General features: G+C 50.9%; 225 protein-coding genes, 4 tRNA genes, 1 pseudogene, 2 riboswitches and 1 other annotated feature (2 of these 233 running past the window's edge). Of the genes and pseudogenes, 149 read left to right on the plus strand and 81 right to left on the minus strand.

Features of this window, described 5'->3' with window-relative positions:
- Positions 1-353 carry the end of an N-acetylglucosamine kinase gene (locus tag ACLQ3M_RS09410; protein WP_411677427.1) on the plus strand. Its footprint begins 562 nt before the window's first position, so 353 of the gene's 915 nt are visible here — the last part of the coding sequence; the start codon falls outside the window, past its left edge; it ends in the stop codon at positions 351-353.
- Between the two features lie 20 nt (positions 354-373).
- Here ACLQ3M_RS09410 and ACLQ3M_RS09415 read toward each other — a convergent pair whose 3' ends face one another.
- Complete coding sequence (locus ACLQ3M_RS09415; RefSeq protein WP_411677428.1) at positions 374-1,468, minus strand: serine hydrolase domain-containing protein; 1,095 nt, start codon at positions 1,466-1,468, stop codon at positions 374-376.
- A 282-nt stretch (positions 1,469-1,750) separates the two neighbouring features.
- Here ACLQ3M_RS09415 and ACLQ3M_RS09420 point away from each other — a divergent pair, with 282 nt between their 5' ends.
- The 8 genes from ACLQ3M_RS09420 (at position 1,751) to ACLQ3M_RS09455 (ending at position 11,053) form a co-directional block, all read left to right on the plus strand.
- Positions 1,751-3,634 carry an ABC transporter substrate-binding protein gene (locus ACLQ3M_RS09420; protein ID WP_411677429.1) on the plus strand — a complete coding sequence of 628 codons (1,884 nt, stop codon included), beginning with the start codon at positions 1,751-1,753 and terminating at the stop codon, positions 3,632-3,634.
- Positions 3,635-3,758: 124 nt separating this feature from the next.
- Positions 3,759-4,700 (plus strand): ABC transporter permease, encoded by a 942-nt coding sequence (locus ACLQ3M_RS09425; protein ID WP_411677430.1) that lies wholly within the window; start codon positions 3,759-3,761, stop codon positions 4,698-4,700.
- The gene (locus tag ACLQ3M_RS09430; protein WP_411677431.1) at positions 4,700-5,752 is read left to right on the plus strand and encodes an ABC transporter permease; all 1,053 of its coding nucleotides are present in this window, start codon (positions 4,700-4,702) and stop codon (positions 5,750-5,752) included. Before ACLQ3M_RS09425 ends, ACLQ3M_RS09430 begins: the two co-directional genes overlap by 1 nt.
- 10 nt (positions 5,753-5,762) lie before the next feature.
- Positions 5,763-6,818, plus strand: coding sequence for an ABC transporter ATP-binding protein (locus ACLQ3M_RS09435; protein WP_411677432.1), 1,056 nt, complete (start codon positions 5,763-5,765; stop codon positions 6,816-6,818).
- Entirely contained in the window at positions 6,805-7,749 is a 945-nt protein-coding gene (locus ACLQ3M_RS09440) for an ATP-binding cassette domain-containing protein (RefSeq protein ID WP_411677434.1), read from the plus strand. Before ACLQ3M_RS09435 ends, ACLQ3M_RS09440 begins: the two co-directional genes overlap by 14 nt.
- 15 nt (positions 7,750-7,764) lie before the next feature.
- Complete coding sequence (locus ACLQ3M_RS09445; RefSeq protein WP_411677435.1) at positions 7,765-8,466, plus strand: tyrosine-protein phosphatase; 702 nt, start codon at positions 7,765-7,767, stop codon at positions 8,464-8,466.
- 59 nt (positions 8,467-8,525) lie between these two features.
- Positions 8,526-9,614 (plus strand): mandelate racemase/muconate lactonizing enzyme family protein, encoded by a 1,089-nt coding sequence (locus tag ACLQ3M_RS09450; protein WP_411677436.1) that lies wholly within the window; start codon positions 8,526-8,528, stop codon positions 9,612-9,614.
- Positions 9,615-9,685: 71 nt separating this feature from the next.
- Positions 9,686-11,053 carry a transglutaminase-like domain-containing protein gene (locus ACLQ3M_RS09455; RefSeq protein WP_411677437.1) on the plus strand — a complete coding sequence of 456 codons (1,368 nt, stop codon included), beginning with the start codon at positions 9,686-9,688 and terminating at the stop codon, positions 11,051-11,053.
- Here ACLQ3M_RS09455 and ACLQ3M_RS09460 read toward each other — a convergent pair.
- The 14 genes from ACLQ3M_RS09460 to ACLQ3M_RS09525 are packed head-to-tail and all read right to left on the minus strand — an operon-like array spanning position 11,037 to position 26,754.
- Positions 11,037-12,485, minus strand: coding sequence for a PIG-L family deacetylase (locus tag ACLQ3M_RS09460; protein ID WP_411677438.1), 1,449 nt, complete (start codon positions 12,483-12,485; stop codon positions 11,037-11,039). The two genes, ACLQ3M_RS09455 and ACLQ3M_RS09460, sit on opposite strands and share 17 nt — an antisense overlap.
- Positions 12,486-12,517: 32 nt before the next feature.
- A complete protein-coding gene (locus tag ACLQ3M_RS09465; protein ID WP_411677439.1) occupies positions 12,518-13,690 on the minus strand; it encodes a Coenzyme F420 hydrogenase/dehydrogenase, beta subunit C-terminal domain in 1,173 nt (390 codons plus the stop codon).
- Between the two features lie 5 nt (positions 13,691-13,695).
- A complete protein-coding gene (locus tag ACLQ3M_RS09470; protein WP_411677440.1) occupies positions 13,696-14,319 on the minus strand; it encodes an acyltransferase in 624 nt (207 codons plus the stop codon).
- Positions 14,320-14,333: 14 nt separating this feature from the next.
- Positions 14,334-15,911 (minus strand): oligosaccharide flippase family protein, encoded by a 1,578-nt coding sequence (locus ACLQ3M_RS09475; RefSeq protein WP_411677441.1) that lies wholly within the window; start codon positions 15,909-15,911, stop codon positions 14,334-14,336.
- The gene (locus ACLQ3M_RS09480) at positions 15,908-18,166 is read right to left on the minus strand and encodes a glycosyltransferase (RefSeq protein ID WP_411677442.1); all 2,259 of its coding nucleotides are present in this window, start codon (positions 18,164-18,166) and stop codon (positions 15,908-15,910) included. The genes ACLQ3M_RS09475 and ACLQ3M_RS09480 overlap by 4 nt, the downstream gene beginning before the upstream one ends.
- A 38-nt stretch (positions 18,167-18,204) precedes the next feature.
- A complete protein-coding gene (locus tag ACLQ3M_RS09485) occupies positions 18,205-19,290 on the minus strand; it encodes an EpsG family protein (protein ID WP_411677443.1) in 1,086 nt (361 codons plus the stop codon).
- A gap of 37 nt (positions 19,291-19,327) precedes the next feature.
- The gene (locus ACLQ3M_RS09490) at positions 19,328-20,449 is read right to left on the minus strand and encodes a glycosyltransferase family 4 protein (RefSeq protein WP_411677444.1); all 1,122 of its coding nucleotides are present in this window, start codon (positions 20,447-20,449) and stop codon (positions 19,328-19,330) included.
- A 16-nt stretch (positions 20,450-20,465) separates the two neighbouring features.
- A complete protein-coding gene (locus ACLQ3M_RS09495; protein WP_411677445.1) occupies positions 20,466-21,515 on the minus strand; it encodes a radical SAM/SPASM domain-containing protein in 1,050 nt (349 codons plus the stop codon).
- Positions 21,421-22,767 carry a glycosyltransferase gene (locus ACLQ3M_RS09500; RefSeq protein WP_411677447.1) on the minus strand — a complete coding sequence of 449 codons (1,347 nt, stop codon included), beginning with the start codon at positions 22,765-22,767 and terminating at the stop codon, positions 21,421-21,423. Before ACLQ3M_RS09500 ends, ACLQ3M_RS09495 begins: the two co-directional genes overlap by 95 nt.
- A complete protein-coding gene (locus ACLQ3M_RS09505; protein WP_411677448.1) occupies positions 22,764-23,480 on the minus strand; it encodes an acyltransferase in 717 nt (238 codons plus the stop codon). Before ACLQ3M_RS09505 ends, ACLQ3M_RS09500 begins: the two co-directional genes overlap by 4 nt.
- A 13-nt stretch (positions 23,481-23,493) precedes the next feature.
- Positions 23,494-24,183: a sugar transferase gene (locus ACLQ3M_RS09510; RefSeq protein ID WP_411677449.1), complete on the minus strand. Its 690-nt coding sequence runs from the start codon at positions 24,181-24,183 to the stop codon at positions 23,494-23,496.
- 41 nt (positions 24,184-24,224) lie between these two features.
- On the minus strand, positions 24,225-25,298 hold the full coding sequence (locus ACLQ3M_RS09515; RefSeq protein WP_411677450.1) for an LCP family protein: 1,074 nt from the start codon (positions 25,296-25,298) through the stop codon (positions 24,225-24,227).
- Positions 25,299-25,340: 42 nt separating this feature from the next.
- Positions 25,341-26,060, minus strand: a complete 720-nt coding sequence (locus ACLQ3M_RS09520) for a CpsD/CapB family tyrosine-protein kinase (protein ID WP_411677451.1) — start codon at positions 26,058-26,060, stop codon at positions 25,341-25,343.
- Positions 26,041-26,754 carry a YveK family protein gene (locus tag ACLQ3M_RS09525; protein WP_411677452.1) on the minus strand — a complete coding sequence of 238 codons (714 nt, stop codon included), beginning with the start codon at positions 26,752-26,754 and terminating at the stop codon, positions 26,041-26,043. Before ACLQ3M_RS09525 ends, ACLQ3M_RS09520 begins: the two co-directional genes overlap by 20 nt.
- A 583-nt stretch (positions 26,755-27,337) precedes the next feature.
- Between ACLQ3M_RS09525 and trpE the strand changes: the two genes are divergently transcribed.
- From trpE to trpA, 6 genes are read left to right on the plus strand one after another with little or no spacing between them, the layout of a single operon-like run.
- Complete coding sequence (gene trpE / locus ACLQ3M_RS09530; RefSeq protein WP_411677453.1) at positions 27,338-28,804, plus strand: anthranilate synthase component I; 1,467 nt, start codon at positions 27,338-27,340, stop codon at positions 28,802-28,804.
- Positions 28,801-30,447 carry a bifunctional anthranilate synthase component II/anthranilate phosphoribosyltransferase gene (locus ACLQ3M_RS09535; protein WP_411677454.1) on the plus strand — a complete coding sequence of 549 codons (1,647 nt, stop codon included), beginning with the start codon at positions 28,801-28,803 and terminating at the stop codon, positions 30,445-30,447. The genes trpE and ACLQ3M_RS09535 overlap by 4 nt, the downstream gene beginning before the upstream one ends.
- Positions 30,444-31,223 carry an indole-3-glycerol phosphate synthase TrpC gene (gene trpC, locus ACLQ3M_RS09540; protein WP_411677455.1) on the plus strand — a complete coding sequence of 260 codons (780 nt, stop codon included), beginning with the start codon at positions 30,444-30,446 and terminating at the stop codon, positions 31,221-31,223. The genes ACLQ3M_RS09535 and trpC overlap by 4 nt, the downstream gene beginning before the upstream one ends.
- Positions 31,220-31,855, plus strand: a complete 636-nt coding sequence (locus ACLQ3M_RS09545) for a phosphoribosylanthranilate isomerase (protein WP_411677456.1) — start codon at positions 31,220-31,222, stop codon at positions 31,853-31,855. Before trpC ends, ACLQ3M_RS09545 begins: the two co-directional genes overlap by 4 nt.
- 1 nt (position 31,856) lies before the next feature.
- Positions 31,857-33,050, plus strand: coding sequence for a tryptophan synthase subunit beta (gene trpB / locus ACLQ3M_RS09550; protein ID WP_411677457.1), 1,194 nt, complete (start codon positions 31,857-31,859; stop codon positions 33,048-33,050).
- A complete protein-coding gene (trpA, locus tag ACLQ3M_RS09555; protein WP_411677458.1) occupies positions 33,037-33,840 on the plus strand; it encodes a tryptophan synthase subunit alpha in 804 nt (267 codons plus the stop codon). Before trpB ends, trpA begins: the two co-directional genes overlap by 14 nt.
- Before the next feature lie 173 nt (positions 33,841-34,013).
- Here trpA and ACLQ3M_RS09560 read toward each other — a convergent pair whose 3' ends face one another.
- Together ACLQ3M_RS09560 and ACLQ3M_RS09565 are read right to left on the minus strand one after the other, a co-directional pair.
- Positions 34,014-34,586 (minus strand): chromate transporter, encoded by a 573-nt coding sequence (locus tag ACLQ3M_RS09560; protein WP_411677459.1) that lies wholly within the window; start codon positions 34,584-34,586, stop codon positions 34,014-34,016.
- The gene (locus ACLQ3M_RS09565; protein WP_411677460.1) at positions 34,587-35,159 is read right to left on the minus strand and encodes a chromate transporter; all 573 of its coding nucleotides are present in this window, start codon (positions 35,157-35,159) and stop codon (positions 34,587-34,589) included.
- A 114-nt stretch (positions 35,160-35,273) separates the two neighbouring features.
- Between ACLQ3M_RS09565 and ACLQ3M_RS09570 the strand changes: the two genes are divergently transcribed.
- Together ACLQ3M_RS09570 and ACLQ3M_RS09575 are read left to right on the plus strand one after the other, a co-directional pair.
- Positions 35,274-36,143 carry a LysR family transcriptional regulator gene (locus ACLQ3M_RS09570; RefSeq protein ID WP_411677461.1) on the plus strand — a complete coding sequence of 290 codons (870 nt, stop codon included), beginning with the start codon at positions 35,274-35,276 and terminating at the stop codon, positions 36,141-36,143.
- Between the two features lie 176 nt (positions 36,144-36,319).
- Complete coding sequence (locus tag ACLQ3M_RS09575; protein ID WP_411677462.1) at positions 36,320-36,571, plus strand: ROK family protein; 252 nt, start codon at positions 36,320-36,322, stop codon at positions 36,569-36,571.
- Positions 36,572-36,592: 21 nt separating this feature from the next.
- Here ACLQ3M_RS09575 and ACLQ3M_RS09580 read toward each other — a convergent pair whose 3' ends face one another.
- The 9 genes and pseudogenes from ACLQ3M_RS09580 to ACLQ3M_RS09620 all read right to left on the minus strand — a co-directional run bounded on the left by ACLQ3M_RS09580 (position 36,593) and on the right by ACLQ3M_RS09620 (position 45,331).
- Positions 36,593-37,129, minus strand: coding sequence for a DUF4368 domain-containing protein (locus ACLQ3M_RS09580; RefSeq protein ID WP_411677463.1), 537 nt, complete (start codon positions 37,127-37,129; stop codon positions 36,593-36,595).
- Positions 37,048-37,293: a DUF3847 domain-containing protein gene (locus tag ACLQ3M_RS09585; RefSeq protein WP_411677464.1), complete on the minus strand. Its 246-nt coding sequence runs from the start codon at positions 37,291-37,293 to the stop codon at positions 37,048-37,050. The genes ACLQ3M_RS09580 and ACLQ3M_RS09585 overlap by 82 nt, the downstream gene beginning before the upstream one ends.
- On the minus strand, positions 37,281-37,712 hold the full coding sequence (locus ACLQ3M_RS09590; RefSeq protein ID WP_411677466.1) for an RNA polymerase sigma factor: 432 nt from the start codon (positions 37,710-37,712) through the stop codon (positions 37,281-37,283). The genes ACLQ3M_RS09585 and ACLQ3M_RS09590 overlap by 13 nt, the downstream gene beginning before the upstream one ends.
- A gap of 112 nt (positions 37,713-37,824) precedes the next feature.
- Positions 37,825-38,228, minus strand: a pseudogene (locus ACLQ3M_RS09595) (sigma-70 family RNA polymerase sigma factor).
- Between the two features lie 439 nt (positions 38,229-38,667).
- Positions 38,668-39,246, minus strand: a complete 579-nt coding sequence (locus ACLQ3M_RS09600; RefSeq protein WP_411677468.1) for a TetR/AcrR family transcriptional regulator — start codon at positions 39,244-39,246, stop codon at positions 38,668-38,670.
- 15 nt (positions 39,247-39,261) lie between these two features.
- Positions 39,262-40,743 (minus strand): carboxylesterase/lipase family protein, encoded by a 1,482-nt coding sequence (locus ACLQ3M_RS09605; protein WP_411677469.1) that lies wholly within the window; start codon positions 40,741-40,743, stop codon positions 39,262-39,264.
- 517 nt (positions 40,744-41,260) lie between these two features.
- Positions 41,261-42,472, minus strand: a complete 1,212-nt coding sequence (locus ACLQ3M_RS09610) for an MFS transporter (RefSeq protein ID WP_411677470.1) — start codon at positions 42,470-42,472, stop codon at positions 41,261-41,263.
- Positions 42,473-42,771: 299 nt separating this feature from the next.
- Positions 42,772-43,305 (minus strand): Chromate resistance protein ChrB, encoded by a 534-nt coding sequence (locus tag ACLQ3M_RS09615; RefSeq protein WP_411677471.1) that lies wholly within the window; start codon positions 43,303-43,305, stop codon positions 42,772-42,774.
- A 220-nt stretch (positions 43,306-43,525) separates the two neighbouring features.
- Positions 43,526-45,331, minus strand: a complete 1,806-nt coding sequence (locus tag ACLQ3M_RS09620) for an oleate hydratase (protein ID WP_411677472.1) — start codon at positions 45,329-45,331, stop codon at positions 43,526-43,528.
- Positions 45,332-45,556: 225 nt separating this feature from the next.
- Here ACLQ3M_RS09620 and ACLQ3M_RS09625 point away from each other — a divergent pair, with 225 nt between their 5' ends.
- From ACLQ3M_RS09625 to ACLQ3M_RS09635, 3 genes are all read left to right on the plus strand, one after another.
- On the plus strand, positions 45,557-46,111 hold the full coding sequence (locus ACLQ3M_RS09625) for a TetR/AcrR family transcriptional regulator (RefSeq protein ID WP_411677473.1): 555 nt from the start codon (positions 45,557-45,559) through the stop codon (positions 46,109-46,111).
- Positions 46,112-46,346: 235 nt separating this feature from the next.
- Complete coding sequence (locus tag ACLQ3M_RS09630; protein WP_411677474.1) at positions 46,347-47,216, plus strand: radical SAM protein; 870 nt, start codon at positions 46,347-46,349, stop codon at positions 47,214-47,216.
- Positions 47,217-47,268: 52 nt separating this feature from the next.
- Positions 47,269-47,835, plus strand: coding sequence for an NUDIX hydrolase (locus tag ACLQ3M_RS09635; RefSeq protein ID WP_411677475.1), 567 nt, complete (start codon positions 47,269-47,271; stop codon positions 47,833-47,835).
- A gap of 206 nt (positions 47,836-48,041) precedes the next feature.
- Here the strand turns inward: ACLQ3M_RS09635 and ACLQ3M_RS09640 are convergent, their stop codons facing one another.
- The 4 genes from ACLQ3M_RS09640 to ACLQ3M_RS09655 are packed head-to-tail and all read right to left on the minus strand — an operon-like array spanning position 48,042 to position 51,311.
- The gene (locus tag ACLQ3M_RS09640) at positions 48,042-48,716 is read right to left on the minus strand and encodes a class II aldolase/adducin family protein (RefSeq protein WP_411677476.1); all 675 of its coding nucleotides are present in this window, start codon (positions 48,714-48,716) and stop codon (positions 48,042-48,044) included.
- An 11-nt stretch (positions 48,717-48,727) separates the two neighbouring features.
- A complete protein-coding gene (locus ACLQ3M_RS09645) occupies positions 48,728-49,393 on the minus strand; it encodes an HAD family hydrolase (protein ID WP_411677477.1) in 666 nt (221 codons plus the stop codon).
- Positions 49,394-49,396: 3 nt separating this feature from the next.
- Entirely contained in the window at positions 49,397-50,386 is a 990-nt protein-coding gene (locus tag ACLQ3M_RS09650; RefSeq protein ID WP_411677478.1) for a transketolase family protein, read from the minus strand.
- Between the two features lie 22 nt (positions 50,387-50,408).
- Positions 50,409-51,311 carry a transketolase gene (locus ACLQ3M_RS09655; protein WP_411677479.1) on the minus strand — a complete coding sequence of 301 codons (903 nt, stop codon included), beginning with the start codon at positions 51,309-51,311 and terminating at the stop codon, positions 50,409-50,411.
- Between the two features lie 347 nt (positions 51,312-51,658).
- Here ACLQ3M_RS09655 and ACLQ3M_RS09660 point away from each other — a divergent pair, with 347 nt between their 5' ends.
- A complete protein-coding gene (locus ACLQ3M_RS09660; RefSeq protein ID WP_411677480.1) occupies positions 51,659-52,711 on the plus strand; it encodes a zinc-binding dehydrogenase in 1,053 nt (350 codons plus the stop codon).
- A gap of 54 nt (positions 52,712-52,765) precedes the next feature.
- On the opposite strand, the gene ACLQ3M_RS09665 is transcribed toward ACLQ3M_RS09660, so the two are convergent.
- On the minus strand, positions 52,766-53,716 hold the full coding sequence (locus ACLQ3M_RS09665; RefSeq protein ID WP_411677481.1) for a sugar-binding transcriptional regulator: 951 nt from the start codon (positions 53,714-53,716) through the stop codon (positions 52,766-52,768).
- Between the two features lie 118 nt (positions 53,717-53,834).
- Here ACLQ3M_RS09665 and ACLQ3M_RS09670 point away from each other — a divergent pair, with 118 nt between their 5' ends.
- From ACLQ3M_RS09670 to ACLQ3M_RS09705, 8 genes are all read left to right on the plus strand, one after another.
- Positions 53,835-54,095, plus strand: a complete 261-nt coding sequence (locus ACLQ3M_RS09670; protein WP_411677482.1) for an HPr family phosphocarrier protein — start codon at positions 53,835-53,837, stop codon at positions 54,093-54,095.
- Between the two features lie 16 nt (positions 54,096-54,111).
- Positions 54,112-54,567 (plus strand): PTS sugar transporter subunit IIA, encoded by a 456-nt coding sequence (locus ACLQ3M_RS09675; RefSeq protein WP_411677483.1) that lies wholly within the window; start codon positions 54,112-54,114, stop codon positions 54,565-54,567.
- Positions 54,568-54,600: 33 nt separating this feature from the next.
- On the plus strand, positions 54,601-54,897 hold the full coding sequence (locus ACLQ3M_RS09680; RefSeq protein WP_066648796.1) for a PTS sugar transporter subunit IIB: 297 nt from the start codon (positions 54,601-54,603) through the stop codon (positions 54,895-54,897).
- A 98-nt stretch (positions 54,898-54,995) separates the two neighbouring features.
- Entirely contained in the window at positions 54,996-56,414 is a 1,419-nt protein-coding gene (locus ACLQ3M_RS09685) for a PTS galactitol transporter subunit IIC (protein WP_411677484.1), read from the plus strand.
- 104 nt (positions 56,415-56,518) lie between these two features.
- On the plus strand, positions 56,519-57,607 hold the full coding sequence (locus ACLQ3M_RS09690; protein ID WP_411677485.1) for a 2-hydroxyacid dehydrogenase: 1,089 nt from the start codon (positions 56,519-56,521) through the stop codon (positions 57,605-57,607).
- A 16-nt stretch (positions 57,608-57,623) separates the two neighbouring features.
- Positions 57,624-58,268: an L-fuculose-phosphate aldolase gene (locus ACLQ3M_RS09695; protein WP_411677486.1), complete on the plus strand. Its 645-nt coding sequence runs from the start codon at positions 57,624-57,626 to the stop codon at positions 58,266-58,268.
- 16 nt (positions 58,269-58,284) lie between these two features.
- Positions 58,285-60,015 carry a phosphoenolpyruvate--protein phosphotransferase gene (ptsP, locus tag ACLQ3M_RS09700; protein ID WP_411677487.1) on the plus strand — a complete coding sequence of 577 codons (1,731 nt, stop codon included), beginning with the start codon at positions 58,285-58,287 and terminating at the stop codon, positions 60,013-60,015.
- Positions 60,012-60,473: a TRASH domain-containing protein gene (locus ACLQ3M_RS09705; protein WP_411677488.1), complete on the plus strand. Its 462-nt coding sequence runs from the start codon at positions 60,012-60,014 to the stop codon at positions 60,471-60,473. Before ptsP ends, ACLQ3M_RS09705 begins: the two co-directional genes overlap by 4 nt.
- A gap of 55 nt (positions 60,474-60,528) precedes the next feature.
- Here ACLQ3M_RS09705 and ACLQ3M_RS09710 read toward each other — a convergent pair whose 3' ends face one another.
- The gene (locus ACLQ3M_RS09710) at positions 60,529-61,479 is read right to left on the minus strand and encodes a substrate-binding domain-containing protein (RefSeq protein WP_411677489.1); all 951 of its coding nucleotides are present in this window, start codon (positions 61,477-61,479) and stop codon (positions 60,529-60,531) included.
- 352 nt (positions 61,480-61,831) lie between these two features.
- Between ACLQ3M_RS09710 and ACLQ3M_RS09715 the strand changes: the two genes are divergently transcribed.
- Genes ACLQ3M_RS09715 through ACLQ3M_RS09745 form a run of 7 tightly spaced genes read left to right on the plus strand, consistent with a single transcriptional unit; the run spans position 61,832 to position 68,320 of the window.
- Positions 61,832-63,016, plus strand: coding sequence for an ABC transporter substrate-binding protein (locus ACLQ3M_RS09715; protein ID WP_411677490.1), 1,185 nt, complete (start codon positions 61,832-61,834; stop codon positions 63,014-63,016).
- Positions 63,013-64,089, plus strand: a complete 1,077-nt coding sequence (locus tag ACLQ3M_RS09720) for a FecCD family ABC transporter permease (protein ID WP_411677491.1) — start codon at positions 63,013-63,015, stop codon at positions 64,087-64,089. The genes ACLQ3M_RS09715 and ACLQ3M_RS09720 overlap by 4 nt, the downstream gene beginning before the upstream one ends.
- Positions 64,086-64,865 (plus strand): ABC transporter ATP-binding protein, encoded by a 780-nt coding sequence (locus ACLQ3M_RS09725; RefSeq protein WP_411677492.1) that lies wholly within the window; start codon positions 64,086-64,088, stop codon positions 64,863-64,865. Before ACLQ3M_RS09720 ends, ACLQ3M_RS09725 begins: the two co-directional genes overlap by 4 nt.
- 30 nt (positions 64,866-64,895) lie before the next feature.
- Positions 64,896-65,534: a class I SAM-dependent methyltransferase gene (locus ACLQ3M_RS09730; RefSeq protein ID WP_411677493.1), complete on the plus strand. Its 639-nt coding sequence runs from the start codon at positions 64,896-64,898 to the stop codon at positions 65,532-65,534.
- Positions 65,531-66,211, plus strand: coding sequence for a GTP-binding protein (locus ACLQ3M_RS09735; protein ID WP_411677494.1), 681 nt, complete (start codon positions 65,531-65,533; stop codon positions 66,209-66,211). Before ACLQ3M_RS09730 ends, ACLQ3M_RS09735 begins: the two co-directional genes overlap by 4 nt.
- A gap of 9 nt (positions 66,212-66,220) precedes the next feature.
- Positions 66,221-67,279, plus strand: coding sequence for an ATP-binding cassette domain-containing protein (locus ACLQ3M_RS09740; protein ID WP_411677495.1), 1,059 nt, complete (start codon positions 66,221-66,223; stop codon positions 67,277-67,279).
- Positions 67,280-67,300: 21 nt separating this feature from the next.
- Entirely contained in the window at positions 67,301-68,320 is a 1,020-nt protein-coding gene (locus ACLQ3M_RS09745; RefSeq protein WP_411677496.1) for an ABC transporter substrate-binding protein, read from the plus strand.
- 134 nt (positions 68,321-68,454) lie between these two features.
- Here ACLQ3M_RS09745 and ACLQ3M_RS09750 read toward each other — a convergent pair whose 3' ends face one another.
- From ACLQ3M_RS09750 to ACLQ3M_RS09765, 4 genes are all read right to left on the minus strand, one after another.
- A complete protein-coding gene (locus tag ACLQ3M_RS09750; RefSeq protein ID WP_411677497.1) occupies positions 68,455-69,009 on the minus strand; it encodes a hypothetical protein in 555 nt (184 codons plus the stop codon).
- 51 nt (positions 69,010-69,060) lie between these two features.
- Entirely contained in the window at positions 69,061-69,549 is a 489-nt protein-coding gene (locus ACLQ3M_RS09755) for a hypothetical protein (RefSeq protein ID WP_411677498.1), read from the minus strand.
- Between the two features lie 54 nt (positions 69,550-69,603).
- On the minus strand, positions 69,604-70,917 hold the full coding sequence (locus ACLQ3M_RS09760) for an SPFH domain-containing protein (RefSeq protein ID WP_411677499.1): 1,314 nt from the start codon (positions 70,915-70,917) through the stop codon (positions 69,604-69,606).
- A gap of 198 nt (positions 70,918-71,115) precedes the next feature.
- A tRNA-Ala gene (locus tag ACLQ3M_RS09765) sits at positions 71,116-71,191 on the minus strand.
- A 161-nt stretch (positions 71,192-71,352) separates the two neighbouring features.
- Here ACLQ3M_RS09765 and ACLQ3M_RS09770 point away from each other — a divergent pair.
- Together ACLQ3M_RS09770 and dhaS are read left to right on the plus strand one after the other, a co-directional pair.
- A complete protein-coding gene (locus tag ACLQ3M_RS09770; RefSeq protein ID WP_411677500.1) occupies positions 71,353-72,621 on the plus strand; it encodes an HlyC/CorC family transporter in 1,269 nt (422 codons plus the stop codon).
- Between the two features lie 24 nt (positions 72,622-72,645).
- Positions 72,646-73,242, plus strand: a complete 597-nt coding sequence (gene dhaS, locus ACLQ3M_RS09775; protein WP_411677501.1) for a dihydroxyacetone kinase transcriptional activator DhaS — start codon at positions 72,646-72,648, stop codon at positions 73,240-73,242.
- Here dhaS and ACLQ3M_RS09780 read toward each other — a convergent pair.
- On the minus strand, positions 73,239-74,207 hold the full coding sequence (locus ACLQ3M_RS09780; RefSeq protein WP_411677502.1) for a hypothetical protein: 969 nt from the start codon (positions 74,205-74,207) through the stop codon (positions 73,239-73,241). The genes dhaS and ACLQ3M_RS09780 overlap by 4 nt on opposite strands.
- Before the next feature lie 238 nt (positions 74,208-74,445).
- Here ACLQ3M_RS09780 and ACLQ3M_RS09785 point away from each other — a divergent pair, with 238 nt between their 5' ends.
- From ACLQ3M_RS09785 to ACLQ3M_RS09805, 5 genes are all read left to right on the plus strand, one after another.
- Positions 74,446-75,399: a glycosyltransferase family 2 protein gene (locus ACLQ3M_RS09785; RefSeq protein WP_411677762.1), complete on the plus strand. Its 954-nt coding sequence runs from the start codon at positions 74,446-74,448 to the stop codon at positions 75,397-75,399.
- A 183-nt stretch (positions 75,400-75,582) separates the two neighbouring features.
- Positions 75,583-76,014 (plus strand): sigma-70 family RNA polymerase sigma factor, encoded by a 432-nt coding sequence (locus ACLQ3M_RS09790; RefSeq protein WP_411677503.1) that lies wholly within the window; start codon positions 75,583-75,585, stop codon positions 76,012-76,014.
- Positions 76,011-77,327: a DUF4179 domain-containing protein gene (locus ACLQ3M_RS09795; RefSeq protein ID WP_411677504.1), complete on the plus strand. Its 1,317-nt coding sequence runs from the start codon at positions 76,011-76,013 to the stop codon at positions 77,325-77,327. Before ACLQ3M_RS09790 ends, ACLQ3M_RS09795 begins: the two co-directional genes overlap by 4 nt.
- Positions 77,328-77,392: 65 nt before the next feature.
- Positions 77,393-77,713 carry a PadR family transcriptional regulator gene (locus ACLQ3M_RS09800; protein ID WP_411677505.1) on the plus strand — a complete coding sequence of 107 codons (321 nt, stop codon included), beginning with the start codon at positions 77,393-77,395 and terminating at the stop codon, positions 77,711-77,713.
- Entirely contained in the window at positions 77,706-78,767 is a 1,062-nt protein-coding gene (locus tag ACLQ3M_RS09805; protein WP_411677506.1) for a DUF4097 family beta strand repeat-containing protein, read from the plus strand. Before ACLQ3M_RS09800 ends, ACLQ3M_RS09805 begins: the two co-directional genes overlap by 8 nt.
- Positions 78,768-78,818: 51 nt before the next feature.
- Here the strand turns inward: ACLQ3M_RS09805 and ACLQ3M_RS09810 are convergent, their stop codons facing one another.
- Positions 78,819-79,166, minus strand: a complete 348-nt coding sequence (locus tag ACLQ3M_RS09810; RefSeq protein ID WP_411677507.1) for a hypothetical protein — start codon at positions 79,164-79,166, stop codon at positions 78,819-78,821.
- Between the two features lie 52 nt (positions 79,167-79,218).
- Positions 79,219-79,728: a hypothetical protein gene (locus ACLQ3M_RS09815; protein ID WP_411677508.1), complete on the minus strand. Its 510-nt coding sequence runs from the start codon at positions 79,726-79,728 to the stop codon at positions 79,219-79,221.
- Positions 79,729-79,901: 173 nt separating this feature from the next.
- Between ACLQ3M_RS09815 and miaB the strand changes: the two genes are divergently transcribed.
- From miaB to purD, 23 genes are all read left to right on the plus strand, one after another.
- Positions 79,902-81,323: a tRNA (N6-isopentenyl adenosine(37)-C2)-methylthiotransferase MiaB gene (gene miaB / locus ACLQ3M_RS09820; RefSeq protein WP_411677509.1), complete on the plus strand. Its 1,422-nt coding sequence runs from the start codon at positions 79,902-79,904 to the stop codon at positions 81,321-81,323.
- A 26-nt stretch (positions 81,324-81,349) separates the two neighbouring features.
- The gene (locus tag ACLQ3M_RS09825; protein WP_411677510.1) at positions 81,350-81,757 is read left to right on the plus strand and encodes a YlbF family regulator; all 408 of its coding nucleotides are present in this window, start codon (positions 81,350-81,352) and stop codon (positions 81,755-81,757) included.
- Positions 81,758-81,818: 61 nt separating this feature from the next.
- Positions 81,819-84,440 carry a DNA mismatch repair protein MutS gene (gene mutS, locus ACLQ3M_RS09830; RefSeq protein WP_411677511.1) on the plus strand — a complete coding sequence of 874 codons (2,622 nt, stop codon included), beginning with the start codon at positions 81,819-81,821 and terminating at the stop codon, positions 84,438-84,440.
- 28 nt (positions 84,441-84,468) lie between these two features.
- Positions 84,469-85,002 (plus strand): GNAT family N-acetyltransferase, encoded by a 534-nt coding sequence (locus ACLQ3M_RS09835; RefSeq protein WP_411677512.1) that lies wholly within the window; start codon positions 84,469-84,471, stop codon positions 85,000-85,002.
- A 26-nt stretch (positions 85,003-85,028) separates the two neighbouring features.
- The gene (gene mutL / locus ACLQ3M_RS09840; protein WP_411677513.1) at positions 85,029-86,957 is read left to right on the plus strand and encodes a DNA mismatch repair endonuclease MutL; all 1,929 of its coding nucleotides are present in this window, start codon (positions 85,029-85,031) and stop codon (positions 86,955-86,957) included.
- Positions 86,957-87,904 carry a tRNA (adenosine(37)-N6)-dimethylallyltransferase MiaA gene (gene miaA, locus ACLQ3M_RS09845; RefSeq protein WP_411677514.1) on the plus strand — a complete coding sequence of 316 codons (948 nt, stop codon included), beginning with the start codon at positions 86,957-86,959 and terminating at the stop codon, positions 87,902-87,904. The genes mutL and miaA overlap by 1 nt, the downstream gene beginning before the upstream one ends.
- Positions 87,901-89,190 carry an HlyD family efflux transporter periplasmic adaptor subunit gene (locus ACLQ3M_RS09850; RefSeq protein WP_411677515.1) on the plus strand — a complete coding sequence of 430 codons (1,290 nt, stop codon included), beginning with the start codon at positions 87,901-87,903 and terminating at the stop codon, positions 89,188-89,190. Before miaA ends, ACLQ3M_RS09850 begins: the two co-directional genes overlap by 4 nt.
- The gene (locus tag ACLQ3M_RS09855; protein ID WP_411677516.1) at positions 89,168-89,905 is read left to right on the plus strand and encodes a YggS family pyridoxal phosphate-dependent enzyme; all 738 of its coding nucleotides are present in this window, start codon (positions 89,168-89,170) and stop codon (positions 89,903-89,905) included. The genes ACLQ3M_RS09850 and ACLQ3M_RS09855 overlap by 23 nt, the downstream gene beginning before the upstream one ends.
- A gap of 21 nt (positions 89,906-89,926) precedes the next feature.
- Complete coding sequence (locus ACLQ3M_RS09860; protein ID WP_066642491.1) at positions 89,927-90,412, plus strand: cell division protein SepF; 486 nt, start codon at positions 89,927-89,929, stop codon at positions 90,410-90,412.
- On the plus strand, positions 90,412-91,167 hold the full coding sequence (locus ACLQ3M_RS09865; protein WP_411677517.1) for a YlmH/Sll1252 family protein: 756 nt from the start codon (positions 90,412-90,414) through the stop codon (positions 91,165-91,167). The genes ACLQ3M_RS09860 and ACLQ3M_RS09865 overlap by 1 nt, the downstream gene beginning before the upstream one ends.
- Before the next feature lie 16 nt (positions 91,168-91,183).
- A complete protein-coding gene (locus tag ACLQ3M_RS09870) occupies positions 91,184-91,828 on the plus strand; it encodes a DivIVA domain-containing protein (protein WP_411677518.1) in 645 nt (214 codons plus the stop codon).
- 40 nt (positions 91,829-91,868) lie between these two features.
- Positions 91,869-94,655 carry an isoleucine--tRNA ligase gene (gene ileS, locus ACLQ3M_RS09875; RefSeq protein WP_411677519.1) on the plus strand — a complete coding sequence of 929 codons (2,787 nt, stop codon included), beginning with the start codon at positions 91,869-91,871 and terminating at the stop codon, positions 94,653-94,655.
- Positions 94,656-94,840: 185 nt separating this feature from the next.
- Positions 94,841-95,320, plus strand: a complete 480-nt coding sequence (lspA, locus tag ACLQ3M_RS09880; RefSeq protein ID WP_411677520.1) for a signal peptidase II — start codon at positions 94,841-94,843, stop codon at positions 95,318-95,320.
- On the plus strand, positions 95,320-96,240 hold the full coding sequence (locus ACLQ3M_RS09885; protein WP_411677521.1) for an RluA family pseudouridine synthase: 921 nt from the start codon (positions 95,320-95,322) through the stop codon (positions 96,238-96,240). Before lspA ends, ACLQ3M_RS09885 begins: the two co-directional genes overlap by 1 nt.
- 27 nt (positions 96,241-96,267) lie before the next feature.
- Positions 96,268-96,708, plus strand: a complete 441-nt coding sequence (locus tag ACLQ3M_RS09890) for a ComEA family DNA-binding protein (protein ID WP_411677522.1) — start codon at positions 96,268-96,270, stop codon at positions 96,706-96,708.
- Between the two features lie 207 nt (positions 96,709-96,915).
- Positions 96,916-97,317, plus strand: a complete 402-nt coding sequence (locus tag ACLQ3M_RS09895; RefSeq protein ID WP_411677523.1) for an NfeD family protein — start codon at positions 96,916-96,918, stop codon at positions 97,315-97,317.
- 21 nt (positions 97,318-97,338) lie between these two features.
- Positions 97,339-98,268 (plus strand): SPFH domain-containing protein, encoded by a 930-nt coding sequence (locus tag ACLQ3M_RS09900; protein WP_411677524.1) that lies wholly within the window; start codon positions 97,339-97,341, stop codon positions 98,266-98,268.
- 342 nt (positions 98,269-98,610) lie between these two features.
- Positions 98,611-99,108, plus strand: a complete 498-nt coding sequence (gene purE / locus ACLQ3M_RS09905) for a 5-(carboxyamino)imidazole ribonucleotide mutase (RefSeq protein WP_411677763.1) — start codon at positions 98,611-98,613, stop codon at positions 99,106-99,108.
- A 33-nt stretch (positions 99,109-99,141) separates the two neighbouring features.
- On the plus strand, positions 99,142-100,176 hold the full coding sequence (gene purM / locus ACLQ3M_RS09910) for a phosphoribosylformylglycinamidine cyclo-ligase (RefSeq protein WP_411677525.1): 1,035 nt from the start codon (positions 99,142-99,144) through the stop codon (positions 100,174-100,176).
- Positions 100,170-100,814, plus strand: coding sequence for a phosphoribosylglycinamide formyltransferase (gene purN, locus ACLQ3M_RS09915; protein WP_411677526.1), 645 nt, complete (start codon positions 100,170-100,172; stop codon positions 100,812-100,814). Before purM ends, purN begins: the two co-directional genes overlap by 7 nt.
- Positions 100,802-101,512: an IMP cyclohydrolase gene (locus ACLQ3M_RS09920; RefSeq protein WP_411677527.1), complete on the plus strand. Its 711-nt coding sequence runs from the start codon at positions 100,802-100,804 to the stop codon at positions 101,510-101,512. Before purN ends, ACLQ3M_RS09920 begins: the two co-directional genes overlap by 13 nt.
- Before the next feature lie 15 nt (positions 101,513-101,527).
- Positions 101,528-102,706 carry a phosphoribosylaminoimidazolecarboxamide formyltransferase gene (locus ACLQ3M_RS09925; RefSeq protein WP_411677528.1) on the plus strand — a complete coding sequence of 393 codons (1,179 nt, stop codon included), beginning with the start codon at positions 101,528-101,530 and terminating at the stop codon, positions 102,704-102,706.
- 28 nt (positions 102,707-102,734) lie between these two features.
- Positions 102,735-103,994, plus strand: a complete 1,260-nt coding sequence (purD, locus tag ACLQ3M_RS09930) for a phosphoribosylamine--glycine ligase (protein WP_411677529.1) — start codon at positions 102,735-102,737, stop codon at positions 103,992-103,994.
- A gap of 119 nt (positions 103,995-104,113) precedes the next feature.
- Here the strand turns inward: purD and ACLQ3M_RS09935 are convergent, their stop codons facing one another.
- From ACLQ3M_RS09935 to pheS, 4 genes are all read right to left on the minus strand, one after another.
- Positions 104,114-104,416: a hypothetical protein gene (locus tag ACLQ3M_RS09935; RefSeq protein WP_411677530.1), complete on the minus strand. Its 303-nt coding sequence runs from the start codon at positions 104,414-104,416 to the stop codon at positions 104,114-104,116.
- A gap of 36 nt (positions 104,417-104,452) precedes the next feature.
- Positions 104,453-104,698, minus strand: a complete 246-nt coding sequence (locus ACLQ3M_RS09940; protein ID WP_411677531.1) for an IreB family regulatory phosphoprotein — start codon at positions 104,696-104,698, stop codon at positions 104,453-104,455.
- A gap of 69 nt (positions 104,699-104,767) precedes the next feature.
- A complete protein-coding gene (gene pheT / locus ACLQ3M_RS09945; protein WP_411677532.1) occupies positions 104,768-107,146 on the minus strand; it encodes a phenylalanine--tRNA ligase subunit beta in 2,379 nt (792 codons plus the stop codon).
- A 12-nt stretch (positions 107,147-107,158) separates the two neighbouring features.
- Positions 107,159-108,178, minus strand: coding sequence for a phenylalanine--tRNA ligase subunit alpha (gene pheS / locus ACLQ3M_RS09950; RefSeq protein WP_411677533.1), 1,020 nt, complete (start codon positions 108,176-108,178; stop codon positions 107,159-107,161).
- A gap of 50 nt (positions 108,179-108,228) precedes the next feature.
- Positions 108,229-108,445 (minus strand) — a binding site (T-box leader).
- 159 nt (positions 108,446-108,604) lie between these two features.
- Here pheS and ACLQ3M_RS09955 point away from each other — a divergent pair.
- The 28 genes from ACLQ3M_RS09955 (at position 108,605) to groL (ending at position 132,634) form a co-directional block, all read left to right on the plus strand.
- Positions 108,605-109,117 (plus strand): DUF6106 family protein, encoded by a 513-nt coding sequence (locus tag ACLQ3M_RS09955; RefSeq protein ID WP_411677534.1) that lies wholly within the window; start codon positions 108,605-108,607, stop codon positions 109,115-109,117.
- The gene (locus tag ACLQ3M_RS09960) at positions 109,098-110,357 is read left to right on the plus strand and encodes an NAD(P)H-hydrate dehydratase (RefSeq protein WP_411677535.1); all 1,260 of its coding nucleotides are present in this window, start codon (positions 109,098-109,100) and stop codon (positions 110,355-110,357) included. The genes ACLQ3M_RS09955 and ACLQ3M_RS09960 overlap by 20 nt, the downstream gene beginning before the upstream one ends.
- A gap of 34 nt (positions 110,358-110,391) precedes the next feature.
- Positions 110,392-110,925 (plus strand): hypothetical protein, encoded by a 534-nt coding sequence (locus ACLQ3M_RS09965; protein ID WP_411677536.1) that lies wholly within the window; start codon positions 110,392-110,394, stop codon positions 110,923-110,925.
- 433 nt (positions 110,926-111,358) lie between these two features.
- The gene (locus tag ACLQ3M_RS09970; protein ID WP_066642437.1) at positions 111,359-111,730 is read left to right on the plus strand and encodes a type II toxin-antitoxin system PemK/MazF family toxin; all 372 of its coding nucleotides are present in this window, start codon (positions 111,359-111,361) and stop codon (positions 111,728-111,730) included.
- A 97-nt stretch (positions 111,731-111,827) separates the two neighbouring features.
- Positions 111,828-112,010 carry a ferritin-like domain-containing protein gene (locus ACLQ3M_RS09975; protein WP_066642434.1) on the plus strand — a complete coding sequence of 61 codons (183 nt, stop codon included), beginning with the start codon at positions 111,828-111,830 and terminating at the stop codon, positions 112,008-112,010.
- A gap of 18 nt (positions 112,011-112,028) precedes the next feature.
- Positions 112,029-112,340, plus strand: a complete 312-nt coding sequence (locus tag ACLQ3M_RS09980) for a spore coat protein (protein ID WP_411677537.1) — start codon at positions 112,029-112,031, stop codon at positions 112,338-112,340.
- A gap of 160 nt (positions 112,341-112,500) precedes the next feature.
- Positions 112,501-114,576 (plus strand): single-stranded-DNA-specific exonuclease RecJ, encoded by a 2,076-nt coding sequence (gene recJ, locus ACLQ3M_RS09985; protein ID WP_411677764.1) that lies wholly within the window; start codon positions 112,501-112,503, stop codon positions 114,574-114,576.
- A complete protein-coding gene (locus ACLQ3M_RS09990) occupies positions 114,551-116,731 on the plus strand; it encodes a RelA/SpoT family protein (protein ID WP_411677538.1) in 2,181 nt (726 codons plus the stop codon). The genes recJ and ACLQ3M_RS09990 overlap by 26 nt, the downstream gene beginning before the upstream one ends.
- 30 nt (positions 116,732-116,761) lie before the next feature.
- Positions 116,762-117,409, plus strand: coding sequence for an MBL fold metallo-hydrolase (locus tag ACLQ3M_RS09995; RefSeq protein ID WP_411677539.1), 648 nt, complete (start codon positions 116,762-116,764; stop codon positions 117,407-117,409).
- Entirely contained in the window at positions 117,393-118,862 is a 1,470-nt protein-coding gene (gene hemZ / locus ACLQ3M_RS10000) for a coproporphyrinogen dehydrogenase HemZ (protein ID WP_411677540.1), read from the plus strand. The genes ACLQ3M_RS09995 and hemZ overlap by 17 nt, the downstream gene beginning before the upstream one ends.
- Positions 118,843-119,799, plus strand: coding sequence for a uridine kinase (locus ACLQ3M_RS10005; RefSeq protein WP_411677541.1), 957 nt, complete (start codon positions 118,843-118,845; stop codon positions 119,797-119,799). The genes hemZ and ACLQ3M_RS10005 overlap by 20 nt, the downstream gene beginning before the upstream one ends.
- 67 nt (positions 119,800-119,866) lie before the next feature.
- The gene (locus ACLQ3M_RS10010; protein WP_411677542.1) at positions 119,867-120,232 is read left to right on the plus strand and encodes a zinc ribbon domain-containing protein; all 366 of its coding nucleotides are present in this window, start codon (positions 119,867-119,869) and stop codon (positions 120,230-120,232) included.
- A gap of 243 nt (positions 120,233-120,475) precedes the next feature.
- A complete protein-coding gene (locus ACLQ3M_RS10015) occupies positions 120,476-122,239 on the plus strand; it encodes a polysaccharide biosynthesis C-terminal domain-containing protein (RefSeq protein ID WP_411677543.1) in 1,764 nt (587 codons plus the stop codon).
- A 47-nt stretch (positions 122,240-122,286) separates the two neighbouring features.
- Positions 122,287-123,018: a nucleoside triphosphate pyrophosphohydrolase gene (mazG, locus tag ACLQ3M_RS10020; protein ID WP_411677544.1), complete on the plus strand. Its 732-nt coding sequence runs from the start codon at positions 122,287-122,289 to the stop codon at positions 123,016-123,018.
- A gap of 47 nt (positions 123,019-123,065) precedes the next feature.
- Positions 123,066-123,341 (plus strand): HU family DNA-binding protein, encoded by a 276-nt coding sequence (locus tag ACLQ3M_RS10025; protein WP_066642400.1) that lies wholly within the window; start codon positions 123,066-123,068, stop codon positions 123,339-123,341.
- A gap of 76 nt (positions 123,342-123,417) precedes the next feature.
- Positions 123,418-123,678, plus strand: a complete 261-nt coding sequence (locus tag ACLQ3M_RS10030; protein WP_066642398.1) for an RNA-binding S4 domain-containing protein — start codon at positions 123,418-123,420, stop codon at positions 123,676-123,678.
- Positions 123,679-123,735: 57 nt separating this feature from the next.
- Positions 123,736-124,014, plus strand: a complete 279-nt coding sequence (gene yabP, locus ACLQ3M_RS10035) for a sporulation protein YabP (protein ID WP_411677545.1) — start codon at positions 123,736-123,738, stop codon at positions 124,012-124,014.
- A 14-nt stretch (positions 124,015-124,028) separates the two neighbouring features.
- On the plus strand, positions 124,029-124,589 hold the full coding sequence (yabQ, locus tag ACLQ3M_RS10040) for a spore cortex biosynthesis protein YabQ (protein ID WP_411677546.1): 561 nt from the start codon (positions 124,029-124,031) through the stop codon (positions 124,587-124,589).
- The gene (locus tag ACLQ3M_RS10045; RefSeq protein ID WP_411677547.1) at positions 124,543-124,845 is read left to right on the plus strand and encodes an FtsB family cell division protein; all 303 of its coding nucleotides are present in this window, start codon (positions 124,543-124,545) and stop codon (positions 124,843-124,845) included. The genes yabQ and ACLQ3M_RS10045 overlap by 47 nt, the downstream gene beginning before the upstream one ends.
- Positions 124,846-124,877: 32 nt before the next feature.
- Positions 124,878-125,321 carry a S1 RNA-binding domain-containing protein gene (locus tag ACLQ3M_RS10050; RefSeq protein ID WP_411677548.1) on the plus strand — a complete coding sequence of 148 codons (444 nt, stop codon included), beginning with the start codon at positions 124,878-124,880 and terminating at the stop codon, positions 125,319-125,321.
- 54 nt (positions 125,322-125,375) lie between these two features.
- Positions 125,376-126,554, plus strand: a complete 1,179-nt coding sequence (locus ACLQ3M_RS10055) for an amidohydrolase (protein ID WP_411677549.1) — start codon at positions 125,376-125,378, stop codon at positions 126,552-126,554.
- Positions 126,542-127,384, plus strand: coding sequence for a fumarate hydratase (locus ACLQ3M_RS10060; RefSeq protein ID WP_411677550.1), 843 nt, complete (start codon positions 126,542-126,544; stop codon positions 127,382-127,384). Before ACLQ3M_RS10055 ends, ACLQ3M_RS10060 begins: the two co-directional genes overlap by 13 nt.
- Positions 127,385-127,470: 86 nt before the next feature.
- Entirely contained in the window at positions 127,471-128,001 is a 531-nt protein-coding gene (gene hpf, locus ACLQ3M_RS10065) for a ribosome hibernation-promoting factor, HPF/YfiA family (protein WP_187036265.1), read from the plus strand.
- Positions 128,002-128,076: 75 nt separating this feature from the next.
- Positions 128,077-129,198, plus strand: coding sequence for a THUMP domain-containing class I SAM-dependent RNA methyltransferase (locus tag ACLQ3M_RS10070; RefSeq protein WP_411677551.1), 1,122 nt, complete (start codon positions 128,077-128,079; stop codon positions 129,196-129,198).
- A 33-nt stretch (positions 129,199-129,231) separates the two neighbouring features.
- Positions 129,232-129,624, plus strand: a complete 393-nt coding sequence (locus ACLQ3M_RS10075) for a DUF6483 family protein (protein WP_411677552.1) — start codon at positions 129,232-129,234, stop codon at positions 129,622-129,624.
- Positions 129,624-130,553 (plus strand): diacylglycerol/lipid kinase family protein, encoded by a 930-nt coding sequence (locus ACLQ3M_RS10080; RefSeq protein ID WP_411677553.1) that lies wholly within the window; start codon positions 129,624-129,626, stop codon positions 130,551-130,553. Before ACLQ3M_RS10075 ends, ACLQ3M_RS10080 begins: the two co-directional genes overlap by 1 nt.
- A 122-nt stretch (positions 130,554-130,675) precedes the next feature.
- The gene (groES, locus tag ACLQ3M_RS10085) at positions 130,676-130,960 is read left to right on the plus strand and encodes a co-chaperone GroES (protein ID WP_411677554.1); all 285 of its coding nucleotides are present in this window, start codon (positions 130,676-130,678) and stop codon (positions 130,958-130,960) included.
- Between the two features lie 42 nt (positions 130,961-131,002).
- A complete protein-coding gene (gene groL, locus ACLQ3M_RS10090) occupies positions 131,003-132,634 on the plus strand; it encodes a chaperonin GroEL (protein ID WP_411677555.1) in 1,632 nt (543 codons plus the stop codon).
- A gap of 108 nt (positions 132,635-132,742) precedes the next feature.
- On the opposite strand, the gene ACLQ3M_RS10095 is transcribed toward groL, so the two are convergent.
- Positions 132,743-134,425 carry a M3 family oligoendopeptidase gene (locus tag ACLQ3M_RS10095; RefSeq protein WP_411677556.1) on the minus strand — a complete coding sequence of 561 codons (1,683 nt, stop codon included), beginning with the start codon at positions 134,423-134,425 and terminating at the stop codon, positions 132,743-132,745.
- Positions 134,426-134,619: 194 nt separating this feature from the next.
- Between ACLQ3M_RS10095 and ACLQ3M_RS10100 the strand changes: the two genes are divergently transcribed.
- From ACLQ3M_RS10100 to ACLQ3M_RS10130, 7 genes are all read left to right on the plus strand, one after another.
- A complete protein-coding gene (locus tag ACLQ3M_RS10100; protein ID WP_411677557.1) occupies positions 134,620-134,910 on the plus strand; it encodes a hypothetical protein in 291 nt (96 codons plus the stop codon).
- A gap of 30 nt (positions 134,911-134,940) precedes the next feature.
- Positions 134,941-135,123, plus strand: coding sequence for a hypothetical protein (locus tag ACLQ3M_RS10105; RefSeq protein WP_411677558.1), 183 nt, complete (start codon positions 134,941-134,943; stop codon positions 135,121-135,123).
- 76 nt (positions 135,124-135,199) lie between these two features.
- The gene (locus ACLQ3M_RS10110) at positions 135,200-136,240 is read left to right on the plus strand and encodes an ABC transporter ATP-binding protein (protein WP_411677559.1); all 1,041 of its coding nucleotides are present in this window, start codon (positions 135,200-135,202) and stop codon (positions 136,238-136,240) included.
- 21 nt (positions 136,241-136,261) lie between these two features.
- Positions 136,262-137,203, plus strand: coding sequence for a carbohydrate ABC transporter permease (locus ACLQ3M_RS10115; RefSeq protein ID WP_411677560.1), 942 nt, complete (start codon positions 136,262-136,264; stop codon positions 137,201-137,203).
- Between the two features lie 14 nt (positions 137,204-137,217).
- Entirely contained in the window at positions 137,218-138,042 is an 825-nt protein-coding gene (locus ACLQ3M_RS10120) for a carbohydrate ABC transporter permease (protein ID WP_411677561.1), read from the plus strand.
- A 71-nt stretch (positions 138,043-138,113) separates the two neighbouring features.
- Positions 138,114-139,427, plus strand: a complete 1,314-nt coding sequence (locus ACLQ3M_RS10125) for an ABC transporter substrate-binding protein (RefSeq protein WP_411677562.1) — start codon at positions 138,114-138,116, stop codon at positions 139,425-139,427.
- A 103-nt stretch (positions 139,428-139,530) separates the two neighbouring features.
- The gene (locus ACLQ3M_RS10130; RefSeq protein WP_411677563.1) at positions 139,531-140,841 is read left to right on the plus strand and encodes an alkaline phosphatase family protein; all 1,311 of its coding nucleotides are present in this window, start codon (positions 139,531-139,533) and stop codon (positions 140,839-140,841) included.
- Between the two features lie 467 nt (positions 140,842-141,308).
- Here the strand turns inward: ACLQ3M_RS10130 and ACLQ3M_RS10135 are convergent, their stop codons facing one another.
- Positions 141,309-141,983 carry a TetR/AcrR family transcriptional regulator gene (locus tag ACLQ3M_RS10135; RefSeq protein WP_411677564.1) on the minus strand — a complete coding sequence of 225 codons (675 nt, stop codon included), beginning with the start codon at positions 141,981-141,983 and terminating at the stop codon, positions 141,309-141,311.
- A 177-nt stretch (positions 141,984-142,160) separates the two neighbouring features.
- On the opposite strand from ACLQ3M_RS10135, the gene ACLQ3M_RS10140 reads away from it, so the two are divergent.
- The 6 genes from ACLQ3M_RS10140 to ACLQ3M_RS10165 all read left to right on the plus strand — a co-directional run bounded on the left by ACLQ3M_RS10140 (position 142,161) and on the right by ACLQ3M_RS10165 (position 149,724).
- Entirely contained in the window at positions 142,161-142,862 is a 702-nt protein-coding gene (locus tag ACLQ3M_RS10140; RefSeq protein ID WP_411677565.1) for an ABC transporter ATP-binding protein, read from the plus strand.
- The gene (locus ACLQ3M_RS10145) at positions 142,856-145,171 is read left to right on the plus strand and encodes an ABC transporter permease (RefSeq protein ID WP_411677566.1); all 2,316 of its coding nucleotides are present in this window, start codon (positions 142,856-142,858) and stop codon (positions 145,169-145,171) included. Before ACLQ3M_RS10140 ends, ACLQ3M_RS10145 begins: the two co-directional genes overlap by 7 nt.
- A 24-nt stretch (positions 145,172-145,195) precedes the next feature.
- Entirely contained in the window at positions 145,196-146,410 is a 1,215-nt protein-coding gene (locus ACLQ3M_RS10150) for an HlyD family secretion protein (protein WP_411677567.1), read from the plus strand.
- Positions 146,411-146,420: 10 nt separating this feature from the next.
- Entirely contained in the window at positions 146,421-147,650 is a 1,230-nt protein-coding gene (locus ACLQ3M_RS10155) for a TolC family protein (protein WP_411677568.1), read from the plus strand.
- A gap of 66 nt (positions 147,651-147,716) precedes the next feature.
- Positions 147,717-148,412 (plus strand): response regulator transcription factor, encoded by a 696-nt coding sequence (locus ACLQ3M_RS10160; protein ID WP_411677569.1) that lies wholly within the window; start codon positions 147,717-147,719, stop codon positions 148,410-148,412.
- A complete protein-coding gene (locus ACLQ3M_RS10165; protein ID WP_411677570.1) occupies positions 148,402-149,724 on the plus strand; it encodes a sensor histidine kinase in 1,323 nt (440 codons plus the stop codon). The genes ACLQ3M_RS10160 and ACLQ3M_RS10165 overlap by 11 nt, the downstream gene beginning before the upstream one ends.
- A 351-nt stretch (positions 149,725-150,075) precedes the next feature.
- Here the strand turns inward: ACLQ3M_RS10165 and ACLQ3M_RS10170 are convergent, their stop codons facing one another.
- The 5 genes from ACLQ3M_RS10170 to ACLQ3M_RS10190 all read right to left on the minus strand — a co-directional run bounded on the left by ACLQ3M_RS10170 (position 150,076) and on the right by ACLQ3M_RS10190 (position 154,242).
- Positions 150,076-150,984: a sensor histidine kinase gene (locus ACLQ3M_RS10170; protein WP_411677571.1), complete on the minus strand. Its 909-nt coding sequence runs from the start codon at positions 150,982-150,984 to the stop codon at positions 150,076-150,078.
- A 22-nt stretch (positions 150,985-151,006) separates the two neighbouring features.
- Positions 151,007-151,801, minus strand: coding sequence for a hypothetical protein (locus ACLQ3M_RS10175; RefSeq protein WP_411677572.1), 795 nt, complete (start codon positions 151,799-151,801; stop codon positions 151,007-151,009).
- A gap of 10 nt (positions 151,802-151,811) precedes the next feature.
- A complete protein-coding gene (locus ACLQ3M_RS10180; protein ID WP_411677573.1) occupies positions 151,812-152,525 on the minus strand; it encodes a hypothetical protein in 714 nt (237 codons plus the stop codon).
- 1 nt (position 152,526) lies between these two features.
- Positions 152,527-153,441, minus strand: a complete 915-nt coding sequence (locus ACLQ3M_RS10185) for an ABC transporter ATP-binding protein (RefSeq protein WP_411677574.1) — start codon at positions 153,439-153,441, stop codon at positions 152,527-152,529.
- Positions 153,442-153,564: 123 nt separating this feature from the next.
- The gene (locus ACLQ3M_RS10190; RefSeq protein WP_411677575.1) at positions 153,565-154,242 is read right to left on the minus strand and encodes a response regulator transcription factor; all 678 of its coding nucleotides are present in this window, start codon (positions 154,240-154,242) and stop codon (positions 153,565-153,567) included.
- 371 nt (positions 154,243-154,613) lie between these two features.
- Here ACLQ3M_RS10190 and ACLQ3M_RS10195 point away from each other — a divergent pair, with 371 nt between their 5' ends.
- Both ACLQ3M_RS10195 and ACLQ3M_RS10200 read left to right on the plus strand, forming a co-directional pair.
- A complete protein-coding gene (locus ACLQ3M_RS10195) occupies positions 154,614-154,844 on the plus strand; it encodes a leucine-rich repeat protein (protein WP_411677576.1) in 231 nt (76 codons plus the stop codon).
- 154 nt (positions 154,845-154,998) lie between these two features.
- Positions 154,999-156,087 (plus strand): NAD(P)-binding protein, encoded by a 1,089-nt coding sequence (locus ACLQ3M_RS10200; protein ID WP_411677577.1) that lies wholly within the window; start codon positions 154,999-155,001, stop codon positions 156,085-156,087.
- Between the two features lie 121 nt (positions 156,088-156,208).
- Here ACLQ3M_RS10200 and ACLQ3M_RS10205 read toward each other — a convergent pair whose 3' ends face one another.
- The 4 genes from ACLQ3M_RS10205 to ACLQ3M_RS10220 form a co-directional block, all read right to left on the minus strand.
- Positions 156,209-157,510, minus strand: a complete 1,302-nt coding sequence (locus ACLQ3M_RS10205) for an MFS transporter (RefSeq protein ID WP_411677578.1) — start codon at positions 157,508-157,510, stop codon at positions 156,209-156,211.
- A gap of 98 nt (positions 157,511-157,608) precedes the next feature.
- Positions 157,609-158,772: a helix-turn-helix domain-containing protein gene (locus ACLQ3M_RS10210; protein ID WP_411677579.1), complete on the minus strand. Its 1,164-nt coding sequence runs from the start codon at positions 158,770-158,772 to the stop codon at positions 157,609-157,611.
- 159 nt (positions 158,773-158,931) lie between these two features.
- Positions 158,932-159,777 (minus strand): class I SAM-dependent methyltransferase, encoded by an 846-nt coding sequence (locus tag ACLQ3M_RS10215; protein ID WP_411677580.1) that lies wholly within the window; start codon positions 159,775-159,777, stop codon positions 158,932-158,934.
- Positions 159,778-159,896: 119 nt separating this feature from the next.
- On the minus strand, positions 159,897-160,208 hold the full coding sequence (locus ACLQ3M_RS10220; RefSeq protein WP_411677581.1) for a DUF3784 domain-containing protein: 312 nt from the start codon (positions 160,206-160,208) through the stop codon (positions 159,897-159,899).
- A 305-nt stretch (positions 160,209-160,513) separates the two neighbouring features.
- On the opposite strand from ACLQ3M_RS10220, the gene ACLQ3M_RS10225 reads away from it, so the two are divergent.
- Positions 160,514-160,960: a DUF4368 domain-containing protein gene (locus tag ACLQ3M_RS10225; RefSeq protein WP_411677582.1), complete on the plus strand. Its 447-nt coding sequence runs from the start codon at positions 160,514-160,516 to the stop codon at positions 160,958-160,960.
- Between the two features lie 32 nt (positions 160,961-160,992).
- Here ACLQ3M_RS10225 and ACLQ3M_RS10230 read toward each other — a convergent pair.
- Together ACLQ3M_RS10230 and ACLQ3M_RS10235 are read right to left on the minus strand one after the other, a co-directional pair.
- Positions 160,993-161,083: transfer RNA gene (locus ACLQ3M_RS10230), tRNA-Leu, on the minus strand.
- Positions 161,084-161,250: 167 nt separating this feature from the next.
- Entirely contained in the window at positions 161,251-162,612 is a 1,362-nt protein-coding gene (locus tag ACLQ3M_RS10235; protein ID WP_411677583.1) for an APC family permease, read from the minus strand.
- 320 nt (positions 162,613-162,932) lie between these two features.
- Here ACLQ3M_RS10235 and ACLQ3M_RS10240 point away from each other — a divergent pair, with 320 nt between their 5' ends.
- The 20 genes from ACLQ3M_RS10240 (at position 162,933) to ACLQ3M_RS10335 (ending at position 180,987) form a co-directional block, all read left to right on the plus strand.
- Complete coding sequence (locus ACLQ3M_RS10240; protein ID WP_411677584.1) at positions 162,933-163,853, plus strand: ComEC/Rec2 family competence protein; 921 nt, start codon at positions 162,933-162,935, stop codon at positions 163,851-163,853.
- 16 nt (positions 163,854-163,869) lie between these two features.
- Positions 163,870-164,076, plus strand: coding sequence for a DUF3006 domain-containing protein (locus tag ACLQ3M_RS10245; protein WP_411677585.1), 207 nt, complete (start codon positions 163,870-163,872; stop codon positions 164,074-164,076).
- 267 nt (positions 164,077-164,343) lie between these two features.
- Complete coding sequence (locus ACLQ3M_RS10250) at positions 164,344-166,329, plus strand: hypothetical protein (protein ID WP_411677586.1); 1,986 nt, start codon at positions 164,344-164,346, stop codon at positions 166,327-166,329.
- A 209-nt stretch (positions 166,330-166,538) separates the two neighbouring features.
- Positions 166,539-167,348, plus strand: coding sequence for an EFR1 family ferrodoxin (locus ACLQ3M_RS10255; protein WP_411677587.1), 810 nt, complete (start codon positions 166,539-166,541; stop codon positions 167,346-167,348).
- Between the two features lie 82 nt (positions 167,349-167,430).
- Entirely contained in the window at positions 167,431-168,144 is a 714-nt protein-coding gene (locus ACLQ3M_RS10260) for an ATP-binding protein (RefSeq protein ID WP_411677588.1), read from the plus strand.
- A gap of 28 nt (positions 168,145-168,172) precedes the next feature.
- Positions 168,173-168,856, plus strand: coding sequence for a Crp/Fnr family transcriptional regulator (locus ACLQ3M_RS10265; protein WP_411677589.1), 684 nt, complete (start codon positions 168,173-168,175; stop codon positions 168,854-168,856).
- 144 nt (positions 168,857-169,000) lie between these two features.
- Entirely contained in the window at positions 169,001-170,284 is a 1,284-nt protein-coding gene (locus ACLQ3M_RS10270; protein ID WP_411677590.1) for an MFS transporter, read from the plus strand.
- Between the two features lie 125 nt (positions 170,285-170,409).
- Positions 170,410-170,871, plus strand: a complete 462-nt coding sequence (locus ACLQ3M_RS10275) for a MarR family winged helix-turn-helix transcriptional regulator (protein ID WP_411677591.1) — start codon at positions 170,410-170,412, stop codon at positions 170,869-170,871.
- Complete coding sequence (locus ACLQ3M_RS10280; RefSeq protein ID WP_411677592.1) at positions 170,872-171,837, plus strand: beta-ketoacyl-ACP synthase III; 966 nt, start codon at positions 170,872-170,874, stop codon at positions 171,835-171,837.
- Positions 171,838-171,860: 23 nt separating this feature from the next.
- Positions 171,861-172,085, plus strand: coding sequence for an acyl carrier protein (locus ACLQ3M_RS10285; RefSeq protein WP_411677593.1), 225 nt, complete (start codon positions 171,861-171,863; stop codon positions 172,083-172,085).
- A 4-nt stretch (positions 172,086-172,089) separates the two neighbouring features.
- Positions 172,090-173,037, plus strand: a complete 948-nt coding sequence (gene fabK, locus ACLQ3M_RS10290) for an enoyl-[acyl-carrier-protein] reductase FabK (RefSeq protein WP_411677594.1) — start codon at positions 172,090-172,092, stop codon at positions 173,035-173,037.
- Complete coding sequence (locus ACLQ3M_RS10295; RefSeq protein ID WP_411677595.1) at positions 173,025-173,948, plus strand: ACP S-malonyltransferase; 924 nt, start codon at positions 173,025-173,027, stop codon at positions 173,946-173,948. The genes fabK and ACLQ3M_RS10295 overlap by 13 nt, the downstream gene beginning before the upstream one ends.
- Positions 173,941-174,681, plus strand: coding sequence for a 3-oxoacyl-[acyl-carrier-protein] reductase (fabG, locus tag ACLQ3M_RS10300; protein WP_411677596.1), 741 nt, complete (start codon positions 173,941-173,943; stop codon positions 174,679-174,681). The genes ACLQ3M_RS10295 and fabG overlap by 8 nt, the downstream gene beginning before the upstream one ends.
- 23 nt (positions 174,682-174,704) lie before the next feature.
- A complete protein-coding gene (locus ACLQ3M_RS10305) occupies positions 174,705-175,799 on the plus strand; it encodes an NAD(P)H-dependent flavin oxidoreductase (RefSeq protein ID WP_411677597.1) in 1,095 nt (364 codons plus the stop codon).
- Positions 175,800-175,840: 41 nt separating this feature from the next.
- Positions 175,841-177,082: a beta-ketoacyl-ACP synthase II gene (gene fabF, locus ACLQ3M_RS10310; RefSeq protein WP_411677598.1), complete on the plus strand. Its 1,242-nt coding sequence runs from the start codon at positions 175,841-175,843 to the stop codon at positions 177,080-177,082.
- Positions 177,079-177,513, plus strand: a complete 435-nt coding sequence (accB, locus tag ACLQ3M_RS10315) for an acetyl-CoA carboxylase biotin carboxyl carrier protein (RefSeq protein ID WP_411677599.1) — start codon at positions 177,079-177,081, stop codon at positions 177,511-177,513. Before fabF ends, accB begins: the two co-directional genes overlap by 4 nt.
- Before the next feature lie 63 nt (positions 177,514-177,576).
- Positions 177,577-178,002, plus strand: a complete 426-nt coding sequence (locus ACLQ3M_RS10320) for a 3-hydroxyacyl-ACP dehydratase FabZ family protein (protein ID WP_411677601.1) — start codon at positions 177,577-177,579, stop codon at positions 178,000-178,002.
- A gap of 2 nt (positions 178,003-178,004) precedes the next feature.
- The gene (gene accC / locus ACLQ3M_RS10325; RefSeq protein WP_411677602.1) at positions 178,005-179,345 is read left to right on the plus strand and encodes an acetyl-CoA carboxylase biotin carboxylase subunit; all 1,341 of its coding nucleotides are present in this window, start codon (positions 178,005-178,007) and stop codon (positions 179,343-179,345) included.
- Entirely contained in the window at positions 179,342-180,211 is an 870-nt protein-coding gene (accD, locus tag ACLQ3M_RS10330) for an acetyl-CoA carboxylase, carboxyltransferase subunit beta (protein WP_411677603.1), read from the plus strand. Before accC ends, accD begins: the two co-directional genes overlap by 4 nt.
- Positions 180,208-180,987: an acetyl-CoA carboxylase carboxyltransferase subunit alpha gene (locus ACLQ3M_RS10335; RefSeq protein ID WP_411677605.1), complete on the plus strand. Its 780-nt coding sequence runs from the start codon at positions 180,208-180,210 to the stop codon at positions 180,985-180,987. Before accD ends, ACLQ3M_RS10335 begins: the two co-directional genes overlap by 4 nt.
- A 173-nt stretch (positions 180,988-181,160) precedes the next feature.
- Here ACLQ3M_RS10335 and ACLQ3M_RS10340 read toward each other — a convergent pair whose 3' ends face one another.
- The 5 genes from ACLQ3M_RS10340 to ACLQ3M_RS10360 all read right to left on the minus strand — a co-directional run bounded on the left by ACLQ3M_RS10340 (position 181,161) and on the right by ACLQ3M_RS10360 (position 187,003).
- The gene (locus ACLQ3M_RS10340) at positions 181,161-182,834 is read right to left on the minus strand and encodes a peptide ABC transporter substrate-binding protein (RefSeq protein WP_411677606.1); all 1,674 of its coding nucleotides are present in this window, start codon (positions 182,832-182,834) and stop codon (positions 181,161-181,163) included.
- A gap of 206 nt (positions 182,835-183,040) precedes the next feature.
- Positions 183,041-184,009, minus strand: a complete 969-nt coding sequence (locus ACLQ3M_RS10345; RefSeq protein WP_411677607.1) for an ABC transporter ATP-binding protein — start codon at positions 184,007-184,009, stop codon at positions 183,041-183,043.
- Positions 184,002-185,018 (minus strand): ABC transporter ATP-binding protein, encoded by a 1,017-nt coding sequence (locus tag ACLQ3M_RS10350; protein ID WP_411677608.1) that lies wholly within the window; start codon positions 185,016-185,018, stop codon positions 184,002-184,004. Before ACLQ3M_RS10350 ends, ACLQ3M_RS10345 begins: the two co-directional genes overlap by 8 nt.
- Positions 185,015-186,070: an ABC transporter permease gene (locus ACLQ3M_RS10355; protein WP_411677609.1), complete on the minus strand. Its 1,056-nt coding sequence runs from the start codon at positions 186,068-186,070 to the stop codon at positions 185,015-185,017. The genes ACLQ3M_RS10350 and ACLQ3M_RS10355 overlap by 4 nt, the downstream gene beginning before the upstream one ends.
- 15 nt (positions 186,071-186,085) lie before the next feature.
- Complete coding sequence (locus tag ACLQ3M_RS10360) at positions 186,086-187,003, minus strand: ABC transporter permease (RefSeq protein ID WP_411677610.1); 918 nt, start codon at positions 187,001-187,003, stop codon at positions 186,086-186,088.
- 823 nt (positions 187,004-187,826) lie between these two features.
- Positions 187,827-187,924, plus strand: a riboswitch (TPP riboswitch).
- Between the two features lie 35 nt (positions 187,925-187,959).
- A riboswitch (TPP riboswitch) is annotated at positions 187,960-188,058 on the plus strand.
- A gap of 94 nt (positions 188,059-188,152) precedes the next feature.
- Here ACLQ3M_RS10360 and thiD point away from each other — a divergent pair.
- From thiD to thiE, 4 genes are read left to right on the plus strand one after another with little or no spacing between them, the layout of a single operon-like run.
- Positions 188,153-188,947: a bifunctional hydroxymethylpyrimidine kinase/phosphomethylpyrimidine kinase gene (thiD, locus tag ACLQ3M_RS10365; RefSeq protein WP_411677611.1), complete on the plus strand. Its 795-nt coding sequence runs from the start codon at positions 188,153-188,155 to the stop codon at positions 188,945-188,947.
- Positions 188,944-190,257 (plus strand): phosphomethylpyrimidine synthase ThiC, encoded by a 1,314-nt coding sequence (gene thiC, locus ACLQ3M_RS10370; protein WP_411677612.1) that lies wholly within the window; start codon positions 188,944-188,946, stop codon positions 190,255-190,257. Before thiD ends, thiC begins: the two co-directional genes overlap by 4 nt.
- 19 nt (positions 190,258-190,276) lie before the next feature.
- Positions 190,277-191,095, plus strand: a complete 819-nt coding sequence (gene thiM / locus ACLQ3M_RS10375) for a hydroxyethylthiazole kinase (RefSeq protein WP_411677613.1) — start codon at positions 190,277-190,279, stop codon at positions 191,093-191,095.
- The gene (gene thiE / locus ACLQ3M_RS10380; protein WP_411677614.1) at positions 191,085-191,714 is read left to right on the plus strand and encodes a thiamine phosphate synthase; all 630 of its coding nucleotides are present in this window, start codon (positions 191,085-191,087) and stop codon (positions 191,712-191,714) included. Before thiM ends, thiE begins: the two co-directional genes overlap by 11 nt.
- Before the next feature lie 81 nt (positions 191,715-191,795).
- On the opposite strand, the gene ACLQ3M_RS10385 is transcribed toward thiE, so the two are convergent.
- Positions 191,796-192,566 carry a MerR family transcriptional regulator gene (locus ACLQ3M_RS10385; RefSeq protein WP_411677616.1) on the minus strand — a complete coding sequence of 257 codons (771 nt, stop codon included), beginning with the start codon at positions 192,564-192,566 and terminating at the stop codon, positions 191,796-191,798.
- 241 nt (positions 192,567-192,807) lie between these two features.
- Between ACLQ3M_RS10385 and ACLQ3M_RS10390 the strand changes: the two genes are divergently transcribed.
- The 3 genes from ACLQ3M_RS10390 to ACLQ3M_RS10400 all read left to right on the plus strand — a co-directional run bounded on the left by ACLQ3M_RS10390 (position 192,808) and on the right by ACLQ3M_RS10400 (position 196,049).
- Positions 192,808-193,797 (plus strand): 2-hydroxyacid dehydrogenase, encoded by a 990-nt coding sequence (locus ACLQ3M_RS10390; protein WP_411677617.1) that lies wholly within the window; start codon positions 192,808-192,810, stop codon positions 193,795-193,797.
- A gap of 94 nt (positions 193,798-193,891) precedes the next feature.
- Positions 193,892-194,596, plus strand: coding sequence for a DUF3298 and DUF4163 domain-containing protein (locus ACLQ3M_RS10395; RefSeq protein ID WP_411677618.1), 705 nt, complete (start codon positions 193,892-193,894; stop codon positions 194,594-194,596).
- A gap of 94 nt (positions 194,597-194,690) precedes the next feature.
- Entirely contained in the window at positions 194,691-196,049 is a 1,359-nt protein-coding gene (locus ACLQ3M_RS10400) for an MATE family efflux transporter (RefSeq protein ID WP_411677619.1), read from the plus strand.
- A gap of 208 nt (positions 196,050-196,257) precedes the next feature.
- On the opposite strand, the gene ACLQ3M_RS10405 is transcribed toward ACLQ3M_RS10400, so the two are convergent.
- From ACLQ3M_RS10405 to ACLQ3M_RS10415, 3 genes are all read right to left on the minus strand, one after another.
- Positions 196,258-196,983, minus strand: coding sequence for a hypothetical protein (locus ACLQ3M_RS10405; protein ID WP_411677620.1), 726 nt, complete (start codon positions 196,981-196,983; stop codon positions 196,258-196,260).
- A gap of 152 nt (positions 196,984-197,135) precedes the next feature.
- Entirely contained in the window at positions 197,136-197,417 is a 282-nt protein-coding gene (locus tag ACLQ3M_RS10410; RefSeq protein ID WP_411677622.1) for a GNAT family N-acetyltransferase, read from the minus strand.
- 102 nt (positions 197,418-197,519) lie between these two features.
- On the minus strand, positions 197,520-197,723 hold the full coding sequence (locus ACLQ3M_RS10415) for a hypothetical protein (RefSeq protein WP_411677623.1): 204 nt from the start codon (positions 197,721-197,723) through the stop codon (positions 197,520-197,522).
- A 902-nt stretch (positions 197,724-198,625) separates the two neighbouring features.
- On the opposite strand from ACLQ3M_RS10415, the gene ACLQ3M_RS10420 reads away from it, so the two are divergent.
- A complete protein-coding gene (locus tag ACLQ3M_RS10420) occupies positions 198,626-199,117 on the plus strand; it encodes a GAF domain-containing protein (RefSeq protein ID WP_411677624.1) in 492 nt (163 codons plus the stop codon).
- A gap of 204 nt (positions 199,118-199,321) precedes the next feature.
- Here ACLQ3M_RS10420 and ACLQ3M_RS10425 read toward each other — a convergent pair.
- Together ACLQ3M_RS10425 and ACLQ3M_RS10430 are read right to left on the minus strand one after the other, a co-directional pair.
- Positions 199,322-199,397, minus strand: a tRNA-Thr gene (locus ACLQ3M_RS10425).
- 2 nt (positions 199,398-199,399) lie between these two features.
- Positions 199,400-199,476, minus strand: a tRNA-Asp gene (locus ACLQ3M_RS10430).
- Positions 199,477-199,773: 297 nt separating this feature from the next.
- On the opposite strand from ACLQ3M_RS10430, the gene ACLQ3M_RS10435 reads away from it, so the two are divergent.
- The gene (locus ACLQ3M_RS10435; protein WP_411677625.1) at positions 199,774-200,598 is read left to right on the plus strand and encodes a sigma-E processing peptidase SpoIIGA; all 825 of its coding nucleotides are present in this window, start codon (positions 199,774-199,776) and stop codon (positions 200,596-200,598) included.
- 65 nt (positions 200,599-200,663) lie between these two features.
- Entirely contained in the window at positions 200,664-201,386 is a 723-nt protein-coding gene (gene sigE / locus ACLQ3M_RS10440) for an RNA polymerase sporulation sigma factor SigE (RefSeq protein WP_411677626.1), read from the plus strand.
- Here the strand turns inward: sigE and ACLQ3M_RS10445 are convergent.
- On the minus strand, positions 201,379-201,894 hold the full coding sequence (locus ACLQ3M_RS10445) for a DNA-deoxyinosine glycosylase (protein ID WP_411677627.1): 516 nt from the start codon (positions 201,892-201,894) through the stop codon (positions 201,379-201,381). The two genes, sigE and ACLQ3M_RS10445, sit on opposite strands and share 8 nt — an antisense overlap.
- Positions 201,891-203,231: a CCA tRNA nucleotidyltransferase gene (locus ACLQ3M_RS10450; protein ID WP_411677628.1), complete on the minus strand. Its 1,341-nt coding sequence runs from the start codon at positions 203,229-203,231 to the stop codon at positions 201,891-201,893. The genes ACLQ3M_RS10445 and ACLQ3M_RS10450 overlap by 4 nt, the downstream gene beginning before the upstream one ends.
- Before the next feature lie 129 nt (positions 203,232-203,360).
- On the opposite strand from ACLQ3M_RS10450, the gene sigG reads away from it, so the two are divergent.
- From sigG to ACLQ3M_RS10475, 5 genes are all read left to right on the plus strand, one after another.
- On the plus strand, positions 203,361-204,131 hold the full coding sequence (sigG, locus tag ACLQ3M_RS10455; RefSeq protein WP_066643820.1) for an RNA polymerase sporulation sigma factor SigG: 771 nt from the start codon (positions 203,361-203,363) through the stop codon (positions 204,129-204,131).
- Positions 204,132-204,296: 165 nt separating this feature from the next.
- Positions 204,297-204,590 (plus strand): YlmC/YmxH family sporulation protein, encoded by a 294-nt coding sequence (locus ACLQ3M_RS10460; protein ID WP_066643821.1) that lies wholly within the window; start codon positions 204,297-204,299, stop codon positions 204,588-204,590.
- Positions 204,591-204,738: 148 nt separating this feature from the next.
- Positions 204,739-205,482: a 30S ribosomal protein S2 gene (gene rpsB / locus ACLQ3M_RS10465; RefSeq protein WP_411677629.1), complete on the plus strand. Its 744-nt coding sequence runs from the start codon at positions 204,739-204,741 to the stop codon at positions 205,480-205,482.
- Positions 205,483-205,528: 46 nt separating this feature from the next.
- Positions 205,529-206,443, plus strand: coding sequence for a translation elongation factor Ts (tsf, locus tag ACLQ3M_RS10470; protein ID WP_411677630.1), 915 nt, complete (start codon positions 205,529-205,531; stop codon positions 206,441-206,443).
- A gap of 406 nt (positions 206,444-206,849) precedes the next feature.
- Positions 206,850-207,395, plus strand: a complete 546-nt coding sequence (locus ACLQ3M_RS10475; protein WP_411677631.1) for a M48 family metallopeptidase — start codon at positions 206,850-206,852, stop codon at positions 207,393-207,395.
- A 48-nt stretch (positions 207,396-207,443) separates the two neighbouring features.
- On the opposite strand, the gene ACLQ3M_RS10480 is transcribed toward ACLQ3M_RS10475, so the two are convergent.
- The 12 genes from ACLQ3M_RS10480 to ACLQ3M_RS10535 form a co-directional block, all read right to left on the minus strand.
- Positions 207,444-209,546 carry a methyl-accepting chemotaxis protein gene (locus ACLQ3M_RS10480; protein WP_411677633.1) on the minus strand — a complete coding sequence of 701 codons (2,103 nt, stop codon included), beginning with the start codon at positions 209,544-209,546 and terminating at the stop codon, positions 207,444-207,446.
- A gap of 44 nt (positions 209,547-209,590) precedes the next feature.
- Positions 209,591-210,616 carry a galactose ABC transporter substrate-binding protein gene (locus ACLQ3M_RS10485; protein WP_411677634.1) on the minus strand — a complete coding sequence of 342 codons (1,026 nt, stop codon included), beginning with the start codon at positions 210,614-210,616 and terminating at the stop codon, positions 209,591-209,593.
- 15 nt (positions 210,617-210,631) lie between these two features.
- The gene (locus tag ACLQ3M_RS10490; protein ID WP_411677635.1) at positions 210,632-211,585 is read right to left on the minus strand and encodes a substrate-binding domain-containing protein; all 954 of its coding nucleotides are present in this window, start codon (positions 211,583-211,585) and stop codon (positions 210,632-210,634) included.
- A 7-nt stretch (positions 211,586-211,592) separates the two neighbouring features.
- Positions 211,593-213,395 (minus strand): histidine kinase, encoded by a 1,803-nt coding sequence (locus tag ACLQ3M_RS10495; protein WP_411677636.1) that lies wholly within the window; start codon positions 213,393-213,395, stop codon positions 211,593-211,595.
- A 9-nt stretch (positions 213,396-213,404) separates the two neighbouring features.
- Positions 213,405-215,003, minus strand: coding sequence for a response regulator (locus tag ACLQ3M_RS10500; protein ID WP_411677637.1), 1,599 nt, complete (start codon positions 215,001-215,003; stop codon positions 213,405-213,407).
- A gap of 180 nt (positions 215,004-215,183) precedes the next feature.
- Positions 215,184-216,407: a galactose/methyl galactoside ABC transporter permease MglC gene (gene mglC / locus ACLQ3M_RS10505; RefSeq protein ID WP_411677638.1), complete on the minus strand. Its 1,224-nt coding sequence runs from the start codon at positions 216,405-216,407 to the stop codon at positions 215,184-215,186.
- Between the two features lie 20 nt (positions 216,408-216,427).
- The gene (locus ACLQ3M_RS10510) at positions 216,428-217,927 is read right to left on the minus strand and encodes a sugar ABC transporter ATP-binding protein (protein ID WP_411677639.1); all 1,500 of its coding nucleotides are present in this window, start codon (positions 217,925-217,927) and stop codon (positions 216,428-216,430) included.
- 85 nt (positions 217,928-218,012) lie between these two features.
- Positions 218,013-219,116, minus strand: a complete 1,104-nt coding sequence (locus ACLQ3M_RS10515) for a galactose ABC transporter substrate-binding protein (protein ID WP_411677640.1) — start codon at positions 219,114-219,116, stop codon at positions 218,013-218,015.
- A 590-nt stretch (positions 219,117-219,706) separates the two neighbouring features.
- The gene (locus tag ACLQ3M_RS10520; protein WP_411677641.1) at positions 219,707-220,501 is read right to left on the minus strand and encodes a FadR/GntR family transcriptional regulator; all 795 of its coding nucleotides are present in this window, start codon (positions 220,499-220,501) and stop codon (positions 219,707-219,709) included.
- Positions 220,502-220,680: 179 nt separating this feature from the next.
- On the minus strand, positions 220,681-221,886 hold the full coding sequence (locus ACLQ3M_RS10525; protein ID WP_411677642.1) for a mandelate racemase/muconate lactonizing enzyme family protein: 1,206 nt from the start codon (positions 221,884-221,886) through the stop codon (positions 220,681-220,683).
- A gap of 58 nt (positions 221,887-221,944) precedes the next feature.
- Positions 221,945-223,363 carry an APC family permease gene (locus ACLQ3M_RS10530; RefSeq protein WP_411677643.1) on the minus strand — a complete coding sequence of 473 codons (1,419 nt, stop codon included), beginning with the start codon at positions 223,361-223,363 and terminating at the stop codon, positions 221,945-221,947.
- Between the two features lie 142 nt (positions 223,364-223,505).
- On the minus strand, positions 223,506-224,696 hold the full coding sequence (locus tag ACLQ3M_RS10535) for a mandelate racemase/muconate lactonizing enzyme family protein (protein WP_411677644.1): 1,191 nt from the start codon (positions 224,694-224,696) through the stop codon (positions 223,506-223,508).
- A gap of 538 nt (positions 224,697-225,234) precedes the next feature.
- Between ACLQ3M_RS10535 and ACLQ3M_RS10540 the strand changes: the two genes are divergently transcribed.
- The 4 genes from ACLQ3M_RS10540 to ACLQ3M_RS10555 form a co-directional block, all read left to right on the plus strand.
- Positions 225,235-225,921, plus strand: coding sequence for a response regulator transcription factor (locus ACLQ3M_RS10540; protein WP_411677765.1), 687 nt, complete (start codon positions 225,235-225,237; stop codon positions 225,919-225,921).
- Between the two features lie 98 nt (positions 225,922-226,019).
- The gene (locus ACLQ3M_RS10545; protein ID WP_411677766.1) at positions 226,020-226,967 is read left to right on the plus strand and encodes a sensor histidine kinase; all 948 of its coding nucleotides are present in this window, start codon (positions 226,020-226,022) and stop codon (positions 226,965-226,967) included.
- 72 nt (positions 226,968-227,039) lie between these two features.
- Positions 227,040-227,723: an ABC transporter ATP-binding protein gene (locus ACLQ3M_RS10550; RefSeq protein ID WP_411677645.1), complete on the plus strand. Its 684-nt coding sequence runs from the start codon at positions 227,040-227,042 to the stop codon at positions 227,721-227,723.
- A protein-coding gene (locus ACLQ3M_RS10555; RefSeq protein WP_411677646.1) for an ABC transporter permease crosses the window boundary here: on the plus strand, positions 227,720-228,021 show its start. 1,510 nt of this gene lie beyond the right edge of the window; the window shows 302 of its 1,812 coding nt (coding positions 1-302); its start codon is at positions 227,720-227,722; its stop codon lies off the right edge, out of view. Before ACLQ3M_RS10550 ends, ACLQ3M_RS10555 begins: the two co-directional genes overlap by 4 nt.

Below are 228,021 nucleotides of genomic sequence, written 5' to 3' on the forward strand. Positions count from 1 at the left end.
CATCGGACGAAATCGTGCGGTTTGTCTATGATAAAAATACAGGGAAACGGGAGATTGCCGCGCTTGCCAAATTACTGCCGGAAGCCTGCGCGCAGGGCGACGGGACGGCTCTGGCCATTGCGGACCGGTGTGTGACGGAACTGTTTCTTCTGGCTGTTCCGGTTTTGGAGCAGCTGGGATTTCAGAATGGTTCCATCGTGTTTTCAGGAAGTATTCTGCAAAAAAATCTTTTCGTCCGTGAAGGACTTCTGAAAAAGCTGACGGAAAAGTATCCGGGGCTGGAATGCAGAATTCCGGCCAGGGACGCGGCTTACGGCGCCGCGATGATAGCACTGAAAAACAGCGGAGCCTGACGTGTCCCACAAAAAAGAGATCATTGCAGAGGAAGAGCCGCGTATGCAGCCGTGTGAAGGACCCTTCGCAGCCTGAGCTGCGCATTGTTGTCGCGTGTGGGGTGTACGCGGTTGGCGAGCAAAATTACATAAAGTCCGGTTTGGGGAGAGACAAGCAGGTGCGTACCGGTAAAACCGGTGTGTCCGAACGCGGTCTGGTCGAAAAATGCGCCGGAATAGCTCTGAAATCCGTTCGCTAAATGGAAGGCAAGCCCCCGGTTTTCATCCTGTCCGGGCGTATAATTCCTGATGGCCGCCCTGAGTGTGGACTGCGACAGGTACCTGCCGGTTGGCGCTTCGCCTCCGCACGCGAGCATCCGGGCGAAATGAATGCAGTCGTTGATGTTGGAGAAAACTCCGGCGTTCCCGGAGACTCCCTCCAAAAATCTCGCGTTTTCATCATGTACAATTCCGCACAGCCATTCGCCGGTCTTCGGATCTTTTTCTGTAAACGCCGTGTTTTCCCGCAGGGAGGGGTCGGAAAGTCTTCCGTGATTCAGCCTGTGATAAGAGGTTGAGGACATTTTGAGCGGGCGAAACACGATTTCTTCCGCCAGTTGATCGAGCCGTCCGGATAGAATTCGCTCCAGAATTTTTCCAAGAAGAATAAAGCCGGTACAGCTGTAAATCACGGTGCTTCCGCAGGCAGCGGCCAGAGGAGCGCTTAAAATCAGGCTTACGCAGTCCTCCGGGTCGGAAATCGAATCCTCCAACAGAATATGGGCGGGAAGGCCGCTGGTGTGTGTCAGCAGATGAAAAATCGTGATCTGTTTCTTGTCTTCCGGGACCCGGTCGCCAAGATATTTTGCGATCGAATCCGCAAGATCGAGTTCTCCGGATTCCAGAAGTTTCAGCGCGATCATGCCGGTGGACATGATTTTTGTCATGGACGCCATATCGTAACGTGTCTGCTCGTTGACGGGTCGCCCCTCCGGAGTAAACGAGGTGACGCCGTAGGATTCTCTGACAAAAAGACGGTCTTTTATTCCAATGGCAAGTTCCGCAGACGGAATAGAACGGTTCCGGACGGCTGCTTCAACCAATTCTGCGGCTCTTTCAAAATGAGGGTCCATCATTCTTTTTCCTTCTTCTTTGATTTTTTCTCATCATAATCGCTCAAATAAAAAAATTCAAGACAAAATAAAAAATAAAATTTCAAAATTTTCAATCAATTTGAAATAAAACTATATTGACAATAGGGCGTAATGTTGCTATGATGTTACCTAAAGATGAGCGATGAGGTTCTGGAATCGTTCATCTTTTTTGCTTTTTTACCTTGAAACCCCGGAAATCTATGCAGTTTAACAAAGATATAGGAAAAATCCAGATTGGATTAAAATTACAAGGAGGCATGTGTTATGAAGTCAAAAAGAAAGGGAATTGCATTTTTACTTGCCTGCGTTATGATCCTTTCCGCCGTTGCGGGATGTTCGGGCGGGGCGGATAAAGCCAAAGATACGTCTGAGGGTCAGGTTACGCAGGGTCCCCACGGGATTGAGTATGCGGCCGACCAGACCCTCCACACGGTTTACAGCAGTGAGGCAACATCGCTGAACCCGTTTGCCGACGGTTCTGCAAACGATTGGGAGGCGGTTTCCAACTGCATCGACGGACTGGTGGAGGTGGACCAGTACAAGAATACAGTGCCCTCTCTGGCGGAAAGCTGGACGGTCAGCGACGACGGAACCGTGTATACGTTTAAAATTCGCAAGGGGCTTCAGTGGGTTGACGCGGAAGGCAACCCGATGGGCGAATTGACCGCCAAAGACTTTGTGACCGTTGCAAACTGGATTTGCGACCCGGCAAACGCGTCCGGCTCCACTCTGTATTTCAGCGGGATCGTAAAAGGCGCCAAGGATTTCATCGCCGGTAAAACCAAGGACTTCAGCACCGTTGGTTTTAAAGCCGTGGATGACAATACCCTGCAGATCACTTTGGAAGGTCCGCTCCCGTATTTCCTTTCTTACTGCGGCAGCTACATGCCGGCCTATACACCCCTGTTTGAAAAGCTGGGCAGCAAGTACGGCGCGGATAATAATTCCATGTATTATATCGGCGCGTACCGCATGACGACATTTGCGCCGCAGTCGAAACGTGTCTATGAGAAAAACGACAGCTACTGGGATTCGAAAAACGTACATATCAAGAAAATCATCAGTACCTATAACGCTGAGGCACCCACGCTTGCGCCGGAAATGTTCCTGCGCGGTGAGGTTGATAAGGCGCCAATCAGCACGGATATTCTGGACCAGTGGATGAAGGATTCGAAAACGAAGGATATCGTCATCCCAAGCCTGCCGGACACCACCTATATGTTTTATTACGCGTTCAACTATATGCCGAAATTCGACCAGAAGTACGAGCCGGACAACTGGAATAAGGCGATCAGCAACGAGAACTTTCGTCAGTCGCTGTACTGGGGGCTTGACCGTTACAAAGCGTTGCTGACAAAAGACCCGTACAACGCCCAGATGCTTCAGTCAAACAGCGTTACGCCGAAAGACTGGTGCAGTGTGGACGGCAAGGACTATACGGAAATCGGCGACATGGCCGCGATTACCTCAAGGCCAAATTACAGCTTCGATTCTCAGAAGGCATTGGACTATAAGGAAAAGGCCAAGAAAGAACTTGAGGCGGAAGGGGTCACTTTCCCGATCAAAATGCTGATGCCCTATAACCCCACAACCACCTACTGGGCCAAAGAGGTTCAAGTTGTCAAACAGCAACTGACCGCTTTGCTTGGCTCCGATTATATTGAGCCGATTCTGGAGGCAGGTCCCTCCACCGGATTCCTTTCCTCCGTCCGCCGCACCGGCGATTACGCGTTCATGAAGTGCAACAACGGCGCTACGATTGCGGACCCGGCCGCGTGGCTGCCGGCTTTCGCGAAGGGGAACAACTGGACTTTCCTTGATCAGGCGACGGACCCCGCGGTAAAATCACTCATGGATCAATATTACGCCATGGTAGATGACGCAAACTCCGTCTACACGAAATCGACGGAACGCTACGAGAAATTCGCAAAAGCGGAAGCATTCCTGCTGAACCACGCGCTTGTGATCCCTTACTCCACGGATAACAAGGATTATATGGTAGAGCGCCTGAATCCGTTCGAAGCGGAAGACAGCACGTCCGTACGCTTTAAATATCAGCGCGTGCTGAGCAAGCCGCTGACGAAAGACCAGTGGTCGGCACTTTACAAGGATTGGCAGACTGCCAAGGAAAAATCAATTCAAAAGTAGTCACAAGCCTACTTTAAAATAGGACTGACAAAATTCCGTGCTGTGGAAGAAAGCGGTGCCCGGCATGGAATTTTGCCATACATTCTGGCAGGAAATATTCTGAATCAGGGGGGCTGTTGCGCTTATGCTGTGGTATTGTGTCAAACGGTTGCTACGCTCTCTGGGCAGTCTTTGCATTATAATTGTGATTGTCTTTTGCCTCTTAAGGCTGATGCCGGTTGAAGGCTATTTTCCAAATTACGATAAAATGAGTGCCCAGGAAATTCAAAACGGATTGCAGAAGATGGGGCTGACCGCTCCGTTATATCAGCAGCTGTTTCATTTTTTCGGAGAATTGCTTCATGGGGATTTGGGAGTGTCGAATATCTACCGCGTCGATTATCCGATTGTCAGGATCATCGCGCAGAAAGCGCCGGTTTCCATCGAGTTCGGACTGATCGCAATGGCCATCAGTCTGCCGCTTGGTCTGGCCCTCGGCGTGCTGATGGCGAAGAAAAAGGGCGGATTCTGGGACCAGTTCGGCACGGCCTATATCGTATTTATCGAGGCGGTCCCTATTATGTTGATCTATCTGTTTCTTCAGTTGTACGGCACCAGTGTGTTCCATCTTGGAATCCTGTATGATTCCGACAAGCCTGCCACCGCTATTTTGCCCGTTCTTTCGCTTGCTCTGCCCTCCGTTTCCGGGTATGCCATGTGGCTGCGCCGCTTTATGGTCGACGAATCCAACATGGAGTACATTAAATTTGCAAAAGCCAAGGGCGTGCCGAACAACGCCATTTGGTTCAGGCATGTATTCCGGAACGCGATGGTGCCCCTTGTCCAGTTGATTCCGGGTTCTCTGCTGCTGACTATCGCCGGTTCCATCTATGTCGAATCGCTGTATTCCATTCCCGGAATGGGGGGGCTGCTGGTAGATGTGATTAAACGGCAGGACAATACCATGGTACAGGCGCTGGTCATCGTTTTTGCCGCGTTAAGTATCTTTGGGCTTTTGCTGGGCGATATCTTAATGGCGATTGTAGATCCGCGCATCAGTCTAACGAAAAAGGCGGTATCCAGATAATGTCGAAGTTTTCAATTACGGAACAATACACCGAAAAGCTGGAAAAGCCTCTGCTGGAAGAGCTGAAACAAAAGGCAGAAAATTTGAAAGACGATCTGACGCCGGAGGAAATTTCCAAGCTGGAACCTAGGCTGTTCAGCCGGGTGGAGTATAATCAGGGCGAGGCCGAAAAGGTCGGATATTCGGATTATTCCTATTGGAGGGGAACCCTTCGGATGTTCCTGAAAGACAAGGTCGCCATTGTTACGCTCTGCATATTGGTGGTCGTCATTCTGTTTACACTGCTTCAGCCGCTGATGCCGGGGCAGATGGATCCCAACCTGATTAACAACGACCCGACGACCGGGATGCAGATCAGCAATCAGAAACCGAATGCTACCTTCTGGTTCGGTACAAACTCCATCGGGCAGGATCTTTGGAGCAGACTGTGGGCGGGCACCAGGACTTCCCTGTTCATCGGTCTTTCGGTCGCGCTGATTCAGACCGTGGTCGGCATCGGTATGGGGGTCCTGTGGGGTTATATCAGAATGCTCGACTTTTTCTTTACGGAGCTTTATAACGTGGTCAGCAATATCCCGACGACCATTATCCTGATTCTTGCGTCTTACATTATGCGACCGAGCGTCAGCACCATCATTATTGCCATGTGCATTACCGGCTGGCTCGGCATGGCGCGGTTTATCCGAAACCAGGTGCTCATCATCCGCGACCGGGATTTTAATCTGGCGTCACGGTGCCTGGGAACGCCCACCTGGAGGCTGATTCTTAAAAATCTTCTGCCTCAGATGGTGTCGATCATTACGCTGCGCATGTCGCTGGCCATTCCGGGCGCAATCGGCTCCGAAGTGTTCCTGACCTATATCGGACTGGGCCTGCCGGTGGAAACGCCATCCCTCGGCAACCTGGTCGATCAGGGGCGCGTGCTGATGATGTCCCCGGCGCTGCGGTATCAGCTGATTTTTCCCGCCGTTGTTGTTTCAGTGATCACCGTATGTTTTTACCTGTGCGGGAATGCTTTTGCGGACGCGGCGGACCCCAAGAATCATACATAAGGAGAAAATCATGGAACGAGAGGTTATCTTGTCGGTGCGGGATCTGAACGTAAAATTCCGGATGCGCAAAAAAGCCCTGCATGCGATCCGCGGTATTTCACTGGACCTGTATCAGGGCGAAAGCTTGGCTATCGTTGGGGAATCCGGGTCGGGAAAATCCGTCCTCTCGAAGAACTTCATCGGCCTTTTGGACAAAAACGGTTATGTGGAATCCGGTACGATCCTGTTCGGGGGGAAAGATATTACACACCTGAAGGAGAAAGAGTGGGAGCAGATCCGGGGCGGGCAAATCGCCATGATTATGCAGGATCCGATGACAAGCCTGAATCCGCTGAAAAGCATCGGGTGGCAGATCTGCGAGGCCCTGAAATATCACCGGAAAATTGTCGGGCAGGCGGCTCAGAAAAAAGCGGCCGAGCTTCTGACGGACGTCGGAATCACAGAGCCGGAAACAAGGCTGAAGCAATATCCGCATGAATTTTCCGGAGGAATGAGACAAAGGGTTGCAATCGCGATCGCCGTTGCCTGTAACCCGCAGGTACTTATTTGTGACGAACCGACCACAGCGTTGGACGTCACGATTCAGGCACAGATTCTGAACCTGCTGAAATCGCTGAAAGACCGCTACGGGCTGACTCTGGTCTTTATTACCCACGACTTGGGCGTCGTTGCTAATATTGCGGACCGCATCGCCGTCATGTACGCGGGCGATATTGTGGAAATCGGTACCTGCTGTGAAATCTTTTATGACCCGAAGCATCCCTACACCTGGGCGCTGCTTTCGTCTCTACCGCAGCTTGGCACAAAGGGTGAAAAGCTGTATTCCATTCAGGGAACGCCGCCAAATCTCTATCTGCCCATCCGGGGCGACGCGTTTGCGCCCCGAAACCCGAACGCGCTTGCAATCGATTACCTGCACCGCCCGCCTTATTTTCAGGTCAGTGAAACCCATAAGGCAAAAACCTGGCTTTTAGACAGCCGGGCGCCCAAAATCGCTCCCCCGGAACAGATTCAGTCCATTCGCAGCATTTGTTTTTTGGGAGGAGAAACCGATGGTAGAGAATAAAGAAGTCCTTTTGAGCGTCAAAGACCTGAAAGTTGCGTTTGGTGCGAAAAAACACAGATTCGAGGCTGTCCGGGGAATCAGTTTCGATATCTACAAAGGGGAGACTTTCGGACTGGTCGGTGAATCCGGATCCGGAAAAACCACGGTCGGAAGAGCGATTATCAGACTGATTCCCGTCAGCGGCGGGGAGATTGTCTTTAACGGGGAGCGTATCAGCGGGAAAATCCCGCGCACGCTCGACAAAAAGGTGATCCGGAACATCCAGATGATTTTCCAGGACCCCATGGTCTCTCTGAACGAGCGTGCCAAAGTGGATTATATTGTGAAGGAGGGGCTTTTCAATACGGAAAAAGGTCTCTCTGCGCAGGAATATGAAGACAGGGTACAGAAAGCTCTGATGGATGTGGGCCTGCTGCCGGAGTTTGCGGGGCGGTTTCCTCACGAATTTTCAGGAGGTCAGCGCCAGAGAATCGGAATTGCCAGGGCGTTGATTATGAAGCCGTCGTTTATTATTGCGGACGAGCCGATTTCCGCGCTGGATGTTTCCATCCGCGCGCAGGTTTTAAATCTGCTGAGCAATTTGCAGAAAGAACGCGGACTGACTTATCTTTTTATCGCGCACGACCTGTCCGTCATGCGCTTCATCTCGGACCGCATTGCCGTAATTCATAAAGGGCGGCTTGTGGAGATGGCCGAGACGGAGAAACTCTTTCAGCATCCGCTGCATCCCTACACGCAGGCGCTGCTTTCCGCCATTCCTTTGCCGAATCCCGAAGCGGAAAAACAGAAAAAACTAAAGGTTTACGACCCCGCCTGCCATGATTACTCCACCGACCCGCCGGTCTGGGCAGAAGCGGAAGAAGGCCATTTTATTCTGGCGAATCAGGCGGAACTGAAGAAATACCGCGAAGTTTTGCAGCATGAGAGGTAAAAGGGAAATGAGAGCATGAGAAGATATCGTTGCAAGCATTGCAGGAATATGCGGGACCTGGGCGGTTACCCCGCCGCGGGGAGCGGTATCACGGCGTGGGGCCGGTTTATCAGGAGTGATGCGCCGGTTCTGCTGACGAAGGACGAAACAGCCATGCTGCGAGAACGAAATATCATGACCGTAATTGACCTGAGGTACCCGGATGAAGCCGAAAGAAAGCCCTGTTTCCTTGCCGGGGAAAAGGGCTTTTCCTATTACAATTTCAGCATCGGTTCTGGGTTCGTCCCCGCCGAAGAAGAAGAAATCAAACATTCTTATATGACTTTTGTCCATCATCAATCTGCGATGAAACAGGTTTTTCAAACCATGGCCAAAGCAGACAACGGCGTCCTTTTCCACTGTTCCGCGGGGAAAGACCGCACCGGGGTTGTGTCCGCCCTGCTGCTTTCTCTTGCTGGTGTGGAAGATTGCGATATTCTGGCGGATTACGAGGTGTCCTATACTTATATCCGGCCGATTTTGCGGAAGCTGAGGGAAAACGACCCCAGCCTTCCGGCTTTTGCCGGCAGATCCAAAATAGAGTATCTGGAGGATTTCCTGAAACTGTTTCGAGCCGAATATGGCTGTACCGAGGATTATTTGACGGGGATCGGGTTGGATCGGACGATTCTTCTTCGGCTGAAATCCAGACTGCTGGATGAAAGCGGCTTGCCATAAGAGTAGGGGGCCGGCGGGCGTTGGCGCGCGTGCCTTTTTGAAAACGGGAGGGAAGAGAAATGAAAATAACAAATGTGCAAGTTCAGACCGTGGAAGTACCGCTTTTGGAACCGTTCCGAATTTCTCTGGGTGTCATCACTCACGCGAGAAGCGCGATTGTGTCCCTTGAGACGGACGAAGGGCTTGTGGGGTACGGAGAGGGAGCCCCCGGCTTACTGGTTACCGGCGAAAATCTTCCCGGAACGGTTGCCGGAATCGAACTGATGAAACCGGATCTGATCGGACTTGACCCGACCGATTTGGAAGCCGTCTACTGGGCGATGAACCGGTCACAGGCGCATGCCCCAAGCGGGAAAACGGCGGTTGACATGGCCTGTTACGATTTGCTTGGTCAGAAAGCCGGACTTCCGGTTTACAAGCTGCTTGGCGGACTGAGCAACTCCATCGAAACAGATATCACCGTGAGCATCAACCGACCGGAGGTCATGGCGAAAAAAGCAAAAGCCTGGGTCGAAAAAGGGTTCGATACCGTTAAAATCAAGGTGGGAACCGGAAGAAGCGAGGACCTTGCGCGGATGAAAGTCATTCGTGAGGCAGTCGGCCCGGATGTAAAAATCCGCGTGGATGCGAATCAGGCCTGGTCGGCGAAAGCGGCAATCCGGATGATTGAATGTCTGAATGAATATGATCTGGAGTTGGTGGAACAGCCTGTGCCGTATTATGATATCGAGGGGCTGGAGTACGTTACAAAGCATACGAACGTGCCGATTATGTCGGATGAAAGCTGCTTCACGGCGACGGACGCGCTGCGCCTTGTTGAAAGACGTGCCGTTGATATTCTCAATATCAAACTGATGAAGTGCGGCGGAATCCGCGAGGCTCTGAAAATCAATACGGTCTGTGAAACCGCAGGAATCCAGTGTATGCTTGGCTGTATGATTGAGGAGACCAATGTGGGAATTACAGCCGCGGCCAGTCTTGGCGCGGCGCTGAAAAACATTACCCGGGCCGACCTGGACGCTACGTTCAGTCTGAGCGATATGCCGTTTGTCGGCGGTATGCGGGTTGAAGGGGCCAACCGGCTGGTGCTTTCAGAAGAACCGGGGTTCGGCTTTGTCGGGCTGAACGGGAGCAAAGGAAAGAAATGATTCCAGGCGCTGGCGGAGCGGAATGTGCTTTTCGGCGGAAAAGCATTACATTGAGAGGATGGGATTCTGTCGTGTACTCGGATTTAAAATATCTGGAAGTGCCTCTTCCGGAAGATATTCAAAAAATGAAATGGCATGGGGACTTTGAAACCGTGCGGAGAGTCATCGGCCGCAGGCTTCGTTCGGAACTTCCCTCTGCCTTGCGGAAACGTCTGGAACTGGAACAGGAAATCCTTTTGAGGATTCCCGAGCAGTATCCTTATTCCTGGGAGCAGGCCTGCACAATCCTGAAAGAAAATATTGCCGATTTCAGGGAAGAGGAGCTAACCGCTTTCTGGGAAGACAATATGGTCGAGTGGATTTACGTTAAAGGGAAAGTCCGTTTTCACCGAAAGTTTCTGGATAATCTGATGAAGACAAGGCCGCAGCTTGCATTGCGGAATCTGCACCCGGAAAACCAGAAGGAACGAAATGCAAATTACGAGCTTTTAGATGCATCCATTGCGGAGATGAAACAAAAGGGAGAACTGAACACCTATTTTCACATCCGCAGCACCATGCAAATTCAGGAAAGCGCCCGAAGAATCGGCGAGACCATTCAGGTACACCTGCCGATTCCGCTTGAGTACGCGCAGGTTCGTAATTTTAAACTGCTGTCCGTTTCCATGAAACCGACTCACGTTGCGCCGCCCGACTATCCCCAGCGGACCGTCTGTTTTGAAACTGCTTTAGAGGAAAACCAGAAGTTTGTGGTCGAATATGAGTTTGAAAGCCATCTGGAATATCAGAACATGGAGCCGTCGCGGGTTCTGGACGCGCAGCCTGCTTTTTACACGGAAGAGCTTCCTCCGCAGATTCATTTCACGCCGTATCTTCGCATGCTGGCGGCGGAAATAATCGGCGATGAAAAAAATCCGCTGCTGAAAGCAAAGAAAATTTACGTGTATATTACGACACACGTGATGTATTCTTTCGTCAGGAGTTACAGCACCATTACAGACCTTACCTCTTACGCTGCGTGCGGGCGGAAAGGTGACTGCGGAATTCAGGCGCTTTTATTCATCACGCTTTGCCGGATCGCAGGAATTCCGGCAAGATGGCAGGCGGGACTCTATGCGACGCCGTATGAAGTCGGCGAGCATGACTGGGCGCAGTTTTATATCGCGCCGTACGGATGGCTTTTTGCCGACTGCTCTTTCGGCGGCACGGCCAAACGCAACGGCGCGGCGGAACGGTGGGAATACTATTTCGGCCATCTCGACCCGTTCCGGATTCCCCTGAGTTCCGAGTTTCAGCACGAGTTTGCCGTCCCGACCGGGCATTTCCGGAACGACCCCTATGATAACCAGGACGGCGAGGCCGCATACGCGGACAGAAACCTCACGTCGGCGGAATTTACGACAGTACATGAAGCGCTGGAGCTCAGACAGATCGAGTGAATCGTTCAAAATCTCTTCTCAGCCGCTCTTTTACCCGGTGAACGAAGCGTCCTGATTCAAAAAGGCTGCGGAAAAACCCTGCGAAACATGCCCGAATGAAGTTCCCGGATTCTTTTTCAGTGGAGTACCGCTCAAAAATGGAATTCGGAAACTCTTTATCTTCCCGCTTTTCATATACCTCAAATTCGGTTAATCCGGGATTGTCTCCCGAAAAATCCGTGATTTGAAACGAAAAGGCACGGATTCCGGTTTGAGTTTCAAATTCCACGATTGTTCTTTTTCCGGAATTGTCGAAAGGGCCGGTTTCCAGGCAGAAACCGTTGTCGAATCGGATGATTCCGTTTTTGACATGGTCATCCGGGGCAAAATTTTCATAGAGGCAAAAGCAGGAAATGTTTACCGGCTCAGGGAACGTAAATTCAACCGATTTTACGGGGTCATTCCGGTCAGGCGACCAGACGCAGTTCCCGAATATCCCGATCCCGTCTCGTTCTGCGGCAAGATCCGGGCAGTCGATGAGCTTAAAATCGTTTAGATATTCCGGGTTTCCGGAAGACGCTTTGATTTTCGCCCGATAGGACAGACTCTTCGTACTGCGGAACCAATAGACGAGGTCGGAGTTGCAGATTCTGTCGAACCTCCATTTTGCCGCTTGCGAACGGTGTTCCCGCAAGGCTTGGTAAATCACATTTTGCCACGGAATCAGCGTTCGCGTTTTCGAAGGGACGGAAAGTCGGATTCTTTCATTCCACGAGTAGGCAGGGATGTCCAGTTCAAAACGGCTGTCGTTTAAAAGCGTTCTGCGCGGGGGCAGGGTCGGCTGCTCCGGCACATGAAAATAGTCCTTTGGTCCGTTCCACACCCCGGCGTAGGCAAACTTTTTCAGGACGACGGGATGATAGCTGTTCCCGGAATTTAAAATTTCACCCAAAACCTCTTCCAGCATCAGGGAGGTACAGCGATGGTCCGGGTGCCAGTCAAAATCAACCGAGATCAGCACCTGTGCGCGCAGGTCCAGCAGAATATCGCGCAGATCCTTTTTGTAGTGGTTACGTGTGTAGGTATGGTGAAATCCGCATTTCTGAAACCGGTAATCAGGGTGGTTTTCCAATCCGTAGGTTTTCAGGCGCCCGCCGGCCGATTCCAGCGGCACGTCCCCGCCCGCGTTATAGAGATGCCTGCTTCCTTTCCAGCCGTCCCCATACCCCATAAACAGAATGTCCTTTTCATCAACGCCCAGAATTTTCAAAGCACGGATTGCTTCTTTTAATCTTTCCGGGCCCTGACCGGGATGATAATCGCCGTTTGTGGTGTACAGGACGGCAACGCTGCTTCCATCGTGCGTCAGGCGGTGAATCAGCTGCCCCGCCACATTGATTTCGTCGTCCGGGTGCGGAACGATGACCAAATATTTTCTGTATTCCGTCTGCATGATTCCTCTTTTCATTCCGGATCGGCTTTTGATTACTCCTGCGTTCCGCGCAGGACTTTTTTGATTCCGGATAAAAAAGATCGCGGAGGAAAGCCGTGAAATTTTGATGGCGAGGCGTATTGTTTCGCAAGCTCGCGAAACGGGCGCCGGTCGATTTCCTCAAAAAACTTACGGCGGTTTCGTCCGGCCTTTGCAGCGCGTTCCATACAGAAATTTTCGGCCCGAATTTCATCCGTCCCGCAATTTGCCCAGATCAGGCGCGGCTTGATTCGTTCAAAGGCCGCCCGGCCCTTTGAAGTGTTAAGAATTACCGCCGAGGTGCCTTTGTCGGTGTCCAGCTCCGGATGGATTTTTTCTATTCCCCAAAAATCCCCCAGAGTAATGTCTCCTTCCTGAAGACAGTGAAAAGGGCATTGGTGGCAGGAGGGACGGAGGAAAAGGTTACGCTCCAGATACCCGGTCATGAAGGGGTCCTGAAAACGGCCGCCGTAATAAACCCCGCCGTTTTGAAAGGTGATCCGGGTACCGAAGTTATGCCAGCCCGCGTCCTTATTTTTAAACTGAACGGATTGGACGGGCGCGCGGTAATCGGATTCGAGCATATCCAGATATTTTCTGAAAACTTTGGGGGAAGCGACTCCGCGGCAGATGAAATCACAGCGAATCAGGTTGTCATATTCTTTTCTTAGGAAACAGCGCAGCGCGGCGTTTTGGCAGGGTGTGCCGCAGAAAAGGACCGGAAGCCCTTTCTTCAGCCATTCCTGTACTTGAGCGTAAATACGTTGCGTATCGCTCTGTAAGTACTTGGACTGCCGGAGCAGGGGAATGTCCTGCTCCGAAAATATGGCGGCGTGCTCCACCGCGAAGTTTTCCGTGTACCGGGCGCCGATCGCCGCTCCACCGTCCGACAGAACCGCTTTGGCTAGTTCGGTAAACAATCCGCCGGATGTGCTGCCGAGCTGCGTTTCCCGGTCTCTGCTGTAGCAGGCGAAGGCCTCCGGCTCGGTTCGGTTTTCCGGCTTCGCCTTAGAAAGCGGGCATTTTAACAGGCAAAGGCCGCAGTCGGTGCATTTTTCCCGGTCAATGACAGGGTACAAAAATCCTTCTTGATCCGGTTCCATAGAAATCGCCCGGTGGACGCAGACGCAAACGCACGCGCCGCAGCCGGTGCATTTTTCCTTTTCAATCACATCTACCGTCATCATGAAACCTACTTCCAGTTTATATTTTCCCGAATTACACGGGCAGGGATGCCCGCGGCGAGGCAGTGCGCCGGAATCTCTCCGGTAACCACGGCGTTTGCGGCGATGACGGAGTGGTCGCCGATCACCGCTCCCTTCAGAATGGTGGCATGAGTGCCGATGAGGACATGGCTTCCGATCCTGATGGGTTTTGTCATATCACTCCCGGTTCCGCAAAGCTCATGCGAATCGGAGTCCAGAATGGTGACGTTGTGGGAAATAAAAGTGCGGTCTCCGATTTCAATCAGGCGGGTACATCTGATTTTCACATCCGAATTGCATCCGCAGTCTTTTCCGAAAAACAGCTTTGCGTTTTCAAATACAATGATGTCTCCGCCGTAATACAGCGTAAACTCACCGCCGGTTTCCAGTACGGCGTCACGGTCCACGCGAACGATGGTTGAGCGTCCGTTCCTCTTGATGCAGTTGACGTTGGTTCTAAAATTTCCCCGAATGATCAGCCTTCCGTTTGGCCCGAAGAGAAAGACGGAACGGGAGTAGGGAATGATTTTTCCTCCGCTTTTCCGAACGTGTCCGCAGAAAAAATTGTAGCGGATCGCAGAAGAAAGCGACAGTTCGTGAGCCAGGCGCATACGGCATCCTCCTTTTATGATTTGTCCTTTCCCGGCAGGAAAGTTTTTTGCGGTCGTGCAGGATTTTTTACGAATTTTTGAAACGGCTGTAAAACAAGTCCCTTTTCATAGGCGTTCAGGCCGAATTTCCAAACAGAAAAAAAGAACAGCACGGAGTAGAGTAGCCCAAACCCCAAAAACCGAGCAGCGCTGTCAACCGGAAAAAAGCGTGTCACGCAGAATCCAAAAGCTGCCGGTAAAATCAGCGCGGGGAAAGTTTTCAGAATCTGTTTCCAGAAAAAATGAATGTCCAGTCCGACTCTTGACTGATAATACCAGTTCATCAGGAAGCCGGAACCCAACGTGATAGAGGCCGCGGTGGCTGCGGCACAGCCGACGCCGCCGAGGGACGGGCATAGAAGAATGCTGGCGGTGAGATTGGCGGCGGCGATGAGCGCGTAGACGATCGAGCGGAATTTGTGCATGTTTTTGGCGATCTGTATTTCAATTCCAAGATTTTGAATTAAAGGAATTGTAACCGGAACCATCAGCAGCAGGGCAATGTGATAAGCCGTCAGGTACGTCCCCGCATATTCCCGGCCCGCCCAACCTTTGATAAAATAGCCGCCGAAAAAAGCAAACCCTGTTAAAATGAAAGATAAAACAAAAAACTGGATTCTTCCGACTTTGGTAAACAGATTTGTTAAAGATTTGATGTCGCCGTGTTCCGCAACCATCCGGTTTACCTTTGGAACAAACACGGACGAAATCGCGGTCGAAAAAGAAAGGTATATGGTGTTGAACTGGGAGCCGATGGAGTAAACTGCCACATCGGAGCTGCCCTTCATTTTCCCAAGTATGATTTTATCGACGCTCCAGTTTGCCTGCTCCGTTACCATGTTCAAAAAGAGATAAGCGGAAAAAATCCAGATTTCCCGAAGCAGCGCAAGATGAAACCGGCTGAAAATAAACTGAGTTTTCAGCTTGCTCAGACAAAACCAGATGTTAATCAGCAGACCCGCCACATTCAAAGCGGTCGTGACGACAACCAGACTGATGGACCGGTACCCCATCAGAAGAAGCGGCAGCGCCAGAAACGGATTTAAAACGGTTCGCAGCAAATTTACCGTTTTTTGAAAAATATACTGCTCGTGAATCATCACGATAGAGTCGAAAACGCTGGTCGGAAATGTAACCGCAATATTAAAAACCATCAGTTTCATCAAAACCGCGGCGATTTTTATCTCTCCGTCCGTCAGCCCGCCGGAAAAAAGAGAGTCCGCGTTTTTAACCAGGACGGAACCGGCCGACAGCGCTAGAATTGAGATCAGGGTGAACAGGGTCAGAAACATCCCGTTCAGGCGAGCCATTCCCGTAACGTCCTTTTTCGCCTGAAGGCGGGAATAGAAACGGATATAGGCGCTGTCGAACCCGAAGCTCAATACCCCGAGGTAGCTGACCACGGAGTAAACCAGATTATAAACTCCGTATTCGCTTTTCCCCAGAAGGCGCAGCATCACGGGCGTATACGCGATGGCGATGACGCTCTGCGCCGCCATCGTCGTGTAGGAAAGAACGACTCCTGCTTTTCTCTGGCTGACTCTCGCGTTCAACTCCGTTCACCCGCCAGCTTTTCAATTTCCTTTGCCGCGTCCAGAGCCCTGGCGCAATAGTCCGGCATGACATTTTGAAGGCGGGCGCGAATGGAGTTTTCTTTGTTCATCAGCCATTTGAAGGCATGCACAAGGTCGCTGCTTTTGCGCAGCGACTGTACCGGTACGACGTAATGCTTGTCGGTCCCAAAAATATCTTTCGCGATTCCCGAAGATTTGACGGAATACCCGACGACAAGGGTCGGCACGCAGGAAGAATATGCCGCGATGGACGCATGGGTTCGGGCGCACAGCATCATGCGGCAGCGGGCGATGCAGCCTTTCAGCTCCATACAGTTATGGTCCTCCACCAGAACCACACGGCCGGTGTCCTGAAAGGGCTCGTACAGATTTTTCATGACCTTAAGGTCGGCCTCCACAACATGAGGGATAAGGGCAACCTGAAAATCGGTTGAAGCAAGAATGAAACGAATCAGCGAAAGGTAATTCCGCAGAGTGATTCCCTTGCTGCTTTCATATTCCAGAATCAGCGGACTGACGTTAATCCCAATCATATGTGTTTCATCGAACCCGGGCGGAAGGGGATGCTTTCGCGCTTGCAGAAGAAACGCCGGGTCCGGGCAGAGCTTTGTGTTTTTGCAGATCCTTGCGTTCAGCAGCGCGCGGTACGTGATGGATTCACGCGCCGTAATCAATGAATATCGGTTTAGGTCCCTGAGAATGTCAGGGTCCTTCAGCAGCTTTGGTTCAATGGAACAACCCCACAGGACGGTTTGAACGCCCTTCTGATTCAGCCTGCGGTTCAGGGTCCTCAGAATCAATGGGTACCGGTAGCGGGGATAACAGTAATTATCTCCGCCAACGGAGATTGCAATTTTAAAATCCGGGTTTCGAAGCAGGTTTCCGTATACTTTGGCGCATTTCATCCCCGCATTTCCCAGGACTTTCATCAGAATCCCGGCAGGCAGCCGAGCGGGATCGTATTGACAAAACGGTTTTCCTGCGGCGCGGACACGCAGGATGCGGTCGATTCCGTAAGACCGGTCGTCCTCCGGATGATCGGAGAAAAGAATGAAACTGAAATCGGTCAGCATTTGTGCGGTTGAGCGGATGATTGCCTCGCAGCCGTGATTTTTGCTGCTTGCGTGAAAATAAAGAGCTGCCGTTTTTCCAAAGTTATCGACCGATTCCTTTTTGGCAGACCTGTTTAAAAGCGTGCGGTGCTTGATAGAATGGTACAGAATCAGGAGCCAGTCAGCGTTTAGCTTGACGCATAAAATCTGCGGCCGGACATTTCTTCGAAAACTGCTTCGTTTTTTCCAGGCGCTGTGAAGCGCTTCCTGAACAATGGGCAGTCGCTTTAGCTCCCTGCAATACCGGATGCGCCTGAACAGCCCCAGGGGAGTTCCCTTTTTGCACGTATTCGCGGCCGCAAGAATCAGCGCGTTCGCGGTGCTGGCTCTGATTCCTTCGTCCACGCACGCCCGGCCGTATTTTGCGGAAAGGTTTTTTCGTGACCACTCTAGAACGGCCATCATGTCCGGCCACATGTTTTGTATGTAATTGCGGGTAACGGAGCCGGGGTTATCCCGGTAGAAATAGAGGAATTCACGGTTAATACTGATTCGCTCCGCCGCGTCCACACACTGAAGGACAAAGAGCATATCTTCCGACATTTTGATGGTTTCGCTGAACTGAATCCCGTGTTTTATGAAAAGCTCCCTTGAAATCAGAACCGTGCAGCTGCTTCCCATGATGTTGCGCTCGGAGGGAGACAGAATTCCGGACAGAAGCTTCCTCTTGATTTGAGGATCCTGCTCTTTCATGCCGCGGAACTGGTCGCGGCGGGTTTGGCGGTTCTCTTTCACCATTGCAAAATTACAGAAAACAAGCTGCGACCGGCTGGAAACGGCGTCCTGAATTAATCTGCGGAACATATCTTTAGAGACCCAGTCGTCCGCGTCCGCAAACGCGATGAATTCTCCCCGCGACGCTTGGATGCCCGCGTTTCTTGCGGCGCCGACCCCCGCGTTTTTCTGCCGGATGAAACGGATTCTCCGGTCCCTTTTCGCATATCGGCGGCAGATTTCAGGACTGCTGTCGGTGGAACCGTCGTCGATCAGAATAATCTCCATTTGACGATAGGTTTGATCGACCAGGGATTCCAGGCATTCTTGCAATGTTTTTTCCGCGTTATAAACAGGAACGCATACGCTGACGAGACCTTTTTGGAATTCTTCTGATATTTGTATCATCCGTGCAGTCTCCCGTCTTGTTTTTTCGGATTCTGATTTCATTGAAAAATGGATCGATAGGGCACCGTCTGGCAGCTTCCCATTACAAAATAGTCGTAAATCCACAAAAAAAAGACAAAAGCAAATATCGTTACGCTAATCCATGTCTTTTTTTGCTCTTTGAATTGCCGGCAGTAGGTAGGGACGAGAACAATTTGGGGAATCAGAAAATAGTAAGCAATTCTTTCCGTAAAATAAACGGTCGTATAGGCCGTCAACCGGAAAATGCAGCCCATGATCAAAAGGTTAAACAGCAGAAACATGCGGGAATCCCGTTTCAGTTCCCGTCGGAGCAAAAAACCGGGAAGTAAAAAAGGAACGGTGCGTGCAAAAACGCCGATGCTGAACGAAAAACTCTTGGTTGCCCGCAGATAACCGGAGTAATAGCGCAGGGAGCCGATTCCGCCGAGAATCGGATACAGAATCCGATTGTAGTTCAGGACCAGAAAAATCAGGGCGGCATAGGAGATCATGGCCGGCGCTTGATATTTCGGCTTTCCGTACAAAAAATAGGCAAAGTAAACGGGGAACAGAATGAGTGCGGAAAGGTGAAAACAGCAGGCGAAAGCGGTCAGCGCGGAAAATCGAAACAGCTTTCTGGAAGTAACATATTTTAACGCGTAAAACTCGATTGACATGGCCGCCGCCTGACGCATGATATCAAACGAAAGCTGGTAATACAGCAGCATGAAAACAAGCATGCCCAACCCCACGCTGAGCTTTTTTCGGTATTGCTTCAAACAGAGGAAAACAAAAAGAATCGTGAGGAACGAAACAAGAAAAAGAAGAACCGGGAAACCGCAGCCCAGCGCGATGACAAATCGGTTCAGCAGTACGAACCCGAGTTCCATGCGGCTGTGATAATGAATATGATTCTGAAGATTCTGAAATTCGGGATAATAAACCAGCAGATAATCCGTCCCGATGCCGTACCGAAATCCGGCGGTCAGAGAAGGAATCAAAATAGCGTTGCAGGCAAAAAATCCCTGTGCCCGGATATCCCCGGACCGGACGGAGCATTCGGCATTGAGAGCGGTGAGCAAACCGATGATGCCGTAAAAGATCATGGAGCTGTAAAAATCCATAAGCGCCCCCGAACCGCATTTTTAATCTCTCTTTTTTTCATCCTGTGTCTTCCCCCTCAGCTTTCACGTTCCGGTACGCGGACCGCGCGGTTTCGCGTGCGACAAGGTCCCAGTCGTGGTGCTTCAGGACATATTTTCGCGCCTGAACCGTCTTTTGGGCGGACGGCCCCTCCTTTAAAATGGAGCAAATCCGTTGCCGGAGATCTTCCGGGTCGCCTTTTCGAAACGTGTATCCGAAGGGTCCCAGCACTTCCGTGTTTTCCGGAATATCGCTTACAAGGCAGGGGCAGCCGCAGCTCATGGCTTCCAGCAGACTGATGGGCATGCCTTCTACATCGCTGGGGAGCAGATAAAGGAACGCGTTGCTGAAGAGTTCGTCCAATTCCGGTCCCCGGACAAATCCCGCCATGACAACTCGTTTATCTTTGGCCGCCGTTTTGCGGATAAAGTCCGTGTAGCCGTCGGAATGGCTGCTCATCCCGGCCACAACCAGCTTTTTCTCCGTATCGATCTCCGCAAAGGCGCGCAGCAGATAGTGCAGCCCCTTTTCGGGAACGATACGGGCCAGAAATAGCAGATAGCAGCCTTGGCGCAAGCCGTACTTTTGGGTAATAAGGCTGGCTTTTCGAATTTCCGGACGGTTCACTCCATTCGGAATCAACAGGGTTTCCCTGCCGTAGGTATTTTTAAAGTACTGCCGGACATTCTGAGAGAGGACAATGAGTTCATCCGCGTATTTGACCGCGCATTTTTCTCCCAGCAGCAGGAAATTTGACGCCAAGTTGCCCCACTTCGAGCGCTGCCAGTCCAGACCGTGAATGGTCGCAGCCGTGCGGATTCCAAAGAGGTGAGGCAGCCAAAGCATGGCGCAGGGGCCTTCCGCGTGAAAGTGAATCACGTCATACCGCCCGAACAGCGCGTGGACGGCGGCGAGAAAGGAATAGACGGGCGCGTCAAGGCTTTTTCGGTTGATGGTCGGCACGGTAACAATCCGGATTCCGTGATATTCGCGGTTGCGCGGAAAGCCCTTTTTGCCTCGGTTGTAAACGGTTACCTCATGCCCCATTTCAACCAGCCGCAAAGAGAGTTCCTCTACATGAATTTCAACGCCGCCTTCACGGCTGGGGATCCTTTTCTGCCCGATCATTGCAATTTTCATAGCGGCCTCACAAAACTTATTCCCGCAGCAGTCCGGCGGCGTCGTTCTGAATTTTGTTTTCTTCCCCGGGGCTTTCCCGAATAAAATCGTTTTCCTTCAGGCTGTACCCGCGTTTCAGCAGTTTGTGCCGGACGACCCACCCGGCGGGTACGGAAAAATGCTGTTTCATGGCGGGGGAAACGCTGCCGATCATCCAGCAGTTTTTGGGGCAGCATCTCACCGCCGTGCGCACTTTTTCCGCTTCGGCGGAATTCCAGATCTCTTCCCACGATTGGTTCTTCAGGCTGCCCATCGGCATTTTGCAATCCATTCCGTTGCAGGGCAGAACATCGCCGAACGGATCGAGAAAAAAGCCGTTGCTCCCCATTTCGCAGGGCAAAAGACGGGGGTTTCCATAAATGTAATTGATCAGCCCGTGGTTAAAGTAGGCGCGAAACCACTTTTTGGGCGAATTGCTTTTCAGCAGCTCGTTGATCAGCTTTTCAAATTGCAGCGCCGTGTGGTATTTGTCAACGATAGCGTTGTCCGTTTTGCGAAAATAGAAAGAGTTGTGAAGCGCGGCGGTCGCGAATTCCATTTTCATATCACGGGCCAGCTCGTAAAGCAGAAGCAGGTCGTCCGCGTTGCCGTCCTGAACCGTCATGCCGAATCCCACATCCCTGCGGCCGGCGGCGACAAGCTCCAGCAGGCAGCGCAGGCCGTGGTCAAAGCCGTCCCGAATGCCGCGAATGGAGTCGTTTGTTTTGGGCATTCCCTCTATGCTGATCCGGATTCCCAGCCGGGGGTATTTGCGGCAGAGAGCTAAGATTTTCTGATGAAAATATCCGTTTGTCGAGATGACGATCCGGTCGGCTTTTCGATACAGCTCGGAAACGATTTCGTCTAAATCATCGCGGAGAAACGGTTCTCCCCCGGTAATGTTCGCAAATTTCATCCGGGGGAGTTTCCGGAGGAGATCAGGACTGATCTCTTCACTTTTTTTGGTCGGGTCGGCATAGCAGCCGCACATGCTGCAGTGGGCGTTGCAGCGGTATGTGACGATAATCGATCCGTGTAGATGATTCATGATTGTTTCCTCCGTGCTGACTCAGACTTTTGTATTCCTGAAAAAATTTCTCAAGATAGCGTTCGGCGCTGAATTCCTTTTTGGCCCGTTCCAGGGCGTTTTTACACAGTTCAGCGTATTCCTGATCATCCAGCCGATACAGCTTTGCAATCGCTTCACGAAGGGAGCCGGCGCTGCCGGCTTTAAAAATATAGCCGTTAACGCCGTTCTCCACCAATTCCGGAAGTCCCCCCAGATTGCTGACAATGCAGGGACGGCCTTTCGCCATTGCTTCCAGAATGGAATAGGGGCAGTTTTCATACCATTCGGACGGCAGAACCACGCATTTGCACTGCTCCACCAGCGTTTGAAGCGCTTCGCCGCTTTGAAAACCGACGAAGCGAACGGATTCCGTCAGTCCGTTCTCCGCCGTGAAGCGCTCAAGCTCCGGGCGCTGCGGCCCGTCCCCCGCTACGGTCAATCCCATGGATGCTCGCGGGCCGGCTTTTTTCAACGCTTTCAATAAGGTCAGAATTCCTTTTTCCGGCGACAGCCGTCCGAAGTAAAGCAAAGAATCGCCGCAGTGTTCGGGCATCCGGTAAATCGTGCCGACCGGCAGAGGGTTCCTCAAAAAGCGGATCGGTTTCCGGGTGAATCCCGCTTTAGTCATCTTGTCCTGCAAAAAAAGGGATGGAGACAGATAGAGATCAACCCGGTCGTAGAGCTTTTTCCATCTCAGAAAACTGGCCTCCACGGCGGCAAGAACGCTTTTGATCCGGGAATTTTTCACGCACTTTTTCAGGATACACGGCAGGAAGCATCCCCCGGAGCATCTTTCACAGACTGCTCCATGAGAGAGCATGGTGCAGTTCGGGCAGAGAAAAACCAGATCGTGCGCGATAAAAACAACGGGAATGCCGTGCCGCTTGAGCGGTTCAAGAATGGAAAGCGTAATTTGCCTGTGTACCAGATTTAAAACCGCTAAATCGGGCTTTTCCTGTTGAATCAGGCGTTCCATCTTCTTTTTTGCTTCCAGTGAGTACACAAGACGGATGCCGAACCTGATTTTTCGAATTGCACGCAGGCTCTTTTCGTTGTAGTCCACGTTCGAAACAAAGAAAGGCGTTTGCCGGCAGGGGATGTTTTGGGGGTTCAGCATGGAAAAAAAGACGACCTCATGTCCGCTGTTTTTCAGCGCGTCGGCCAGAGTGAAATAGTAGGTCTCGGCTCCGCCCTTCGGATAATGAAATTTATTGACCAGCAGTATTTTCATAATGCCTTCTCTTTCCGTGAGCCGCGGTATTTCATCACCTTGGCGGGTACGCCTCCTGCTACCGCCCGGTCGGGAACGTCACGGTTTACCACAGCGCCTGCGGCGATTACCGCGCCGTCTCCGATTCTAACCCCGTCCAGAATGGTGGCCTTTGCGCCGATCCAGCAGTCGGAGCCGATCTCAATCCCTTTTCGGACCGTGCCCTGAAGACGGATTGGATCTGCAAGATCCTCATAAACATGGTTTTCCGCGTGAAGGCTGGCCATTGGGCCAAAGATGGTGTTGTCACCGATTCTCACGGGCCCTCTCACACCGATAAAACAGCCGGGGGAAAAGCCCACGCAATTCCCGACATTCAGACTTTCGCCCAGCTCCCGCAGAACGCCGGTGCAGTCAATGATGGTATTTCGCCCGATGGAGACGTTCCTTCCGAAGATAACCCTCTGCCGGCAGAGAGCGTTGATGCATGCTCCGTCTTCAATCAGCAGATTTTTACCGCAGGAAATATTCCCCGCGCATTTGATTTTTACATGCTTTCCGATCAGGACAATCCCGTCCCTGCGGTGAAACGCAAGCCCTCGAATCCATCCTCTTGCCAGTTGGCGGAACCTTTCCCAGAAAACACCGCAAAGGTCTTTCAGTTGAATGCGATCCTGCAGAAGGTAAGGCTCGCCTTTCAGCTTCGACAGGAATCTTGAAACCGCTTTTCTCATGTACTTCCGTCCTTTAATAGGCGCCCGCCCCGAACAGAACCGCGGGCACCGTTTTCAGAATGGTTTTGAAATCAATCCATAAGCACCGTTCCCGGATATACTGTAAATCCAGATTGACCCAGCGTTCAAAGCTGACATCGCTTCTTCCGCTGATCTGCCAGTAACAGGTTAAACCGGGAGTCACCCGCAGACGCTGCATCTGGTAGGGCGTGTACTGTTCCACTTCCCTTAATAACGGAGGCCGCGGACCGACGATGCTCATTTCACCTTTGAGAATGTTGATCAGCTGCGGCAGCTCGTCGATGCTTCCTCTCCGGATCAAACGGCCGACGCGCGTCACCCGTGGGTCGTTTGAAATTTTAAATACGGGTCCGTCCGCTTCATTCAGGTACCGGATGTTTTTCAGCTGGTCTTCGGCGTCCGGACACATGCTGCGGAATTTATAGAGTTTAAAAGGTTTTCCGTTTCTCCCGGCGCGCATCTGGGTATAAATGACGGGCCCTCTGGAATCAAGTTTGATGGCGCATGCGGTCAGGAGCAAAAGCGGCGAGAAAAAAACAACCCCCATTATGGAAAGAGTGATATCAAAAAACCGTTTGAAAAATTCATAGGCCTGCGCCCGATTCTCAGAAAGCAGGGGATACGCCTGCGCGGGGACCTCGCAGGCAACGGTTTCCGCCTGAAAAGTCACGTCTCGATTCATTTTTCACTCCTCCCAATCAGACACGAATTTCCCCGGCCGGATCAGCCGTAGATTTGTTTCTGAATCTCCGCGATATTTTTGGAAAAGTCGATTTTCAGAACGGTCATTCCACGAATGTTCCGGCAGGAAAAGGTTCCGTCGATCGGAATATGACACGATTCCACCTTGTAGTTGGGGTAAGAAGGCAGAAGCAGGAGCAGCGAGAGCAGTTCTCCCTTGCTCAAATTGGTGGAAATATCCGGTAAAAATGTGTTCAGCAGGCTTGCTGACTCAAAGAGACTTTGTGTTTTCAGCTTTTCCAGTGCTTTTCTCAGGATCACGCGCTGCCGGTCGGTCCGGTAAAAATCCCCGCTCCCGATGGAGCGGATGCGCGCGTAGCTTAGCGCCTGTTTTCCATTCAGAACCTGTTTTCCGGCGGAACACAGAACTCCGTCGTTTTCAGAAATGCCGTACCAGAGGTTTATATTTCGGATATACTCATTGGCCGCTGCGATTTCGTCGTCGGTGACATCGATTTCAATGCCCCCGATCCGGTCGATGAATTGCATGAAAGAGGAGAAATCCACGGAGATGTAACGATCCACCTGTACCTGAAAATTGCGCCGGATGGTCTCAAGAAGAAGGTTTGGCCCACCGAATGCGTTTGCGGCGTTCAGGCGGTTATCCTGTCCGATTCCGGGAATCCGAAGGTAAATGTCGCGCAGAAAGGATGTAAAGGCCACTCGCTTGGTTCGGCGGTCGATGGAAACCAGTATCATGGTGTCTGAGCGCCCTTTTTGGCCCGGAACTCTGCTGTCGCTGCCGATCAGAAGAAGGTTGAAAACATTTTGCTTTTCCGGAAGAGAGGCAGCGTCCTTGAGAAGCTGTTCTTCCACGAGGCTTCCCGGGGCGCCGGATTGATTCTGGGAAGACTCCGGCGCCGTCCGGCTGTCGGAATCGGTAGAGATGACGGGAACAGGGCTTTTTGTTTCCGGGTCATAATGAATCCTGTTCAGGTAATAATTGAAGAGGAAGATTCCGGAAAGAAAAAAGAGGAGAAGAACTTCGGCAATCACGGTAGCGGCGATCCAAGCCGCTTGCTTTCCGGTTCCCTTTCTTTTTCCATGTCTCTTCATTCTTCAACTTCCTTTTTTTTGCAGGAAAGAGGATTGTTTTTATCATGGGCAGGGTTCACTGGTTTTGCCGTATCTGTCGTATCGGTATTTGCAATCCCTGGGTTCCGGCTTCATTCCGTTCAAGATGATCCCAAGAATTTTTGCTTCCGCCATTTTCAGCGTTTCAACGGTTTTGGTCAGCTCCGGATAGGTGGAAATTCCGTCCCGGACGACAAGGATCACCCCGTCGGAGATCTTTGCAAGAGGCAGGGCGTCCACGACGATATTGACGGGTGACGTGTCCATGATGATATAGTCATAGTAAGGCTCCAGGCAAGCGAGCAGATTTTTCATTGCAGAACTTGCCAGAAGCTCCGACGGATTGGGTACGGCCACGCCGCTGCAGATTACGGACAGATTGGGCTCTTCCGTAGGCCGGGTTACATCTTTCACCCCGCACATGCTTCCAAGATAATTTGTCAGCCCGACCGTGTTGTCCAGACCGAAGTATTCGTGAATTTTTGGTCTGCGCAGGTCGGAATCGATCAGAAGAACTTTTATATCCACCTGCTGCGCCAGTGATTTTGCAAGATTGACGGAAGTTGTGGTTTTTCCTTCCGCATCGAGCGAACTGGTGACGATGACTTTTTTGCATTCCTTTTTCAGCAGAGAAAAAGCAAGGCTTGTTCTTGCCACTTTATACGCTTCGGTAACCTGAAACGTAAGGCTTGGGTCCGTGAAAGGCTTTTTGGGGTGGCCTTTTTTAAAATGTTGTTTTTTCAAATTGGATCCACCTTTTTCCCTTTCTGAAATTTTTATGAAAAGCAGGAATTGCTGCAAGGATTGGAAGATCTAGGTTTCCGGCAAGGTTATCGCTTCTGATTTTTAGATTGAAAAACAATTGCAGAAACAGGATAAAAACACAGCCCGCAGCGCCCAGCAAAAAACCCAGGGCGCTGAGCAGCACGTTGTTTGGAAAAGACGGCTTTTCGGGAATTACCGCCGGGTCGACGACTTCCAGCGTGGAATTTTTTTTGAGGCTTCCGATGGTGGACGGGGCAAGCGCGGTGATGGAATCGGCAATGCTTTTGGCATCGCCCGGCGTGTGTGCGGAGACTTTTGCCTGAAAAACTTCCGTTTGGTTCATCGGAGAGAACTCAATCATTTTTCCAAAATGATCTACAGTATCTTTGATGCCGGACCTTTCCATGACCTTTTGGTAAAAACTTCTGGTCTGCAGCATTTCTATATAGGTGTTCACTATTTTCTGGGCGTAGTCGAGGGCGTTGATGTTCATGGTTGGGTCGGGATTGCTTTCCGGAGTATAAACATACAGCTTCACCGTCGAAACATATGTTTTCGGAACAATATATTTTGATATTCCATAGGCGGCCGCCGCGCAGAGGAAGGCGCTGAGAAGAATCGGCAGAAATTTTTTTCTGATTAGCTTCAACATCTGTACCATTGATATTTCCATAATTCCTCCGTGAATTTAAAAAATAGTACATCCTTGAATAGGCTTGTTTCACTTTTCTAATTTCATTTATATGTCGCTTTCCTACAGAAATAACCTTCTCCCGGATAAAAAAGAAACCGCTGCGAAAGATCGGCCGGAGCCGTGTCGAAAACGCAAATGCGGCATAAAATGATTGAAAAAGGATATTGACAAAATTGCGATACGCCTTTATAATAAGTCCAATTTCATACGAAAAATCCTGCGAGCAAAGGTAAGTAGCAGACACGGCGGTGTCACAGAGAGCGCGGTAACGGTGAGAGCCGGCACATACGATGGCTGCGAATGGATTTGTGAGGAGCACAGAGAAAGGCTTTGGCCCAGTATCTGCCGCCGCGTCCGCGCGTTACAGCGGAAGGGTATTCATGCGTTTTGTGCGGCGTACCTGTTTGTAAGCGGCGCAGCATCGCAGTGTACCTGTTTTGAGGGGAACAATTTTTGTTCCCGAATAAGGGTGGCACCACGAGTCCATCGTCCCTGATATATCAGGGACGATGGGCTTTTTTTTATTTATTTAAACCCCAAAACGAAAAAAGGAGAATGGGCCATGTTGTATCCGCCGATTGAAACCGTAACAACCCTGCTGCAAAATTTTCGAACGGTGCCCGTCTTTTCCGCGGAACTGATGGACTGCCGCACACCCGTCGGAATTTTCGCCGCGCTGAAGGAAAATTCGAAAAATTGCTTTCTTTTGGAAAGCGTGGAGCAGTCCGAGCGATGGGGACGTTATTCCTTTATCGGCGTGAATCCGAAAGAGGAACTCGTCCTCCGCGGTGGCGCCGTAACAATTCGGTCGGCGGAAGAGGCTTATGAGGAGCCGGTTACGGATCCGGCGGAATTTTTGGCCGGGTATCTTAAAAAGTACAGGTCTCCGCATTTTTCCGGGCTTCCCCGATTTACGGGCGGCCTTGCGGGATACTTTGGCTATGATATTCTCCGCTATCTGGAGCCGAAGCTTGGCCGGCCCCCGCGGAACGATCTTGAGATGCCGGACAGTGTTCTTCACCGGTATGACGAGGTGGTCGCGATCGATCATCTGAGCGGAAAAGCCTATGTGATTCTTCATATCGACGGAAACGCGGAGATAAAGCAGCAGTACGGAGCCTGTGAAGAACGGGCAAAGGAGCTTTTCCGGCAGATGGGCGGCGAGCCTAAGCTGGGCGTCCGGAAAACCTTGGCAGAACCGGTGATTCGATCCAATATTTCAAAACAGGATTTCATCCGCCGTATTGAGACGGCAAAGCGTTTTATCCGTGCCGGGGATATTTTTCAGGTGGTTCCGTCTCGGCGGTTTGAAGCCGAAAATCCGCCGGACGCGTTTTCGGTGTACCGGATGCTCCGCGCGACGAATCCCTCGCCTTACCTTTACTATTTTCAGGCTCCGGATTATCAGATTGCGGGCGCGTCGCCGGAGATGCTCGTCCGGGTCGAGGACGGAGTCGTCATGAACAAGCCGATTGCGGGGACATCGCCGCGGGGAAGAGACGAAACGGAGGACAGACGGCTGGAACGCGAACTGCTGCGGGATGAAAAGGAATGTGCCGAGCACGCCATGCTGGTCGACCTTGGGCGAAACGACGTCGGCCGTGTTTCCAAATTCGGCACGGTGAAGGTTTGTGATTTCATGCATGTGGAGAGGGCCTCCAGAGTCATGCATCTGGTCAGTGAGGTTCATGGAGAGCTGAGAGAGGATAAAACCGCGGTGGATGCGCTTTTTTCCGTTCTTCCGGCGGGAACGCTTTCCGGGGCGCCGAAAATCCGGGCGATGCAGATCATTGACGAGCTGGAGCCCGTCAAGCGCGGCGTGTACGGTGGGGCGATCGGGTACCTCGGCTTCGACGGAAACGCGGATACCTGCATAGCCATCCGCACGGCGCTGTTTCACAACGGAAAGGCTTATGTTCAGGCGGGCATGGGCATTGTGGCCGACAGCGACCCGGAAAAAGAATACGAGGAATCCGCGAACAAGGCTCAGGCGGTGCTGGAAGCAATTCGGAGGGCGGCGGAATTATGATACTTCTTCTCGACAATTACGATAGCTTTACCTATAATCTGCGCGACCGTATCGGCGTATTTTACCCGGATGTCCGCGTCGTGAGAAGCGATACGATCACCCCGGATGAAATCGGCGCAATGCAACCTGCGGCAATCCTGATTTCCCCCGGGCCGGGCTACCCGAAGGACGCCGGAGTTTCCGTCGAAGCAGTCCGCAGGTTCAGCGGAAAAATACCCATTCTCGGCGTGTGCCTTGGGCACCAGTCCGTCGGCGAGGCGTTCGGCGGCAAAACCGTTCCCGCGGAGCGGCTGATGCACGGAAAAGCGAGCCCTATTTCGATTGACGGCGGTTGCCCGCTGTTTTTTGGCCTGCCGGATAAAATCAGGGCCGCGCGGTATCACTCGTTGATTTTGGAGCGCGGTTCCCTGCCGGACTGCCTGCAAATCACTGCGCTGGACGCGGATGGCCAGATTATGGGAGTCCGGCACAAGACGGACCCTACGTTTGGAGTACAGTTTCACCCGGAGTCCGTGATGACTCCGGCGGGGGACAGAATTCTGTATAATTTTTTGAAAGAGGTGTGCAAATTGGAAATGAAAACAGCCGCGCCGTCGATCCCGGTAGAAAAAAGAGTCGCTCTCAAGCCGTTTCTTGCGAAGGTGGTTGACGGAGAAAACCTGACGGAAAGGGAAGCCCGCGACGCCATGGACTGCATTATGAGCGATCAAGCGACGGATTCCCAGATCGCGGCGTTTATCACCGCGCTGCGCATGAAGGGCGAAACCATCGACGAAATCACCGGGTTTGCCAGAATTATGCGCCAAAAGGCAAAGCTCGTTCCAATGTCCCCCGCCGCGGTGGACATTGTCGGGACGGGCGGCGATCTTTCGAACAGCTTCAACATTTCCACAACCTCCGCGTTCGTGGCGGCGGGCGCGGGACTCAGGGTGGCAAAGCACGGCAACCGCAGCGTTTCCAGCAAGAGCGGCGCCGCCGATGTGTTGGAAGCGCTTGGAGTCAGGATTTCTATCACGCCGGAGCAAGCTGCCGAATGTATGGAGCGATGCGGCATGACGTTTCTGTTCGCGCAGAGGTTCCACGGCTCCATGCGTTTCGCTGCGGGGCCGCGCCGGGAAACGGGAATCCGGACGGTGTTCAACATCCTCGGCCCTCTCTCCAATCCCGCGCACGCGGAGGGAATGCTTCTCGGCGTATACGACGAAGCCCTGCTGGAGCCGCTTGCCGAAGTGCTGCGAAATCTTGGCGTAAAGAGCGCGATGCTGGTACATGGCAACGACGGCCTGGACGAGGTCAGCGTTTCGGACCGGACCGCGGTGTGCGAGATCATGGACGAAAAGCTGCTGCGCTACGAGCTGAACCCGTGTGACTACGGCATCGGTCTCACAAAGAAAGAGGAGATCGTGGGAGGCACGGCGCAGGAAAACGCGAAAATCACACTGGATGTTTTAAGCGGTCAAAAGGGCCCGGCAAGGGACATTGTAATTTTGAACGCGGGGTGCGCCCTGTACGTCGGCAAACTGGCGGAAACCATTCAGCGCGGCGTGAATCTTGCGGAGCATTCCATCGACAGCGGCGCGGCCTTGCAGAAGCTGAGGGAACTAAAGGAACTGACCAACCGCTTTCCGGGTGACGCTTCATGATTCTGGATGAAATCGCGGAAAAGAGAAAAGAGCAACTGAGACGCGAGAGGAACGCTGTTCCCTATGAGGAAATTCGAAAAGCCGCGGAGCGGGCCGGACCGGCAAGAAATTTTAAAGCGGCTCTGAGAAAGAAAAAACTTTCGGTAATTGCGGAAGTAAAAAGAGCGTCGCCGTCAAAAGGGCTGATCTGCGCCGAGTTTCATCCGGCGGAGATTGCGAACCGTTACGAGGCCGCGGGCGCGGACGCTCTCTCCGTCCTGACGGAGGAGGCCTATTTTCAGGGCTCCTCCCAGGTTCTGCGGGAAGTGAGACGGGAAACTTCCCTTCCAATCCTGCGAAAGGATTTTGTGATCTCTCCGTATCAGATTTACGAGGCGAGAGCGATCGGAGCGGACGCGGTACTGCTGATTGCCGCTTTGTTGGACGCGTCCAGGCTCAGCGAGTATAAAGCGCTGGCGGATTCCGTCGGCCTTGCCTGTCTGATGGAGGCCCATAACGAGGAGGAACTGGAAAAAGTCCTCGGCGCGGGGGCGGAAATCGTGGGGATCAATAACCGCGACCTGAAAACCTTCCGGGTTGATCTAAGCACGACCGCGCGCCTTTCAAAGCTGGTTCCGGCGGAATGCGTCCTGGTCTCTGAAAGCGGGATTGCCTCCCGTGCGGACATGGAGGCAGCAAAACAGGCGCACGCGGACGCCGTTCTGATCGGGGAGATGCTGATGCGCAGTGCGGACCCTGCCGCCCTGCTGCGCGAATGGAGGGGTGATTCGGGTTGAAAATCAAATTCTGCGGAATCAGGCGGCCGGAAGACGTCGCTTACATGAATGAATTCCGTCCGGATTACGTCGGTTTTGTCTTTGCCGGGGCAAAACGCCGCGTCACGCCGGAAAAAGCCGCCGCTTTGGCAGGTTTGCTGGATGCCGGCATCCGGAAGGTCGGCGTCTTTGTCGACGAGCCGCCGGAAAACATTGCCCGCACCGCAAAACTCGCGGGATTGGATGTGGTTCAGCTTCACGGATCGGAAACGGCGCAGGGGATTGAAAGGCTGCGCGACCTGCTGCCGGAGGCGGAGATCTGGAAAGCGGTGCGGGTCGAAAACAGCGGCAGTATTCCGCACGCGCAGAGGCTGGGGGCGGATATGCTGCTCCTGGACAGCTTTTCGGTTACGGAGCAGGGCGGAACCGGAAAAACGGCTGATTTGAATCTGATCCGGAAAGCAAATCTTTCGTCGCCCTTTTTCCTCGCGGGCGGGCTGAACAGCGGTAACATTGGGCCGATCGTGAGGGAATTCTCTCCCTATGGGGTAGATGTTTCCAGCGGGATTGAAACCGGCGGCGTGAAAGACCGCCGGAAGATCGAACAAATCATGAGGATTCTTCGGAAAGAATCCGGAAAGGCGGTAGGCTGAGATGCAAAAAGTCGGAAGATACGGCGAATTCGGCGGACAATATGTGCCGGAAACGCTGATGAGCGCGGTTCATGAGCTTGAAAGAGCTTACGAATCTTACAGCAAAGACCCTGAATTCGTCTCCGAACTGGAAAGACTGTACCGCGATTATGCCAATCGCCCGTCTCCGCTTTACTACGCGAAGCGGATGACAGGAGACCTTGGCGGGGCGAAAATTTACCTCAAGCGCGAAGATTTGAATCATACCGGAGCCCATAAGATCAACAATGTGCTCGGGCAGATTCTTCTGGCGCAGCGCATGGGCAAAAAAAGAATCATCGCCGAAACCGGCGCGGGACAGCACGGGGTGGCGACCGCGACGGCGGCGGCGATGTTCGGGATGAAATGCGAAGTGTTTATGGGTGTGAAAGATATGGAGCGCCAGTCTTTGAATGTATACCGCATGGAGCTGCTCGGCGCAAAAGTGACGGGGGTCGAGTCGGGTACCGGCACGCTGAAAGACGCCGTGAACGAAGCAATGCGCGACTGGGCGACCCATGTGGAGGATACCTATTATCTGATCGGTTCGACGATGGGGCCTCATCCTTACCCGATGATGGTGCGGGATTTTCAAAAGGTCATCGGAAAGGAAATCAGAGGGCAGCTTTCCGAATGTGAGGGCAGGCTGCCGGACTGCGTGATTGCATGCGTCGGCGGCGGATCCAACGCAATGGGCGCGTTTTATGAGTTTATCCCCGAAAAGGGTGTTCGTCTGCTGGGCGCGGAGGCGGCGGGAAAGGGGGTCGATACAGCACTTCACGCGGCGACGGTCACAAAGGGGTCCGCCGGTATCTTCCACGGGATGAAATCGCTGTTCCTTCAAAACGACGAGGGGCAGATCATGCCGGTCTACTCCATTTCCGCCGGGCTGGATTACCCCGGAATCGGCCCGGAGCACGCCGAGCTTGCCGCAAGCGGGCGCGCGCAATATGTTCCGGTTACGGACGAGGAGGCGGTATGCGCGTTTGAGTATCTTTCCAAAACGGAGGGGATTATCCCGGCGATAGAATCCGCGCATGCCGTCGCAGCCGCAATGCGGATCGCGCCGGAAATGGAGAGAGATCAAATTCTGGTGATCAATCTTTCCGGCCGCGGGGATAAGGATGTTGCCTCAATTGCAAAGTACAGGGGGGTGAAGCTTAATGAACAGGATTGACCGAAAGTTCGCGCTGCTGAAAGAAAAGGGGGAAAAGGCGCTGATCGCTTTTGTGACGGCGGGAGACCCAAATTTGGAAACGACCGAAAAATTGGTTCTTGCCATGTTTTCGGCGGGGGCGGATCTGGTGGAGATCGGCGTGCCGTTTTCGGACCCCGTGGCGGAAGGGCCGGTGATTCAAAAAGCCAGCAGCAGGGCCCTCAATTCAGGTACGACTCTGATGAAAATTTTTGCGCTTGTGAAAAAGCTGCGTGAAAAAACCGACGAGCCGATTTTATTCATGCTGTATCTGAACAGTATTTTTCGGTTTGGGAAAGAGCGCTTTTTCAGTCTTTGTTCGGCGAACGGCGTGGACGGCGTCATTGTGCCCGATATGCCGTTTGAAGAACGGGACGAAATTTTGGGTACGGCGGAAAAATACGGCGTGATTTCCATCAGCATGGTGGCACCGACTTCCCACGAGCGCATTGCGATGATCGCGTCTTCCGCAAAAGGATTCCTTTACTGCGTCTCTTCCACGGGAGTGACCGGGACCCGGAATCGGTTCACGACTGATTTCGACGCCTTTTTCGGAGCGATCCATCGGGCCGCAAAGGTTCCCTGTGCCGTGGGATTCGGAATTTCCGACCCGGAACAGGCGGAGCGGATGGCTTCTTACTGCGACGGAGTGATCGTGGGCAGCGCCCTTGTAAAAATCGTGGAACGTGAGAGGGCAAACGCCGTCATCCCGGTTTCAGATTTTGTAAAATCCCTTTGCAGGGCGGTAAAGCGTGCAAATTCCGAAAAATAAGAAACGGCTGTCTGAAAAACGGAGCCCGGCATTGGGGAAAAATGAACTTTCTATCAGACAGCCGGTGCGATTAGGCCGATCAAAATTCGCGCAAATATCAAAAAACATCCGGATGCGGGTTACTACTGCCGCATCCGGATGTTTTGCTGTATAGCAATACGATGGAAGGAAGATTAAAGAAATTGATAACAGATGAGCCCTACAATGCCGGAGCCAAGCATTACAGTAATCGGATTCGCTTTAAACTTTCTGAGTATGATAAATGCCGCGAGGAAAAGGATTCCCGCCACGACATCAAACTGCGACAGATTTGCGCTCAGCCAGGAGGAGGCTTTTCCGTTAAATAATGCCATCAGCAGGATGGATAATCCGGCCGACGCGATCAGCGATACCACGGATGGCCTCAGGCCCTTCAAGGCTCCCTTGATCACCCAAAGATCCTGGTATTTATAGTAGAAATAAGCGATGGTCAGCACGATGATACAGGAGGGAGCGACGCATCCGATGGTAGCGACGACGGCCCCGGCGACTCCCGCGATCCGCATCCCGACAAAGGTTGAGGAGTTGATGGCGATGGGGCCCGGCGTCATCTGGGAGATCGTGATGATGTCGACAAACTCCTTCATGGACATCCAATGGTTTAAGTCGACCACCTGAGCCTGAATAATCGGCATGGCCGCGTAGCCGCCGCCGATGCTGAACAGTCCGATCTGAAAAAAGCTCCAGAATAATTTCAGATAAATCAATCAGCTCATCTCCTTTTTGCTCAGCTTGTGGAAAAGGCCGTTTGCCAGACCGAGCAGGCCGCACACCAGAATAATCAGCTTGACATCCACGTCAAAAATTGTAACCGCCAAAAAGGAGACAATCATAATCGAAGCGGTGAAAATGCTTTTTTCACGAAAAATATCTTTTCCCATCTTGACCGTCACGTCGGCGATCACCGCTGCCACGCCCGCGCTCATGCCGCGTAAAACATACTTGACGATCGTGCTTTTCTGAAACGAAACATAAAAAAGTGATATGACGGAAAGAATGACCAGCGGCGGCAGAACGGTTCCCAAAATTGTGATGAAGGTGCCGGGAAGCCCCGCCAGACGGTAGCCAATCAGAATAGAGGCGTTTACCGCGATGGCACCCGGTGTGGACTGGGCGATGGCGACCAGGTCGAGCATTTCCTTTTCCTCAATCCATTTGTATTCGTCCACAAACTTTTTTTGCATCAGCGGGACAATAACATAGCCTCCGCCGAAGGTAAAGGCGCTCAAATAGAATGTTGAGGAAAACAATTTCCAGTAAAATTTCCATCCCTTATTCATTCAAAAATCCTTCCATCTATCAAAATTAACTTTATTATACAACTTGATAATTTATAAGTAAAATAATATAATATTATCAAAATCATATCTTTTTTAATATCAGGAGGAAGAACGTTGACTTTACGGCACATGAAGATATTTGTCGCCGTCTGCGACTGCGGCAGCGTTACGGCTGCCGCCCGGAACCTTGGGCTTGCGCAGCCGGCGGTCAGCCTCGCGATCAAAGAGTTGGAAACCTATTATGGAATCAAACTTTTTGACAGAATCTCCAGAAAACTTTTTGTTACGGAAAAGGGAAAGACGTTTTTGCAGTATGCCAGACAGATTGTCTCATTGTTCGATGAAATGGAAAACGGGGTGAAGGACTGGGATTCTTTCGGGATGCTTCGGGTTGGTTCCAGCGTTACGATCGGCACCTGCCTACTTTCCCAATTTATCGCGCGGTTCTCTCCCCAATACCCCAATGTCAAGGTTCGTGTCACGATTGACAATTCAAGCGTAATTGAAGATAAAATACTCCTGTCCCAACTGGATTTTGCTCTGATTGAAGGGCAAATACACTCGGAAAATATTATTTCCAAAAGTTTTATGGAAGACGAGCTCGTTCTGGTCTGCGGAGCGCATCATCCGCTCGCCGCCGCTCAGGAAATATCGCTGGAGGAACTGCTCGGGCAAACCCTGATTCTGCGCGAAAAAGGAAGCGGAACCCGCGAATTGTTCGACAGCACGCTTCTGACGCATGGGCTGACGGCAGCCCCCGCGTGGGAAAGCATCAGTACGGAAGCTATTATCGGCGCGGTGTCCTGTGGAATGGGGGTATCCGTTCTTCCTTATAAGCTGGTAAGGCGGGAACTGGAGGAGCGCCGGCTGGTAAGGATTTTCATTCCTCATATCAAGTTTCAACGCAGCTTTACCGTGATACGTCATAAGGATAAGCACCTTTCCAAATCGGCGCAGGCGTTTATCCGTTTGGTAACCGGCTGAAGCGCGGCAATGCGAGCGGTTCCCGGACCTTTCGCTCAATGAAACAGGGGACGTGAGCCGCGTCCCCTGCTTGTGCCGTATGTCAGTTTTTTTCGTCCTTTGTGGTTTTCATCCGTGTGGCTTTCTCCATTGGCAGACCCGTATCGTAATCCAGCTGCCGTATTTTTATTAAATACATGCAGCCGGGCATTGGCGCCACCTTTTTGAAAGACGGAGAAATTTACCGCGGAGAATCCTATTTTTCCATGGAGATTGGCCATACGATCATCGACGCGGAGGGAGACTATTGTCCGTTGTGCCGACGCCGCGGCTGTCTGGAAAGCATTATTTCCATCGACATGATTGTCGGAACTCTGTTTTCTTCCGTCCGCTTTCGGACAGTGTCCGTAAGGGAGCAGCTTTTTTCATGGCGAGCGGCGGCGTTATAAAAACGGCACTCGGCCCAATATTCAGTTTTGCGAACCGGCTTCCGCCCAGCTCTGCGGGTCAACCGCACCGATGTTGTTGTAGATGATCTCCACTTTCTGGCGGCGGTCGCCCCGGGCCTGCTCCGGCTCATAGACGATAATTTTCTCAATAAACTCATGGACGATGGCGGGAGTCAGCTTCTCAATCTCGGTGGTGCGGCGAACCAGAGCGAGGAAGCTGTCCACGTTGGCGGTCTGCTGTTCCTGACCGGAAATCTCCGTTTCCAGCGTGGCAACCGTTTCTTTTAACCCAGACTGCTCCGTTTCAAGTTTAGTGGACATTTTCGCATACCGTTCATCCGGCACCTTGCCCGAAACGTTGTCCTCGTACAGCCGTTCAATCAGTGTGTCGATCTCCGCAATGCGGCGGCGGTGCTTGGAAACGGCCCGTTTTTTCGCCGCCGTTTCCCGGCTCTGTTCCTGACGGCTGTTATCCATCACAAGGCGCACAAACCGCTTTTCATTCTGTGAAACGAACCGGAGCAGTTCCCGCAGCTCTTCCAGCACAATCTGTTCCAACGCGCCCCGCGCTCAATGAGACGGTGCGTCCTCGCTTTTCGCTCTGCGTCGGCTTTCCGGTTGAGTAAAATTTTCTGCCGGTTTTCAAGCTGGCGGATTTTCTCCCTCACGGCTTCCGACTCCTGTTTGGATGTTGGCATATCGTTCTCAATCACTCCATCCATTTTTTCTTTTCAAAATAGCGTCTGAGATTTCTCGCACCTTTCCTTACGGAATCGCAAACACCGCTGCTGTTTACGTCTTCGGCGCGGGCAATGTCCACTTTCTTCATACCGAGAATGTAATGCGCATAAACGCGCCGCGCCTGAATGGGCGGCAGATGGTCAAGAGCTTCATAAAGCTGTTGCATCGAAACCTTTTGCATGAGAATTTCTTCAGGTGACGGCTCTGTGTGAAGAATACTGTTTTCAATACCATCGCCGCGATCCAGAGAGTAATAGGCTTTGTCATACCAAGCCCGGTGGTGATAATTATCTTCCTGCCGCTTTGCAAACAAAAATGCCTCGGCAACTTCGTCACTGACTTCAATGAAACAATCTTCATTGAGAAATGGATAATACTTGCGCAAGTTGATGGTGGGCATACGGCTAACCTCCAGACAGTAAACGGGACAGACAGATTCAACTGCCTGTCCCGTTTACCCATGTGATAGGGCAGAAGCCCTTCACCGGGTTAGCCTGAAAATACGCTTCCGATCACTCTGTCTGCAAAAAACATTTCACCTTCCTTCTAACCGCTTCGATGCTTCTCATAATAGCGGACTTGGAACATCCGCAGATGTTACCAATCTGGGAACAACTGAGCCCTTCTAAAGCGTAAAGCAAAAAGCGATAACGCTGTTTTTCGTGCAGCTTTCCAATGCCGTCGTGATCTCCCGGAGGGTTTTTTTTCGACAGAGCCAATCTTCCGGCGTTTCGTAGTAACTCCTGCTGCACTCATGCGCTATAATGTACTCGTCAAACTCGCGCCCATCCCAATGGCGGCGCTGCTCATGGAACAAGTTCTCGGTTTTGTGATCGGCCTGAACAAGATATTCTCCGACTTCGACGGATACTTCCACGTTTACGCTTTGTCCGTAAATTTTGATATGTACCTCCATGATTTTTCCATCCTTTCTGAATGTTTTGAAAATCCAGAAAAGACGGCGGGAGGCGAACGGCAACGGGACAAAAAAATGCCCAGTGGGAGAGCATCCCAAAGGGCAGTACGAAAGCTGTTATATTTTATACAATGCCGATTAAGGTCAGAATGACCCCAATGAGCAATTCGGCTTTTTTTGAGGCATAAACGCCTGTCAGATAAAATCTGTTGTCCGCTTGTCACGCTTGGCCGCAAATTTGCGGCCAATGATATTGTGAATTACGTTGGATGAACATAACAAAATCCTCCAAACCAACAAGTTTGGAGGATTCCCATTCAGAAAAAGGTATGGAAAGAATCCCGCCAAACCCTGTTTTTTTGTTTGACGGGTGTCGCCCTATTTGTCCTTGACCAGCTAATATTCTATTTAAACTTCAATTTTTACCATACCATTACTTTTAAGGCTTCAGAATCGCGACAATCCAATCGCTTTTTGGAAACGGCAATTCCTGCAAAAGAGATTTATTTAGTGCAATACCCTGTATTGCACTCCAATAGGCATTAGAAAGTGCCAAAGGATCGCCCTGCCGTGTCTGGCCCACTTTTTGTCCAATAGATATCAGCGTCGCTGTCGGCGTTATCAGGTCATAATTATTCAGAAGTTCTTTTACACTGTCCGGCGTTGCTGCCGACCAAAAGGCCTGCATGATTAATACAAATAGTTTCAGACTGCGATCATTCTTTTCAAAAACACTGAGCGCCGTTTCGGTGACTTTTTGAAGTGTATCAATTGGATTTTCAGTTTGAAGCAGCATCTGTTCGATATATTTCTGTCCTTCAACCGCCTCTTTGATTAATTCAAAGTAGATTTTCTCTTTCGACTCGTAATAGTTGAAAAACACACCGGTAGCAATCTGCAATTTTTGGGCGATGTCACGAATTCCAGTGGATACATACCCCTGGCTGATAAATAGATCTAAACTACAGTCCCTTATTTGTTTTTCTCTGCTGATTCGTTGCTGTTCCCGAAGTCTCATAATACATTCATCCCTTTATCTCAGTCGGCCGGTTAAATAATCCCTTACGAACGCCACCTTTGGGTCATCCGATTTTTCTATCATTTCTATTTTATCCCCAAAACTCATTGCATGTGGAATGGTATTTGTATAGGCTGTCCATTCCGGCAATTCGGCTCCGTTTGGATTTCCGAATTTAGCAAAATTTGTCCAGTATTGCGACATTGCAAGAGATATTTCGTAATCGGTGTTTTCAAACGGCCTCCAGCACTCTCTCAATGTTTCAAAGACATACCACAATTCACAGTTATGATACGCTCCGGCACCGTCACCTGGTAACGCACGGATAAACGAATACACATACATGGGAGCTCGGTTGCCCTGATCAGCCTGCACCTGTGCCCATGCACGCGCTACTCCGGCCATATGAACAGCCATAAAATTATCAAAACCGGTCAATTTATGATCAGTACAAAACAAATTGATAAATTTGTCGGCAAATTTGCCATAGAAGTTTTTCATGTTGTTCCGAAACATGTCTTCCGGCATGTTTTTGAAGACCATTCGCATTTCATCTGCCGTTGATCCGATCAGATAAGGAATATTGTGCTGATGACCATGATAAATGGCGTCCGATACGTCTTCCGGCAATATTACTCCATCAATATTGGGCCGGAATGCAATGCGGTCCTTTGAAAAACCGGACGCTGCCATGATGAGTTCTTGAGCCGGGACTTCTCTGAGCTCCTTTAGAGTTGATTTATTGATTTTACCCGCAAATTCAGATCCCTGTTTCTCGGCATTCTGGAGTTTAACATACTCAATCATGTGAATACCGCCGCCGCTTTGCATGATTGCCTTTGTAAACAATTCTTTGGTCAATGGAGAGGTGGAAAGGGCCTGTACGCACATGGCACCGGAGGACTGACCAAAAATCGTAACATTAGCGGGATCGCCGCCAAAACCTACGATATTATTCTTTATCCAACGTAGTGCGGTAATCTGGTCGAGAAGCCCGTAATTTCCGGAAATACCGTCTTTAGTTTCCCTTGAAAGTTCCGGGTGCGCCAAAAAACCTAATATTCCAAGCCGATAATTTATTGTTACGACAATGACGCCATGTTCCGCAAGTTTTTCACCGTCAAACTCAATTTCATGACCGTATCCCTGACGAAAACTACCGCCGTGTATCCACATCATCACAGGTGTTTTTGCATCATCGGACACAGCGGGAGTCCATATATTCAGATAGAGGCAATCCTCGCTCATCGGGTTGGGATCCGTGTGAAACTCACGTTTATAGTAGGGATCCATTAGCATTTCGTTCTGAATACAGGCATTTCCATACGAATCAGCTTTTCGAATTCCACTCCATGGTATAACAGACTGCGGTGCCTTCCAGCGCAAATCACCTACAGGTGGCGCTGCATATGGTATACCCTTGAATATGGAGACTTTACCCGTGCCATCTGTGACACCAGAAACATAGCCGCCTTCAACTTTTACTGTTTGCATCATCAGAATTCACCTCACAAGATATATAATGAACAGTCGTTCTATGAACATAGGTTCATTATATCTCAAACATTTCCTGTTGTCAATGTTAAAAAGGGCTGCCTTACAGAGACAAATTCTCTCGCAAAATGACAATATGATCGTATCCCTGTCCATACAGAGATACGATCATATCAAACCGCTGCCCTACTGCTTTGCAGAGCGGTAGTTTCATATTCCCGTCCGTTGGCGTGTCTAGCTTATTTTTAGTTGTTCTGGGTTCTGCTTCCTTATGAGCCCTGACTTTTTCCGAATACTTTAAAACATTTATGTATGAGTATCAGTTAACTCCGATTTATGATATGATCCAAATACTTCCGCTCAAAAACATGGAATTATCCCAGGTGGCTTTATGCGTTCATTCGTTTCTGGAGCATATTTGAGTACAGCTGAACGATTCCTCATAAAAAAATCCGAACCCCCGCAAGGTTCGGTTTAAAACAGACAATTCGGAAAATGATTGAGATGGAAAGTCCGGCGGTCAGGTTTGCTCCGCCGGATTTTTTAACTCCCGGTTTCTGATGATCAGCAGAAGTAGAGACACCGGAATTAAAAAGATCACCGTTGCGGAAATGCCAAAACCAACCGAAAACTTTTCCGCAAGCAGCCCGATCAAAGGTCCCCCCAGAATTTCTCCCAGCGAGTTGACCTGCTCGTTTGTCGAAAGAACGGTTGCCCGGACGCTTCTGTCAATCTGGTTGGTGAGCAGCGCACTGAGAATCGGCCGGTTCAAGGCCTTTAAGGTATTAATTGCGAGATAAGAGAGAAGCATCAGACTGAAATTTCTTGTAATGCCGAAAAGCAGCATACTCAGAAGATAGAAAAAATTAATCAGTGACAACTGTTCCACAGACCCAAGGGACGACGAAGCTTTCTTTCTTTTTACTGCGAACTGCATGACAAGAGTACTGAGAAGCATGACCAGTATTCCGAAGATCCCGAACCAGGTCACAGGCTTCAAATTCCCCAGGCGGGGGAGAGTGGTATCATTTAGAAAATGATCGGTGTTCAGACGGTCGTAGCCCTCGCTTGCAAGGCCTGTGAACAGAGCCATGCACAGGAGAAGCAGCAGGATTGTTTTTGTCCTTATGATTTTTATTCCTGACCGCAGGGTGAACCCTATTTTTTGAAAGGAATTCAGTTCCTCCGGGGCGGCGGGGTGGAAATGGACCTCCGGCATGGAAAGAGCTAAGAACAGGCACAGTGTCAGCATCAGCCCCCCGCCCAAAAGGATGGGAAGAACGAGCGATAGATTGCCGAGAACGGTGCTCAGCAAAATCCCCGCCAGCGCGCCGATTTGTCCAAACTGCGCGCCCCTCAGATAGACCGTATTCAGTTCTTTTGCGTGGTCCTCATCGGCAATCCAGGCCTCAAGAGCTCCATCGATAAAGGTGGAACCGATTCCAAGAAAAACTTGGGAGGCCATGACGGCCGGGTAGCTTGGAATACTTCCCTGAATGAGAAATCCGAGCCCGGTCAGACCGACTCCAAGAATCACCGAGAGCTTTCGGCTGTAAAGGTCCGCCACAATTCCGGTGGGAACCTGGGAAAGAAAACAGGAAGCTTCAAAAGCCGTTCCGGTTAAAACCAGCTCCAACGGACTTAAGCGAAGAATCTCTACCTGATACACCATCGTAACCGTCGAATTTAATGAATAGAACAGTGCATACAGGCAGGAGAAGATCAGATACATACGATATGCTTCAAACTTTTTTCTCAATTTGGCTCCTTATCTTTATACTTACAACAATTCCAGTTGAATTGTAAAATTTTCTTATGTCCCCCCCGCCGAAGGCGGGGGGGGACATGTTCATATTTGCAATCTAAATTGGAAATGCTGTCGGGCGCGCGTTCCGGATATAACAGTATTTGTAATGATCGTTACATAATTATATTGTAATGATCATTACAAAAAAAGTCAAGAGAAAAGTTGATTTTCCAAAAAAAGAACCCCCGCCGCGAAAATGCGGCGGGGGTGAAATGCTGATCACTTTAAGTGGCGTCCTGTTTAAAAACCTCTTCCGAATACGTTTGAAGCTCCTTTTTTGCCCCTTTTAAAACGTCTGCCGCCGAAGCTTTCAACTTGGATTGAAAGTAGTTTTTTCTTCCGATTTTTTCATACCAGCGCTGAAATTTCTTGTATTCTTCTTCGTTCTCGGTAATTTCTGAAAAATTGTAATCCCCGCAGGAATTTTCATGCTTCAGCTCATCGATCAGCGCCTGACAATTTTTGATAAACTCCCGATATTCCTCGTCGATTTGCCTGGTGAATTCGGAAACGATCTCTGTTTCGTCGTCCTCTTCCAAAAACTGAAGCTTTCCCAGAGTTGAGATTCCCCCAAAAGAGATCACTTTTTTTCGAAGGGCTGAAAGGGAGGCGTGCAAATCATCGCGATAGGGAAGCAGCACAACCCCCTGCTGAAGGAATACCGCCCCGAATTCCTTGATCGCCCTCCATACATAGACCCGGCTGTTGGACCGGCTGCTGGGCAGTTTATAAGAAAAAATCAGAAATTCCCTGCTCATGCTTTCCCACCTTTGGATTCTTTTTTCAATCCGCCTTTTTCAGCGCGGCAGTCTGGTCCGCTCTGAAGGCCGAAAGAGTTAATTTAAATCATTATAGCATAATTCCGGAGGATAACATATCAAATTCTTAAAACCGGAACGGGAAAGGTGTAAAAAAAGAAAAGCGCCCGCATTCAGAAAAGCTCCGGAATGCGGGCGCGGCAGTAAGATTAAGATTTCTTTATTTGCTGAGCGGAGCCTCGGGATGCAGGACGGATTCTTTCAGCGGAACCGTCTGGTCGCGGCCGAGGTACATGTGATAGTACGGCGGATAGGAATTGAGCAGGGTAATCGCCATCTGCCGCAGCTGTTCACCGTCAAGATTTTTTAAAGCCGGCACGTCGTCCTCCGACAGCTTTTCGGCGGCGGTTTTTCCGGCAAACTTTTTCAGGCGCTCGACGGTGTAACGAATGTCGTATTTCGACGGGTAAACTTCCAGCATATCCTTTTCGATGCCTGTGAGCTGATAGACAGCCCCTAATCCGGTGCGGACCGACATTTCAACCGTAAAAACAACATCCTCGGGCACCTCGACATACTGTCCCAGAAAACCGATGTTCGTGCAGCCGTCCGGAACATTCTTCGGGCGGTCCGAAACCTTTCTTGGCATGAACTGGCTGGTGATATACGGCATCATGCAGGTGGAGATATAGGAATGGGACAGTACTTCGTCCTTGATGTCGAGCATATTCAAATGATAGAGAAGCTCTGTCATGATTTCCTCGCCGGTGCATTCGCACATGGGCTTTTTCACATAGTTGCCTACGTTTTCACCGTAGCAGCCGTATCCCCACATGACCTGTTCGTCATCCTTCTGGTCAAGGAAGAACGGATTGTGGTGCAGCTCGAAGGACATATCCCAGTTGGAATCCAAAATTGTGATTGCGCCGCCGGTTCCGGCCTTGCTGCCGGTCATTTTCTCGATTCTGCTGACAAGCTCCGGGTAGCCCTTGATGGTGGGCATGAACGAAACCCATTTTGTCTTGTCGATCTGGCCGATGAATTTTTCCGGATGACCGAATTTCTCATTCTTTTTGGCAAGATTCTGCCAGAGCGTAAAGGCTCCGAGGTCGGCGGTATCGCGGTTGATCGGAGCGACCGTTTTGTTGTCGCCAAAGGCGCTGTTGGTTGTCATTGAGCCGTTTGTGATCAGAACCAGATCCCGATCGTCAAGACGGATGACGGACTCCTCTCCGTTTTGGCGGAGCAAGATGGCTTTTGCAGTGTTGCAGGCGTCGTCCATCTCAAGGTCGTACACCCAGCAGCCGTAAGCCGTTTTCACGCCCTTGTTGCAGAGCCAGGTCATCAGGGGGCGGATCATGGCGTCATATTCACAGTACTTCGTGTGAATGATTCCCTCAAGGTATTCGTGACGGACTTCGAGGGCAAAACGCTGAAAATACCGCTGGCATTCCAGCGCGCTGTGGTAGGTCTTAAACGCAAGACAGCTGTGAAAGTTGATCCAGCAGCTGCTGTGAAAGAAAGACTCGTCAAAAAAATCTGCAATCTTCTTGTCTTCCAGAGCCGACTCGGGCAGGCTGAGAAAACGCTGCATGTCGGCCATGTCCTTGGGGGAGAAGCGGTAATCATGGACCTTGCTGTACCGTTCGCCCCGGTTCAGAATCACACGGCATTCGGAGTGAATCGGCTCGTCACGGTTGAAATCCACAATGTCGTCCAGCACCGTGCGTCCCTTGTTTTCCAGTGAAGGGATTTTACTGTACAGATACCAGAGGCATTCCATGTACGGCTCCATCTCGCGCTCGCCGCGGCACAGGTAACCGAATTCGTTTCGCATGCCGTCCATGCTGCCGCCCACATCGTCGCGTTTTTCCAAGATCGTGATGTTTTCTCCGGGCATGCCGGCGTCGTCAATCAGGAATGCCGCCGCCGCCAGACCGGCCAGACCTCCGCCGACGATGTAAGCCTTTTGCTTTTCAATGCCTTCCGGCTTTTTCGGCCGATACATGGTCCTGTAAATGTTCATACATGACAGCTCCTTTTCGTGTAAATTCTGAGGGGTGAACCCTCATTACGATCAAAGTATAACACTGGGACCGCCGGAGAGGAATTGACAGACGGTTTCATGTGTCAAGAAATTTTTACAGACCCTTTCGCCTGTAAAAGGAAAAATCTTTTGTTCATATCAATGTAAAAAAAGTATTATATGGTAAATAAGTTCCTACTCCAACAATCAAAGGCAGATGATAACATGCTGAAAAATGCGAAGGAAGTTTTTGCGGATTCCCTGAAAAAGATGCTTGAAAAAAAGACGCTCGACCATATTACCGTGAAGGATCTTGTGGAGGACTGCGGCGTAACCCGCCAGGCGTTTTACTATCATTTTTCGGATATTTACGCCCTTGTGGAATGGATTTTTATTGAAGAGGCTTCCGCGGCTCTTGCCAATAACCGGGATATCGACACCTGGCAGCAGGGTTATTGCAGGGTCCTGCAAAGAATGAAGAAGAACAAAAATCTTGTTTTGAATACCTACCGTTCCATCAGCCGCGAATATCTGGAGACATTTATGTACAAGGTTCTGTATCAGGTGATCTTTCCGGTTGTCGAGGAACAGGCGAAAGGCTTGAATGTTGAAAAGAGACATAAGGAGTTTATCGCGCATTTTTACAGCCTTGCCGTTGTTGCAATGGGAATCGACTGGGTCCGTACGGGAATGAAAGAGGATCCGGAGGAAATAGCCGAGCAGGTTGCCGTCCTGGTAAAAGGGGATTTTCAAAAGGTGCTGAAACAATACGCCACCTGACGCCTGTCGGTTCAGATTCAGCGGAGGCGGTTTGTTTGCGGATCGAACAGGCGCCGGACAAGTTTCGGACCTCAAAATTTCGGCTTGATGCATGCGTGTGCCTGCTGCTGCCGAAAATGCCTCTTCGTGGCACCGCATACCGGAAGGAACCGAGTGGAACGAAAGCCGGCAGGGAAATTTTAAGGAAAAACAGAATCCCTGCCGTTTGATTCATTAGAATATAGGAGAGAGAAATATGACATACACGGGAGTGATATACCGGCCGCCGAGCGAAGCGCGAAGCCTGATTGTGCAGGTTACGACCGGCTGTTCCCACAACCGCTGCCGTTTTTGCACGATGTATCGGGACAAGGAATTCAAAATCCGAAGCATGGAAGACATCAGGCGGGACTTTTGCGAAGCCCGCGAGCAATACGGAGACCAAATCGAAAAAGTGTTTTTGTCCGACGGGGACGCTTTGGTGCTGTCCGGCCAAAGGCTGATGGAATTGCTTGCTTTTATTCGGGGCCTGTTTCCCCGACTGAGGTCCGTTACATCCTATGGAACTCCGAAGGATATTCTGAGGCATTCGCCCGCGGAACTGAATATGCTCCGGCAGGAGGGCCTGTTGATGGTTTATCTTGGGGCGGAGTCGGGGGACGCCCTGGTCTTGAGCCAAATGGAAAAGGGCGCAACCAGAGAGGAAATCATTGAAGCTGGTCAAAGGCTGAAATCCGCGGGAATTCAGTCTTCGGTTACGCTGATTTCCGGTCTGGGAGGAAGGGAGAGGTTGAGCGAACACGCCATAGGGTCCGCGGATTTAATCAGCCGGATGAATCCCGACTATGTTGGGTTCCTGACGTTAATGCTGGAGAAGGGCGCGCCGGTTCTGCAGGATATTGAAGAGGGAAAATTGGAACTGTTAACTCCCGAAGGGGTTGTAACCGAAATGGAATTGTTCTTACGGAATGTGAACTCGGAAGGTACTGTTTTTCGGGCAAATCATGCATCGAATTATGTGATGCTGAAAGGGACTTTAAATCGCGATATTCCCATGATGCTGAACGAGCTTGATGAGGTAAGAAGAGAAAAATTGTTTCGCAAAGAAAACTGGCGCCGACTTTAAGATTGAAAAGGACGGGAATTTCCCAAAGTCCTGTTTGGAGGAAGAAGAGAAAATGGAATTTCTGGACATTGTGGATGAGGACGGGAACCCAACGGGCGAGACGGTATCACGCGAAGCCGCTCACCGGCTTGGTGTTCGCCACCGTACCTCTCACGTGTGGATTCTGAGGATGCGGGAGGGAAAAAGGCAGGTTCTTCTTCAGAAAAGAAGTTTTCATAAGGACTCGTATCCCGGGTGCTACGATATTTCGAGCGCAGGGCATGTTCCCGCCGGAGACGGTTTCTTGCAGTCGGCGTTGAGAGAATTAAAGGAAGAGCTTGGAGTAAACGCCGTTGAGAAGGAACTGATTTATTGCGGATGCCGCCGGTTCGAGTACCGCGGGCAGTTTCACGGTCATGAGTTCCGGGACAATCAGGTCAGTAATGTATATGCGCTCTGGAAAAATCCGGGGGACGGAGAGTTTGTTTTACAGAAATCTGAAGTTGATTCAGTGGTGTGGATGAATTGGGACGCCTGCGTTGATCTGGTGAAAAACAGCAAAGCTCCTCATTGCATTCGGCTGGAGGAATTGGAAATGATTCAAAGAGCCTGTTGCACGGAGCCCGGAAAAGAACGCTGAACCCTTCTTCCCGTGGCCGCCTGTGCTGAGGGAAAGCTGGAAAACCCGGGAGGCAGCCTCTGCTTTTAGGAACAGGGCGATGCTGCCGCCAAAGGTACGAAAACCGAAATTTCTCCTATGCTTATATAAAAGATAACCCATGCGCAAACAGTGCTGTCTGCGCATGGGTTATTGCTTTATTTCAGGGCGGCTCTGTCCGCGGTTGGTCAGACGCGCCCGAGGAGTTCCTTCGGAATTTCACCGTGAGCCTGACCGACAAACTTGTAGATTTCCACGGTCTGCTTGATCTGCGCGTCGGTCAGATGACGAATCGGGCTGACTGCGCGGGCGGCAAGATAGCCTTTGGCGCATTCTTCCAGATAAACCGCGGCGTTGAGAGCCTGCTTCATGGAATCTCCGGTCGTCATGACTCCGTGATGCGCCAAAATAACCGCGTGGCCGTCGCCCAAAAATTGGACGGTGTCGATGCCCATTTGTTCGCTGCCGGGGGAGCTGTAAGGGGCCACCGGGACGTTGCCGCCGCAGGCGTTGCCCAAAGTTGTAAGGTCGGCGTGGAATTCGTCCTGAATCAGGCCGATTGCGGTTGCGTAAGGCTGATGCGTGTGGATGACCGCGTTCACATCCTGTCTGTGATTAAAAATGTACAGAATGGCGGCTGTGTCCGACGACGGCTTGCGATTGCCCTCGATGACTTTTCCCTCTAGGTCCATCACGATCACGTCGTCCGCCTTCATGTCCTCATAGATCATTCCGGACGGCGTAATCAGGATTTCGCCGGATGGCTGGCGGAGACTCAAATTGCCTCCCGCGAGAGAAATCAGTCCGTAGCGGTCCAGACTCATGCCTGCCTTGATCATTTCCATTTTTTCTGTTTCAAACATAGTAAACCTCCTCAATCTTTTATAAAAAGGGGCAGCAGCTCCTCGGGTGAGCGCACAATCCAGTCAGGCTCATACGCGGAAAGGGAGCGCGGGTCCTGGTAACCCCAGGCAACGGCAGCCAAGGGCACGCCCGCAGCCCGCGCTGTCCTCATATCCACGTCGGTGTCGCCGACGAACAGGCATTCCTCCCGGCTCAGGCTGAGGGATTGAATCAAATGCAGCAGCGAACGCGGGTCCGGCTTTGAAATCGTGTCGGGTGTCTGGCCCGCGACCGAATTCAGAAGTCCGGGAAAAAAGGAAGAGACGACCTGTTCGGCCAGCGGCGCCGGTTTGTTGGTGAGTACGGCCGTCGCCGTTCCGCGGCGCCGGAGCTCGCGGAGCAGCTCCGGAATGCCGGGAAACGGACTCGTTTGCGCACAGGGGTCTTTCAGGTATATTTCCAGATCATATTGACGAATCGGCTCCACTAACTCCGCCGATCGGTCGTCCGGGCAGCCGCCCAACTGCAAAAGTCGAGGATAAAATTCCGCGATTGGCAGGCGGCACAGGCCGCGGCACTGTTCGGCGGAAACCGGACTCAGGCTGAAGTGTGCGAGCGAAGCGTTGCAGCAGCGGCACAGGGTTGGGAGAGTGTCCAGCAGGGTTCCGTCAAGGTCGAAAATACAGGCCCTGAACATTCCTTATACCGCGGAGAAATCCTCGAAGCGAATTTCCTCAAGGTCTTTTTCGCTGATTTCGAAGGATTTTCCCATCAGGTTTTCGACCGCGCCGATCAGCGTCATGGCATCCATCTTGTATTTTTTGAGCAGGTACATTTTTGAAGCGCCGTGCGCGTAGGTGTCCTGCAGGCCGACCTTCACCAGCTTTTTGCCGATTCCGTGCTCGGCCATCACGTCTGCGACCGCCGAGCCCAGACCGCCGATCACGGTTCCGTTTTCAATGGTGACGACGCCGTATTTTGTCTTTTGGCACGCTTCCACTACTTGCGGGTCCGTGAAGGGCTTCAGCGTGGAGACATGCAGGTGCCGGATGGAAACTCCTTTTTCCCGGAGCGCGGCGGTCGCGCGCATAGCTTCCTCCGTGCAGACAGAGGAAGAGAGCAGCGTAATGTCCGTTCCCTCTGAAAGGATGCGTGCGTGGTTGAAGCGAATCGGCTCGTCCGCCGGGAAGAAACGGGGGACTTCCTTGCGGAGCATCCGGATAAACACGGGGCCGTTGTAGCTGTAGGCGAGGTCGAGAACCCCCTCGATCTCCGTCGCGTCCCCAATGTCGAAGATGGCGAGGTTTGGAACCGTGCGCAGCACGCCCACATCATTTGTGGACTGATGCGTTACGCCGCCCGGCGTGGTGATTCCCGGGACAAAGCCGACAAAAACCACGGGGAGATTCGGGTAGGCCACGCTCATTTCCAGCTGGTCGAGGATGCGTCGGTACAGAAAGACCGAAAACGTGTGCAGGAACGGACGGAAACCTTCGCGCGCCATACCGGCGGCCCAGGAGCACATGTTCTGCTCCGCGATGCCCATGGAAAAATAGCGGTCTGGGAAAACCTCGTGGAATTCCTTGATTTCACAGGAGGTTCCCAGGTCCGCAGACATCACGACGACTTCCGGGTGCTCTTTGGCAAGACGAATCATGTTTTTGGAATGTGTATTCACTTCAATTTTCATTGCTTATCACCTCACCCTTTCGTTACATCTGCTCGCAGAAAGAGATGAACTCTTCCCGGCGGTCTTTCGGAATTCTGACAAAATGCTTCGGAACGATGGTCTTCAGCGGAGGAATCCCCTGTGCGGGGTCGGTGTCGCAGAGGACCATCAGCGGCTTTCCCGGATGCGGGGTTTGCGCCGCTTGTTCCAAAGCTTCAATATCGTGGCCGTTAATCTGCACCACTTCCCAGCCGAACGCCTTCATGCGGTCGGTCAGCGGCTCCGTGTTCATCACGTCCTTGGTCCAGCCTTCCACCTGCTGATGGTTGATGTCCGCGTAAACGATGAAGTTGTCCAGGTGATAATAGGCGGCGGCCTGGAAGCATTCCCAGTCCTGTCCTTCTTCCAGTTCTCCGTCGGAGAGCATGCAGTAGATTTTTCCGGCGTTTCCCTTCAACTTGTACGCGTGGGCCGTGCCCGCTGCAATGGAAACCGTCTGCCCAAGGGACCCCGCCGTGTTTTCAAAACCGGGGGAGTGTTCCGCTCCGATCATTTCCATATTCCAGCCGTCCGCGTTGAATTTGTCGATGGCGGCTTGGGAAATGCGTCCGCATTCCGCCAGTGCGCAGTAGATGACGGAGGCGTAATGGCAGCAGGAAACGAACAGGCGGTCCCGATCCGGCGTTTGTTCTCCATTGTAAAGGGAACCCTTCGGGTAGTCCATGTTTTGCGCCGAAGGAACTCCCGGAAACAGCTGGGTGTCCGGATTCCCGAGGCTGGGTCCGATGTTCAGGATGTTCATGTAGAGGGTGGTGACGATTTCTGCGGAAGAGCAGGCCTGCGTGAGGTAGCAGCCCCCGCGCTCAATCGCCAGACTGAGAATGTGCTTGCGCACGTTAGTGGCTGCGCGGGCAATCTCCTCGTTGGAAAATTTTTTGTCCGGCATAATTACAGATCTCCTTTCGACTTTAACTCCGTACGGATGGGTTGACCAAAAAACCTGGGCAGGGCTTTCTAAGCAAACCGCTTGTTTTCGTGCTGGCCTGACCGGGTAACGGGGCACGACCCGGAAGGTATAATAATTATTTCATATAAATGAACATATGTCAATACATAATATTTCATAAATCCATAAAATATATTTAAATAAAACGATTAAAATGTGCAAATTATCAAAAAACAGTTGACATTTTATCAAAGATTGGGTAAAGTAAAATTGTGAAAAGATTCATTGGTATGAACATAATTTAATTCAAAGCGCACGAATGGCGGAGAATAGGAGGAATTTAAAGCATGAAAGCAGTTGTAAAAAGCTCGACTGGCTACGATAACATGATTTATGAGGAGATCCCGGAACCGGAGGCGACCGGTGATCTGGTGAAAATTAAGATCGCCTATTCCGGAATCTGTGGGACGGACCTTCACGCGTTCAAGGGAACCTACTCCAGCACAAAGCCGCCGGTCGTTCTGGGACACGAGTTTTCAGGAATCGTTACCGCGGTGGGGCCGGATGTAAAAAAGATCAAAGTTGGGGACCGCGTGACCAGCGAGACGACGTTTACCACTTGCGGCCACTGTTCTTACTGCCTTTCCGGGGACTACAACCTCTGTTCTCACCGCAGGGGCATCGGCACTCAAATCAACGGCAGTATGGCGGAGTATGTGGTCAGCCGCGAAGAGAGCATCCACATCGTGCCGGAAGATGTCTCCCTGCTTTCGGCGGCGCTGACCGAGCCGCTGGCCTGCGGCGTTCATGCCGGCATTGAAAAGGGAGATGTGCAAAAGGGTGACGTCGTCTGCATTTTCGGCGTCGGCGCCATCGGCCAGATGGTGGCGCAGGTTTGCAAGGCAAGGGGAGCGACGGTTGTCGTGGCCGGGTTGAGCTCGGACCGGGAGCGCTTCCAGATCGCGCTGGACAACGGCGCCGACCGCGCGGTCGATCAGATGAAAGAGGACCTGCAACAGGTCATCGGCCAGATGACCGGAGGCGAAGGGGCGGATATTTCCTTTGAATGTTCCGGAGCGGTGCCGGCAGCCAACAAGGCGCTGGAAATTACGCGCCGAAAGGGCAAAGTGGTTCAGATGGGTGTTTTTCCGCAGTCAAAGGAGCAGATCTGGACGGATTTGATTCTGCACAAGGAGATCAACTATGTCGGTTCCCGCAGTCAGAAGCCGAGTTCCTGGAGAACTTCCATTCAGCTGCTTGCGGCCCACACGGTTGTCCCGGAAAAAATCGTGACGAAAATCGTCACCCTGGAGAATTGGAGGGAGGGATTCGAGACGTCAATGCGCGGAGAGGGAGTGAAGGCCGTAATTTCCTGTAACGCCGACCTGGAGGACAAATAAAAAGGCAGAGGCAAAAGCCTCTGCGCAACAGTTTCTGTTTTGTTTTGGGAACGGCTAATTTTCACGGGCAAGCTCCAGCATGCGAACGGCAAGCGCTTCGTCTGCGACAAGGACGTTGATGTATTTTCCCCGTATGGCCCCAAGCACCGCCTCCGCCTTAAACGCAGCCGCGCTGATGCCGACGGACCATTCGGCGGCATGCATGGCATCCAGCGGCGCCCCGATGGTGTAACGGCCCTCCGGCTCCATATCGATCGGGTTCCCGTTCCGGTCATAAGGGCGCGCCAGCAGGTGCCCCACGGCCCCTTTCCCGATAATGCTCATGCGGTCCTGGTCGGTGAAATAACCGGACTGCTGCAGCGTGGTGCCGGAGTCAAACGATCCGATTCCGGTCAGGATGATGTCGACATGGTTGGCCTGATTCAGGGTTGCCTCGATCTGAGGCTCTTTGATCAGATAGGAGTGTACGGTTTTGCTGCCAACGTAAATCGGGGCATAAATGTTGGAATAAGTGCCTCCAAGACGCTTGGAAATCCGGAGCGCCAGCTCAATCCCGTCGATGTTGGGATTCCCGGTGCCGAGGCAGCCGACCATCTGGACCACGTGAACGTTGTAGTAGTCCTTCCGTTCGATCAGTTCGCAGAGGTACTGCGGCGCGGCGCCCCAGGAAATGCCGATGACCGTGTTGTTTTCCATAATGGTGTTAAAAAAGTGGCTGGCCGCCTCGCAGCACCTGTGCAGTGCTTTGTGGTATTCGTAGGAGCCGTTAACCACAATCGCTTCCCGCAGACCGAACGTATTCCGCAGGTCGAATGAGAGCTTCGCATTTTTTCGTACCGGGCTGTGGACAATAATTTCCACGATTCCGGCGTCCTTTGCTTCCTCCAGAAGGCGGGATACCGTTGGGCGGGAAGTATTCAAAATTTTCGCAATATCAATTTGGTTCAGTTTCTGTTCATAATAAAGTTCGGCGGCACGCACCAGAAGGTCGGTTTTATCTTCCATTGGGAAGAATACACTCCTTTGTTGAAATCGGTAAAGATAATCTGATAGCAGTATACCATAATCTTGACGATCTCAAAAGGACTATTCAATAAATCATTTCAGAATGGAGACGAGAGACATGTATCGGTATGAAACAGTCGTAAAAAATCCAACCGGTCTGCACGCAAGGCCAGCTTCACAGATGACTCAGCTCTGCAAAAAATTTTCAGACAATATCGCGCTGGTCTGCGGAACGAATCGCGTGAATCCCAAAAGCATCATTTCCATCCTGTCCGCCGGAATCAAACAGGGGACCGCGGTCACCGTTGAAGTGGAGGGGGAAAACGAAGAGGCCGTGTGCATGCAAATCGTTTCGCTGATCGAAAATCTTGCTGATTAAGGAGGTGACCGGGGACATGCAGGCTATTTACGAAGATCTGGTCGTCTGCGGCGTTGATGCCGTGGACGCGGAGGACGCGATCCGTCAGGTTGGGCGGCTTCTTTTTCAAAAGGGATTTGTCAAAGACACTTACGTTGACGCGGTGGCAGCACGTGAAAAGGAATTCCCGACGGGCTTGCAGCTGAAAAATCTTGCCGTTGCAATGCCGCATACCGCGGGTGTTCACGTCAACACGCCCGCGGTGTGCGTGGCCAAGCTGGCGCATCCTGTTAAGTTTGCGCACATGGGCGATCCGGAAACGGAAGTTAAGGCGGAGCTTTTGTTCATGATGGCAATTCAAAATCCGGATGCCCAGCTGGAAACCCTGCAAAAGGTGATGAAGATTTTTACCGACGAAGCAGCCGTCGCAGAATTTAAGGCGGCCGGCGACAAAGAATCCCTTTATCAGGCGGCGAAACACCATATCGGGTAAAACGAAGAGATGAAATTCAAGGAGGAAAAAGCAATGGCAAAACATGTAAAGATTCTTTGTGTCTGCGGTTCAGGGACCGTCAGCTCCGCGATGGTCGCGAACAAGCTGAAGGAAAAGCTGGCCGACTACGGCTATGCTGTCGAGGCGACGGAATGCAGCCCAAATTCCGCCGAAACGGCTTTGGCTTCGGGGGGATTTTCCCTGATGGCCTGCGTCAGCCCCGTGTACCAGGAGTTCGGGGTTCCAAAAGTCAACGCGGTCGGCATGCTGACCGGCCTTTCGGAAGATCAGGTGCTGCAGGACTGCTTGAAAATTTTGGAGAAGGAGTAAGCATCCGCGTTTGCACGGGAGCATGGATTTAAAACGAAATCCAAGGGGATTAAAAAAACACGGGAAAGCCGTTGGACGGCGTGACAAAATCAAGGGGGATGTTTGTATTGGATAATTTCTTTAAAGGCATGAGCGACGTTTTTTCTACGTTCGGGGCGGGTGTCTTTGTTCCTGTCATTTTGTTTGTCATTGCGATCGGCATGGGAGTAAAAGGGAAAAAGGCCTTTAACTCGGCTCTTCTCTGCGCGGTTGGACTGACCGGGTTCAATCTGGTCATCAGCAGCTATGGCAGCATCATTACTCCTGTCGTCAATTCCATGGTCAAAAACTCGCATGTAAACCTGCCCGCGCTGGACACCGGGTGGCAGTCAACCTCTGTGATTGCCTATTCCACCAGCGTAGGCCTGATCTTCATCGGAATCGCCATTGTAATCCAGCTTGTGCTCTTTTTCAGCAAATGGACGGACATATTCATGGCTTCCGACTTATGGAACAACTATTCGTTCATGGTATGGGGCTCCATGCTTTATGCCCTGACGAAAAACATGTGGCTTGCACTGGCCTGCATGGTTGTGCAGCTGCTGTACATTCTGCTTTTCAGCGAAGTGGTCGCCAAGCGCTGGTCGAATCACTATCAGTACCCGAACTGCTGTATGACCGCTCCGCACCATATGGAAGCGGTGCCCTTTGCCCTTTTCATGAACTGGTTCCTCGGAAAGCTCGGTTTTAATAAAATCAAGCTCAACGCGGCTTCCATTCAAAGACGGTTCGGCCTCCTGGGCGAGCCGATGTTCATCGGTCTTGTGATCGGCGCGCTCATCGGCGTGCTGGGAAACCTCAGTGCTTTGAATCAGCTGGCCTCATGGGGCGTCATCACCTCCTCCGCGGTTTCAACTGCGGCGGTTATGGCGGTTTTCCCGAAAGTCGGCGGAATTTTCGCTTCCGCGTTCACCTCGCTGACAGATGCCTATAAGTCCAAGGCTGCGAAGAGCGGGCAGGGACGTGTCTGGTATCTTTCCGTCAACGACGCCGCCGGCTACGGCGAGCCGAACACGCTGGTGACCGGCATTCTGCTGATGCCCATTATGCTTCTGCTGGCGTTTGTCCTGCCGGGTAACACTATCCTGCCGATGCTCGATCTGGTCGCGCTGCCTTACATGGTTGAGGTGTTTGTCTGCGTTTCTCACGGCAACATTGCCAAAAGCCTGCTTTCCGGTGCCATTTGGTTCAGCCTCGGCCTGATTGTTGCCTCTCAGCTGGCTCCCACCTTTACGCAGGTTGCGATTGCAGCGGGCTTTGAGCTGCCGCAGGCCGGCGTGTACATCATGAGTTTCGGAATTATGTGCCACCCCCTGATCGCGGGTCTGTTTTACGCGTTCCTGTCCCGGAACCCCGTGATCATTGGCGGCGTGGTTATCCTGTACTTCGTTCTTTACTATCTGTTCCGTAAAAATAAGGACCGTGTGGTGGACTGGCTGGAAAATTACGGAGCCATTCCGGAAGCTTCCCAGACTTGAGCACGATTTGCTGAAACGGAAAACTGCAGCAATCGGAAGTTTCAAAACAGATCCGCGGCCGCTGTTGCAGGAAAGGACAGCGGCCCTTTTTTAAGGAGAAGGAAATGCTTGACTATTTGAGAAGCGAACCACAGAACATAGTCGTCGTCGGCGATGCTTTTGTCCGGCCAGAGACGATGGAGCAAGCCGTCCGCACCTCACAGATCAACGCGGCGAAGGTTTCGCGCGTTTTTTGGGGAACTGAGGATAAAGATGATTTTGCCGCCCGCCAAATGAATCTTGAGAAAAACGGATCGGAAGCGGAACCCTGGGCGGAGGATCTTGCTCCCCTGCTGAAGGATTGCACCGTGCTGATGACTCATTTCAGCCCTGTGCCGCGCGGGCTGATTGACCGGGCACCGAAGCTTCGGGCCGTACTGACCTGCCGGGGCGGGATGGAACACATCGACGTAAAGGCGGCCGGCGAGCGAAAAATCCCGGTGATCAACGTAATTCGGAACGCGGTGCCCGTCGCGGAATTCGCACTTGGCTTGATGCTTGCAATGACGCGCAACATCGCGTCCTCCCATCATCGGCTGATGGAGGGGGAGTGGCTTAAGGAATTTCCGAACTCCGGGTTTGTCTCAACGCTCGGCAGCCTGACCGTTGGTCTGGTCGGACTGGGGAATGTGGGAACGGAGCTTGCAATCCGTTTAAAAGCGCTGGAAGTTCCATTGATCGTACAGGACGATTATCTGGACCGGGACCGCATGAAGCGCAACGGTTTGGGAGATGTTACAATCGTAGAGACGAAAGAGGATGTGTTTCGGCTTGCCGATCTGGTGAGCCTGCATCTGCGCCTGACGCCGGAGACGCGAGGCATAATTGATCAAAACTGCTTTTCGCTGATGAAGCCGAGTTCCTATTTGATCAACACGGCCCGGGGAGGACTAGTCAATCAGGCCGACCTGATCGAAGCTCTGCGCCGCCATGCCATTGCGGGCGCGGCCCTTGACGTGTTTGACCGGGAGCCGCTGACCCCGGAGGATGGATTCGCCGGACTCGACAATGTGGTGATTACTCCCCACATTGCCGGCGCTACCGTTGACGCGATTCCAAATTCCCCGTTTCTTCTCATGCGAACGGTCGATAAAATCCTGACGCAGGGACTGAAAGACAGAATTGTGAATTACAAAGAAATTTTTTCGGACTGATTAGGAGGATTTTGCCATGATTTTAAAAGAGGAACGCGAACAGGTTGTGGAGTTTGGAAAGAAGCTGGTGGAGCTGGGCCTTACCGCGGGCACGTTTGGAAACGTCAGCGTCTACAATCCGAAGGAAAAGCTGATGGCGATCAGCCCGTCCGGAATGGACTATTTTCAGATCGACCCGGAGGATGTGGTTGTGCTGACGCCCGACGGAGAAAAGGTAGACGGCGAAGCGAAGCCTTCGAGCGAATACGACATGCACCGAATTTTCTACCAGAAGAGGCCGGGCGTCAATGCCGTGATTCATACGCACTCCGTTTACGCGACCACGCTGGCCTGTCTGCACTGGAGTATCGAGCCGATTCACTATGAGGTTGCCTACGCCGGGCCGGACGTCCCGTGCATCCCGTATGTGCAGTTCGGAAGCTACGAGCTGGCCGTCGCGGCTCTGCAGGCCATGGGGAACGATCATTATGCGTGCCTGCTCGGCAACCACGGCCTTCTTGCCGTAGGAAGCAGCCTCACTTACGCGCTGGATGTTGCGCAGCAGACGGAATTTGTCGCTCAGCTGTATTACAACACCAGAGTTGCGGGCGGCGGCGTCAACCTGACCGACAAAGATATGAAGACTGTTTTGGGAGCGTTTCAGTCATACCGTCAGAGATAACAAGGGAGATAATTTTATGAAAGTCATCAAGGGCCTGGCCGGTGCTTCCGGATATGCGGCCGGACGTGCCGCGGTTTTTTCGCGGATGGTAATTCCGGCCGATAAAAAGAAAATTGAAGATCCCGAAACGGAAATAACCGCGCTTGAATCCGCGCGTTCGCGTTACGTCCGCTCTTTGGGGCTTTTGGCGGAACGCGCCCGCCGGGAGCACGGCGAACAGGAAGCCACTATTTTTGAGGCTTACCGTGAAATAGCGTCGGACGACGTGTTTTTTGATGAGATCAAGGAGAAAATCCGCACGGAGCGCGTCGACGCCTCCTGGGCGATCGAGCAGAAGCGTTCGGAAACGGAATCTGTTTTGGACGGTTTGGACGATCCCTATTTGAAAACCAGGAAGGACGACGTCAACAACGTCTGCAGGGAGGTTACGGCGGAGCTGCAGGGCGCCGGCGCCGCGGACCCGATTGCCGAAGCCGGCGGGGACGACTTGATCGTGTTTGCCGAAGATCTGACTCCCGCCGATACCGTCCGCCTGGACCGCACGCGTCTGAAAGGTATGGTGACGGAAAAGGGCGGCGTGACGTCCCATACCGTGATTCTGGCCAAGCTGCTTGGAATTCCGGCGATTGTGGGAACGGGCCCCATGCTTTCGGAGGTGAAAAACGGAGACGAAGTGCTGGCCGACGGCGGTTCCGGCACGGTGGTCCTTTCGCCGGACACAGCCGGCAGGCAGGACTTTCTCGCAAAACAAAAAAAGGCGGGGCTTCGGGAATCTTTATACGCGGAATGCCGTGCGAAACCCGCTCGTACCCGCGACGGATTTTCCGTGCGCGTGGATGTTAATTCCGGCGATAAAGAGAGCATAGAGAAGTTCAATGCCGATGAGTGTGACGGCGTAGGGCTGTTCCGCACGGAGTTCCTCTATATGGGGCAGAAGGATTACCCGTCCGAAGAATTCCAGTTTCAAGTTTACCGCGGCATGGCGGAAAAGGCGGGCGGAAAGGAACTGATTATCCGCACGCTGGATATCGGCGGCGACAAGCAGCTGGATTATATGGACCTTCCCAAAGAAAGCAACCCGTTTTTGGGGTTCCGCGCCATTCGGATCTGCCTTTCCAGACCGGAGCTTTTTCAAACGCAGCTGCGCGCCATCCTGCGGGCCGGCGTGTATGGAAACGTGAAAATCATGTTTCCGATGATTGTGAACCTGGAGGAGCTGCTTCAGGCAAAAACGCAGCTGGAGACCGCCAAGAGAGAACTGGACAGACGCCAAATTGCCTATCGAAAAGACATCCCGGTCGGCATCATGGTGGAAACGCCGGCCGCGGTGCTGCTCTCGGATATTCTTGCGAAGCATGTGTCGTTTTTTTCCATTGGCTCGAACGATCTGATTCAGTATACCACGGCAACGGACCGGATGAACGAAAGGGTTCAGTATCTGTATGACAGCTGCAACCTGTCCGTGCTGCGGTCGATCCGGACGGTCTGCCGGAACGCGCACGCGAACGGCGTGCAAGTCGGAATCTGCGGAGAGACAGCTTCGGAGCCCCGCCTGATTCCGCTTTGGTGCGCCTTGGGCGTGAATGAGCTTTCGGTAGCTCCGCCGCTGGTCGGGCGGACCAAATATATCGTCGGGCAGGTGTCCAAAAAGGAAATGGAAGAGAGGGCGGAAAAGCTTCTCGCCTCCGGAAGCGTTCCGGAAGCCAAACAGGAGCTTTCGGAAATTCTCGGGGAGCTTGGACTATGAGTGGGAAACGGGCCGGGAAAAAGCGGGCGGCGGCAGCCCAAAGTAAAAAAATCGAATCCGTGCGGGGCAAACGCTGCGTCTACTGCGGGAAACCCCTCGAAGCGGACGGCGAACCGTTTGAGGCGACAGTCAAGAGCCGCAGATTCCATACGTGCTGTGCCTCCTGCAAAGAGGCAACCGAGCGTTATGTCCTGCTGGATAAGCGGAAAAAAATCTGGCTGTATCTGACTCTTCTTCTCTGCGCGGCCGGGATTATTATCAGCGCCATGGGGGCATCGAATCTCTTTATGTACGGCAGCATCCTTCTTGCCGGAATTGGATTTCTGGCCTTTCCGTACCCGATTACTACGTTTGAGACATTTTTGAGCTGCCCGATTCAACGGGTGACTGTGATAACCCGCGCGGTGGGGGCCTTGCTGAGCGTTTTGGGTCTTCTTTTTCTGCTTCTGGCCCACTGAGAAGCGGGGGCTCTTACCGCCTTTTGGCCGCATGCCGCCCGCCGCGGGCGCGGATTCAGTCGGAAGTCAGCATGCCGGTTTCCGAGACGTCGTATCCGCCGATTGCCTGAAGCTCGGCGCGGAACTCCGGGGAGCGCACCGTTTCCAAAGCCTGCCGGAACAACGGCTTTGAAAGGTTTTCCTCTTTGAAAACAAGGTCGTACCGTTCCTGCTGCAGAGGAACGAATTCAATCGAATCAACCTGCATTGCCGTTTTTTCTATGCCGACAGCAGCGTCCGCTCCGCCGCGGGCAACCGCGCCGGCAGCCGCAAGATGTGTGAGGCAGGCGCGGCTGTAGCCCTTGATCCGTGTCCCCTCAAGACCGAGCAGGCGCAGATGCTCATCCAGAAGAATTCTGGTTCCGCTTCCTTTTTCGCGGTTTGCAATGGTGATGTCGGAGCGCTTCAGGTCTTCCCAGGAGCGCAGGTTTTTCGGGTTCCCTTTTTGTACGTAGAAGCCCTGCATCCGGTAGGCCAGATTAACCGAGATAACCGCAGTTCCGGGGAGCAGGCTCCGGAGGTATGTCGTGTTGTACGTTCCGGTTTTCCCGTCCCAGAGATGAGCCGTCGCAAGCTGCACTTCATTGTTATAGAGACCGTAAAGACCGTTGTAGCTGCCGATATACGAACGAAGAATCCGCTGATTCGGGCGAAATTCTTCCAGTCTGCGGGAGAGCAGGTCAAGCGCAAGGTCCTGCCCGCACAGGACAAATCCGTTTTCGACAGGCTCCCGCTCTGAAAGAAGAGGATTTCGGCCTGCGTTTTTGTCCGCTTTGCCCGGGCCGGTCTTGGCGGACTCAAGATACGCGCGAACGTCGCTGTAATCAAAGCGGATTTTATTGCCGATGCGGTAGCCGTTCAGCTCATTTCGCTTAATCAGCTCGTAGACCAGATTTTTGCTGATTTTCAGCAGATCCGCGACTTCCTGGGGGGTCAGCGCGGTAAGCTCTTTTGCCGGTTGGTTCATTTCACAAGTCCCTTTCCGCTTTATTTCGTTACTAATTATACCAAATTGTCAATCGTTTGCAAGAAAAGAATGACGCCTTTTTGCACTGACTTTATTTATTTTAGTTCATGATGGAATTAATTGGGATTTTTTCTACACTTCACTAATAAATTATGTTTAAAATCGAATAAAACTTTTTATCAAACGGATTATTTTCGAAGTATTGCAATATAAAACAAAACGATTTAAAATGAAACGGTACAAAACATAAAAAAACAGACGAAAGCGAAGGAGCCTAAATCACTTTGCTTCCGTCTGTTTTTTATTTGCTGGAACCGGGATATCCGGCTGCGGCAGACAGGAGGAAAGAGAAATGGAAATGGATCGAGTAAAGAGGAAAAGCGCACGATTATACAGGGCTGTCATCGGCCTTTCCCTGACAATTCTGGCGGCTGGTCTTTTTGGATGTTCTCAGGGGAGCGCGAGTCCGCCAAATTCACAGGCAGCCTCCGTTCTCTCCTCCGATGTCTCTTCCGAGGCGACTTCCAGTCATCGGAAGGCCGCGGACGGGACAAGGACGATCACGGACATGATGGGAAACCGCATCACTGTGCCTGACGAAATCCGCCGGGTGTACTGTTCCAGTCCCATTGGGACCGACTTCCTTTACACGCTTGCGCCCGATACGCTCCTCGGGTGGAGCTGGGCTTTATCGGACGAGGAGAAAAAATATATTCTCTCTCCGTACAAGGATCTGCCGGTTCTCGGAGGAAACATGGCGGGGCAGAACTCCATCAATACGGAAAGCGTCATCAAACTGAAACCGGACATTATTTTGGACTTTGCGCACGAGGGACAGGTCGGCGAAGCGGTGAAAAAGCTGAGCGAACAGACGGGAATTCCGATTGTGGAGGCGCCCTCCGATCTGGACCGGACCGAAGAATGCTATCGATTTTTCGGGAATCTCCTCAATCGAAAGGATCGCGGCGACCAGCTGGCGGATTATGTAAGGGATTCTCTCGCAAAGACGAAAGCCGCCTGTGAAAAGGTCCCGGCCGACCGGCGAATGAAGCTGTATTATTCGGAAAGCGCCGACGGGCTAAAGACGGACGGGACGGATTCCATGCATACGGAGGTGATCAACTTTGTCAGCGCAATCAACGTGGTGGATATGAAAACCACCGCGATGGCGAAGGGAACGGCTGTGTCGATGGAACAGGTCCTTGCCTGGAATCCGGATGTGATTCTGGTGAATACGAAGATGGGGGGGAGTGAATTTTTGAAATCCGTCTACTCCGACCCCAAATGGGCCTCTGTTTCCGCCGTAAAAAACAAACGGATTTACACGCCGGTTTCCGTTCCGTTCAACTGGTTTGACCGCCCACCCTCCATGGCCCGTGTGCTGGGGGTTCAGTGGCTTGCGAGTGCTTTGTACCCGGATACGGTAAAAATAGACCTGAAAAGTGAAGTGCAAAAATTTTATCAGCTTTTTTATCAGGCTGAAGTATCCGACGAACAGGCCGAAGCGCTGCTCAAAGCCTCGGGGGTCGATCCGTGAACGCCCCGTCGGTCAGGCTTGCGAAGATTGAGCGAAGGGCCGGACGCGTGCGTATAAACCGAAGAAAAGTGAAAATCGCGGCGGTGTTGCCCATTCTGCCGATTGCCGCTTTTCTGTTTTCCCTCACGGTCGGGCGGTATGGAATCCCGCTTCCTGAGTTTTTCAGGCTGCTCCGGATGCGGGCGCTGGGAATCGCCTTGGAAGGAAACTTTTCCACAATGGCGACGGTCCTGTTCGGCGTGCGCCTTCCCCGGATTTTGAGCGCCTTGCTGGTCGGCGCGGCTCTTTCCGCCTCCGGCGCGACGTATCAGGGAATATTCAAGAACCCCATGGTGTCGCCGGATATTCTCGGCGCCTCGGCCGGCGCCGGTTTCGGCGCGGCGCTGGCGATTCTGAACTCGTTTGGAATTCTCGGCATTGAACTCTCTTCTTTTTTGGGCGGAATCACCGCCGTTTTCATGACTTCGCTTTTCACCCGCGCGGTTGGGCGGCACGGAGAAACGGTTTTGCTTTTGATTCTGACCGGAATGGTGGTGCAGAATCTGTTTAGCGCATTCACCTCCATCACGAAGTATGTTGCGGACCCGAATGACAAGCTGCCGGAGATCACGTTCTGGCTGATGGGAGGACTTTCCTCCATCACCTGGCGGGAGGTTTGGATGCTTCTGATTCCCTGCATGGCCGGCATGATCCCGCTCTTTTTAAGCCGCTGGCAGATCAACGCGCTGACCTTCGGGGACGAGGAAGCACAGTCGCTCGGTGTGGATACGCGGAAAATCCGTATTTTGCTGATTTTTGCGTCCACTCTGCTGACCTCGGCTTCCATCGCGGTCTCCGGAATGATCGGCTGGGTCGGGCTGATTATTCCGCATCTGACGAGGCTTGCGGTCGGCCCCAATTACAGGGCGCTTCTGCCGGCGTCCGTTCTGATCGGGAGCGCCTTCCTTCTTCTGGTCGACAATGCCGCGCGCTGCATCTTTCCGACGGAAATTCCGCTTGGAATTCTGACCTCGATTATCGGCGCCCCGTTTTTTCTCTATCTGCTGCTGAAAAGAAAGGGGGCGGCGGAATGAAACTGGAGCTTTTATCCGTCGCGTGCGGGTACGGCGGAAAGAACGTCCTAAGCGGAATTTCGTTCAGCGTTTCCTCCGGCGAAATTCTCTGCATTCTGGGACCGAACGGCGTGGGAAAAACCACGCTGTTCAAATCAGTGCTCGGATTTCTGAACCTGAGGGGCGGGGAAATCCGGGCCGATGGGGAGAATGTGAGCGGCTGGTCGCGAAGAAGGTTTGCACGTTCCGTCGGTTACGTTCCTCAGGCGCACAACACCCCCTTTCCGTTCACGGTTTTCGATGTGGTCCTGATGGGCCGCACCGCCTATTTCGGCACGTTTTCCACGCCGGACGAACAGGATCGTAAGATCGTTGAACGGGTACTTGAAGCGCTGGAGATTGATTGTTTGAGAGACCGCCGGTTTACGGAGCTCAGCGGCGGCGAACGGCAGATGGTTCTCATTGCCCGGGCGCTGGCGCAAAAACCGAAAATTCTTGTAATGGACGAACCAACCAGCAATCTTGATTTCGGGAATCAGATTCGCGTTCTGAGGCGGATTAAGAAGCTGTCGCAGAGCGGCCTGGGAGTCGTGATGACGTCCCATTTTCCCGATCATGCGTTTCTGTGTTCCTCCCGCGTGGCCCTGCTGCGGCGGGGTGGGTTGCAGATCGGCGCGCCGGATACAATCGTTACGGAAAAAAATTTACAGGATATTTATGGGGTTTCCGTGAAAATTGCTGAAGTTTCCATCGGAAACGGCATTGGTGTCAAGACCTGCGTCCCCCTGATTAACTGAAAAAGCGTGAAGAACAAGGAGATGAAGAAGATGAATCATGCGGAAGATTTTGACTGCATCGCGGAAAATATCTTTTTTCCGATCTATGAGGTGATTGCAAAGGACATCCTCGCTTATTCCAAAATCGCCTCCGGAAGGATTCTTGACCTGGGCTGCGGGGGCGGGCATCTGGGGCTTTCCGTATTAAAACAGGAAAAAGGGCTTTCAGCTGTTTTACTGGATCGGAACCCGGACGCGGCGGCGATCGCGGAACATCGGGCGGCGCAGTGGGGCCTCAGACAGCGCGCAACGCCGATCGTTGCCGACGTTTCACGGATTCCGCTTCCTGACGGCAGCGTCGACCTCGCCGTGAGCCGCGGTTCTTTCGGTTTCTGGCCGGATGAGGGCCTCGCCTTTTCTGAAATTCTGCGGGTTTTGAGCCCGGGCGGCAAAGCCTATATCGGCGGCGGATTCGGGAACCTGGACCTGAAGCAGAAAATCGTGGAAAAGATGAAGACGGTTCACCCCGACTGGCCGGAGTGCGTTCACCGGAAGACCAACGGATTTACCGCAGAGGATTACGGCAAAATTTTAAGCGGGCTCGGCGCGGAATTTGAGTTCATTGACAATGAGGAGAAGGGCTTCTGGATTTTGCTGCAGAAGCCACGCAGAATGGAGGCCGTGTCATGAAGCTGATTACAGTTTCGGGCCCGCCGTCCTCCGGGAAAACCTCCGCCGTTCTTCAGGCGGTTCGGTGTTTCTCACGCAGTGTCAGATTCGGCGTCGTTAAATTCGACTGCCTTTCCACCTGCGACGACGGGATTTATCAAAAATCGGGGATTCCGGTACGGGTCGGCATCTCCGGAAATCTGTGTCCCGATCACTATTACATTACAAATATCAGCGAGGCGGTTCAGTGGGGACTTGAAAATCGTTTCGATTATCTGATTTCCGAAAGCGCGGGGCTGTGCAACCGTTGTTCCCCCCATATCCGGGACGTCCTCGCCGTCTGTGTAATCGACAATCTTTCCGGAATCAACACACCCCAGAAGATCGGACCCATGCTTCGAAACGCGGACCTCGTGGTTGTCACAAAGGGCGATATCGTTTCGCAGGCGGAACGGGAGGTGTTTTCCTTCCACATCCGGAAAACAAATCCCAGAGCAACCGTTGTTTCCATCAACGGCCTTACGGGGCAGGGGGCGCTGATTCTGAGCAAGTGGTTTGAGCAGGCGAAAGACATCGACAGCCTGGAGCACATGCGTCTTCGCTTTACCATGCCGGCGGCCGTATGCTCCTACTGCCTCGGACAGACGCTGATCGGGAAGGAATTTCAGATGGGATTTACACGAAAAATGGAGTTTTGAGGGATCGATATGGAACACAGTCAGATTTTAGAAATGGTTCATACGCAGAAGCTGGGGCGGCTTTTCGAGCTTTGCCCAGCGATTCAGTTTTTTTTCAGCGGGATTCGCCTGGAGCGGCTGGACACGGAGGAGACTCTGGAGGAAGCGCTTCAGGGAATCGCCGACGAATATCTGGAGGATTTTGGCCTGACGCGCGGAGAAATTTCGGACTCCCTCGTTCGCCTGATGGAAAAGGACCGGGAGGAAGAGTCCGGGGGCCGGGTCGCCGTCAGGGAACTGACCGTCCTTCCCGGACTTGATAAATCCGGAAAAGCGGAGCAGTCGGGCTTTACGGTGCGCCGTGGCGAAATTGTCGCCGTCGTCGGGCCGACCGGTTCCGGGAAAAGCCGCCTTCTGGGAGACATCGAATGCCTTGCCCAGAGCGACACGCCGACGGAAAGGAGCATTCTGATCAACGGTGAAATTCCGGACGACGCCTGTCGCTTTGCGCTTGGCGGACGCCTAATTTCACAGCTTTCGCAGAACATGAATTTTGTCATCGACCTGTCGATCCGCGACTTTTTAACCATGCATGCGCAAAGCCGCATGGTCAAACAGGCGGACGACAGAATCGAGGAGGTCTTTCTTTGCGCAAACCGGCTGTCCGGGGAACCGTTCCAAATGGATTCCGGCGTCACGCAGTTGAGCGGGGGCCAGTCCCGGGCGCTGATGATCGCCGACGCCGCAATCCTCAGCAATTCCCCGATCGTGCTGATCGACGAGATTGAGAACGCGGGAATCGACCGGGAACAGGCCGTCAGGCTTCTTGCCGAGCAAGAAAAAATTGTGTTTCTTTCAACGCACGATCCGCTTTTGGCCCTTTCGGCCGACCGCAGGGTGGTCATCCGAAACGGGGGCGTTTACCGGGTGCTGGAAACGTCCCGGCAGGAAAGAAGCAACCTTGCGGTGATCGAACGGGAGGACCGGAAGCTGATGGAGCTTCGCCGGTCCATCCGCCTTGGCGGCCGGCTGGATTTCGACATGGAAGCTTTTTTTCACGGGATTCAGGGTTCGGCGCAAAGAACTTGAAATAAAAAGGAGGATACGAGTATGAGTCAAATGGTCAAAACCGGCGAGGCCTGCTCCAGCATCATCGCGGACAGCGGACTGGACTTTATCGGTCAGGTTCTGTGCCCGATGAAAGCCAATTTTAAACAGGGCTACGACGAAGTGGCGGAACGGTATAAGAAGGAAACAGGATGTGCTTTTTACAGCTATGTTCCAACCGTCTGCGGGAGCAAGGGAGACCGGAACGAAGCGACGGCCGGAGATATCCTGAAGTACCTGACCATTGACGATCTTCCGGGTATGATCGCCTCGTTCGGACTGGGGGATTACTTTTCCTCACAGTTCCGCGAGCGTTTTCTGAAACAGGGTTATTTTGAGTCCATCAAAAGGAACGGTTTGAGCTCGGCCTTTGAAGAAGCGGGAATTGACGACCCATCCGGCGAGTTTTACATTTATTCCGGGTATCCCGCCGTATTTCTGGTGGACCGGAAAAAGCTCGGCGATCTACCGGTTCCCCGCAAATGGGAGGATCTGCTCAGCCCCGTTTACCGCGATAACATCACCATCGGGGGAGCACATGGCATGGTTTCCCAAACACTTCTGCTTTACCTGTACAAGATGTTTGGGGATGAAGGGCTCAAAATGCTGGAACCGAATGTCCGTCAGGCGATGCACCCCTCGGAAATGGCGAAACTTGCGGGCACATCTGCCAAAGCGGGCACCGCCGTCTACGTCATTATGCTGTTTTTTGGAAAAGCCTGCGGCAAGACAGACCGCACGGAGCTTGTCTGGCCGCAGGACGGCGCAATTTTCGATCCCGCTTTTATTTTGGTCAAAAAAGGCATGACGGAGAAGTATCAGGTGCTGATCGATTATATCACCGGTGAACGGTACGGGAAGATTTCCGCCGCAAACAGTTTTCCGGTGACGACTCCTCTGGTAAGAAATCCCCTGCCTGAAGGAGCAAAGCTGCAATGGCTGGGGTGGGATTTTATTAACTCCCACTGTATGGAAGAGGTTGTTGGCCATGTGACGGAACCGTTTCAAAAGTTTTTAATTTAAGCAGAGGTGTTTTGGCATGTAGGTTCTTGAGGCGCTGGAGAATCGGGATATCTGGGGCACGCCGGTTTTCTTGGGGTAAGTCAAAAGGCCGGTAATAGCTTCAAAGAAAGCTAGAAAGCATACAATAAAAACATTTAGTCAGAGCTTATTGGCGAACCACAATATTCGCATTCACCCACTGATCCCTTTACAATTTGGTTCTGAGCGCCGCAGTTTTTGCATATAACGACCTGTGTTTCACTGCTTGGAACTGTATCCTCATTGCTGGCAGCCGAAGCGACTCTCCCTCGAAAAGCAATGCTGTTTGTTGTTTGATCAATATATGCACCTACAAAATATTTTTTATCAATCATATATTTCATATCTTCAAAGACAAAATTCACCGGCATTTGAACCATATTTGCAATTTGATCAATACTGGTCTGATTTTGATTTGCTATGACGGCTATGTATTCTCTGAACCTTCGAATCCTGTCTTTTGTCTTTTTACCATAGACAATCAGTAGAACACCCAAGGCGATAAAGATCAGGCAAAAAATAATATAGCCTGCTTTCTCTGTCACAGCGGATACTCCAAATAAACCAATTAGAAATAATAAAGCGTTGATCCACCCGACTATTGTTGAAACTTTACCGAGTATTGCTGCTACCATTACTGCGGATTTCGATGTATGTGTAGTTTGTCCCACCTTAAAATGCCCCTTTCTTAAACTGCGCGGCTAACTGGTTTCTTTTTTTAATCAGAATTCGTTCAGCTGGTGTGAATCATTCATTTTACACTTATCATTTATCAATATGAACACGATATTTTCACTCTTCTGCAAAATGCTTTCATTGCTGCTTTTACCGGATAAAGCTGAAGATGCGAGTGAAATTCCAATGACTGCAACCGCAGCTAAGGCCATCACTATGACTTGAGTTGTAATCAGGCCATTAAGCCCCACCCCAAACAGCGGCTTATAAAAAACTGAAACTAAAATTGAAGTAAGCCAGTAAATACCCAGCGTTGTAGAAACACCTGCGGTCAAAGGCAATTTATTCTTATTGGTCTTGTTGGCCGGTGCAGTTCCAATAAAAAATGATACCTCTGAAATAAGTACGAAAGTCAGCGCTACATAATCAATCAACGATTTCTGACTAAATCCGAATCCGACAAAAAACACAATTAGAGTCACAAAAAGAACAATGCACGCCAGAGCCAAAAGAATATAGCGTGCTGTTTTGCTCAAAAGATCATCCCTCTGCTTTCATATGCAAAATATAGGAAACTGATTGCCGCCATTTTATAACTTTGCTCCACATTCCGGGCAGAATTTAGGTGCCCCGCTTATTTCCTGGCCGCAATTTAGACATTTTTTTATGATGGAAATCCCACACTCCGGGCAGAACTTTGCCTTTTCATTTTCGATCAGAGCACCGCAGCCGGGGCATTTACGCGGCAGCACGTATCCGCATTCGGGGCATACGGTTGCGCCTTCTTTCAGATCGGCTTTGCATTTTGGGCACGGAGTATACACATTCCCGCACTCGATACAGAATTTGGCGGTCGCAGGGAATTTTGCTCCGCAGTTACTGCAGACGATTAAATCTGGGGTACTTTGAGTATGCTGTTTTTCTGCATCACTTTTATAGTTTAATACATCACAGCCGCATTTGCCGCAGAAACGCTGATCTTTATCGATTTCCGTGTTGCAATTCGGGCAGAATTTTTTCTCTGTTATATTAAGGGTGCGCGACATGTTGGACATTTGCGTCCCCAGGCCTCCGCCTACCCCAAGACCCATGCCCAAGCCGAGCCCTGCGCCCATGATTCCTCCTGATGTTCCCTGATTTGTTGCCGCCCCCTCAAGGGTATCGAATGAACGCTCCTGTGTGTAATTGTATCCGACGATATCCATTTCAGCCCGTTTGGCGAGAGCGTCCTTCAATTTCATTACGGCCGGGTCATCTTCGGGCACACTGATATCATTTATGTAGAAATTGACCAGCTTGATTCCGTATTCCTCCAGAGCAGGAAGAATTTCCCGGCTTAATTCATCAGACAATTCACTAAGATAAGCATTTATTTCGAGTACGCTGATTTGCTTATGTATTAAATAGGACGATATCGAATCTTTTACCTTTGTTAAATACAATCCTCTGAAATATTTAATCAGGTCGGCCTTGTTAAATTCAGGTACTGTTCCAACGAGTTTTATCAAAAACCTTCTAGAATCTTCAATCTGAATACCGAATTGACCGAATGAACGCAGGGGTATAAATACCTTGTATTTAGGATCCTGCAGTTGTATAGGGGTTGCAGTTCCCCATTTGATATCCAGAGAATTAATTTTATTAACATACCATACTTCAGCAGTGAATGGAGAACGACCTCCGAAAGGCAGATTAATAATTTTGCTCAAAATAGGTATGTTGGCTGTTTCCAATGTATGCCTGCCACTTGTAAAGAGGTCTAAGGCCTGCCCTCCCTTAAATAGGATCGCTTCCTGAGCTTCGTTTACAATAAGTTGTGTCCAGGTTCCCAACTCCTCGCTTGGAAATTTCCAAGCAAACACATCCGGATTACCATTGTATTTGACAACCTCTACGATAGCCATGTCCTCACTCCTAAGAATATTATTAGACTGTTGCAATAATGGCAATGATTGATACAAAATCGGTTTATCATATATACGAATTATAGCATAATTATTGTGTCGGTACAATTATATAGTCAGTTTTTACCTGTTTCGGAAAATAGCCTCGAAAATGGACAAAAAAAGCCCGCAGGCCCCAGAGCCATGCGGGTTTCGTTATGGTGGAGCATAGCGGGATCGAACCGCTGACCTCCACACTGCCAGTGTGGCGCTCTCCCAGCTGAGCTAATGCCCCAAATGCCTTATTTTTCAGACAGCTTTGTTATAATATCATATTCGCCTTTTTTTTGCAAGAGCTATTCGGATATTTTTTAAAAAATCGGATAACAGGAATGAAATTGAAAAAATATGGAAATCGTGATAAAATAAAAAATAAAAATCCAAAAGGGGATCTGCATGACATACCAAATCTTATTGATTTTAGCGTTCACGCTGATGTCGGCCTTTTTTTCTGCCAGCGAAACAGCGTTTACAACTCTGAATAAAGTGAGAATTAAAAGTTTAGCGAATAACGGGAACGAGCGTGCCGCCGCCGCCTTTCATCTGGTGGAAAATTACGACAGTCTGCTTTCCACGATTCTGATCGGCAACAATATTGTCAATATTGCGGGCGCTTCCATTGCGACGATTGTCTTTACAAACTTATACGGGAGCGCAGGCGTTACGATTTCCACCGCCGCCATGACGGTGATCGTATTGATTTTGGGGGAGATATCCCCAAAGTTTCTTGCCAAGGAAAGCCCCGAAAGTTTTGCGCTTTCGGCTACACCGGCGCTGACTTTTTTCGTTTTTCTTTTCACGCCCCTGAATTACATTTCCTCCTGGTGGAAGAAGCTGCTGGGGCATCTGTTTAAGCGCAAGGATGAAAAAAAAGTTACGCAGGAAGAGCTGATGACTTTTGTCGATGAAGCCCAGAATGACGGCGGCATCGATGAGCGCAACGGGGAGTTGATTCGCTCCGCAATAGAGTTTAACGACCTTGATGCGAACGATATATTAACTCCAAGAGTTAATATCGTAGCGGTTGATCAAAAAACGCCTATGGAAAAAATCACCGAGCTGTTTTTAAATACAAACTATTCGCGACTGCCGGTTTACGAGGAGTCTATTGATAATATTGTCGGCATGATCCATGAGAAAGATTATTTCCGGGCCTTGCACCGGGGCGAATCCAGTGTTTCACAGATTATAAAAAAGGTTTCTTATGTCGGCACAGGCATGAAGATTTCGGATCTTCTGCGGCTTTTACAGCAGGTAAAAACACATATGGCCGTTGTTGTCGACGAATTCGGCGGCACGGAAGGCATCGTGACGATGGAAGATATTCTGGAGGAGCTTGTAGGAGACATTTGGGATGAACATGACGAAGTGATCGATTATTTTAAGGAAATAGACGATCTGACTTATGAAGTCAACTGCGCGGCGAACCTGGACGACATGTTCGATTTTTTTGACCTGAAGAAATCGGATGACGAATTCGATTCCGTGACGGTCAGCGGCTGGGTGATGGAGCAGCTTGGAAAAATACCCGCCGCAGGGGACAATTTTGAATTCCAGAAAATAAAAATCACCGTATTGAAGGCTGCCGCCAGACACGCAACAATGGTATCGTTTCTGCTGCCGTGTCCGATCAATGAGGAACAGGACCGGAAAAACAGCGATTGATTTGTCGGAAAGCGGGGGGGGGTTATGTCTGAGTCACTCATCACCAAAAAGGCGATTGCACAATCCGTCAAGGAACTCATGAAAAAAGAGGATCTCAGAAAAATATCGGTCGCAGACATTGTGCAGCACTGCGGAATCAACCGCCAGACGTTTTATTATCATTTTAAAGATAAGTATGATCTTGTAAACTGGATTTACTACAACGAGGTTGTTTCCGCTGTCTCCTCCCGCAAGACCTTTCAGGACTGGAGCGATGTTCTGCTCGAAATCCTTAGCATCATGAAAAGGGAAAAATTTTTTTACAGAAACGCGTTGAATGTGACAGGGCAGAACGCTTTTCAGGATTATTTTTTCACTTTGACAAAAAGCCTGCTGGTCGAGATTGTCAATGCGGTGGAGGACGGGAAGGAAATTCAGAAAGCGGATAAGAATTTTATCGCCGAGTTCTATACATACGGCCTGGTCGGAATCGTAATACAGTGGGCTCGCAGCGGAATGAAAGAGCAGCCTCAGGAATTGGTGGACAGGTTGAAGTATTTTATCGACGACAGCAAAAAGGTTGCGGCCGCAAGATATTTGGGCGGAATCGCCGGCCAGTCCAAAAGGCCGGACCGGCGTTAACACCAACGCGCCTGAGGGGTCCGGCAGTGGCGCTTGATCTTTTTGTCCGAAAAAATCAAATAACATCGCCCGCCTGATACAAACCGGTTCAGGATCATTCGGTCGGTTTCCGAACCGAGCAGCAACAGCGGCTTGCTGCGGGAAGTTAAGGAATATTTTATCAGCCTGTTTACGGCCAGACGGCAGGCGCCCGGCTGATCTCCCTGTTCCACAGCGTAATACCAGCCGAACAGACAGCCATACTTTGCCATACAGTTGATGAAGCCGTCGCTGCAGCATGATTTTGCTGTGGTGGAGCCTATTTCAGCAATATAGCCGAACAGGCATTTCTGCTTTTTTAAAATTTGAAAGAAACGGCTGCATTCCGCGACCATTTTTTCAGGCTCGATCCGGGTGTTGATTCTCACGGATAAAATAATGTTTCCGGCCTTCGCAACCTCCCCTGCGAGGGCTTCATTGATATCGTTCCCATCCGCGGCGATATAAAAGACACAGTCCCTGTTTTTTCGGCATATGTCGAGAATCCTTTCACGAAAACGGAGAGGACGGCAACCGCAGAGGACGAAGAAATAGATTCCTGCTTCTTTTGCCGACGTTACCTTTTCGGAAAGCCGGTCGGGTGAAAACGGGAGAGACCCTTTCGGTCGGTTTTCCACGGCAACCCGCTCCGGGTCGGACGGAATGGCAATACGGTTATAGCACATATTTGTACCGACGGTTTTTAAAATGAAATGGTCCACGTTGCGAACCATCGAGGTTATCATCCGGTAGAAGCAGCTTCTTGGATTTTCCGCTTCGCGGCGTATTTTTGACATGATGCTTTCCCCGAACAGGTCTTCGGTCATGTAGCTGAACAAATCCACCGCGTGTTTCATGCTCCGGCGGGGGTCTTCCACAATTTTTCGAAGAGCAAGGTCTACGGTTGCCCCGATTGCGGCCCTCTTCATAACGGAATCGAAATTCATGCTGATCACTCCCTTTTTAAAATACCTTTTTGCCGAAAAGCATTAAATAGACAATTTCATAAAAGTGTCACATTTTTTTACAATTTTGTCGAATTAATATGACAGGCAGGGAAACTAAACAAGAAATCGGTAATTTGTATCTGTGATCTGTTAAAAATAAGGCTTTCCTCCCGCCGGCAATATGATATACTTTTATTGCGGGACTGAAAAAGTTGAGGTGTATGTCGCTGTGAAGGCTATGGAACTTTCCCTTATATTGCCGGTTAAAAATGTTGAAGAAGAAATTGTGGGTGTCCTCGATTTTATTCAGAAGCAGACCGAGAGCTTGAGCTCGGAATTAATTGTTGTCGACATGGGTTCCACCGACCGTACGGTTTTGCAGGCGGTTCGCCGGATGAAGGATATGGGACTTCACGGTTATGTCATTCAGAATGGGAACTCAACGGCTTCCGCAGCACTGAATACGGGAATTCAAAAGGCGGACGGCAGTTACATTTCCTTTGTATTCGCCCGCAGATTATATGAAAATTTTATCCCTGTTTATCTGGAAACGGCAAAGCGGACAAAAGCCGATTTCGTATTCGGCTGTACAAGCCGGGAAGAAGCCCGCGCCGCCGAGCGCCGTTCGCTGAGCAGCGCAATCCTTCACCGCGGCGGGGGTCAGTATTTGAAGGACTGGGTTCTCCACGGCTCCGCCATTGACATTTCTGCCGTCTTAATCCGGCGCGGCTTCCTGCTGGACCGGCAGATTGAATTTGAAGAATCCTGCCGTTACGGTTATTCGGAGGAGTTTATCGCCCGGTGCCTGCTGCTTTCGGACGCTGTCGTGCAGGCGCCCGTTGTGCTGAAGCGAAACGAAACCAGCGAACTGAAGCGCGGAAAACAGAAACCGGCGGGCACGGATATTTTTCAGCGCGTGGAGTCGGTTCTTCGCGTTGCGGACGCGGTCAGGACCAACTGCCCGGGGGATACGGAACTGCTTCGGCTGATCGAACGGGTCAGAGCGCCGCAGGCCGTCATGAATGCGGTGGACGTCCTGCTTCGCGAAGGGAATGATATTCGCTCCGTACGGGGGTGCCTTCAGGCTTTTGGCTATAATCATTTACTGACGGTTGACCGCAAAATGGACCCGGGATTGAGAAAGAGCATTCTCCTGTGGCGCTTTTCGCCCGGACTGTACCGTCCAAAATAAATCATTTTTCTGGCCGCCCCGGTTTGGGACGGCCTTTTTTTCAAGAAAATCGCAGCCGATGCGAAAAAATACTCGAAGTCTTCAATAAAAACAACCCGCTCCGGAATCTAAACAGATGAGCGCGAAATGAGGAAATGAGGTGCGGCAGTGGACGACACATCCTTCTTTGAAAGGACGGACCAATTGAAGCGGAGATTGTACCGGATTGCTTTCGGCTATCTCGGGAATGAAAACAGCGCGCTGGAAGCCGTGGACGAAACAATCTTCCGAGGGTACGGCGCGAGGAAAAAATTGAGGCGGAAAGAGTTTTTTGAAACCTGGATGACCCGCATCCTGATTAATGTCTGTAAAAAGGAGTTAAAGCGCGGCAAACGGGAAACTTCGGTGGAGACGATTCCGGAACAGGCGCGGGAACAGTATGACGCGCTGCCGCTCAAAGAGGCGGTCCGCCGCTTGCCGGAGGAATTGCGCAGCGTGGTTGTGCTGCGGTATTATGCCGGGCTGACCGTCGCCGAGACCGCGCAGCGGCTTGGAATACCGCAGGGGACGGCGGCAACCAGACAGCGCAGGGCGTTGGAACTGTTGAGACTGGAGCTGAAGGAGAATTTGGAATGAACCGTATGGAAGAATTTATGACACTGCAAAGAGAATTGGAAAATGAACCTGCGGCGCTTCAAAGCACGACGCTGCGCTGTCTGGAAAGGGCCGGCAGGGCCAGAAAAAGAGCGCGCTTTTGGAAGATACCGGTTTCCGCAGTTGCGGCGGCTTTGGCCTGCTTTGTCCTACTGGCAAACACCTCCGTCGCGTTCGCGCGCTCCGTGGGAGGAATCCCTCTGCTCAGCGATCTTGCAAAAGCGGTTACGTATGAGCCGGGGCTGAAAGCTGCGATTGACAATGAGTATGTGCAGCCCGTCGGACTGTCGCAGACAAAGAACGGAGTGACCCTGTCCATTCCGTATTTGATTGCCGACAAAAGTCAGCTGGTTCTGTTTTATTCGCTCCATTCCGCCGACGGACGGAGTCTTGAACTGCGGGGCGCGGGCCTTGGCGGGCCGACCGATGAATTTGGAAAAAAAGTCGAATATACTTCTGACTGCGAGGAACCGGAAAACGGCGCGGAGGAGCTGCAAAAAATCCATTACCAGTTTACAAACGGCTCCGAAACGCCTGAAAAGATTCACCTTGAGCTGATTGCGGCGGACAGGTCCGCGGTTGCGCCGGACGCGCCAGCGGCGGCGAATTTTGCCATGGATGTTTCGATCGACCATTCCCTGTTTCAGGAGCCGGAAAAATTCGGAATTCAAAAAGAGTATTCCGTTTCAGGGCAGAAGCTCATCGTTCAGTCGGCGGAAATTGCTCCGACTATGACGAAAATCACGCTGGACACGCCGAAAACCAATACCGCGTTGCTCCGCAATATCGCGTTTAGCCTGTCGGACGAACAGGGAAATGTGTGGAGCGGCAGAAAAAACGGGATAACCGCGACCTTTGACCCCTCCGGCGACAATGTTCGCGACGTTTATCTGGAAAGCAATTATTTCTCTCATTCCAAGCATTTGTACCTTAAACTGGAAAGTATCGGCTGGCTGCCGAAATCGATGAGAACTGTTAAAGTTGATGTAAAAAATAAAACGGCTTCGCCGCTAACAGATTCCATCCGGATGACGCAGTTGGAACAGAACGGCAGCCGACTGAATCTGACGTTCGAAAAACCCATTGACGGAATGAATCTTTCGCAAATTTTCAGCAGCGTTTATTCCGATTCCGCCGGAAACTGGGATGTGAAGTCGTTCAGCGATCGCAGCAGCGAAAATCGAATGGAAGAGATCTTTTCGGTTGATCATTGGAAGGGCGGAATCATTTATCTGACGCGCGACTGGGCGCCGCCCGCCGTTCCCAACGAACCGGTCGTCATAACGCTGAAATAAGGTGCGATTCCTCTTGACAGGGCATACTATGCTATGTATAATATATCCTAATCGGAGGTATTACCTTGGACACACAGCTGAAAAAAGGAGTTTTGGATATCTGCGTGCTGGCGGCGGTCAGCCAAAAGGATTCTTACGGCTACCAGATTATTCGCGACGTTTCAACCTGCGTAACGATTTCCGAGTCAACGCTGTATCCGATTCTGAGACGCCTGGAATCCGGCGGATTTTTAGCGGTATATTCGGTGGCGCACAATGGAAGGCTGCGAAAATACTATCGGATTACGGAACCGGGGCGGCGGAAAATCAAAGATTTTTTTGAAGAGTGGCAGGATCTGGTTCAGATTCATGATTTTATTTGTCAGGAGGCAGAAACCGATGAATAAGAAACAGTATTTTCGTCGGCTGAAATTTCTCTTAAGGTCTCTTCCGCGCGGCGAGAGGGAAAAAATTCTTCAGTTCTACCGTGAAATTCTGGAGGATAAAATAGAAAACGGGATTCCGGAAGAAAATGCGGTAAATGAGCTGGGCGATGTTCATGTGCTCGCGCAAAAAATACTGGCGGAAAATCCGGTGAGGAGACAAATATCGCCGGGAAAAATCGTTGCGATCGTCCTCGCGTCATTTTTTGGTGTTATTCTGGTGGCCGCGCTGACTGCCGCCGCTCTGGGCTTCGCGGCATACACACAGGTGAAAACGAGCGCAACGGCCTCTTCGTCAAGCGCCCGGGACGGTGAGAAGGAATCAAAAACTTATGCCGCGGCAGCCGACGGTGTTTTAACGGTTCGGGTGAATGCGGAAAACAAAAAGATTGAACTTGTTTCAACCGACGGCGACCGGATCACGGCTCAATACTGTACGGCACAGGACCAGGTTTACAAGCTGTCAAATCAAAACGGCGTTTTTTCCGTAACCAACAAGGACTTAAGCCACGGCAGCAGATTTCCGGATTCATGGTTTAACGGGTCCGTGATCGATCCGGAGGATCTGATTACGGTGAAGATTCCGAAAGATTTCGCGGGCGATATCACGGTGGAAACGTCAAACAGCGCCATCGCCGCTTCGGACTTTTCAAAGTTGGGCGGCTTCAGCTGCGAGACCAGCAATTCCGCCATCCGCTTGTCCGGAATTTCCGCGCGGGATGTCAAACTGGAATCTTCAAACGCGCTCATATCGATGGAAAACGTCTCAACCGCCGGGCAGCTTTCGGCGCGAACGGGCAATGCCGCGATTTCTCTGGAAGGGATCGCGTCGCCGGATATCAAGCTGGAAACCACGAACGGAATGATCCGCGGGACGATTCAGGGTTGGGAAAACGATTATACGATTGACGCGGATACCACCAATGCGGTCAGCAATCTGCAAAGCCGTTCCGGCGGGGAGAAGAAGCTGTCGGTTCATACGTCGAACGGATTGATTCACATTGATTTCGACGAATAAAAGCACGGCCCCGCTGCGGTACGAAACAGCGGGGCCGTGCTTTAATACGGACTACCGAATATCGTTTCCCTTGATACAATCCACAAATGCGGCTCCGGTCCAGACGGCAATCCCGTAGGCAAAGAGGGTTTGCATGGACAGGGGCAACAGGAAACGAGACCCCAAAAATAATGACAGAATCGGCTGCAAGAGGATCAAAATGCCGGGGACAACCAGCACGAGAAAGCGGGCCAGGTTGAACCGCCCGCCTTCATGCCATCGCGAAATCAGGCTCGGAATGCGGGTCAATCCGCCGAAAACCATCGGCGTTACGGTTTGGTACACGAAAACAGGAGCCATTGTATAGTACCGTTCACCTTGAAGCTTTAAATACTGCTCTCCTTTTGTGATCAGGTACAAGAAGCCGAAAACACACAGCAGCTCCAGAACACAATCAATCAGTTTCGTGTTTTTAACGGATTCCTTCCTTTTTATGATTTGGTCTTCCTTTCATACAGTCCAGAAAAACAATGCAGGCCCAAAAGCCCAGCGGACCCAGCACGTCAACTCTCAGAACAAAGGGAAACGAAAGACCCACGGCGGCAAGCGGCTGCAATAAAATCAGAAAACCCGGCACAGCCAGAATAAAAAAACGAAGCCGGTCGAACCGGTTGTCTCCATGCAGACGATTAATCAGGCCCGGGAGCCTGATTGCCACACCGGCCGCGCCACAGAGCAGTGCAGCCGCATAAATGGAAAGAGGTACGGCTTTTTCGGCAGGCTCGAAGAAATTGCCCGGATGGAATTTGCTGTGAATCAAAACCAGCAAAAACAAGACTGCGAAAAGCGCGGCGTCATTCCAAATGCTGTTGTGTATTAAGATGTTTCTTTTTGAATTCTGAAAACTTATCTTTGATTTCATTTTCAGCTCGGTAAAAATCTCCGCGTACAGGGTACGCAAACGATGAAGAAGATTTTTCAATTTACCTACCATCCCCCAGCTTAATTGTATGGGAGTGTATTAAAACTGTCAAGTTCTGTGACCGTACCGGTTGAGACCTCACGGCCGGAATGCTTTTTCCGGTTTTTTCTTGAAGCATTTCCGGCGCTATGCTATAATAATCTGTAATCCAAACGCATGGGAGGAAATTTAATTTGGCAGCAGAAACCCCGCTTTTTTCTCAGGCCCAGACTCTTGAGAACGACGAAGCCGTAAGGGAAGTCCGCGAAATCATGGCGCTGCGGGCGCGCGGAAGCGCTCCGATGGCGCTGGTTCGCACCTACGGGTGCCAGCAGAATGTTTCCGACAGTGAAAAAATCAAAGGCTTCCTCGCTCAGATGGGCTTTTCCTTTACGGAGGATGAGGAAGACGCGGATTTTATCTTATTTAATACCTGCGCGGTTCGGGAGCACGCGGAAGACCGGGTCTTCGGCAATGTAGGAGCTCTGAAGAACGTCAAGCGCCGCCATTCGTCCACTTTGATCGCCGTATGCGGCTGTATGATGGAAGAGGAAAAGGCGGCGGAGCGGATTCGCTCCGTGTTTCCGTTTGTCGGCCTTGTGTTCGGTACACATGTGATTCATCGTTTTCCTCAGCTGCTGCTGCGCGCGCTGACGGAAGAAAAGCGCGTGTTCGAACGCGGCGACGACAGCGAGGACCGTGAAATTGCGGAAGGGCTTCCGGTTCGGCGGGACGGCGCCGTCAAGGCGTGGCTGACCGTGATGTACGGCTGCAACAATTTCTGCTCCTACTGCATCGTTCCGTATGTGCGCGGCCGGGAACGCAGCCGCGAGCCCCAGGCGATTCTGGAGGAGTTTCGCGGCCTGGTTCGCGACGGATACAAGGACATTACCCTGCTGGGCCAGAATGTAAATTCCTACGGAAAAACGCTCAGGACTCCGGTCAGTTTTGCGCGGCTTCTGCGCATGCTGGATGAAATCGACGGGGATTACCGGATTCGTTTTATGACTTCTCATCCCAAAGACCTGACCAAAGAGCTGATCGATACCATCGCGGCGGGCAGACATATCAGCCATCATCTGCACTTGCCGTTCCAGTCCGGGAACAACCGCGTTTTGAAAGAGATGAACCGCGGCTATACCCGGGAGCAATATCTGGACCTGATTCAATACGCGAAAGAAAAAATTACAGACCTTTCGCTGACTTCCGATGTGATTGTGGGATTTCCCGGGGAAAGCTATGAAGAGTTCCTCGACACGGTCGACCTGATCCGCCGGGTGGAATTCACTTCGCTGTTTACGTTTATCTATTCCCCCCGGACGGGCACAAGAGCAGCGGGGCTGCCGGACCCGATTCCTGCCGAAGAAAAGTCAAAATGGCTGCGGGAGCTGTGCGCCGAGCAGGAAAAGATCGCCGCAGCTCGGTGCGCATCCTCCGTCGGGACGGTGCAGCGGGTCCTTGTTGAGGAAAAGAACCCCAAAACCGGTCTGTTAACCGGGCGTACGGATGGAAATATAATTGTTGATTTCGCCGGGGATCCGGCTTTCATCGGCAGTTTTGCCGAGGTTCGCATCACCAGCGCGCGCAACTGGATCTTGGGCGGGGAGCTGGCTTGAATTTTATTTTAGAAGGAGAATGAATCATGGATATTATTCAAATGACAAGAGAACTGGGCAAAGAGATTCAAAAGGACGAGCGGTACCTGAAAATGCAGCTTGCGGTACAGAATACCGACAATGACGGGAAGCTTCAGGATTTGATCGGCCAGTACAATCTGAAACGGATGGCGCTGGAATCGGAAGCGCAGAAGCAGGACCGCGATCAGGAAAAAATACAGGCCTACAATCAGGAGCTGGGAGGCCTTTACGAAACGATCATGAAAATTCCGAGCATGATCGCCTATAACGAAGCCAAGGCGGAGATTGACACTCTGCTGCGCCGGGTTAACGCGATCATTGAACAGAGCGCCTCCGGCGCCGACCCGGAAACGGCCGATTATGCCGAACATTCCTGCGGCGGAGAATGCGGCTCCTGCAGCGGCTGCCACTGAGTGTTTTTCCCCGGTTCAAGCGAATGCCGGATTGAATGATTAACGGAGGCGGTCAACAAATATGGCGGAATTATCTCCCATGATGAAGCAGTATTTTGAAATCAAGAAACAGTACCCGGATACGATCCTTTTTTTCCGCCTCGGCGATTTTTACGAGATGTTTTACGACGATGCGAAGCTCGCTTCGCGCGAACTGGAGCTGACGCTGACGGGGCGCGACTGCGGGCAGGCGGAGCGGGCGCCGATGTGCGGCGTACCGTTTCACAGTTATGAAACCTATGTCGCGCGGTTGATTTCAAAGGGCTATAAAGTTGCCATCTGCGAGCAGATGGAAGACCCCGCCCTGGCAAAGGGACTGGTGAAAAGGGACATCATCCGTGTCGTGACGCCGGGAACCGTACTGGAAAACAGCATGCTGGACGAGTCAAAGAACAACTATATCTGTTCCCTGTGCATTTCCGGCACGCAGGCCGGCGTTTGTTTCGCGGATGTATCCACCGGGGAGCTGCACGCAACCACGCTGTACGGAAAGAACGCGGAGGAGCTGACCCAAAGGCTGATCAACGAGCTGAGCCGGTTCTCTCCGCGTGAAATTCTGATCGGGCAGGAAGCGCTTGACTTAAGCACGCTTCCTGATTTTATTAAAAAACGCATGAGCGTCAGTCTGGAACTGCTTTCCGGAGACGACTTTGCCTCGGAAACCTGCGCCCCGCTGGTGCTGGAGCAGTTCCATAAAGACGATCTGGATGAGCTGGAACTTTCTGAAAAACCGGAAATCACACGCGCAGTCGGTGCGCTGCTCAAATACCTGAAACGGACCGAACGCGCCGGGCTGGAGCGTATGGAGGATCTGGACCTGTACAGCGGAACCCAGTACATGCGGCTGAACCTGAATACGCGGCGGAATCTGGAGCTGCTGGAAACCATGCGGAGCAAGGAAAAACGCGGTTCGCTTTTATGGGTTCTGGACCGGACGAGGACCGCGATGGGGAAGCGGCTGATCCGCAGCTGGATCGAAAATCCGCTTTTAAGCCCGGCGCAGATCGGCCGCCGCCTGAACGCGGTGGAGGAGCTTTTTGACGACAGCATCCTCCGCGACGGCCTGTCAAACCGCCTTTCCGGAATTCACGATCTGGAACGGCTGATGTCCCGCATCGTTTACGGGAATTCGAACGGCAGGGAGCTTCGGAGCCTTTCCTTCGCGTGCGAATCGCTTCCCATGCTCAAGTCGCTGCTCAAGGATTCCCGCTCCGAAATGCTCCGCGGCATCTGGGGGGAGATTGACGAGCTTCAGGATCTCCGCGGGCTGATAGAACGCGCGATTGTGGACGAGCCCCCGTTTTCCGTGCGGGAAGGCGGCGTAATCCGCCCCGGATTCAGCGAAGAGCTGGACCATCTCAAAGGCGACATGAGCGACGGGCGCGGAGTGATTGCCCGGATTGAGGCTCAGGAGCGCGAACGCACGGGAATCCCGAAGCTGAAAGTCGGGTACAACCGCGTGTTCGGCTATTACATAGAAATCAGCAACGCCTACAAGGACCAGGCACCGCCCGAATATATCCGCAAGCAGACCCTGACGAACTGCGAACGGTTTATCACCCCGGAACTGAAAGAGCTGGAGGGCCGCATCCTTGGCGCGCACGACAAATCCGTTCAGCTCGAGTATCAGCTTTTTGATTCCGTCAGGAAGCAGGTGGCGGCGCAGATGACCCGCGTGCAGAAAACGGCCGCCGCCGTCGCGCGTCTGGATGTCCTTCTCTCATTCGCTCAGGTTTCGGCCGACCGGAAATATATCCGACCCACCGTAAATCTGAACGGAAAAATCATATTGAAGGAAAGCAGGCATCCCGTCGTCGAAGCGCTTTCCGAAGAACCGTTTGTACCGAATGACGCGGACCTGGACCGCGAGGAAAACCGGGTCGCGATTATCACCGGGCCGAATATGGCGGGGAAATCCACTTTCATGAGGCAGATCGCCCTGATCGTCATTATGGCGCAGACCGGCTGCTTCGTTCCGGCGGCGAGCGCGGAAATCGGCATTGTGGACGCGATTTTTACCCGGGTCGGTGCGTCGGACGACCTGGCCTCCGGCCAGTCCACCTTTATGGTGGAAATGGCGGAGGTGGCGGAAATTGTGAAGGAAGCGACAAGCGACAGCCTTTTGATTTTGGACGAGATCGGCCGCGGAACCTCGACGTTCGACGGCATGAGCATAGCGCGGGCGGTCTTGGAATATGTGGCGGACCGCAGGCAGCTTGGCGCAAAGACCCTGTTCGCGACCCACTACCATGAACTGACCGAACTGGAGGAGCTGATCCCGGGGGTCAAGAATTACAACATCGCGGTCAAAAAGCGCGGGGACGACATCACCTTTCTGCGCCGTATCATCCGCGGCGGAGCGGACGACAGCTACGGGATTGAAGTGGCCAAGCTGGCAGGCGTTCCAAACCGGATCATCACGCGCGCGAAACAGATTTTGGCGGAGCTGGACAGCGGAAACGCGGTGCCGCCGCCGAAGAGAAACATGAAAAAACCGGAGGATTCCGAAGACGATATGCAGCTTGCGCTGATTCCGCCGAACCAAACGGAGATTCTTGACAAGCTCGGCGGGCTGGACGTCAATACCCTGACGCCGATCGAATGCATGAACACGCTGTTTGAACTGACGAAGCTTGCAAAGTAAAACGGATTTTCAGAAGAGGGTTAAGGATTTGGCAAAAAGTATTTTGAAGGACGGACAAGAGCTTTTGATTCGTCCGGCGGAGGAGAGCGACGCGGAGCAGCTGGTGGCGTACATGAACCTAGTCGGCGGGGAAAGCGATTTTCTCACCTATGGGGAAAATGAATGCCGGTTTACGGTCGAAGGAGAAAAGCAATTTCTTCGGGACCAGAGTGAAAATCCGGCCAATCTCTTTCTGGTGGGTTTTGTCGGCGGCGAGCTGGCCTGTTCCGCGAACCTTGCGGCGGAAAGCAAGAAAAGAATCGCCCACAACTGTGAGCTGGGAATTACCGTACGAAAAAAATACTGGCGGCAGGGCGCGGCGAGCGCCCTTTTGACCGAACTCATCCGTTTTGCAAGGGAAACCGGTACGCTGAAAGCGATTCACCTCGACGTCTATGCAAATAATGTGAATGCAATCCGCCTGTATGAAAAATTCGGGTTTCAGGCCGTTGGGCGCATCAGAAATTATTTTCGGGTTGACGACAGATATTACGACGACCTGATTATGGATTTGTCTCTATAAAAGAAAATCGGAAAGAAGGGCGCGCTATGGGAAAAATCAATGTGCTGGAAAAACACGTCGCGGAGCTGATCGCCGCGGGCGAAGTGGTGGAGCGCCCGGCCTCCGTCGCCAAAGAACTGGTGGAAAACGCGGTTGACGCGGGTGCGACAGGCGTTACGGTCGAAATCCGAAACGGGGGGACTACCTTTCTGCGCGTTGCCGACGACGGCTGCGGCATTGCACGGGAAGACGTACCGCTGGCTTTCCTGTCTCACGCAACCAGTAAAATTTCCGGCCGCGAGGATCTGGACTCGATTGCTACGCTCGGCTTTCGGGGCGAGGCTCTGGCTTCCGTCGCCGCTGTGGGGCGCGTGGAGCTTCTGACCCGCACGGCGGAAGAGCTTGCGGGTACTCATTACGTGATCGACGGAGAAGGGGAGCATATCTGCGAAGATGCAGGCTGCCCCAAGGGGACAACCTTTGTGGTGCGCGATCTGTTTTACAATACGCCGGCCAGAATGAAATTTCTTAAAAAAGACGTAACCGAGGGCAACGCGGTCGCCGCCGTCGTGGACAAAGCGGCGCTGTCCCATCCGGAGGTTTCGTTCCGCTTTTTGAGGGATGGGAGGGAAACGCTCCACACGCCGGGGGACGGCCGGGTGAAATCCGCCGTTTACGCGGTGTATGGGAAGGAGTTTACCTCCGGAATGATTCCCGTTGAATACGAGCTGAACGGAATCAAGCTGAGCGGCTTTGTCTGCAAACCCTCCGCGGCCAGACCGAACCGGAGCATGCAGAACTTTTTTATCAACGGCCGCTATGTCCGCACACGGACCGCTTCCGTTGCGCTGGAAGAGGCGTTTAAGGGGTCTCTGATGGTGGGAAAGATTCCGTCGTGCGTACTTCATCTTCGGATTCCGTTCGGAACGGTGGACGTCAACGTCCACCCGACGAAACTCGAAGTGCGGTTTATCAATGAAAAGCCCGTTTTCGACGCCGTCTATCACGGCGTGAAAACCGCTCTTAACCGTGGGGACACTCCAACGGTGCTTTCCCTTCACGGAGAAAGCAGGACGCAGCTTCCCTCTGTTCCAAATGCGGTTCAGATTCGTTTCCCCGCCGGGCCGGAGGAAAAACCGGAGGATGCCCGTTTTCCACGGGTGCCGCCGGTACGGGAAAAAAGCTACGCCGTGAACGATTCAGCTTGTGACATCGAAGCGGATGATCTTCCGGAAGTGTCAGCGCCGGCGCCGCGCGCGGTACCGGCTTCCGGCTTTGGAGCGATGACAGTTTCGAAGAGGCCGGAGGAGGCAGCCGACAGTTTCCCGGCGGCTGCCCCGGAGCGCGTGGAAGGAACTCCCGGACCGGTCTCCGTGCCGGCTGCACAAGCACGTGAGGAAGCGCCGGAAGAACCGGAACGGCTGCTTGGGGAAGCGTTCGGCACTTACATTGTGCTGGAGCGCGGCGAGTGCCTTGTGTTTGTTGACAAGCACGCGGCGCACGAACGGATGCTGTATGAGAAGCTGAAGAACGAAGGCGGAAATGCGTTCTGCCAGATGCTTCTGGAGCCGGTGCCGGTCACACTCGAAAAAAACGAGTACTCGGCGGTGCTTGAGTCGCTCGGTCTTTGCAGACAGGCCGGTTTCGAGCTGGAGGATTTCGGCGGCGGAACGGTGCTGGTGCGCAGCGCCCCGATGATTCTGAATGACGGGGATATTTCCGGGGCGGTGATGGAAATAGCCGGTTATCTCGCCGAAAACAAGAACGATCTGACGACGCGGAAGATCGACTGGCTGTACCATAATGTTGCCTGCCGCGCGGCGGTCAAGGCGGGCGATAATACTTCCCCGATGGAGCTGGCTGCGCTTGCCCGGCGGGTGGAGCGGGAGGATGTTCGGTACTGCCCGCACGGCAGGCCGGTTTCCTTCCTGCTTAGGAAAAAAGACCTTGAGCGTCAGTTTGGGAGGATACAGTGATGGACCGGATTCCGGTCGCCGCGGTCGTCGGCCCGACCGCCACGGGGAAGAGCCGGCTTGCGGTGGAACTTGCCCTGCGGCGTCGGGGCGAGGTCGTTTCCGCCGACTCCATGCAGATTTACCGTGGCCTGGCCATCGGTACGGCACAGCCGACACGGGAGGAGATGAGGGGTGTCCCCCATCATCTGATCGGGTTTCAGGACCCGGAACAGCCGTTTAGCGTCGCCGATTATGTTGCGCTGGCATCGGAACGAATCCGGCAAATCTCAGAACGGGGCTGTATGCCTTTCCTCGCGGGAGGGACGGGCCTGTATGTCGCTTCCCTGCTTCGCCACCTGAGCTTCGCCCCGGAGGGCCGGGACGAAGTGCTGAGGGAAAGTTTGTTTCGCAGGGCCGAAGAACATGGACCGCTCGCTTTGTGGGAAGAGCTGAAGAGCTTTGATCCCAGGTCGGCGGAGCGGATTCATCCGAACAATATCGCGCGTCTTGTGCGCGCGATCGAGATTTACCGCACGACGGGAACGACCATGACCGAGCAGGTCGAGCGGTCCCGCCTGGAACCGTCGCCTTATGACGCGTGCCTGGTCGGTCTGGATTACCGCGACAGAAATAAACTTTATGAAGTGATCAACCGGCGCGTCGACGGCATGGTGGAGGCTGGGCTGGTGCGTGAAGCGGAACGGGTGCTTGCCCTTCCTGCCGGAACGACCGCCCGGCAGGCGATCGGCTACAAGGAGTTTCTCCCGTATTTTAGCGGCGAACGCAGCCTTGAGGAAGCGACGGAACAGGTCAAACGGGAAAGCCGACGTTACGCGAAACGCCAGCTCACCTGGTTCCGGAGGCAGGAGCAGGTCGAATGGATTTACCTTGACGAGGAACCCGATTTTGGCTCCGTGTGCCGCAGAGCGGATGAAATTCTTCTGAAAAAGGGGTGGGCCCTGCCATGAACAATCCCTTACTCAGACGCCTTGCGGCGTCGGCCATCGCGCTGCTGCTGCTTCTGTACGTCGGGTATCAGGTCTACAAATCCCATTACACGGGGATTCAGACCGAAACCGCTTCTTATTTTACCGCTTCCGATTCCGTGCAGGTGAACGGAATCGCAGTCCGGGACGAGGTTCCGCTGAAAAGCAGCGGCGGTGTGATCGATTACGTTCTCTCTTCCGGCGATAAGGTCGCGAAGGGCGGCGTTGTGGCCAAGGTTTATTCGAGCGAGCAGCAGGTGACCGCCCTTCATAAAATGGCAAGCGTGGATAACGAAATCAAGCAGCTGGAGGAATTGCAGTCTCCGGGTGATACCTATGCCGCAAGTCCGGATTCCCTGAACGAGCAGATTCACCGCAAGTTATCCGCTCTTCTTGGGCAGACCGTGTCCGGCTCTCTGTCATCGCTGAACAAGACGCGGGAGGACTTGCTGTATCTTCTGAATGAACGCCAGATTATTACGGGAAAGGCCACTGATTTCAGCGCAAGGCTGAAGGAGCTTGAGGCGGAGCACGCAACGCTGAATCAGCAGGCGGGCACCGCGCTGAGTAAGATTGTATCGTCGGATTCCGGCTATTTTATCTCTTCTACCGACGGCTTTGAATCCGCGATCGATTTTTCCAAGGTTAAAACCCTTACCTGCGACCGGATTCAGGCGGCCCTGAGCGCGAAGACGGCCTCCGATTCCTCCATTGGGAAGATCAGCAGAAGCTATGAGTGGTATTTCGTGTTCACGGTTTCACCCGGGCAGGCTGCGGGGTTCAGGCAGCTGGCGGACGGAGGTACCGTATCCCTTCGGTTCCCGTTTGTTTCAAACGTAACCGTTCCCGCGTCCGTCGCGGCCGTTAACCAGGACGGCTCCGATTCTCCCGCGGCCGTAATTCTTCAGTGCAGCAACATGAATTCCGAACTGGCGTCCATCCGCAAGGAAACAGCCCAGGTAGTCGAACGGGAGTATACCGGAATCCGTGTCAGCCAGAAAGCGCTCCATTTTGAAACCGTGACAAAAAAGACAAAAGATGAAAAAGGGAACGTTAAAACGACTAAAAAGGAAGTCAGCGGGGTATATGTTCTTCATGGCAGTCAACTCAGTTTTCGTCAGATCGTGCCGCTTTACAGTACGGATAATTATGTGATCTGCGATCCGAACCCGAATATGAAGGCTCTGATGACGGACGAAACCATCAAACTGCATGATGAAGTTGTTGAGGAAGGGACTGATTTATATGACGGAAAAGTTGTCCAGTGATCTGGAACAGCGTTTTTTGGATGTTGAAGAGAATTTAAAAACAGTTCGCGGACGGATTGCGGAGGCCGCGGTCAAGAGCGGGAGAACTCCGCAGGACATCACTCTGCTGGCCGCGACCAAAACCGTTTCCGCGCAGATCATCAACCACGGAATTGAACTTGGAATCGATCATATCGGGGAGAACAGGGTGCAGGAGTTGGAGGATAAGCTTGACTCCTACGACCTTTCGAACTGTGAGCTTCAGTTTATCGGCCATTTGCAGACCAATAAAGTGAAATATCTGATCGGGCGCGTTTCCATGATTCAGTCTGTCGATCAGGAAAAACTGGCAAAAGAAATTTCAAGATTGAGTGAAAAACAGAATCTTACGACCGATATACTGATTGAAGTAAATATCGGGCATGAGCCGAATAAATCAGGCGTTCTGCCCCAGAATCTGTATGAACTGATAGAAACAGTTTCCCTTCTTCCGGGAGTACGGATCCGCGGACTGATGGCTATTCCTCCGGCCGGAGCATCGGAAAAAGAGACAATGAATTATTTTTTGCAGATGAATCAATATTTTGTTGACATAAAGAGCAAAAAAATAGATAATGTAGCTATGGACTTTTTATCAATGGGAATGTCTGCCGATTATCCCCAGGCAATCCTTGCTGGCGCCAATCTGGTTCGGGTAGGCACGGCTCTGTTCGGACCGAGAAATTATAATAGATAGGCTTTTGGAGGTGCTCATTTTATGCCCGGATTTGTAGAAAAAATCAAGGACATGTGGAATCCGCCCGAGGACGAATACGAATACGACTATGCGGAAGAGCCGGAAGAGGTAGATTCAATGGCTGGTGACAAAAGAGAAAGCGAAGCTGAAATGCAGCAGCGTGAATCCGCAAGACGCATGCAGGCGATCAATTCGGGGAACAAGGTTGTCAATATCCATGCGACGGCTCAGCTTCAGGTGGTTCTTTTCAAACCGGAGCGCTTTGGGGAAGAAACCTGCGCTACTGCGGACGAACTGCTGAAAATGCACACCGTTGTTCTGAATCTTGAAAACACCAACAAGGATGTTTCACGCAGAATCATTGACTTTCTCAGCGGAGTTGCCTACGCCAACGGCGGAAAAATCAAGCGCGTTGCAACCAGCACGTTCATTATAACGCCGTACAACGTCGACCTGACCGGGGACGATGTCCTGGACGAGCTGGAAAGTAACGGCGTTTACTTTTAATGGAACAGAAACCGGGTTCGGCGGCGCTTGAATCCAGATTTCGCGACCTCATGCGCCTTTCCTCATCCGCCGGCAGAGCAAGGTTCATGGGCTTTCTCGATGAGCGGGAGGCCTTTGCAGTTCATGGATTCGCACAGCGGGAAAAAGAGCGGAGCACAATGCTTTGGGGTGGCTATCCCGATGCGGAACGCGTGATGTTCGGCGCGTTCCCCGACTTTATGCAGCCGGAAGGGGACGCTTTTCCCATTACGGCAGTAACTGCGTCTTTCCGAAAATGCGACAGGCTTTCCCACAGGGATTTTCTGGGGGCGCTTCTTCATGCCGGAATTGAACGAAGCGCCCTCGGAGATATCCTTGTTGAGGAAGGCCGATGCGTTTTTTTCTGCCGGGATGAAATTTCCGAATTCCTGATCTCTCAGATTTCGAAAATCGGCGGCGTCGGCGTTCGTTTGTCGCAGGGATACGGCGAGCCTCTGCCGCAGGCGCATCATTTTGAGGAATGGACCGCCGTAATCGCTTCCGCGCGACTGGACTGCGCGGCCGCGGCGGCGGTCTCTACAAGCCGGGAAAAAGCCTCAGAGATGATTCGTTCCGGTTTGGTGCAGCTGAATCATGATACCGTTGTTTCTCCTTCGGAAGAAATCCGGGAGGGCGACAAGCTTTCCGTCAGGGGAAAAGGCCGGTTTGTCCTTGACCGAGTGGGACCTGTCACCAAAAAGGGCAGACTTATCATAAAAGGCCGAAAATATTTGTAGTAGGGGTGTGTTTTCTATGCTTTCGATGAACGACATTATTAACGCCAGTTTTCGTAAATCAGGTTTTTCCGGATACAAAACCGACGACGTTGACGTCTTTATCGATCAGGTCAAGGATACTGTCGACCAAATGCAGAAAAAAGAGGTTGAACAGGAAGAGCTGATTGATAAGCTGAGAGCTGAAAATCAGCAGATGACCGAAAAAGTGAAAATTCTTGCCGACAAGGTCGAGGAATTCCGCTCTCAGGAGGATGAAATCAAAAATGCCCTGATCAGCGCCCAGAAGGTTGGGGACGCGTCCGTGCGCGAAGCGCGCCACAGGGCGGAGATCATCCTGAAAGACGCCAATCTGAAAGCCGAGCATATCGAACAGGAAGCGCGTGAGAAAACCGAGGAACAAAGAAAGGAAATGGAACGCCTGCAGCGGGCTGTTTCGGATTTTCGCTCCCATTTGCTTGCCGCATATAAAGAACACCTCACTCTGATCGACGCCTTGCCCTCCAATAAGCCGGAGTTAAAGCAGGAAGCGGATGTACCCGCGTCTGTTCCGCTGCCGGAGCCGGAACCAAAAAGTGTTTCTGCCGCTCAAGTCGGCGAGGAAGCACCCGAGATGTTCCAGGCTGACATCTCCTGCTTTGAAGCCGAGTCGGCGCAGGATTAAAAACCGCATGAATTCTAAATCTTAAGGAGAGAGTCAACCAATGGATTATAAAAGCACCCTGAACCTTCCAAAGACTGATTTCCCAATGCAGGCGGGCTTACCGAAAAGGGAGCCGGATCAGCTGGGAAAGTGGCAGGAAGAAGATCTTTATCAGAAAGTTTTGGAAAAAAACGAAGGCCGTCCTCTCTATGTGCTGCATGACGGCCCTCCGTACGCGAACGGAAACATCCATTTGGGAACCGCTCTCAATAAGATTCTGAAAGATATCATTGTCCGGTACCGCAATATGGCCGGTTACAAGGCCCCTTATGTTCCCGGGTGGGATACCCACGGCCTTCCGATCGAACGGAAGGCGATCGACAGTGTCGGGCTGGACAGCAGGAACGACGATCCCGTTTACTTCCGGAACCAGTGCAGGGACTTTGCCCTAGCGCACATCAGCAGCATGACCGAACAGTTTCAGCGTCTCGGCGTGATCGGAGACTGGGAGCATCCCTATAAAACGCTCAGCCCGGATTTCGAAGCGAAGCAGATCGAAGTATTCGGCGAGATGGCTTTAAGAGGTTATATTTATAAGGGCCTGAAACCGGTTTACTGGTGCGCGCATGATGAAACGGCTTTGGCCGAGGCGGAAATTGAATACAGCGAGGATCCCTGTGATTCCATTTATGTAAAATTCCGCGTGACGGATGATAAAGGTCTGCTGACGGCCAAGGGCGCGGATCTCTCAAAGACGTATTTCGTGATCTGGACGACGACGACTTGGACGATTCCGGCGAACACGGCGATCTGCCTTGGCCCGGAATTCGATTATTCCCTGATAAAAGCGGGGGACGAGTATTATGTACTTGCGTCCGCTTTGACGGAAGCAACTATGCAGGAAGCCGGCATTTCGGAATATGAAAAGATTGCCGAATTCAAGGGCAGCGAGCTGGAGCATATCCGCACGGTGCATCCGTTTATCGACCGCCCGTCCCCGATCATCCTCGGCGACCATGTCACACTGGAAAGCGGGACCGGCTGCGTTCACACCGCTCCGGGACACGGAATTGAAGACTATGACGTCTGCCATAATTTTTACCCGGAAATTCCTGTCATTGTGCCGGTCGACAGCCGTGGCAGGATGACCGCCGAAGCCGGCGAACGCTTTAAAGGTCTGACCACGGAAGAAGCGAACGGCGCCATCCGCGATTATCTGAAGGAAATCGGCGCCCTGCTTGCCGTAAAGCACATCATCCACCAGTATCCGCACTGCTGGCGCTGCAAGCATCCGGTGCTGTTCCGCGCCACGGAGCAATGGTTCTGCTCCGTGGAAGCGATCAAGGACAAAACGGTGGAAGAAATCAACAAGGTACAGTGGATTCCAGAATGGGGACGCGATCGCATTACTTCCATGGTCCGCGACCGCAAGGACTGGTGCATTTCGCGCCAGCGCCTTTGGGGAGTACCGATTCCGATTTTTTACTGCAAGAACTGCGGGAAAGAGCTTGTCACCCGCGAAACGATCGAGGCGGTTGCGTCCGCTTTCCGGAAAGAAGGCTCCAACGCATGGTTCAGCCATTCGGCGGAAGAACTGCTGCCGAAGGGAACGCACTGCGATTGCGGCTGTACGGAATTCACGAAGGAGACCGACGTCATGGACGTTTGGTTTGACTCCGGTTGCAGTCATGCCGCGGTTCTGACCACCCGCGACGACCTGCACTGGCCGGCAGAGCTTTATCTGGAAGGGAACGATCAGCACCGCGGATGGTTCCAATCATCGCTTTTAACCAGTGTTGCCTGGAGGGGACAGGCCCCCTATAAGGCGGTGCTGACGCACGGAATGGTCATTGATCTGGAAGGGCGCAAAATGTCAAAGTCCCTTGGCAACGGCATCGCGCCCGGAGAAGTCGTCCAGAAGTATGGCGCCGATATTCTCCGTCTTTGGGTTGCTTCCAGCGATTATCAGGCGGACGTTCGTATTTCCAATGAAATTTTGAAGCAGCTTTCCGATGCGTATCGGAAAATCCGCAACACCGCCCGCTTCATTCTTGGAAATCTTTCCGACTTTACACCGGACAGGGATATGGTTTCCCCCGACCGTCTTCTTCCGATCGATCGCTGGGCTCTCAACCGCTTTAACGGCCTGCTTCAAGGGGTGGACAAGGCGTATCAGACCTTTGAATTCCACGCCGCCTATCACGCGATTCATAATTTCTGCGTGGTGGATATGTCGAATTTTTATCTCGACGTGCTGAAAGACAGACTTTATGTGGAAAAGGCGGAGAGTGAGGAACGCCGCGCGGCGCAGACCGCGATGTTCCTGATTCTTTCCGGTCTTACCCGTCTGGTTGCCCCGATTCTTGCCTTTACCTCGGATGAGATCTGGCACAGCATGCCGCATCTGAGCCGCGAGAACCAGAAATTTGTCATGCTGAACGACCTCCCGAAGCCCGTGGATGTGAATGCGGATGAGGAATTCGTCGCAAAGTGGGACCGGATTCATCAAATTCGCGATGAAGTGAAAAAGGCGCTTGAAATTGCCCGTAAGGACAAAACAATCGGCGCGCCGCTTGACGCGGAAGTTCAGCTTTATTGCACCGGCGAACTTTACGATTTCGTAAAGTCGGTGGAAGATGAGCTGAAGACCGTCTTGATTGTCTCCGGCGTGGAAGTTTTCAGCGAGGGGTCCGGCACGTTCCAGGGCGAGGAGCTTCCGGAGCTTTCTGTTTCGGTGGCGCACGCTCACGGGGAAAAATGTGCCCGCTGCTGGTGCTACAGCGATTCGGTCGGCACCGATCCGGAGCATCCGGATATCTGTGCCCGGTGCGCGAAAGCGCTCGAGTAACAATAAACTGTATTACCGTGCCGGCAGCCGGCAAAGGCTGCTCGGTACGGCTTTTTTGTTATGGGACGGCTTTGTCGGGGTTTATGGTTCTTTTTCCTATCTTTTTGTGGACAAACTATGAACGCGCCTCTATAATAAATAGAGTGAATCGTATCGAATGAATTTTTTGATAAGGAGATGTTTTTTTGCCTTTCATCATACTGCTACTGTCGGTTCTGGTCATTGCAGCAGACCAGGTTTTAAAGCTGCTGGTGATTCAATATTTAAAGCCGGACGGGGTAAAAACCATTTTTGACGGCCTGCTGTCTTTTGTCTATGTGGAAAACCGGGGAGCGGCGTTCAGTATTCTTCAAAATCAAAGATGGCTGTTTATTGGGATCACGCTGGTGATTTGCATCCTGATTATTTACGCACTGTTCCGCTACGGAAATCATGAGTTCTTTTCTTACGCAGCCTCCGCACTGATTGTGGGCGGCGGAATCGGAAATTTGATCGACCGCGTTTTAAAGGGCTATGTTGTGGACTACATTCATGTTTCCTTTTTTCCCGCAATCTTCAATTTCGGCGATTGCTGCGTTACGGTGGGAACCGTGTTTTTAATGATACATGTCCTGTTCTTCGCGGACGACAGTCATGGCGCGGAAAAAGTTCTTCGGACCAAATAATGATGGAATTGCAGCATAAAACGGTAGAGGCGGAACAGGCCGGTCTGCGGCTGGACAAGTTTCTCAGCCTGAGCATGGAAAATGTGACCCGGTCCGCGGCGGAAAAATGGATTGACGACGGGCTTATTACAAAGGACGGGCGGCCTTTGAGCAAAAGTTATCGCTGCGCGGAGGGGGATTTTTTTCAAATCCGGGTTCCGGACCCTGTCCCACTTGAAGTCCGGCCGGAAAAGATTCCGCTTGAAATCGCCTATGAGGACGACGACCTGCTGGTGGTGAACAAACCGAAGGGCATGGTGGTTCATCCCGCGCCCGGTCATCCGGACCGAACGCTGGTCAACGCTCTGCTTGCGCATTGCGGCGCGTCTCTTTCCGGAATCAACGGAGTGTTGAGGCCTGGAATCCTGCATCGGATCGACAAGGATACCAGCGGACTGCTGATTGTCGCGAAAAACGATTTCGCCCATCAGAAATTGGCGGTTCAGATTAAAGACCACAGTTTCACGCGGATTTACGAGGCGGTTGTACACGGCAATCTGAAGGAAGACAGCGGTACGGTGGATGCTCCCATCGGGCGCCATCCGGTCGATCGTAAAAAGATGGCCGTTACCAAACAGAATTCCAGAAACGCCGTGACGCATTATCAGGTTATTGCCCGGTACCGCGGGTTTACCCATGTCATGCTGAAGCTTGAGACCGGGCGCACTCATCAAATCCGGGTGCATATGGCCTATTTGGGTCACCCGGTGGCGGGCGACCCCGTCTACGGACCGAAAAAGCCGGCTCCGGGACTGGACGGTCAGTGCCTGCATGCCAGGCTCATCGGCTTTGTGCATCCCCGCGACGGAAGGTATCTGGAGTTTTCCAGCGAGTTGCCGGCTTATTTTACGGATTTTCTGAATCGGCTTACTCTGCTTTAGTTATGATTCTAAAGGGATGGGACCAAAATGGACGAGGAATCCCGGCAAAAGAGGCTTTTGATTTTACTGGCGGCGTTGATCTGCTCGCTAATGATCGGCTACAACGCCTTTTATGTGCCGGACGCGACCGTAGCGTGGAGACAGGAATCTTCTTCGCAATCGGAAACGCCGGCTTTGTCAAGCAGACCGGAACCGGCATCCTCCGATTCTGCGGTTTCATCCGGCCTGCGGAGTGCCGTTTCATCGGGCTTGTCTTCGACGGCTCGAATCAACGGCAAAGTGAATATTAATACGGCGACCCCAAAGGAATTGAGCGACGGATTAAACGGGATCGGAAAAACACTGTCTCAGCGCATTGTGGATTATCGCGAAAAAAACGGGCCGTTCCGCTCGATTGAAGAAATTAAGAATGTATCGGGAATCGGCGATAAAATTTTTGAACAGATTCGTGATTCTATCACAATTTGAGCAGAGCTTTTACGGATCAAAAGAAGCGGGACCAAATAATAGAGAAGCAGAGCCACGACCACAGTCTGATTCTGTTCTGTTTATATTGCGCTTTTCATGGTTTTATGGTACGATAAGACTGGAGTAAAAGCTAAAACAATCAGGTCCTTTAAGGGGGTCTTACCAATTTATATTCTATATATGCCGTTTATCTGGATTGCCGTCATTGTGCTTGCAGCTGTTTTGGAAGCTTCGACGGCGCAGCTGGTTTCCATCTGGTTTGTTGTGGGCGGAGTCGGGGGATTGATCGCCAGTCTTCTTGGAGCCTCGCCTTCCGTGCAGGTGCTTGTTTTTGCGCTTGTTTCCGCGGTTACGCTGATTGCCACAAGACCGTTTGTCAAAAAAGTTCTGGATTTTAAAACAACCGGAACAAACGCCGACCGTTATCTTGGAAAGATTGCCGTCGTGACGGTTGAAATCAACAATACGCTTGGCGTGGGTCAGGTCAATGTTCTGGGGAGCATCTGGACGGCGCGCTCGTCCGACGGCTCCGTTATTCCCATCGGATCGCGCGTATCCGTTGAATCCATAGACGGCGTGAAACTGATCGTCCGTTTAAAGACCGATTAATTTTTTATGGAGGGATTATTCATGGTTGGATTTATTATCGGCATTGTCATTATTCTTTTGGTAATCATCCTGCTGATTTCAAACATTAAGGTGGTGCCGCAGGCTCACGCATATGTTCTGGAGCGTCTCGGCGCTTATCATGTTACCTGGAATACCGGTCTGCATATCAAGGTTCCGTTCGTTGATAAAGTTGCAAAAAGGGTTTCGCTGAAGGAACAGGTCATCGATTTTCCCCCCCAACCGGTGATTACGCAGGACAACGTGACGATGCAGATCGACACGGTGGTTTATTTCCAAATTACGGATCCCAAGCTGTACGCATACGGTGTGGAACGTCCGCTTTCCGCAATAGAAAATCTGTCCGCCACAACATTGAGAAATATTATCGGAGATCTTGAATTAGATAAAACCCTGACGTCCCGCGACACCATCAACACGCAAATCCGCACGATCCTGGATGAGGCGACCGACGCCTGGGGCATCAAGGTCAACCGTGTGGAACTGAAGAATATTATTCCACCGAAAGAAATTCAGGATTCCATGGAAAAACAGATGAAGGCCGAGCGTGAGCGCCGCGCCCAGATTCTTACCGCTGAGGGTGGAAAGCGCAGTGCGATCCTGATTGCGGAAGGCGACAAAGAATCCGCCATCTTGCGCGCCGACGCCGCGAAACAGACCAAAATTCTGGAAGCACAGGGCCAGGCGGAAGCGATTATGCTGGTACAGAAAGCCCTGGCCGACAGTATTGTTTTACTGAATACCGCCAATCCGGCCGAGAATGTGATTGCGCTCAAGAGTCTGGAAGCGTTTCAGAAGGCTGCGGACGGAAAGGCGACCAAGATTATCATCCCGTCCCAGATTCAATCCCTTGCAGGTCTTGCCACTTCAATTAAGGAATTGGTCGTTGACGCCCCAATGGGCGGGCAGACAGGTAAGTCTGCACAAAGTTAATTCTCTCTTGATTTGTATTCCTTGCTAAAGAGTCGAAAAAGCATTCTTTAGGAAGGGAACAGTTGAATTTGTTGTTGGAATCCCCTACAATATTAGGGTGAGATTTCGGAGGTGGATGCAATGACAGGGTTGGAAAAAAATCGGATTCGGAAAATTTCTGTCGGCACCGCCCTTGCCGGATGTGTTAAAACTCTACAGTAGAACTGCAGGCTGCGCCGGAAATGGGCGCAGCCTTTTTCTGTTTCGGGGTTCCGGCAGTCGCGTTCTCTTCTGCCATTTGCATCAGCAGTGATCCGCCAGTCTTTTGTTTAAGCAGAAAAAGGAGAATAAAAAATGCAGAATATGAAAAAAGTAGCCGTGATTATGGGAAGCGACAGTGATTTTCCGGTTGTCTCGGCGGCAGTCAAAAAGCTTAAGTCCCTTGAAATCCCCTGTGAGGTACATGTCCTTTCCGCACACAGGACACCCGCCGAGGCGGCTGAATTTGCAAAGAATGCTAAAGCTAACGGTTTCGGCGTCATGATCGCCGCCGCCGGGATGGCTGCGCACCTGGCAGGCGTGCTTGCGGCTTACACCACTCTGCCGGTCATTGGAATCCCAATGAAATCTTCCGCTCTCGAAGGGCTGGACGCGCTGCTCGCGACCGTACAGATGCCCGGCGGAATTCCGGTCGCGACCGTAGCCGTTAACGGCGCGGAGAACGCGGCTGTCCTCGCGGCGCAGATTCTCGCCCTTGGAAATAATGAGCTGGCGGAAAAGCTGGAGCAGATGAAACGGCAGATGAGCGAAAAGGTTGCCACGAAAGACGCAGCGATTCGTGCGCAGGCGGAACAGCTCTGAAAGGGTTAATCAAGCAGATTGATGGAGGAAAGAATGAAAAGTTACAGTGAAAGTTACAAGGCGGCCGGTGTGGACGTGACGGCGGGATACCAGGCTGTGGAACGGATGAAAAGCCATGTGGCAAGGACGAACATACCGGGAGTCCTTTCCGGAATTGGGGGATTCGGCGGCTTGTTCCAGCCGGATCTTTCGGGAATGAAGACTCCGGTTTTTGTCAGCGGTACCGACGGAGTGGGAACCAAGCTGAAGCTTGCGTTTTTAATGGACAAGCATGATACGATCGGCATCGACTGTGTTGCCATGTGCGTGAACGACGTGGTCTGCTGCGGTGCAAAACCGCTGTTCTTTCTGGATTATTTGGCCGTGGGCAAAAATCACCCGGAAAGTATTGAGAAAATCGTATCCGGCGTCGCGGATGGCTGCGTTCAGGCCGGGTGTGCGCTGATCGGCGGAGAAACCGCGGAGATGCCCGGCTTTTACCCAGCCGACGAATATGACCTTGCCGGATTCACAGTCGGCGTTGTAGACCGCGAGAGAATGCTGGACAGTACTTCTGTTCGCCCCGGGGACGCGCTGATCGGATTGGAGTCCTCCGGACTGCATTCCAATGGCTTTTCCCTGGTGCGTAAGGTATTCAATATCGGGGACCGGAACGTGAACATGCAGATCGGCGATCTTGGTTGCACATTGGGGGAGGAACTGCTTAAGCCGACGAAGATTTATGTCAAACCGATGCTTGAATTGATGCGGCAGATCCGTGTCAAGGCGGTTTCCCATATTACAGGCGGCGGATTTTATGAAAATGTTCCGCGTATGCTTCCGGCGGGCGTGACGGCCCGAATCGAAAAGAACCGTCTGCCGCAAATGCCGGTCTTTGCTCTTTTGCAGCAGCAGGGAAATATCCCGGAGCGCGACATGTACAACACCTTTAACATGGGAATCGGAATGTGCGCCGCCGTAGCCCCGGAGGATGCCGACCGGGCGGTGAAATTTCTGAACGCGAACGGAATGCCGGCTCGTATCATCGGTGAAATTGCCGAAGGCGGGGAAGGCGTCGAGCTATGCTGAACATTGCCGTTCTTGTTTCCGGCGGAGGAACCAACCTGCAGGCGCTGATCGATGCGCAGAAAGCCGGAAAAATACCGGGGGGCAGGATCACTCTGGTAATTTCAAGCAGAGAAGACGCCTATGCCCTGACCCGCGCGGAACAGGCTGGGATTCGGACCGAGGTGCTTCGGCGCCGCAGCTTTTCCGAACAGGGTGATTACGATACGGAGCTGATCGGCCTGCTGGAGCGGGAACGCGTCGGACTCATCGTACTGGCCGGTTTCATGACGATTATCAGCCCGCGCGTGATTGAACGTTACCGGAACCGGATGATCAACATCCATCCGTCGCTGATTCCGGCTTTTTGCGGGGAGGGCTGCTACGGTTTGCGGGTGCATCAGGCCGCGCTGGAAAAAGGGGTTCGGGTGACGGGCGCTACGGTTCATTTTGTTAATGAGGTCTGCGACGGCGGCCCGATCATTTTGCAGAAGGCCGTGGAGGTTTTGCCGGGCGATACGCCTGAGACACTGCAGCGGCGCGTCATGGAGCAGGCGGAATGGAAGTTGCTGCCTAAGGCGGTCGCTCTGTTTTGTGCGGGGTTTCTGGAAGTTGAAAACGGCGTTGTGAAGATAAAGGGGGATTTGCCATGCAGCGAATGAATTTAGCGGAATATCTGGGTTCCAATCCTTACCCGGGAAGAGGAATTCTTCTCGGAAACAGCGAAGACGGAAAGTATGCTGTTATTGCCTATTTTATTATGGGGCGCAGCGAGAACAGCCGGAACCGGGTCTTTGAGGAAGAAGGGCAGGGCATAAGGACACGGGCGTTCGACGAGTCAAAGCTGAGCGACCCATCCCTGATTATTTACTCGCCGGTTCGGGTTTCGGGGACTTTTACGGTTGTGACAAACGGAGATCAGACGGACACGGTCTGCGAGTATCTGGAGGCAGGCAAACCATTTGAAGAAGCGCTGCGCACACGTACTTTTGAGCCGGATGCTCCGAACTACACGCCCAGAATCTCCGGAATGGTTCAAACGGAGGCCGGGTTCCGGTTTATCCTATCAATTTTAAAAAGCGGGGACGGGTCGCCGGACTCTGCGCACCGCCAGTTCTTTGAATACGATTCCCCCGCCGCCGGGGAGGGAAGAATCATCCATACCTATTCCGGCGATGGGAATCCGCTCCCTTCCTTTGAGGGCGAACCGGTCCGGGTCGCACTGGAAGGCGGAATAGACCAACTGACCCACGGAATCTGGAACGCTTTAAACGAAGACAATAAAATTTCCCTGTTTGTCCGTTTTATCAACCTGAAAACAGGACTGACCGAAACAAGAATCCTGAATAAGAACCGCTGAGAGGGAGGAACTGGAATGGCAAACGAACTGATGCTGAAATACGGTTGCAATCCGAATCAAAAGCCCGCCAGAATTTTTATGGGAAACGGCGGACCGCTGCCCGTTGAAATTTTAAACGGCCGCCCCGGTTATATCAACTTTATGGACGCGTTCAACAGCTGGCAGCTGGTGCGGGAACTGAAGGCGGCCTGCGGTCTGCCGGCGGCTGCTTCCTTTAAGCATGTCAGCCCTGCGGGAGCGGCGCTGGGGGTTGAACTGTCCGACACGGTTAAAAAGATTTGTTTTGTGGACGACTTGGAGCTTTCTCCGCTGGCGTCGGCATATGCCGCGGCGCGCGGCGCGGACCGGATGTCCTCTTACGGCGACTTTGCGGCTTTGTCGGACGTCTGCGACGAACAGACGGCCCTTGTGCTGAAGCGGGAAGTATCCGACGGCGTGATCGCCCCCGGATACACCGAAAAGGCGCTGGAAATTCTTAAGTCAAAGCGAAAAGGCACATACAATATCATTCAAATCGACCCGGATTACAGACCGGAGCCGGTCGAGCATAAGGATGTGTTCGGAGTCACATTCGAGCAGGGCCGCAACGAAGCTCCGATTGGCCTTGACCTGTTAACGGATATCGTCACAAAGAACAAAGAGATTCCGGATGCAGCGAAGCGTGACCTCATCCTGTCCCTCATCGCGCTGAAATATACGCAGAGTAATTCCGTGTGCTACGCGCAGGACGGAAGAACCATCGGTGTCGGCGCCGGACAGCAGTCCAGAATTCACTGTACGCGCCTTGCGGGGAATAAAGCGGACAACTGGCTGCTGCGTCAGCACCCGAAGGTGATTGGGCTTCCGTTTGTCGCCGATATCCGCCGTCCGGACCGCGACAATACCATCGACGTTTATATCTCTGAGGATTCTCAGGATGTGCTTGCGGAAGGAGTCTGGCAGAACTTCTTTACGGCTAGGCCGGAACCGCTTACACGGGAGGAGAAGCGGGACTGGCTGAACCGGCAGACCGGCGTGTCCCTTGGCTCCGACGCGTTTTTCCCGTTTGGGGACAACATTGAGCGTGCGCACCGGTCCGGCGTTTCCTATATCGCGCAGCCGGGCGGTTCGATCCGCGACGACAACGTGATTGAAACCTGCGATCAATACGGAATCGCAATGGCATTCACCGGCCTTCGCCTGTTTCATCACTGAACGGCTGAAAACGAAAGCGGGGAGAATCATGAAAATATTGGTCATCGGCGGCGGCGGCCGCGAGCATGTTTTAGTAAGAAAACTAAAAGAAAGCCCGAAAGCGGAAAAAATCTACTGCGCGCCTGGAAACGGCGGAATCTCCCGCGACGCCGAATGCGTCCCGATTCCCGCGACGGATGTTGCAGGCGTCATAGCCTTTTCCAAGCAGAATCGAATCGATCTGGTTGTTGTCGCGCCGGATGATCCGCTTGCGGCAGGAATGGTGGACGCGCTGGAAAACGCGGGAATCCGGGCGTTCGGCCCAAAAGCGAATGCGGCGGAGATTGAAAGCAGCAAGGTGTTTTCCAAACACCTGATGAAAAAATACGGAATTCCAACGGCGGATTATGAAGTGTTCGACCAACCGGACAGGGCGCTTGAATCGATTCGTAGTCGCGGAAAATTTCCGACCGTCATCAAGGCGGACGGACTGGCGCTTGGCAAGGGCGTAATCATTGCCTCCGATTTTTCAGAGGCGGAGGCGGGAATTAAGACGATTATGGAAGATAAGGTCTTCGGGTCCTCCGGAAATCGTGTGGTTGTTGAAGAGTTTCTGATCGGCCCGGAGGTCTCCGTCCTTGCTTTTACGGACGGGAAATGCGTTCGCCCGATGGTTTCCTCCAAAGATCACAAACGCGCGATGGACGGCGACAAAGGCCCCAATACCGGCGGAATGGGAACAATCAGCCCGAACCCGTACTACACGCCGGAGCTTGCCGAACGCTGCATGAAAGAAATTTTCCTGCCGACGGTTCGTGCGATGAACGAAGAAGGCCGCCCGTTCAAGGGTTGCCTGTATTTTGGTCTGATGCTGACGCCGGACGGCCCGAAGGTGATCGAATACAATTCCAGGTTTGGCGACCCGGAGGCTCAGGTGGTGCTTCCGCGGCTGAAAACCGACCTTCTCGAGATTATGGAAGCCGTTGTGGATGAAAAACTGGAACAGCAGCCGATCGAATGGAGCGACGAAGCCTGTGCGTGTGTGGTCATGGCATCCGGAGGGTATCCGGTTCAATATCAAAAAGGCTTTGAAATCACCGGCCTCGATGAAAACGGGCAGGCGGAGAACGCTACGGTCTACCATGCCGGAACGTCGTATCGGGACGGGAAGTTTTACACCAGCGGCGGGCGCGTGCTCGGCGTAACGGCTCTTGGCACGGATTTGCCCCGGGCGCTGGAAAAAGCGTATCGGGCCGTGTCCGGAATTCATTTTGAGGGCGCGCACTATCGGAATGATATCGGAAAATAAAATGCAGAAATAAAGAGCCGCGCTGCTTCCTGATTTGAGAGGCCGCGCTGCTCTTCCGGCTGAAAGGCCCGCAAAAACAGTTGAGTGTTTTTGCGGGCCTGTATTTGTGTTTTTAAACTTTATTCTGACAGCGCTCTGCTGAGCCAGACATCCGCCAGATCCATGGCCAGATAAAGACCATTTTTTTCGCTGGTCTTTACAATCTGTTTCCGGTTCCGCACAGTCTGATCCGTCAGCATCAGCTGAATGCCAACCCGATCCGCCACGTCCATATCCTTTACTTTCTTCTTGCTCTTAATTTCCAGCCTGACGACATAACGGTCCTTCATGCTTCCGTAATAAATCACATCTCCGCAGCGCACCAACGGTTTTCCCTTATAGGTTGGAAACTGCGGTTCACCGTCATTTTGTTTATCTGCCATTCGCTGTCGACCTCCTCTTCTTCATTCGTTTGGGCTTTATTCGCCCAGATAAGATTTTACCAATACCTGCAAAAGCTCGTCGCGGTCAATTCTGCGAATCAGGCTCCGCGCGTTGTTGTGAGTCGTAATGTAGGTGGGGTCCTCCGAAAGAATATAGCCCACAATCTGATTAATGGGGTTGTATCCTTTTTCCTTCAGAGCGTCGTATACAGTTGTGAGGATTTTCTTAATGCCTTCCTCCCGGTCGCTTTCAAGAGAAAAAGTCACCGTTTTATCGAGCATAGGAACACCTCCAGTATTGTTCATCATACAACAACGTGCGAGGAAATGCAAGAAATAAATTGTAAATCACTAGGAGCGCAGGATGGCTCCGATGTTTTCAAGCTCCTTAATGGCCCGGTTCATCGCCGCTGTAATCTGTTCTTCCGTCAGTGTGCTGTCCGGAGAACGCAGCACAATTCGGAACGCGACGCTCTTCTTGCCCTTTTCAATTTGTTCTCCGCGATAAATGTCGAACAGTTCGATTCGTTCAAGCAGGGAGCCCGCCCCGGCGCGGATTGCCTTTTCCAGAGACATAACGGGAATTTTATCCTCGCAGATTAAGGCAAGGTCCCTTGCCACGGCCGGAAATTTGGGAAGCGGACGGTAGGTTTTATCCATGCCGGCGTTTTGGAACAGAGAATCCACATCGAGCGTAAAGCTGAACGCCCTGCAATCCATCCCGTAGTTTTCCATTACTTTCGGGTGAATTTCCCCAATGATACCCAGAGGATTGCCGCCAATGGTTAAAGCGGCGCACCGGCCGGGATGATAGGCGAATTCTTCCGGCGCGGCGGAAATGTCCCATTCTGTTACATTAAGTTTTTCCAGAAGGTCTTCGACCATACCCTTTGCGGTGAAGAAATCGGAGCCGTTCCCGTACATTCCGCAGACCAGCTCCAGCTTTTCCTCAGGCAGCTGCTCCGCCGAAGTCGGATGGTATTCCGTCGCAAGCTCGTAAAGGCACGCGGAGTCGTTTCGGTTGTTGTAATTGCGGGAGAGAATCTCCATCATAGAAGGCAGAGCGGTTGTGCGCATAATGCCGGTGTCCTCGCCAAGCGGATTTGAAATTACGATGGAATTCCGCAGCGGAGAATCTGCGGGCATCCGGATTTTATCGTAATATTTTGGGCTGATAAAGGAATACGTCATGATTTCGCTTGCCCCGAGCGCCAACATGGTGTCGCCAATCAGCTTTTCAAATTTCTGCCCGGCGGTGTATTTGCCTTGGGCGCCGCCGCTGAGCGCGGTGGATGCAATTTTGTCGTAGCCGTAGAAACGCGCGATTTCTTCCGCGATATCGGCTTTATGAACCAGGTCGGGCCGGAAAGAAGGAACCAGAATTTCGTCGCCGTCAAATTCGCAGTCCAGCTTGGAAAGGATTGTTTTCATTTTCTCCGCGCTTAGGGATATGTCGAGAAAACGGTTGGTCCAGTCCGGCTCAAGGCGAATCCTGCGGCGCTCAGGGGAAAAATGGCTGTCTTTCAGAATGCCGTCGGTCACGTCGCCGGCATCCAGCAGTTCCACCAGTTCGCACGCGCGGTCGAGCGCCGGAATGCAGTTGTTGGGGTCCAACCCTTTTTCATACAGGGAGGAAGCATCCGTGCGCATGCAGAGGTCGCGCGCGGTTGTGCGGACCGATGGGCCCTTGAAGCAAGCTGATTCGAAGACGATCGTCGTGGTGTCATCCACAATTTCGCTGTTTTCGCCGCCCATCACGCCCGCAACGGCAATGGCCCGGTTTTCATCCGCGATCACAAGATTCTTTTTACGCAGCGTGCGGGGGGTTCCGTCCAGCGTCGTGATTTTTTCACCCTCTTTGGCCCGGCGCACGGTGATTTTATGCCCCTGGATAAACCGGTAGTCAAACGAGTGCATCGGCTGGCCGTATTCCAGCATGACATAGTTTGTAATATCGACGATGTTATTAATCGGGCGCACGCCCATCGCACGGAGACGTTCGCGCAGCCAGCGCGGTGAGGGCTTGACCCTGACGTTTTTCACAACCCGCGCGGAATACATGGGGCAAAGGTCCGGCGCTTCCACCGAAACGCTTACCATCTCCGTGCCGGAACCGTGCCCGCCTTTGACGGCGGGGGTGTGAAGCTTCAGCGGCTTATGAAACGTGGCGGCGGCTTCGCGGGCAAGGCCGATAACGGAGAAACAGTCCGGCCGGTTGGAGGTGATTTCGAATTCCACGACGGTGTCGTCAAGACCGATTGCCTCCTGAATCGGCTGGCCTGGACGGCAGTCCTCCTGAATGACAAAGATTCCGTCTTCAATCGCATAGGGAAAATCGTGTTTGGTTAACCCGAGTTCCGAAAGGGAGCAGAGCATGCCGTTGCTTTCCAGCCCGCGCAGCTTGCCCTTTTTAATCTTTTTGCCGCCCGGCAGACACGAATTGTGAAGCGCGACGGGAACCAGGTCGCCGACTTTCAGGTTCTGCGCTCCTGTGATAATCTGAAGCGGTTCCCCGCTACCGGCGTCGGTCATTGTAATCCACATGTGGTCGGAATCCGGGTGACGTTCCAGAGAAAGAACCTTTCCGACAACGACGTTTTGAATTTCGCCGCCCTCTTTCCGCCAGCCTTCAACTTTGGAGCCGCTCATCGTCATCGCTTCCGTGAAAGAGCGGATCGGCATATCAGGAAGCTCTACAAACTCCTTGAGCCATTTCATTGACAAATCCATTTCAATTCCCCCTTAAAACTGATTCAGGAATCTAACGTCGTTTTCAAAAAAGAGACGCATGTCGTCCACCTTGTATTTGCGCATGACAAGGCGCTCCAGCCCCATGCCGAACGCAAAGCCGCTGTACTCCTCCGGGTCGATGCCGCAGTTTGAGAGTACCTTCGGGTGAACCATGCCGCAGCCAAGAATTTCAATCCAGCCCTCTCCCTTGCACAGGCGGCAGCCCTCGCCGTGGCAGTGAAAGCACTGCACGTCGACTTCTGCGCTAGGCTCCGTGAACGGGAAGTGGTGCGGACGGAACCGCACGACGGAATTTTCCCCGTACATCCGGCGGATGAGAGTTTCCAGAGTGCCCTTCAGGTTTGCAAAGGTAATTCCTTGATCGACGACCAGTCCCTCAATTTGATGGAACAGCGGGGAATGGGTCGCGTCGACGGCGTCGGAGCGATAGACGCGGCCGGGGGAGATAATCCGAATCGGCGGCTTCTGTTTTTCCATCGTGCGCACCTGAACGGGTGAAGTCTGCGTCCGCAGGACAATGTTGTCGTTGATGTAAAACGTATCCTGCGTATCGCGCGCGGGGTGGTCTTTCGGGATATTCAGAGCTTCAAAGTTATAATAGTCGAATTCCACTTCCGGACCGCTGACAATGTCGAATCCCATTCCGACAAAGATCTCCTTGATTTCATTCAGCTCCAGATTCAGCGGGTGAGGGTGACCGAGCTTGTGGCGCTTGCCCGGCAGGGTGACGTCGATCTCCTCCATTTTCAGCCGAAGCGCGGTTTCGGCCTCGTGAAGCTCCTTTGCACGGTCCGTAAGTTCCTTTTCAATCAGCGTGCGAAGCTCATTCGCGAACTGCCCGATGACAGGCCGTTCCTGTTCAGACAGGTTTCTCATCTGTTTTAAGATTGCGGTCAATTCGCCCTTTTTTCCAAGATATTTGATTCGCAGGCTTTCAAGGCTTTGGCGGTCCTGTGCCTGGTTCAGCTCCGTTTCCGCCTTTTTACGCAGAAGCTCCAGCTGTTCTTTCATTTCGGCTTCATCCTTTCTTTCGGTGAAAAAATAAAAAACGCTTTCCTCCCGCAAGGGACGAAAGCGCAAAGCTCCGTGGTACCACCCTGTATTTGTACTCTGACGGCCTGCTAACGGTGCCGCCCGTTGCGGCCTACTGCAAATGGTTCAGCCGCACCGCTCCAAAGGGAACTTCGCCAGTCTTATCCGCAAACGTGCTTTCAGCCGGTGACACGCTCTCTCTGCGCGGAAGAAAAGAAAGGTTACTTCCTTTATCACAGCGTTTGATTTCTGTAAAACATAATATAACACGGATTTTGTCCGAATGCAAGAAAAATATCCGCAGAAGCCGGCTTGCGCAGGAATTCGAGGAAAATGGAGGGCATTCATTGTAAAGAATTCATCCCTGTGCTAAAATAAGGGAAAAGAATTGTCAGGGGGAGAAGAATGGACGTTTTTGTGGAGCAGCTGATTAAAAAGAAATTCGGGACAAAAGATTATTTGTTTATTTTCGGAATTATTGTGCTTGGAATCATCCTTGTGCTTTTATCCGTGATCATTCTGCCGCCGATCGCTATCTTGGTTCTGGCAGGGGTTTGCTACGGCGCCTATTATCTGATCACATCGCGGAGCATAGAATTTGAATACAGCGTGACGAACGGCGATATCACGGTCGATAAAATCATTTATCAACGGAAACGGAAACGGGTCATTTCCGTGGATGCCCATACGGTGGAGGAAATGGGAAAATATGATGCGCAGAAGCTGCTGCAAAAGAGTTTTGCTTCCCGCATCGTCGCATCGGAACGGGAAGACGGTTCCGGCGCGTGGTATTTCTGTGCCCGGGATTCCAAGTTGGGAAATGTTCTGGTCGTTTTCAGCCCGGATGAAAAAACGCTGACGGCGATTCGGCCTTTCTTGCCGAGGCAGGTGGCGAGAGATGCTTTTAATCGGTACTGATCTGGTTGAAATCGCCAGGATCCGAAAATCCATGCGAAATCCTTTGTTCTGTGCGAGAATTCTTGGGAAAACGGAGTATGAACAGCTTGCCCTGCGGGGTTTTCCGGCTCAAAGTGTCGCCGCCAGCTTCTGCGCGAAAGAAGCGTTTTCCAAAGCGGTTGGGACGGGCCTGAGCGGATTTTGCCTGCGGGAAGCGGAGCTTCTTCGCGGACCGAACGGCGGGCCGAAGCTTCAACTGTCGGGGAAGGCGGCTCATCTGGCTGAAAAAATGCGGTTCTCCGTCAGCGTGACACATACCGCTGAAACCGCCGCCGCCACGGTGGTCGGCTGGAATGAAAAATCAGAGATGAAAATTTCGGAAGAGCGGGACGTACCGGAGGGAAGAAAAATACTTCTGGATATGCTGAAGCCGCGCGAGCCGGAGAGCAATAAGGGCAGCTACGGGCGGCTTTTGTGCGTCTGCGGCAGCGAAGGAATGGCGGGCGCGGCGGCGATGAGCACACTGTCCGCGCTTCGGTGCGGCGCCGGAATTGTGGAGACAGCCCTGCCGCGTTCCATCTATCCGATTGTCGCTTCCCTTGCTCCGGAAGCGGTGTTTACGCTGCTTGACGCCTCGCCGGACGAAGGCTTGGCGGACCGGGACCTGGAATCACTGGATTCGGCATTGTCCCGGGCGAGCGCGTGCCTTGTCGGCTGCGGCCTTGGGAAAAGCCCTTTTGCGAGAAGAATGGTTTCAAGAGTTCTTCAGAAGGCGAATGTTCCGCTTGTCCTTGACGCAGACGGAATAAATATTGTGTCGGAGCATATAGATGAACTGAAAACAGCCCGCGCTCCGCTTGTGCTGACACCCCACCCCGGCGAAATGGCGCGTCTTCTGAGGACCACCCCGGAAGAGGTCCAGAAAAACCGGGAACTGTTTGCCCGTTCGTTTGCACGGGAGTTTGGGGTTATTCTGGTTTTGAAAGGCTTTGAAACCCTGGTTGTTTCACCTCAGGGAAAGCTGTATCGGAATACAACCGGAAATCCTGGGATGGCCAAGGGCGGAAGCGGCGATGTGCTGGCGGGTATGATCGCGTCCTTTGCGGCGCAGGGGGTCGACCTGTTTGCTGCGGCTGCCGGCGCGGTGTATCTGCACGGCCTTGCCGGGGACCGCTGTGCGGGAAATTTGTCCCAATGCGCCATGCTGCCGACCGACCTGATCGGAAAGCTGCCGGAGCTGTTTTTGGAATTAGGGCGGTAGCTGCGTTCCGCCCGCTTTTTTGGGGGGGATGCCGGTGCGCCGGAATATGATAGCCGCAGCCGCCGCGCTGTGCCTGCTGCTGGGCGGCTGCGCAAAGTCCAGAATCGGTGTCGAGGATCTGGACTTTCAACTTGATTGTAAAGCAAACGTGCATTATTCGGGAGGCAGCGTCACATGTTCTTTTCAGCGCTTTGGCCCGGAAAACGCGGCGTTGGAGATTCTTTCGGGCGGGCCGGAGGGACTTTGCTGGAACTGGAACGGCGACGGTTTTACGGCAACGTTTCAGGGGCTTGCCGCGGGCGGCAAAGACTGCGTGCTTCCGCAGGATTCTTTCGCGGCCGTGATGGTACATATTCTTGACCAGGCGGAAAAGCCGGGCTCCCTGACTCCGACCCATGACAATGAGTTTTCCGGAAACGCGGGGTATGATTACACGCTGACGGCCGACCCCGAGACCGGAAAAATAAAGACGCTCAGCGTGCCGGAATGCAATGTTACGGTTGATTTTTACGATTACGCGGAAAAAACGATTGAAGTGGGTTTGAATCTTGACCCTGAACCAGATTAAAAAATTTTGTAAATTTTAGAAACCGTTGAGTTTTTCAACGGTTTTTTATTTTTAGATTTCACCGGTGTAGAAACTTTAGCTTCCAGCATTGAGCAAAGTGACAATTATTTTATTTCCGCTCAGAGCTGATTTTGCCGAGTGTAACTGCTTTAGAAGTCGCAGGGCAAGCGATGCGATTGAAGACCTTTTTCGATACGTCTTGAGGCGTGTGCTGCTAATATGGTCCTTTTAAGGCTGTGCAAACCACGCGTTCAAAGCGTGGTTTTGATTTTCAATTTGATCTGATGAGTACGGCGGCTGCTACTGTCAACAAAGGTACTCCGTTAATATTATATAACAGGCTCCGCAGAACGAATAAATCTTTCAAAGAATGTCAATACTATTCGCGGAAATCCAAAATCTGCTATATCATTTATTTTCGGAGTGTGAAAAAATGAATATTCGAAGAGGAGATATCTATTACGCCGATCTCAGTCCGGTGGTAGGGTCCGAACAGGGCGGAGTGCGGCCGGTACTGATTATACAAAACAATATCGGGAACAGGTTCAGCCCGACCGTGATTGCCGCCGCAATCACCAGTCAGCGCTCAAAGGCGAATCTGCCGACGCACATCATGCTCAATGCCAGTACGACCGGACTTGCAAAGGATTCCATCGTGCTGCTTGAGCAGGTGCGGACAATTGATAAGCACAGACTGAAAGAACGGATGGGACGTCTTGACAACAAGGCGATGTTAATGGTGGATCAGGCCTTGTCTATCAGCTTCGGCCTTAACGAACAGGAACCGGTGCGGCAGGCTACATAGACCGCCTGATTTACGAAAGACAACGTCTGGCAACGTATAAAAGCTTGATTCTGCCGGATACTAAAAACACAATTTTTAAAAAGGAGTGTGTTTTTAGATGATCTCTGAAAAAGAGCTTTCGGCAATTGAAGATCAGCTCGCTCATGAGCATGTCTTGATTACAAAGTACAACGCGTACTCACAGATGTGCTCCGACCAGGAGCTCAAGCAGAAATGCAGCTCAATTGCGCAGAAGCACCAGTGCCATTTCGACAAACTAATGGGATTTTTAAATTCTTAAAAGGGAGGAACATTCAGGATGAATTTCAATCAGAATCCGGGCCAAGTCAGCGGTACTCAGGTCAGCAGCCCCATGGGGGAAAGAGAACTCATGGATGATGCGCTTGCTTCTCAGAAATATATGACGGACACCTACAACACTTACACGAATGAATGTGTTACGCAAAATGTCAGGGATGAATTTCTGAATATTCTTTCCGAAGAGCACCAGATTCAGTCCGACGTTTTCGACACCATGAAAAAGCGCGGCTGGTACAATGTTCCCGATGCCCAGCAGCAGAAAATTCAACAGGCAAAACAGAAATACCAGAGCCAGAGTTCTCAGGGCTGATCTGGCTGAACCGGGGGGGACGGACAAATATGTCCGCCCTCTTCTTTTTTATTTTTGCCTGCCGCGACCGGTGTTTTTGTACTTGCCGGAAAGAAAAAGTTGAATAAATGCTTTCGGAATGCTAAAATAATCAAATATGGGGCAGGTGTGGCGATTGAGTGTGAAAAAATGGCGGATTCGTCGTTGCGACGAGTCCGCCGCTTCCCAAATTGCAGAAGAAATGAAAATACCGCGTTCCGTCGCCGCGCTCTTGGAGGCGCGGGGTATGACGGATGAAATCCGGGAGCCTTCCGCGGCATCCTTTTCCGACCCTTTTTTTCTTTCGGATATGGAGAAGGCGGCGGAACGGATTACCCGCGCTTTGGACGGCTTTGAGAAGATCGCCGTTTACGGCGATTACGACGCGGACGGCGTTACCGCCACGGCGATGCTGTACTCTTACCTGGAATCCTGCGGGGGAAATGTGATCTATTACATCCCGGAGCGGGAAGGAGAGGGCTACGGACTGAATATGGGGGCGGTCGATACGCTGCACGAGCAGGGAGTCGATCTGATTGTCACTGTGGACAACGGCATTTCCAGCGTGGATGAAATCGCCTATGCGAACAGTCTCGGGATCGATACGGTTGTTACGGACCACCATCACCCGCGGGAGGTTTTACCTCCCGCCCGCGCGGTGGTGGATGCCTGCCGCGCGGACAGCGGCGCGCCTTACCGTGATTTTGCGGGAGTCGGCGTTGCGTTTAAATTGATTCAGGCCTTGGAGGGCCCGGAAGGCGATCTGGAATCGCTGCTTGAAAATTACGGCGATCTTGTTGCAATCGGGACCATCGGGGACATTGTTCCGCTGACGGGGGAGAACCGGTCGCTTGTCTCATCGGGGCTGAGTTACCTGCCCAGAACGGACCGCCCCGGCCTCAGGGCTTTGCTGGAGCAGACCGGTTTGGAAAACAAAGAGCTTTCCGCCGGGCAGGTGGCTTTTATTCTGGTTCCGCGCATTAACGCGGCGGGGCGGATGGAGTCTCCGGATCAGGCCGTTCGGCTTCTGATTTCGGAATCTCAGGAGGAAGCGGCATTCCTTGCCGGCAAGATCTGTGAAGACAACGATTATCGGCGCGACGTTGAAAACGAAATTCTGAAAAAAGTAGAGGAATGCTTCCGCCGGGAACCGGCGCTGCTTTACGACCGCGTTCTCGTGGTGGACGGGGAAGACTGGCACCACGGCGTGATCGGAATCGTAGCGGCAAGGATTGTGGACCGTTTCGGGAAACCGTGCATTGTTATTTCGCGTTCGAAAAACGAGGCGCGCGGCTCCGGAAGAAGCGTGGAAGGCTTTTCCCTGTTTGACGCCGTGTATTCCTGCCGCGATCTTCTGACAAGGTTCGGCGGCCACCCGATGGCTGCGGGGCTTTCCCTGCCGCCGGGTCAAATCGGCGAATTCCGCGCCCGCATCAACGCGTTCGCCGCAGGACTCGGGCAGCCGATGCCGGCGCCGGTACTCTCCATTGACTGCCTGTTGGCACCGAGGGAGCTGTCGCTGGAAATCACGCAGGCCATGCGGTATCTGGAACCGTTCGGAACCGGGAACCCGGAACCGGTATTCGGTCTGAAAGATGTGACAATCACCGATATTACACCGGTCGGCGGAGGCAAGCATCTGCGCGTCAGTGTCAGCAGGGACTCCTGCACGGTTCGCTGCATGAGATTCCGAACGACTCTGGAGGAATTCAGCTATCGCTGCGGCGACAGGGTCGACCTGGCTGTTACGCTTCAGGAACGGGAATACGCGGGCAGAATTCTCTTGTCGATTGTCATCCGCGACATGAAGCTGTCGGGAATGGACATGGACGGAGTGATTCAGGGCCGGAACCTTTACGATCGGTTCCGCCGGGGCGAGCCGCTCTCTTCGGAGGAGGCCGCCCGGATGAAGCCGAAACGCGAGGAGTTTGCGAGCATTTATCGGGTGCTGAGGGGGAAAAACGGATATTCCGGTGCGCCGGAGCTATTGCTGCCCCGCATTCCCGGGCCGGCGCCGGGCATGGAAAAGCTGTTGACGGCGTTGGATGTTTTCGCGGAACGGGGATTAATTCGTCTGGAAAGAGACGCCGATACATACCGGGTTAAGCTGATCCCGCAGAACGGAAAAATCAATCTGACGGATTCTGAAATCATTCGTTCTCTGGAGCTATTTGAAAAGGCAGGTGAGCAGAATGGCATGGCCGCTGAAGACCTTTGACGATTTGTTGTCTCTGATTCGTGCGAGCGAGCGCGAGTATAATCTGGATGTCATAACCCGTGCGTATTGGCTGGCGGAAAGTTCGCACAGGGACCAGAAGCGTCTTTCCGGATCACCGTATATTTCCCACCCGGTCGCGGTGGCCTGTATTCTGGTTGAACTGGGCATGGATTCGGAATCCGTTGCGGCGGGACTGCTTCACGATGTTGTGGAAGACACTCCCATCAGTCTGGATCAGATCAAGAAGGATTTCGGAGCGGAAATTGCCGGGCTGACGGACGGCGTGACAAAGCTGGGCCGCATTCCGTATTCCTCCCGCGAGGTACAGCAGGCCGAAAATCTGCGCAAGATGCTGATTGCGATGAGCGAGGATATCCGCGTCATCATCGTAAAGCTTGCGGACCGGCTGCACAATATGAGAACCATTGAGTTTATGCCGCCGCAGAAACAGCGGGACAAGGCTCTCGAAAATATGGAGGTCTACGCCCCGATTGCGCACCGTCTTGGAATCCGGGCAATGAAGGAAGAACTGGAAGACCTTTCGCTGCGGATTCTGGATCCGATGGCTTATCAGGAAATTGAAAGCGGATTGGAACTGCGCTCCGGCGAGCGGACTAAATTTATAGAATCGACAAAGAAAAAGATTTTCGAGCGCGTATCCACTATCATTCCGAATGTGTATCTGGAAGGCCGTGTAAAAAGCATCAACGGCATTTACCGCAAAATGTTTGTCCAGGGAAAAACCATGGACGAAATCTATGACATTTACGCGGTTCGGGTCATTGTCGACACGGTTAACGACTGCTATAACGTACTTGGCGTTATTCACGATATGTTCCGCCCGATTCCGAACCGGTTTAAGGATTACATTTCAACTCCGAAACCGAACATGTACCAGTCCCTGCACACGACCGTCATCGGCTCGGAAGGAATTCCGTTTGAAGTGCAGATCCGCACCTGGGAAATGCACCATACTGCGGAATACGGGATTGCGGCGCACTGGAAATATAAGCTGGGGCTCTCCGCCAAAGGGCAGGATCAGTTTGAGAAGCGCCTTTCGTGGATCCGCCAGATGCTGGACAACGAAAAGGACAGCGAAGACGCGACCGATCTGGTGCGGATGATCAAATCCGACCTGGTTCCGGAGGAAGTGTTTGTCTTCACGCCGCGCGGCGACGTGATTAGCCTTCCGGCCGGCGCAACCGTCATTGATTTTGCCTATGCGATTCACAGCGCCGTCGGAAACCGCATGACGGGTGCCAAAGTCGACAAGAGGATCGTTCCGATTGATTACCGGGTAAAAACGGGTGAAATCATCGAGGTCCTGACCAGCAAGGAAGCGCACGGGCCGAGCCGAGACTGGCTGAAGATCGTTCAGACCAGCGAGGCGCGCAATAAAATCCGCACATGGTTCAAGCATGAAAGACGGGATGAAAATATTGCGGAAGGTAAATCAGAGCTGGACCGGGAACTGAGACGGAACAATATTGTTCTGTCCGAGGAAGAGCTTGCAAATGTTCTGGAAAAGATCGGTCCCCGGCACAACTGTCATTCAGTGGAGGATGTTTATGCCGCCATCGGTTACGGGGGGGTGCAGATCTGGAAGATCCTTCCGAAACTGAGGGAGACCTCCCAGAAAGAACGGCAGGCTTCCGTGCCGGCCGCTCCTGCTGCCGAAAAGCCCCAAAGGCCCGTCAGCCATGCGAACGCGGGCATTATTGTGGAGGGAATGGACAACTGCCTGATTAAGATTTCCCGTTGCTGCAATCCTCTGCCGGGCGACGAAATCATCGGTTTCATCACGAGGGGCTTCGGCGTTTCTGTACACAAGCGAAGCTGTTCCAATGTTCCGAAAGACCTGACCGAGGCGGCGGAACCGGAACGGTGGGTTCGTGTCCACTGGGCGGGCGAGGTGAAGGAAGAATTCAAATCCACCCTTGAAATAACGGCGGAGGACCGCTCCGGGCTGCTGGTTGATATTACGCAGCAGCTGTTCAATATGCACCTTTTCATCCATTCGCTGAATTCCCGCGAATTAAAAGACGGCAAGGCCGTCATTTCCGCGACCATTACCATCAACGGGCTGGATCAGCTGAGGAATATCATCGACCGCCTTTCCAAAATAAAAGGAGTCTTAACCGTACGCCGTCCGTAGCCGGACCGTTTTCCCGCAAGGAGGAATACAATGAAAGTAACCAGAATTACCGGTGGGCCTCTTCCGACAAACTGCTATTTGCTCACGGACGACCGAACGGGACTGACCGCCGTGATCGACCCCGGATTTGAAAGCGAAGACCTGACCGAAAGCGTTCTTGCGGCAGGACAGGACAAAGTGCAGGCCATTTTGTTGACGCATGCACACTTTGACCACATCACCGGTGTTGCAAAGGTAAAGAAATTAACCGGAGCAAAGGTGTATCTGCATTCGGATGAACTCATGTTTGTTTCCGATCCTTCGCTGAACGCATCGGGAATTTTTTACGGTGCGCAGGTTCAGCAGTTCCGCGTCGATGATCCGATGGGCGATGGGGACGAGATTGAACTTGGGAAACTGAAAATCCGAGTGATTCACACGCCCGGCCACACCGCGGGCGGGTGCTGCTTCCTTGTGGAAGACGCTCTTTTTACAGGCGATACACTGTTGAAGCTGAGCTGCGGCAGGACGGATTTTCCGACCGGCAGCTACCATCAGATGATGGATTCTCTCTACAAGCTTGCCAAATTGCCGGGGGATTTTCATGTTTACCCCGGCCACGGTCCGGAAAGTACGCTGGAATATGAACGGAAAAACAATTCTTTTCTGGGGATGGATGCGCATGACCCTTTGTATTGACGGACACGAATATCAATATGAAATGGAAAATCTGTGCCGCGTTTTTTTCCCGGATCAGAAGATTGTTTCCGCAGTAAAACCGGATGACGGAGCGGATGTGTATACCGGAACCGAGTCTTGCACCGAAGGGATGCGGATCAGGGTACGGACGAAGCTGAACGGGGCCGAACGGGAAGCGGAAGAACTGCTTTCCGCAAAAGAAGCGTCCGATCCTCGTGAAGTGGAACGGCGTATGGGAGTGCTGCTGTACCGGCTGCTGTCGTCCGCCTGCGGTTTTCGCCCCCAGTGGGGAATTCTGACCGGAGTCAGGCCGGTCAAGCTTTTTGCCCGCCTTGCCGAAAGCATGGGAGAAGAGAATGCCGTCGGATATTTTGAAAAAAAACTGCTGGTTTCGCCCGAAAAAACGGAATTGTGCCGTATGACGAGCCAAAACCAGAAGGAGATTCTTTCCATCCCGAGCCCCCGCTCTTTCAGCCTGTATATTTCGGTTCCGTTTTGCCCCACGCGATGTGCTTACTGTTCTTTTGTATCAACTACGGTGGAAAAGGCGTTCCGTCTTGTTCCGGATTTTGTGAAGCTGCTGTGCGCGGAGCTGCGCCGCACGGCGGAGTTAGCAGCTGAGCTCGGACTGATTTGCCATTCCGTCTATGTGGGCGGGGGAACGCCGACAACCCTGTCCGCCGAACAGCTCCGGCAGGTGCTGGATACGGTCAGAGACAGCTTTGACCTTTCCCATTGTAGGGAATTCACGGTGGAAGCCGGCCGGCCGGACACCGTAACGGAGGAAAAGCTCCGTGCGCTTCTGGAAAGCGGAACGACCCGGATCAGCATTAACCCCCAGACGCTGAACGACGAGGTGCTTCGGGCAATCGGCCGGGCACACACGACAACGCAAACATATGATGCGTACGCGCTCGCCAGAAAATGCGGGTTCGGCAATATCAATATGGATTTGATCGCGGGGCTGCCGAAGGACAGCGCGGAAGGCTTTCGGAAAACTCTGGACGGCGTCGTGAAATTGGGCCCGGAGAATATTACAGTACACACGCTTGCCTTGAAACGCGCGGCAAAGCTGTCGCTGGACCCGTCCGGGCCTTACAGCGGCGATGCAAAGACGGCCCAGAACATGCTGGCTTATGCGGACTCGGCCCTCTTGAAAAGCGGCTATCTGCCGTATTATCTTTATCGGCAGAGCCGTATGGTGGGCAATCTTGAAAACACCGGCTGGTCAAAGGCGGGGTTTGAAGGATACTACAACGTTTTCATCATGGAAGAGAAAGAAACGATTCTGGCCTGTGGAGCGGGCGCGGTTTCCAAACTGTTCGACCCGTTGTCGGATCGCCTGGAGAGAATCTTTAACTTCAAATATCCTTATGAATATATCAGCCGTTTTTCGGAAATGATGACAAGGAAAGATAGGGTGAAGGAATTTTATGACGGCCTTGCGGACTGATTTTATCGAGTATCAGAACAGCGTCCTGCAGATTAATCAGGCGGTCAGGCAGGATCCTTCGGTGTTTGTAGCCGCTGCTGAAAAGGCGTATCAGGACAGCCTGATCAAAATCGCCGACAGTCTTATGAAGGAAGATCCGCCGTGCCGGCTGGTCATGCTGGCCGGCCCGTCCGCGAGCGGCAAGACGACAACCGCGCACCGGCTGGCGGAGATACTACGGAAAAAGGGCACGGGCGCGGAGATCATCTCCCTGGACGACTTTTACCGCGGGGAGCATCAGGCACCGGTGCTGCCGGACGGAAGCCATGACTACGAATGCGTGGAAGCGCTGAATGTGCCGGAAATCATGCAATGTCTTGGGGAACTGATTACAAACGGGCGCTGCAATATGCCTGTCTTTGATTTTTCCATTCATCTGCCGTACCCGCATCGTCGTCAGGTCGTGTTGGAAAACCGCGAAATCGCAATTGTGGAGGGGATACACGCGCTGAACCCCATCCTGATCGGCGGTCTGCCGTCCGAACGCATCAGGAGAATATATATCAGCGTGAAACAGGGCATCCGCGACGATGGAGGCGAGCTGCTCGGGCCGAATGAAATGCGCCTTGTTCGCAGGATCGTTCGGGACCGCAACTTCCGCAATGCACCGCCGTGGTTGACACTCGGCATGTGGGGCAACGTAATGAACGGAGAGCGCGAATATATCAAACCGTTCCGGGCCTCCGCCGATTACACCATTAATTCCTACCATGCGCATGAACCGTGTGTGCTGAAAGACCAGGCCGTCGCCCTCCTACATACCGTACCGGAGGAGGACCCAGGCTGTCAGACCGCGCAAACGCTGCTGAACGCGCTGGAGCGGTTTGAACCGGTTGACAGCTGTCTTGTGCCCAAAGATTCGATCCTGCGGGAATTTATCGGCGGCGGTATTTATTAGTGCGCATGGTTGCATTTGCAATCCATCCGGTGGTATAATAGAACAAATGAAAAAGAGGTGTGCTGTTATGGGACTGTTTGAAGATGTCGTAGTCAATGCCAGAACGGCAGTGAACGTCGTTGGGAAAAAGGCCAGTCAGATTGTCGATGTTTCCAAGCTGAGAATCAGCGCGGCAGATTTAAATAATGAGATTTCCAAAAGGTTTGAGGCAATCGGCCGCACGGTTTACGAAGCAAAGAAAACCGGCAATGATACGTCCGATTTAATTGCCGAGAGCGTCACGGCGATTGACGATCTTTATGAGCAGTTGGACGCAGTCAATGACCAACTGTCTGCGGCGCGTGCGAAACTGGTCTGTAAAAACTGCGGGCAGGAAAACACCCAGGGCTCGGTTTATTGCAGCAAATGCGGGCAGAAGCTGTCAAACGATTAATCTTAGCAACAGAAGAGGGAAACATTTGAGCTGCCGTTGAATGAAAACGGCAGCTCCTTTCCCTGCGATGTTTTAAAGGCCCCGGGTTCGGCTGCCTTTTGCGGCGGTTGGCCGATCATTCGGGCCGGAGGGTGTAAAACCCTCTTTTTTTATTTTCATAGGCTCTTGAAACCCGCAGTATAATATCTTATAGTTTATTTGTTTGTTAAGTAAGTGACCGATCTTGGAAACGGATGTGTTGCAATGGAACATAGGAGAGCCTCCGCTGTTAAGCGGCAGAGTTTTCTTCACGGAGCCCTGATCCTGATGGTTGCGATGGCTATTGAGCGAATCATCGGCGCGTTGTTTAAGATCCCTTTGACCTGGATTTTGACCCCGACCGGAAACGGCTATTTTTCCAACGCCTATTCTCTTTACGCTCCGTTATACAGCCTGGCAACGGCGGGCTTCCCGATCGCGATTTCACGGCTTGTTTCGGAAAACACGGTGCGCGGGCGGTTCCGCGATGTGCGGCAGATTCATCGGGCGTCCATCCGCATTTTTTTGGTTCTCGGACTTTTGTCGTTTTCCATCATGTTCTTCGGCGCGAGGCCCTACGCCAACTTTGTGCTCAGCGGAAATCCTGACAACGCGCTGCTGGCGATCTATGTGCTGGCTCCCGCGGTTTTCTTTACCAGCATGATGTCGATCTACCGCGGGTACTACGAGGGCCTTCGCAACATGTACCCGACCGCCATTTCCGAGGTCATCGAGGCGCTGTGCAAGCTGATTTTCGGGCTTTCCGCCGCGGCCTTCATCGTTTGGAAAGGGATGCGGGAGTACGCCGCGGCCGGAACGGTGTTCGGCGCCGCGGTCAAATCGGAAGATTATGCGAAGCTTGCCACGCTGCCGTATGCCGCCGCGGGCGCGATTTTCGGCGTCACGCTCGGCGGAATGATCGGCTTCCTGTTTCTCTGGTCCTATCACCGCATCAACGGCGACGGCATTTCCCGCGAGATGCTGATGCACTCCCCAAGGCCAAGGCCGATGCGGGTGACTTCCTCTCAACTGATCCGTACGGCGATTCCGGTTGCTCTCGGATCTCTCGCAGTGAACCTCTCCACTTTGGTGGACAGCACGTTCCTGCAGATGAGAATCAAGGATATTATGGACAGCAGCCCGGATGTTCTGCTCAACATGTACCGGGGAATTATCCCTCAGTCGGATATCCAGCTGAATCTGGTTCCGTCTTTTTTGTTCGGCTGTTTCAGCAATGCGACGCTTCTGTTCATGCTGGTGCCTGGAATCACGCAGGCGCTTGGAGTCAGCGCGCTGCCCAACGTAACGGCTGCCTGGACGCAGGGGGACCCGAAACGGATCAAGCACAGCGTTGAATCTGTTCTGCGTATGGTGACGCTGATTGCGTTTCCGGCCGGCATCGGGCTCTCAATGCTTTCCACGCCGATTGCCCGCCTGATGTTCCGGGCTCAAAATGCGCCGGAGATTACGGGTAAAATTCTGATTGTCCTTGGCCTCGCCGCAATTTTTGCTTCCATCAGCACACCGATCAACAGTATGCTGCAGGCGATTGGCCGGGTTGACCTTCCGGTAAAACTGCTGGTTGTCGGGCTGGTGATTAAAATCGTCCTGAACTATACGCTGGTCGGAATTCCCGAAATCAATGTCATGGGCGCTGGAACCGGCACCTTGGTCTGCTATTTCCTGATCACCTTCCTTGCCCTGTATTTTCTGATTCGGGAAACAAAGGTGATGCCGAATCTGTTCACGATTTTTGTCAAGCCGCTGCTGGCGTCCGGCATTAGCGTCGGGGTCGCTTGGGCACTTCAGAAATTCGCGGCAAAGATCATTCCCGCGGACTTCGCAACCATCCTTGCAATCCTGACCGCCGCGTTTCTTTATCTTTTCTTGATCCTTTGGTTCCGCGCGCTGAACCGGCAGGATATTATAATGCTGCCAAAGGGACAAAAAATTGTGAAAATACTTGAAAAACGTCATTGGATAAGGTAGAATAAAAGCGGGTTTCCAGAGTATGACAGAGCAGGAGATAGAAAGAATTGTATTTTCAACTTAAAGAAACATATACTATAGGCGATCTGTTAGATATTATGGAAATTCTTCGGTCCCCGGGGGGATGTCCGTGGGATCGTGAACAGACCCATCAAAGTATCCGGAACAATCTTCTGGAAGAAGCCTATGAAGCTGCGGAAGCGATCGACACAGATGATAAGGTGCTTCTTCAGGAAGAACTGGGGGACGTGCTTCTTCAGGTTGTTTTTCATTCCAGAATGGAAGAGGAAAACGGCGGCTTCTCCTTTTCGGATGTTGTCGACGGAATTGTCAAGAAACTCATTCTCCGCCATCCTCACGTTTTCGGGAACGGAACCGCTCAAAACAGTGAAGAGGTTCTTCTAAACTGGGAAGCAATCAAGAAAGAAGAAAAAGGCCGCAGTACCGAAACACAGGTGCTCAGGGGCGTGTCCAAGGCCCTTCCCGCACTGATGCGCGCTCAGAAGGTTTGCAGAAAGGCTGCGAAAGCGGAAGGCAAGCCGCAAAGCCTTGCAGGTGCGTTGGAGGCCCTGCAGGAAAACGCGAAGCAGGCGGCTCTTTCCGCTGAAACCGGACAAAAAGAGGAGCAAATGGAAAAACTGGGTCGGCTTCTGCTCTCCATAGCAGAGCTTTCGGGTATTCTGCAGTTGGAAGCCGAACAGGCTTTATCAGAAGCCTGCGACCGGTTTATCGAGAAGTTTGAAGAACGGGAAAACAATCCGCCGACAGGAATTGATTGAAATTCTCAGCGATTGCTGTTGAATAATAAAAAACGGAGGTCAATAATATGAATAAAACTGAATTAATCTCTGCTGTTGCTGAAAAGGCCGGGCTTTCGAAAAAGGATGCCGACAATGCTGTAAATGTAATGCTCAGCACCATTGTTGATACGGTAGCCAAAGACGAAAAGGTCCAGATCGTGGGCTTTGGAACGTTTGAGCTTCGCAGCCGCAGCGAGCGCCAGGGCCGCGACCCAAGAACCAATTCCCCCATCACGATTCCCGCGTCAAGAGTTCCGGCATTTAAGGCGGGTAAGGCATTTAAGGATTCAACCTCCATCTAAAATAGATATTTAATTCATTCGGGACTGTAGCAGAGGGTTTCTGTTACAGCCCCGTTGATTTATCGGAAGGAAAACAATGAGACTCGACAAATATTTAAAGGTGTCAAGACTAATCAAACGCCGGACCATTGCGAACGAAGCGTGTGACGCGGGCCGCGTCCTTGTCAATTCAAAACCGGCACGCGCTTCTTATGAAGTCAAGGTAGGCGATCTGATCGAAATCGGGCTGGGATCCCGCAGCATCAGGGCAAAGGTCCTCAGCATCAGCGAGACCGTCGGAAAGGGGCAGGCATCCGACCTGTACCAAATTCTTTCGGAGGGCCCCGCGGAGCATTAGTATATGTCCAACCGCTTTCGCATACAAATGAAACAGTACGAAGCGGGAGGGATAACTTTGGCCGAACAGAAAACGGTGAAAACGCCGCACAGCCTCATCCTGGAAAATCGTCGGACACTGACCGCAACGGGCGTATCCAATGTCGACAGCTTTGACGAACAGACGGTGGTGGCCTACACCGATTTGGGAGAACTGGTCATCCACGGTGCGAATCTTCATATTGATAAACTCAATATTGATTCCGGAGAGCTGACGCTCGACGGAGAAATCACATCCATGTCTTATACGGACAACCGGGCGACGACGGGCGGCTTTTTTACCCGCTTGTTCAAATAGGGGCGTGAGTCGCTTTGGTAACACCTCTTTCTTTTCAGATATTCGGCTTTTCAGCGTCCGTTGCCGCCGGTTTTCTCCTTGGCGCGATTTATGACGTGCTGAGAATCTGGCGGGACTTTTTTCATTCTCAAAAACGCGCGGTTTTTTTTCAGGATTTTTTCTACATGGTATTTTGCGCGTTTTTCTCATTTTTGCTGGCACTTCCTCTTGGCGGCGGCGCGGTACGAATCTATCTTCTGGCGGGGGAAGCCGTTGGCTGGTTTGTTTATTATTTTACCGTCGGACAGGTTACGGCATATCTCTTCCGCGCGATTTCCGGATTTTTGTACCGCTGTTTTTTTGATCCGATAGGCAGACTGCTGAAACGTGTTTCCGGATGGTTTGGGAAAAAAGTGAAGATTGCAGCTAATCTCTTGAAAAAAAAGGGACGGGATTGGAAAAAACGCTTGAAACAGAGGGCAGGAATAGTGTATAATCGTCGTAACGGGTTGCGTCGTAGCAGGCAAAAACGTAAGGTCGTGCAGAGAAATGAAAGTACTAGAAAATCAAAAACCAAAAAAAAGTTTTCTGCTTAGGCTTGCTGTCTTTGTTTTCGGGGCGTATATGCTTGTTGCCCTGGTGAATCAGCAGATTGAAATACGGGGGAAGCGGCAGGAACTTACGGCGGCAAAACAACAGATTCAGATTCAGGAAATTAAAAATGATGATCTGAAACAGGCTTTTAGTACCGGGGCGGACGATGAGCGCGACTATATGGAGCGCAAAGCGAGAGAAGAGCTTAATTACGCCAAGCCGGGCGAGCGTGTTTTTGTTAATATAGCCGGACATTAAACAGCTCTGTTTAAGGAGGAAAACACTTACATATGCAGCTTGAGGTAGGAACGGTTCTGGAAGGGAAAGTTACGGGCATCACGAAATTCGGCGCGTTTGTGGAACTTCCGGGGGGCAAAACCGGGATGGTTCATATTTCGGAGGTCGCACCCACCTTTGTCAAGGAGATCCGCGACTTTGTGTCGGAAAATCAGATGGTCAAAGTTAAAATCCTGAATATTACTCCCGAGGGAAAAATCAGCCTTTCCATGAAGAAAGCCGTGGAGCAAGTTCGTCCCGGTGGCGGCGCGGCGAGGCCGTCCAGGCCGGGCAACTACGAATGGCAGCCAAGCAGAAAAAATGAACCCTCCAGTTTTGAAGACATGATGTCTAAATTCAAGCAGACGAGCGACGAAAAAATGCTTGACCTGAAACGGTGCATGGAATCCAAACGAGGCGGATTTTCGAGGCACGGCGGGTCCAATCAGGCAAAATAAGAATACGGAATTTCTGCGGAGTGTTCGCACTCCGCTTTTTTATTGGAGGCTGTTATGCTTATTTACAACGCGAAAATCCATACCATGGCGGGGGCGGCAATTTCAGAAGGCTCTGTGAGAGTGCAGGATGGTAAGATCAAAACGGTGTCTTCCGGAAAGCTGCCGCAGCTGCCCTGTGAAACGGTCCTTGACCTGCATGGGGCGGGGCTGTATCCCGGCTTTATCGATGCCCACACGCACCTTGGCATGTGGGAAGACGGTCTTACCTTTGAGGGCGACGACGGAAACGAGGAGACCGATCCGGTTTCTCCGCAGCTGAGGGCCGTTGATGCGATTAATCCGATGGACCGCTGCTTTTCAGAAGCACTGGCCGCGGGAGTCACGACGGTGGTGACCGGCCCCGGCAGTGCAGACCCGATCGGCGGTCAGCTGGCAGCAGTCAAAACATTCGGCACGAGAATCGACGATATGATTGTAAAAGCTCCGCTTGCAATCAAAATGGCGCTGGGTGAAAATCCGAAAACCGTTTATCACGGAAAGAACGAGGCTCCGTCCACACGCATGGCGACGGCGTCTCTGATTCGCTCGGAGCTGTTCAAGGCCAGGCGGTATCTGGAAGACCTGGAACGGTCTGAAACGGACGAGGAAACCGATCCGCCGGATTTCGACATGAAATGCGAAGCGCTTCTGCCTGCCCTCCGTCGGGAAATTGAAGTCCATTTCCATGCGCACCGCGCCGACGATATCTACACGGCAATCCGAATCGGAAAAGAATTTAATCTCGATTATGTGGTTGTTCACGGAACGGAAGGATATTTAATCGCCGACGGTCTTCGCCAGGATCATGTGCGGGTTTTGTCCGGCCCGATTCTCTGCGACCGCAGCAAACCGGAGCTGAAAAATCTTACCCCGGCGTCTCCGGGCGTCCTGGCAAAGAAAGGAATTCTAACCGCGATTATCACGGATCATCCGGTTACGCCGATCCAGTACCTTCCGCTCTGCGCCGCACTGGCCGTCAGGGAGGGAATGGACCCATCGGAGGCGCTTGCGGCCATCACTGTAAATCCTGCGAGAATCTGCGGCATCGACAACCGGGTCGGAACGATTGAAGAGGGCAAGGACGCCGACCTGACGGTGTTTGATACGGACCCGCTCCGCCTCGAATCCAAACCGCTTTGCGTGATCGCCGGCGGTCAAGTCGTTTTTGGGGGCGATGCTTTGTGCGCGAAATAGGGGTTCAAAGGATTTCGGAAGAAATCGCCCGGCTTTGTGTACAAGCTAACCGTGTTTTGCCGGAGGACCTGGAAAACTGTATCGCCTGCGCCGCAAAAGAGGAAACCTCCGGGACAGGAAAGCCGATTCTGGAGGATCTTTGCGCTAACCTGCAGGCTGCGCGTAAATTGAACCTGCCGATCTGCCAGGACACTGGGGCCGCCGTTGTCTTTGCGGAAATCGGCCAGGAGGTTCACCTGACCGGCGGCGCGTTTGAAGACGCGGTCAACGAGGGCGTTCGACGCGGTTATCTGGACGGCTTGCTGCGCTGCTCCATGGTTGCCGATCCGCTGCGGCGCGTCAATACAGGAGATAATACGCCGGCCATTCTGCATACGCGGATTGTTCCGGGTGACAAAATAAGGCTTTTGGTGGCGCCCAAGGGTTTCGGAAGCGAAAATATGAGCCGAATCCGGATGTTTACTCCGTCCGCATCAGAGGACGATCTTGTGAATTATGTTGCCGAAACCGCAAAGACCGCGGGGAGCAACCCTTGCCCGCCGATGGTGCTTGGGGTTGGCATCGGCGGCGATTTCGAACAATGCGCGCTGTTGGCGAAAAAAGCGCTCTGCCGTCCGGTTTCTCAGCATAACCCGGACCTGTTTTACGCCGGCTTGGAGCAGAGAATGCTGGAAAAGGTCAACGAGCTTGGAATCGGGCCGCAGGGCTTCGGCGGAAAAACGACTGCGCTTGCGGTAGCGATTGAATGGTATCCGACTCATATTGCGGGTCTGCCTGTGGCCGTCAACGTCGGCTGCCATGTCACGCGGCACGGCAGCGTGACGATTTAAGAGTCTCCTATTCCTTTTTTCAACGGCGTATGTTATAGTATGAATGGTGGATGAATCCTCCAAAGTACGCTAAAGGAGATGTTGTCATGAAGATCACGATTACCGGCAGAAAAGTAAACCTGCGGGATCATTTCAAAGAGCTGGCTGTGAAGAAGCTCTCTCGCTTCGACCGCATTTTCGATGAGGATGCTGAGGCGAAGGTCGTCGTAACGGTGCTGAAAAATCGCCAGACGGTGGAGATTACAGTGCATTCCAAGGGAATGATTTACCGTGCGGAAGCGACTGCCGAAGAAATGAACGATGCTCTGGATGATGTAATCGGCGCGCTTTCCAGCCAAATTCGCAGAAATAAAACCCGTCTTGAAAAGAGAATCCATTTTTCAGCGCTTGATGAAGATTTTCAGGTTCCGGATGACCGTGAGGAATCTGAAGAATATAAAATTGTCCGCACCAAGCATTTTGGTGTAAAACCCATGAGCGTGGAAGAAGCCATCCTGCAGATGAATCTGCTGGAGCATCAGTTCTTTATGTTCCGCAACCAGGAAGACAATCAGATCAATGTTGTTTACAAACGCAGGGACGGCAATTACGGACTGCTTACACCGGACGCGGAATAGCGCCGGAGAAAAAAAGAATACTATGAAAAAAGGGCTGCCGGGCGCGGCCCTTTCTTTCTGAGGAGAGATAATATCATGGAGGATTTTAAACTGGTATGCCCCTGCCTTCTCGGCGTGGAGGGCCTTGCCGCTGATGAAATCAGACGGATGGGAGCGGAAAATGTGGAAGCGCAGAACGGCCGGGTGGTTTTTGCCGGTTCGGAGGAAATGCTTGCGCGGGCGAATCTGTGGTCCCGCTGCGGAGAGCGGATTCTGATTCTGATGGGCGAGTTTACCGCGCGGAGCTTTGAAGAACTGTTTCAGGGAGTTAAGGCCCTACCATGGGAGCGCTGGATTGGAAGAAAGGACGCCTTTCCCGTTAAGGGTTCCAGCTTATCCTCTCAGCTGGTAAGCGTGCCGGATTGCCAGTCAATCGTCAAGAAGGCGGTTGTGGAACGTCTCAAGCAAAAGTATGCTGTTTCGTGGTTTGAAGAAACCGGAACAAAATACCAGATCCGTTTTCTTATTTTAAAGGACAGGGTCAGCCTGATGATCGATACGTCCGGGGAAGGCCTGCATAAAAGGGGCTACCGCGCGAATTCTGCGGTGGCTCCGATCAAGGAAACACTTGCCGCTGCCATGGTTTCCCTTTCCCGCGTCCGCAGGGACGCCCATCTGATCGATCCTTTCTGCGGATCCGGAACCATTCTGATTGAAGGAGCAATGTACGCGCTGAACATTGCCCCGGGGCTACGCCGTAGCTTTGTGGGGGAGGAATTTGCCGGCATTGACGGAAGAGTGTGGCAAACGGAACGAGAGCGTGCGCGCGAGCTGGAGCGGCATGACGTTTCATTTCAGGCACTCGGGTTCGACGTGGACCCGGCAGCGCTCTCGCTCACTCTGGAAAACGCGAAAAAGGCGGGGGTCGGCGACCGTATTCGTGCGGAAAAGCGGGATATTTCGCAGTTCCGCGCGGAAGGCGAGTCCGGCTGCGTGATCTGCAATCCTCCCTACGGGGAGCGTCTGCTTGATTTGAAGCAGGCGCAGGAAATTTACCGCGCGATGGGAAGAACCTTTGAACGGCGTCATTTCTGGAGTTATTCCATCATCAGCCCGGATGATACGTTTGAAGATTGTTTTGGAAGAAAGGCGGATAAGCGGAGGAAGCTTTATAACGGAATGATTCGCTGCCAGTATTACATGTATTTTAAGGCATGATATCACCAAAAAACGTGAAATGAGGGAGTTCAGTTGTTTCAGGAAGATTGGGTCATGCGGCAGATTGAGAGTATCGTTAATTTTCTTACGGAAGCCGTACTGAACAAGAAAACACCGGATTTTGAAATATCAGAGACCGAAAAAAATGATACGGAATGGCTGCATGAACGGCTGCTGAACCTGATCCGCGGGAAACGGATCAATGAGGCAGAAGATCTTCTGTTCGAAAGGCTCGACACGGGCGATCGGCGATATTTGGAACTTGCCGTTGATTTTTATGCCAGGCTGAACAAGCTGGACGGCGATGCGCTTCGCGACAGTGATTTTTCGCGGTCGGAAATCGAAGATGGCCTGAAAGATGTCGCGAGCCGGTTTGGAATCCCTTTGGCTGATTTATTTCAATCCTTGCCCGGGGAGGAGAACTGATGCGGTACGTCATGATTGTCAATCCCGCAGCCGGCAGGCAGAACGCCGCAGAAACAATTTTGCCGGGAATCCGGAAGGCTTTCATCAAACGCGGCTTGAATCCCGTCTGTTACATGACTCGGCGGCCCGGAGAGGCGGCCGAACTGGCGGCGAGAGAGGCGGAAAAGGGCGGTCCGGTCAGAATTTTCGCTTTCGGCGGGGACGGGACCCTTGGGGAAGTTGCCGAGGGCGTCACGGGAAAAAATAATGCGGAGATAGGAATTTTTCCCTGCGGTTCTGGCAATGATTATATCAAACTTTTCGGCTCTATGCAGGATTTCCTTTCACCGGAGCAGCAGCTCGAGGGTGATTCGCGCCCAGTTGATTTAATTCGGACGGAACTCGGAATTTCAATCAATGTCTGTTCTGTGGGGCTGGACGCTATGGTTGCGCTGAATATGGAGCGCCTGAAGCGGGTCCCGCTCGTCAGCGGCTCCGCAGCGTATGATTTGGGGCTGATTCGGGCGCTGTTTGGGCAGATCGGCAGCAACCTTCGTATTCGGATTGACGATTCCGAAGAGTTTCGGGGGTGCTTTTTGTTCGCGCTTGCCGCCAGCGGAAGATATTACGGCGGCGGCTACTGCGGGGCTCCGCAGGCGATCCCCGACGACGGCCTGCTTGATTTTGTCATGATCCGAAAGCCTCCCTTTTACAAAATACCCATGCTGGTTGGCATGTATAAAGCAGGACGCCATATCGGCGCGAAAGAATTCGAAAATTTCCTGCTGTTTCGTCGTGGAATGAAGATGGAAATTTTTTCCGAAAAGCCGGCGGCTTCCAACCGGGACGGGGAAGTCGCGTTGGTGGAAGCCGCAAGCTACCGGGTCCTTCCCCATGCAGCGCGATTTATTGTTCCCCAAAAAGATGCGGTGGAAGGAATTTGTAAATAAATTATTAAATCCTGCTTTTTCTTAAAAAACCTCTTGATTTTTATAAGGGAAGCAGATAAAATAATCTTAGCACTCAAGATGAATGAGTGCTAACAGAAAATAAATACTAAGGAGGATATATTATGACTGTAAAACCTTTATTGGACAGAGTCCTGATTAAAATGGAAGAGGCGGAGGAAACCACAAAGAGCGGTATCATTCTTGCCAGTTCCGCAAAAGAAAAGCCGCAGATCGCCGATGTTGTTGAAGTTGGCCCGGGCGGACTTGTTGACGGAAAAGAAGTCACCATGTATGTGAAAAAGGGCGACCGTGTCATCACCAGCAAATATTCCGGCACGGAAGTGAAACTTGACGGCGTGGATTACACCTTGGTTCGTCAGAGCGATATTCTTGCAGTTGTGGAATAAAGACAGCTTTCATAATATTAAAATATTGGAGGAATCAGATCTATGGCTAAACAGATTATTTACGGCGAGGAAGCCAGAAAAGCACTGTTAAACGGCGTAAATCAGCTTGCCGATACGGTTAAGATCACCCTTGGACCCAAGGGCCGCAATGTTGTTCTTGATAAAAAATTCGGCGCTCCGCTTATCACAAACGACGGCGTAACAATCGCGAAGGAAATCGAACTGGACGACGCGTTTGAGAATATGGGTGCTCAGCTCGTTAAGGAGGTTTCCACCAAGACGAACGATGTCGCAGGCGACGGCACCACGACCGCGACTCTGCTGGCGCAGGCACTGATCCGCGAGGGCATGAAGAATGTTACCGCGGGCGCAAATCCAATGGCGGTTCGCAACGGCATTCAGGATGCTGTCAATATTGCCGTTGAGGCGCTGAAAAAGAATTCCAAAAAGGTCTCCGGCCCCGACGACATTGCGCGTGTTGCGGCAATTTCCGCATCGAATGAGTTTATCGGCAAACTGATTTCCGAAGCGATGGCGAAAGTTACTTCCGACGGAGTGATTACTGTTGAGGAGTCCAAAACGGCCGAAACCTATTCGGAAGTTGTGGAAGGCATGATGTTCGACCGTGGTTATGTCACTCCTTATATGGTAACCGACACCGAAAAAATGGAAGCTATCATTGATGACGCTTACATTCTGATTACAGATAAAAAAGTTTCCAATATTCAGGAAATTCTTCCGCTCCTCGAAAAGATCGTTCAGTCCGGCAAGAAGCTGGTGATCATCGCGGAAGACATCGAAGGCGAGGCCCTCTCCACCCTGATCCTCAACAAACTGCGCGGTACTTTCACTTGTGTCGGCGTCAAGGCTCCGGGCTTCGGCGACAGAAGAAAAGAAATGCTGCAGGATATCGCCATCCTGACGGGCGGCCAGGTAATTTCCTCCGAACTGGGTCTTGAACTCAAGGATGCCACAATGGATCAGCTTGGCCGCGCACGCCAGGTGAAAGTGGACAAGGAAAACACGATTATTGTCGACGGTGCGGGCGACAAGAAACAGATCTCCGACCGCGTCGGCCAGATCCGTGCTCAGATCGAAAAGACGACCTCCGATTATGACCGTGAAAAACTGCAGGAGCGTCTTGCAAAGCTGTCCGGCGGCGTGGCGGTAATCAAAGTCGGCGCCGCGACCGAAATCGAAATGAAAGAGAAGAAGATGCGCGTGGAAGACGCCCTTGCCGCAACCAAGGCTGCGGTGGAAGAGGGAATTGTCGCGGGCGGCGGCATTGCTCTCCTGAATACGATCTCCGAGGTCCAGACCTTTGTCGATCAGTCCGAAGGCGACGAAAAGACAGGCGCCAAAATTGTTCTCCGCGCTCTGGAAGAGCCGCTGCGCCAGATTGCCGAAAACGCAGGCCTGGAAGGCTCCGTCATCATCAATAAAATCCAGAGTTCCGGCAAATCCGGTTACGGTTACAACTTTGAAAACGATCAGTACGGCGATATGATTGCGTTCGGCGTCGTGGATCCGACCAAGGTGACACGTTCCGCTTTGCAGAACGCCGCTTCCGTCGCGGCGATGGTTCTGACAACAGAATCCCTTGTTGCGGATAAGAAAGAACCGGCTCCGGCTGCTGCTCCTGCTCCGGATGCGGGCATGGGCGGAATGTATTAATTCCATCATTTTAAAACAGAAACGGACGCGTGCTTCGCGTCCGTTTCTCTATAAAAATGGGGTAACGTTTTTCACGTTACCCCATTTTTTTATGTCAGAATCTTGTGTTTACGCTTGCTTGTGAAAATAGTCCATTAACTGTTCACTCATGTGCTTGACGCAGCCCTGATCCATCGGGTATCCCAATCCGGAAGCTTTGACAAGCTGTTCATACGTTTCGCTTCCGCCTGCTTTGACGAATGTAAGGTAGCGTGAAAACGAGTCGTCCCAGTCTTTTTCAGAAGCAAGCCAGAATTCCAGCGCCGTCGTCTGCGCGAGGCAATAATCAATATAATAAAGGGGGAAAGAATAAATATGGTGCTGACGCTGGTATCCGCCGCCATCTTCAAAGAAAGGAAGATGATCGAAATCAATCCAGGGACGATATTTGGCTTCAAGGTCTTTCCACACCTGTTTGCGCTCATCCGCAGAAAGGTCTGGTTTCTCATACATGGTAGTCTGGAATTCATCCACGAGGCACCCGTATGGAATAAAGTTGATCGCTTCTTCCAGCTGATAGAGATGAAACTTGTCGGTTTGTTCTTCGAAGAACAGCGGATCCCATTTGCGCGAGAATAGTTCCATCGACATGGAATGTGTTTCCGCGGCGTCCATTGTCGGCGTGCGAAGTTCGAGAAGAGGCATGCTCTGGGATAAATAGCTTGCAAATGCGTGGCCTGCTTCATGAGTCAGAACTTCAACATCTCCGGCCGTGCCGTTAAAGTTGGAGAAAATAAACGGCGATTTATAATCCGGAATTTCCGTGCAGTATCCGCCGCCTGCTTTTCCCTTTTTGCTGTCCAGATCAAACAGTTCATTTTCTACCATAAAGTCAAAGAACTCTCCGGTCAAAGAATTCATTTCGCGATACATTTTTTGTGCCTGTTTGACCAGAGTCTGACGGTCGCCCTTCGGGTTTGGGTTGCCATCCGGAAACAGAGATTTGTCATCGTAAAACTTCAGGTCGGGCAGTCCCAGGCGTTTCGCCTGGCCCTTTTTGATTTCAGTAATCACGGGAACAAGGTCTTTCGCAACCTGGTTGCGGAACTTCTTTACTTCATCCGGGCCGTAGCAGTTGCGCCCCAAACGGTCGTACCCCAGCTGAACGTAGTCCTTGTAGCCCAGAATTTTTGCCTGGCTGGTCCGGTTCTGAACGAGTTCATCATAGATTTCATCCAGCCGTTTTGAATTCTCAATAAAAAAGCCGGCGGTTTTTTCCCATGCCGCTTTTCTGGTCGGCCTGTCCGAAGAAATCTGATACTTCTGAATTTCTGACAAGTTCAGCGTTTCACCGTTAAATTCGATCTTCGCGGAGGCAAGCAGCTTCTCATACTCCGTAACCAGCGCATTTTCCTTTTTCTTCAGATCGATAACGGCAGGCGAAAAAGACCGCATGGATATTTCCAGATTTTTAAAAAACAGCTTGCCTGTTTTCTGCTCCAATTCCGGGCGGAATTTGGAGGCGACGATCACTTTATAAAAATTCTGAACGGATTCTTCAAATACAGGATTGTTGGAATCGAAAAACGCTATTTCTTTTTCATAGAAAGGGTCCACCGTGTTAATGCTGTTGCGAATATAGGCAACCGTTCCCATCGACTGGAAATTGCTGCTGAGCTTTTCATGCCGAAGAATCAAATCGTACTGCTCGGATGCATTCGAGCATTCGGAAAACTGTTTGGTAATCTCGCTGTATTGCTTCCGCATTGCATCCAGATCGGGACGTTCATATTTCATGTCGGAAAATTTCATTTTTTTGCTCCTTTATTTTATTATTTCAGAATATAATTTCGATATTTCTATTATATAACAGTATTGATCAAAAGGAAAGAGATGGAAGTGCGAAACGACAAAAAAGCATGATCATAAAAAACGGGCATATAATGGCAATAAAGGCTGAGTTCAGACTCTCGTAAACCGAACGAAAATCGGAGGGGGAAATCGGTATGAACGAATTTTTTGCATGGTCAACTCTGGTTACTTTTACCGGCTGTTCCGCGGCAACAGGCATTATAACGCAATTCCTGAAAAATTCATTCCAGAAGCTGCCGACGCAATGGTTGAGCTATTTTATTGCCGTCATCATTCTTTACGCGGCTACATACTTTACGGGCGCGCTGACGCTTTCCGCGGCCGCGGCGATTCCGCTTAACGCAATTCTCGTCGCGCTTTCGTCAAACGGGGCGTACAGCGCCGTCCTGAGAGTAAAGACCGGCAAGCCGGTTGATAAAGCTTGAAATCTTTTGCTGTAATTTGCCCGCAGAAGATTGGGTAAAGTCGATACGCTAACAGCACTTTGCTTGCAAGGTGCTGTTTTTGTTTTGTTTACCGAAACCACCGGCGGGGCTGGTGAGATCGGTTGGGATTGCGCGGCTTTTAACCGTCGGTCTGCACCCCGACTTGCGGCGGGTTTTTCTAAAGCAAACTTTGGTAATTTAATCAAAAGATAAATAAATAAGGACCGACTTTTTACAAAGGTCTGGTATTGTATCAGTGTTCGTGCTGATGGAATAAAGGAGGCTCTCAATGGATAAAATTGAACTTTGCAATATTACAAAGGCGTATGCGAAAAATCCCCCTGTAATAGAAAACCTGAACCTGAAAATTTCCGAGGGCAGCTTCACGGTCCTGCTGGGGCCTTCCGGCTGCGGAAAATCCACAATTCTGAGAATGATTGCCGGGCTGGAAAAGGAAACGGCCGGCGAGTTGCTGATCGACGGAAAAAATGTCAGCGGCGTAGAACCCGGAGACAGGCACGTTGCCATGGTATTTCAAAACTATGCTTTGTACCCGACCATGAATGTGAAAGAAAACATTGAGTTTGGTTTAAAAAATTTGAAAATACCGAAGGCGGAGCGGGAAAAACGAATTCAGGAAATTGCAAAGATGGTTGGGCTGGGGGAATACCTGTCCAGAAAACCTCAGCAGCTGTCCGGCGGGCAGCGCCAGCGGGTGGCGCTTGCAAGGGCGATTGTAAAAAAACCCGCCGTGTTTCTGATGGATGAACCGCTTTCCAACCTCGACGCCAAATTGCGGAATCAGATTCGTACGGATTTGATCGAGCTTTACCGGAAACTGAACGCTACCTTTGTGTATGTGACGCACGACCAGGTGGAGGCCATGTCGATGGGAACGGATATTGTCCTTCTGGAAAAGGGGGAGATTCGGCAGATCGGCAGTCCGCCGGAAATTTACGGAAAACCGGAAAATGTTTTCACGGCAAGATTTATCGGCTCGCCATCAATGAATATTCTGAGCGCCGAGGAACTGAAAAAAGCGGATCTCCCGGTCCCTCCGAAAGCGAAATATGTAGGTTTCCGCCCGGAAAAAGCCTCCATCGGCGGGCGGGAAAAAACACCCCGTGAAAACGAGGTCGCTTTGCAGGGAACAATTCTTGCACGGGAAATGCTCGGGGATCAAATTCTTTACAAAGTGCAGTCGCCGTTCGGCGTGTTCCATGTCAAGAGCTTTGAACTGCAAATGCTGGAATATGGAACAAATTCGGTTTTGATTAAAAACAGCGATCTTTTTTATTTTGATGAAGAAGAGAACAGAATGGTCTGTTAAGAGGAAGGAGGGTGAAAATTCATGGAGACAAATTATGCGCTGAACAGAAGAGTGAGAACAAATGCGGCGGTGTCGAAGGAATCCGGCGCCGGAAAGGTCGGCGCGAAATTGCTGCCCTATGCGATGGTTGCCCCATCTATAGCGGTATTTTGCGTATTTATTCTGTATCCGATCGGCTATATGATCTACCTCAGCTTTTTTCATTGGAACCTGATCGGGCCTAAGACGTTTATCGGTCTTGAAAATTATCTTGACCTGTTCCACGACGCGGATTTCTGGCAGGTGATGGGGAATTCCTTTCTCTATATGTTTCTGATGGTCGCGTTCTCGCTGATGATTCCTCTTTTGCTGGCATTTGCTCTCAAGCAGGACACAAGGCTGAACAAATTTCTGCAGGGTGTGCTCTTTACCCCTTACATCGTATCTCTCGTATCGATTTCTTATGTGTGGATGTGGATGATGGATTCGGATTACGGCCTGATTAACTATCTTCTGCATTTGCTTGGCATGTCCCCGGTGGGCTGGCTGAGCGACCCAAGCGTCGCCCTGCCGTCTCTGATCTTTGTTTCGGTATGGAAAGGAATCGGCTACAACACGATCATATTTATTTCCTCAATGGAAACAATTCCTCAGTATCTTTATGAAGCCGCAAACCTTGACCACGCGAAAAAACGCACGGTCTTTTTCAGGATAACGCTTCCGATGATTTCACCGACGATTTTCTTTCTTACCCTGATGAATATTATTTCTGCGTTCAAAGTGTTTGAGACCGTGAATCTGATGACGCAGGGCGGCCCCCTGAATTCGACGAATACGCTGGTCTACGACATTTATCAATACGGGTTTCAGTTTTATAAAATCGGTTACGCTTCCGCAATGGGCGTTGTTCTGATGGGAATCATCGGAATCTGCACCGTGCTTTATTTTCGCGCGCTCAGCCGGCGCATTCATTATCGATCATAAATGAGGAGGCAGATATGAAAAGAAAGGTTTTACGACCTGCAGTCCGGGTCCTTGCCGGCCTGATTCTCGTCCTGATCTTTTTCGCGCCGTTTTACTGGATGGTGTTAACTTCCCTGAAAACGCTCGGCCAGACCTTGAAAATGCCGCCGGATTTTTGGGTGTCCGACCCGCAGTGGCGGAATTTTGCGGAAGTAATGAGGAGAATCCCTTTTTTCTCCATGCTGAAAAACAGTATCATTGTAACAATCGGGATTTTGGTTTGCCAGTGTCTTACGGTAATTCCAGCAGCGTATGCTTTTGCCCGGTTTCAGTTCAGAGGAAGCTCTTTTCTGTTTGGGCTGACTCTGACAACCATGATGATTCCTGCTCAGATGATTTTTCTGCCGCTTTTCCTGATGTTCAGCAAAATGCAGATGATCAACACCTATGCCAGCCTAATTCTTCCGTCGGCCAGCAGCGCATTTGCAATTTTTATGATGCGTCAGACTTTCAAGCAGGTTCCGGATGAAATTGTGGAGGCGGCGCGGCTGGATCACGCGGGCGAGTTTAAAATCATGTGCAGAGTCATGCTGCCCATTGCCAAACCTACGGTGGTAACTTTGGCGCTGATTACTTTTATCGCCACCTGGAACGATTATTTCTGGCCGCTGGTGCTCACGACCAAAGACACGGTGCGAACCCTTCCGGTTGGAATTACCGCTCTTCATCTGGATGAGGGAGGAATTGACTACAATGTTCTGATGGCGGGGAACGTTCTGCTTGTAATTCCGGTGATGATCGCTTTCTTTTTTGCCCAGAAACAAATTATTAAAGCGTTTACCTACATCGGTGACAAATAGTGCCGCTGCCGCCGATAGGCGTTTTGACGGCGTTATTATAGAAAATGTATTTAAAAATCAGGAGGGAAACAATGAGGAAAATTATCTCGGCTTTACTTTGCGCGGCCATGATGGTGTCCGCAACAGCCTGCTCTGCCGGCACCGCGGATACCGCTGGCAGCTCCGGTCAGGGCTCGAAGGATCCGTCGGGTGCAAGCCCGACTAAAATCACATTCTGGTATGCCTGGACCGACAAAATACAGGAGAACAATGTAAATTTGGCCAAGCAGTTTAACGAGACGGTTGGAAAGAAAAAAGGGATCGAAGTGGACGCACAATATCAGGGGAGTTATGACGACGTTCACCAAAAGCTTCAGGCAGCATATGTATCAGGTTCCACACCGGCCGTTTCCGTAATGGAAATCTCCTCCATAAAAAGATTTGCTCAGAACGGCGTGATTGAACCGTTAAGTCCCTACATACAGCAGGATGGGGTCGATATGAATGATATTTATCAGGGACTTTTGCAAAACTGCAAGGTGGGTGACACTTGGTACGGACTGCCCTATCTGAGAAGCACTCCGATTCTCTATATGAATACCACTCTGCTGAAAAAAGCGGGGCTTGATCCCAGCGGTCCGAAAAACTGGGGGGAATTGGCCGATTACTGCAAAACGATCAAGGAAAAAACGGGGGCTTACGGCCTGTCGATGTATTCCTATATCTGGACGCTGGAAGCGTTTTTTCTGGAAAACGGCACCTCTGTTTTAAATAAGGACGAATCGGCGACAAATCTTAATACGGATCAGGGAAAATATGTGCTGAAGTATTTCAGGGACCTGATTGATAAAGGAGATGTCCGCTGCGTGGCGGGCGCTGATTCCAGCAAGGTGGACGCGGATTACATGAATCAGAAGTGCGCGATGTGGTTTGCTTCCACGGCAAACCTCAGCAAAACTCTCAGTGTCGCGAAGCAGAATCATTTTGAGGTGAATACCTGCTATATTCCCAAAAATGTTCAGTACGGCGTTCCCACGGGTGGATGCAATCTGGTCATGACGACGAAAATCTCTGAAAAAGAAAAGAAAGCTGCCTGGGAATTTATCAAATGGATGACGGACACGGAGCAGTCTGCCTATGCAAGTAAATACACCGGATATGTTACAAGTCGCAAAAGCGCAACCAAAACTTCCACCATTCAAGACCTTTATAAGACAACTCCGCAGTTTAAGGTGGCTCTTGATCAGTTGAACGATTGCAGCGTGGGCCGCCCGATGAATCCCGGATATACAGAGGCCAGCAAGGAGCTGGTCAACGTGATGGACGCAGTCTGGGTCAACGGGGCGGACATCGATTCCACAGTGGCAAAAGAAGAAACAAAGATCAACCAATGCCTGAAAGGGTAATTCCTGTGCGCCTTGTGAGTCTGATAACCCGAAACAGCGGGAGCGGTTGCGGAGTTTATAAATAATCTGAAACGCCGGTAAAACGGCAGAAGTGGAGCCGGTCATGCCAAAAAAATTAGTAGTATTGTCTTTCGATGCCCTGCAGACGGGCGACCTGGATTTACTTTCAGGCCTTCCCTGCTTTTCGCGGATTTTAAAAAAAGCCGCGGTCGTGAAAAATGTCCGGGAAATCTATCCCACGCTTACCTACCCGATTCACACCACTATGATTACCGGAGTGCATCCCGACCGTCACGGCATTACACACAACCAGAAAGCCCGGATCAATCCGGATGACCCCGATTTCAGCATCATGGGCTCGGACTGGTACTGGGAAAAGGAAAATATTAAGGTGAAGACGCTGACGGACGCCGTCTGGGAACAAGGCGGCAGAGTTGCCACAGTGCTCTGGCCTGTAACGGCGGGGGAGAAGAGAGGCTACAATCTTCCCGAAATCTGGCCCGTAAGGGGCCGGGGAGAGGACCCGAAATCGGTGTATGAGAAGGCTGCTTCCGATAATGTTATGAGCGATTATTACGACCGTTTTGTTGGGCATTACAACTGGTCCGATAATGAGGATATGTGCTATTACGGCGTTGAAGTCGCTCTCGACCTGCTGAAAACCCAAAGGCCGGATCTTCTCCTGTGCCATGTTGTGATGCTGGACCACACGCGCCATTTGTACGGCGACCAAGGAAATGAAGTAAACGACTGCCTCCGCGAGCTTGACATCATAGCGGGACGCTTTGTTAAGGCCGTCCGGGAAGCGGGAGAATGGGACAACACGAATTTTGTGATTCTTGGGGACCACGGTCAGATTGATATTGAAACTGTTTTCAATATCAATTCTGTGTTCAAAGACATGGGACTGATTCGTACCGATGGGAAAGGAAAGGCGGTGGATTATGACGCTTATAGCTTTTCCGCCGGTTTCTCCGCACAGATTTTTCTGAACGAACCGAGAGACCCTCAATGGATTCAAAAAGTATACCGCGTTCTTGAGGAAATCAGAAGAAAGTATCCGCGGTATCTGGAACGGATTTATACTGCGGAAGAGTCGGAGGCGGAAGAACAACTGCGGGGCGGCTTTTCCTTTGTTTTGGAAGGAACGGAAGGGACGCTTTTCGGCAATGATGTCTCTGTTCCCGCCGTCATTTCGACCGACTCACCTTTGTTTCAGTTCCACAGAGCGATGCATGGCCATCACCCCGATAAAGGGGATAAGCCGCCGTTTTTGGCGTTTGGGCCCGATATTCTGCCGGGGGTTTGGCTTGACAGCGGGAATATGATCGATGTTTGTCCGACTTTTGCAAAACTGGTACGGGTCGATCTGCCCGCGATGGAGGGGAAGCCTTTCCCGATTTTAAAGGCTTAACCTTCTAAGCTTCGCCGATGAGAAACAGAAAGCCTGAGGTTTGCTTTTTTGCATGTGGCGGAGAAAAACAAGAGTAAGGGACCGTTGTAAAACAGCTTTGATAAAAAACAATGCACAAAAATGCGCCTTGATCGGGCTTTGTCAGCCGTTTCAAGACGCATTTTCTTGCTTTGAGGCTATTCCGTTGTGCAATTTGCTATCGCAAATTCATTTTGCAACAGCCCCATTTCTAGCCCGACCGGTGATTTCGCGTTCTAAGGGTGAAAGCCCCGAACCTACCCGGTAGCGGGAAAGGCCGGCGATTTGAAATCGCCGGCCTTTTTAGATTGCCAAAGAACCCGCTCTTCGCTCAATACGGCGGGTTTTGGAGCTAATAGGATTATGATTTTTCTATGTTAACCATGCGAACGATGTGTCTGGACAATGCACTTTGTGCCTCTTCGCAAAGTCCCTGAAGCCGTTTGTCCTTAATAATTCTTAAGATTTTCCCTCTTACCGGATAATTTGTTTTCGATATCATTAAGAAATGAGAGATTGGTTCCCTCCGCCTTTAGTCCCCAAAGAGATATGCTGGAAGTTACATACCGGACGAGTTGCTCCGCCATCACCTCAGAAGAAAGGGAAAAGTTTTCATCAATCCACCAAAGAACCGCTCCGACAAAAATCGACACGATAATCTCCAAATAAAGCGTTTCGTCGATTGGAAGCATCTTGATGCGTGGGCGGATCGCGTCCCATTCCGCAAGAATCTTTTCCTTTACGGTTTTCTTGAGTTCCTTGAGAAAATTGTAATTTCCGTTAACGCCGAGAAGGTTTTGATAGAGCGTGCGGTCCTCCTCAACGGCGCGGAACAGCGAAAGCACCATGGTGTGATAGAAGGAAAGATTGATTTTTCCGTTGCCGTCGACGATTTCTTCCGGGTTGACGATGCGGACGATTTTTTGGATGGCTTTCTGCGTAATCTGGTCCAGCAGGTCATATTTGTCCTGATAGTGAGCATAAAAGGTGGAACGGTTGATTCTCGCCCGAAGGCACAGGCTTCTGACGGTGACGCCGTCGAACCCTTTTTCGCCGATCAGGCTCAGCAAGGCGCTTTCGATCGCTTCCTGCGTCTTTTGAACGCGGAGATCCGGTTCCCGCATTGCGCCGTGCCCCTTCCTTTCAAAATTTCCCAACAGAAATGCCGCAGCTGTCGGTTAAACGGCATTTTTCACTGAATTAGCGGTTGCTAATTCTTATGAAATCATTATAATGCAAACGGGTGAAAAAAGAAAGATAGTTTTAACGGTTTTCTAATCTGGCTTTCAAGGAGATTTTTCATGGATTTTATCACGTTGGAAGACGTGGAACGGGAGTACCGCGTCGGGGATAACATTATCAAAGCGGTGGACGGCGTCAGCTTCGCATTGGCACAGGGGACTTTCAACGTCATCCTCGGCCAGAGCGGAGCGGGGAAGACCACCATTCTCAACCTTCTGGGAGGGATGGATTCTCCGACCTCCGGAATCATTTCCGTGGGCGGTGAAGAAGTTTCTGGCATGGAGGAGCGGGAGCTCACAAATTACCGCAGAACAAAGATCGGCTTTGTGTTTCAGTTTTACAATTTGGTGCCGAACCTCACTGCGCTGGAAAACGTGCAGCTTGCGGAGGAGGTCTGTCGGAACCCTCTCGATGCTCAGGAGATGCTCGATCGGGTTGGCCTTTCGAAGCGCATGGACAACTTTCCCAGCCAGATGTCCGGCGGAGAGCAGCAAAGGGTTTCCATTGCCAGGGCTCTTGCGAAAAACCCGCAGATCGTTCTGTGCGACGAGCCGACCGGAGCGCTGGATTCCGTCACAGGCAGAAAGGTGCTGAAGCTGATCCGTGACGTTGCGATCGACCTCGGCAAAACCGTTGTTATCGTGACGCACAACGCGCCGATTGCCGAGATGGCGCAGACGGTCATTCATATGCGGGACGGAAAAATCGCGGAAGTAGAGACGCACGAGCATCCGAAGGATGTGGAGGAAATCGTATGGTGAGGGGGGCTCTGTGGAAAAAGACAATCCGGGACATGAAACAGTCGAAGTCCCAGTTTATCTCCATCCTTATCATGGCAACTTTGGCGGTCAGCATCGTGACGGGCCTTGACAGCATCTGGTTTACCATTCAGAAGCACGCGGACGCCATGTACCGGTCGACCAGTCTGTCCGACCTTTGGGTGACCGTCGCCAACCCGTCGGAGCGGCAGTTGTGGGGAATCAAGCAGATCGACGGGGTCACGCGGGTGGAGCAGCGCTACTGCACCGACGCGGACACGGACCTTCCGGGAAACCCCACGTTGCGGGTTTACGCGCTGGACGACCGCAGCACGCTCGACCAGCCGGACGTGCAGGAAGGCTCCTTTGAAAAATATGGAGGCGGAGCGGTCCTGGATGAAAATTTTGCCGAAAGCAACGGGCTTAAAATTGGGGACGTCGTTTCGATCAAGCTGAACGGCGCCTGGGTTCGGGTTCCCATCACCGGGCTGGGACTGAGCAGCGAACAGATCTTTGCGGTGAAAAACTCCGCGTCGCTGATGCCTGACTCGAAGAGCTTCGGGTTTCTGGTTGTTCACGCCGGAACGATGGAGAGCGTCTACGGCAGGAAGGTCTACAATCAGGTCAGCGTCCGGCTCGCGTCCGGAACGGATGTCTCGCAGGTGGAGCGGCAGGCCGACGCGGTGATCGGAAAGGAACTGATCGGGATTGTCTCGCAGAAAGACAGCAGCAGCGTCAACAGCGTCGATTCCAGGATTCAGCAGTTCAGGACGCTCGGCATCGTGTTCCCCCTCCTGTTTTTCATCGTGACGGCGCTGATCACGCAGAGCACAATGGTGCGCCTGGTGGAAAATCAGCGCGGTCAGATCGGAATCCTGAAGGCGCTGGGGTATTCCAGGCGGAGTATTCTGTGGCATTATACTTCCTACGGCGTGGTCATCGGTTTGTTCGGATCGCTGTTGGGGCTGGTGATAGGCCCTAATGCGTTCGGCCGCGTTCTGGTGCCGCGGGTCAAGCTGACGTTCAGCGACTACCGGCTCAGCATCAACTTCGGGCATTTCTTTCTCGCCATGGCGCTGATTCTAATCTGCACGGGCGGGGTTTCCTTTTACGCCTGTCGTAAGCTTCAGGGGGACACTCCCGCGGTGCTGCTCCGGGACAGGCCGCCCAAAAAGGGGAACCACATTTTTCTTGAATCCATCCCGTCTCTCTGGAGAAAATTGAAGTTCAGCAGCAAACTGATTGCCAGGAACACCATGAAAAACAAGGGCCGCCTGATGATGAGTACCGTCGGCGTCATGGGCTGCACCGGCGCAATCCTTGCGGCGCTGACGATCCGGAGCATGATTTCGGGGATTACGGTGCAGATGTATGGAACGACGTTTAACTATGATCAGAAAATTCTTGTGGACCAAACCAAAACGGACACCCGCTATCTCGCTAACCAGGAACTAAATGGGATTGTGCAGCAGACGGAGGAAAGCAATATTGAACTGATCTGCCCGGACGGCGAGCGGAAAATGGAGCCGCTGACCATCACCTCGAAAAACAGTCCGCTGATTCATCTGCAGGATGTCTCCGGCAACCCAGTCTCTATTCCTGAAAGCGGTATCGCTGTGAGCCGCAAGCTTACCGAAACGCTTGGCGTGAAGCCGGGCGACAGTATTCAGATCAAGCGCACGGATCAAAAATATGTTACGGTCCCGGTCACTCAGGTTTTCTACCTTGCCTCCGGACAGGGGATTTTTATGTCGGACGCCTATTGGAAATCCCTTGGAGAAACCTTCAAACCGACCGCGCTTTTGGTCAAATGGAACGGTGCTCCGAATGAGAAATTCCTTTCCAGCGACGCGGTCGAGGAATCGGTGACCCGCGAAAGTCAGCGCTCCGGCCTTTCCGGCAGCACGCAGGTGGTAAACATCGCGGTGGCAATGATGATTGTGATGGGCGCGGCGTTGGCGTTCGTCGTTCTGTACAACACCAGCATCCTCAATTTCACCGAGCGGATCCGAGACCTCGCCACACTGCGGGTACTTGGGTTTTACCATGGCGAAATCCGAAATCTGGTATTGATTGAAAATTATTTTTCCGTTTGTCTCGGGATGATTTTCGGCATTCCCGTCGGAAGGTCGATTTCCTGGATTGTTGCAAAAAATCTGGACAGCAGACTGGACCTTTTCGGAACGATCACGCCGCAGAACGTGTTGATCGCCGGAATCCTGACTTTGTTTTTCGCGTGGATCATCAACCGCGCGGTCGCAAAAAAAATGAAAAATCTCGATATGCTCTCGGCACTGAAGAGCGTCGAATAGAATCAACCTTCAGGGGGTTTACAGATGAAAAACTGGATCACAAAGGGAAAAGAGTGGAACGTATCCCATCGAAAAACGGTTTTGCTCGCGGCCGGAGCGCTGGCCGCTCTTCTGGTGGCTTTTGGTGTTTTCCATGCACGGGCGGGCTTATCTTCCAAAACAAAGGATGGCACGTCTTCCGGCACGGCGGCACATAGCGGCGAAATCGATGCCTGGGGCGAAGTAAAGTACAGCCGGTCCGTTGATGTAATCGTCGATTTTCCCTCCATCGTGACAAATGTCGATGTGAAGGAAGGGGACCGGGTGACTTTGGGCCAGCCCCTCGTTACACTGGACCTTTCGGAGTACCAGGCGGCGCTCACGAAGCTTCAGGGCACGCTTTCAGCCAACCAGGCGGGGCTCTCCGCAGCCACGCAGGACACCGCGGCGCTTGAGGCGGACATCGCCGAAACGCAGAGCGTCCTGAGCCGAAAGACAAGCGAGTACAACAAGGGAACCAGCCCGGACCTGCAGCTTCTGCAGAATTCGCTGACGCTTGCGCAGAAAGAGGTCGCGAACGCCAAACAGGACGTTCAAAACTACCAGGCCCTGTACAATTCGGGCGCCGTGGCAAAATCCGTGCTCGACCAGTACACGGACGCGCTGAACCAGAAACAGAAGGCATTGTCGGATGTTCAGGACAACCTGACGAAAACTAAGAACGCTCTGAAGGATGAGATCAACCAGCTCAGTGTGTCGCTGAAATCCAAACAGGCGCAGCTTGCCGCACTGAACGACAGCAATACAGCGAATCAGGAAAAGCAGAAAAGCGGAATCTCTTCGGCGCAGGCGGACCTGGATGTCATGACGGCGAAAACTCAGAAGGACTACCTCAAAGGAAATCAGATCGTCTCCGACCTGAAAAACGGGATTGTGCAGAACATTGCCGTCAGCGACGCCGACCATCTTGGAACGCAGAATCAGCCGACCAAAGTGCTGCAGCTCATCGACGCGGATTCACTCACGGTGAGCGCCGAGGTGGATGAGGAATTTATCGGCAGGGTACAGGTAGGCGAAACCGTTCGAATCGTACCGACCTCTGCGCCGGACGCTTCGCTTTCCGGCACCGTCACGCAGATCCCGAGCCTCGCGGTGGAAAAGGACGGCAAACGTGTCGTCCGTATACTGGTAAAGCCGAAGGACCCTAAAACTTTGCTTAAGCCCGGGTACACAGCAGACGTGTATTTTCCGGTGAAATGAGGAGGAGTCTATGATGAAATTTCAAAAATCGACGGCGCTTTTGCTCTCAGCTCTGCTGCTTTGCGGCGCGGTCCCGGCTTTCGCCGCGGATACGTCGGACGGCACCGAACCGCAGGTGCTGACTGTAAGTTACTCGGATCTTGAAAATTACGTCCGTTCCAGCAACCAGACCATCAGGGCCAACAACCAGACGCTGGAAGCCCTGCAGGACAATGACCTCGCCGAACAGAAAATCGGCGATCTTCATTCCAGCGCCGCTTCGCTCTCTGGCGTGAGCAAAATGCTTCAGCAGGCGGATGCCGCCGTAAGTGCGCTTCCCGCTTCGACAGAAACGCAGGCGATCGGCAAGTCGCTGCAGGGAAGCATCGCGTCCATCAGTGCGATTTGTTCCATTCTTGACAGTGAAGCGGACCAACTGGAAACGGACGATGACCAGATTGACAAAACGGAACTTCAGATGAACGACGCGGCCGACCAGATCGTCGTCGCCGCGCAGAAGCTGTTTGTAACCTACCACGTCCTGAACTCTCAGCGCTCTGTGCTGACCGAACAGCAGCAGGTGTTGGCCGCCGCTTATCAGGCTGACCAGCTTCGGGCGCAGGTTGGGCTGATGTCGCAGACCGACCTTCTGAGCGCGCAGCAGCAGCAAAACACGGCGGCCGACCAACTGGCCAAGCTGGTCAGCCAGATGAAAGCTGTCAGGGATAACCTGAGAATTCTGCTGGGTTATTCTGACGATTACAGTTTGAAGCTTTCTTCAATGCCGCAGGCTGATTCCGACAAAATCGCCAAGATGGACTATGACACCGATTACCGGACGGCACTGGACAGCAACTGGACTCTTCAGGAAAAACAGAAGGAAATTGACATTGCCGACGAAGATTACGACAGAGACCTGGATTCCACAGTCGAAACACGCAAAGCGTCGCTGTTGAACCGCGATCTGGCGAAGAATCAGTTCGATGCGGCTTTCCGCCAGGCGTATGACGACGTGGCACTGAAACAATCCCTTGTAGCCTCGGCACAGTCCGCTTACGACGCAAAGGAGAAGGCGCTGGAGGCCGTTAAGCAGAAAAATTCTCTCGGAATCGCCTCCGAACTCGATGTAAAAAACGCGCAGTTGAACTGCGATAGCGCGAAAGCTTCTCTCAGCCAGGCGCAGTACGGCCTGTTTTCTTCCCAGGAACAGTACCGTTGGGCTCTGCTTGGAGTTTTAGATCTGTCTTCTTCCGGCGGCTAAAATTTATTTGAAACCGACAGAAAATATGGTAAGATGAGAAAAGGATAAGAGCCGGGAGGGGTAAGAATGGGAAAAATTCTGATTGCGGACGATGACCGCGAGATTGCTGAGCTGATTTCTGATTCTCTAAGCGACGAGGGATACGAATGCCTTCTTGCCTTTAACGGGGAAAGCGCTCTGACAAATATCAAAAATGATTCGGAAATTGCGCTGATTATTCTCGATATCATGATGCCTGACGTTGACGGACTGGAGATTTGCCGCCGAATCCGGGAAACTGTTTCCTGCCCGATTCTGTTTGTCACTGCGAAAAGCCGGACGCTTGATGCCATGCTCGGCTTTGAGATGGGCGCGGATGACTATATCACAAAGCCGTTTGTCGTGGATGAACTGGTCGCCCGGGTCAAAGCGCATCTGCGCAGGGAGCGGAGGAGCCGGCAGGCAAAGCCGGTGCTTCTGGAAGCGGGGGACGTTTGTCTGAACGTTGAAAGCTACGATGTCACCGTTCGGGGGGAACCGGTTTCCCTTTCCCTGCGGGAATTCCAGCTTCTAAGCTTTCTCTGCGAGAACGCGGGAAAGGTACTTTCGCGAGAGCAGATTTTCCAGTCGGTGTGGGGAATGGATTACGGGGATATCGGTACGGTGGCCGTAAACATCAAAAATCTGCGGGATAAAATCGACCGGGACGGCCGCCGCATTAAGACCGTCTGGGGCGTTGGGTATAAATTCGTAAAGAATGAGGGGAACGGCAGTGAGCATTAAAATCAAGCTCCCTTTTTTTATTTTGCTTGCCATGCTGTGCAATTTTCTGCTCATCGTCGGATATTACCACTTTTATCTTTCCACTCAGATCTCAGAAACGAGCAACGAGGTCCAGGATGAACTGCAGAAGGAGACGGACCGCATTTCCGCCGAACTGAAGAACCGCGGAGACGCCGCCACCCAACTTGAAAAAATCTCTGAAACGGAACACCTCCTGATCCTGGTTCAGGACGAAACGGGGAACATTCTGTTTCAAAGCAGAAACAAAATGGGCGTCACATTTGAACACCGCGCTTCCGCTCTCTTTCCCTTTGACGGGAAAACCTGTCTTCTTCAGATTACAAAAGGGGTTTCCATCACAAACCTTTCCGCGTTTCAAAACGCTCATGATTTGCTTACAACGGAGCTTGGTATCATTTTTATCGTTTTGGTGCTGAGCGGCGTCTATATTTATGTGCGGTATGCAAAGCAGGTCGTTTCCCTACAGAAAAAAATGGAGCGCTATCAGTCCGGAATCCGGCCCGAGCGAGTCAAACGCCGCGATGAAATCGGTCAGCTTCAGAACCGGTTTGCCGATCTGACAGACGCGCTTGAAGAGGAAAAGCAAAAGCAGGAACGAATCATCGTTTCCATTTCCCATGACATCAAGACGCCTCTTACCTCTGTAATGGGCTATGCGGAACGCCTGAAAAAGAAATCCCTGACCGAGGAAAAACGGGAGCAGTATGTCGACACCATCTACCGTAAATCGGTCGCCATTAAGTCCCTGATCGACGATTTTGACGAGTACCTCAGCTACCATGCCCCATCCTCGCTTCGAAAGCAGTTGGTCACGGTAGAGCAGCTTGGGCAGGTCCTGCAGTTAGAATACGGTGAAGAACTCCGGGAGAGGGGCGTTCCGTTTTCCCTGAAAATCGACTGCCCGCAGGTTAAGCTCGCCGTGGACCTCTCCAAGATTCGGCGCATCTTCGGAAATCTGATTGACAACAGCCTCAATCACAGAAGCAAAACACCGCTCCAAATCTCCGTCGTCTGCAAAAGGGAGGACGGCAGCGTGATTTTCTCAGTGGAAGACAACGGAACCGGCGTAAAAAACGAAGAGGAACTCAGAAAGATCTTTGAACCGTTCTATACCTCGGACAAGGCCCGTACCTTTGCGGGCCTCGGCCTTTCGATCTGCCGGGAAATCATTGAGGCGCACGGAGGAAGCATTTGTGCGGAAAACCGGAGGGAAGGCGGCCTGCGCGTCATCTTCTGTTTGCCGGAGGAATGCGGGACGGGCCGACACCTGATTAATATGAAAAATTCCTGAAGTTCAACTAAAGCACTTCACCTGAAACCCTTAACTCAGATGGGCAAGAAAGATTCCGCCGGATAATGCTTCGGATTTTCGGCTGCGATGTCCGTCAGCCGCTGCCAGCTCCCTTTTGGAACTCAAGAAATATGCGGCGTAATCAGACAGGTTCTTTGTTTTTCATAGATACCCACAGACAAGTCGGTGGGGGCGCCAAAGCGCAACATGTTCCCTGCGGGGGCTATTGCAAAACAACTCAAAAAAAGAAGTCGGAGCAACCATCCCAAAAGGAATTGGCTACTCCGGCTTTTTTGTTTAGAACAATAGTTGTGAATAAAACACTGAGACGCTTAGAACATATAACACACTTCAGTTCAGGGCCAAAGGAAACTTTATTTTCATGTGAAGGAGGCATTCTTGCAAAGTAACATCAGCGATTTTCCCATTCATTTTTTCTATTAGCGTCTTTACAATGTAAAGGCCAAGTCCCGATCCGCTGCTGTTTCGGGATTTGTCTGCTGTATAAAAGCGCTCAAACAGATGTTTGATATCATCCGCCTTTAAATTTGGCGCTGGATTGCGAATGGACAAAAAAGCATAGGAACCGGACGCTTCCAAACTGATTCCGACATTTCCTTTTGCATAACGTGACGCATTGTTCAGTAAATTTTGGATGATGCGTGTGCAGGCAACACAATCACCGGTGATCCAGACGGGATGACTAGGGAGATGAACGTTAAGAGTAATTCCAAGTCTATGAAGCAGTTCATATTGGCCTGCTAAAACATCACCAAGCAATCGGTTTAAGTCCAGCTTCTCTGTTTTAAGCGGTGTTTCCCTGACATCCAGTACAGACAGTTCATACAGATTGTTGATCATGGATTTCAGGGCATGTGCCTTATTATCGACGGTTTTCAGATATTCCTTGCGCTTTTCATCCGGGCACTCGGGATTCTGAGACAATTGCAGATATCCTAAAATTGAAGTCAGTGGTGTCCGCAGATCATGGCTAAGATTTGCAATCGAATCTTTTAGTTGAAGATCACTACGGCGTACTTCAATACGCAGTTTTTTTTGCAATTCTAAATTTCGGTTAATCGCAGCGGCAAGTTTGCTGAGATCGTCGTCAATCAATGCAACCGTTACCATTTTTTCTGTCTTCTCACTTGTGCGTTCGTTCAGTTGAACGGTTATATTACGAAATTGTCGCTTTAGGCGAAAAAGGCGGGTTGCTAAAATGCATGCTGCAATACAGACGCCCAATAGGATCCAGATCATTATTCACCGCCTTCTTCCTCTGCTATTTTAATTCACATCTGCGGAATACACAATAGGCGATGCCTAAAAAGAAAATTGTCCAGCCTACGGCTACACCGGCAGTCCAAAACATCTGTAAAGGAGTAAGCGTTGAATATAAGGCATATCGCATTAAGAATGCGGGATGCAGGTACAACGAAAGCGACGGATTTAGTGGATAAAGAGTCCCATGAACCTTTGGAACAGCTTGTTCCAAAGCCGGCATTGTCCAGCAGGCGACCAAAAGGAACAATGCGGAAGTGGTGATCGTTTTGGCTGTGTCTCTGAGAAATGCCACAATAAGGATACAGGCCGAGAAAAGTGAAAAATTCAGTAACAGCAATAGTACAGTAGCACGAAATAGATAAGGGAGCATTTCTTCTGCGGAAGGGGATGGAATGCTTCCCGCCCACCGCAGACAGCCAACGAATACTGCCAGGAAAACGGCGATGTTTGGAACGGCAAATCCCGTAATGCATTGACTGAAGAATATGGATTTCCGACTGTGGCCCGCTGCAACCTCCTGATCTACTGTCCGATCAGAGAATAGCTGACCAAGCATCATTGCGGTAAACGTGTCGCTGATCATCAGCAATGGGTAAATTGTGTCCGCCGTTAAGGCTGCAAAAAAGCCTTTGATGTTATAAGAAACGCCTGCAACCATAGGGGGGTCTGTCAGGTATTGCAATCCGGTGGAATTTGTAATTAGAAGAGTGAATGCACAGCATACCACAAGTGTGATCCCAAAAATCGGATTATGCCTTATTTCAAACCATCTGTGTTTTATCAAATTACTCATTTTACACCTCTCAGCAAAGCTCTTCGTTCCGAAAAATCAAAGAAGAAATGGCAAACAGGGATACCGACCATAGAATCCCCACCAGTATGCCATAAGCCGGAGAAACTGTGCCGTTTACCATAAGGAGCAAGATCCCAGCCGGGAAAACATGTGCAAGCATATTGGCATGAGAGCCATTCAACAGCAGGATCATAACAAAGTACAGGATGATCGGAATACCGATGGTGCGGCCGACATCGCGGAAGCAGACTGCCGCCAACAGGGAAAAAGTTCCGATTGCAAACCCGAGAATGAGAAGTGCCGCAATCAAACCTGCCAACTGCAAAATTGCACCCGGGGAAAGCACAGTACCCCACCCGTTCCTTACGGTACAGGTAATGGTAAGGAATAGGGGAAAAAGAAACAGTATAACATCAATCGCGATTAGAAAAGCGCTGGTCTTCGCCAAAAGCACGGCTACACGGCTTTTTCCTGCCATCAATGCATGATACAGCGTTCGGTCCGCGAAATCGCTGCCGATAAAGAGGCCCCCGTAGATGCACGATATTAAAATTGTAAGGATCTCTTTTCTCATCATTTCCGAAAGTGCTTGATTCCCTGACATACTGAAGATTGCACTGCCGGAGATTACAATGATATTAATCGCTATGATTACAACGAGGGTTATCCAGAACGTTGTGTCGTGAAAGAGTTTATACCTTTCTGCGTGAAACAATTTTCCCATATCACCGGCCTCCTATTTTATGCAGAAAATAGTCTTCCAGACTGGCACCGGCAAGGCTGAGGCCAGTTACGAGCAAACCTGCCTGTGCAAGAGTCCGTGCGATATCTTCCAAGTTGTTCAAATGATCATAAAGTCGCACTGTATTATCAGGCATGACATGAAAATTTGTCGTATGAAGAGCGTTTTCCAGCGCGGCCGCCGTTTTAGAGGCATCGTTTGTTTTAATGGCGATATGCCGCTTGCATTTTTCATCCAGCTCATTTTGAGTTAATTCTTCCAATACGCGGCCTTTATGCAGCAGGATATAACGTGTGGCCGTCTGATACAACTCACTGAGGATATGGCTGGAAACAAGAAGTGTAATTCCTCTTTCACGATTGAGCCGTTTCATCAGTTCCCGGATTTCCACAATTCCTGACGGATCAAGGCCGTTGATCGGTTCGTCAAGAATTAAAAATTCAGGGTCATTCAGCAGAGCCATTGCAATGCCCAATCGCTGGCGCATGCCAAGCGAAAAATGACGCACGCTTTTTTTACCTGTATCTGACAAGCCAACCAGTTTCAATGTTTTGCCGATGCATTCTCGGTCCGGAATGCCTCGCTGAATTCGTTGAGCCTCCAGATTCTGTTCAGCGGTCATGTTTTTATAAAGCGCAGGCGTTTCCACCATGCACCCTATGCGGGCGCGCTGCATTTGCAGTTCTTTTTCCCCAAGTTTTCCAAACAACGATATGCTTCCCTCTGTCGGAAACGATAAGCCTGTGACAAGACGTATCGTAGTGGTTTTTCCCGCGCCGTTTTCGCCGATAAAACCATATATCTCGCCGCGCTGCAATGAAAGATTCATATGATCGAGCGCTAATGTATGCCGGTACTTCTTCGTTAAATTTCTCGCTTCAAAAACGGTTTCTTCCATTCCGTTCATCTCCCTTTGCCATTTATTATGAATGGCAATTCTCAAGAGTTTCTAAAGAGATTCTAAAAAGATTCTAAAGAAATCGCCTGTTCTCATGTAAAACAAGAACAGGCGACAAATTGATTAGGAATTGACAGCAAGTTTATATCCAATGCCCCAAACTGTTTCGATAAATTCCCGGTCTGGGCAAACAGCTCTCAATTTTCGTCTTAAATTGCTGATGTGTGTATTGACGGCATTGTCATCATAATTGTATTCCTCATCCCAGACACTTGTAAAAAGATTGGCTTTCGTAAATAATTTTTGCGGATTTTCCAGAAGCAATCGAAGTATTTTTATTTCAGTTCCCGTTAACGAAACAAATTTTCCTGACACTGTGCAGCGACTGGTTTCCGTGTCAAATTCCAAAGGCCCGGCGACAAGCGGTGAGGACGAATAGCCTCGGCTTCTCCTTAAGTTGCTTTCTACTCTCGCCAACACTTCCTCATTGTCAAAAGGTTTGGTGATATAGTCGTCCGCGCCTGTGCGAAGCATATCGACCTTCACTGCAGTTTCATCCTTGGCGGAAATAATAATAACCGGGATATTTGAAAACCGCCGATAGTTTATAAGTAATTCTTCGCCTGAAATCTCGGGAAGCATCAAATCCAGGAGAATCATATCAAATTTGCTGTTCTTCATGGTTTCGTATGCGGCTTTCCCTGAAAATCGAGGAAGACAGCAATAGTTATTTCCAGTTAGTATATTGCAAAGCAAAAGGCTGATTTCCTTATCATCTTCAATCACCAGAATATTTGGCATACCGTATCACCCCAGATAATTATAGCACAAATTCGGTGCCCGCGCCCTTTCTAACCTAATGTGCCCTAACTAAACGACCTTAAGCGTTATGCAGCCTAAAGGTGTAAAAAAATCGGAGACTACACATTTTCTGCCTGCGAAAACTTAAAAAATATGTCGCTGCCTGACTGAATTACGGCAATAGGCGATAATGCATTTGGAAAATGTGCTTTTTCAAACATACGGTCCCCAATAATGTGACTTCAATCGTTGCGGGTCCTTTTTTAGACTGCGCCAATTTAGAAAGCATAACATTACCTGAAAATTAAATGAAATTCCTGATAATACGTTTTTCGACTGAAATAAACTAAAAAGCATATCAATACCGAAAAGTGTTAAAAAAATCGGAGAAAACGATTAACCTGTCAAATATTTCGATCTCCGACGGCGATGCATTTTGCGGCTGTAAAAATCTTACCAGTGTAACAATACCGGAAAATATTTCGATTATAGGCAGCGACGCGTTTTTAAAATGCTCAAATTCATCTGCAATCAATGCAGATGAAAAAGCAGCAGGTACTGCAGTTCGGGCGGCATGCTTTATTCAAAAGATAAAAGCATGAATTAGTACACTTTTCGTTTCAACATCAAGGTTTCCCCTTTTGCTGCGATTTTAGAAAGGGTTTTTAGCTCGTACATTAGCCGAATAACATAAAGGTGTGCATTTGTACTGATTAAGGAGAAATACTAAAATAGATCTGAAGATGGGGTGAAGGAATGAAAGTAGCAATTTTTGGAGCGGGCCTTTCCGGATTATCCTGTGCAATTACACTTGAGAAACATGGAGTTAACCCATCGATTTTTGAAAAGAGAAGTTGTGTTGGGGACCGGTTTGTCAATGCCGAAGCCATGTTCAGCATTCTGGAAAGACCAGTTAAGGATGGCCTTTCTTACTTATCTGAAGTGTACGGTATTCATCTTGAGCCAATCAGCGAAACAAACCACTTGATGATCCATTCCTTAAATGGGGAAAGCAGTGTAGAGGGAAAAATCGGGTACACCAATATACGTGGACGGCACGAAAATTCTTTTGAGAACCAGCTCAGCCGGCAAGTGAAAAGCAAAATCAATTTTAATTTTTTAAAGGAATATACTGAAATCTCAAAGGATTTTGATTCGATTGTTTTAGCAACTGGAGATGGAGATTATTCCATTAAACTGAACAATTACCGATGCGACATCACTTGCTCTTTAAAAGGTGCCACTGTGGAAGGAACCTTTTTAACATCTGAGCCGCATGTGTGGTTTAATTATGATATTCTTCCCAAAGGATATGCCTGGCTTATTCCTTATTCACAAAAAGAAGCAAATTTGGTGATTGCCTTTCCAGAATATCCACAGGCAGAAATCTATGATATTGATAAAATGTGGAAACTGATGTTTGACTTAGCCTGTAGGGACTTGCGGCAAAGCCTGAAAATAACAGATAGATTTCAGATTATCCACTACATTGCCGGAATTTGCGAATCTCCCAAAATTGGGAATACCTATTTTGTAGGCAACTGCTTCGGCGCTCTTTCTCCCGGATTGGGCTTTGGACAGTTTTCATCTATTCTGACAGGTATTTATGCCGCGTTGGATATTTGTAATCTCGCCCATTATGACGATTTGGTAAAACCATTATTTGAAAATTACAACCATTCCCTTGCTTTAAGACGGTTTCTTGAAGGGTTAAGTAACGATGATCTGGACCGAATTGTAAAAAGAAGTAATTTAAAATTTGCCGATACCCTTATCAGTCGTCTTCTCAGTTCAGACAGCAGTTTTGATCTGCTGAAATGGTTGACTCCGCTATTGTCCAAGTAGACTGCATGTTCTTGTAAAAATCACCTGGGTCACAATTTACAAAAATGCGTATAATCGTTTTCCTAAAAAGGCGGGACTAGGTACTCTAATCCGTCATTTAAAATTTACAAGCAATCCAAATTTACGCTAGTTTCTCATTGTTCCGCGTATCTATGTTTTCATCTTTCGCTGATAAGTCAACGATTATATCAGATTCAACCGGTAACCGATTGTATATCTTGCTTACCTGACTGCGGCCATGCCAGATCGTGGCGACACAGGCCAGTGAGGTAAATGCCGCACATACAGTCAGGCACACACGATAGCTTAAGACTTCGCCCAGCGCACCGACAGCAAGCGCGAGCAAACTATAGGCTACAGAGTACATAATCGATTCAAAGGCGTTCAAGCGTGCACGGTATTCCTCGGGAATGTATTGCTGTACCGCAGCCTGCCGCATGATAGCACTGTTTATGCCCAAAAAGCCACAAATCGCGCGATTCACCAGCATAAACGGATATGGAAGCCACAGCAGCATCATATCCATTATTTCGTAGGTTTGATAAACAAAGTAAGCAAAGGAAAAGCGCTTTTTTTCAGGAATCTTTATATGGTAATGTAAAATTCCTCCGACAGAACGTCCGATAAACTCCGCTACTGTAAAAAAGGAATACATGGCAATGCTGAAACCGGGAGTAACGCTGAAAAATGCGATTAAAATCGGAGACATACCGCCAGCTACGCCATTGGTTACCGCCATATAGCTGTATATATTGAGTAGCCCTTTTTCTTTTCTCAAATATTGGACTGCCGCTTGCAAATCCTGCCGCCATACGCGAAAAGAAAAATGCATATCTGATATATGGTTTTCCTCCGTGATGCGGATATTGCTTTCCATGATCGCGGCCAGCACCGAGAGCCCGCCTTGAAGCAGCAGAATATTACCGACGCCGATGGTTTTGTACAAAACTGCTGCAACTGGCGCCATGATAACCTGCATAACAGGAAAAATCATGCTGGAGACAGTATAACCCTTTTCTTTAAAGTCGTCCGGGATCAGCTTTGGAAATATACAGTCGAAAGCCAGCGAATCAAATGTGGAAAGGCTTGATAAGAGCAGGGAGAACAACAAATATCCAAAATAGGTAAATCGAAAGTTCAAAAGATAGATCCCGGCTAATGCATATAAAGTGCCTTCCACAAAGTGACCCATTACCAGGAATGGCTTACGGGGCAGCCGATCCATAAGAGGAGCCAAAAATAGTGGAATCAAAAAATTAGGAATTACGGCAATAGCTATAATCAGGGCGGCAGCCAGGGTACTTTTCGTCTTGTCATATACCAGGAATGAGAGGGCAAAGTTTCCTGCAATACCGCCCGCCGCCCCCAAAATAGATGCAGATGTCAGCAGATTAAAATTTCGTGTCCAAAGCGTCTGTTTCAATAAATTCAAATCCTTCATAAGTGTTTGAATTTATTATAAATCAGCGATTAGTCAAATGGAATAGTGTATATTTGGGAAAATAAAGCCTGAATTCAGACTTAAATATGCGTTAAAGCTTTATTGAAAGGAAAATTTGCAATCAACTCATACGCCTGCTTGTATTGTCGGGAGGCAGTATACCATTCGAGTATCCATGGTAAGTGAAAATTCGTGAACCCGTTTGGCAATTGTGTTCTGATCCGTTCAAAGCAGGCAATCAGAATCTCTCCATAAGCGCTATCCTTTAGATACCCGGGATGCTCCAAGCGATATCGTATCAATTCGCACATGTCCCGTGTCAAATCCTTAGACGGGCAATCACATTTTTCTGATTCCGCGCGGTTAATGGCATTTAGCGCTTCGGTTGTTTTCCCAAGCTTTTCGCAGCAGACAGCCAGTTTATGCAGGGTCATCGGGTTTGGATGCTCTATCTTGGAAAAATAATCATAGCTTGCTTCTATATGTCCCAATTCTAAATTGGTAGACTGTGTATTATAGTGAATGGAATTGAGTGTTTCTTTGTCACCAAGGGCCGTTGCTAGCCGCTCCGCCACCCGGAAATGTTCCTCCATACGTTCAAAATCCATCATATCGCTATAACAGTTTCCCATGAACATGCGACTCTTCAACATGATGAAGACATAACCCAGCTGGGCCGCCAGATTATAGCTCTGCTGCAGACGTTCAAGTGCCACTGAATAATTTCCAGACTGATAGGCGGCCGTACCTGCAACCAGATAAATATAAGCAGATGGATTTTGTCGAAGCAAAGCTTCATAATTATTCTGCAAAAGCAGCCACAGGGTCTGTTGGCGTTTATCAAAATCAGGCTCAAAGTCGTTGAGATCAGAGCAATTCGAAGTTGTGAAAAACGCATGAAACAGCAAAAAATCAAGCATGTAGGGGCAGTTTGAAAACATCACCCAGTTTTCGCTCATCTCTTGCTTGGCTGCTTCTAATGCCGCTTGATCATCTGAAAAAAGCGCATCGTAGAGTTGGTAAGCGAGCCCCTTAGCCTTTTTGTAAGTAGTCTCGTCATTGTACCATTTGACTCCCAACCGCTGCATCAACAGCTGAATAATTTCCTGACTTGCATCAGCTTTGCCCTGCTCAATTTTTGACAAGTAGGAAACAGCGCAGATACCTTTGCACAAACCATCCTGACTCCAATCATTCCGGAGCCTTTCTTTTTTAATGAGAATCCCAACAAAATGTCCGCTCATTGGCCTTCACTTTCCCAGTTTTATAATCCGTTCTGTTTGTAATTCATAAAATATAAACAATCTGTATTTGGTGCTTGTTTCTCATTATTCCACTCTTGTGTAGCAATTTAAATTTGCTGAATTCAAATTAATAATCAAATTGTATGAAGATTGTTTTTGCTAGGTAGCTGGCCTTTCAGAAGCGCTTCTAAACTCAGCATGTACGATAAAAGATATATGTGTCCATGTGAAAATCCGCATTGCGATCTGGGTAATAAAACCAAATTGAGAGGTATCCCGTAAATATCCCCGCATGTAGTCTTTTTCAGATACTTGGGTCAGATTGGGCGACCATGATTCTATCTCGCTTTTGGGGTTCTCCAGTGAGAAGTATGACTTAGTCGCGTTACCTGCCAGCTTTACTTCCTTATTAACGCCTCGCAGTCCCATAGCATTTGTAGCATCAAAAGCAATGATGCCACCAGGAAATTTCTTGGCCATAGCGCAGAAAAGACGCTTTACCTGCTCTTTTTCAAAATAGTAAAACAACCCGCCGCCAATAAAAGCAATACCATCCTGTGGTTTAAAATCAATTGCGTCAAACCACGAAAAGTCATTCAGGTCACAGGCAATATTTGTTTCGTTAATGCCTGCAGGGATATGCTTTTCCCTTAGCGCGATAACATCCGGCATGTCAAGGTTATACCATGGGTTACTCTCATTCTTTAATTGCTCGCGCAAGGTTGACAGACCCGCTCCAAGCTCACAGACTGCTGCGTGCGGGTGATCTTCTAAATAGCGGCCTATTTCACAGGAAAAATCATACTGACGAACCGCGCAGTTCAGATAGGCATACTCCAGCTTATATAGCTTGCTCTTTGACAAATCAACATTCAACTCTCGAAGGATGCGTTCCGCACAGTGATCTGGAAACAAATTAGTGTATTTTTTTTCTGCAAGCATTCGTCCCCATAATGGAATGCAAAGGGTATACTGAACCGTATTTTCCTTAAAATCTTTATTCATTCTAAATCTCCAGTTAAGGCTTTTCATCATTTTAACTTTTATTCCGTTATGGCTGAATGAGCTTCCCGTTTGTTTACTTAGTCCCCATTATCGGCGCACACAATTAAACGTTAAATTTTTTAAAATATACCATGATTATATTTGATTTGCGCCAACACCATGATGATAAGACCTGCAACAAAGCAAATACCAAAAGCAATCCAACCGTATGCGGTCCCGGATACAAAATCTATAATACCTGTTAAGAACATTCCTGTTCCCATCATGATCATTGCTTTACCCATTTTTTCTGTATATGGTTTTTTATCTATTTCTGTAACCTTTGTATAATGATAGTCATGTATCAGCGTTATCTGCTCCTTTTTCCATATTCTCCACCCCAGAAAACCAAATAAACTTCCCAAAGCTATCATTAAAATTAATTCAAACAAAAATTTTGCCACCTCCATAAATTTCTGTTTGTTTTCGTAAGAATCGACACACCTGCCTTAAATAGCAATATTCGTAATGTAATTGAAATTATTATATAACAAAGCAAACTTTTTGCAAACTTTTTAAGTTGATCAAAAAGCAAAAGACTAGAACTTTTGCAATTGTTTTCTGTAAGAAATTATGGTTCTCTCAAAACAATCTTCTGCTTTTGATCTTATCTATGCAAATAATCCCGGTTCAATTGAGGTGTTACCAAACAGCAGAGTGTAAATTAAACAGCTGATAATGCTCAATCCATCAATGGTTGCTTACTTTTTCAGAACTGGACACGCATTTTGAACGGCTGTATGAGGATAACGTATCGGGGAAGATCAACGACGAGCGGCTTGCCAAAATGTCCAAGAATTGTGAACAGGAGCAGGGAGAGAACGCCGCCAAAGTCAAGGCACTCAAATCGGAGTTGCGGAAAGTAGGCGGACAACTCATGACCGCCGATAATTTCTTGGAGACGATTCGTCGATATACCAATGCTCGGGAACTTTCACAGCGGATGGTAACGGAGTTGATTGACCATATCGACGTATATCATGCCGAGAATGTCGGCGGGCAGACTGTTCAGCGCATTACCATTTTTTACAACTGTATCGGAGCCTTTACCGTGCCGGAGCACGAGAGCATCCCGGAAGCGGATGTACGCTTAAAAACGAGAAAAGGAGTAGCACTAAGCTACTCCCAAGCAAAAGCCGGATAAAAAACGGAGTGTCCTTATAAGGACACTCCACATGGTGCGAGAGGCGGGACTTGAACCCGCATGAACGTTTAATGGTTCACAAGAACCTGAATCTTGCGCGTCTGCCAATTTCGCCACTCTCGCGACTCAGCTTGTATATCTTATCATACGATTCTGCACTTGTCAACCTTTTTATTCATTTTTTTAAAAGCGCACAGTTTGTAAATTCGAGATTTTGAAATAGAAAAATCCAGCATGTCGGCGAGGAATCAGAGAGAAATTTATTACTGATTCCCCGCGCCCGATTTGTTTTATCTGAGCTTTTTGCTATAAGGGTCAAACGGGATTCCAATGCACATGATTACTCCGAATATTATTAAATAGTAAACGACCGACATTCCATGCGCGATACATGCTGCAATCATCATGAACACGCAGCCCAAAATAGCAAATGTCGGCATGACAAACCGATTGAATACATTCAGTTCTTTTTCTTTCAGGAGAAGAAGCAGAAAAATGGGAATATAGCCGGCGTACAGCGTGATGATTGGTAGTTCCGAGGTATCGAAGCAGAACGGCCCGAACCAAGGCTTTGCCTGAAGAACAGCACCAAAGAAATAAAGCAGCCAGACACCGCACAGCAAAAGACCCAAGATCGAGGAGTTGCCGGGCATATTGGTAACAGGATCCACTTGACTGAATACTTTCGGCATGGGACCGGAACCGCGGACAGCCAGAGAATACATTCCTCTGGTGCATCCGAGCATCAGGCCGTTCAGCGTTCCGAGACAGGATATGATGACAAAAACAAAAATCAGGGATCCGCCGACCGGACCGAATATCTTCCGGAAAGCAAGCTCTGCTCCAGCCTGACCGTTTTTCATCAATGTTTCCGTCGGTACAACTCCCGCGAGGCCGATGTAATAACAAACATAGACGGCGACTACAATCAGTGAACCCCAGATCAGGGCTCTCGGAAGATTTTTTTTGGAATCTTTCAGCTCGGAGTTAATCGATGTGGCGATAATCCAGCCTTCATATGCGAATGCGACCGCAACAACGGATGCGAACAAGCCCCCGCCTGTGCTGGAGCCGCTTTCTGCGGCCTGTGTGAAATTCTGCACTGTCATGCCGTTGGAAAGACCGATCAAAGTGCCGGCAACCGCCATTAAGAGCAGCGGAATGAGCTTGATGACAGTAGTTGTAACCTGAAATTTTCCCGCGAGAACAGGGGACAGTGCGTTCAGGGCATAACTGCCGACTAAATAAAAGCAGGTGATCGTCATGCAGGGTCCCCCCGTAATATCCCAGCCCAGCAATACGCAGGTAAACCGGGCGGAAACCCATGCCAGCACGGAAGTCAGGGTAGGATTATAAATCGTAGCCATGAACCATCCGACGTAGTAGCCGTATCTTCTTCCGACCGTCATTTCCGCGTAGTCGACAATGCCGTTTACCTTTTCGTACTTTGTGGCCATGGTTGCAAATGTATAGGAGCAGACGATCATAATGAAACCCACAATCAGCCAAGCGGCGATCCCCATCGGCATATTGCCGCCCGTTGCCTTCAGAACCGCCTCTGCTTTAAAAAATACACCGCTTCCAATTACAATTCCAACAACCATTGCAATGGCTGTCAACAAACCGTACTTTTTTTTCAAAGTACTTTCCATAAACTTTTTCCTCCCTTAGCTCCCGCTCGTTTCCTAAAAAAGATCGACGGGGTTAACCTTTTTAAGTATATCAATTTAAATCGCTAAAAACAATTGAAATATTCTATATTTATCCGTTTAATTTAACTCTGAATTAAATATGGAAAGAGGTCCGCTCTTTTCGTCTGGCAGAGCTGTTGCCATTCGGCAAGGCCTGTTTGTGGAAAGGCTTTCTTCTCGCGGTTATTGCTTGAATTTGATCTTGCCAAAGATTGGGACCGAAGGTATGATAAACAAGTATGCGTAAATCTGCAATAGAAAGAGAGGATACCATGAAAAGAATGAAACAGAGATCTTTCTGGGCTTTAACGATCCTGATTGTCCTGGCTGTCGCGGCGGTAATTTCCATGCAGCCGCAGAAGGGAGTGACGGCGGGCCTTACTTCACCGAAACCGTCGGAACGGCGCAACGAGCTGTCGGTGTACTACCTTGACGTCGGGCAGGGGGATTCCGAATTCATTGAGCTGCCGGACGGGCGCAATATGCTGATTGATGCCGGAAACCCGGAAAACGGGGGCCAGATTACCCGCTTTCTGGACACACAGTCGATTAAGAAAATCGATTATCTGGTGGCGACGCATCCTCACGCGGATCATATCGGCGGAATGTCGAGGGTGGTTCAGTCCGTTGATATTGGTTCCGTTTATATGCCAAAGGTGTCAGCGACAAGTAAAACTTTTGAGAATTTGCTGTCCTCCATTCAAAAAAAGGGGCTGCAAATCCAAACAGCCCGGGCCGGTGTTACCCTGTTGGACCGCGGCGATCTGAAAGCCGTACTCGTCGCGCCGGTTGGAAGCGGATACAACGATTTGAATCAGTATTCCGCCGTGATCAAGCTGTCTTATGATAACACGTCTTTCCTTTTTATGGGGGATGCCGGTGCGCAGTCGGAAAAGGAGATAACGGCCGATGTCCATGCGGACGTGCTAAAGGTAGGGCACCATGGCAGCGATACGGCTTCAACGGAGGCCTTTTTAAAACGGGTCTCACCGCGATATGCGGTGATTGAGGTTGGAAAAGATAATTCATACGGTCATCCGGCGGAATCGACACTGAAAAAGCTACGGCGAATCGGCGCTGAAACTTACCGTACCGACGAGGACGGAACCATAAAAATTCAGTCCGATGGGAACAACATAACGGTTGAGAAGCATGTGCCCGGCATGGAAGAAGCGGACGCGCCCATGCGGCCCGCAGCTTGAGAAAGGGGAGAGCGAGATGGAAGCGGTGGTTGAAAGGTTTGAAAAAGATCAATGTATCCTTGAATTTGAGGATGGGCGGCTGATTCCATTTCCCAGAAATCTTCTGCCCGAGGAGGCGCGGGAGGGGGATGTGCTGGACCTGAGATTTAAAATCAATCGTGAACGAACCGCCGCAAGACGCGAGAAGATACAAAACATGATGGATGACATTTGGCTGGACTGACCCGACGGAGGGTTTCCTCCGCAATGCTTTTCTGGAAAAATTGAAAAGATCTGGAAAACATTCATTGGGATTACCAAAAAAGCAGATGTCTGCCAAATATTTTTCTTGCTTTGAGGAAGAAAAATTACTATAATTCTCCAAAATAATTAAATTTAAGCAATATTCCTTTCTGCTATTTCCTGTCTCTTTTTGGCTTATAAAATAGTAGCACTGACCTGAATTCCCAAAAATTCGGGTCCGAACTTAACAGCAGAAAGGGAATGAAAAGTGAAAAAGCAGTATCGCATTCTAAGCATGGTTTTGACTCTGACGCTGATTTTTTCCGTGTTTACCGGAAATTTGGCGTTTGCGGAAGAAACCGCATCATCGGTCATTTCACTCAATGATTTTGACTCGGTGACAACAGTCGAAAAATACAGCAGAACCACTTATGAAATCGAAATTGACCAGCCGGAAGTTCAACTGGAGGCTTCGTCCAGCGACGAATCCGTTTTAAAGGTCTCTCTGCAAGAAGAATCGGGAGACTCAGGCTACTATACGCTGGTTCTGGAAGGATGGGAAGAGGGGGAAGCGACCATAACCCTGACCGCTTCCGACGGAACGACGGTTGCCAAAACCATTACGGTTGAGGACACCGGTTATGAATGGGATTACACCGCCGAAGCGGACCAGACGGAAGATTTTACTCTTCCCTCCGGAAACAGCCGCTACATAAAGATTCATTATGAAAATCTTGATGCGGATACCTTTACTTATCCGACCCTTGTGACCGATCAGCCGGATGACTTTAATGTTACGCTGGAAGGCTCCGACGGCAACGACTTTTTCTATCGGGTCGACGCAACGGGAAACGACGGAGCGACGGGTACGCTTTCTCTTGGCAGTTCCGATTATGTCATTCCCAAAAAGCTGTGCGATGTCACGATTGCGGAAAACAGCGACCTCAGTATGGATACGAAATCCACTTATGTCTGCAGCCTTTTTGACAGCTATCATTTTGTCGTCCGCACAACCTCCGCTGCCGCTCCGGAAGTGACGGCAGGCAACGACAACGTGTCGATTACCCCGGTGGGTAAGGTGGAAGGCGGATATGAATATGTCATGGATGCCGATCATGAAGGCACTTCTTTAATACAGGCGACTCTGAACGGAGAAACCGCCGGCTTTGCGGTTACCGTGAATTACGACAGTAAGCCTTCTGTTTCCTTTGACGCGCCGAAAGAAGTTTCCGTTGAGCGCGGAAAAACCTACACCTATAAATTTTCCATCATGGGCGGCGGGACGCCGTCGTTTGTACCGGATCAGGACGGGGTGTTTTCCGTGCAGTCCGTGCGCAAGGATGGAATTGACTATTATTGTACGGTCGCCGCGACCGGCGCGGTCGGCGCAAGCGCCAATCTGCTGGTTTCTTTTCCGGATATCGGAGAGGATGACGATACCGTTAACGCGGGCAAATTCTCTGTGACGGAACCGGTCGGCGTCAAATCCGATACCAACAATGATTTCTCTCTTGCGAAAGGTTCCAGCTATGTGTTCCGCATTACCGGGGCGACCGGATTTTATGCCGCTTCTTCCGGCGTGTTCTCTGTGTCAAAATTGAGCACCTCCGGCAACGAAACGTTATATAAAATTACCGCGACCGGCGACGTCGGGCAGGGCGCCGGGTTTTACATGAATGCTCCGGGCCGCGTACCTCTGAAAGTTTGTGCCGTTACGGTCGCTCCCGTGAAGATTACCTCAGACACAAACGATGATTTCGAGCTTGCGGCGGGAGCCGGTTACCAGTTTAAAATCACCGCGCCCGGCGTTAAGTCCATTCAGTTTAACGCGGGGTCTTCCAAGGTGGTTGCGCCTGTTTTTGTAAGGCATGTCGGCAATGATTTTTATTACAAAATTACCGCGGTTGGAAAACCGGGTGAGCAGACCGGCATTTACGCTTCTGTAAAGGGACAGGATGCGAAAAAAATCTGCGTTGTGACGGTTGGCCGGATTCAGCTGAAATCAGACACCAACAATAATTTCAGCCTTGCCGCGGGGGCCGGATATCAGTTTAAGATCACGGCGCCGGGAGCGTCATCCGTCAATTTTGGGTCCGGCTCGTCCGGGGTCATTCAGACATATTTTGTCAAACGCGTTGGAAACGACTTTTTCTTTAAGGTTGTCGGCACCGGGAGTTCCGGTCAGCAGACCGGTATCTACGCCTCCGTTCCCAATCAGGATGCGAAGAAAATATGTGTCATCACCATTCAATAAGACAAAATTAGCCGAGAAGCCGCTCGCTTGCAGTTTGCAGGCGCGCGGCTTTTCTATCAGTTATTTTGGTTAAATGCCCGAAACTGATTGCTTTTTTCTGAAAAATCCTGTAGGATAAAAGAATCTTTGAATCTAAAAATCGGTGCGAAAATTTGCCGCCGGGGAAAACGCGGTAACGAACCGGAATCTGATCTGCAGGAGGATGCTAAATGGGTTATCATATTCATATGCTTTATTTCAGCGCAACTGGGACAACGGAGAAAATTGTTCACAGGGTTGCCGAAAAACTGAACGGAGAAATCGGGGATTCCACCGTAAACCGTGTGGATTTCACGCTTCCGCAGGAAAGGGAAAAAAGCTGTTCGTTCGGGAAAAACGATCTGGTGATCGCGGGCGTTCCGGTCTATGCGGGAAGAGTTCCGAACGTATTGCTCAAATACATAAAATCGATCCGCGGAAACGGCGCGCTGGCCGCGGCGATCGTGCTGTACGGGAACAGGGACTATGAGGATGCGCTGATTGAACTGCGCGACCTGTTGTTGGAGGACGGCTTTCACGTGATCGCGGGCGGGGCATTCATCGGAGAGCACTCCTTTTCCCGCGTCCTGGCAAAGGGCCGGCCGGATGAAAAGGATTTGGCACTGGCGGACAAATTCGCGGATCTGATTTCTCAAAAAATAGAATCCGGCATGACGGCTGCGGTTGAGGTGAAAGGGAATACACCGTATCGCAGCTATTACAAGCCGAAAGATGAGCAGAAGAATCCGGTGGATATTCGAAAGGTGAAACCAAAAACAAAAGGAAACTGTACGCACTGCATGACCTGCGTGAACGTATGTCCAATGGGCTCCATCAGCGCGGACGATCCGTCCGTCCTGACGGGAATCTGTATTAAATGCGGCGCGTGTATAAAAAAGTGCCCGGTTGGTGCAAAATATTTCGACGACCCCGATTTTTTGAGGCACAAAACAGAAATGGAAGTCGGGCTGACGGCTAGGAAAGAGCCTGAATTGTTCTAGATCGTTGGAAATACAACGGACTTGACTCTGAGATTCCGGTATAATAGGGCTATCAAATCAAATGATACCGGAGGATAGGATCATGATTCGGAAAATAATTAAAATTAAGGAAGAACTGTGCAACGGCTGCGGGCTTTGCGCCCAGGCCTGCCAGGAGGGAGCCATCGCCATGGTTGGCGGCAAAGCACGGCTTGTCAGGGAAGATTACTGCGACGGTCTGGGCAACTGCCTTCCGGCCTGCCCGGCAGGTGCAATTACGTTTGAAGAGCGGGAAGCACCCTCATTTAACGAAGCCGCGGTGAAAGAGGCAAAATCGGGTTTGCCCGCGGCTTCCGGCGGCTGCCCGGGCAGCATGGTTAGAACTCTTCGCCGACCTGCCGTACGGGAAAATTCGCAGCCTTCACAGGCGGGTCCTTTGGGCCCGGTGGAAAGCGAGCTGACCCAGTGGCCCGTCCAGATCAAGCTGGTACCGACCCGCGCTCCCTGGCTGGATAACGCTAATCTTTTAATCGCAGCCGACTGCACCGCCTATGCTTACGGTGATTTTCACCGCCGCTTTTTGAAAGATCATATCGTGATGGTCGGCTGCCCCAAGCTGGATGAAGGCGATTATGCGGAAAAGCTGACTGAAATCCTGAAAAACAACAGAATTCGCAACATTCATGTTCTCCGCATGCAGGTGCCGTGCTGCGGAGGGATAGAAAACGCCGTGAAACGGGCTTTGCGGGACTGTGGAAAGATGATTCCCTGGCAGGTGACGGTTCTTTCGCCGGACGGCAGAATTGTGGAAGATTAAAGGCTGAACGGAAAAAGCGAAGTGAAAGATGAATATGGACTATGATGCTTTAAAAAAGATTCCTTTGTTTCAGGGAATTCAACCGGAAGAGCTCAGGCAGATGCTTTCCTGCCTGCACGCGAAGCGCAAATCGTATGCAAAACAGGAAATGATTCTGCTGGAGGGACAGCCCGCTTCTTTTGTGGGAATCGTTCTGTCAGGAAGCGTATTGATTTTAAAAGAGGATTACCGGGGAAATCGGATGATTATTGCGGAAGCGACCGCGGGGCAGCTGTTTGCGGAAGCTTTTTCCTGCGCGGAGATTGACCGTCTCCCGGTTACGGTGGTCAGCGCGGAGGACAGTTCGGTCCTGTGGATCGATTACCGCCGCGCGGTTTCCGTCTGCTCTTCCGCCTGCGGCTTTCATTCCAGACTGATTCAGAATATGCTCCGGATCCTCGCCTTCAAAAATATTCTGCTGAGCCGTAAGATCGAGTACCTGTCCAAACGGACGACCCGGGAAAAACTGCTGGCTTTTCTGGCAGATCAGGCGGGAGGAACCCGCGGAGAAGAGTTTTCGATTCCATTCAGCCGCCAGGAGCTCGCCGATTATCTTTGCGTTGACCGCAGCGCGCTTTCCGCCGAGCTTGGCAAGCTTCAGCGGGAAGGCATCCTGAAGTTCCACAGGAATCGGTTTCTGATTTGCAGAACCGAAGTTCAGAACAACAGCTAAAATATGCGCGGAGAGCGGCCGGACTGTTTCTGTTCAGAGACGGTTTGGCCGCTGTTTTATGTAAATTTCTATGGTGGAAAGCTCCAATCCGGTGTATAATAAATCATTACCAATTCAGGCCTCGGGCGGAAGGGAAACAGCAGAATGCGCTTTGCTTTAATTAGAAAGGGGATTTTTTTCCCCTATGCGAATCTTTCGCGCGAGATTTACATCTTGTTTGCGGCGAGGATCGTCACTTGTCTGGGGGGATTTATCCAGCCTCTGTTGACGCTGATTCTGACGCAAAAACTGGGCTTTTCGGCTGCCGAAACGGGCAGCTTTTCCGCTTTGCTGATTTTAACGCAGGCTCCCGCCGTGATCCTGGGAGGAAAGCTTACAGATCGGGTCGGACGGAAAACAATTCTGGTATCCTGCCAGATTGCGGGGTCGTTTTTCTATCTCGTCTGCGCCTTGTTCCCTTACAAATTTCTAATCGTTCCATGCATTATGCTGGCGGCGGATCTGTATACGGCGGCGGCGCCCGCCTATGAAGCGATGACGGCCGATCTTTCTACCCCTGAAAACCGGCAGGCGTCCTATTCGCTGATCTATCTGGGCATTAATATCGGCTTGGCGGTCAGCCCGCTGTTTGCGGGGCTGCTTTTTCAAAACTATTTGCGTTTGATGTTTTTTCTCGACGGAGCGACCACGCTTGTTTCGACGCTGATTATCATTTTCGCGATTCGGGAACCCGACTGGAAGGAACGCTCCAAAAGCTCCGGACAGGAACAGCGCCGGGGGGATATCTCTGCTTTTCGGCTTCTGCGGCTGTTTCCGGGACTGCTTTTTGTCATACTTCTCACTTTTGCCTATACTTTTACCTATTCCCAGTGGAGTTTTCTTCTGCCGCTGCAGTTCGGTGACTTTTACGGGAGGAGCGGGGCGGTCAATTACAGCATGATGACGGCGCTCAACTCCCTCACGGTCGTATTGTTTACCTCCGTCCTGACCGGATTGACGAAGCGCCGCCGCCCGCTTCGCGTAATTGCGCTGAGCGGCGCGGTTTTCAGCGTGTCTTTTCTCATGTTTGCGCTGGTGCGTTCCATGCCGCTCTTTCTGATGGCCGGAGTAATTTTTACATTCGGAGAAATTATGGAAAGCATTCATCTAAGGCCGTACCTGGCTAATCATACTCCGCCGCAGTACCTCGGAAGAATCAATTCGTTTGCCATGTTCGTTCAGGGGACCGGAAATGCAATGGGGCCGCTGCTGGCGGGGTGCATCCTGGCGCCGGCGGGCTATCGCTTTACCTGGATGTTTCAGGCGGTATTTGTGTTTTTGGGCGCCATAGGCATGTTTGCATTGGACAGAAAGGAGAAGCGGCCCAAAGAATGTCCGCCGCAGACCGGATCCGCTGAGCTGATGAATAACGTTGAAACGCTTTCCTGACGGACGGAAAGATACCGCTCGTTTTTGTCGGTTTGCATTATAAAAGGAAATACAGCTTGACAAATCAATCCAGCCGTGATATAAAGTTAGATAAACAAACTAACTAGATAAAGGAGGGAACGTTTATGCTGGATTCGTTTGAAAGAGAACTCAACGAACTTCTGGTGGATACGTTCCGTTCCATCCTCAAAGTAGAGGAAGATACACTCAAAAGCACACGGATTGACCTGTCCATCAGCGAACTGCATCTTTTGGAAGCTGCCGGAAAAAATCGGGATCAGGGAAGAACCATCAGTGAACTTGCGCAGGAGCTTGACATCACGCTGCCGTCCGTTACCATCGCAATCAATAAACTACTAAAAAAAGGTTATGTTAAAAAGGTAAAAAGCGGGGATGATGCCAGAATGGTTTTTGTTGTTCTGACAAAACTGGGTCGGAAAGTGGATAATGCACACCGCTATTTTCACAGGCAGATGGTTCGAAAGGTCAGTTCGGAATTGTCTGAAGAAGAAAAACAAATACTGGCGCGCGGGATTACCAAGCTTGATGATTTCTTTAAAATGAAAAGCGCGGAAATGGAGAAATGAATGAGTTTTACAATCACGGGAACCGGAAGCTGCCTTCCCGCATTGTCCGTTCATAACAACGACTTCGTCGGCATTGTGGAGACGAGCGATGAATGGATTTCCACACGGACGGGAATCAGAAGGCGCCACTTTTTAAAAGAAGAGAGTCTTCGCCAAATTGCTGCGGAGGCGGCGCGCAGGGCTTTGGAAGATTCGGGTACGGATGCCGCCAAGATCGACCTGATTCTCTGCGCCACGGTCCAGGGGGAGGATGTTTCGCCGTCCCTTGCCTGCCTGGTTCAGGAGGATCTTGGGGCCGGATGCCCGGCGTTTGACATGAACGCGGGCTGCACGGGATTCCTTTATGCTCTGGATACCGCCGCGGCTTATTTTCGGGCCGGGATGGCGGAGCACATTCTGATTGTCTGCGCGGAGCAGCTCTCCCGTTTTCTGGACTGGAAAGACAGGAGCACATGCGTTCTGTTCGGTGACGGGGCCGGAGCAGTGGTCCTTTCAAAAGGCGATTCGCTTCTGGCAGTTCAGATCGGCGCCCGGGGGCAGCGGGAAAATCTGAATATTCCGGGCTTGAGTGCCTCGGGGCCTTTCTGGGATGAAGCGGAGGCCAGGGGGAGCCTTATCCATATGAACGGGCGTGAAATATTTAAATTTGCCGTTACAACCGTGCAGAATGAAATTGAAACGTCTGTCCGGAAGGCTGGAATCGCTGTGGACGATGTGGACTATTTCCTGCTGCACCAGGCGAACGGCCGGATTATTGAGTCCGCGAGGACACGGCTGCATCAGCCGGAGGAAAAGTTTCCGGTTAATTACGCGGAATGCGGGAACACCTCCTCGGCAAGCATCCCTGTTTTGCTGGACGAACTGAACCGAAACCGGCGCCTCAGAAAGGGAGACACTCTGCTCCTTTGTGCGTTTGGCGCCGGACTGACCTGGGGTTCCTGCGTCATCCGCTGGAACAAAGACTGACCGTAAATGATTGGAGGAAATTTATGATGGTATTTGAGAAAGTTGCAAAGATTCTGGCCGAACACAAGGAAATCGAGGTTTCGGAAATTCATCCGGAAAGTACGCTGGAAGAGCTTGGACTCGACTCGCTGGATACAGTCGATCTGATTATGCAGTTTGAGGACGAGTTTAATGTTTCTCTTGAAATGGACGAAAAGATCAAAACAGTCGGCGATATTGTAAAACTGATTGAAGACAATATGGAGTAACGAAATGATACACACACCGCTTTGTGACCTTTTAGGAATCCGATATCCCATTCTTCAGGGAGGCATGGCCTGGATTGCCGACGCATCACTGGCTTCGGCGGTTTCGAATGCCGGCGGGCTTGGAATCATTTCCGCCATGAACGCGGATGATGAATGGTTAAGAACAGAAATCCGAAAAGCAAGGGAAATGACCGACCGTCCGTTCGGGGTCAACATTATGCTGAGAAGCCCGTTTGTGGAAAAAGTCGCCCGTGTTGTGGCGGAAGAGCGAATTCCCGTTGTGACAACGGGCGCGGGGGACCCGACCCGTTATATGGAGCAGTGGGGAAAAGCCGGGATCCGCGTTTTGCCGGTTGTCGCTTCCATTGCCGTCGCGCGGCATGTGGAACGCGCCGGAGCCGCGGCGGTTATCGCGGAAGGCGGCGAGTCCGGGGGACACGTGGGGGATCTGACCACGATGGTTCTGGTGCCTCAAATCTGCGATTCGGTCGGAATCCCGGTGATTGCCGCGGGTGGAATCGCCGACGGCCGGGGAATCGCGGCTTCGTTTATGCTCGGCGCGGTCGGTGTGCAGGTTGGAACCCGTTTTCTTGCCGCCCGTGAATGCACCGTTCATCAAAATTATAAAAACAGAATTCTGAAAGCAAAGGATATCAGCACCGTTACCACCGGAAAACGGCTCGGCCATCCGGTCCGGTGTTTGAAAAACGCATTTTCCCGCGATTTTCTCGCGAAGGAATACGACCCGTCGGTTGACAACGAAGAACTGGAAGTATTGGGTGTCGGCGCTCTGCGTCTTGCCGCCCGCGAGGGGGACGAGAAAAACGGATGCTTTATGGCGGGTCAGGCCGCGGCTTTGGTGACAAAGGAACAGCCGGCGGAAGAGATCATTACGGAAATGTTTACTCAGGCGGAGCGAATTCTGAGCGGAGGGACAAAATGGGTCGGATAGCAGTTGTCTTTGCCGGTCAGGGAGCACAGCACACCGGAATGGGAAAAGAGCTTTACGGTGTTTCTCAGGCGGCCAGGTCGGTGTTTGAAATGGCGGAGCGCATTCGGCCCGGTACCCTGCGCCAGTGTTTTGACGGCACCAAGAAGGAGCTTTCCGAAACCGTAAACACACAGCCATGCGTTTTTGCAGTTGACCTTGCCTGTGCCGCCGCGCTGCGCGAAGCCGGTGTTGAGGCAAACGGAGCGGCGGGCTTCTCTTTGGGAGAAATTGCCGGCCTTGCGTTTACCGGTATTCTGTCGGCAGAGGACGCGTTCCGCCTCGTCTGCCGAAGGGCGGAACTTATGGAGCAATGCTCCCGGAACAGGCCCGGTTCCATGGCTGCTGTTTTGGGGTTGGAAAATGAGAAGGCGGAATATGTCTGCAAGAAAGCCGGAGCCTGGCCGGTGAACTACAACTGCCCCGGCCAGCTGGTAGCCGCGGGAAAAGCGGATGCGATCGCGGCACTTCGGGGGTTTTCTGCCGAAGCGGGCGGCAAGGCGGTCCGTCTTGCCGTATCGGGGGCGTTCCATTCCCCGCTGATGTCCGATGCTTCGGACGGTCTGGCAAAGGAGCTCACGCAATATACGCTGCGAACACCCGTGATGCCGCTCTATTCCAATGTTACGGCGCAGCCTTACGGAGCCGGTGCGGCGGAATTGATTGCCCGTCAGGCAAAAAGTCCGGTGCTTTGGCAGAAAACCATAGAAAACATGATCTCAGACGGCTTTGATCTTTTTATTGAGGTCGGCCCGGGTACCACGCTTTGCGGGTTGATTCACAGAATTTCGACGAAGGTTGCTGCGGTCGCTGTGAAAAATCCTGACAGCCTTGAAGAGGCGGTGCGGATGATATCGGAGGGAAAACATGCTTAAGGATAAAACGGCGGTGATTACCGGCGCTTCCCGTGGAATCGGGAAGGAAATCGCTCTGAAATTCGCGGGCGAAGGCGCGGACATCGCCGCAATCTATTCCGGAAACCGTGACGCCGCGGAAGAGCTCTGCGCGCAGATTCGGGCGCTTGGCAGAAAAGCGTCTTCCTATCGCTGTGACGTTTCCAATTTCGAAGCTGTGAAAGAGACAGTTAAGCAGATCAAAACTGATTTTAACGGATTCGACATCCTGGTCAATAACGCCGGGATTACGATCGATCGGCTGGTTCCTCAAATGAAGGAAGAGGAATTTGAACGGGTGCTGAATGTAAATTTAAAAGGCGCTTTTCACATGATTCAGCAGACATATATGGTTTTCGCCAGAAAACACGGAGGAAAAATCATCAATATCGCATCGGTTTCCGGATTGACCGGAGCCGTGGGACAGGCAAATTATTCCTCCGCTAAGGCCGGCCTGATCGGTCTGACCAAATCGGTCGCAAGAGAACTTGCCGGGCGGAACGTGACCTGCAATGCAATAGCGCCCGGCCTGATTGATACCGCGATGACGAGGGAAATGAATCAGGAGGCAAGAGAGAAGATTCTGGAATCCATCCCGATGAAACGAATGGGTCAGGCGGGAGATGTTGCCAATCTTGCACTTTTTCTCGCTTCCAACCTTTCCGGTTATATTACCGGTGAAGTGATTCGGGTGGACGGCGGCCTTTGCATGTAAGGCAGGCCGGGAAAGGAGCAATCATGGCGGAGTGGACGGGAGCCGACTTTCATATCGGCAAACTAAAAGTACAAGCGCCTGTGGTCCAGGGCGGCATGGGAATCGGAATTTCCATGAGCGGACTCGCTTCCGCGGTTGCGAACGAGGGCGGCATCGGAGTGCTTTCGGCGGCCGGCGTCGGTGTTCTGGGCGGAGGCAGCGGAAAATTTTCCGAGGACCGCGCGGGGCTTCAGGCAGAAATTGCGAAGGCGCGTTCCCTAACAAAGGGCGTTTTGGGCGTCAATATCATGGTTGCGCTGACCAATTTCGAAGAGATGGCGCGCACGGCAATGGAAGAAAAAATTGATGTGATTTTTGCAGGGGCCGGTTTGCCTTTGCGTCTTCCGGATTTTCGTCCGGAGGGATGCAAAACCAAGCTGGTGCCGATCGTTTCTTCCGCCCGGGCGGCGGACCAGATCGCCAGATGGTGGCAGAAACGCTATCGGTATATTCCGGACGCTTTTGTGGTGGAAGGCCCGAAAGCGGGCGGTCATCTGGGCTTTCATCCGGAGCAGATCAACGATCCGGACTATCGACTGGAAAAGATTATTCCCGAGGTTGTCGCGGCCGTGCGGCCTTATGAACAGACGGCGGGCCGAAACATTCCGGTCATTGCCGCCGGCGGGATTTTTACCGGCGAGGATATTTACCGCTTTTTACAGCTCGGCGCGTCCGCGGTGCAGATGGCGACAAGGTTTGTCGTGACCGAGGAATGCGATGCTGACATCCGTTTCAAGCAGGCTTTTGTCAATTGTCGGGACGAGGACATTGAAATTATCAAAAGTCCGGTTGGAATGCCCGGAAGGGCAATTCGCAATGACTTTTTGAAAAGTGCCGCGGAAGGCGGGAAAAAACCGAAAAACTGTCCCTACCACTGCATTACCTCCTGCCGTCAGGAAAAGGGGGCTTATTGTATTACCGCCGCTCTGGTCAACGCGTGCAGGGGAAACCTTGAAAACGGATTTGTGTTTATCGGGGCAAACGGGGGCAGAGTTCGCGAAATTACAACGGTGCACAAACTGATGGAAGAACTGGCCTGTCAATACCGGGAAACGGTTGTTCACAATCAGGTCACCTGAATCGAGAAAAATACAATGCTTGCCGAAAAAGGAGTCTGAAGATGAGAAGAGTAGCCGTAACGGGACTCGGCGTGGTTTCCCCGGTCGGAAACCGTGTGGAGGATTTCTGGAACAGCCTGACGGCCGGAACCTGCGGCGTCGGGTTTATCACGAAATTTGACGCGTACGATTTTAAAGTGAAAATTGCCGCGGAGGTAAAGGACTTTGACCCCCTGTGCTGTATGGAAAAAAGCGATATCCGCAGGACGGACCTGTTTTCGCAGTTTGCTCTTTCCGCGGCGGACCAGGCCATGCAGGACAGCGGATTGACCGGGATTGATCCTCGTCGCCTCGGCGTTTATGTAGGCTCCGGCATCGGCGGCATCCACACGATTGTGGAAGAGACGGAAAAGCTTCTAAACAGGGGACCTTCGCGCATTTCGCCGTATTTCATTCCAAAGATGATCGGCAATATGGCGGCGGGCAATATTGCCATCCGCTACAACGCGCAGGGGCCGTGCCTTCCGATTGTTACGGCGTGCGCGACTTCATCCCATACGGTTGGAGAGGCGTTCCGCGCGATTCAATACGGTTACGCGGATGCGATTCTCGCCGGCGGAGCGGAAGCTTCCGTCGTCCCGCTTGCCGTTGCCGGATTCATCAACTGCATGGCGCTTTCCACGAAAAATGATCCGCTCAATAGCTCCATCCCATTCGACAAAAGAAGGGACGGTTTTGTCATCGGCGAAGGGGCGGGAATCCTGGTTCTGGAAGAGTATGAACACGCGGTGTCGCGCGGTGCGAAAATATATGCGGAAGTTACCGGCTACGGCAACACCTGTGACGCATATCATCCGACCGCGCCGCATCCGGAGGCGCGGGGAGGCACGGAAGCGATTCGCCTTGCCTCGGAAGAATCCGGTATCGGCGAAAAAGATGTTCTCTATATCAACGCGCACGGCACCGGGACGCCCCTCAATGACAAGACGGAAACGCTTGCCATTAAAAAGGCGCTTCCGGAGCTTGCGAAAAAGGCCTATGTCAGTTCCACAAAATCAATGACCGGGCACATGCTGGGAGCGGCCGGCGCGGTCGAGGCGATCGCGTCCGTACTGGCCCTTTCGACCGGAACGATTCCGCCGACCATCGGGTACCGCGAGCCCGACCCGGACTGCGACCTGAACTGCGTGCCCAATCAAGCGGTAAATGCACGGCCGACTTTCGCTCTTTCCGTGTCCCTTGGATTCGGCGGTCATAACGCCTGCCTTGCATTTCGAAAAGGAATGGAGTTGAATCCGTCATGATGGATTTGAAACAGGTTCGCGCACTGGCACAGATACTGAAAGAAAATGATCTGAGCGTTTTGGAGTTCAGCTGCGGAGAGGACAAAGTCAAATTGGAACGGCAGTCCGCCGTTTCCTCGCTGCCGCCTGTGCCCATGAATTCGGCTGCACCGCTCATGCCCCCGGCGGAAACGGCGGCGGCCGGGGCAGTACAGGATTACCGCGAAATCAAGTCGCCGATGGTCGGCGTGTTTTACGCCGCGCCGTCGCCGGACTCGGAGCCCTTTATAAAAGCGGGCAGCCGTGTAAAAAAGGGCGATGTTCTTTGTGTAATTGAAGCAATGAAGCTGATGAACGAGGTCAACGCGGAACAGGAAGGAATAATTCAGGAAGTCTGCGTTGAAAACGGTCAGGTCGTCGAGTATGGGCAGACTCTTTTTAAAATCGTGTAAACCGGCGGAAACGGATCGTTCCCGCTGAGAAAATAGAGCCGCAAAGGCGGAACGGAGGAGCCTATGAATCGTGAAGAGCTGATGAAAATAATGCCCCACAGGCCGCCGATGCTTTTGATTGACGAAGCGGAAAAGGGCGCGGATGGCAAAGCGCACGGAGTTTATACGGTGCGGGGCGACGAGTGGTTTTTGCAGGGACATTTTCCGGGGATGCCGATTGTCCCCGGAGTGATTCAATGCGAAATGTTGGCGCAGACCTGCTGTGTTCTGATTGGTGACGGGCAGGAAGGCAAAACTCCGATGTTTGTGGGAATTGATAAGGTTCGTTTCCGTGGGAATATTCTCCCGGGCGACCGAATTGAAATTGTTTGTGAAATACTGAAAACCAAAGGCCCGTTCTATTTTGCAAAGGGGTCCGGAACTGTGAACGAAAAGCTCTGTGTCAGCGGAGAATTTTCGTTTGCTCTGGTTCAGACGGGGGGCGAATAGGCTTGTTTTCAAAAATATTAATTGCCAACCGCGGGGAAATTGCCGTTCGAGTGATACGAGCCTGCCGGGAAATGGGTATTTCGACGGTTGCGGTTTATTCGGAGGCGGACCGGGATGCTTTGCACGTCAGCCTGGCGGATGAGTGCTATTGCATCGGTCCGGCAAGAGCGAAGGACAGCTATCTGAACATGAGCGCCGTCTTGTCGGCCGCGGCCGCAAGCGGCGCCCAGGCCATCCATCCCGGGTACGGTCTCTTGTCGGAAAATGCGGAATTTGCCCGCCTTTGCGAAAAATGCGGGATTACATTTATCGGTCCTTCCCCCGAAGTCCTGTTCCGAATGGGGGATAAGGACGAAGCAAAACGAACGATGAAAGCCGCGTCCGTACCGGTTATTCCGGGCTCCGGCCTTGTGGAAAGCCCGGAAGAGGCGAAACAGGCCGCGGCTGAAATCGGGTACCCTCTGCTGATTAAAGCCCGCGCCGGCGGCGGAGGGCGCGGCATCAGACTGATTCAAAAGGAAAAAGAGTTTGACCGCGCGTTTTCTCAGGCGTCCGAAGAAGCCGCGAGCGCATTCGGCGACGGGGGCATGTACCTGGAAAAATACATGACCGGAGTCAAGCATGTAGAAATGCAGGTGCTGTGCGATACATTCGGGAATATCGTCTGCCTGGGCGAGCGAGATTGCTCCATGCAGAGGAAAAACCAGAAAATACTGGAGGAAAGTCCTTCACCGGCCGTCTCAGAAAGCCAGAGGGAAGAGCTTTCTCAACTGTGCGAGCGGGCGATGCGCGCGGTCGGCTACACCGGCGCGGGAACAGTTGAGTTCCTGATGGACCGGGACGGCCGTTTTTATTTTATGGAAATGAACACGCGCCTTCAGGTGGAGCATCCGGTGACGGAGATGGTAACCGGAATTGATCTGGTCAAATGGCAGATCCGCGTGGCCGCCGGCTTGCCTCTGGATTTTACCGCCAAAGAGGCTCCTTTGCGGGGGCACGCGATCGAATGCAGGATTAACGCGGAAAATCCCAAAGAAAATTTCCGACCGGGCTGCGGCAAAGTGACACTGCTGCATATTCCAGGGGGGCCTTCGGTTCGGTTTGACACGGCTCTGTATCCGGATTATTCCGTACCTCCTTTTTATGATTCCATGATCGGCAAACTGATTGTTCACGCAAAAACACGGGAAGAGGCCATTCGCAAAATGCAGGCAGCCCTTTGCGAATTGGTCATCGAGGGCGTTGACCATAACGGAGAATTCCTGCTGGAACTGCTGCAGGAAGATGCTTTCCAGTCCGGCCGCTACACCACATCTTATCTTGCCGAGCGGGGGAGCCTATGATACGCAGGGGAATTTTTAAACATCCGAAGAATGACCTGGAGGGAGAAATCGGAAGAGACCGGACTCCGGGTCCGTCCGTGCCGGAAGAGCTTTGTGTAACTTGCCCGACTTGCCGCAAAATGCTGTTTCGCGACGCGCTTGCAGAGAGCAGCTATGTCTGCCCGCACTGCGGCTGGCACTTTCGGATCAGCGCCAGGCGCCGGATTGAAATAACGGCGGATAAAGGGACGTTCCGGGAATTGAACACAAAAATCGAATCCCGGAATATTCTGAACTTTCCGGGATACGATGAAAAGCTGGAACAGGCAAGACATACGGAGTCCGGAAAGGATGAAGTGGTTTGCGGAACCTGCCGGATCGGCGGATTTGACAGCTGCGTTTTTGCAATGGAGCCTTCTTTCATGATGGGAAGCATGGGAACCGCGGTCGGGGAAAAAATCACCCGGCTGTTTGAGTATGCCGCGGAGCATCGTCTGCCCGTTGTCGGCTTTACGGTTTCGGGAGGGGCGCGCATGCAGGAGGGAATCCTTTCTTTAATGCAGATGGCAAAAACAAGCGGCGCGGTTCGGCGGCACAGTGAAGCCGGGTTCCTTTATATTGCAGTTCTGACTAACCCCACTACGGGCGGCGTGACCGCCAGCTTTGCGATGGAGGCTGATATTATTTTGGCAGAGCCCGGCGCACTGATCGGCTTTGCGGGTCCGCGGGTCATCGAACAGACAATCCGCCAGAAGTTGCCGCCGGGGTTTCAGAGGGCGGAGTTTTTGCTGGAAAAGGGTTTCGTAGACCAGATTTCCAACAGAAGAACGCAAAAGAAATTGCTCACAAGGCTTCTGGAATTTCATGCGGGAGGTGCGGACGAATGAACGCCTATGAAAAATTGCTGGCCGCCCGGGCCGACGGCCGCCCGACCGCGAAGAATTATATCGAAAGACTGTTTCAGAATTTCATCGAGCTTCACGGCGACCGCAGATACGGGGACGACAGCGCCGTAATTACGGGAATCGGGACCCTCGGCAGAATGCCGGTTACTGTAATCGGGATTGAAAAAGGACACGGCACCAAGGAAAAGGTCGCGCGGAACTTTGGTTCCGCTCATCCGGAGGGATACCGAAAGGCGCTGCGTCAAATGAAACTTGCGGAAAAATTCAACCGTCCCGTCATCTGTCTGGTGGATACGTTCGGGGCATATTGCGGTATTGGAGCGGAAGAACGCGGCCAGGGGCAGGCGATTGCCGAAAATCTGATGGAGCTGATGGGACTGAGGGTGCCCGTTGTTTCCATTCTGATCGGGGAAGGCGGCAGCGGAGGAGCACTAGCTCTTGCGGTTGCCGACGAAGTCTGGATGCTGGAAAACGCCGTTTATTCCGTGATTTCACCGGAAGGCTGCGCCAGCATTCTGTGGAAGAATCCCAAAAGAGTTGGCGAAGCGGCGGAATACCTGAAAATTACGGCCCAGGATCTATTGTCCCTGAATGTCATTGATAGGATCATTCCGGAGGGGATCGGGTTTTCAAAGACCTGCGCCTTTTTAAAGATACAACTGATCCAAACGCTGAAGCGAAACCGCACTCTTACGGAAGAAGATCTTATAAGTCAAAGGTATGAAAAGTTCCGGAGAATCGGCAGTGACTTTCAATAAAGCGGCGGGACCTCTGCAAAGGGGGACTCGCCGTTTTAACCTGATCTGCCGTAGAAGAATATGCCGGTTCGGTGTTAATGCCGCCTGCTTACTTTAAGGCCGTGAAAAAATCTCCCCAAAAGGCGTTTGCCTTTTGGGGAGATTTCAGTTCAGTACCAAAAGTTAGAGCTAAATCAGCTTACTGTTGCATAAGTGAAAAGTTTATCACCAAGAGAAGTTGTTACAATACCGGAAATATTTGTGTTTTGCAGGTACACATCGGTGTAGAAGTAGATCGGCGCAACCGCCGCATCCTGCATCAACAGCTTTTCAGCATCGTGCATCGCCTGCATACGGACCGTTTGGTCGCCGGTGGACTTTGCTTTGGAAATTAAGGCATCGAAGTTTTTGTTGGACCAGTGCGGATCGTTATTGCCGGAAGTGCTAATGAAAGTATCCAGATACGAAATCGGGTCGATATAGTCGGCCAGCCAGCCGTCGCGCGCAATGTCGTAATTGCCTTTTTGGCGGCTGTCAATAAATACGGCCCATTCCTGCGCCGCGAGGGTGCAGTTGATGCCGAGTTCTTCTTTCCACATGTTCTGAAGAGCTTCGGCGACTGCCTTATGGGTGGAGTTGTTGTTAAAGGAGTATTCAAAGGACGGGAAGCCCTTGCCGTCCGGATATCCGGCTTCGGAGAGGAGCTGCTTTGCCTTTGCTACGTTTGAATCATAGTCGTCATCCTTGACGGAATAGAACCCGCCGCCAACTGTGCGGAAGTCTTTGGAGGGGTCGGCGTCGCCGATTCCGAGGGAAACAAACGCGTCGGCAGGAGTCTGGCCCTGCTTTGTGATGGTGTTGATAATATAGTTTCGGTCGATTGCGAGCGACAACGCTTCGCGGACCTTCTGGTTGTCGAATGGTGCTTTCTTGCAGTTGAACGAGACGTAGTAAGTTCCGAGCTGGGCCATTGCGTGATAATCTTTAGTCTGAGCCCATTTTGTCTGCTCGGAAACCGGATACGTATCGGCAAACTGCAGCGCGCCGCTCTGGTAAGCCGCCTGAATCGCGGAGTCATCGTCCATCAGCATGAACTTGATGTTGTCGATTGTGACGGCATCCTTGTTGTAATAGGTGTCGCTTTTTACGTCGACGATGCTTTCCTTGTGGTTCCAGGCCGTCATCTTATAGGGACCGTTGCCGATATAAGTTTTCGGGTCCTGAGTCCACTTGTCGTTGCCGTCCACGATGTCTTTGCGCAAAGGGTAGTAAGCCGGACGGGACAGCAGTTCAAGGAAATAAGCGCAGGGAGCGTGCAGCTTGATTTCAAGGGTCTTATCATCCTTGGCGGTAATGCCCAGGCTAGTAATATCCTTGTTCTTGCCGGTGTAAATATCTGTTGCGTTTTCAACCGGATCCAGCATGTAGGAATACTCAGAAGCAGTCTTCGGGTTAACGCAGCGCTGCCAGGCATAAACGAAATCCTGAGCCTTGACCGGCTGGCCGTCCTGCCATTTAATATCGTCGCGCAGCGTGACGTTATAGGTCAGTCCGTCGTCGCTCGCCTTGATATCCTTCGCCTGTCCGTTGACAATTTTTCCGTCTTTATCCCGCTTGGTCAGGCCTTCAAAGCAGTGCTGGATGTAAATGCCGCCGTCGACCGAGGTGTTCAAATCCGGGTCGATGGAATCCGGTTCCGTACCAACGTTGACCGTCAATGATTTTGATTTTGATGTGGAAGTGGATGCCGTGCCGGACGCCGCCTGAGAGGCCGCACCGGACGATGCGGACGCACCGCCGCCGCATCCGGTGAACGCCGTCGCGATCATCGCCGCGGCAAGCACCGAACACAATAACTTTCTTGTCATAAACTTTCCCTCCATTTTACAATTTGAAATACGCATTTATGCCAAGTCCTGTTGTGAGAAAACAGTCCGACCTAAAAATAAAACGGTCATAATGAAAAGGCAAAGTAAGAGAAATTAAAAAGAGAAATTTGCTTTTGGCACTGTGAAAGTCAATCCTTTGCCTATGGCGGATTGTCTGATCATCCCAAACAAGACTGAATGCCCATTTAGATTTCCTGAATTCTATGGCACGCGGCAAAGTGGCCGGGTTCATACTCCTTCATTTCGGGAACCGCCTCGGCACATTTCGGAACCGCATAGGGACACCGGGTGCGGAAGCGGCAGCCGGTCGGCGGATGAAGCGGACTAGGAATGTCGCCCTCCAGCACAATCCTCTGCTTTTCGCGGCTCGATTTCGGATCCGGAACCGGGATTGCCGAAAGAAGGCTTTTTGTATACGGGTGAAGCGGGTTTGAATAGAGAGTCTCGCTGTCTGTCAGCTCCACCAATTTGCCAAGGTACATTACGCCGATGCGGTTGCTGATGTGTTTGACTACGGCAAGATCATGCGCGATGAAAAGATAAGTCAGACCCAGCTCTTGCTGAAGATCCTCAAACATATTAATCACCTGCGCCTGAATCGAGACATCCAGCGCGGAGATCGGCTCATCGCAGACGATAAATTCAGGGTTCACCGCGAGCGCTCGCGCAATGCCGATCCTCTGGCGCTGACCGCCGGAAAATTCATGAGGATAGCGGTTTGCGTGCTCGCTGTTCAGCCCGACGCGGTTGAGCAGAGCCAGAATCTTTTCCTTGCGCTCGGCTTTTGAAGACGCAAGATTGTGAATGTCGATTGCCTCGCCGACAATGTCGCCGACCGTCATGCGGGCGTCCAGAGAAGCGTAGGGATCCTGAAACACAATCTGCATCTTCCTGCGGTACGGCTTGAAATCAACGTGCGTTACATCGACGCCGTCGTAAATGATTTTTCCGGCAGTCGGTTCATAAAGCCTTAAAATCGTACGTCCCGTCGTTGTTTTGCCGCATCCGCTTTCACCAACCAGGCCTAATGTTTCGCCGCGGTTGATAAAAAAGCTGACGTCGTCAACCGCCTGTACATAGCCTTTGCTGAAAGCACCTGTTTTAACAGGAAAGTATTGTTTCAAATTTTGTATTTCCAGCAATTTATCACTCATCGCCGCTCGCTCCTTCCTGTTTTTCCAGCAGCGCTTTCTGATTCAGCCAGCAGGCGCTTTTATGGGTTTCAGAATGCTGTATGAATTCCGGCATTTGTCTGAGACAAATCTTCATGCAGGATTCACAGCGGGGGGCGAACGGGCACCCCGCGGGAGGATTGAGCAAATCGACCGGCGTCCCCTCAATGGGAATCAACCGTTCGTGTGTTGTCTCGTTAATCTTTGGAATCGAGCGGAGCAGGCCGTTGGTATAGCAGTGCTTCGGTTCATAAAAAATTTCGTCGGTAGTGCCAATTTCAACAATTTTACCGGCGTACATGACCGCAATTCGGTCGCATACATCGGAAACGACGCCGAGGTCGTGCGTTATCAGCATCACGGACATTCCGATTTTCTTTTTCAGGTCGACCATCAACTCCATGATCTGAGCCTGAATGGTAACGTCCAACGCTGTGGTCGGTTCATCCGCAATCAGCAGCTTTGGCTCGCAGGCAAGCGCCATGGCAATCATGACGCGCTGGCGCATACCGCCGGAAAATTCATGAGGATATTGCTTCAGCCGTTTTTCCGGCTCATTGACGCCGACCAGAGTCAGCAGTTCAATCGCCCGCTGGCGGCGTTGCGCCCGGTTTTTATTGGTGTGCAGCCGAAGCATTTCTTCCAGCTGATTTCCGATGGTAAAAACAGGATTCAGCGAAGTCATCGGGTCCTGGAAAATCAGACTGACTTCTTTTCCGCGGATTTTGCGAAATTCCTTTTCGGGGAGCTTTTCAATCTGATGGCCGTTAAAGTTTACACTGCCGCCCACAATTCTGCCCGGGCGGTCGACCAGACCTGTCAGAGTATACGCGGAAACGCTTTTACCGCTTCCGGATTCACCGACAATGCCCAGAACCTCGCCGTAATCCATCGTATAAGTTACCCCGTTTACCGCTTTGACTTCACCGGCATGGGTGAAAAAAGATACTTTTAAATCATTAATATCAAGCAAATGTTCTTGTTTCATCATTTATTCTCCTTCAGTTTTGGATCAAACGCATCCCGCAGGCCGTCGCCGAACAGATTGAAGGAGAGAATAACCAAACTGATGGCAACCGCCGGCGCCACAAGCAGGTACGTGTACGATTCCATGCCGCCGATGGCATCGGAAGCAAGGGAACCAAGGCTTGCCATGGGGTTCATAACGCCGAGTCCAAGGAAGCTTAGGAATGCCTCCGTAAAAATCGCTCTTGGAATTTCCAGTGTCGCGGTAACAATCAGAACGCTGATACAGTTTGGAATTAAGTGCTTCATAATGATTCGGCTGCTAGAGGCGCCAAGCGCGTGAGCAGCCGTTACAAACTCCTGCTCTTTCAGAGCCATGATCTGCCCGCGGATGATCCTTGCCATGTTGGTCCAGTACAACAGACTGAATGTTAAAAAGATACTGACCATCGGTACGCCCATTGCCTGCAGCCAGCCAAGCGACGGATGAGTGTCGAACAAATTGGTCAGCGGTGCTTTCAGCGTAACCTGAAGGAGGATAATCGTCAGCATATCCGGAATCGAATAAATGACGTCGACAATTCTCATCATGACCAGGTCGACCACGCCGCCGAAAAAGCCGGAAATCGCACCATAGACAGTCCCGATCAGCAAAACCAGCATGCTGGCGATGATTCCGACCAGCAGCGAAATTCTGGTGCCCATCATCAGCCGGATCACCATGTCGCGGCCGTGCATATCCGTACCCAGAACATGAGGGAAAACGCTTTGCCCCGCCGCAATAGCTTTTAACTCTTTTGCGGAATACTGCATGGGGTGCAGAAATTCACTTCCGCGAATTTGCTGGTCGTAAGTGTAAGGATAAAACGAGGGAGCGACAAAAGCGAAAAGAATCGCGATAATAATCACAACGAAAGCAGCCATTGCCACCTTATTATGTGTCAGCCTGCGCCATGCATCCTTCCAGAATGTCGTGCTCTCTCTCATAATAATCAGTTGCTGTTTTTCCTCATCCGCCGCGGGAAGAAAATCCTCCGCGTTCAAATGAAGGGAAAACGGGTTTTTAAAAGCTTCCATTTCCATGTCCTCCCCTTATTGAAGTGTAATGCGCGGATCAATCAGTTTGTAACTAATATCCACCACTAAGTTCATCAAGACAATGAGGACGGCAAGAAAAATGGTCGTGCTCATTACCAACGGATAATCGCGGGCAGTGATGCACTGAATAAATTCACGCCCAAGTCCGGGAATATTAAATACGGTTTCTACGACGAAACTGCCTGTCACCGTATAAGCGATCATTGGGCCAAGGTAGGTAATAACCGGAAGTACTGCGTTGCGCAGGGCATGTTTAAAAAGCAGAAGGGACTTTCCGACGCCCTTTGATTTTGCCGTACGGATATAGTCCTGATCCAGCGCGTCCAGCATGCCGGAACGCATCAGTCTTGTAATATATGACATCGGATAAAATGCAAGGGTGGCACACGGCATGACAAAGGCTGCGACAGAATGCAGACCCATGGTCGGCAGCCAGCGAAGCTTTACCCCGAAAACCAGCATTAGAAAAGCAGCCATGACAAAACTTGGAACCGCAATTCCGAGCGTTGAGACTACCATAAGCAGTCGGTCCCAGAATCGACCTCTGTTGAGCGCCGAAACAGAGCCCATAAAGACCCCCAGAATGACCGCAACCAAAATGGAAATGCCGCCAAGCTTAGCCGAAATCGGGAAGGCCGAGAAGATAATATCATCTGCGGAACGGCCTTTTTGTTTTAACGAGTCCCCTAAATCGCCCGTGACCAGCTTTCCCATGTAAGTCAGATACTGCTGGGGAAGAGGCTTGTCAAGTCCATATTTTACGTTCAGTGCCTTTACGGTTTCCGGCGGAATATTCTTTTCACTCAGAAATGGCCCGCCCGGTATCAAATTCATCAAAGTAAATGTGATGATAGATATGAACAAAATTGTTAGTAAGGCATAACCGATTCGTTTAATGGCATATGCTCCCAAAATAATATCCCCCTTTTTTCCTTTTATTTATTAGAAACGGCAGGTACATTCCTCGTTGAATGCGCCCGCCGCTTTAATAAATCTTCATTGCTAGAATATTGCAGTAATTAATAAATATTCATCGCTAGAATTTTTATAAAAACGCACCGAAAATGCCCGATGTGTGAATTTTTCGAGCATGTCGAATGCATTATGTGCATAATGTAACGGCCAACCGTTCCAAATGTATGAGAACTGACATTTTAAGTCGCAATAGGCAAGATATCTAATTTTAGCTTCAATACTAATGTACGGAATTGCTTGGCTACTGAAAACCCATACCGTTATGCTTCTTTTAGAGAGGGTAAATTCCCTCCGGTCTTTTGATCACTTTCCAGGTTTAATTAAGTAATTTGATTCTTTGAATCTTACCGAATTCACTTCATGAAAGTTTAAAAATGCCTGATGCTAAAAGCAATTTATGAATTTAAATAAAAGTATAGTTTAACATCCTTTGATTGTCAAGGAGAAATTCAAACCAAAACCGCCTTCATATTGTCCCATTTTGAATAATTTCAGCAAGAATGAAAGAATATTCAATGATCGCTGGAAGTTTTAAACAGTCGTTTTACAAAGCGGCTAAGATTTTATTTTGCTGGAAAAAGAAAAGCCTATCGCCTTTGCGATTAAATGGGCGTTTATTTTATGTTCATGATCAGAAGAAGTTTGAACATGGCAATGTATTCCAAAAAAATCTGAATATATCAAAAACATTTATTAAATTTGCAGTGTATAAACTTTAATAAAAATTAAATTGACAGAAAACTTGGAAAAAGATATAATAAATTGAAAACGGGGGAACTCATCCGAGTTGAGAAGGTAAAACCTGACCCTTTGAACCTGTCGGTTAACACCGGAGTAGGGAACGTGAAATTGTTTGATCGGCGTTCGCCTCTTTTGGCGGGCGCTTTTTTAATTGAATATCGCGGGGGGACTCATTTCGAGTTGAGAAGGTAAAACCTGACCCTTTGAACCTGTCAGTTAACGCTGTTGTAGGGAGCAAGGAGAAAATAACCCGCCGGTTTCGGTGGGTTATTTTTGTTTGACGGAAACCCGTTTTTTAAACCCAGAATCCAAATTTAGACGTGATTAGGAAAAGGAGGGAACCGAATGAAAAATCTTCTGACGATAGCGGGCTCCGATTGCAGCGGTGGAGCCGGAATACAGGCGGATCTGAAAACCTTTGCCGCGCACGGTACGTTTGGTATGAGCGTAATTGTGTCCGTCGTCGCGGAAAATACGGAGCGTGTGATTTCGATCTGCGACATGGCGCCGTCCACGGTTGCAGACCAGATTGACGCAGTATTTGAGGATATTGCGGTTGACGGCGTAAAAATCGGGATGCTTTCCGGCTCGGAGCAGATGCGTACTGTCGCGCGGAAGCTGAAGCAATACCGGCCGCGCGGGGTGGTTGTCGACCCTGTGATGCTGGCAAAAGGAGGCTGTGCCCTGATGCAGCCGGAGGCGCTCCGGACCCTGAAAGAGGAGATTCTTCCTCTGGCCTGCGTTTTGACGCCGAATATACCGGAAGCGGAGGCCATGATCGGAAGGAAAATTGTTTCACCGGAGGATCGCCGTGCTGCCGCAAAGCTGATGTTTCAAATGGGCGCGGAAAATATCCTGATGAAAGGGGGGCATCTTTCCGGTGAAGCGGAGGACCTGCTGTTTGACGGCAGTCGGTTTTACACCTTTACACACAAAAGAATCGAAACAAAAAACACGCACGGCACGGGATGCACGCTGTCCTCCGCCATAGCGGCCAATCTGGCGCTGGGCCAAAACGTACCGGAAGCGGTCCGCGCGGCGAAGGAATATGTGACCGGGGCGATCGAGCATGCGCTGTCGATTGGAAAAGGCCACGGACCAACCAATCATTTTTACTTCATGAAAGGGATCAGAGAATGAGAGATTACAAAACACAGATGGAAGCAGCCAAAAAAGGAATTATAACGAAAGAATTAAAAACGGTCGCCGAAAAAGAGAACCTGGAACCGGAAAAACTTTTGGCAAAGGTCGCTTCGGGACGCGTTGTGATTCCGGCGAATATCGGCCATACGGCGCTTTCCCCGGAAGGAGTCGGGGAGGGGCTTTCGACAAAAATCAATGTAAATCTTGGAGTTTCGGGCGACTGCAAAAATTACGCGGTTGAACTGCAAAAAGCGGAGCTTGCGGCCCGGTTCGGCGCTCAGGCGATCATGGACTTGAGCAATTACGGAAAAACCCGGGAATTCCGCCGGAAGCTGATTGCGGAGTCCCCGGCGATGATCGGCACGGTTCCCGTTTATGACGCGGTCGGATACCTTGAAAAGGACCTGTTGGAAATCACCGCTCAGGATTTTTTGAAAGTGGTTGAGGCGCACGCAAAGGAGGGCGTGGATTTCATGACGATTCATGCCGGCATCAACCGGCGGGCGGTCGAATCGTTCCGCAGGCAGGGGAGAAAGATGAATATTGTTTCCCGGGGCGGTTCGCTGCTCTTCGCGTGGATGAAAATGACGGGAAATGAAAATCCGTTTTTTGAATATTATGACGAGGTTCTTGATATCCTGCGCGAATACGATGTGACGATCTCACTCGGTGACGCGTTAAGGCCGGGCTGCCTGGATGACAGCACCGACGCCGGGCAGATCGCCGAACTGATTGAAATCGGCCATTTGACCGAGCGTGCCTGGGAAAAGGACGTACAGGTGCTTGTGGAAGGCCCGGGCCACATGGCCATCAACGAAATCGCCGCCAACATGGCGCTGGAAAAACGCCTGTGCCACGGTGCGCCGTTCTATGTTCTCGGGCCGTTGGTAACGGATATCGCACCCGGCTACGACCACATTACGGCGGCGATCGGGGGGGCGATCGCCGCTTGCGCGGGTGCTGATTTTCTCTGTTATGTGACTCCGGCGGAACACTTGCGCCTGCCGGATCTGGACGATGTGAAAGAGGGAATCGTCGCAAGTCTGATCGCGGCGCACGCCGCGGATGTTGCAAAGGGAATCCCCAACGCGCGGGAGCGCGACAGTCAAATGGCAATGGCACGAAAGAATATGGACTGGGATGAGATTTTCCGTATTGCAATCGACGGCGAGAAAGCAAAGCGGTATTTTGAAAGCACACCGCCCGCCGACCGTCATACCTGCTCCATGTGCGGCAAAATGTGCGCCGTACGGACCACTAATCTAATCCTTGACGGGCAGAAAGTGGAATTTTGTTCCGAGAAATAAAACAGAGGAAGGTAACGTAATGGGCTTTACAGAGAAAAGTCTTTCTGCAGTTATTGAAAAAGTCAGATTCAATTCCCCCCTGGTACATAACATTACAAACTATGTTACGGTAAACGACTGCGCCAACGTGCTACTGGCGGTTGGCGCTTCCCCGATTATGGCGGACGATATTGGAGAGGCGGCGGAAATTACCGCGATTTCGTCAGCGCTGGTGCTTAATATAGGCACGTTGAACCGGCGTACGATTGAATCGATGATTGCTTCTGGAAAAAAGGCAAACGAAATCGGCGTTCCCGTGGTGCTTGACCCGGTTGGCGCCGGAGCTTCTTCGCTGCGGAACCGGACCGTTTTGGAACTTCTTGAGCGGATGCGGGTTCAGGTGATCAGAGGAAATCTGTCGGAAATATCCTTTCTGGCGGGACTGCACTACGCGACCAAAGGCGTGGACGCAGCGGAGTCAGACCGTGAAAACAACGCGGTAACCGTTGCAAAATCGGTTGCTGCCCAATATGGCTGTACCGCGGCGGTGACAGGCGCCGTGGATACGATATCCGACGGGAACAGAACGCTGAGAATCCACAATGGGCATTCAATGCTGTCCCGCGTGACCGGAACCGGGTGTATGACATCCGCTTTGACGGGGGCCTGCGCGGCAGTCACTCGGGATTTTTTGGCAGCCGCGGCCGCCGCGGTTGCCGCAATGGGAATTGCCGGAGAGCTTGCTTATGAATCCGCCGGAAACATCGGGACGGGCAGCTTCCATATTGCGGTAATCGACGCATTGAGCCGTTTGACCCAGACTCTGATTGAGAAGAGGGCGATGCTGGATGAGGCGTAAAATCGACTATACTCTTTATTTGTGCACAGATCGGAACCTGATGAGCACAAAAACTTTGGAAGAAGCGGTGGAGCAGGCGATCCTTGGGGGCTGCACGCTGGTCCAGCTGCGGGAGAAGGATATTTCCTCTCTGGAATTTTATCGCATGGCGGTCGGTGTAAAGAAAATCACCGACCGTTACGGGGTGCCGCTGATTGTCAACGACCGGGCCGATATCGCGCTCGCCGTCGGCGCGGACGGCGTTCACGCCGGGCAAAGCGATCTGCCGTGTAAAAATCTGAGGACAATTCTGGGACAGGATCGAATCGTCGGAATTTCCGCCGCGACTGTGGAGGAAGCCGTCCGGGCGCAGGGGGATGGCGCGGACTATGTCGGCGTCGGGGCCATGTTTCCGACCGGCACGAAAACGGACGCGAGGCCTGTTTCCATGGAAACGCTCGCGGAAATCCGGCGCGCCGTGACCATTCCGATCGTGGCAATCGGGGGAATCGGCCCTCAGAACGCCGGACGGTTTTGCGGCACGGGAGTCGACGGCCTAGCGGTGGTTTCGGCTATTCTTGCTCAGCCGGATATCACCTCGGCTGCGCGGGAGCTTCGCACGATTTTTCGCCGCGTATAACCCTTACTCTGAAAAAGCGGAGCCGTCCGAAAATGAATGCCCCGGTTTCTTGGGGCAATTCATTACGGACGGCTCTGTTTGTTATGCTTTTTTCAGATGCTCAGTATAGATTGTTACCGCGTCCTTCAGAAATTTTGTAAGGCCCGGCTGCAGCCGGTCATAATATGCGGTAAACCGCGGATCCTCCACATACATTTGAACCAGGCCGGCGTGGGCTTCGGGGGTATAATGATTCCAGGTGTAGGAAAGCCACCTCCGATGCAGATCGGCCGCATGCTGAGCGGTTTCTCCCGCCGGGTCGCCGGACTCAAAGGCTTTCAGCAAAGCACGGTTCAGCTCCTGCTCCAGCGCCTGAAACCGAACGTATTGTTCCTGCGTCATACCCAGCATTTTGCGGTTGCTTTGGTCAACGGCCTCATCTCCGTATTTTTCCCGGATCTCCTTGCCGTAACGCTGCTCGTTCTGCTCGACCAGCTTCGTTTTAAAGCCTTCAAATTTCTCTTTGTCTGCCATGAATATTTCTCCCTTCTCAAAGGCAAGCGTTTTTTCGACGTTGTGAATTAAAAGATTCAAACGGGCCCGCTGTTGAAGGAGAAGTTCGTGGTGCCGGCGAAGCGCCTCGGCGGCGTTGAATCCGGGCGAATCGAGGATCCCTCCGATTTCATCAAGACTGACGCCGAGTTCCCGGTAAAACAAAATCTGCTGCAGGCGCCTTACCTGTGAATCACCGTAGATTCGGTAACCGGAAGAACTCAGTCTTGCCGGTTTCAACAGGCCGATTTCATCGTAATACCTTAAAGTGCGTGTGCTGATGCCGGATAGGCTTGCAAATTTTTGTATGCTGTATTCCATTCAGCTCTTCTCCTTTCAAAGAAATCTTACAGCTTTACGCGGCGGTAATGTCAATACCTTATTTAAAAAAATTTAAAATAATTTTCAGTATGAGCATTGCCGGTATTGTCAAATGGGACAGATTCTAGTATAGTATTAACAGCCGAATTTTTCCGGCGCTTTTTTAGTTCATTTTTACCGCGCGGGCAGAAGTGCCGGCGCGTATTTTTAAATTTAAGAAACTGTTTGGAAAGGGACAAAAATGAAAGTATTGGCGCTCACCTCCCAAAAGCGGATTGAAAAATACACGGATTTTTCAAAAATTCCAAACAACTGGGAGCTGCTTTATCTTGACAGTGTCTATCGGGAGGAAGAAGCTCTTCGGATTGGAAAGACCGCGGACTTTATCATCGCCGATGCCGTCAGCCCTGTTTCACGCAACCTGATTGAGAATATGCCTAATTTGCGGGTGATTCACTCGGAGGGAGTCGGCTTTAACGGGATTGATACGCAGGCTGCAAGGGAAGCCGGTGTTTACGTCTGCAATAACGCTTCTCTGAACAGCGGAGCGGTAGCGGAACAGGCCATTTTACTGATGCTTGCTCTTCTTCGCCGGCTTCGGGAAGGGGACAGCCTGGTAAGGCAGGGAAAACAGGGGCAGGCCAAAATTTCCTTTATTCTCGACGGAATACCGGAACTCGAATCCTGCCATGTTGGAATTGTCGGTTTTGGCAGTATCGGCAGAGCGACCGCCAAACGTCTTGCGGCTTTCGGTTCGAAAGTAAGCTATTTCAGCAGGCACCGTCTGAGCGAGCAAGAGGAAAATGATTTTGGCGCCGAGTATCTTCCACTGGACGAGCTTGCGGCTTCCTGCGACATTATCAGCCTCCATTTGCCGGTAACGCCGGATACGATTGGATTTGTAAACGGCGATTTTTTGAAGAAAATGAAGCCTTCCGCGTTTCTGATTAACACGGCCAGAGGGGAAATTGTTGATCAGAACGCATTGGCGCAGGCATTGGAAGACGGAAGTATTGCCGGAGCCGGACTCGATACGCTTGATCCGGAACCTGCAACTCTCGAAAATCCGCTGCTGAATCTGAGCGACAGCTGTCGGTACCGGGTCCTATTTTCCCCGCATATCGGCGGCACGACGGACGGCGTTTTCTACAGTCTGCACCGGAACATTTGGAATAATCTGTTTCTGGCGGCGCAGGGAAAAAGGCCGAATAATATTGTCAACGGAATATAACGCTTAAATTATTTCTACATAAATTTACTCTCTCCCGTAAAACCCTTTTCTGAAATGCCAAATCGGATCATAGAATGAAGCGGGAGGGATCAACATGAATTTACCCAACAGCAGCGCCGAGGTAACCTTTCAGGAAAACAATCGGGAATTTTCTTACCGCGGTACCGTAGTTCTTACTCTGGCTGTCCAGTATCCGGAAATTCAGCTCAGGGAAAATCCAAACGCCCAGGCCAGAATCAATTCCCGGTTTCGGCAGCAGGGTGCGGAGTTTTCCCGGTATGCGGCGGCAACCCTGTACCGACAGGCAGTCAGGGATTATCACAGTGCGCAGGAGCATGATTATCCGTTCAGAACATACGACGCGGTGATGAAATATGAAATTACGCTGAACCAGGACTGTTATCTCAGCTCATACCGGGACCGGTATGAGTTTACGGGCGGTGCTCATGGCAATACAATCAGGGCTTCCGATACCTTCAGCCTGAAAAGCGGAAGAAGATTTTCGCTGTCCCATTTTTTCGCACCGGGTCAAAACTGCCGCCGTGTAGTTGCCTCAAAAATACTCAGGCAGGCGGAAGAAAATATGCGGCAAAATCCCGGTGTTTATTTTGATGATTACAAACATCTGATCCTGAAATATTTCAATCCTGAAAATTACTATTTGACTCCCGACGGGGTGACAATCTATTACCAGCAGTATGAAATTGCCCCTTATGCATCCGGAATTGTAACCTTTCTGATTCCGTATGATTCTCTTGGCATTGTGCTGTCCTGTTTGGGAAGAGTACCTCAGTTTTAAAAAAACGGACCGGGCGGCTTGCGGGCCGCCCGGTTGATTGATCAAGCATCGGATCTACTAAAATTTCAATATAGAAAATAGAAAGAGGAAAATTTTGAATCTCGATTTTTTACATCAGGGTACCGAGCAGCGAAGGGAACGGATTCTTCACGGAAACATTTTACAAACCCTCTTGATGCTGTCTATGCCCACGCTGATGATGAGCGTCATCCAGGCGATGCTTCCTTTGTCGGACGGACTTTTTATCAATAACGCGGCGGGTACGCTGGTGGCAAGCGCCGTTACATACAGCGAGCCGGTCATCAATATGATGGTGGCGCTGGCACAGGGGATCAGCGTGGCGGCAATGGCGGTGATCGGCCAGGCAAACGGCCAGGGTGACTTTAACAAGGTCCGGCATATCTCCGTGCAGGTGGTAGCATTTGCTTCCATTATAGGAATCTGTGCCGCGCCGTTATCGGCCTTGGTGGCATTTCCGGTCTCCGCGAACGTCGACCCGGAAATTTCGCATAATGTATTTCTTTACATCAGTCTTTATGCGTTTGTTTTGCCGTTTTCTTTTCTGGAGAGTATTTACAACGCGATTAAAAACGCGACGGGTAAGCCGGAAGCCACGTTTATCCGTATGGTGCTTTTACTGGTCCTAAAAATTCTATTTAACATTGTCTTTATCGTGATGCTTCGTCTGGGAATTGTGGGCTGTATTCTTTCTTCGCTTTTTTCCAACATCCTGATTTGCGTCTGGATGTTTTATGAGCTGTTTATCAAGAACGGAGAGGACAAGCTGTCGCTCCGCGGGTTCCGTTTCGACCGGGACCTGATCGTCCGGCTCGTCAGAATCGGGATTCCAGCCATGCTCGCAAGCCTGATGATGAATCTGGGATTTTTCCTGATTAACAACGAAACGCAGAAATACGGCGCCGTTGTTTTGAATGGCCAGGGCATTGCCAACAATATAACGGCGGTTTGTTTTAACCTTCCGGCGGCATTCGGTTCCGCCGTGACGACGATGGTCAGCATCAATATCGGGGCGGCGCAGCCCGAGAATGCGAAACGTTCCTGCCGGGTGGGATGTGTGGCAAGCGCCGTGACCGCCCTTGCGATTATCGCGGTGATCGTACCGCTTTCATCCCATCTTACCATCCTGTTTACCCAAAGGGCCGATGTCCTTGACATTGCGAACCGGGCTCTGCACATCTACACGTACTCCGTCGTCGGGTTCGGTGTCTGCATGGCGGTTCAGGGGGCGTTCATTGGTCTTGGCAAAACAACGGTTCCGCTCTTTCTCGGCATTCTTCGCATCTGGCTTTTGAGATATCTGTTTATTCTGGCTACGGAACAGTCGCTGCAGTATTATTCGGTTTTTTGGGGGAATCTTTTTTCCAATTACATGGCCGCGGTGATTTCGGTGGTTTTAATTCTTCGGGTAAAATGGGTATCAACCTTGACTTAAGAAGAATAATGTTTTTCTAGAACAGACGGCAAACTTAAAAAAGGGGCTGCTGCAAAATAGCCTCGTCGTAAAAAATGCACAGAAAATGCGCTTTGACTAGGCTTCTAAAGCCGTCTCAAGGCGCATTTTCTTGCTTTCAGGGCTGTTTATTTGTACAGTTAGCTATGCAAATCCATTTTGCAACAGCCCCATTGATATGCTCTGAATATTAAATCACCTGGGAAATGACAATGTTTGCCTGCGGCGTGACGGCTCCGTAGAGAACAGCCGCCCCCGTTGTGTTTACCAGCGCCAATGTGGATGGCGTTGTTCCGATTGTGACAAGTGCGCTTCCGGAAATTTGGCCGGTGGTGGCGGGCATGGTGCTCGGGATATCCGTCAATCCGTTTAGTCTCAGCGCAAAGGCAACGGAAGTAGGACCCGCGGTTCCGTCGATAGAGACCCACCAGTTGACCAGATAGGTGCCCGGAGCCGAAACGGTGAAAATGCCTGTTGCGGCTGCATAGGTGATGGATGGACTGGACGTGTTGAGAAGAGAGTCGAAGAGTACGTTCGCACCGCTTGCCAGTGTCGCGCCGGAGCTTCCCACCAGCTGCGCCTGAATTCCGGCCAGAACTCCCGCCGGTCCCGTCGGTCCGGTGTCGCCCGTCGGTCCGGTCGGGCCCGTTGGACCGAGAAGGCCGGTTGGCCCGGTAGGGCCGGTAGCCCCTGTTGGTCCGGTAGGCCCAGTTGGGCCGAGAATGCCTATGATGGAACCGGTTGGGCCTGTCGGCCCCGTCGGTCCAATACAGCAGCAGCATCTGTTGCTTCTGAAGGCTTCCTGATTTACTCCGGCATAATTTGGATCCGGGTTAAAACCACAAAAATTTCCTTGACCGTTTAACTGGTTTTGAAAATATGTGTAATATTCATTTGGATTTGTCCCGTTATACATATTACAATCTCCCATCTGTACAGTAATTCGTTTCTATAAATTGTTTAGTACATAATATGAAAGACTTAATATTTGGTTAAGAACGAATCGCGAAAGAGAGTCCCTTTTTCAAAAAAGAACGGGCAGGGCCGCCTCCGGTCTTAAAAAACCATTTAGGGCTGTTTCGGTTGAAGATCCGAATATTCTTTGTGGTCGGAGAACCACTTCTTTGCGTAGGAGCAGGTTAAGACAGCTTGTTTCCCTTCTTCGCGCAGTGTCTTTACGACTTCTTCCATTAAACGGGAAGCGATTCCCTGACCGCGTAGGGAATCGTCAACAAAGGTGTGGTTTATGTCTACAACTCCTTTCCGAATCTGAGGAAAGGTTACTTCCGCAACCGTTTTCCCGGCTTGATCCAGAAAAAATATTCGTTCCGGTTCATGTTTTAATTCCATTTTAAATCACCTCTTTTTTAAGTATAGCACGTCCAATTTATTTCATAAAGAACAGTTCCCGACAAAACTGCCGGGAACTGTCTGAATATAAAAAGCAGAGAGTTATCTTCTGCAAAAATAGCAGCTAAGGAAGCGGAAAAGTCTGCATAATTCTTGATTGTTCAACGCGCTCAGGTCGGCATTTGCCAGATTTCTCAGATCGGAAACGGCCTCAGTAAGACTATCGTTGGAAGCAAGGCTCTCAATCGTGTTTTCAAGATTGGAATCGTTGACGTCATCTTCCCTGAAACGGCGATAGCATGACATGAATTGCACCTCCTTTTCATTGAGCTCTATATACTATGACAAGTAGACGCAGCTTGTCAATATGGCTCATGGGAATAGGCGGAAGCTAAAATAACTGCCTAAAGACGGGGATTGTAATAAAATAAGGAGCGCACCCCATTGTACGCTCCCCGGGAGGGTCCGGAACAACTGCTCCTCACCTCGCACCCTTAGTATGGTCGTTCTTTCATTGATTTAAACGATACAGTAGAAAGGGATCAGTGCTTTTTTCCGGATGTTTGCTGATTGGGATGTTTTTTTACATAGGGATTGGCCGCTTGTACGGCTGGTCTTTTTGAAACCGGCGACGGAGCCACAGAGCGGATTCCTTCCTGCTTATGCGGCAAATTGCGGACTTGGGGACGAGCCCCGCATTTCTGTTGCTGTACCGGTGACTTTGGAGCAGGAGAACGCTGTGACATCGGTGACTGTGCGGACATCGGCGCAGGGGGCTTCGTCATTTTTCGGCGTGGTGGTTGCCTGTTGCAAGGTGTATTCCAAACAAATGGAAAAAATCCCATTGGCATGATCATTCAACTCCTTTTCCATATAATATGCGGAAAAAGCAGTGCTTGAACATAATCCCGAAAAATAGAAAACTCCGCATGAAACAAGAATTTCAGCCGCTCTGCTGCGGGCGGCTGAAATGTTGGAGGGAATATATGAAAAAGTTATATGAATCCTCAACCGAGAGGAGCTTATTGTCTGAATGGGTTTGTATCTAAATCTGAGTCTATTTTACCGATGTGATATGTACGAAACGTTGCAATTCGATGAAAAAATGCTGAGAGTTGCCCTGAATTTGCGGGACGGCTCCGGAAATTTTGTGTTTTGCCGGGTTTCTGCTATACTGAAAACATTCTGATATTCGGAGGAAATTATGCATGGAACTTGTGAAATCAATTTACCCGGAAATTCCGGCAGACCGGTACAAGCTGCTAGTACAGCAGATGAAAGTCCTTTTGGAAGGGGAAACGGATTGGGTCGCTAATCTTGCGAATGCGTCGGCTTTGCTGAACGGTGCTTTGCCGAACATCAACTGGGTAGGCTTCTACCGGCTTGTAAACGGAGAGCTTCTGCTCGGCCCGTTTCAGGGAAAGACGGCCTGCATCCATATCCCTTTTGGAAAGGGAGTGTGCGGAACGGCAGCCGCTAAGAATAAAACACAGGTGGTTGAGGATGTGCATCGTTTTGAAGGGCACATCGCTTGCGATTCCGATTCGGCCTCCGAATTGGTAATTCCTCTCTGTGTAAAGGACAAAGTGGTCGGGGTGCTCGATATTGACAGCCCGGTTTTAAATCGATTCAGCGATGAAGACGCGCGTGCGCTGGAAGAAATCGCAGAGTTGATTTCAGCCGGATGCGAATGGTCGTAATCATAAAAACCTTCCGGCTGTCTTCTGACGGCCGAAAGGCCTTTTTAATTTTGTAAGCAATTTGTTAGCAAAAAGGCTATGTTTTTTTATTATGCGATATTATTTGACACAGTAATCCTCGTAAGTACGATACGACTTTAGAACAAAACACATGAAAAAGTCCCGCCAAACCTGAGTTTTTCAGGAGTGGCGGGACTTTTGCTTTGGAGCTGCTAACGCGATTCGAACGCGTGACCTCGTCCTTACCAAGGACGTGCTCTGCCAACTGAGCCATAGCAGCATTGGCGACTCGGATCGGGATCGAACCGACGACCTCTAGCGTGACAGGCTAGCGTTCTAACCAGCTGAACTACCGAGCCATACTGCGTATTTGAGCAACGACAACGTATGTTATTATACTGAAACGTACAAAAATTGTCAACTTCAATTTTTTTAATTAATAAACGCAATATGTAGTATAAATACAATAAATAATAGATATTATGTAACAATATATTGATGTATATTATAGGAGCAGAAATAAAAAATTATTTTATCTTTTTATATGCTCAGAGAGAGATAAAATAGGACGAATTTCCGGCCGTGAAACAAGATTTGACAGAAACAGCGGACAGGGGAGTCTATAATTGAATTTAATCCGACAGGGGGAGAACTTCTTGAAGCAAACCATATACATAGATATTCTAGTCGGTGTGAATTTGTTCATCAATTATCTGCTGCTGCTTTGTGTTTCTAAATTTCTGGCGCTTCCTGCAAAACGGAAACGCCTTTTGGCAGCGGCTTTTCTTGGCGCGGCATATTCCCTGACGATCTTGTTGCCGGAAATCAATCCGGTTTTGTCTTTGCTTTTCAAGCTGATCATGTCCCTGAGCATCGTTGCCGCGGCTTTCGGGTTCCGTGGCCTTCGGGAATTGATTCGCCAGACGGTTGCTTTTTATTTAATCAGTTTTGCTTTTGCCGGCTTCATGCTGGTCTTGTGGTATTTTTTTGCCCCTCAGGGCTTGATGATTCGAAATTCGGTCGTTTATTTTAATATTTCGCCGCTTGCGCTGATTATCTTAACTGTTTTATGTTACGGCTTCATCCGTCTGTTCCAGCGAATCACAGGGCGGCAAATGCCGAAAAATCTGAACTGTCGGATTGTAGTCGACTGCGGGGGAAAGACCTGTGACTGCACTGCGCGGGTGGACACGGGAAATTCTTTAAGAGAACCGTTTTCCGGCAATCCTGTGACAGTGATTTACGAACCGGTGGTTGCGGGGATGATTCCGCCAAAGGACGGCCTGAATTTCCGGCTGATTCCCTTTGACGCGATTTCCGGCGGCGGGCTGCTGGAATCATTCCGCCCGGACCGGATGACGATTTGCGTCGGCAGGAAAAAAATTGTGACAAATAACGTCTATATTGCTGTATCAAAAACCAGATTCGGAGAATTCGACGCCCTGCTGAATCCGGATTTACTGCAAAAAACGTCCGACTAAATCTGGCCGTGGGCGGACGCGTTTATAAAGCCGCAGGCGGCAGCGGCAAAAGGGAATGAGTGGAAATGAACATGAATCGGCGAATAAGGGAATGGTACAACAGGCTGCTGCTGCTGTTTCATCGGCTGCGGCTGAACGGGCAGGTTCATTACATCAACGGGCCGGAAACGCTTCCTCCGCCGCTTACCAAGCCGGAGGAAGAGAAAGTCATGAACAATATCATGAACCATGTTCCCAATGCCCGCGAGCCGCTGATTACGCACAATCTTCGGCTGGTCGTCTACATCGCGAAGAAATTCGAATCCTCCAGCGCGAGCGTGGAGGACCTGATTTCCATCGGAACCATCGGGTTGATCAAGGCGGTGAACACATTCTGCCCCGAACGGAATATCAAACTGGCCACCTATGCGTCGCGCTGCATCGAAAATGAAATACTGATGTATCTGCGCAAAACCTCTCAGCTGAAAAACGAGATATCCATAGACGACCCCCTCAATGTTGACTGGGACGGCAACGAGCTGCTTCTTTCCGATATTCTGGGCAGCGACCAGAACGCGGTGAACGTAAATATAGAGGAAGAAGTGGAGCGCGATTTGCTGCGCAGCGCGGTTTCCCGGCTGGCTCCGCGCGAAAAGGAAATTATGCAGCTTCGGTTCGGGCTCAACAACCGCAGGGAACATACCCAGAAGGAAGTCGCCGACACGCTAGGTATTTCCCAGTCTTACATATCGCGCCTTGAAAAGAGGATTATAGAGCGCCTCAAAAAGGACCTGGAACGGGTCAGCTGAGAGGACGTGCGGATTCCGCCGCAGCGCGCAGAACCCGGTAAGCATCCAGCAGCTTTTCATAACTGTAAAACCGACAGTTGGCGGGGCTTGTCGAGGGCAGCGCCACGGCGGCGAGTCCGGTGTCTTCCAGGCAGAGCCTGCGGTAGAGAGCGGCGGCTTTTGATCCGGTCGTGAAGACGGTATGAATCCTGGTGCGGGCAAGAAGGGCCGCGATGTCATTCGGTACCGGTTCCCGAATGCTGCCGTCATCCGCACCTTCAATGACGCAGCTTTTCAGGACATCCCAGAGGGCGATTCTGTGACTGAGCAGAATCGCCCTCCTTTCATCGTTTGTTTTGGGAAGAGACAATTCGTACAGGTCGGCAAGGATGCGCCAGAAGCGGTTCTGGGGATGTGAATAATAAAACCCGTACTCTCTGGATTTGGGAGAGGGCATGGTTCCCAAAACCAGAACGCGCGAATTGCCGTTATAGACCGGTTCCAATGGATGGACAATGCGTTGTGTCAATCAGTTTTCCTCCTTTCCGCTTTTACATAATTCAGCAGAGCTTCCCGCTGATTCTCACAGTTGCCCTCGATGACCGCATCGAGCAACAGGGTGAGCAGGCGACCAACCTCAGCGCCCTCCGGAACTCCGGCAGCAATCAGGTCGCCGCCGTGAACGGCAAGATCGCTCAGGGAAAAGCATTGCTTTTCCCTGAGAATGGTTTCAAACATTTCCCGTATGTTCTCCAGAAGCGGAAGCTTTTCTTGGTCTTTCAAGCTTTTTGCCAGCGTATCCGCCCTGCGGACTTCGATCAGCATACGCAGGTTGTCTTCTCCCAGACGGTTCAGGCGCCGGCGCAGTATTTTTTCCCCACCGGACAGCGACAGGTCGTGCTGTCGGACCAGCAGTGCAACCGTGCCGATCATTTTTCGGCTGTACCTCAGGCGCTTTAAAATAATATCCGCCATTTTACCGCTTATCTCCGGATGACCGTAGAAATGGCCGATTCCGCTCTGATCCTCCGAGTAGCAGTACGGTTTTCCGAGGTCGTGCAGAAGCATGGTGAGCCGAAGCGTGGGATCGGCAGGCACGGCGGCAACACTCCTGATGGTGTGTTCCCACACATCGAAAATATGATGCGGGTTATTCTGAGGAAAATCGAAGGAAGCCCCGATTTCCGGAATGAATTCTTCAATGACACTCCGGTATTCCCGTAAGATACGCTCCGCTCCGGGTCCGCATAGGAGCTTTGTGAATTCGGAGCAAATCCGTTCCCGCGCGATTCCATCCAGCATGGTTCGGTTTCGATTCAGGCTTTCGGCTGTTTCAGGGTCGATTGTAAAATCCAGTACGGAGGCAAAACGCAAAGCCCGCAGGATCCTGAGGCCGTCCTCACGGAACCGGATGTCCGGGTTTCCGACGCAGCGAATCGTTCTCTGCTTCAGATCGTCCCGTCCGCCGAATCGATCCACAAGCTCGCCGGTTCTGCGGTATGCCATGGCATTGACGGTAAAGTCCCGTCGGGACAGATCCTCCGTCAACAGGCCGGTAAACGTAACTTCATCCGGTCTTCTGCCGTCGGAATAGGTTCCGTCGACGCGGTAGGTGGTCACTTCTATCGGCATTCCATTGCTGAGCACCGTGACCGTTCCGTGTTTCAGCCCGGTCTTGATGATTGAAAATCCGTCCAAAACGCGCATTGTTTCCTCCGGCGGAGCGGACGTTGCAACATCCCAGTCCGTCGGTGCTTTGCCAAGCAGGCTGTCACGGACACACCCTCCGACAACGCAGGCGTCGAATCCGCTGCGGGTCAGAATTTGCAGTACGGAATCGACCTGAGAGGGTATTTTGACAATCATGATGGTTCCTCGCTTTTCAATCAAATTCTGTCGAATCACAAGAAAGATTATTTGTGTTATGCCCTGCATGATCCTGCGCATTCATGGTAATAATGACATTGAAATGCGGCGGATGGGGGCGTGTGTGAAGTGCAATATAATAAAGTGGAAATCTGTGGGGTTAACACTTCGAAGCTGAAAGTTCTCACCGAAAAGGAAAAAATGGAGCTTCTTCGCCGCGTAAAGGACGGAGACATGAGGGCTCGGGACGAATTAATCAGCGGAAATCTCCGGCTTGTACTCAGTGTGATCCAGCGGTTCACCAACCGGGGAGAAAATTTGGACGATCTGTTTCAGGTGGGCTGCATCGGTCTGATCAAGGCAATCGATCACTTCGACATCAATCAGGGTGTTCGTTTTTCCACTTACGGCGTGCCGATGATCATCGGAGAAATCAGGCGGTATCTTCGCGACAACAACAGCATTCGCGTCAGTCGTTCCCTGAGGGACACCGCTTATAAGGCGATGCAGGTCAAAGAAAAAATGATGGCGAAGAACAGCAGGGAGCCGACGGTGGAGGAAATTGCGAAAGAACTGGATATGCCGCGGGAAGAGGTCGTCGTGGCGCTGGAATCCGTTGTTGAGCCTGTTTCTCTGTACGAACCGGTTTTCTCAGACGGCGGGGATACCATCTATGTGATGGATCAGGTCGGCGACAACAACGACGACAATAACTGGCTTGACGAGATCGCGCTGAAGGAAGCAATCAAAAATTTAAACAACCGGGAAAAGAACATTTTATCCATGCGCTATTTTCAGGGAAAAACCCAGATGGAGGTCGCTTCGGAGATTGGCATCAGTCAGGCCCAAGTCTCGCGCCTGGAAAAAGCCGCGCTTGATAAAATTAAAAAGGACATATAAAATACAGGGAGAAAGGTTCCTTTCTATTCGGGGGCCTTTCTCCTTCAGTTCATGCAGGAATACCCCGAAACCGAAATAAAAATTTTATCTATTGTAACATTTCTTTTCTTCGCAATCAAATAAATCCCATTCCCGGCATAAAAATGGGTATGGGGGGTATGGAAAATGACTTGCAGAATGTTTGACATGCGCCGGAAAGAGGTTATCAATATTAAAGACGGAATGCGTCTCGGCAGCGTAAGCGATATAGAATTCGATACGACAAATGCCAGAGTCGTGGCGGTCGTCATTTACGGGCGCCTTCGCCTGTTCGGGCTGCTGGGCAGGGAAGACGATATCGTAATTCGCTGGCAGGATATTCAGGTAATCGGTGACGATACGATTCTGGTTTCTTACAACAACTATCTGAAAGCGAAAAACTCCTCGCACAGCCTGGCGAATTTTCTGGGTTTCAAATAACGAGTCAAATGAAAAAAAGCTTGTATTTCGCCGTGTCTCATGCTATAATATTCCCGCTAAAACACACGTCGATGCCGGCCCGGGGTGCCCGAAAGGGTGGAGGGTTAATTTTCTGCTCGGCGGAGGAAAAACCAAGGAGGATTTAGCAATGGCAGTAGTATCCATGAAGCAGCTTTTGGAAGCAGGCGTCCATTTCGGACACCAGACAAGAAGATGGAACCCGAAAATGGCGGAGTACATCTTCACGGAACGCAACGGTATTTATATTATCGACCTGCAGAAAACCGTTCGCAAACTGGAGGATGCGTATAATTTTGTGCGCGATCTGTCAACGGACGGAAAGTCTGTGCTGTTTGTCGGAACGAAAAAGCAGGCTCAGGAATCCATTAAAAATGAAGCGGAACGCGCGGGCGCTTTCTATGTAAATGCGCGCTGGCTGGGCGGCATGCTCACGAATTTCCGTACAATCCGCCGCAGAATCGACCGTCTGAATCAGCTTAAGGCCATGGAAGAGGACGGTACTTTCGAACTGCTTCCCAAGAAAGAAGTCGGCAAACTGAAACTTGAGATCGAGAAACTCGAAAAGTTCCTCGGCGGTATTAAAGATATGAAGAGCCTTCCCGGCGCGTTGTTTATCGTGGACCCGAGGAAGGAAAGAATTGCGGTCGCAGAGGCAAGAAAACTGAATATTCCGATTGTTGCGATTGTTGACACGAACTGCGACCCGGACGAAATTGATTATGTTATTCCGGGCAACGACGACGCAATCCGTGCCGTGAAACTGATTTCTGAGACAATGGCGAACGCAATTATTGAAGGCAGAGAAGGCCGTATGGGCGCAGCTGCCGCAGCGGAAAAGGAAGACGAGTCTGACGGAAGCGTCAAGGAATAATCCTTTTTCAACTGAAAACAAAATGAATGAAGCGGAGGAATATAACATGGCTTTTACAGCTAAAGATGTCGCGGCCCTTCGCGCTAAGACAGGCTGCGGAATGATGGATTGCAAAAAAGCGCTGGACGCTTCCGGCGGGGACATGGACAAGGCGATTGATTTTCTGCGTGAAAAAGGTCTTGCCGCCGCAACGAAAAAAGCGGACCGTATTGCGGCAGAAGGTGTCGCATACGTTGCGCTGAATGACGCCGGCAACATCGGCGTGGTGATTGAAGTGAACGCGGAAACTGACTTTGTGGCAAAGAACGCGGAATTCCAGGAATTTGTCAAGACCTGCGCAAACACCGTGATTGAGCAGAATCCCGCGGATGTGGAAACTTTGCTTCAGTGCAAGGCTTCCGGCTCCAATGAAACAATCGACGCGATTTTGAAAGAGAAGATTCTTAAAATCGGCGAAAATATAAAAGTGCGCCGTTTCCGTCGGATGGAAGGCGCGCTGGGCGCCTATATTCACGCGGACGGAAAGATCGGTGTCCTTACCAAATTTGACACAACCGCTGAAATCGCCGCAAAACCGGAATTTCAGGAATATGCGAAGGATGTCTGCATGCAGATTGCCGCGATTGTACCGCAGTTTCTGGATGAGGAAAGCGTTCCGGCAGATGTTGTCGAACATGAGAAGAGCATTCTGAAACAGCAGATTATCGATTCCGGTAAACCGGCTGCGATCGCGGATAAAATTGTGACCGGCAGATTGCAGAAATTCTTTAAGGAAGTTTGCCTTGTCGACCAGCTTTATGTAAAGGATGACAAGCTGACCATTAAGGATTTTACGGACCAGACTGCGAAGAAGCTCGGCGGCATCATCAAAATCGTCGACTTTGCACGCTTTGAAAAGGGCGAAGGCCTTGAAAAACGTCAGGATAATTTTGCGGATGAAGTCGCGGGCATGGTTAAATAATTTATTCAATTCGGTTTTTGGCAGCGCAGATTGAATCTGCGCTGCTTTTTGTTACCATTCAAGAACTCCCGGTTATGACTTGACGCTTAGAAGAGCTAAAATGCAAGCTGCGCCTTGTCTGCAATTCTGCTGATTGCGGAAAGCGGAATAGACATTTTATGAAACGCGAAGGGCTTTGGCGGGGAGAAGACGCAGCCCCTCCCGCGTTGGCCCGCTTCCGCACAAAATTGCTTACAATTTTAAGTTTGTTACTGTGCGGGAGGGGGCAGGGGGCGAGCAGCGACGCTGCAAGTGTAAGATACTCCGAATGCCTTGAGGCGCAGTCGGTAAAACAGGGCTTTGCCCACATAGGAAGAACCCCCGGCTATGTGCCGGGGGTGTAACTATTGTTTTGGGGGCAGATCATATGGACCGTACAATAAAAGTTCAAAGATCAAAACGAAAAACGATGTCGCTTTCCGTAAACAGAAACGGAGAGATCATTGTGAAAGCTCCCTTATTTCTGAAAAACGAGGTCATAGAGGAGTTTATCAGGAAACATGAGCTGTGGTTGGTAAAGCAGCTTCGTCTTCGGGACGAACGGGTCGCAAGGGAGCGGGCGCTGGCACTGACCCCTGAAAAAATAGCGGCGCTGAAGGAACGGGCACGGACTGTTTTGAGCGAAAGGGTAAATTATTACAGTAAAATCATGGGGGTTCATCCTGCCGGACTGAAAATCACCTCCGCCAGAACGCGCTGGGGCTCCTGCAGCGCAATAAATGCTCTTTGCTTTTCTTATCGCCTGATTTTGCTGGAGCCGGATGCCGTCGATTATGTTGTCGTACATGAGCTTGCACACATTCGGGAAAAAAATCACGGCCCCGGATTTTACCGGGAAGTAGAAAAATATCTTCCGGATTACCGAAGACGGATTCAACTGCTCAAGGAAAGTCAAAATAAAATCGGTTTATGACACATTATGCAAACGGACTCCGGCTTGTCCGCCGGAGTCCGTTTCGAATCACTCAGCTGCTTTCACCGGAGTAAAGGAATATGTTTCCGGAGATGGTTTTGGTTCCGGCGGGGTACATTTCAGCGCAACGGGGGCGCTCGGAAGGTCCTCTTCTTCCTGAAGCTTGAATTTTTTTGTGAGCTCGTGGAGCTTTTGGGATTGCAGAGACAGATCATGACTGGCCGCGGCGTTTTCTTCGGAAGCCGCGGAATTTTTTTGCACTACTTCCGCAATTTGGACGATTCCGGACGTTACTTCGGATACGGCGTTTGCCTCATCGCCGGTGGATTTGGAGATTTCATCGATCAGCCGCGTCGATTCTTCCGTGCTTTTCTGAAACTTACGGAAAGCAGCTGCCGTGGAATCAACGGCCTGCATGCCCTTATTCACAAGAGAAATCGAATTTTCAATCAGCAGGGAAGACTGCTTTGCCGCCTGAGAGCTTTTTACAGCGAGATTTCTCACTTCATCCGCCACAACGGCGAAGCCTTTTCCGGCTTCACCGGCTCTGGCGGATTCCACGGCTGCGTTTAGGGCCAGAATATTTGTCTGGAATGCAATTTCGTCGATGGTTTTAATGATCTTCCTGATTTGTTCGGAGGATCCGTTAATATCGTTCATTGCGGCAAGCAGACCGTTGACGTCCCGGTTGCCCGCTTCCATTTCTTCGAAAGATTTTTTGGAAATGGAACTCGCAAGGGCGGCATTGTCCGCCGTCTTTTTAATTTGTGTGGAGATTTTTTCGATCGTATCAGACAACAGCTCCGTTGTGCCTGCCTGTTCCGCCGCTCCCTGAGATAGGGAGGAGGCGCCGTCGGCGATTTGTCTGGAACGACTTTCAATGGATTCCGCGGCGGCGTTGATGTCATGGAACACATGGTTCAACGATTGACAAATCGTATTCAAAGCCCGTTTGATTTCGATAAAATCGCCTAAATATTCTTTCTCGGTTCTTACGGTCAGGTCACCGCCGGAAACCGCGCTGAGAATGTCGGAAATTTCACCGATATAAGCCTGCAAACCGGATACGGTGTTTTCCAGTGCCGAAACAACCTGCCCGACCTCGTCCCTGGAATGAACGGTAAGAGCAACGACGCTTTGATCAGTTAAGCCGATTTCCCCATGTTCCATATGGTTCGCAAGGAATACGACCTGTTCCAGCGGAGTCTTCACCCTCTTTTTGATGAAGCGTCTTAAAATCAATATTGCGGTCAGCATGAAAGCAACGCCTACAAGAATCGCGAATAAAATCATCGTGTTCTGCGTTTGCTCGATGCCTGAAATGTTTTTGCCTGTGAACAAAGCCCCAACGGCATTTCCGTTATAGCCGATGATCGGCATGTAACCGGAGATATAACTGCATCCTGAGATGTTTTCCTTGGAAAGATAGTTTTGCTTTTGCTGAATCACTTTTTCTTGAACATCCTGCTCCATTTTTAAACCGTTTTGCCGAATTTTATCCTTTGATGCCGTTGTATTAATTTGCTCGTTGCCCAGAAAAACTGAAAATTCACAGCCGGTGCTACTTTTCAGCCGGTCGAGAAAATTTGTCTCCACCGTGGAATCGGATACGCTTTGCAGGGAACACACAGCTGAAACGCATCCAATTACGGTTTTGTCCTCTTCAATCGGGGCACCGTAGCAAACACACAGCATTTTCCCGGTTAAAACCTCATTGACCAGCGCTTTTTGATTCTTTAATGCCTGCTTAATATGCTGCAGGCCGGAGAGATCGTTCAGCTCCAGCTCATTGTCTGACGAGGCAATGATTTTCCCGTTTTTGTCCGTAAGAAAGGCATAGCTCAGACCATAGGACAGCACATCGCTTTTCAGAGCCGATGCCATTCCGTAATTGTTTTTTTCCTTCACCGCACGGATCAGGTCGGGATTTTCGGAAAGATCATTTCCGGCACTCTGTACGTCGCTGTCGAAATCCTTTATCGTTTCAGACAGCCCGTTCAGCGCAACGGCGCAGTCCTGCCGGTAAGACTTTTCAAACGCGCGGTTTGTAAAGACGCTCATGATGAATATGACAACGGTCAGAGTGACTGCCAGCAGTACAGCAAAAAACACGGATAATGCAGAACTCAGATTTTTCCATTTGCTTTTCATACGACTCACTCCTTTTTTTAAATGATCCTTAATTCTCCCTGAATTTACTCGTAATCCTTCAGATTTTGTTTTGTAATCATTTGATAAGGAATGTAGACGTAATGCTGGTTTTTTAGTTCGACTGTTTTGGGAATCTTTTGTCCGCAGGCCAGAGCATAGGATAAATCCATGATGGCGTCCGCCTGCTTTTTTGCATCGTTATACACCGTGCCAAGCATGGAACTGTCTTTCACTGCCTCCAGACCGGGCTGTGTGCCGTCGACTCCGACTACGACCGGTGCTCTTTTCAGGGAACTTCCTTGAATCGCGTCGATGGCGCCGAGCGCCATGTCGTCGTTATTGGAAAACACGACCTCGATTCTATCACCGTACTGTTTGATCCACTGTGTCATTTTAGCGGTAGCCTGTGCGCGCTGCCAGTTTGCCGTGTCGTTCGCAAGTTTTTCAACCTGAATGCCTGATTCAATCAGATATTTAATGGAATATTCCGTACGGAGCAAAGCGTCCTGGTGTCCCTGTTCCCCTTCCAGCATGACATACTGGATTTTTCCGTCTTTGTTTCTGTCAATGAGGTCGGGGTTTTCATGAAAAGCGTTGCCGATGATCTTGCCCTGTATGGTGCCGGACTGAGCCGCATCCGCCCCAACATAGTAAACCTTATTCCACATACGCACGTCCTCTTCAACAGGTTCCCTGTTGAAGAACACTACGGGGATATTGGCTTTTTTAGCTTTATTGATGATTGTGGACGCTACGGTGCGGTCCACCATGTTCACACAGATGACCGAATAGTTTTTAGAAAGGAAACGGTCCACTTGATCATCCTGAATGGCCTGACTTGACTGACTGTCGGCAATATTCAAAATGATTTTTTTGCCGCTTTCGGATTCCTCCTTTTTTACGGCTGATTCCAGGTAGGTATCGACGGACTGTATAAACGTGTCGTCCTTTCGGTAAATGGTGACCCCGATTTTAATGGTCTTGACCGGGACACTTTCTGATGCACAGGAACCAAGCATTCCGGATAAAACGGTCAAAATGCAAATAACCGCCCGCTTCCAACTCCTCATTTTTTCATCTCCCTGTCAACTTACAAACGGAAACAGCATATATTCGTTTTCGGGGTGATACATATTTGAACTGTCAGAGATAACGAAATTAATGTTCATATTTTTGCACGGAATGTGATTGATGCGGTCGACTGCCATTTTGATTCCCAGATACCCGATCCCATATTGATTTTCCACACCGATTGCTTGAATGACACCTTCTTCCAGCAGAGAGACAATCGAACTGCTCCGACCGACTCCAAAAATTTGAGTATTCGCAGCGGCCTTGGATTTCAGAACTTTTTCAGCCTTTCCAAAGAGCTCCAGAGTCGCACTGTCCGCAGCAATGAAAACTTCTCCTTTGTGTTGGAGCAGGATTCTTTCGGCATGGCCTGGGGCATCCTGTGAAAGATCTGAAAAATCCAGATAAGAGGGCTTGGCGCCAGCATCTTTCAAAACCTTTTCCACGCCGCCGCAAAACTCCGGACTGTTTTTTCGATTCAATATCACAAAACGTTGAGAGGAATTCTGTTTCTGTAAGATTTCTTTCGCCAAATTCTGCCCTAGCTGGTCGTTGTTACAGGAGATGTTAACGAGGTCGGACAAATTAGAGAGGGAGGACTGCAGGACAATCACGGGAACTATTTTGTCCCCTTCCTTCATTGGTTTTATCAAGTTGGGGGAATCAACCGGCATGATCAGCACCGCGTTTGCACCGTTATTGATTTCCCGTTTCAAAAGCTCAATCTGCTGATTCGCGTCATTGTCGCTGGTCAATGTGTAAAAGCTGATGTCAGCATTCATCTCATCCGCGGCTTTTTCAATTCCAGACTTCATAACAGACAAATTTTCGGTGCTTTTTCCCGAACAAATAACGGAAATTGCATAGGGCTCGCTGGTGGACTTTGTGCCGTTGTTGTTTAGATAAAGATAATAGCCTGACAGGATCAGCAGCAGGATGAAAAAGATGATGAGTTTGTTTCGTGACACCCGGCTTTCACTCCTTTTCTTCAAATTCTTCCAGACTTTTTTTAGGCAGATGAATTCTTGCTGTGGTACCGACGTCCGGTTCGCTGAACAGGGAAAGACCGTACTGCACGCCGAAATAAAGCTGTATTCTTTCATTGATGTTCTTCAGTCCGATGCCGGAGCCGCTTCCCCGAACGAGCGCAGCGTTTTCACTCAGCAGACGATCAGCCTGTTCCTGCGGCATTCCGGGTCCGTTGTCGATGACATCGATCCATAATTCATGATCTTTACAATAGGCCTCGACTCTGATTTTTCCGTCATCCATGAATTCCATTCCGTGATAAATGGAATTTTCGACCAGCGGCTGAATGATCAATTTGATTGTTGCGCACTGCAGAACCTGCGGTTCCGAATGAATCGAATACTGAAATTTGTCGGCAAATCTGTAATTTTGAATAATCAGATAATTCTTCACGTGCTCCAGTTCATCGGCAACGGAAATTATGTTTTTTCCCTTGCTGATGCTGATACGAAACAGCTTAGCCAGAGAAGTGACCATTGTGTTTGCGTCCTGGTATTTTCCGTTTTCGTTCATCCAGACAATCGAGTCCAGAGTGTTATACAGAAAATGGGGATTGATCTGCGCCTGAAGAGCATCGAGCTCGCTTCGCCGCTTGGCTTTCTGCTCCGATACAATATCGTCCATCAGCGTTCTGGTCTGACGGACCATGGAACGGATTGCTTTTCCAAGGTGTTCGACTTCATAGGAACCGCTGATTGCGATCTTCTGTTCGTCAAGGTCGCCGCTCTCCAGATTTTTTACGGAATTTTCCAGCTTCATGATCGGTTTTGCAATGCGGGAGGATAAAAACATATTGACGATGATGAGCAGATAGGAAATGAACAGGGCAAACAAAAGGGTATAAGACGTAAAGTTGGAGTAATTCGCCGTGATATCCTGAATCGGGTTGACCGCGATAATTTTCCATCCAGTGTATCCGACGGTCTTGACGGTGATCAGCCGCTGCCTGCCGTTAAACGTTTCCGAATAGGTACCGTCCTCATGCTTTGCGTTGTCCAGGTTGTTTTCATTCGTCAGGTTGGAATAAATCAGCCTTTGCTTGGGGTGATAAATGATTTGACCTTTTTCATCCGTGATGTAAACATAGCCGGACCCGCCCAGATAGTTGTTTTTGCAGACCTGTTCAATTCCGCTGTAATTCATGTCTACCAGCAGGACGCCGTGGATAATGGAGCCGGCCGAGGTCAGCTCTACCGAACGGCTGAGAGAAATCACCCAATGAGAATTGTCGTCCGGGTCTAAAAAAAGATCTTCCACGTGTGGAGTCGAAAAATGGAGATTTTCGATTCTGGCCATCGCAATTTGGAACCAGCTCTGTTCTTTTACGTCGATAGAGGGCTTTAGCTGAGAAAGCGGTTCCGCCGCTATGATTTTTCCGTCGTCTGAAAAGACGGCGATACTGACAAGCTGGTCTCTGTTTGTTTCATAAAGCAAACTCATCTGATAGTTGATATTGTCATCCTTCAGGTCGGAATTTTTAATGACCCGGTAATACATGGAGTCGGAGATTCTCATCATGCTTCGAAGGTAAGAATCCAAGTTCAGGCTGATCTGATCCACAATGCGCTTATTGCTGTTTGAAATGACTTCCATTGTCGAATTCACATATCTTACGGACAGGGAAACGGCGATCAGCGCCATTCCGATTACCATTACGATCGTGAATGAAATGGAAATGGAAAACTGAATGCTCCTTTTATGCAAAGAATGCCGGATCCGATCTTTGAAAACTCTAATCTTGTCCCACATTGTAATCCCTCAGGAATCTCTGTATTTGGATGGAGATACGCCGTATTTTTTCTTAAAGACATAACTGAAATAGTTGGGTTCCGCATAGCCTACTTTCTGGGCGATCACATAAGTTTTATCTTCGGTTGTGTTCAGCAGGTCAACCGCCTGCCGAAGGCGTACTTCTGTCAGGTAGGATACGAAACTTTTTCCGGTTTCCCGTTTGAAAACAGTCGAGAAATAAGTCGGGCTAACATGAAGAAAGGAACACAGGTCTTCGACGGAGATGCCGGTTTTCTGATAATTTTCCTCTATGTACTGAATCGCGTGCTGCGCGAGGATTTTTGTATTGTTGACCCGCTGGCATTTGATCTTTGAACTGATTCTGATGCAAACCTGTGCGCACCACTGTTTGATTTCATCCGGGGTCTGCAATTTGGTAAGAGCGTCCGTGTAGCTGAAATTTTCGTCAAAAATCTCACTGCCGTCCAGTCCGTACGCATGCAGCACCTTCAAAAACGACGTGATGATTTCCAGCAGATAAATCCGATATTGATCAAACGGAAGCAGTGCTGATTTTGGATGGGAGAAAAAGCTGTCGATCTTCTCTTCAATTTTACGCTCATCTCCCATTTTGATCAGATTCGAAATCGCGTCTTCATCTTCCTGAAAAAATTCGATTCTGGCTGTTTCGTCAGGTTCGACGTCGTTGATGTAGATCGCTTTGTCTCCGCCCATACCGGCACTGTATTCCAGCGCGGTGAACGCTTCACGATAGGATTCCCTCAACTGATGCAGGTCTGGCTTTATGGTACCGATCCCGGCCATTACTTTTAAATTCAGAACTCGTTGAGCCGACTTACAAACTTCGTTTATGCCGTTGATCATGGGAATCAGGTTGTTATCATGAAAATATGCGATTACAATGACACAGTCATAGTACAGAAAATCAATAAAACTGCAGAAATTCCCCAACATATCATCCAGAATGCTTTTGACCGAAATAGGAATCAGTTCTTCTTTTCCTTTCAGATTGCATTTCTCATCGATGTTGGGGTCGGCACGCAGAAGCGCGGCGGCCCATCCCTCCACATCCAGATTCAGATGGAAGGTGCATGCCTGAGCGTTGAGCTGTTCCGGTGTCAAATGTCCTTCAATCAGCCCTGAAAAAAACTGCTGGCGCATAATCGGGAGGCTGTCCTCGTACGCTTTTCTAAGCATTTCAATATTCGTTTTTTCATTGAATTCCCGGTCAAGCTGAGCTTTTATTTTCTTCAGGGTTTTGGTCAGCTCCACGGAATCAATCGGTTTCAGGATATATTCGGCAACGTGCAGCTTGATTGCCTGCTGCGCAAACTTAAAGTCGTCAAAACCTGAAAAGACAATCATTTTTGTGGAGGGCATCATGGCGCAGATTCTTTCGCAAAGATCAAGTCCGCTTAGGAACGGCATTTTAATATCCGTCATAATGACGTCCGGATGCAGCCTTTCCGCCTTCTCCAGGGCGTCGACTCCGTTTTCTGCGGAGCCGACAAAGGTATAACCCAGTTGAGCCCAGTCGATTCTTCTGGCGATTCCTTCGCAGATTTCTCGTTCATCGTCGGCCAATAAAATTCGATACAATCTCATATGATTCCTTCGTTTCAATAATTGCAATGATTAAGCACAAAAAGTAATTCGTATCAGTGACAGATTGTGTGATTTGTCCCTAAACAGTATTATAACATAAAGACGTTTCAAAAACAGCTTTCAGCTCATGACAACAGACCTGTCATGAGCTGAATATAGAAAGGTGCATTTGCAGCCATATCAGTGCCACAAAACCTTGTGGTATTTTGAAAGATCTATTGCAACCGCGACCACAATGATAATACCTTTGATGACCTGCTGCCACATGGGGCTGACATTGATAAACTGCAGGCCGTACTGGATGACGGTGAAAATCAGGACGCCGGTTACGATGCCGCTGATTTTGCCGATGCCGCCGGCGAGAGACACACCGCCGACGCAGCAGGCGGCGATGGCGTCGAGTTCATATCCGTAGCCGTATTGATTGGAGGCTCCTGCTGTTCTGGCAGCTTCCAGAACGCCGCCGAACCCATATAAAACGCCTGCAAGAATAAAGATTCCCATCAGCGTCTTAAAAACATTGACCCCGGAAACGCGCGCGGCTTCCATATTTCCGCCGATCGCATAGATGTTTTTGCCGAAAACAGTTTTATTTAGAATAATCCACATTAGAATTGTGACGGCGATTGCGATGGGGACCAGAATGGACACTTTGTCGAACAGCTTGGTCTGTGCCAGATTCGTAAAATCTTCACGGACGCCGCCGATCGGCTGAGAATTGTTTGGGGGCATATCAAAATACAGGGAGCAGATGCCGTAAATACTGACCGAACTTGCCAAGGTTGCAATAAACGGATGCATGTTATATTTTGCCACAAGGAATCCGTTGATCGCGCCGAAGATACCGCACGCAAAAATTGCAAGAAGAATCGGCAGAATAATCGGAACCTGAGGGAGATTCGGGAAAAACCTGTGGGCATAATCGGGATTCTGCAGCATGGAAGTGGAAATAACAGCGGCCAGCCCGACCATGCGCCCGGCAGAAAGATCGGTGCCTGCAATCAGCAATGTGATGCAGATTCCCAGGGCGATAATTAAACGAATGGAAGATTGCGCGAGAATATCGAACAGCACGTCGAATTTCATGAAACGGGGTTCGATAAAAATGATGATAATAATTAGTACAAGCAGCGCGAAAATTAGCGCATAATTCAGAAAAAAGGATTTCGCGCTTTTGCGGGAAAACAGAACTTCTTCCCCTTTTCTGCCGGTGTTGAACGTTTGAAGAACACCGTACATAAACAGGCACGCGCCGATAATGGCAAGGAACCCGGGCAGGTCGTAAATCTTCTTGATATGTAACAGCAACCCCAGAATGGCGCCGAAAATCGCAAAGCAAATGCCCGCCGCCATAAATACCGCCGCAAATTTTCTGCGCGGCACAGCTTTTCCTTCCTGATCCATAGGTACTCTCACTTCCTAATCTAATTTCTGTATTGTGTTGCGAGACGCATGACCGAAATCTGGTCGGCATCCTCACGGTTCAGAATACCCGTGACCCGGCCCTCGCACATCACCATGACTCTGTCTGCCATTCCAAGCAGCTCCGGCATTTCGGAAGAGATCATAATAATTGATTTGCCTGATTTGATCAAATCGAGCATGATGGTGTAAATTTCATATTTGGCGCCAACGTCGATTCCGCGGGTTGGTTCATCCAGAATCAGTATATCCGGATCGGTTAAAAGCCAGCGGGCAATCAGAACCTTTTGTTGATTGCCTCCGGAAAGATTCTCCATTTCCGTATCAAGATTCGGGGTTTTTACATTCAGGGTTTTACTCATTGATTTCGCGGCTTTGTAGCGTTTTGAATCGTTGAGCAGGCCGCCTTTGGCAAATTTTTTCTGGCTCGCGATGACCGTGTTGTCCAAAACGGACAGATGCGCGTAGACGCCGGAAGCCCGGCGCTCTTCCGTCAGCAGAGCCAGACCGTTCTTTTTTGCGTCCTGAACCGACTTGATTTCAATTTTTTGACCGCTTTTATAGATTTCTCCGGAGGCGATTCCCCGCAGGCCGAATATGGATTCGACCAGTTCCGTCCGCTGGGCTCCTACCAGTCCTCCCAGTCCCAGAATTTCTCCTTTGTGAAGCTCGAAGCTGACATGCTGGAACGATCTTGCTTCGGCAGAACACAGATCGCTGGCCTGAAAAACAATTTCCTTGCCGGGGACGCTGTTCTTAGGGGGGAATCTGTTGGTCAGTTCACGCCCGACCATCATCTGAATCATCTGGTCCGTGGTCATTTCGGAAGAAGGCCAGGAACCTATGTGTTTTCCGTCTCGCATAACAGTGACTTCATCTGAGATTTTTAGAATTTCTTCCATCTTATGGGAAATATAGATAATCGCGCAGCCCTTTTCCTGAAGATGTCTCATGATGCTGAATAAATGCTCGGTTTCATTGTCCGTCAGGGAAGAGGTCGGCTCATCCATGATGATCAGCTTTGAATTGTAGCTGACCGCCTTAGCAATTTCAACAAGCTGCAGGTTGGAAGGAGATAACGTAACTGCCAAGGCCTCCGGGTTCACATCGAGATTAATCTCCTGAAACAGTTCTTTTGTTTTGCGGACCATGGCTTTCGTGCTTACAATAGGCCCGTTTTTCGGGAATCGCCCGAGCCAGATGTTCTCCATGACAGGGCGGTAACGAATCGGGTGCTGTTCCTGGTGGATCATGGAGATTCCCAAGTCAAGCGCCTGCCTGGTATTGGCGATTTCAACCTCTTGTCCGTTAAAAATTACTTCGCCTTCGTCTTTTATGTAAATGCCGAACAGGCATTTCATCAGGGTCGATTTTCCGGCTCCGTTTTCGCCAACCAACGCATGCACACTGCCGGGCCTTACTTTCAGGTTTACGTCCTCCAAGGCTTTTACGCCCGGAAATGATTTTGATATGTGATTCATTTCTAGGATGTATTCACTCAACTGTCAGCCCTCCTTTTCCGTAGAGGTATGCAGCGATGGGGAACGAAAAGAACCGTCTTCACGTTCCCCACATGCTGTCCGTATCTTATTTGGTCATGTAATCTGTGTAATTGTCCTGAGTCACCTGTACATAAGGAATCCAGACATACTTGTTGTCGGTCAATTCATAACCGATATTATCTTTGGAAATTTCCTTGCCCTCGGCGGCAGCGGCGGCAATATTAACGGACGCGTCGCCTTGGTTGACGGCGTCATTCAGAACCGTACCGTACATGGAACCCTCTTTCATGGCCTCCAGAGCCGGAGCCGTCGCGTCGACGCCGACTACAGGAATGTACTTGGACTTATCGCCCTTGTTGTAGCCGTGAGCCTTAAGCGCCTCAATGGCGCCGAGAGCCATGTCGTCGTTGTTGCAAAGAACGGCTTCAATCTTATCAATGCCCTTAGAAGTAATAAATGTATTCATCAAATCCGTGGCTTTTGCTTTATCCCAGTAAGCAGTATCAGCTGCCAATTTTTCTGTTTGAAAGCCGCCGTCGGTGATTGCCTGAATAGAATATTGTGTCCGGAGCACGGCGTCCTGATGTCCCGGCTCGCCCTGAAGCATTACATACTGAATTTTCCCGTCGCCGTTTTTATCGGCATCTTTATTTTTCTTAAAGTAGTCCACGATAAGCTGGCCGGACATAGTCCCGGATTGTTCTGCTTTTGCTCCAACGTACCATGCTTTATCATAGCTTTTCAGAATGTCGGCTTCCGGTTCGCGGTTCAGAAAGATAATCGGTATGTTCTTGTCCTTTGCCTTTTTCACGAGGGACTCGGCGGCAGTCCGGTCAACCGGGTTGACGCACAAAGCTGTTACACCCTTTGTCAGGAAAGTGTCAACCTGTTCGTTTTGCGTGGCCTGTTTGCTTTGTGAATCAACGATGTTCAGCGTTACACCCAGCTTTTGGGCCTCTTTCGTCATCTCATCCCGAACGCCCGTCATAAAGGTATCATCAAATTTGTAGATGCAGACGCCGATTGTCACATCAGACGGATCAACTGCTGCGGTTTCGCTGGATGTGGGTTCCGTACCGGCTGCCGACGATGTCCCTCCGGCCGATGAAGCCGGTGTAGAACTGGAACACCCAACTGTTACGGTGCCCATCATCAGAGCAGCCATAACCATTGCCAAGGTCTTTTTCATATAACTTCCTCCTTAGAATTAATTCGGACCGGAAAGCAAACCGTTTGTGCGTGTTGAACAATTTGGCGATCGCAAACCGGTCTTTCTTATTAATTAATTATAAGTATACGGTTCCGATAAGGAAAAATCCATATAAAATTCTTCTATCTTATATTAAAATTCTTAACTGATTGATGCAATTTTGTCTATAATTTTGCAAAAAGATGCCCGCGTGTCATTGACTGGGGGGGAGGACATCAACCGTGGGATTGAACGGAAGGAAACCGCTGAATTTGCCGGTTGACTGTCGGTACAAAAATGTAACCGTAGCGAAAAACGACGGACGAAACAAAGCCCAGGCAGCTTTTGCGCCGCCTGGACTTAGAAGAAATTCTTATTGTTAAGTTACGGTATGGCTTGAATTTACTTGTTTAAATAAATTAAGCCCACCCCTTTGAGGTAGGCTCAATTCATTATGCTCCCGACTAAACTTGCCCGTCAGAAATTTTCAGGGAGGCACATCATTGATGCGGGTGAAAAACGAACTAACTGTTTTTTGTTACGCTGTCATCGGAATTTTTGCGATCTTGGCATGTTTGAGTGTGTTCTTTTCACTCATTGAAACTTTGTCCGCCGAAAACGTCCATTCCCTCGACGGGGGTAATGCCGAGCAACTCGTCTGTAATCTGCCGAAGCGCGGCGGTATCTGAGCTGATAATACAGTTATAAATTTTGTTGTGAGTATCATTTTCTCCCAGTGGAGGGAGGCCGGCCTCAGCCCGACGATGGGCACGGGCTCTTACCAACTGGGTAATATGCCTGCGGATTAGCTGTTGTACCATGAAATAAACGTCCTTATACAGTCTGTTGTGACTCATTTTCACCACTTTGTAGTGAAAGTTGAAGTCTGCGTCAACCAAACGCTCCAGTAAGTCTTCATTGTCCACATCCAGGTTATAATCCAGCGCAAGGCTGTTGTAATGCATCAGGGCCTTATGCAATTCCTCTTTCTCCGCATCGGTGCCAGAGAGGATTGACAAGCGCATACAATCATATTCCAGCAGGCTGCGCAATTGCTGTACATCTTGGTAGTTATCTTTGCCCTCATAAAAGATAGATATCTCACTCAGCATGGGCTTGAGGGAAAAGTTACGGATGAATGACCCCTCGCCCACCCGGGTTTCGATAATGCCCAGGGTGCTGAGCTTCTGTAGGGCCATGCGCACGCTTAAGCGGTTCACGCCGAAAGCGTCAGCAAACTCAGACTCTGAGGGAAGCTTGTCTCCCACTTTCCAGATACCGTCCACGATATCCCGCTTGATGGACGCGCAAACCTGGTCCACAATAGATATTCGGCTTATTCTCATTTTTCGGTGGGAAGACTTGCCGAGGGGCTCTTTTTCCATACCGCTCACCTATAATCATATTTTTTCTAATTATAACTCTTTTCTGATATAATGTCATTCTTTTTAAAATAAACGACGAAATGGAACCTCTTAGGGGAGAAGCAAATAAAGCAGTAAAGAAGCAGGCGCCTTTCGATTGGAAGGTGCCTGCTTGCAATAGAAGAAATTATAATCGGTAGTTATTTAATAACGACTTTTTTAGCTTTTGCCATGTATTCCTCGCTCATTTCCTGACCGATGCCGGGGAGCTCGGGAATCTCGTAGAAGCCGTTCTTCGGCGCGTAATAGTACTTGCCGGCGTTCTTAAACTTCGTCAGCAGATTGGCGTTGTGTTCCTCGTGAATGACGAAATTGGGGATAGTAGCTTCCACCTGAAGAGCGGCGGCGGTAGCGATAGGACCGCCGCAGACGTGAATCTGAACGCCTATGTCATAGACCTGAGCCATATCGCTGATTTTCTTGGTTTCTGTAATTCCGCCGGTGTTGGCAAGGTCAGGCTGGATCACGTCCAGAGTACGGTCTTCAAAGAACTGGCGGAACCCCCAGCGGGTGTAGCTGCGCTCACCGGTAGCGAGAGGCAATCCGCTGCGCTCTTTGATATGTTTAAAGAGAGTGGGATTGCAGGGCATTGTGGGCTCCTCAAAGTACATGATCCGATAGGGCTCGAGTGCCTTACCTAAAATAGCGGAGGTGTTGGCGTCAAGCAGGGAGTGAATTTCGATGATGATGTCCATATCGTCGCCGCCGGCTTCGCGCGCCGCCGCGATGCGCTCTACGGAACGCTTCAAGTCATGCTCCCGGTAGCAGCCACGAATTTGGTTGCCCTGGGTAGCAAATACCTCGCCAAAATCCTTTTCCTGACACGGGGCGAAAACAGGGTCGATTTTAACGGCGTCGTAGCCGTCTGCCATAGCGTCCTTAACAACATCGTAGTAGTCCTTGGGGTCGTACAGAAGAGTAAGAGAGTCGTTCTTTTCGATGATTTTTCGCCAACCGAACTGAAGCTGGGATGCGTAAGCACGGAGCTTGTCGTTGGTCTTGCCGCCAAGAAGTTTGTAGACGGGCAGATTCAGAGCCTTTCCCTTGATATCCCAGCAGGCAGTGTCTATGGCCGCCATGGCGGAGGTGACGACCACGCCGCCTCCCATGCCCCAGAAGGTGTGGCGATGCAGGTGCTCCCAAATTTTCTCGGTATTGAAGGGATCCATGCCAAGAACAAGTTTTGCAAAGTCCTGGCACTGTCCAAAGGCTGCCTCAGAGCAGTTGCCATAGGCCAAACCAGCCTCGCCGAATCCGCTGATACCTTCGTCTGTGTTAACTTTGACAGTAACAAAACCGCCAAGAGCACCGTCGCCAAGATAACATTCTACATTTGTGATTTTCATAAGAAGTTGCTCCTTTCTTGTACCATAAAATCATTTGAAAACTTCAAGAGAAAACTGTTTATTCTGCGGGGGCCTTTTCCTCGTCATCGGCCCAAACAGAGGTGTGAATCTCAATATTGCCGCGTTTGGCGCGCCAGACTCCGATGGCCGCCATGATCAGCAGCGCCGATACATTCGCAATTGCCAGAGCCGGGGTCATGGACAAACAGGACTTCCAGAATACCACAATGAACCCGACCAGAGATAAGACGCAAATGGCGTAGTACAGGCCGTTGGACACATGAAAGCGGGATTTACTCCAGGCCTCAGGATATTTTCCGGGCAGCCGGATCAGCGCCGCGAAGTTCAGAAAAGCGAAAAAGGAGGTAAAGATCTGTACCATATTCGTAATGACGGTAATGGACAGACCGAAAATGACAGGGAGAATACCCAAGATGTACATGAAGGTCAGAATAAAGACGCGGGAGCCCTTGGCGTTTTTCTTTCCAAAAGCGGAAGGGAGCCAACCATCGTCGCAAGACTGGCCTATGGTGATGGCGTTATAGGCAAAGCTGGAGTTCAGGGTAGACAGCAGAGCCATAATGGGGCCGCCTATGATAAAGAAGTAAAACAGCCAGGAAGGGAAGATGCGCTGTGCGGCAAAAACCAGAGTGGTTGAAGCGCCGTATTCTTTCACGCTGATCACGCCCACGCCGGCCATGGCTACGCCCACATAAAGAATGATGAGTGTGGGAACGGTCATCAGCAGGGCCGCAGGAATATCCCGCTTGGCGTTTTTGGCATCCCGGCCATAGGCAATCGTCATGTAATAGCCCTGACAGGAGTACACAAACAGCAGGACGGCACCGGTGAAACCGCCGGAAATCTGACCCTTGTTAAAGACTACCCCCCAGCCGTTAATCAGAAAATTCGGGTCCGAAAAATTAAAGATCGGCAGTTTGATTTTAAAAATACCCACAATGGCGAAGAGAACCAGCGCGGCTATGAGCAGCCAGGTCATCAGCTTTTGGGCCTTTGCCATTACGTCCACGCCTAACAGATTGACAATAAAGAAGAAGGTCAATAAGGAAACTCCTATCATCGTGCGGGGAATTGCGCCGCCCAGAGCAGGAATAATATCGCCAAGATAGGCAGCCGCGGCGGTGCCGAAAAGGGACAGTGACAGGCATTGTGTCAAATAGGAGAATGCAAAAATTCCGGAAGTAACTGGTCCTGCCAGTTCACACAGCATGGAATAGTTGCCGCCGCCCAGCCGCAGAGTTGATGCAACAAAGATGTAAGGCAGAATCATAATAAAACCCATGATAATAGCCACAAAGTAGGCAAGCCAGGCGGAATAACCAGTCATTTTGATTGCAGGGACAATAAGAGTGATGACGCCGGCACCAATAACCTGTCCAACGGCTAGCGCAAAAAGTTCGGTTTTTCCGAGAGTTCCGGGTTTTGGTGCTGGCTCTTTAATCACTTTGATCGCCATAATAAATCTCCTCGTTTTCTCTCTTAATTTAACGGTAACCTCGCATTCTTGATTAAGTGCTTTGCCAGAGATGCCATAACAGGATTTTGACAGGTGGGATATTTGAACCTTTTTTCTCCGAAGTCATGACCGACAATTGAAATTACTCTACCACTTTGTAGAGAATCGCCTTGTCGATAGCTTCTTGAAGGAACTCGTTGCCGATGCCGGGCAGGTCTGGAACGGTAAAGTATCCGTTTTCAGGCTGAAGGTTGTACTTCGTGAGGTTCAGGCAGGTGTCCATCCGGTTGCAGGTGTGATGCTCGTGAATGACAAAATTGGGAATGACACATTCCAGATGCAATGCTGCGTTGGTGGTCAGAGGACTGCCGGCGACATGAATCTGGATCCCTGCGTCAAAAGCGTGGGCCATGTCGCAGATTTTCTTTACTTCGCTGATCCCGCCGCAGTTTCCAATGTCGGGCTGGGCCAGCTGCAAAAGATTGCGCTTAAAGTAGTCGGCGTACTGCCAGCGGGAGAAAAGACGTTCGCCGTTGGCAATGGGAACACTGATGTATTTGGCGATGTATTCTACCGTCTGGGTGGTGGGAGTATTCGGCTCTTCAAATGCCAGAATGTGATATTTTTCGGCCAGCTTGCCAAGCTGCACCGCACCCAGGGCGTCCGGATAGGAATGGTTTTCCATGATGATGTCAACATCGTCGCCGGCGGCTTCCCGTGACGCCTTCATCCGGGCTTCCACCATCTTGAGCTGAGAAGGCGTGAGAAAACCGGTAGTATCCAGAAAGCTTAGTGGTTTTCCCTCCTCGTCCCGGTCGAAGAAGTCGATCTTCACCGCGTCGAATCCCTCGGCCACAGCTAACTTCACATTGTGGGCGTAATCCTCCGGCTTGACAGCCCAGAGGTGCTCGCTCACTCCGACCTGCCCCCAGCCAAACTGTAATTGGCTGGCGTAGGTGCGAAGCTTGTCGCGCATTTTACCACCCAGCAACTGATAGACAGGAACATTAAAATATTTTCCTTTAATATCCCAAAGCGCGACATCAATCGCTGCAATACCGGAAAATACCACCGGGCCGCCGTTCTGGCCCCAGAAAGTCTTTTTATACATGCTTTCCCAGATTAGCTCAGTTTGCAGCGGATCCATACCGATGATCAGTTCAGCCAGGTCGCACACCATGCCAAACGCCGCGGAACCACCCACGCCGTAGGCCATGCCGGCTTCACCGTCACCGCGAATTCCCGTGTCGGTGTGGATTCGGCAGCCGATTGGGCTGTTCATTTTGCTCTTGGCAGTGGGAAGGCGAAAGACTTCCACCTTTGTAATTTTCATACAGCTCTTCTCCCTTTTCGTTTATTCGCTTGATCACTTGTTCGCTATGTAACCAGTATATATACTTTTCCTTGTAAAGTCAAGAAATATATGATAAATTTGTAAAAAAAATAAAATCAATCTAAAAATTTTTGTGTAATATTAAGCAGAATGGCCTTAATGGGGTTGGCTGTTGCGGAAAAATGCCAAAGAACGCGAAAGGGCTGCGAGGACTGACGAGGAAAGAATTTCAGCAAGAGCCGGAAAAAGAGTTGACAGAAGGCTCGGTACGAATACAAAAAGCTGAAAAAAAGAACGGATGGGACCGTTCCTGTTTGCTAAGCATAGGAGGGATGTGCTGTAGGCTTCGGCACATTGCTTTCTTCGAGGTAACGAAATATAATAAAAATATTGGAGGCGTGAGGACGGACGATATTACGCTGAAAGAAGCATTACGATTGCTCTTCGGGCCTCATTCCGGGAGGTGTGAAAATTGGGCAATTGCCTGTACGCTGTTAAGAAATATAAAATCGATCAACCAAGGGGTAGTGAAAAGCAAATGAAGCGTATTTTGTTAGTTGAGGATGACTTGAGCCTGATCAATGGTCTATCCTTTGCGGTTCAAAAGCAGGGATATGACTTGGACATTGCCCGCACGAGCTGTGAGGCAAATGCAATATGGGCGGACGAAAAATATGATTTGGTGGTTTTAGATGTTTCTCTGCCCGATGGTTCCGGCTATGATATTTGTCAAACAATCCGGCGGACTTCAAAAGTACCCATTATATTTCTGACTGCGGCGGACGAAGAAACCGACATTATTATGGGACTTGATATCGGCGGCGATGATTATATGACAAAGCCTTTTAAGTTGGCTGTGTTTATGTCAAGAATAAACGCGCTGCTCCGCAGAAGCAATAATTTTATTCAGACGGATTCTGAACTGTGTTCTAACAGGATTAGAATTCAACTCCTAAAAGGAGAAGCTTATAAAAATGACGAACGGCTTGAATTAACGGCAGGCGAATATAAGCTGCTGCGTCTTTTTATGGAAAACCCCAATATAGTTCTCTCACCGGAACGAATTTTAAGCCGGTTATGGGATTGCAGCGAGAATTATGTGGACAGCAATACACTTACAGTATATATCCGAAGACTACGCACAAAAATTGAAGATGATCCGAGTAATCCCACAAGAATCATTACCGTTCGACGGATGGGTTATAAATGGAATTCGACTGACTGAGGTGTACGATGAAAATACTGGCAAACAAAAAAATTAAGGCTCTCTTTTTCAGAATTCTGATGTGCATACTTGTGTTCGCGGTTCTAGGGGCAGTTTTCATGAACGCAGCAGCTCAAAATGCAGCGGCCTATATCTTTCTATGTTCATTATGCATGGCCGTGGTAATCTTGATTTTCTGCTATGGGTATTTCAAAGAACAGCAAATGATTATTGAAACCGCCGCGGAGCAAATTACAGAGTATATAGCCGGAGATTCAGACGCCCGCATCCGGTGTGATGAGGAGGGCGAGTTATACAGACTTTTTCACGAAGTGAATTCTTTGGTTTCCATTTTGGATGCCCACGCTGAAAATGAACTGAGAGCGAAAGAATTTTTGAAGAATACCATAGCGGATATTTCGCATCAGCTAAAAACGCCGCTCGCGGCGCTTAATGTATATAACGGTATTTTACAGGGTGAAGCGGAGAATTCACCAACGGTTCGGGAGTTTACTGACCTTTCGGAACAAGAGTTGGAAAGAATAGAAACACTCGTACAAAATCTTTTGAAAATCGCAAAACTCGACGCCGGGACAATCGTGATAGAAAAGGCTGAAGAAAACGTATCCGAAATGATGGGCGGGATTGAAAGGCACTTTGCGTTTCGAGCCATGCAAGAAGAAAAGAAAATGATTTTATCCGGCGACGAAAACATCTTTTTTTCGTGTGACCGTAATTGGCTGATTGAAGCAATCAGCAATATTGTAAAAAACGCTTTTGACCATACACAAAAAGGCGACGAAATTGATATTGAGTGGAAACAATTTGCGTCGGTTATTCAAGTCATCATTAAGGACAACGGAAGCGGTATTCACCCGGAGGATTTGCACCATATTTTCAAAAGGTTCTATCGCAGCCGTTTTTCGAAAGATACGCAGGGCGTAGGGCTTGGTTTACCGCTGGCAAAAGCTATTATTGAAGCTCACAACGGTGCAATCGAGGTAGACAGCAAATTGGGAACCGGCACTGCTTTTACAATCGACTTTCTTATTCCTACAAAATTGTAGGATGGGCGTCATGTGAGAGTAGGACTGACGTGATACTCTTTCCATATCAAAGCAGAAAGAGGTAGGTAACCTGTGAATTTATTGGAAGTTCAATCAGTTTCCAAAACCTACGGCAGAGGGGAAGCAGCCGTACACGCATTGAAAGAAGTCAGCTTTTCCGTCCCGAAGGGTGAGTTTGTCGCTGTGGTAGGAGAATCCGGTTCCGGTAAAAGCACCCTTTTGAATATGGTGGGCGCGCTTGATAGTCCGACATCCGGGAAAGTGTTTGTCGACGGAAAAGATATTTTTGCAATGAAAGAAAGCAGCCTGACTGTTTTTCGCCGCAGAAACATCGGATTTGTTTTTCAGAGCTTTAACCTGATTCCTGAGCTGACGGTCGAGCAGAACATCATATTTCCCGTATTGCTCGATTACCGGAAGCCCAACCAAAAGTCTCTGGAAGAATTACTTGCGGTGCTTAATTTGAAAGAACGCCGCAACCATTTGCCCAGCCAGTTATCCGGCGGACAGCAGCAGCGTGTGGCGATAGGGCGCGCGCTGATTACTCGGCCGTCCCTGATCCTTGCGGACGAGCCGACAGGTAATCTGGATACGCAGAACAGCAGCGAGGTAATCGCTTTACTGAAAGAAGCCGCCAGGAAATACGAACAGACGATTGTGATGATCACCCATAACCGAAGCATCGCACAGACCGCAGACCGGATTCTGCAAGTTTCCGACGGTGTATTAACTGATTTCGGAAGGTGCCGCGAATGAAAAGCTATCTTAGCCTGATTCCGATTTCCGCAAAGGTACACAGACGGCAAAACCGCATGACGCTTCTTTGCATCATCTTTGCAGTGTTTTTGGTAACATCCGTTTTTTCCATGGCAGACATGAGCGTCAGAATGGAAACAGCAAGATTACTGGCAAAGCACGGCAGTCAGGCGCTTCAAAATATGATCGGTAGCGCTGCGGTACAGAATTATTTTCTTTTCGCTGCGGCTCTGTTTGTGCTGATCCTGATTGCTGGTGTGCTGATGATTTCAAGCAGCATTAACAGCAATGTCGCTCA

It is taken from the genome of Caproicibacter sp. (assembly GCF_046707225.1).
Classification (GTDB): Bacteria; Bacillota; Clostridia; order Oscillospirales; family Acutalibacteraceae; genus Caproicibacter.

Bases quoted from the DNA above. Each gene is read 5' to 3' on its own strand.
- ACLQ3M_RS10520 (WP_411677641.1), bottom strand. From the start codon at position 220,501: ATGGAAAAAGAGCCCCTCGGCAAGTCTTCCCACCGAAAAATGAGAATA.
- ACLQ3M_RS09850 (WP_411677515.1), top strand. From the start codon at position 87,901: ATGAACAATCCCTTACTCAGACGCCTTGCGGCGTCGGCCATCGCGCTG.
- ACLQ3M_RS10535 (WP_411677644.1), bottom strand. From the start codon at position 224,696: ATGAAAATTACAAAGGTGGAAGTCTTTCGCCTTCCCACTGCCAAGAGC.
- ACLQ3M_RS10320 (WP_411677601.1), top strand. From the start codon at position 177,577: ATGAATCGTGAAGAGCTGATGAAAATAATGCCCCACAGGCCGCCGATG.
- ACLQ3M_RS10015 (WP_411677543.1), top strand. From the start codon at position 120,476: ATGGAACATAGGAGAGCCTCCGCTGTTAAGCGGCAGAGTTTTCTTCAC.
- ACLQ3M_RS10160 (WP_411677569.1), top strand. From the start codon at position 147,717: ATGGGAAAAATTCTGATTGCGGACGATGACCGCGAGATTGCTGAGCTG.
- ACLQ3M_RS09640 (WP_411677476.1), bottom strand. From the start codon at position 48,716: ATGTTTGAAACAGAAAAAATGGAAATGATCAAGGCAGGCATGAGTCTG.
- ACLQ3M_RS09435 (WP_411677432.1), top strand. From the start codon at position 5,763: ATGGAACGAGAGGTTATCTTGTCGGTGCGGGATCTGAACGTAAAATTC.
- ACLQ3M_RS09760 (WP_411677499.1), bottom strand. From the start codon at position 70,917: ATGGCTATCGTAGAGGTTGTCAAATACAATGGTAATCCGGATGTGTTT.
- sigE (WP_411677626.1), top strand. From the start codon at position 200,664: ATGAACATGAATCGGCGAATAAGGGAATGGTACAACAGGCTGCTGCTG.
- ACLQ3M_RS09625 (WP_411677473.1), top strand. From the start codon at position 45,557: ATGCTGAAAAATGCGAAGGAAGTTTTTGCGGATTCCCTGAAAAAGATG.
- ACLQ3M_RS10235 (WP_411677583.1), bottom strand. From the start codon at position 162,612: ATGGAAAGTACTTTGAAAAAAAAGTACGGTTTGTTGACAGCCATTGCA.
- ACLQ3M_RS09485 (WP_411677443.1), bottom strand. From the start codon at position 19,290: ATGGATTTTTACAGCTCCATGATCTTTTACGGCATCATCGGTTTGCTC.
- ACLQ3M_RS09705 (WP_411677488.1), top strand. From the start codon at position 60,012: ATGAGTGGGAAACGGGCCGGGAAAAAGCGGGCGGCGGCAGCCCAAAGT.
- ACLQ3M_RS09500 (WP_411677447.1), bottom strand. From the start codon at position 22,767: ATGAAAATACTGCTGGTCAATAAATTTCATTATCCGAAGGGCGGAGCC.
- ACLQ3M_RS10215 (WP_411677580.1), bottom strand. From the start codon at position 159,777: ATGAATAAAGATTTTAAGGAAAATACGGTTCAGTATACCCTTTGCATT.
- pheT (WP_411677532.1), bottom strand. From the start codon at position 107,146: ATGGATTTGTCAATGAAATGGCTCAAGGAGTTTGTAGAGCTTCCTGAT.
- ACLQ3M_RS10145 (WP_411677566.1), top strand. From the start codon at position 142,856: ATGGTGAGGGGGGCTCTGTGGAAAAAGACAATCCGGGACATGAAACAG.
- ACLQ3M_RS09415 (WP_411677428.1), bottom strand. From the start codon at position 1,468: ATGATGGACCCTCATTTTGAAAGAGCCGCAGAATTGGTTGAAGCAGCC.
- ACLQ3M_RS10475 (WP_411677631.1), top strand. From the start codon at position 206,850: ATGGACCGTACAATAAAAGTTCAAAGATCAAAACGAAAAACGATGTCG.
- ACLQ3M_RS10070 (WP_411677551.1), top strand. From the start codon at position 128,077: ATGGAGGATTTTAAACTGGTATGCCCCTGCCTTCTCGGCGTGGAGGGC.
- ACLQ3M_RS09685 (WP_411677484.1), top strand. From the start codon at position 54,996: ATGTTTGTATTGGATAATTTCTTTAAAGGCATGAGCGACGTTTTTTCT.
- trpB (WP_411677457.1), top strand. From the start codon at position 31,857: ATGCAAAAAGTCGGAAGATACGGCGAATTCGGCGGACAATATGTGCCG.
- trpE (WP_411677453.1), top strand. From the start codon at position 27,338: ATGTTGTATCCGCCGATTGAAACCGTAACAACCCTGCTGCAAAATTTT.
- accB (WP_411677599.1), top strand. From the start codon at position 177,079: ATGATGGATTTGAAACAGGTTCGCGCACTGGCACAGATACTGAAAGAA.
- trpC (WP_411677455.1), top strand. From the start codon at position 30,444: ATGATTCTGGATGAAATCGCGGAAAAGAGAAAAGAGCAACTGAGACGC.
- ACLQ3M_RS10055 (WP_411677549.1), top strand. From the start codon at position 125,376: ATGCTTATTTACAACGCGAAAATCCATACCATGGCGGGGGCGGCAATT.
- ACLQ3M_RS10155 (WP_411677568.1), top strand. From the start codon at position 146,421: ATGATGAAATTTCAAAAATCGACGGCGCTTTTGCTCTCAGCTCTGCTG.
- ACLQ3M_RS10410 (WP_411677622.1), bottom strand. From the start codon at position 197,417: ATGGAATTAAAACATGAACCGGAACGAATATTTTTTCTGGATCAAGCC.
- ACLQ3M_RS09970 (WP_066642437.1), top strand. From the start codon at position 111,359: ATGAATATTCGAAGAGGAGATATCTATTACGCCGATCTCAGTCCGGTG.
- ACLQ3M_RS10485 (WP_411677634.1), bottom strand. From the start codon at position 210,616: ATGAGGAGTTGGAAGCGGGCGGTTATTTGCATTTTGACCGTTTTATCC.
- ACLQ3M_RS09620 (WP_411677472.1), bottom strand. From the start codon at position 45,331: ATGAACATTTACAGGACCATGTATCGGCCGAAAAAGCCGGAAGGCATT.
- ACLQ3M_RS10530 (WP_411677643.1), bottom strand. From the start codon at position 223,363: ATGGCGATCAAAGTGATTAAAGAGCCAGCACCAAAACCCGGAACTCTC.
- ACLQ3M_RS09535 (WP_411677454.1), top strand. From the start codon at position 28,801: ATGATACTTCTTCTCGACAATTACGATAGCTTTACCTATAATCTGCGC.
- ACLQ3M_RS09495 (WP_411677445.1), bottom strand. From the start codon at position 21,515: ATGAATCATCTACACGGATCGATTATCGTCACATACCGCTGCAACGCC.
- ACLQ3M_RS10340 (WP_411677606.1), bottom strand. From the start codon at position 182,834: ATGACAAGAAAGTTATTGTGTTCGGTGCTTGCCGCGGCGATGATCGCG.
- accD (WP_411677603.1), top strand. From the start codon at position 179,342: ATGATACGCAGGGGAATTTTTAAACATCCGAAGAATGACCTGGAGGGA.
- ACLQ3M_RS09960 (WP_411677535.1), top strand. From the start codon at position 109,098: ATGCTTTTAATCGGTACTGATCTGGTTGAAATCGCCAGGATCCGAAAA.
- tsf (WP_411677630.1), top strand. From the start codon at position 205,529: ATGGCTTTTACAGCTAAAGATGTCGCGGCCCTTCGCGCTAAGACAGGC.
- ACLQ3M_RS09770 (WP_411677500.1), top strand. From the start codon at position 71,353: ATGACATACCAAATCTTATTGATTTTAGCGTTCACGCTGATGTCGGCC.
- ACLQ3M_RS09825 (WP_411677510.1), top strand. From the start codon at position 81,350: ATGGATATTATTCAAATGACAAGAGAACTGGGCAAAGAGATTCAAAAG.
- ACLQ3M_RS09900 (WP_411677524.1), top strand. From the start codon at position 97,339: ATGGTTGGATTTATTATCGGCATTGTCATTATTCTTTTGGTAATCATC.
- ACLQ3M_RS10110 (WP_411677559.1), top strand. From the start codon at position 135,200: ATGGATAAAATTGAACTTTGCAATATTACAAAGGCGTATGCGAAAAAT.
- ACLQ3M_RS10280 (WP_411677592.1), top strand. From the start codon at position 170,872: ATGAGTTTTACAATCACGGGAACCGGAAGCTGCCTTCCCGCATTGTCC.
- ACLQ3M_RS10395 (WP_411677618.1), top strand. From the start codon at position 193,892: ATGAATTTACCCAACAGCAGCGCCGAGGTAACCTTTCAGGAAAACAAT.
- ACLQ3M_RS10050 (WP_411677548.1), top strand. From the start codon at position 124,878: ATGCAGCTTGAGGTAGGAACGGTTCTGGAAGGGAAAGTTACGGGCATC.
- ACLQ3M_RS10515 (WP_411677640.1), bottom strand. From the start codon at position 219,116: ATGAAAAAGACCTTGGCAATGGTTATGGCTGCTCTGATGATGGGCACC.
- ACLQ3M_RS09885 (WP_411677521.1), top strand. From the start codon at position 95,320: ATGATGGAATTGCAGCATAAAACGGTAGAGGCGGAACAGGCCGGTCTG.
- ACLQ3M_RS09610 (WP_411677470.1), bottom strand. From the start codon at position 42,472: ATGTATCTGATCTTCTCCTGCCTGTATGCACTGTTCTATTCATTAAAT.
- ACLQ3M_RS10010 (WP_411677542.1), top strand. From the start codon at position 119,867: ATGGGACTGTTTGAAGATGTCGTAGTCAATGCCAGAACGGCAGTGAAC.
- rpsB (WP_411677629.1), top strand. From the start codon at position 204,739: ATGGCAGTAGTATCCATGAAGCAGCTTTTGGAAGCAGGCGTCCATTTC.
- ACLQ3M_RS10210 (WP_411677579.1), bottom strand. From the start codon at position 158,772: ATGAGCGGACATTTTGTTGGGATTCTCATTAAAAAAGAAAGGCTCCGG.
- ACLQ3M_RS09920 (WP_411677527.1), top strand. From the start codon at position 100,802: ATGCAGCGAATGAATTTAGCGGAATATCTGGGTTCCAATCCTTACCCG.
- ACLQ3M_RS10140 (WP_411677565.1), top strand. From the start codon at position 142,161: ATGGATTTTATCACGTTGGAAGACGTGGAACGGGAGTACCGCGTCGGG.
- ACLQ3M_RS10350 (WP_411677608.1), bottom strand. From the start codon at position 185,018: ATGATGAAACAAGAACATTTGCTTGATATTAATGATTTAAAAGTATCT.
- ACLQ3M_RS10100 (WP_411677557.1), top strand. From the start codon at position 134,620: ATGAACGAATTTTTTGCATGGTCAACTCTGGTTACTTTTACCGGCTGT.
- ACLQ3M_RS09680 (WP_066648796.1), top strand. From the start codon at position 54,601: ATGGCAAAACATGTAAAGATTCTTTGTGTCTGCGGTTCAGGGACCGTC.
- ACLQ3M_RS10130 (WP_411677563.1), top strand. From the start codon at position 139,531: ATGCCAAAAAAATTAGTAGTATTGTCTTTCGATGCCCTGCAGACGGGC.
- ACLQ3M_RS09725 (WP_411677492.1), top strand. From the start codon at position 64,086: ATGAAACTGGAGCTTTTATCCGTCGCGTGCGGGTACGGCGGAAAGAAC.
- ACLQ3M_RS09740 (WP_411677495.1), top strand. From the start codon at position 66,221: ATGGAACACAGTCAGATTTTAGAAATGGTTCATACGCAGAAGCTGGGG.
- ACLQ3M_RS10390 (WP_411677617.1), top strand. From the start codon at position 192,808: ATGAAAGTATTGGCGCTCACCTCCCAAAAGCGGATTGAAAAATACACG.
- purD (WP_411677529.1), top strand. From the start codon at position 102,735: ATGAAAATATTGGTCATCGGCGGCGGCGGCCGCGAGCATGTTTTAGTA.
- ACLQ3M_RS09710 (WP_411677489.1), bottom strand. From the start codon at position 61,479: ATGAACCAACCGGCAAAAGAGCTTACCGCGCTGACCCCCCAGGAAGTC.
- ACLQ3M_RS09575 (WP_411677462.1), top strand. From the start codon at position 36,320: ATGCAGCCGGGCATTGGCGCCACCTTTTTGAAAGACGGAGAAATTTAC.
- ACLQ3M_RS09870 (WP_411677518.1), top strand. From the start codon at position 91,184: ATGCTTTCGATGAACGACATTATTAACGCCAGTTTTCGTAAATCAGGT.
- ACLQ3M_RS10450 (WP_411677628.1), bottom strand. From the start codon at position 203,231: ATGATTGTCAAAATACCCTCTCAGGTCGATTCCGTACTGCAAATTCTG.
- ACLQ3M_RS09470 (WP_411677440.1), bottom strand. From the start codon at position 14,319: ATGCGCCTGGCTCACGAACTGTCGCTTTCTTCTGCGATCCGCTACAAT.
- ACLQ3M_RS10135 (WP_411677564.1), bottom strand. From the start codon at position 141,983: ATGCGGGAACCGGATCTCCGCGTTCAAAAGACGCAGGAAGCGATCGAA.
- ACLQ3M_RS09655 (WP_411677479.1), bottom strand. From the start codon at position 51,311: ATGCCGGACAAAAAATTTTCCAACGAGGAGATTGCCCGCGCAGCCACT.
- ACLQ3M_RS09780 (WP_411677502.1), bottom strand. From the start codon at position 74,207: ATGAATTTCGATTCCGTTATGAAGAGGGCCGCAATCGGGGCAACCGTA.
- ACLQ3M_RS10265 (WP_411677589.1), top strand. From the start codon at position 168,173: ATGAATATGGACTATGATGCTTTAAAAAAGATTCCTTTGTTTCAGGGA.
- purM (WP_411677525.1), top strand. From the start codon at position 99,142: ATGAAAAGTTACAGTGAAAGTTACAAGGCGGCCGGTGTGGACGTGACG.
- ACLQ3M_RS09510 (WP_411677449.1), bottom strand. From the start codon at position 24,183: ATGAATCGAGACGTGACTTTTCAGGCGGAAACCGTTGCCTGCGAGGTC.
- ACLQ3M_RS09525 (WP_411677452.1), bottom strand. From the start codon at position 26,754: ATGGAAATATCAATGGTACAGATGTTGAAGCTAATCAGAAAAAAATTT.
- ACLQ3M_RS10175 (WP_411677572.1), bottom strand. From the start codon at position 151,801: ATGAGTAATTTGATAAAACACAGATGGTTTGAAATAAGGCATAATCCG.
- dhaS (WP_411677501.1), top strand. From the start codon at position 72,646: ATGTCTGAGTCACTCATCACCAAAAAGGCGATTGCACAATCCGTCAAG.
- ACLQ3M_RS09605 (WP_411677469.1), bottom strand. From the start codon at position 40,743: ATGATGCAAACAGTAAAAGTTGAAGGCGGCTATGTTTCTGGTGTCACA.
- ACLQ3M_RS10540 (WP_411677765.1), top strand. From the start codon at position 225,235: ATGAAGCGTATTTTGTTAGTTGAGGATGACTTGAGCCTGATCAATGGT.
- ACLQ3M_RS10285 (WP_411677593.1), top strand. From the start codon at position 171,861: ATGATGGTATTTGAGAAAGTTGCAAAGATTCTGGCCGAACACAAGGAA.
- trpA (WP_411677458.1), top strand. From the start codon at position 33,037: ATGAACAGGATTGACCGAAAGTTCGCGCTGCTGAAAGAAAAGGGGGAA.
- ACLQ3M_RS09925 (WP_411677528.1), top strand. From the start codon at position 101,528: ATGGCAAACGAACTGATGCTGAAATACGGTTGCAATCCGAATCAAAAG.
- fabK (WP_411677594.1), top strand. From the start codon at position 172,090: ATGATACACACACCGCTTTGTGACCTTTTAGGAATCCGATATCCCATT.
- ACLQ3M_RS09855 (WP_411677516.1), top strand. From the start codon at position 89,168: ATGACGGAAAAGTTGTCCAGTGATCTGGAACAGCGTTTTTTGGATGTT.
- ACLQ3M_RS09445 (WP_411677435.1), top strand. From the start codon at position 7,765: ATGAGAAGATATCGTTGCAAGCATTGCAGGAATATGCGGGACCTGGGC.
- ACLQ3M_RS09650 (WP_411677478.1), bottom strand. From the start codon at position 50,386: ATGAAAATTGAAGTGAATACACATTCCAAAAACATGATTCGTCTTGCC.
- ACLQ3M_RS09460 (WP_411677438.1), bottom strand. From the start codon at position 12,485: ATGCAGACGGAATACAGAAAATATTTGGTCATCGTTCCGCACCCGGAC.
- ACLQ3M_RS10095 (WP_411677556.1), bottom strand. From the start codon at position 134,425: ATGAAATTTTCCGACATGAAATATGAACGTCCCGATCTGGATGCAATG.
- ACLQ3M_RS09490 (WP_411677444.1), bottom strand. From the start codon at position 20,449: ATGAAAATTGCAATGATCGGGCAGAAAAGGATCCCCAGCCGTGAAGGC.
- ACLQ3M_RS09425 (WP_411677430.1), top strand. From the start codon at position 3,759: ATGCTGTGGTATTGTGTCAAACGGTTGCTACGCTCTCTGGGCAGTCTT.
- ACLQ3M_RS09745 (WP_411677496.1), top strand. From the start codon at position 67,301: ATGAGTCAAATGGTCAAAACCGGCGAGGCCTGCTCCAGCATCATCGCG.
- ACLQ3M_RS09955 (WP_411677534.1), top strand. From the start codon at position 108,605: ATGGACGTTTTTGTGGAGCAGCTGATTAAAAAGAAATTCGGGACAAAA.
- ACLQ3M_RS09865 (WP_411677517.1), top strand. From the start codon at position 90,412: ATGGAACAGAAACCGGGTTCGGCGGCGCTTGAATCCAGATTTCGCGAC.
- ptsP (WP_411677487.1), top strand. From the start codon at position 58,285: ATGAAAGTCATCAAGGGCCTGGCCGGTGCTTCCGGATATGCGGCCGGA.
- ACLQ3M_RS10305 (WP_411677597.1), top strand. From the start codon at position 174,705: ATGGCGGAGTGGACGGGAGCCGACTTTCATATCGGCAAACTAAAAGTA.
- ACLQ3M_RS09785 (WP_411677762.1), top strand. From the start codon at position 74,446: ATGGAACTTTCCCTTATATTGCCGGTTAAAAATGTTGAAGAAGAAATT.
- hemZ (WP_411677540.1), top strand. From the start codon at position 117,393: ATGACCCTTTGTATTGACGGACACGAATATCAATATGAAATGGAAAAT.
- ACLQ3M_RS10005 (WP_411677541.1), top strand. From the start codon at position 118,843: ATGACGGCCTTGCGGACTGATTTTATCGAGTATCAGAACAGCGTCCTG.
- ACLQ3M_RS10525 (WP_411677642.1), bottom strand. From the start codon at position 221,886: ATGAAAATCACAAATGTAGAATGTTATCTTGGCGACGGTGCTCTTGGC.
- ACLQ3M_RS10480 (WP_411677633.1), bottom strand. From the start codon at position 209,546: ATGAAAAGCAAATGGAAAAATCTGAGTTCTGCATTATCCGTGTTTTTT.
- ACLQ3M_RS10125 (WP_411677562.1), top strand. From the start codon at position 138,114: ATGAGGAAAATTATCTCGGCTTTACTTTGCGCGGCCATGATGGTGTCC.
- ACLQ3M_RS09565 (WP_411677460.1), bottom strand. From the start codon at position 35,159: ATGAATAAGGGATGGAAATTTTACTGGAAATTGTTTTCCTCAACATTC.
- ACLQ3M_RS09480 (WP_411677442.1), bottom strand. From the start codon at position 18,166: ATGATACAAATATCAGAAGAATTCCAAAAAGGTCTCGTCAGCGTATGC.
- ACLQ3M_RS09695 (WP_411677486.1), top strand. From the start codon at position 57,624: ATGATTTTAAAAGAGGAACGCGAACAGGTTGTGGAGTTTGGAAAGAAG.
- ACLQ3M_RS09440 (WP_411677434.1), top strand. From the start codon at position 6,805: ATGGTAGAGAATAAAGAAGTCCTTTTGAGCGTCAAAGACCTGAAAGTT.
- ACLQ3M_RS09660 (WP_411677480.1), top strand. From the start codon at position 51,659: ATGAAAGCAGTTGTAAAAAGCTCGACTGGCTACGATAACATGATTTAT.
- groL (WP_411677555.1), top strand. From the start codon at position 131,003: ATGGCTAAACAGATTATTTACGGCGAGGAAGCCAGAAAAGCACTGTTA.
- ACLQ3M_RS10260 (WP_411677588.1), top strand. From the start codon at position 167,431: ATGATTCGGAAAATAATTAAAATTAAGGAAGAACTGTGCAACGGCTGC.
- mutL (WP_411677513.1), top strand. From the start codon at position 85,029: ATGGGAAAAATCAATGTGCTGGAAAAACACGTCGCGGAGCTGATCGCC.
- ACLQ3M_RS10385 (WP_411677616.1), bottom strand. From the start codon at position 192,566: ATGGAATACAGCATACAAAAATTTGCAAGCCTATCCGGCATCAGCACA.
- ACLQ3M_RS09615 (WP_411677471.1), bottom strand. From the start codon at position 43,305: ATGAGCAGGGAATTTCTGATTTTTTCTTATAAACTGCCCAGCAGCCGG.
- thiM (WP_411677613.1), top strand. From the start codon at position 190,277: ATGGGCTTTACAGAGAAAAGTCTTTCTGCAGTTATTGAAAAAGTCAGA.
- ACLQ3M_RS09450 (WP_411677436.1), top strand. From the start codon at position 8,526: ATGAAAATAACAAATGTGCAAGTTCAGACCGTGGAAGTACCGCTTTTG.
- ACLQ3M_RS09465 (WP_411677439.1), bottom strand. From the start codon at position 13,690: ATGATGACGGTAGATGTGATTGAAAAGGAAAAATGCACCGGCTGCGGC.
- ACLQ3M_RS10345 (WP_411677607.1), bottom strand. From the start codon at position 184,009: ATGAGTGATAAATTGCTGGAAATACAAAATTTGAAACAATACTTTCCT.
- purE (WP_411677763.1), top strand. From the start codon at position 98,611: ATGAAAAAAGTAGCCGTGATTATGGGAAGCGACAGTGATTTTCCGGTT.
- ACLQ3M_RS09990 (WP_411677538.1), top strand. From the start codon at position 114,551: ATGGCATGGCCGCTGAAGACCTTTGACGATTTGTTGTCTCTGATTCGT.
- ACLQ3M_RS10405 (WP_411677620.1), bottom strand. From the start codon at position 196,983: ATGTATAACGGGACAAATCCAAATGAATATTACACATATTTTCAAAAC.
- thiC (WP_411677612.1), top strand. From the start codon at position 188,944: ATGAGAGATTACAAAACACAGATGGAAGCAGCCAAAAAAGGAATTATA.
- ACLQ3M_RS09940 (WP_411677531.1), bottom strand. From the start codon at position 104,698: ATGCTCGATAAAACGGTGACTTTTTCTCTTGAAAGCGACCGGGAGGAA.
- ACLQ3M_RS09515 (WP_411677450.1), bottom strand. From the start codon at position 25,298: ATGAAGAGACATGGAAAAAGAAAGGGAACCGGAAAGCAAGCGGCTTGG.
- ACLQ3M_RS10240 (WP_411677584.1), top strand. From the start codon at position 162,933: ATGAAACAGAGATCTTTCTGGGCTTTAACGATCCTGATTGTCCTGGCT.
- mglC (WP_411677638.1), bottom strand. From the start codon at position 216,407: ATGGATCAGGAAGGAAAAGCTGTGCCGCGCAGAAAATTTGCGGCGGTA.
- ACLQ3M_RS10170 (WP_411677571.1), bottom strand. From the start codon at position 150,984: ATGATCTGGATCCTATTGGGCGTCTGTATTGCAGCATGCATTTTAGCA.
- ACLQ3M_RS09690 (WP_411677485.1), top strand. From the start codon at position 56,519: ATGCTTGACTATTTGAGAAGCGAACCACAGAACATAGTCGTCGTCGGC.
- ACLQ3M_RS10200 (WP_411677577.1), top strand. From the start codon at position 154,999: ATGAAAGTAGCAATTTTTGGAGCGGGCCTTTCCGGATTATCCTGTGCA.
- ACLQ3M_RS09730 (WP_411677493.1), top strand. From the start codon at position 64,896: ATGAATCATGCGGAAGATTTTGACTGCATCGCGGAAAATATCTTTTTT.
- ACLQ3M_RS09890 (WP_411677522.1), top strand. From the start codon at position 96,268: ATGGACGAGGAATCCCGGCAAAAGAGGCTTTTGATTTTACTGGCGGCG.
- ACLQ3M_RS09665 (WP_411677481.1), bottom strand. From the start codon at position 53,716: ATGGAAGATAAAACCGACCTTCTGGTGCGTGCCGCCGAACTTTATTAT.
- ACLQ3M_RS09645 (WP_411677477.1), bottom strand. From the start codon at position 49,393: ATGTTCAGGGCCTGTATTTTCGACCTTGACGGAACCCTGCTGGACACT.
- thiD (WP_411677611.1), top strand. From the start codon at position 188,153: ATGAAAAATCTTCTGACGATAGCGGGCTCCGATTGCAGCGGTGGAGCC.
- ACLQ3M_RS10185 (WP_411677574.1), bottom strand. From the start codon at position 153,441: ATGGAAGAAACCGTTTTTGAAGCGAGAAATTTAACGAAGAAGTACCGG.
- ACLQ3M_RS10545 (WP_411677766.1), top strand. From the start codon at position 226,020: ATGAACGCAGCAGCTCAAAATGCAGCGGCCTATATCTTTCTATGTTCA.
- ACLQ3M_RS09715 (WP_411677490.1), top strand. From the start codon at position 61,832: ATGGAAATGGATCGAGTAAAGAGGAAAAGCGCACGATTATACAGGGCT.
- ACLQ3M_RS09430 (WP_411677431.1), top strand. From the start codon at position 4,700: ATGTCGAAGTTTTCAATTACGGAACAATACACCGAAAAGCTGGAAAAG.
- ACLQ3M_RS10460 (WP_066643821.1), top strand. From the start codon at position 204,297: ATGACTTGCAGAATGTTTGACATGCGCCGGAAAGAGGTTATCAATATT.
- ACLQ3M_RS09935 (WP_411677530.1), bottom strand. From the start codon at position 104,416: ATGGCAGATAAACAAAATGACGGTGAACCGCAGTTTCCAACCTATAAG.
- ACLQ3M_RS09995 (WP_411677539.1), top strand. From the start codon at position 116,762: ATGAAAGTAACCAGAATTACCGGTGGGCCTCTTCCGACAAACTGCTAT.
- pheS (WP_411677533.1), bottom strand. From the start codon at position 108,178: ATGAAAGAACAGCTGGAGCTTCTGCGTAAAAAGGCGGAAACGGAGCTG.
- ileS (WP_411677519.1), top strand. From the start codon at position 91,869: ATGGATTATAAAAGCACCCTGAACCTTCCAAAGACTGATTTCCCAATG.
- ACLQ3M_RS10190 (WP_411677575.1), bottom strand. From the start codon at position 154,242: ATGCCAAATATTCTGGTGATTGAAGATGATAAGGAAATCAGCCTTTTG.
- ACLQ3M_RS10150 (WP_411677567.1), top strand. From the start codon at position 145,196: ATGAAAAACTGGATCACAAAGGGAAAAGAGTGGAACGTATCCCATCGA.
- ACLQ3M_RS09980 (WP_411677537.1), top strand. From the start codon at position 112,029: ATGAATTTCAATCAGAATCCGGGCCAAGTCAGCGGTACTCAGGTCAGC.
- ACLQ3M_RS10500 (WP_411677637.1), bottom strand. From the start codon at position 215,003: ATGAGATTGTATCGAATTTTATTGGCCGACGATGAACGAGAAATCTGC.
- ACLQ3M_RS09670 (WP_411677482.1), top strand. From the start codon at position 53,835: ATGTATCGGTATGAAACAGTCGTAAAAAATCCAACCGGTCTGCACGCA.
- ACLQ3M_RS10270 (WP_411677590.1), top strand. From the start codon at position 169,001: ATGCGCTTTGCTTTAATTAGAAAGGGGATTTTTTTCCCCTATGCGAAT.
- ACLQ3M_RS10495 (WP_411677636.1), bottom strand. From the start codon at position 213,395: ATGTGGGACAAGATTAGAGTTTTCAAAGATCGGATCCGGCATTCTTTG.
- ACLQ3M_RS09860 (WP_066642491.1), top strand. From the start codon at position 89,927: ATGCCCGGATTTGTAGAAAAAATCAAGGACATGTGGAATCCGCCCGAG.
- ACLQ3M_RS10030 (WP_066642398.1), top strand. From the start codon at position 123,418: ATGAGACTCGACAAATATTTAAAGGTGTCAAGACTAATCAAACGCCGG.
- ACLQ3M_RS10420 (WP_411677624.1), top strand. From the start codon at position 198,626: ATGGAACTTGTGAAATCAATTTACCCGGAAATTCCGGCAGACCGGTAC.
- ACLQ3M_RS10115 (WP_411677560.1), top strand. From the start codon at position 136,262: ATGGAGACAAATTATGCGCTGAACAGAAGAGTGAGAACAAATGCGGCG.
- fabF (WP_411677598.1), top strand. From the start codon at position 175,841: ATGAGAAGAGTAGCCGTAACGGGACTCGGCGTGGTTTCCCCGGTCGGA.
- ACLQ3M_RS09635 (WP_411677475.1), top strand. From the start codon at position 47,269: ATGGAATTTCTGGACATTGTGGATGAGGACGGGAACCCAACGGGCGAG.
- ACLQ3M_RS10335 (WP_411677605.1), top strand. From the start codon at position 180,208: ATGAACGCCTATGAAAAATTGCTGGCCGCCCGGGCCGACGGCCGCCCG.
- ACLQ3M_RS09585 (WP_411677464.1), bottom strand. From the start codon at position 37,293: ATGGATGGAGTGATTGAGAACGATATGCCAACATCCAAACAGGAGTCG.
- hpf (WP_187036265.1), top strand. From the start codon at position 127,471: ATGAAGATCACGATTACCGGCAGAAAAGTAAACCTGCGGGATCATTTC.
- ACLQ3M_RS09975 (WP_066642434.1), top strand. From the start codon at position 111,828: ATGATCTCTGAAAAAGAGCTTTCGGCAATTGAAGATCAGCTCGCTCAT.
- ACLQ3M_RS10295 (WP_411677595.1), top strand. From the start codon at position 173,025: ATGGGTCGGATAGCAGTTGTCTTTGCCGGTCAGGGAGCACAGCACACC.
- fabG (WP_411677596.1), top strand. From the start codon at position 173,941: ATGCTTAAGGATAAAACGGCGGTGATTACCGGCGCTTCCCGTGGAATC.
- ACLQ3M_RS10025 (WP_066642400.1), top strand. From the start codon at position 123,066: ATGAATAAAACTGAATTAATCTCTGCTGTTGCTGAAAAGGCCGGGCTT.
- ACLQ3M_RS10045 (WP_411677547.1), top strand. From the start codon at position 124,543: ATGAAAGTACTAGAAAATCAAAAACCAAAAAAAAGTTTTCTGCTTAGG.
- ACLQ3M_RS10180 (WP_411677573.1), bottom strand. From the start codon at position 152,525: ATGGGAAAATTGTTTCACGCAGAAAGGTATAAACTCTTTCACGACACA.
- thiE (WP_411677614.1), top strand. From the start codon at position 191,085: ATGAGGCGTAAAATCGACTATACTCTTTATTTGTGCACAGATCGGAAC.
- ACLQ3M_RS09630 (WP_411677474.1), top strand. From the start codon at position 46,347: ATGACATACACGGGAGTGATATACCGGCCGCCGAGCGAAGCGCGAAGC.
- ACLQ3M_RS09420 (WP_411677429.1), top strand. From the start codon at position 1,751: ATGAAGTCAAAAAGAAAGGGAATTGCATTTTTACTTGCCTGCGTTATG.
- mutS (WP_411677511.1), top strand. From the start codon at position 81,819: ATGGCGGAATTATCTCCCATGATGAAGCAGTATTTTGAAATCAAGAAA.
- purN (WP_411677526.1), top strand. From the start codon at position 100,170: ATGCTGAACATTGCCGTTCTTGTTTCCGGCGGAGGAACCAACCTGCAG.
- ACLQ3M_RS09735 (WP_411677494.1), top strand. From the start codon at position 65,531: ATGAAGCTGATTACAGTTTCGGGCCCGCCGTCCTCCGGGAAAACCTCC.
- ACLQ3M_RS09590 (WP_411677466.1), bottom strand. From the start codon at position 37,712: ATGCCCACCATCAACTTGCGCAAGTATTATCCATTTCTCAATGAAGAT.
- ACLQ3M_RS10415 (WP_411677623.1), bottom strand. From the start codon at position 197,723: ATGTCATGCTATCGCCGTTTCAGGGAAGATGACGTCAACGATTCCAAT.
- ACLQ3M_RS09600 (WP_411677468.1), bottom strand. From the start codon at position 39,246: ATGAGACTTCGGGAACAGCAACGAATCAGCAGAGAAAAACAAATAAGG.
- ACLQ3M_RS10275 (WP_411677591.1), top strand. From the start codon at position 170,410: ATGCTGGATTCGTTTGAAAGAGAACTCAACGAACTTCTGGTGGATACG.
- ACLQ3M_RS10245 (WP_411677585.1), top strand. From the start codon at position 163,870: ATGGAAGCGGTGGTTGAAAGGTTTGAAAAAGATCAATGTATCCTTGAA.
- groES (WP_411677554.1), top strand. From the start codon at position 130,676: ATGACTGTAAAACCTTTATTGGACAGAGTCCTGATTAAAATGGAAGAG.
- ACLQ3M_RS09675 (WP_411677483.1), top strand. From the start codon at position 54,112: ATGCAGGCTATTTACGAAGATCTGGTCGTCTGCGGCGTTGATGCCGTG.
- ACLQ3M_RS09795 (WP_411677504.1), top strand. From the start codon at position 76,011: ATGAACCGTATGGAAGAATTTATGACACTGCAAAGAGAATTGGAAAAT.
- ACLQ3M_RS10080 (WP_411677553.1), top strand. From the start codon at position 129,624: ATGCGGTACGTCATGATTGTCAATCCCGCAGCCGGCAGGCAGAACGCC.
- ACLQ3M_RS09805 (WP_411677506.1), top strand. From the start codon at position 77,706: ATGAATAAGAAACAGTATTTTCGTCGGCTGAAATTTCTCTTAAGGTCT.
- ACLQ3M_RS09505 (WP_411677448.1), bottom strand. From the start codon at position 23,480: ATGAGAAAAGCGGTTTCAAGATTCCTGTCGAAGCTGAAAGGCGAGCCT.
- ACLQ3M_RS10255 (WP_411677587.1), top strand. From the start codon at position 166,539: ATGGGTTATCATATTCATATGCTTTATTTCAGCGCAACTGGGACAACG.
- miaA (WP_411677514.1), top strand. From the start codon at position 86,957: ATGGACCGGATTCCGGTCGCCGCGGTCGTCGGCCCGACCGCCACGGGG.
- ACLQ3M_RS10120 (WP_411677561.1), top strand. From the start codon at position 137,218: ATGAAAAGAAAGGTTTTACGACCTGCAGTCCGGGTCCTTGCCGGCCTG.
- ACLQ3M_RS10355 (WP_411677609.1), bottom strand. From the start codon at position 186,070: ATGGAAGCTTTTAAAAACCCGTTTTCCCTTCATTTGAACGCGGAGGAT.